The following is a 230,686-nucleotide window of genomic DNA, read 5'->3' as shown; positions in this document are numbered from 1 at the left end:
ACTTACACGACAGTGGCCGGCCCATCCTATGGATGCACGCCGCCAGTCTGGGCGAGTTCGAGCAGGGCCGACCGGTACTGGAGGTCCTGCGGGCGGAGCGACCGGACTGGGCCGTGGTCCTCACCTTCTTTAGCCCCAGTGGCTACGAACGCTGTCACGCTACCAGTCTGGCCGAAGTAGTCACCTACCTGCCGGCCGACACCCCGCGCCGCGCCGCGGACTGGATCGCGCTCCTACGTCCGCAGCTCGCGCTGTTCGTCAAGTACGAGTTCTGGCATTATCACCTGCGCAGCCTGCGGGCCGCCGGGGTACCTACCTTTCTGATCGCGGGAAGCTTTCGTCCGGAGCAGCTCTTCTTTCGTTCCTACGGGGGCTTCTACCGTGGGTTGCTGCAGCAATTCGATCACCTGCTAGTACAGACACGGGAAGACCGTGACCTACTGGCTACTCAGGGCATCACCCACGTCACGGTGACCGGCGACCCCCGCATCGATCGCACCCGCGCCCTCGCCGAACGATCCTTTGACGATCCACGGTTAGCGGCCTTCACCGACGGGCACCCTACCCTGTTTGCCGGCTCCGTCTGGCCGCCCGACGTGGCGGCCATCGCCGAAGCATGGCCTACGCTGCCGGATCACTGGCGCCTGGTACTGGCCCCCCACCAACTGGATGGAGCACAGCTCGCTGCCTGGCAGCAGCAGTTCGCCGCGGAACGGTACACGGGGCAGGCCGGCGGGAGTCGCGTCTTACTGCTCGACACCATCGGTATCCTGAGTCGGGCCTACCGCTACGGTACGCTGGCCTATATCGGGGGGGCCTTCGGGGCCGGTCTGCACAATACCCTGGAACCGATGAGCTACGGGCTGCCCGTACTGCTCGGACCACGCTACGCCAAATTCCCCGAAGCCCGCGCTGCGGTAGCCCGGGGAGGTGCCTTTGCGATCAACGACGGTGCGGAACTATCGCAGCGACTCGCCGAGCTGGACGAGCCCGCCGCCTATGCCCGTAGTCAGGCCGCGCAACGGGCGTACCTGTCCGACCATGCGGGAGCGGCCCGCCGTACGGCGGAGGTCCTCTTGCGTCTGCTATTGCTACTACTCGCCGCCCTGCCGGTTTCGGCCCAGTCCTGGTCTACCGCCGACCGCCTTACCCAAACCCTGGACGGCCTCTACGCCAAGTGCAACCTAATGGTCGCCGTCTCGGAGGTAGGCTGGCGACCGGGCCTGTGCCTGGCGGCTACGCAGCTCGATCGGACGCAGACCGTCAGTCTGGAGGTTTATCTCGACGTAGCCAGCAAGTACACCTTTATTGCCTCGGCCGAGCCGGGCACTACAGATTTGGACCTGCTGGTCCGCGATGCCGCCGGCACCATCGTGGCCTCCGATACCGAACCCGATCAGACGCCCATCGTAGAGTTTACCGTCGACCGCGCAGCCACCTATACCATTCAGTTGCACTACCTGAACGGCGATGCAGAAACCGCCCTGGTGGCCCTGGGTATGCTGCGCTCCTTCGGGGTCTCGCTGTCGGATGCGGCCTACCGCGACGTGAGCCGGCAATTTGGCGCGGCCGCGGGTGCGGTACGGGCGGCGGGCGGGGCCAAGACCTTTCGGCGCGGTCCGAATACCTGGTGCGTGTTTGGTTACCTACTTGACGAGGGGCAGGGGGCTACGGTGGAAAATCTCCAGCTGACCGCCAGCCAGCAATTCTTCGTGGCTACCGGTCCGGAGAGCATCCAGGACATCGATCTTTACCTGGCGGGCACGGATGCGGAAATTCTACGTCTGGATCGCGACGGGGATGCTTACCCCATGCTGGACTATACGGTGACCGAACCCGGGGCCTACCGTCTGCGCTTAGAAGTAGAACGGGCCCGGGGAAGCAGTTTAGTGCTCCTCGGCCTACTTACTAACTAACCCACTCTAAAGCAGTCTACTATGGCCAGTGTAATGAAAGTCATCGAAGTCCTCAGCGAAAGCCCCAACAGCTTCGAGGACGCCGTCAAGGGCGCCATCGCCGAAACCAGCAAGAGCGTGCGCAACATCAAGAGCGCCTACGTCCGCGAGCAGTCCGTCACGGTCGACAATGGACAGATCTCGTCCTACCGCGTAAATGTGAAGATCACCTTCTCGGTAGACACCAGCGATAACTAGCGCTAGTGGGGCGTGGGGGATGTGATTATCTTCCCCCATGCCCCTACTTATTACTCTACTGGCCGTTGCTGCGCTCCTGGCCCTCATCGTTGGATTCAAGTGGCACCCCTTCGTGGCGCTCGTCCTGGTTGCTATCGCTACCGGACTAGGGCTGGGGATGCCCGTCACGGCTACCCTGGAATCGGTTACCTCCGGCGTAGGGGGCACCCTCGGCGGACTCGCCCTGATCCTCGGTCTCGGAGCTGCGCTCGGTGGCGTGATTGCCGAAACGGGTGCTGCACAGGTCATTACGGACGAGCTACTCGGGGACCGGCAGGACGGCAGTGTAGTCTGGGGCCTGTGCCTGGTCGGATTTCTGATCGGCATCCCCCTGTTTTATGCCGTCGGCTTCGTGATGATGGCACCCATCATTTTCGCGTCCGCCAAGAAAACCGGACTACCCCTGGCTATGATTGCCGTGGCTGCCGTAGCTTCGCTGTCGGTCACCCATGGGTTTTTGCCCCCCCACCCTGCGCCCGTACTCATTGCGGGCACCTATGGCGCGGACCTGGGTAAGACCCTGCTGTACGGACTCATCCTGGCGGTGCCCGCCGTAATCATTGCCGGGCCCCTCTTCGCCCGCACCCTACGTAACATGCCCCAGACAAGTGGTGCTGCCGTGCTGGATGAAGCGGACCTTCCCGCCACCCTGCCGAGCTTCGGGACGAGTGTATTTTGTGCCCTGCTGCCGGTGCTGTTACTGGCGGGTGTGGCGCTACTCAAAACAGTAGATGAGGATTTGGCTACGGCCTCCTGGCTCCTACTGGCGGGTGATGCCACCGTGGCCCTACTGCTGGGTGTGGTGGTGGCCATGGGTCTGCTGGGCTGGCAGACCGGCCAGTCGCTGCGCTACCTGATGTCGCGGGTGGGCAGGCAACTCGCACCTATGGCGGCCGTCCTACTCATCATTGCCGCGGGCGGAGCCTTCAAGCAGGTGCTGGTGGACAGCGGCACGAGTACCTATATCGTAACCACACTGGAGAACTTCAACGCCCACCCCCTGGTCATCGCCTGGCTGATCGCTGCGGCCCTACGTATTACCCTCGGCTCGGCAACGGTGGCAGCGATCACGGCGGCGGGTATCGTACTGCCGCTGGCCTCCGGTGGTGGGGTATCACCGGAGCTGCTCGTGCTGGCCACCGGCGCGGGGAGCCTGACCTGCAGTCACGTCAACGACACCGGCTTCTGGCTCTTCAAGGAATACTTCGGTCTCACCGTGACGCAGACCCTCCGCAGCTGGACGGTCATGGAAACACTGGTGAGCGTGATCGGATTACTGGGGTGTCTTGGGTTGGAACTACTAATAGGCTAGCGCAACATTCCGTCGATGTACGTAGACCTTTCCCCTATCTCCACACCGCCTGATCACCCCCTCCGCGTACTCTGCGTACTCCGTGTACTCCGTGTACTCTGCGGTAAACAAGATCACACCACCTACCGCGCCAGACCACAGATCTCCTTCACCTCCCGCACGGTAGCCTGCGCCCGTTTGCGCACCTCGAAGCTGCTCTGCTTGATCTGGTTCTTGACGGACTTGCGGTCGCTCTTCAACTCCTGGTAGCGACTGCGCAGTTGGGTAGAAATACCGATCAGCCCATCAGCTACGGCTTCCTTGAGGTCGGCATAGCGCAGGGCGCCGGCGGTATAGTCCTGCAGGAGCGATGCGTGAGCTTCGGTCTGACCGGACGCGGCCAGCAGACTGAACAGATTACTTACACCGGCGGACATGGCACCTGCGTCCCCGCCCGCTTCCGTGCCGGTATCAGTGACTGCGGAACGGATCTGTTTGCGGATGCGGGCCTCATCGGCAAAGACGTCGATGTTGTGTTTGTCGCCCTGGCTGGCGCTCATCTTGCGCAGCGGATCGGCGGTGCTCATCACCTTGGGCACGGCGGTGTAAAGGGCTTCCGGAATGGGAAAAAATTCCTTGCCGGCGAAGTTATTGAAGCGCTGGGCGATGTCGCGGGTGAGCTCCAGGTGCTGCTCCTGGTCCTTGCCGACGGGGACCACCCCGGCCCGGTAAATGAGGATATCGGCAGCCTGGAGGGCGGGATAGGTGAACAGACCGGCGGAGATAAACTCCTCGTTCTGGGCGCTCTTGTCCTTGAACTGCGTCATGCGACCGAGCTGTCCGTAGCTGGTGAAGCAGTTGAGGATCCAGGCCAGCTCGGTGTGCTCGGGCACGAGGCTCTGGATGAATAGGTTTTCGGGGCGGATGCCGCAGGCCAGGAGGTGAAAGCAGATCTCCCAGCTGTTTTCCGCCAGTCTCTTGGCCTGGAAGGGCATCGACATGGCGTGGTAGTTGGCCACCATGTAGAGGCAGTCGTACTCCTCCTGCAGGCGCTTCCAGTTTTCTACCGCGCCGAAATAACGTCCGAAGTGAAGCTTGCCGGTGGGCTGGATACCGGACAGGATGGTGGCGCGATCAGTACTCATGACCGCGAAGGTAGGATAATTGGCGGGTCAGGCTCCGCTACTCAGGCCCGCTCCAGCTTTTGAATACTCTCCTGGTAGCTGCGTAGCGTTCTGGCCTGAATCTCGGCCGTGGCATTGAGTACTTTGAGCTCTTCGTTGAGCTCGACTTCCCGTTGGGGATCCTCGCGAAAGAATCGGCGTTTGCGATTAATTTCCAGAAGCTGCTGAATAGTTTGACTGAGGGCGATCTTGGTCTTGAGGTACTTGTACTTCAGCTGTTTTCTGGTGCTCATTGGATCAGTTGTGTTGTGTGGGTTCAGTACATACTGCGACGTGGAAAATAGGGATAAATTGCCCGTGAGGCAAATTTTCGACCGCTTATTCTACGTATATTTCAATTGCTTATAGAACCCAGAAAATTGAGCCGGAGTTGGTCGGTCGGTCCGGTAATGACACAGAAATAACCCTAACAAGGTACTAGCGGAATGGCCGCCGCTGCTGCCACGCCTCAGCGGTGAAAACGGCGGGCACGAAGGTGGGCACCAGGCGGTTGAGCACGGGCGAGCGAAGCCGCAGTAGCGTAGCGTACTCACGCGGTACCGCCCCCAGGGAACTCTTGATCTCCAGGGCCGTCCGCCCGTAGTCAAGGAGCTGAAACTTACCATCCAGGCCGTCCTCCAGTAGATCGAAGAGCATGTTGTGGTAGAGGTGATGGGAGTACTTGTAGGCATCCTCGAGCCCCAGGTAGTGTGCCTGATAAACCGGTCCGTTAGCCAGTGCAGTGGTAAAGCCCACCAACTCTTCATGCACGTCGAAGTAGCCATGTACGACGGCCTGGCCGGACAACCACACGAAGTAGTCCGGGGTCAGCGTAGTCAGATTGACCGAAGCTCCTCCACTCGTTGCCGTGTAGAGCGCATAGAGCCGTTCGATCCGGTCCCGTACCTCTTGCGGCAGCAGGCGCCGCCGGGTGATGCCTGCTAGTTTACCCCTGGCCCGGCGGTAGCGCACCCGGTACTTGCTCGTGAGGGCAGCCAGGTAGCTGGGTAGGTCCGGCCAGCTGAGGGGGAGTACCATCACGGGGTCGGACGGTAGGTGCGTATATCCCTTCGTGAGCAGTACGCTAAGTGGAGGGCTGTTAGCGGCGAAGAGGTCTTTGAGCAGCACGGCACGGTACCCCTGGTCGAGCTCCATCAGGGTCTGAGCTACGGCGGGCAGCAGGTGGCTGGCTTCACTGCTACCGAGTTGCTGTAGGCCGTCCTGTCCGTAATCTCCGGAGGTAAGCAGCTGGCCCAGTACCAGCACCCGGCTACGGAAGGGTTGGAGCAGGCGACGGCGGAAGTCCCAGCGCGTTGTTTCTCCCTTCACCTCGTCGCGGACCTGGGCGGCGAGGTTCATGTGGAAGTTTTGGGCGGTAAGCGTGATGGTACGCCCGCTGGGTACGTGGGTCAGGTACAGGCAGCGGGTAGTCACCCCCTGAGGATGCCGCTGCAGGAAGGTCAGGGTAGTCGGGCGGAGCCACCAATCGTCAGCGCGTTCGCTGCGGGTATCGTCCGCCGGACTAAGGAAACGGACTTGCCAGTCGGAATAATTCACCACACTCAGGGCGGCGCCCGAACGACCCACCCGGGGGGTGTAGCTGTACCAACACGATCTACTCATAGGCTTACGCTTGCTACCCTAACGGACGAGTGAATCGAAAGGTCAGTCTCGGGGTGTATCTTCGCCGCCAATCGCCTGCCGCTATGATCCAGAGAGTACTTGTTCCCGTCGACTTTAGCAAAGGAGCGGCGGCCGCCCTACAGTATGCCGAAGCGATGGCCACGGCCGTAGGGGCCCGGGAGGTCCGGGTGATTCACGTATTCACCCCCCAGGCTGCCAGCGGTGACATGGCCGCCCTGGCCACCCCCGTCGGTGAGCTCATGGATGCCCGTGAGACTGCCCTCGAAGACTTCCTTGAGCGCCACCCCGCCCCCGCCGGCATCCGTCGGCGCAGCGAACTGCTCCTCGGCTTCCCGGCCGACAAGATCGTAGAAGAAAGCGCCGCCGTGGATCTGGTCGTTCTGGGAGCTACCGGTACCACCGACGTGCTGGAAGATGTATTCGGTAGCATCGCTTCCTCCGTAGCGCAGCGCTGTAAGTGCCCCGTGCTGCTCGTCCCCCGCGGTGCCACCTTCAGCGATTACCGCCACATCGTCTACGCCAGTAGCAGCCTGTCCCTGAGTCGGCGCGCCGTACTGAAGCTGATGGACTTCAACGATCTCTTCCGCGCCCGCATTCACTTCGTGCACGTCAACGAAGACGACAGCGAGCACCGCCGCGAGCGCGAAAAGCTCTTCGCCCCCCTATTCAACAACCCCGACCCTGAGTTCGCCTTCGAGATCGTCGAGGTCACCGCCGACACTGTACAGGAAGGCCTGGTCGGCTACCTCAAGGAAAACCCTGTAGGCCTGGCCGTCATGGTCACCCAACAACGCGGCTTCTGGGAGCGGCTGTTCCACCGTAGCGCCACCAAGCAGATGGTGCTGCACCCTGAGGTGCCTGTGCTGGTGTTTCATTTGGATAAGACCCCGTGGGGTAGACGCTGCGCGGTAGACCCCTTCGGGGAGTAGACCGCTACGCGGGTAGACAGTCTACTCCGCCGACCGGCGGTCTATTCCCCGAAGGGGTCTACCCGCCTAGCGGTCTACCTACTCTTAATCCCGCTCCACCCGCAAATTATCAATGATAAAGTTCTGCCGCACCGGCGTGTTCTTGCCCATGTAGTAGCTCAGCAGGTCCTCGATGTTGGTGTTGTCGGCCATGACGACGGGCTCGAGGCGGATGTTTTCGCCGATGAAATCCTTGAACTCGCCGGGGCTGATCTCGCCCAGACCCTTGAAGCGGGTGATCTCGGCCTTGCCGCGCAGCTTCTCGATGGCTTCCTGCTTTTCTTGCTCGCTGTAGCAGTAGTAGGTCTTTTGCTTATCGCGGACGCGGAACAGGGGGGTATCCAGAATGTAGAGGTGCCCCTTGGTGACCATGTCGGGGAAGAACTGGAGGAAGAAAGTCAGTAGGAGCAGGCGGATATGCATCCCGTCTACGTCGGCGTCCGTAGCGATGACGACGCGGTTGTAGCGGATCTCGTCTACGTCATCCTCGATATTGAGCGCGTGCTGGAGGAGGTTGAACTCCTCGTTCTCGTAGACCACCTTTTTGGTGAGGCCGAAGCAGTTGAGGGGCTTGCCGCGCAGGGAGAATACAGCCTGGGTCTGCACGTCCCGTGCCACGGTGATGGAGCCGCTGGCTGAGTCGCCCTCGGTGATGAAGATGGTGGTGCCCAACCGGGCTTCCTCGCTTTTTGCCTTGGTGTCGCCGAAATGGACGCGGCAGTCCCGCAGCTTCTTGTTGTGCAGGTTGGCCTTCTTGGCGCGCTGGTTGGCCAGTTTCTTGATGCCGGCGATCTCCTTGCGCTCGCGCTCCGACTGCTTGATCCGCTTTTCCAGCGCCTGGGCGATCGTTGGGTTCTTGTGTAGAAAGTTGTCCAGCTGCTCCAGCAGGAAGTTCTTGAGGAAGGTCTGCACGGTAGGCCCCTTCGGCCCCATATCGGTACTGCCGAGCTTGGTCTTGGTCTGCGACTCGAACACCGGCTCCTCTACCTTGATGGCGATAGCTGCGATGACGCTGGACAGAATATCCTTGCGGTCGTAACTCTTATTGAAGTGCTTCTGAATGGTCTCCACCAGCGCCTGCCGAAAGGCGATCAGGTGGGTACCTCCCTGGGTGGTGAATTGGCCGTTGACAAAGCTGAAGTAAGTCTCCCCGTAGGCATTGCCGTGGGTAAGGGCGATCTCGATATCGTCCCCCTTGAGGTGAATGATATCGTAGCGCAGCTGCTCCACGTTGGTCTTCCGCTCCAGCAGGTCGCGCAGGCCGTTCTTCGACACCAGCGTCTTACCGTTGAAGTTGAGCTTCAGTCCGGCATTGAGGTAGGCGTAGTTCCAGAGCTGACTCTCGACGAAGTCGCTGCGAAAGCGGTACTTCTTAAAGATCGACGCATCCGGTACGAAGCTGACGAAGGTGCCGTTGGTCTCCTTAGTCTTGATGGGTTTGTGGTCCTTGACCAGATTGCCCTCCGAGAAGTCGGCCTGCTTGAGCTTGCCCTCGCGCACGGCGTAGACGCGGAAATCATCCGAGAGTGCATTGGTGGCCTTTAGACCTACACCGTTGAGTCCCACCGCTTTCTTGAAGGCCTTACTGTCGTACTTACCCCCGGTGTTGATCTTCGACACTACGTCGACCACCTTTCCCAGCGGAATACCCCGGCCGTAGTCGCGCACCTTCACCGTACCGTCTTCGATCACTACGTCGATCTGCCGGCCATGACCCATGACGTACTCGTCGATGGAGTTGTCGATCACCTCCTTGAGCAGAATGTAGATGCCGTCATCCGGACTGGACCCGTCCCCCAGCTTACCGATGTACATACCCGGCCGCATGCGAATATGCTCCTTCCAGTCTAGGGAGCGGATGTTGTCTTCGGTATAGGTAGTTTGTGCCATGTAACGCGGTCGGTTCGGTTGGCAAACATACGAAATCCCGAATATATTATCAAACAAATTGTTGGCTTATCCTCCTGGGCCCCACGACATATCTTTACCTCCTATCCTGCACGCCCTATGATTCGTTCCGCACCCGATGGCCTCCCCTATGGCTGCTAATTTTCGCTTCCGCTGGTGGTACCTCCTCGCCCTCCTTCCGCTGCTCCTCTATCTGGTAGCAGACTGGTACGTCGGCCGCCGCATCGACCGGGCCATCGCGGATGCCAATACCGACGGTAATTCCCTCACCGTCAGCGACTACGACTACGGCTTTTTTCCCATCGCCCTCACCGCCCGGGGCATCACCTTCGATCAGTCGCGCCCAGCCCTCACCGCTGCCGGCACCCTTTCGCTTCTGGAGGTCAGCAAGTTAAATCTGTTCAGCCTGCTCGGCAGCGGACCGATCCAGTTAGCGCGCGTTCACCTGAGCGGCCTCGATGCCCAGGCTAGTCGGCAGCAGGTGTCCGAACCAAAACAGGACAGCAGCAACTTCGCCATCGAAGTAACCGACGTCTCCCTAGACAGCGTTTTTCTCCAGTTGACGGACGAGCCCACCGGTCGCCAACTCGCGCTGCAGCGTTTTGCGCTGTCGGTAGGTCCCCTGGCCTTTCCCCTACAGGTCGCCGCGGTACGCAAGCTGCAGGTCGCCGCCGACTCCGCGCAGTACTTCGATCCCCGCGACAGCCTCCGGGCCAGCATCACTGACATGACCTACGCTACAGCCTCCGGTACGATCAGCGCACGCGGCGCGCAACTGCAACGCGGTGGGGCTACCGACCTCCGGCTCCAGGACATTCGCCTGTCCGGAATCAATCAGTCCGACCTCCGCGATGGCATCACCATCGACAGCCTCATCGTGGCAGATCTGGGCGGCAGCGCGCAGGTGCCAGGTTCATCTCAACCGGATCAGCCCACACCGGCAGACTCCCCTACTCCACCCGGTACGTCACTAGAGCTAGGTCACTTTGCCATACGCACCATAGATGTATCCGTCTCCGGGGCTTTCGGTCAGGCGAGCCTCGCGGGATCCGTTACCGCCACGGACATGCGGTACGCCGATAGCCTGGCGATCGGAAGCGTATCCCTTAATGGACAAACACTGACCTTCGACAACGGACAACAACTTGCCGTATCTGCCAGCGACCTGAGTCTGCAGCAGGGCAAGATCCAACTTCCGCTGCGCCCCGAATCCCTTGGCCCTACACAGGTCCGCATCCCCGAACTGACGGTGCGCAGTGGACAGCAAACGATCACGGTCGCCGGCCTTGACTACGGGAGTGCGGACGGTACCCTCCGGGGGCAGGAGATCACCGTACGGGGAGAACGTATATCAGCCTCCATTCCGGACGTACGGCTTATTGGCATCGACCGCGACGGCTTCGTAGCGGGCGGACCACTAAGCGCCGCGCAGGCCATACTTACGGGAGCCGATGTGACCATCCGCACTGCGGACGGGGGCAGCTACCGTATTTCCGCCCCGGAGCTCACGCTGACGGACTTGAACACTACGGACGGATTCCAGACCGCCAGAGCACAACTCACTGACGGTAGCGTGCGTCGCCGCGGCAGTAGCGGTGAGGAAGACCTGGTGGCCCGCGGGATTTACCTCGACCAGTACGGCCTGCGCGCACCCTTCAAGCCGGCGCAGTTGGGACCGACTAAACTCCGGGTGGCACACCTGGATATTTACGGTGAGGAGGAGCCGGTAGACTACACCCTGGATCGCATCGCTTACAGCAGTCGGCAGGGCACCCTGACGCTGGATAGCATCAACCGCCGCAACCAACTTAGCTCCGCGGAAACCTTCCGGCAGCAGCTCAGTAAGTCGTGGTTGACCTTCGCCTTCGACGGTTTGCGGGCTAGCGGTATCGATCATCTTGCACTGCTGCAGGGAGAAGCCATTACGGTCGACTCCCTCACCGCCCGCGACGTGCGCGTTTTCGTGGTGGAGGACGTTGCGATGGCACCCCCATCGAAGAAGAAGTATATGCCCATCGAAGCATTGCGTACGATCGGTCCCCGCATTAAACTGGGTACGGCCCGCCTGCGCTCGACCGACATAGCCTACGGCGTCATCGACACCGTACTGGACCCTAAGACGATCCACTTCGGTGAAGGCATAATCCTACTGGAGGGGCTCGATACGGAGGTAAGCACATCCGATAGCATCCGGCTCACATTCGATGCTACCTTCGAACGGGCTACTCCACTACACGCCGAGTTTGCCCTGGCGCGGGATAGTAGCGGACGCAATTTCGCCATGCGCGGGCAGCTCGGCCAGTACGACCTGAGCGGGATCAATCCCCTGTTCGAGGTGGCTGCGGATGCCTTCATCAACTCGGGCATCATCGAAGGGATGCAGTACCGGGGAGCCCTGCAGGACGAGGTACTGACCGGCAGCATGGACATGCTATACCGTAATCTGGACGTGGAACTGGTAGGCGGAGGGGCCTGGTTCAAGAACCTGCTGTCCGGGCTGGTCCTCAAGGAGGAGAACAGCCGGGGGGAGGAATTTCGTCAGGGCAGCATGTACCACGAGCATAGTGCCGACCGGAGTTTCTTCAATGCCTACTGGAAGGGACTAATGAGCGGCATGAAGTCATCGGCCATGGCCGACATCGCCCTACAGAAGGAGCTCGACTAGGCGACCTTTCCATCCTGCTCCAGGGGGATCTCCTGCTCCCGTTCGGTTCGGCTGCGCCCCGGCCGCTTGAGTTTGCGGGTATTGACATCCCCATTGCGGCTCAGTAAGATAGCTACCGGTCGGGTCTGCGGAAACTGCGCCGTGATGATGATGATCGCCACCGTGATGGGTACACTCAGTAGCATACCCACGATACCCCAGAGCATCGACCAGAGGATGAGCGACAGTACTACGACCAGCGGACTGATATTGAGCGTACTGCCCATGAGGCGGGGTTCGATAATGTTGCCGACCAGCAGCTGCACGACCGTGACCCCGATGATGATGACCAGGAAGGGGGTGAGCGTCTCGAACTGCACCAGCGCCAGCAGGGCGGGCAGGGCGGTAGCGGTGATGCTGCCGATCGTGGGTACGTAATTGAACAGAAAGATGAGAAAGGCCCAGAACAGGGCGTAGTCCAGCCCCAGGATCTGAAAGATCGCAAAGCATAGTACACCGGTAGCGATACTGGTGAGTGTCTTCACACCCAGGTAGGTACGCATGGCGGTATTGATCTCCTTGAGCACGAAGGCCAGGCGCGTACTGCTGCGCATATCCAGGCCCAGGGCCCGCATTTTTTTAGGGAAGCTGCCCTGCTCGATCAGGAAGAACAGCACGTAGAGCAGCACGAGCGCGATGCCCTTGGCCGCACTGGTGATGCCCGAGAAGACGAGGGCGAAGTTGGCGAGTAGCTCCTGTCCGATCTGTAATTCGCTGATACTGGGCGGGGGACGCTGGATGCCCATGTTCACGTACACCCGTTCGATCTGCTGCTCGATACGGGGCAGGTATACATCGCTTTCCTGCACGAAGCCGTTGACCGTGTTGACGATCATATCCGAAATGAAGTAGAGCCCCAGGCCAATGAAGACCAGCGACATGATCAGGGTCACGCTATTCGGTAGTCGCAACCGCCCCAGGGGCAGATGCTGAAACTGATCGTTGAGTGCATTGACCAGGTACCAGAAGACCAGTGCCACGAAAATGGGCACCAGGTAACTCTTTCCTACCACGATGAGGGTGAGGATCAATCCGATGGTAATTAACCAGGCGGCCACGCGGGTGATAGACATACAGGAGTAACGATCGAAAGCGGCTAAATGTGTTGATGTACCCCTGCACCTGCGTGCGCGCCCGTGGATGTAGTCGGTAGCTCCCTAAAGCGGAATTTCGCTATTTTTGCCGGCCGCCCGTGCGCGGACCCTATCTTTTCAATACCAACCCACCACATGAGCGGATCTAAGATCACCATCGCCAACGGCAAACTGAACGTACCTAACGACCCCATTTTACCCTTCATCGAGGGCGACGGCATCGGCCCCGATATCTGGGCAGCGGCCTCCCGTGTACTCGAAGCCGCAGTAGAAAAAGCCTATAAGGGCGAGCGCTCCATCGTGTGGAAAGAAGTACTGGCCGGCCAGAAGGCCATGGACCAGACTGGCGAGTGGCTCCCCCAGGCCACCCTGGACACCATCGAGGAGTACCTCGTATCGATCAAGGGACCCCTGACCACCCCGGTCGGCGGCGGCATCCGCTCGCTCAACGTAGCCCTGCGCCAGAAGCTCGACCTCTACGCCTGCGTGCGCCCCGTACAGTACTTCACGGGTGTACCCAGCCCGGTGAAGAACCCCCAGGACGTGGACATGATCATCTTCCGGGAGAATACCGAAGACATCTACGCCGGCATCGAATTCGCTGAGGGCACGCCCGAGAATAAAGCCTTTCTGAACTGGTTGAAGGAGAACTACGCCGACCGCTACGCGAAGGTGCGTTTCCCCGAAACGACCGGCATCGGCATCAAGCCCGTAAGCCAGGAAGGCACGCGCCGCCTGGTGAAGGCTGCCATCGAGTACGCCATCGCCAACAAGAAGGATAGCGTGACCCTGGTCCATAAGGGTAACATCATGAAGTTCACTGAGGGCAGCTTCCGCGACTGGGGCTATCAGACGGCCGCCGAAGACTTCGGCGCCACCCCCCTCGACGGCGGACCCTGGCACGTGATCAAGACCGACGACGGCCGCGAGATCGTGATCAAGGACGTCATCGCTGACGCCATGCTGCAGCAGATCATCCTGCGCCCTAAGGAGTACGGCATCATCGCCACCCTGAACCTGAACGGCGACTACATCTCCGATGCCCTGGCCGCTCAGGTCGGTGGTATCGGTATCGCACCGGGCGCCAACATCAACTACACTACGGGCATCTCGATCTTCGAGGCTACCCACGGTACGGCCCCTAAGTACGCCGGCCAGGACAAGGTGAACCCCAGCTCGGTCATCCTATCGGGTGAGATGATGTTCCGCTACATGGGCTGGCCCGAGGCGGCTGATCTGATCATCAAGGGCATCGAAGGCGCTATCTCCAAGAAGCGCGTGACCTACGACTTCGAGCGGCAGATGGAGGGCGCTACCCTGCTGAAGTGCTCGGAGTTTGGGGATGAGATTATTGGTAATATGTAGTAGGCGCCTGCGGCGCTTGGGTTTCAACACGGAGTACACGGATTTTGGGCACGGATTAACACGGAGACGCATCCGACGTTTCCGTGTCTCTCCGTGCATACACCCTCCGTGTTCCTCCGTGTTTAAAATCTTCCCCTACACACTACGCCCCACCAGCTCCCGCATAGCCAGACTGAGCAGCAGCTGCTCCTCCTTTTCCGTAAGGTCTTCGGGAATGAACTCGAAGGCGCGCTGGCTAAGTCCGTCGCTAGCCGTGGCGGGGAGGTTCGTGAGGGCGCCTACTTCGCGGTTGCCGACACTAACGGGCAGGTAGTTTTCGCGGGCTTCGGTGGCGATGCTGGCCAGTTCCTTGCCGGTGCGCTCGCCGAGGAGGCGCTTGCCCTCCAGGGTACCCACGGGCTGGTTGTCGATCTCCAGTTTGGTCTTGCCGCGTTCGGTCCAGTAGACGTAGTCATGCTCGGCGGTACGGGCGTAGAGCAATTCGTTGACCTGCTTGCCCAGAAAGCGGCGGTAACTGTAGCTCACGACCGGCTCATTGAATATCGTAGTGAAGGTGCCCTTGGCGGTCTTACCGGCTCCGCTGGTCTTGGTGACCTGCTTATCTTGGGTAAGACTGAAGAGGTCTAGCTCGTCCTTGTCCATCTTGATCAGCTCGGGGCTCCACTGGTCCATCTCCTGACGCAGCTCGTTGAGCACGCGGGCCCGCCGCTTCTTACCGGGCATGCGGTGGTTGCTCCACTGGTTGAACATGTACACCAGGGTAGCGATGAGCAGGACGGAAAGAATAAGCAGGATGATCATGTAGTGCAGACTTGATGGGATAGTAACGTACGGGCTGGGTAGCTGGGTTTAGTAGCTGGTCTAGGGTATGCGGTCGTTGGTCCGGTTGGCCGCACACGCGGGTGCGGTGCGTGACACCAGACTAGTGAGTGCGTATAGTACGTACAAACGGCCCACCAGCTAGCTGATGGGCCGTTATGTTATATGATACGTGATAGTAGTGCTCAGGCCTCCTGGGGGACCAGCAGGCACTGCTGGATCAGTTCAATATTCTCGGCGATGTGCTGCTTGGAACCGGAGCCGAAGAGCACCGACTCGATCCGCGGAAACTGCGCTAGGTAAGCGAAGGCTTCCCTCGGCCGCAGGGTGCCGGCGGCCAGAACCTGCATGGCGATAGGCCGAAAGGTCTTTTCCCGGAGGTACAATTCGTTGCGTTCGATCCCACCGGACATGCGGAAGCCCGACTTATTGATGGAGGCGCAGATGATCGGATTGACGATACCGACTGATTCCAGGGCATCGTACAGATCGGGCATATTCATGGTGATATACCCGGGTTCGGCACCGTACTTGGTACGAATATAGTCGTCGTAGTCCCTGAACACCTCGAACATGCCGAGTCCGAGGATCATATCCACCAGTACATTCTGTATGAAGATCACGGGGGTATTGATGCCGTGGAACATCTTCATCTCCGCGTCGATCAGAATCTGCATCAGCTTACTGTAGTCGCTGCGGACCACCGCCATGCCACCCTTTGCGAAGGTGCCCAGAAAACTGCCGGGTACGTACTGGTTGATGGTGCCCATGATGCCCAGCTCCGTTACCGCATTGGCGTACTTATGCGCGTAGGGCATACAGGGGTACACCTTAAACTCGCTGTACCGGAGCGGATTGGCCCGAAGGTGATCGCAGATGTTGGCAATACGGTCGTGGGTAGTGCACATGAAGGTGCGCACGCCCAGATCGATCGCCTGGTCCAGCACCCGTATGATCGACTGGTCGTCCTTGAATCGCATGGCCTGCGCACGGCTCTTATCGTCAGAGGCGTGGTTGACCCCGAAGAATTGGTTATCTCCGAACAGGACACGGTCGAGGGAATTGTTATGCTGCATGGTCGAGGATCATTTCGATGACCTTATCCGTATAAAGTCCTTGTTCAAAAGTGTTGATGGTGCCGGGTTCCTGCCGGCGTACGTTGGCGATGAAGTATTCGATCTGCGCGCTATATTCTTCGCCGCGCAGGTAGTAGCCGACGGGAATGGCCAGATCGGTGATCCATTTGACCGTCCATCCGGCCTCTAGACCTTCGGCGGTATTCGCCTCCTTGAGGTATACCTTCAGTTCGGTGGCATCACAGACGATCTTACCCTTTTTCCCCTGTACGGTCAGGGAGGTAGACATCTTGCGGTAGGTCTCATCGCTCCAGTTGACGAGCAGGGTACCCGTCACACCGTTTTCCAGGGTTAGCAGGGTATATACCGCATCTTCGACCCCCTTGGAATAGATCTGCTTCAGCAGGCTGCCGTTGACCTTTACGGGTCGACCGACCACCTCCTGCAGCAGGTTAAGCACGTGGGAAGCGTAGTCGAACAGGCAACCTCCGCCCTCGCTGGATCTGGACCGCCAGGTGCCCCCCTTTTCCTTAGTGACGACCGGTCCGTAGGCCTCGCCACTGAAGTGCACGAGCTCACCGATCACGCCGGTAGCGAGCAGGCGCTTCATTTCCTGAAAGGTGCCGATGAAGTGGTTGTGGTAGCCCAGCTGATTGACCAGGCCCTTGCGCTGGGCTAGTTGTACCAGTTCCTGCCCTTCCGCACTATTGAGGCTAAAGGGCTTTTCGCAGAAGACGTGTACGCCGCGCTCCAGGGCCTCCCGGACCATTTCGTAGTGTAATTTGGTCGGCGTGGCGATGACGACGAAGTCAAGATTCTCTCGCCTGAGCATTTTACGGTGGTTGCTGTAGATCGTCGCCCGTCCATACTTTTTGAAGGCATTGGTGACAATAGCGGAGGTGTCGCATATAGCCACCAGATCTACGTGGGGCTGGGCACCTACAATGGCGGCGTGGGATAGCCCCATCTTACCTAGGCCGATTATTCCGGCTCTTAATGTGTTCATAGTAGTGTCTTTTTTATAACCGATAGCAAAATCAAACGTCCATACGTGTTACACTTCGTTCATATCATAGGCAGATAAATTTGTTAGTATAAGATACGCCATATAGCTTAGCCATGTAGCCTTATTTCTCAGTATTGAGCATAAAGACTACGCCCGATCGATATATTCTCGTAGATAATCAATGATTTGCTGCTTTTTGGAAGTGTAGGGGCGGGGTACGAACGCAGTGCTAGCCTGCAGTACGTCCTCCAGCTGGTCCGCCTCGTTCCAGGCGATCACATAGCCCCGTGTAACGAACTCGCGCAGAATTTCCAGTTGATGGTCATCGATATGCTCCCCCAGTCGGAGTAGTCGGGGTATAGCGATAACAGTTTTTCCTTTCCTCACTCCGGTCACCAGCGAACCGGTACCCGCATGGGAGATAATTAGCCGGGCCCGGTCGTAGAGATTGAGCAGCTCGTCTGGCGGAATGAAGGGCCGCAGCGTCAGGTGGTCGGACCGAAAGCTGGTGTGTCCGCTCTGTACGATCACCTCCTCCCCGATCACCCCCCCGGCACACAGGCGGTCGAGCTCGGCGAGCGGCCGGCGGAATTCGATGGGGAAGGTTCCGAGGAGTACTAAGATCATGGTTATCTGTATTTACGCTGATGCTCAGTAGATGCCTCCTCCGAGGTACACGGAATCAGCGTAGAGCGTCTGTGCAGCCGGCCACTGCACGATGAACCTATCCGCAATGGGATGGACGATATCCGCCGAGAACGCACGGGAATTGATCCGGGCAAAGGATAGTATCCATACCACCCTGGCCCCCAGCAGCTTACCCAGATAGCACATCGGTACGGCGGTATGACTACCCGTAGTAATGATCACACTGGGCCGGTGCCCGATCAGTATCTTCAGTGACCGAACGGAATTGACGATCAGGCTCCAGTAAAACTGTAAATTGCGTGACTGCCCCTCCGAGCGCCCCCTCAGGTAGCGCATCCTGTACTTATCCCGCAGGGGCAGGGTGTTCTCTGCCTCCTCGGTCACCAGCAAGTAGTCGTAGCGCTCGAAGAGTGGCGCCAACTCGCGGATCTGGGCCAGGTGCCCGCCGTTGGAACAGATGAATATGACTTTCTTTTTCATAGTGTTGGTGTTAGTGCGGCGGTCGGCTATGTCCACGGCCGGCCAGTACGGTCAGACCTTGCGGTAAAAGTTGTCGTACCACAATTCCAGCGCGTACAGGATAAAGAGTTGCTTGGCGTAGTTGCGTTTGCCGGCACGGTGCTCGTCGAGCAGGCGCAGCAGATAGGCGGACTCGAAGTACTGAGCGGCCAGGCCGTCCGGGCGGACGAACAGCCCGTAGAGCTCGTCGTATAGTTCGGTCCTGAACCAATCGACCACGGGGGTTTCAAATCCACGTTTCTTGCGGTGGATCAGTTCGGGGGGCAGCCACTTCTCCGCGGCGCGCTTCGGCAGGTACTTGCGGGTCCGTCCCCTTAGCTTGTACTTGACCGGCAGGGACTCCACAAAGGCCATAAGCTCCATATCCAGAAAGGGCACGCGGTTTTCAATGGAATGGGCCATCGTGATCTTATCGTTGAATAGCAGCAGGTTGTCTGGCAACATCGTGCGGGTATCGAGGTACAGCAGGTGATTCAGCGAGGTAGACTTATCCCGTACTTCCCCGTAGAACTGCTCGAAGTAGGTGCCGATATTCGTCGATAGCTGCTGCCTCAGCTCCGGCCGGTACAGCTGATCCTTCTGCGCGTCGGAAAAGATCTGATAGATCGCCAGGAACCGCTCCAGTTCGTTGGAGAACTGCAGCGAATACAGGCCCCGCTGCATCGTCTCGTTGGACCGGAACAGCCGACTCGACAGCCCGTAGGGAATCCACTTCAGTAGCGGAGCATACTTCGCCAGCAGCACCTCGCCGTAGTAGCGCTTGTAGCCCGCCATCGGTTCGTCCGCCCCCTGTCCGCTCATCACTACCTTCACCCGGCCGGCCGCCATTTTGGCTACGTGGTACAGGGCGGGAATGGTGGGTTCGGCGATCGGTTCCTCGGTATGGTAAAAGGAGCGGCGGAAGTACCCCAAATACTGCTCCTTGCTGATGAATTCGGCGTGGTGTCGCGATCCCAGAAACTCCGCCGTGCGCTGAGCGTCCGGCAGCTCGTTGAAATTACCGTCGCCCCGAAAGCCTACCGTAAAGGTGTGTAGGGGATAATCCAATTTCTCAGCCATTACTCGCCCGATCATGGCTGAATCCAGCCCCCCGCTCAGAAACAGTCCGACGGGTACGTCAGAAAGCAGTTGCCGTTCTACCGCCCGTTCGAATAGCCGCTGATACTCTTCGATCGCCTCCCCCTCCCCGATCGTGGTATTCTGTCGGTAGGCCCGTTTCCGGTAGCTCGTCTGCCGGCTACAGTGGGTAGCCAGATCGTAGGTCAGGTACGTGCCCGCTCCAAGCTTTTGGATCCCCGCAAAAATGGTACCGGGCGCAGGGTTGTACCGTAGGGTCAGCAGGGTATCCAGTGCTGCGAGATTGATCGCCTTGGGCACGCCGGCCTGCAGCAGCACCTTGAGTTCCGAGGAGAAAACCATGCGGTCCGCCTCCTGGTAGTAGTAGACGGGCTTACACCCGAAGTGATCGCGTACCAGGTACAGTTTCCCGGCCTCGGTATCCAGGTAGCCCAGCGCGAAGATGCCGTTGAAGTCGTCCACCCGGTCGATCCCGTACTCCCGGATGTAGTACAGCAAGGTCTCCGTATCGGAAGTGCCCTGAAAGCATACCCCCGGCAGTTTCTTCCGCAGTTCGAGGTGATTATACACCTCCCCATTAAAGACAATGGCGTACTTCCCGCAGACCGAATACATGGGTTGATTCCCCGTCGGCGACAGGTCTAGGATCGACAGCCGCGTATGCCCGAAGGTGACCCGGCTATCCCGGATCTCCGTCCTGGCCAGCGATTGAAAGTCCGGCCCACGGTGGTGGATCAGGTCCAGGGTAGTCTCGTTGATGGGTTGGTTGACCGAACCGGCGATACCGCACATAGGGATAGCTTTAAGTAGGTTTAGGTAGTCGGTTTGCACATACCCGCGGCTTTATCCACGGCCGCTGCTGAACCCCGGGTAGTGCATCTACCTGGCCGAGCTGTAGAACGCCACCTGTAATCCTCGGTAGCGTTTTGCGCGGTCGCCGGTGCGAAGTATTTAGGTATGGGTATGGCGATCCGGTGACCTACCCTACCCCGTCGGAGGATGTTCTTCCGGAGCGAAGCGATCTGAAGATTCAGGAGTAGTATGATTCTCATGGCAGGTGCATGCTTTTCAGGTGTTGCCACAGTCCGCTGGCCTTGACGGCCAGTTCGTGCACGTCCTCCGTGTCGTTCACGTCCAGGCGGCGCAGTAGGAATAGGTCGGTGTCATCATCGTTGAAGCCATGGTCTACGGTGAGTCCACAGCGGTAGCCGGCCGTGCGTGTCTCTTCTACGGTGCGGGTGTCGTAGTCTCCGTTCGGGTAGGCCAGGGCATTGATCGATAGTCCGAAATCCCTTTCGAGTCTCTCCTTGGCCCCCTGCAGACTTGCCCGCACCCGCGCGCGCGCACAAGTGGTGAGAATGGAGTGGAACCTGGTGTGGGACTGAAAGTCGATCAGCGGGCGCATCCGCTGAATCTCCCGGGCGGATAGCGCCTGCCGGGTCGGATACTCCTTCTCCTCGGCAAACTGGATACCGCCGAGGCATTCGAGCCGCTCCGTGTTGGGCAACGCCTTAAGGCGTTCTACGGGCAAAACCCCATCGGCATCTAGGAACCAGAAGTGCCGGTAGGTATCGACGATGGCCGAGCAGAGAAAAATGGTGGCCGGCACGCCGTACTTTTCGAAGAGGGGCAGGAGCGCATAGTTGCCCCGGTGACCGTCGTCGAACGTGAGGATGAGGGAATACTCCGGCAGCCGATCGGTCGTACCCGCTGACCTGGCCTCCAGATAAGTCTGTAGACTGATGATGCGGTAGAACCTGGTCAGGTAGCGAAGGGCCATTTCCATGGCGGTTGGCGAGGGGTCGTGGAACAGCAGGATGGTGACCCTGCGCCGCTGGTACAGGAAGCGAAACAACCGTACGCACCCACTCTGGTGCAGTAGTCTGAAGGCGAGCGCTTTCATACGACTGGGCTTGTTTGGTGGACCCGTCCGTACACTCCGGCCCAGCGTCTGCTGATGGATTCGTGATCGTACTTACCCTTAGCCAGGAAGGCCGCCCGGATGGCCGCACGGTCCCCCGCGAGGGTCCGCAGTACGGATGCGGACAGGTACTGCGGGTCGCGGGTGGTAGCTACTTCGCAGTACGGTACCCCCTCCAGCATGCTGGCTACGTCGCCTACGTTGACTGACACCACCGGCAGTCCGCAACTGAGCGCCTCCTTCACCGCCTGGGGGGAGCCCTCGCTGGTGGACGTCATGAGCAGGCAGTCGGCCCGGTTCATCAGGTCCCGCACGCCGGTACGGGACAGGCCCTCGAGCGTGGCGTAGGCTACCTCGGTACCGGTACGGCGCTTCACCTCCGCGACTACCCGCTGAAACAGGGCAAAATTCTTCACCGGCACCCGTGGTGAACCCGGGAACAGCAGCAGTAGACCGGACCGTGACCCGGGTCGCGCAGTCGGCCTGAACCGGTCCACGTTGACACTACAGGGCAGCAGCTCGTAGTCGTCCGTATACTGACTGACGATGGCGTTCATTTCTTCATTGAGGGTGAATACCCTATCCACCTTAGGCAGCAGCCGCTTGGTGAGGGCTACCTGCACGTGTCTGCCCTGCTCGATAAGGATGTCGGCACCGTGCAGGGACAGGAATACGGGTACTTTGGGGCGGTAGAACAGGCGCCAGAGCGCGGACAGACCAAAGTGAACGTGCACCAGATCGTACTTGCCCTGCTCGATCCGGCGGGGCACTTCGTAGATCGCCCGCAGGTATTCCCGCCAGCCCTTTTCGGCACCGTTCATGAGGTAGACATCCTGCGTCAGTTCCAGGTAGCGGGCCGCGTCCTGCATTTGTTCCTTCACGAAAATGCCGAATACCGGATTGGCCGGCGTGGGGTACATATTGGTGACGTAGAGTATTCTCATGATCCGGACGGGGTATTGTCCTGTACGACCAGCTCGGCAGTCGCTACAGGGAGTTCCGGCTGTAGTACCGTGCGGAGGTAGCCCGCCAGTTGAGTATCTACGATATGTGCATACGAGTACTGTGCCGCACGTGCCCGGATCTCACCGGCGGAATAGGCCGATCGCCGGCGGTAAAGGGTTTCCAACCCCGCAGCAAAGGCCTCCGGCGTACTGTCGATCAGTACGCCGTTGTGCGGCTCGATCACCAATGTATTCTCGTGGGTCGCTGTAGCGAGCACGGGTAGTCCGGCGAGGAAGTACTCGTAGGTCTTGGTCACCGGCTGGAAGTTGTAGTAGTCGGTGATCGGTACGTAGGACACCCCTACGTTGGCCCGCTGGAGGTAAGGGGCCACGCTGTCGCGCTGTATGAACCCGGTCAGTTCTACGACGTCCTCCAGGCCGTAGTGTCGAATCTCCGTCCGGATCATCTCCTCCTCAGCGACCGACCCACTACCTATTATGGTATACCGGCAGCTGATCCCGCTTCCGTGTGCACGCAGAAATATGCCTAGTCCGGCGACTGACTCATGGATGTCGCGGGTAGCAAACGTGCCTACGTAAAGTAGGTGAAGCGCCTCATACGATCGGGCCGCCCCGGGCGTCACGCAGGCTCCCAGGGGTAGCACGTTAAATTGCTTGAAGCCAAATGCCTTGCCCAGACTTTCGGAGATGAAGGAGCGGTGCCGAAAGGCCCTCATTTCCATTTTCAGGAACGCATTGAATGCGTTTCGCGTGAGCGCTTTATCCGTGACGCTGCCGGTACGCACATCACAAATGATCCGGTCTCTCAGTCTGCTGCCCATTCCCGGTAAGACGAGGGCCGCTCCGGCAAAGTAGAACAGGAGAGTCACGGCAAAGTCGGGGACGATAGTTCTCAGCTCCCGCATGAACCGAAGATTACGCCTGAGCAAACTGCCGGACCTGCTGGAATAGATCACCCGCACACCGGCTGCCTGTATGCGCGGCCTGTCGTAGTCCCAGCAGAAATAGGTCACGTCAAAGTGGCGCGTCAGCTCTATGGCGTACGCGTAGGGGTCGACGTGATACCCGAACTGGTCACGGGTAACTAGCAGTAAGTTCTTTTTGTCCGACACCGGGAGGTAGTTGAATTAGTGCATATGGGGTGAGTAAGCTTAGAATTTATCGTAGCGGATGAAGCAACGCGCCGAGAGTTTGGCCAGCGCCAGCGGCTGTGGGTACAGGAGCTTGTGCAGCCTCGCCTGACGCAGGTAAAAAGTGAGTGCCCGCAGGCCGGCGAAGGAGGCTTTTTTACTGATGAAGTAGAACCGGTCCGCTACTGCCCGACGGAAGACCGTCCGGTCGTAGTAGCCGGTAGCATCGTTGTGTCGCATCAGGACCAACAGCCACTCAAAGGCGCGACGATACTGCCTGAAGTCCGTGAATACCCGGCCCGAATTCAGGAATCGGTGCGACCTGAGCTGACGCTCGTCAGCGTATACACCGAAGTGGGCCAGCGCTCTGCCGGATACCACACGCAGCGTTTCGAAGGATTGGTCCTCGGCCTCGTCGTAGCGTTGCATGAGGCTTCCTTCCGTCACCCGGTAGCGGTAGAGCACGTTGGGTACGATCCCGAGCTTAAAATGCCGGCTACACTGTAGGACGAAGTCGTAATCTTCGGCGATGGGAAGGGTCTCGTCGTAGCGAATACGGTGGTGCCGTACCAGGGGCAGGCGTAGCATGACCGTCGCATTGGGTACGATGGGCGTGAACAACAGGAGGCAGCGCAGCAGTTCCGCATGGTCTGGTGGGCGGGCCTGGGAATGATCGCCCCCCCCGAAGCGCTCGATCCAGGTACCGCACAGACCCACCTCGGGATTAGCGTGCAGGTAGTCGAGTTGCAGACTTAGCCGCTGTGGGAGTATAACATCGTCACTGTCGATCCACGCCAGAAATTTACCCCGAGCTTCCTTGATCCCTACCCCGCGGGTATAGGCTACTCCCCGGTTGGAGGAGTTTGCCATCGGTCGAATGCGGTGGTCCGAATAGGCCTGTACCACCTCCATACCGCCGTCGGTAGAACCGTCGTCAATGACTATCAGCTCCCAATCCGTAAACGTCTGGGCAAGCACACTATCGATGGCGGCGGCCACGTAGGGCCGGCCATTGTAGAGTGGCATTACCAGAGAAACGGTGGGCTGTTGCATGCGACGATTAACTAATCGTATTATAATTATTTACATTACCTGCTACCCGTGGTGTGAAGTTGTTCATAGTATAACTGGGTGGTCTCGGTGAACTAAGCTAATATATTTTCGTGGTATTTCATACTACCCTGTCTCGTTTAATTTGATATAGCCGTTCGCGCATCTAGTGCATCTAGTATGGCGCTATCGACCGTGGCGTTGAACTTACGAGCGTAGAGGTATCCGGGGCCTAGTTTGCGCAGCCGCGCCAGGTCGTTTATGCGTAGGTCTGTCGGACCCGACTGCCCTTCCGTTCCCCAATTAGCGAAGGTGACCTTGTGCGCGATCCGATCCGGCTCATTGCGGTATAGATGATTTACGATACTCTGCAAAAAGATCTCTTCCGCCAGCACGGTATCCCGGTGGTAGACCAAATAATCAGGGTGGGCGCCCAGAAAACTGAAAATATCCCGTACGGTCTCGGTCGTCAGGGCCCACCAGTGTTCCCCTCCGTAGGGCTGCAGGTAGGCGGGAAAGCGACGGGGACGCAGTAGCTTCCGGTCCACGATTAGTTTACCCCGTAGCAGGGCCTTCACCCACGACTTGATCACCGACGGGCGGTAGAACCGTCTGCAGAACGGGGAGGGCATCGTTATGAAGTCCTCCCGCCGGGCGGAGAGATTGTACTTGTACTCCCTGATGCGGTTCAGCCCACCCTGCGCCCAGACGTTACTGGGCAGTTTAAAGCTTTCGATGTAGTTGGTGCGCGGACGTTGGCGGAAGAACGCACGGATCTCTTCATTGCTTCGTAGCGGGTAGTCCTGCCCACTCAGCAGGATACAGTAGCCCTCCCGGCCCGTACGCAACACGCGCTGCAGGAGCTCAAGGGTAGCATGGACCAGTCCGATATCGCCCCAGGGCGTGGCGTAGCGCTCACCGTCCTCCAGCAGGTGTACTTCGGGCGGGCTCCCCCGGAACGCTTCGGTAAAGGGGGCCAGGTCAACCCCTGCATCGACGTTGATATAGAAGGATGTTGCCGGCCCGGCCAGTCGATCGACGAGCCGACGCAGCTGAGCGGCCTGGGTGTGAGCCAGTATGAGGTAGTGTAAGTTCATAGTGTACTGGTGGCGAAGCAGAATACATCGGATCGGTACGTTCCGGCGTACGGCACGCGGTCGGTATCCAGATCCGGACCACGCCGTACCATAGCTATACAACTGACGGAGGGGCCGGGCGGCCCGGAATGTTGCCCTTCTAGCTACTGCCTATAGCGGGCAGGGGAGCAAACGTCTGAGCGCCTTCCTCGGGTAAATAGTATTGCCGACTGTGGCCCCCTTTAGCGATACGAATAGTCCGCAGCTGGACGCGGTGGTATATGTAGAGGACATATACCGTAGCAATAACGTAGTGGTGGTGGTAGACCGAGAACCAGGTCATACTGGTGAGTAGCAGATACCATAAGTAATACTTTAGGTAGTGATAGTTAGCCGGCAGGGGCACGCGAAAGCTGCGGTACCACATCAGCGCAAAACCCAGCAGCGCGAGCAGTCCGAAATTCGCATACACTGCTATTATGCCTACATCGGATAAAAAGTAACCCTTGCGAACACCTAAATTTTCTACAAATTGACCATAAGCGCCCTCCCCCCAGCGGGCCACACCGTTGCCGAATATCCGGGCCGGCCATTCGGGCGAGAAATCAGTGACAAAGTACTCTCCGGCCTTTACGCGTATATAGTCTTCTCCCAGGTCAGCGTCGCGCTGCCCCGCCTCGACCAAACCGTCGATCTGGGTAATATTAGCGTTAGCCAGACCGATCACCAGCAAGGCCGCGGAAGCCAGCGTCCCTACCCGGAGTAATAGATGCTGGTTACGCAGTATATGGTAGAGATACAGGAGCACCATGCCCGCGATGAACTGCCGGGTCACCTGCAGGATCGGCACGAGCAGTCCCGTACCCGCCAGGACCATCCAGAACAGTCGGCCGCGGGCGCGGGTCGTCAGCTTATTGATCGCCAGTAAGGCAGTCAGTACGAATACCCCCGCACCGGGAAAGACGATGCGGATTACCCCCCGGTCCACGCTGAACGTATCCCCCCAGAGCGAACGCCCGAAGTACACGGTCGGAGCCATCACATACTGAAAAATGTACAGCAGCAGGTAGAGTAAGCCAAAGCCTATAACCACCCGCTCTAGAGTGGCGATCGGCACATTGAGCCGAATCAGGACAAAGAAGTAGATCCAGGCCAGAAACGGCAGGGTCTCGAAGATCGAGGCGCTGAGCCCCTGTCCCCACACCAGACAGGCCATGGGTATCGAACATACGATGGCGATCACGATGATCCGCACCACTGGTGCAAATCCACCCCGGGCGGCGATCAGCTGGGGAAAGCCGATGACGAATCCGACGGCAAGGAGCACGTAGTTGATGTAGTTCACCACCTGCGATGGGATGAATCTAGCATCGAATAACTTGAGCGAGAACGCCGTCGCCGCAATCAGGTAGAGGAGGGTTAGCGCTCTGGTCATCACCGTACTGCCGTTTTGTAGGTCCGGTACGTATACCAGCCAATGCCTCCACTGACCATCACCCAGATCGCCCCCTTCGTGAGCCACACCGCCTCGGTGATGTAGCGATCGGCCGCCGTAGTGACCCCGAACAGCAGGATCGCTAGTGCCCATACCCAGCCGGCACCGCGCACTCTGATGGCCAGTTTGCTGCGGAATACGTACCAGAGGTAAAACTGAAATATGGCGAAGGCAAATACAAAGGCCGCAGCAAGTCCCACTGCCCCGTAGTAGCTGCCATAGAAGAGTAAGGGCGTCGCGCACAGCGAATTGACCACGCCGAGCTGTAGAATATAGCGCTCGTTGTCGGTGGCCCCCAGTATGGTCCCCACCGCACTATCGATCGAGGTGAGGAACAGGTACCAGATCTGCAACTGACAGACCACCACGGCCGGTAAGTAGCTCGCCGGAAACAGTATATCCACCACCTCGCGGATGAATAAGGAAAACGAAAAGCAGAGGAATAGCCCCGCCAGCATGAAGTACTGAAAGCCAGCACTGACGAGTGACTTCAGCCGACTCCGGTCGGTCACCCACAGCGAGGACAGGTTAGGGAACACGGCCGCCAGGGCAAAGTCGAGCACCAAAGACACCGGACCGATCAGGCGCTGCGCCAGGTTGAAGTAGCCGACCTCCTCGCTGCTGGAGTTGATATCCAAAAAGTTATTAGATAGCCGCGTGAAGGGCAGCATCACGAGCAGGAGCAGAAAGTAGGGCCAACTCTCGCTCAGCAGTGCCCGCGATGACACCCAAAAGTTTTGCACCTGCCCCCGGAGCAAATCGTACTTCAGCAGGTAGCAGTACAGGTAGATCGCCTTGCCGGCGTGAAGACAGAGGTAGATCAGGAACAGCCGGTCGGGGTCGACGTACTCGACCGGAAGGGCGAAAATGGCCACGAACCACAGCACGCTGTGTGCGATACTGACCAGGGACGGCGGCAGCATCCGTTCGCGGCCCAGGAAGGCATTTTCGAACAGGTTGCTAAAGACATTGACGAACGAGAAGGCGAACACTAGCAGGAGTTGCCAGCCGCCCAGGCTGCCGAAGTAGTGGTTGTACACCAGGTAGAGGACCGACAGGACGACCAGCGAGATCGTCCGCAGGATCACGCCGTTGACCATTAGGTCGTTGGTCCGTTGTCCATCGCGGGCCACGGAGCGGATGATGATGTTGCGGATGCCCAGGTCACCTACGCTGATGAGCAGCATGCCCTGGGCCATCAGGAAGGTGAACAGTCCGTAGTCTTCGGGAGCCAACAAGCTCGTGATCTTCAGCACGGTAAAGAAGCTGATGACCTGCGCCAAGGCGCTTGCCGCCGTCAGGTAGGAGAAGTTCCTGACCACCTTATGCTTCAGTAAGCCGTGTACCCACGATGTCGTATGGAGCTTCACCTGCCCTGTTTGTTCTAGTGGTAGTAGCCCTGCCGGTCGGCATCGGCAGCATTCAGTACCAGTACCGGGTCCTTCAGCCGGCCGGCTTCAGCGATCTTTCGTCCTTGCTTCAGCGATGCCTTGGTCGTGACGCCGGCACGCACTACGTACAGCGATCCGGTCACGAAGCGGTTGAGCAGGACCGCATCGGTGAGCATGCCGATCGGAGGCACGTCCAGCAAAATGACGTCATAGCGTTGGCGGAGGTGATCGAACAGCGCGGTCAGTCTGGCCTCGTTTAGGATCAGGTCTCCCGGTTGTTCTCCGGTGTACATTCCCGCAGGCAGGTAGTGCAGACCGGGCGCCCCGTCGGCGGGATGAACGATCTCATCGAGCCCGGCCTGCCCACTCAGGTAATCACTCAGGCCGGTCGTACGGATCTGCTCCAGGTAATTGGCAACCTGCGGATGGTAAAAGTCGAAATCCACCACGACTACCCGCCGGTGCGCCCGCGCGAAGCTCAGCGCGAGATTAACCGTGATGAACGACTTGCCCTCGCCCTTCCCCGCCGACGTGATCAGGAAGACCGTCTTGGAGTCCGCAAACCGGTGCGTCAGATTATTGCGCAGCGAGCGAAACTGATCCGATACCACGCTGCGCGTAGTCTCGGCAACCGGTAGCCGGTGCTTGCCCCGGACGGTGCTGATCGTACCCATGAGCTCGTACTGCGGAAAGAGCTGCTGGAGGTCCTGGATCGTTTCGACCCGGTGGTTCAGTACCTCCTCGCGCGTCATGGAGTACAGGAACGGCACCGCTCCGCCACACAGGAGCGCCAGAAAGTAGTACAGCTTCTTATTCGGACTGACGGGATAGGGACCGGCGTGCGGAGGATCGATGATCTGAGCCGTAGTAGCATTGTTCACGAAGGTCAGGGCGGTCTCTTCCTTCTTTTGCAGCAGGTAGACGTAGAGCTCCTCCACGATTTTCTGCTCCCGCGAACGATCCTGCACCTGCCGCTGCTTACTGGGTACGCTACGCAGTTGGGCTATGGCACGATCGTACTGCGCCTGGGTCAGCGTCTGTCGTTCGGTCAGGTTCTTACGCAGACTAGCCACCGAGTCCTCGATGGCCCGGCGCAGGCTGGCGATACGCTGCGTGATCGAGACGACTGCGGGATTGTCCGGCTGTCCGGTGATCAGCAATTCCTTGCGCTCCAGCACGAGTTGGTTGTACAGCTGTACCTGGTCGGGGAGCTGCCCCACGGTGAGCACCGAATTGTCCAGCGCGATAAGCTGAGGTGCTCCTTGCGTCGCGGCTAATCCGGTCTCCAGCACCCGCAGTGCGCTGAGCTGGAGCGTGAGGTCTTCCTTCTGCTTCCCGAATTCGTCTACGTTGCGAAGCACCAGGCTCAGGTCGGAAGTCGACTCACCGGCTATTTCGTTGTCGCGCTTGTAGGCTTCCAGATTGGTCTCCATGCGTTGCAGCTCCTGATCAGCTCGCGCCAGGCGGTCGTCGATGAAGTTGAGTGCCTGCAGGGCGGCCTGCTCGGCATCGGCCCGCTTGGTCTCGTTGTACGTGCGCATCAGCTCCGTGAGAATAGCTACTCCCCGGGCGGGGACGGCATCCTCGATACTCAACTGGATGGTCGTGGAGTTAATGCCCGTAAATTCGGCGGTCAACTCCTCCAGGTAGTCCGCCGCTACTAGGTGGGGGTCACCGATCGATACGTACAGCGGAGTATCCCCTCCCCCGGGTAGGGCTCCATTGCGGCGGAAGCGGAAGGTGCCCAGCTCGGTATGGCATACGGAGTCGAAGGGAAAGGTGCCAATAAATTTATCCTCTTCGTACAAGCGAAAGGTAGCGTCTCCCTGTGGTTCCAGGCGAAGGCTGAGATCTGCGGACGCTTCATTCGGCGCGGCAAACGAGTCAAGTTGTACGGGAAAATTGCGGTACCCGGGGATCCGTTCCAGCCCCCGTTCGGTCCAGTAGCCATACTGTAGGTCGAGCGCCTCGACGACGGAGACCATCAGCTCGTAGGAGGTGAGCCGCTCCATTTCGTTGTAGACGTTCTGGGAGGCGGAGAACAGCTCGGTACTCCGGCGCAGCAGATCGTCGGACGCGTTGGTCTTGTCCTTTTCCTGAATCACAATACGGGCGGTGATCGCGTAGTGCTCCTGCTTGGTTTTGAGGTAGAAGAACATGGCGGTCACCGCGGTCGCTACACCGATCAGGTACAGGTACCAGCGTCGTACTACGTAACGGTTCAGCAGGTCGAGGTAGTCGACTTCGGCTATCGCCAGGGCCCGGTCCGTCGCTATGAATATGCCGGAGCTCCCCGGTGTATGGTTGTTCATATCTATATGACTTTGAGCACTTAGTTGATCGACGCGCTAACGGTTCTGAGTGAGGTTAATGATGACGGCTAGGATGGTGGCCAGTGCGGTGATGATGGGTACGGTTTTCGAGGTCTGGTCCCGGATGGCTCCGCTCTTCGCCCGCAGGGGTTCGACGTACAGTAGATCGTTCTGCCTGAGGTAGAAGTACTCGGAGGTGAATACATCGGCCGACGTCAGATCTAATCGGACGTATTCCCGTGTCCCCCCGCTTTCCCGCACGAGCAGGATATTGCGGCGATTGGCATACTCCCCCAACCCCCCCGCCCGGGCGATGGCCTCGGGCACGGTGATACGCTCATTCAGCACATTAAGTGCGCCTTCCTGACCTACCTCGCCGCTTACGGTGACGCGGAAGTTCAGCAGTCGCACGTTCACCACTGGCGTCTTCATGAAGGGCTCGAGTAGACCGGCGAGTACATTCCTGACCTCCAGGACGGACTGACCCCCTACCGCGATTTCGCCTACCTGGGGAAAGGCAATAGTACCCCGCTCCGAAACCAAATAGCCACCCAGCTGAATTGCATCTACGTCGAATACGGTGGTGCCCTTACTGGATTGATTTACAAAGGGTGCCACGATCCGGTCGGTAGGGCCGAATACGTCGATACGCAGTACATCGTTGGGCTGAACGATAATTTCAGGACGCTTACCTATGGGTTGCACGGCGGCCTCCGGGATGCCCGCCTGATAATTAACCAGATCGCGGTGAGGTACGCAGGATGTTACGAATAGGCATAGCATGCCTATCGCTACCGGGGTGAAGTGTTTCATTAACTCGTGTTGACATAGCTAGGCGGCTACAGCCCGTAGGTTAAACCGACCTACCGACAGCCCGCACATAAAAACCTAATCCGTATCCCACCATCGCGACAGGATCTAATCCACTCTAATATAGTATATACCGTTTAAATGTCACACGCTTTAACTAAGCGGTCGCTCCTTACGATAAGAACCTACCGCTGCCCCTCCATGAACTGTACCACCTCGGGATCTACTAGCACGTCGCGTAATCCCAGGGGCTGGCGCAGCACGATACCCTCCAACGTGCGGCAGCGGCTCAGGGCCACGTAGGTCTGCCCGTGCTCGAAGGCCCCCGAGCGCCCCAGGTCGACGATTATCTTGTCAAAGGTCTTGCCCTGCGACTTATGGATCGTGACCGCCCAGGCCAGACGCACCGGTAGCTGCCGGTAGGTGCCCAGCGTCTCGGTGGCGATCTTGCGCACGTCATTGGCATCGGCGGTGTAGCGGATGATGTCCCACTCGTCGTACTCGACCTCCACCTCCGCGGCCTGACCGTTCTCTACGATCTCGATCTTTACTGACTCCGCCTTGCAGGCCGTGACCGTGCCGATCGTTCCATTGACGAAGCGGCGATCGGGATCGTTGCGCAGCGTCATCACCTGCGCGCCCACCTTTAGGCGCAGGATCTGCGGCACCGGGAAAAGCTTCTCCGGGAAGTTACCCTTCACCTGCGCCGTATAGAGTATCTCGGGGCTGTTGAGCTCGGCCAGTGCCGTGGCGTTGATCTTACTCACCGTGGCGTTGCGGGCGGCCAGGGTCAGGTAGTTATCGCCCTCCTGGGGTTGGAAGTCGGGCAGGCAGCGGGCGTTCAGGTCCTCCAGCTCGTCGCGGTCGATGGTAGCATTGCGGATGCTTTCGAGCAGGCGGAGGAAGTGGCGGCTGTCCTGCCGGTACACTTTATTGAGCTCTACCATCTCCAGGTCTACGTGGTCGAGCGCATCGGCGCTGAAGAAGTAGGCGCTGGCGTAGCGCAGACTAAAGAACTCCCGCTCCGTCGCGCTACTCACCACCGGCGGCAGCTGAAACAGGTCGCCGAAGAAGATGAGTTGCACCCCCCCGAAGGGCTCGCCGTTTTCGCGGTTGAGCTTCAGGGCGTAGTCGATGGCCTCCATCACGTCGGCCCGCACCATACTGATCTCGTCGATCACCAGCGTCTCCAGGTTCTGGAACAGGCGGCGGTTGCGGCGATTCGGGCGCACGTCCTTCGACTGCAGCAGCCGCGGCGGGAAGTTGAAGAAGGAGTGGATCGTCTGTCCGCCCACGTTCAGGGCCGCCACCCCGGTCGGGGCCAGTACTACGACGTTCTTGCGGGTGCTGCGCTTAAAGATCTGCAGCAGAGTCGATTTTCCCGTACCGGCCCGGCCCGTGATGAACAGGTGGGCGCCGGCCTCCATGCGCTCCAGGGCGTAGTTGAATTCGGAGCTGAGTTGTAGGGGGGTGGGCATGGTGTAGGGGGCGGGGCAGCGCGGGTGCAAAGGTAGTAGAAAGCGGCGTCCCCGCCGCGGCAGTACCAAGCGGCCTCCGGCCGCGAGAATTACTTTAGTGGTGAATACTAAAGTAGTTTATAGGTGAGCCAGCGCATCCTACCAGCGCAGTAGTATACCACTTATTATCGTAGCGTTAATACTCACCATAAATCAAATCAGGCTCCCTCCCCTACCTACCTTTACCCCATGAAAACACTAGTTGTATACCTCGTTTTCTTCCTCACGTCCCTGACCGCCACGGCCCAGATCGACGCCAAACTCAACGCAGGCTCTGCCCTCACCGGCGGCCTCAACCTGGCGGCGGAAACCCCCATCGGAGCACAATCTAGCATCTCGGTGGGCCTGGCCTATTCCTCCCTCGGCCTCTCCTTCGATAAGAAGGAAGAATACCGCTACCGCAACCTCCGCGTGATCCCCGGTTACCGCTACTACTTCGCGCCCCGTGACGGGATGGACCGCTTCTTCGTCGGTGCCTACGGCAAGCTCGGCCGCCTCACCGGCATCGATCGGGACACCGACGCGCGCGTCAGCACCGCCCGCGTAGCCGTAGGCGTCCTGGCCGGTCACAAGTGGGTAGCCCCCAGCGGCTTCGTCTTCGAGCTCAACGCCGGCCTGGGCACCGCAGCTACCTTCGGAGGCGGCGGCAATGGCGCCAGGGGCCTGCTGTACGACCGCGCCATCGGCGCACTCTCCGCCGTAGACCTGCGCCTGGGCATCCTGGTGGGCTACCGGTTTCCCTTCGGCGACGGCCGCCGGTTCTGATGCTGTACACTCCTAGTTTACACTCGGTGTAAATAGCGGCTGGCTACTTGCTACCAGCCCCCGGGGCGACGAACTTTGGTAAAAGCCATCCACCATGAACGTGCGCCTGTTCTTACTCACGCTGCAGACAGCCATCGCGTGCATCATCGTGACGGCTTCCGCCCTTCTGCTGTGGAACCCCGCCGGCCCATCCTCCCGTACGGACGAGCAGGCCGCGTGGTCCGCTATACCCCAGCCGTCTGAATTTGACCTACTCCCCGATTCCGTGCCGAATCCGGTACGGGGCAGGGTTCTCTGGTATAAAGTAGGCTGTGGACAGTGCCACGCTGCTAACATGAAGAACGATCTTACGGGGCCTGCACTCGGCGGGGTGACCGAACGCTGGGCCGACTACCCCCGTGAGGATCTCTACGCCTGGATCCAACAGAGCCAACGCCTGATCGATTCCGGCCACCCCCGGGCCGTCGAGGTCTGGACGCAGTGGCGACCGACCGTGATGTCCTCCTATACCGACCTGACGGATGAGCAATGTGCCGATCTACTGGCCTACATCGATGCGATGTATTCCGGACCCTGGGCCAACCGATCCATGATTTAGCCCGACCAAGGGTGCGGCCCACCACCCCCCACGCCGTACTTTTGCCCCATGCTGACTTCGCGTTTCTTTGGCCTCCTGGCGGCCGTGAGTGGTCTGGCGGCCCTGGGGGCGGCCTGCTGCCACTGGGTACTGGCCATCTCCTACGCCCTGCCGTTCACGATCGCTACGGGTCTGGTGTTCGCCTTCCTCTGCGTAGTGCTCTTCTTCCTGGGGCGGCGGAGCGCGGGTGCGGAGAATCGCATGCTGTTCAGCAATGTCTTTCTGGGCCTGACCATGGTGAAGATGCTCCTCTGCGGAATGCTCGTAGTGGGCTACGTGCTGCTCGGCGAGCCGGACAACAAACTCTTCATCGTCCCCTTCTTCTGGCTGTACCTGGTGTACACCGGCTTCGAGGTCTACTTCCTGATGAAGCTCTCCGCCGTAGTGGCCCGCTAATAGCGCGGCCTGTGCGGGTCTGAGCTGCGCTTCGCATTCTATACGGATCACTGCAGGCCGGAGACGTACTTTGCGTACATGAAACCGCTTCTCTTTCTGGCTACTATCCTGCTGCTTGCCTGCACCGCCCCCTCCGACGGTACGGCAGCGACCGCCGAGGTGCCCTCCGCATCCGCCGTACAGGACACCGCACCCGCGCGCGCGCCCCGTACCTCCGATAGCATCCCTGACATCCCCAGCTATGCGTACCTGACCGGCAAGTTCGATCCGGCCGTGCACCCAGACTTCGTAGCCGTAGCCGACCGCTATACCGACGGTGATCCGTACCTGCTGCACCGCGACACCTACGCCGCCTTCGAGCGCATGCACGCCGCCGCCCGGGCCGATGGCGTAGACCTGATGATGGTCTCGGCCACCCGCAACTTCGCCCGCCAAAAACAGATCTGGGAAGCTAAGTGGCGCGGACAACGCCTGCTCGAGGGCAGCGAAAAAGCCAACGAAGTCTACCCCGACCCCGCCGACCGAGCCCGGGCCATCCTGCGCTACTCCTCCATGCCCGGCACCAGCCGCCACCACTGGGGCACCGATATCGACCTCAACGCCCTCACCAACGGCTACTTCGACGCCGGGCCGGGCAAGCGCGTCTATGACTGGCTCACAACCCACGCAGCGGACTACGGCTTCTGCCAACCCTATACCGCCAAGGGCGAAGCGCGCCCCAGCGGCTACGAGGAAGAGCGCTGGCACTGGAGCTACATCCCCCTAGCCCGTCAGCTCACCGACTACGCCGCCACCAAGCTGCGGGACGCGGACATCTCCGGCTTCGACGGCGCCGAGGCCGCTCCCGAGATCGCCGTGCTAAAGAACTACGTGCTCGGCATCAATCCCGCGTGTAGGTAATACTACAGAACTACCGAACTACCCCCCACGTTATCACTCGCACAAGAATACCCACATGGACCTTTTCGACATCAACCGCTACGCCCTGATCCTGACCCCGAGCGAAGCACTCCTCCGCTGGGCCGTTCGCGAAGACGCCACGATGGAAGAGGAGATCGACTTTGACGATACCTCGGACCTCACCACCGTCTACCTCCTGCCCGACTTCGACGAGATGGAAGAGGCCGAAGAGTGGCTGGAGAAGAACTTCCTGCCCATCCTCGAAAACCTCCTCGCCGAATGGATCGAAGACGACAAGGCCTGGCCCGACAACCTTGCCTTCAATCACCTCGAAAAGTTTGGCGACTACACGATCACCAATATGGTCATCGACACGCAGGACGCCTCGTACGATCAGGAGGAGTAGTCAGGGGGTTAGGGAGGAAAGGGGTTAAGGGGTTAAGGGGTTAAGGGGTTAAGGGGTTAAGGGGTTAAGGGTGGGGATGCTCGCTTCGCTCGTCTATATGTACTGTACGTCTGGTGTGTGATTCTGCACCCGTGGCCCCGCCCCTACAAACTGCCCCTCCCCGATAATCTGCCATCTACGACCCGCGTCCCTACCGCGAATCCCCTTACACCTCCAACACCCGCCCTTAACCCCTTAAGTCCCTAACCCCTTAACCCCTTGCCCCCCCCTTGACCTACCAACGCCCGCCCCAGGCCATTGCCGACCTAGTGAACCTGAAGCCCGATCCGCTGATGCTGTTTGGGCCCGACCCGGACTATATCGTGATTGCCGACCGGCCCATGTACCCCAGTATCGAGGAGCTCAAGGAGCCGAAGGTGAAACTGGCCGGACGGCAGATCAACCCGGACACCTTCACGCCCTACGGGACGCGTGGATTCCATAATCCGCGGCTGCGGCAGCTCTCTACCGGGACGGACCGCGAGCTGCAGGGGCTGCCCGAAGAGGGTGCGTACCGCTACTTCACCTGGTCGCCCGACGGAACGCAGATCGCCTTCTGCCTGGTCACCGACCACGGGTTACAATTGTGGACGGCTAGCCGTACGAGCCTGCAGTGCCGGCCCGTGGGGGAGGCCGATATCAACAATAGCCTGGGTGGGGTGCCCTACGACTTCATCGGTAGTGACCGCTTCCTGATCAAGCGTCGCATCAGTGGAGCTACGAAACCGGAGCGCACTACCTCCATCACCGGGCCCGCCGTGCAGGATTCCTCGGGTAAGGAGGGCGCCAACCGCACCTACACCAACCTGCTCGAGAACGAGTACGACGTAGCGCTGTTCCGCTACTTCGCTACCGGGCAGCTCTGGATGCACCGCCTGGATACCGGCGAGGAACGCGCCTGGGCCGAGCCCGGTATCATCGCCGGTCTGGGCGACTCGCCCGACGGCAACTACTTCGTGATCACCTACGTGCAGGAGCCCTTCAGCTTCAATGTGCCCTACGACAAGTTCTCGGACAAGGTGCAACTGCTGGATAAGGAGGGCTACGTCGTGCGCGAGCTGGCCCAGCGGCCTACGGTCGAACACCTGCCCCCGGCCTTCGGCGCCGTCATCACGGAGCCGCGGCGCTTTAGCTGGCGCAGCGATCACCCCGCCCAGTTGTACTGGACCGAGGCACTCGATGGCGGCGATCCCCGCACGGAGGTCGATCACCGCGAACAGCTGTACTATCTGGAGGCTCCCTTCACCGGTGCGCCGCAGCCGAGCATCAAACTTCCCCTCCGCTTCGGCGCCCTGCGCTGGGGCCGCGGCGATCTGGCCATCGCCATCGACTGGGACTGGACCACCCGCCGGCAGGTCACCCGCCGCTGGTACCCGGACACACCGGAGCGCACACCGGAGATCCTCTTCGACCATAACTGGGAAGACAACTACAACGATCCGGGTAGCGTGATCACCGTGAGCCTGCCCAGCGACCACAGCGTACTACTCACCCGCGACGAAGGGCAGACCCTGGTCATGGTGGGTAATGGGCACAGTCCCGACGGGCCGCGCCCCTTCATTGACGCGCTGAGTCTGGAGACCGGAGAGAAAAGCCGGCTCTGGGAATCCAGCCCCCCCTACTTCGAGCGGCCGCTCTTCTTCGTCGACCAGGATCCCAACTACTTCCTGCTGGCGCGTGAGCAATCCAACGAGCGGCCGAACTTCTACCTGCACCACCTGCTGAACGGCGACGAGGTACGGGTCACCAACTTCCCCCACCCCTACCCTCAGCTCCAGCACACCCAGTACGAACTGGTGAGCTACGACCGGCAGGACGGCGTACAGCTCAGCGGCGAACTCCACACACCGGAGGGCTTCCGGCCCGGCGTGGACGCCCCGCTGCCGATCCTGATGTGGGCCTACCCCCAGGAGTACAAGGATGCGGATAAGGCCGGTCAGGTCACCAGCAGCACCCACCAGTTTCGGCGCATCAGTCCGCTCTCCCCCCTGCCCTTCCTGGCGGCCGGCTATGCGGTATTCGACGACTTTGCCATGCCCATCGTAGGCGAGGGGGACGACGAGCCCAACGAGACCTTCATCGAGCAGGTACGCATGAACGCCGAGGCCGCCGTGCAAAAATTGGTCGGTATGGGCGTAGCGGACCCCGCCCGCGTGTTCGTCGGCGGGCACAGCTATGGCGCCTTCATGACTGCCCACCTGCTGGCCCATACTGAGCTGTTCGCCGGCGGGATCGCCCGCAGCGGGGCCTTCAACCGCACGCTGACCCCCTTCGGCTTCCAGGCCGAGGAGCGCACTTTCTGGCAGGTACCGGAGACCTACGTCCGCCTGAGCCCCTTCGTACACGCCGACAAGATCGACAGCCCGTTGCTGCTCATCCACGGGGCAGACGACAGCAATAGCGGTACCTACCCGGTGCAGAGTAAGCGCATGTTTGCCGCCCTAGATAATTTGGGTAAAACCGCGCGGCTCTGCCTGCTGCCCTACGAAGACCACGGCTACGCGGCCGAGGAAAGTATCCTGCACATGCTCTGGGAAATGCACAGCTGGATGGAGCAACACAGCACGGGCAAGCCGACCGACCAAGCCTCTACCACTGAATCCCTGGCTACTTTACCCTAAGTTTACCGGAAACCACCCCCGCCCGTGCGCTTCCTGCCCCTGCTGCTCTGCCTTGCCCTTACGACCTGCCGCACCCCCATAGAGGTACTCCTACCGGAAGTCGCCAAGTGGCAAAAGATGACGCTGAGCTTCCCCGGTCCGTCCACCAGCGAGCAGGCCAGCGTCAACCCCTTTACCGACTACCGGCTCGACGTCACCTTCACCAATGGCACCTACTCCGTCACCGTCCCGGCCTTCTACGCCGCCGATGGCCGCGCGGCCTACACCGGTGCCACCCAGGGCAGTACCTGGCAGGTCCGCTTCCGTCCCGATCGCGAGGGCGAGTGGTCCTACACCGGTGAGCTGGTACGGGGCAAGAATGCCTACCTGGGCGCGGACGCCGGTGCGGAGAACGTTCTCGAACGCTACACCGGGGGCTTCTACGCCGGTCCGGCGCGCGCGGGCGAGACGGGCCGCCTGATCCGCGACCACCCCCGCTACCTGCGCTGGGCCGAAAGCGGCGATTACTTCCTTAAGACGGGGGTGGACAGTCCGGAGAACCTACTGGGCTATGCGGACTTCGACGGTACCTACCGCCACAGCGACGACTTCCGGGAGGGAGAGAGCAGGGCGGACAGTCTGCACACCTACACCGCCCACCTGACCGATCACCGCACCGGCGACCCCGCCTGGAACGGAAAAGGGAAAGGCCTCATCGGCGGCATCAGCTACCTGCAATCGGCTGGCGTGAACAGCATCTACTTCCTGACGATGAACATCAACGGCGACGGCAAGGACGTATGGCCCTACACCAGCCACGACGACTTCAGCCGCTTCGACGTGAGTAAGCTGGACCAGTGGGAGATCGTCTTCGACCACGCCGATAGCCTAGGCATGATGCTACACTTCGTACTCAACGAAACGGAGAACGAAACCCTGCTCGACGGTGGCGATACCGGTCCGCAGCGCCGCCTCTACTTCCGCGAGCTCGTGGCCCGCTTCGGTCACCACCGGGCCGTGACCTGGAACCTGGGGGAAGAAAACGGCCCGAACGACTGGTCCGACACCGCCCAGGATACCGACCAGCAACGCGCCGTCGTGGAGTGGTTCGCCGACCACGACCCCTTCCACAACTACGTCGTACTGCACACCCACCCGGGAGAGGAGGCCCTGGCGGAGATCTACCGTCCCCTGCTGGGGGAGGCCGATCTCGATGGTCTGTCGCTGCAGCTAGGTAACCCCTACCACGCTAATGCAGTGACCGCCGACTGGCTGGCCCGAAGCAGCCGCGCCGGCGCCCCCTGGATCATCACCCTGGACGAAACCGGTCCCTGGTGGCGCGGACTGGACCCCGACGCAGCCATGCCCAATAACCAGGACAGCCTGCGCAGTCTGGCGCTCTGGGGCAATCTGCTGGCCGGCGGGGCGGGTGTGGAGTGGTACTTCGGTGCCCGCAGCCCCCACAACGACCTGAACCTGGAGGACTGGCGAAGTCGCGACCGGGCCTACCACTGGAGCGCGCACGCGCGGACGTTTTTCGAGACCCACCTACCGTACTGGGACATGCAGGGGCACAACGAACTATCGCAGGGCGAGCAGCAGTACTGCTTTGCTAAGCCCGGGGAGGTGTACGTGGTACTGACGCCCTTCGGTCAGCCGGCTACGCTGGACCTGCGCGGAGCAGAGGGGGAATTCAGCGTGCGCTGGTACAGTCCCGCCCAGGGCGGCGAGCTGGTGGACAAGGGCGAGCGGGTACGGGCCAGTGACGGACGGGTGCGGCTGGTACCGCCGGGCGAGGGGGACTGGGTGGCGCTGGTGGAGCTGCGTACAACTAGCGCAGCCGCAGACTGAGCACCCCGAAGACGGCCTCGCGGATGATCGACTTGTGCATCTTGCTCTTGCCGGCTACGCGGTCGGTAAATACGATGGGTACCTCTACGATCTTGAAACCCAGCTCGCGGGCCGTGTACTTCATTTCGATCTGGAAGGCGTAGCCGATGAAGCGGATCTTGCTGAAGTCCATCGCCTCCAGCACGGGACGGGAGTAGCACATGAAGCCCGCGGTGGGGTCCTTGACGGGCATCCAGGTGACCAGGCGGGTGTACACACTGGCGCCGTAGGAGAGGATAATGCGGTCCAGCGGCCAGTTCTCGACGCTGCCGCCGCGGGTATAGCGACTGCCTACGGCTACGTCACCGGGTCCGTCGTGGCAGGCGGCGCGCAGGCGGATGAGGTCGGCCGGGGTGTGACTGAAGTCGGCGTCCATCTCGAAGAAGTACTGGTAGTGTTCCGGGCGCTGGAGTCCCCAGCGGAAGCCGTCGAGGTAGGCGGTACCGAGGCCGAGTTTGCCGGCCCGTTCCAGGAGGTGGAGTTGTTCGGGGTACCTTAGCTGGAGTTCCCGGACCAGCGCGGCCGTCCCGTCGGGGGAGCCGTCATCGACCACCAGGAGGTGGAAGGGGTGCGGCAGGCTGAATACGGTATCCACCATACGCGCGATATTTTCGCGTTCGTTGTAGGTGGGAATAATAACCAGGCTGTCGCTCAAGGGGAGGGGTCGATTGAGCCGGCAAAGATAGGATACGGGATGAGAAAGCTACACGGTGGGGGGAGTCTGGACCAGAAACGCTGGACCGGCATAGCCATACTTCTGTGTTTCTCCGGCCTGCTCGCCGCCCAGGGGCCGATCGGCGGCTTCCCGGTGGAGCGGGGCAGCATTACCCTGGCCCCCGCCTACAGCAGCGAACGCTACGGCACCTACCTGGGGGAAGGCGGTGTACCCGAAGACCGCGACATCACGACCGTCAGCTACAGTATGTTCCTCGAGGCGGGCCTGAACGATCAGACCGCCCTGGTCGCTACCCTACCCTACCTGCAGACCAACCAGGATCGCGGCAGCCTGCAGGATGCCTCCGTGTGGATCAAGTACATGAACCTGGAGCGCCCGGCAAAACGGGCCACCCACCGGGTGTTCACCGCGATCGGACTCAGCTTCCCGGTCGGTGATTACGCCACGACGGGCATCGCCGCGATCGGACAGCGGGCCACTATCTTCCAGGGCCGGCTGGTCTATCAGTACCAATTCGACAGCGGCTTTTTCCTGCACGCGCAGTCGGGCGTAGATGTGCAGTTCGCCCCCGAGAGCCGATCCACCTGGCCGGTGCTGCTGCGTACCGGCTACGGCGCGCGCTACTTCTACGTGGAGGGGTGGATGGAGTTCGTCACCGCGCTGGAGGGCGGCTCGGCGGTACAGACCGCCACGGCCGGTAGCGGCAGTAGCTGGCGGCGCCTGGGTGGTACGCTCTACGTACCGATCACCCCCTGGCTGGGTGCGGTAGGCGGCGGGGCCTACGTACTGGGCGGGGAGTACATTGGAAAGAGCGCGCGGCTTAACTTAGGCCTCGTCATCAAACTGTAGCCCGTGCACGCCCCCACCGACCTTATCATACATGCCCAAGACGGCTATGCCCTAGCCGCCCGTCACTTCCCGGCCACCGGACGTGCCAAAGGGGCCGTACAGATCAATTCCGGCACCGGCATACCCCAGCGGTTTTACCGGGCCTACGCTACGCACCTGGCTGCACGGGGGTACGAAGTGTTCACCTACGACTACCGGGGCATCGGTGCGTCACGAAACGGTCCGCTGAAGCAGCTAGCCGCCACGAATCTCGACTGGGGCCGGCTGGACATGAGTGCTGTATTCGACCACCTGCTGACTACCTTCCCCGACCTGCCCAAGACCGTCATCGGTCACAGTATGGGCGGTCAGCTGATCGGTACGATGACCAACGCCGCGGCGATCGATCGGGTCGTCATCATCGCTGCCGGCACGGGCTACTGGCGCGACATGCCGGCCGGACTGACCAAGTATCTGATGCCCTTCCTCTGGCACGTGTATATGCCCCTGACCATGCTGCTCTGCGGTTACGCCAACGCCCGCAAGATCCGCCAGGGCGAGAATCTTCCCAAGGGAGTGGGACGGCAGTGGCGCAAGTGGTGTCTTTCACCCACCTACTGGCAAAACGATATCGAGGCCGGCGCCTTCTCCCGAATTACTGCTCCGGTGGCCGCATTCACCTTTTCCGATGACGCGATCATCAGTGAACTGGCGACGGATAAACTGCTGGCCCACTATTCGGCGGCCAGCGTAGCAAAGCGCTCCGTCAGACCCCGGGAGTTCGGCCTCAGTAAGATCGGCCACTTCGGCTTCTTCAGCCGCAAGTCCGCCGCCCTCTGGCCGGAAGTGCAGCTTGCTTAGCTGTTCAGTATCTCCGCTACGTGCATCACCCGCAGCGGGATCTCCTCGCGTCGGATCAGTCCCTCCATATGCATCAGGCAGCTCATATCGCCGCTGGTGATCACCTCCGTGCCGTGCCGCAGGTGATCGGCAATGCGGTCCTGCCCCATCTTGGTCGATAGCTCCGGCTGGTTCACGCTGAAGGTGCCGCCGAATCCGCAGCATTCGTCTACCCGGTCCAGGGGCACCAGCTCTACCCCGTCGACCATACTGAGCAGGTAGCGGTAGTAACTGAAGTCGGCCCCCACCCGCTCCGAGCCGTGCCCCAATCGGAGACCCCGCAGCCCGTGGCAGCTGTTGTGGATACCTACCCGGGCGGGAAAGCTGGCGTTGAGCTCCTTCACGCCCACGACGTTGACCAGGAAATCGGCTAGCTCGAAGGTGCGGTCGCGGACCGATTTCACCTCTTCACTATCCTCCAGCACGTCATAGTGTTGGTTGATGTGGTAGACACAACTCCCTGAGGGACAGACGATGTATTCAAACTGACTGAACGTTTCCACGAAGTGGGTATAGATCGGACGCGCTTCCTGCTCCATGCCGCTGTTGGCCAGGGGCTGACCGCAGCAGGTTTGGTCGCGGGGATAGACTACGGTGCAGCCTACCTTTTCCAACAGTTGGAGGGTAGCCATGCCGGCTTTAGGGTAGAACTGATCGATGTAGCAGGGGATGAAGAGTCCGACGGTCATGGGTGGAGAATAGGTGACGCGTCAAGATAGTCGGGAGTGGGAGGAAAACCATCCGGGTATGTCCTGTATGCCAGCTACTGACCCGCGTACTCGAAGTGGAGCTTCTCCAGGCGCAGGAGAAGGTCTTCGAGGGCATCACGGACCTCTTCCAGGTTGGCGGAGACGACGGCAGCGAAGGAGCTATCCACAAAAAGGTGATCGCCGATATCCTGCAGCTCATCGGGGCCGTGCTCGCGGATCTCGCCAAGTTGCTGCTCGATGTAGTTGCGCAGTCGCTCCGTGCGCTCGTCCCAAAATTCCTGCAGAATGCGGTGGGGTGTCTTGCGGATCACCTCGTGCCGTTCCACCAGGTGGGTCTTGAGGCGGAATACCGTATCCGTACCGTTGAAGTTGACCTCAATGGTATTCTCCCGTGGACCCTTCCGGGCGCGGATGCGATTCACGAGGTTCTTCTCCTCGTCGTAGAAGTTGACGCTACCGTACTCCTGATCGCTCAGTCCCCGAAACTGCTCGATAGTGACCAGCATGCCGCGAAACTGGCTCAGGTCCTTTTCCAGCTCGTAGTAGCTCTCCTGGGTGGGCAGCAGCTGCTCCTCTTCCTGTACCAGCTTGATGCGGGTCTCTTCGCGCACGTCATCTTCAAACTCGCGCACCTCCTTCTTTAGCGCGGACAGATTGACCGCCACCGAGTAGCCGTGCTTGCGCACTGCATCCACGATCATCTCGCGCACGACCTCCCGCTGTTCGGGACCGTTCCAGAGGCAGTGCTCCAGGAGGAAGCAGTCCATGAGATCGACCCGCTCGCGTCCGTGCAGGAAGGCCGAGGCGCGCAGCAGCCGCACGGCCTTCTTCCAGCGCCGGTCGTAGATCAGCAGCTGGTTGGGGGCGTTATTGGGCTGGGCGTTGTACTGCTCGATCTTGTACAGCAGCAGCTGCAGGGTATTGAGCACTTCGGCGGGCACCTCGACCTGGTCGATCTGCAGGCTCCAGCGGTCGAGCTCCTCTTCGGAGAGCTTGGTGGAAGAGGGAATGTTGTCTTCGTATACATCCTGGGTGTCCACCACCATCTTCACGAAGTTCTGGTACTGGCTGATCTTGCCCAGTTCCAGACGTAGGAGGAAGCGGTCCCAGATCGGAGCCAGATTGGCACTGCGCGGCGGCAGCTCGTTACTGGCCGTGATGATGCCGCGGATATTGACCTTCATATCCTCCTCCCCGTTACGGTAGATCTTCTCGTTGAGGATCGTGAGCAGGGCGTTCTGGATGGCGGGACCCGCCTTCCAGATCTCGTCCAGAAACACGATGTTGGCCCCCGGCAGGTAGCGGTCGGTAAGCCGCTCGTACTTGTCCTCGTCGCGCAGTTTCTTGATGGAGATCGGTCCGAACACCTCGTCCGGCGTAGAGAACTTCGACATCAGGTACTCGAAGCTTACCCCGTCGCGGAAGGCGTACTTCAGCCGGCGGGCGATCAGGCTCTTGCCTACACCCGGGGGGCCCAGCAGGAAGATACTTTCACCGGCAACGGCCGTCAGCAGGGCCAGGCCCATAGCGTGGTCGCGCTCGTAGAGGCCGGCGGTAAGGGCGTCCAGCAGGGCTTCGGTGCGCAGGCGGAGGTCGGGGGTGCGGGTGGCGGTCATTGCGGGGGTAACGGGGGGCGTGGCGGATGGTTTGCCCACCACGTAGGAACGGCCCGCGGAGCTAGCTCCGCGGGCCGTTCGTTTCGGCAGGCATAGGGATACACTCCGGAGAGTGGCCTAGCGTTCGCCGTATTTGTCGAGGCGGTATTCGGCCTTTAGTTTTTCCTTGCGGCGCTTCACGCTGGGCTTGGTGAACTCGCGGCGGTTGCGCAGTTCACGGATGACGCGGGTATTGATGGATTTGCGCTTGTAGCGCTTCAGAGCGCGGTCGATGTTCTCGCCCTCACGTACGTTGATAATTAGCATTAAGCGGTCATAATTTTGTAATTGGAGCGCAAAGGTAACGGATACCCCTGAGTTGTGCAAGTTCCCCGGGCTGACTTACAGCCCCGCCTTCAACTCCAGAATAGTGCGTCCGGCCTCCGTACGGTACTTCACGTGCTCGATCTTGACGTGCTGCAGCAGCACTTTGGGGTCGGGCAGTTCCGTAGTGCTGGTTTTAGGTACGGCCGGGGCCGCCGGTGCGGTGCTCGGAGCGGACGGCTGCGTCAGCTTTGCGATCAGGTCGTGCAGACCGAGGTTGACCAGCTCGTCGGTGATGGCAAACTGCCCCTCGATGGAGCTGCCGGCGAGGTCGGAGAATTCAGTGTCCAGGAGGTGCTTTAGTACGGGGTGCATGGGAGGAAGGGGTTAGGGGGTTAAGGGGGGGCGGGGGTGCTCGCTGCGCTCGGGGGCGGCTAGGAGGTGGAGGTGTAGCTGGAGCCGGTTGGCTTCGCTGGTGATCTGGATCTTGTGGAGCAGGGGTACGAAGGCCTGGTAGCCCAGGTGGGTCATCAGGGCGGGAACGTGGATGCGGATGCGGCTGCTGCTGACGTCGACGCCCTTGGGCAGGCGGCGCTCGACTTGTCCCTGCACCAGGTTGATGAGGGGTTTGTCGAAGAACTTTAGTCCGTCGGTGATCGCAAACTGCAGCCACGGCTGGGCGGGGAAGGTGACGGCCGGCCCCGGCACCAGAGTGATGCGGCGGGTGACGCGGCCCACGACTGGTGCATTGGCCGCCAGATGCACCCGGAATTGATTACCCGCCTCGGGATCGATGTAGAGCTCGGTGATGGGGGTGCCGGAGGGGCGGGCCGCCAGCACTTCGTTGAGCAGATTGCGGGTCAGGGGCAGGGCAATACGTACATCCGTGCCAGCGAACGAGCCGGTGGGGTCACGGAAGGCCGTAGCTACTGCGGGGTTACTGAAGGTGGGCATGCAGAAAGGAACCGGGCCGGGCGGGTGGGGTTCGCTAGGCTTGGTGTAATGGTTCTGCAGCTGCTATGGGGTGTGAGCTTTTTGGCTCTGCGCTGATTAAGTGTTTTTTATGGTAACCCGCAGGGAGCCGCGCCTGGAAGGCACGAACCGGATGGGAAGCTAAGCTGGTCAGCCCCAAATCGGAGAGAAAGAGAACGCCGCCCATAGCGGCTCGCACCTTGCAGGTGCGGCGTAGGCGGGTCACGAGAAATTATCGTGCTGGAGACCAATAGGGGCCGCGCCTGCAAGGCACGAACCGGGGGGGAAGCCGTGCCCATCGGCTACGAATCGGAGGAAAAGAGAACGCCGCCCGCACGGCTCGCACCCTGTAGGTGCGGCGCAAGCGGGTCACGAGAAATTATCGTGTAGGAGACCAGCAGGGGCCGCGCCTGGAAGGCACGAACCGGGGGGAAGCCGTGCCCGTCGGCCACGAATCGAAGGAAAGAGAACGCCGCCCGTACGGCTCGCACCTTGCAGGTGCGGCGTAAGCGGGTCACGAGAGGTTATCATATAGGAGACCAGCAGGGAGCCGCGCCTATAAGGCACGAGCCGGAGGGGAAACCGTGCCCGTCAGCTACGAATCGGAGGAGGAGGAGAGAACGCCGCCCGCGCGGCTCGCACCTTGCAGGTGCGGCGTAGGCGGGTCGCGAGAAAGCAGCATATACCAGACCAGCAGGGAGCCGCGCCTACAAGGCACGAACCGGAAGGGAAGCCGCGCCTGCAAGGCACGAGCCGGAGGGGGCGGCTTGGGTAGTGATCAGCAGGGGCCGCGCCTGCAACGTGCGGGTCGGAGGGGGCGGTTCTATACTTCGTCCTAACGGATCGACGATCCGCCAGGGCTACTCTACCCTTTTGGCGAACGGCTTTGTCATACCCACGTTTTACTACTGCCCGATCGGGCAAGCCGAACCGTGTCCACTATGAAGTACCTGCTGACCACCCTGCTCCTTATTCTTTGCACCTGCGTGCGCGCCCAGGAGACGGTGCCGGATCCCGCGCTCGCCCCGAATACCGGTGGGGTGAGCGGACAGCTCAAGGACGGGGGTACGACCGATCCCGTAGGCTTCGCGAATATCGCGGTGTATAAGGTGGCGGACGGCGAACTGGCCGGCGGCACGACGAGCGATATCGATGGGAACTTTACCGTAAAGGACCTACCCTACGGTGACTACCGTTTGGAAGTGACCTTCATCGGCTACGAGGGGGAAGAGATGATGCTGGAACTCAACGATGGCGAACGCTTCCTGCGAGTAGGCGACATCACGCTGGAAGAGGGCGGAGCTACCGACCTGGACGAAGTAGTCGTGACCGCCGAGCGCGCGCTCATGGAGCTGGGCCTGGACCGCAAGAGCTTCAACGTAGAAAAAAGCGTGGCTGCCAGTGGCGGATCGGCCGAAGACCTGCTGCGGCAGATACCGGGCATTACGGTGGACCTGGAGGGTAACGTAAGTCTGCGCGGCAGCGGCGGCGTACGCTTCCTGATCAACGGGCGGCCGAGCGGACTGGTTGGTACCGATCCGGCCACCTACCTTAAATCGCTGCCCTCGGCCAGTATCGAGCGGGTGGAGGTGATCACCAATCCCGGGGCGGCCTTTGACCCCGAGGGCACGGCCGGCATCATCAACATCGTACTGAAGAAGCAGCGGGAGGACGGCTTCAACGTGTCGGTAGCCCTCAACGCCGGCACCGGCAACAAGTACGACGGCAACGTAGACCTGAACTGGCGCAAGGGCAAGTTCAACTCCTTTGCCGGGGTGGCGGGGCGCTACGACGAGCGCTTCTTCCGCGGCTTCCGCGACCAGCAGGGCACGCTGGGGGATTCGACCTTCAGCCGCTACTTCAACTTCCGGGGGGACCGGGTACGGGAGTCGCAACTCCTGAAACTAGGTACCGAGTATAGTCTCGGCAAGCGGGCTACAATCGGTATCCAGGGTAATCTGCAGCTCGAAAGCGGCGACAACAATAACCTGCGGACCACCAATTTTTTTAACAGCGAAGGCGCGCTCGACCGCACCCAGCAGCGTACCGAAACCGAGCCCAGCACCGAGACCGACTACGAGCTACAGGCCAACTACACCCAGACCTTCAAGACCGAGGGCCGCAGCCTGAGCGCCCAGCTGCAGTACAGCGAGAACGACGAAGAAGAGATCGAGAACTACGATGAGATCATCTTCGGCAGCACTGGCCTGCAGCTGAGTACCGACCGGCAGCGCGCACCCTCCCTGGAGGGCCGCAGCCAGTTTTTGGGACAGCTGGACTACGAGCAGACCTTCGGCGACTTCAAGTTTGCTACCGGCTGGCGGTCGACCATTCAGGAAACTACCCAGGATGCCGGCTTCGAAATACTGGCCGGGAACGACGACTTCCTACGCGTCGATAGCCTGAGCAACGTGTTTCGCTACAACGAAGACGTACATGCCCTATATGCTACGTTCGGGGGCAAGGTCGACAAGGTGACCTTCAATATGGGACTGCGCGCCGAGCAGGCCTACACCACTTCTAACCTGCTGGAGCCCGACCCGCAGGTCTTCGAAAACGACTACTTCAAGGTGTATCCCAGCGTCTATGCCGGCTACGCCTTCGACGACAATACGACGCTGCAGGCCAGCTACAGCCGGCGCATCGAGCGGCCCCGCGGCTATGCCCTCAACCCCTTCGTCGACCGCGGTGATCCCTTCAACCTGCGTACGGGTAACCCCTTCCTGCTGCCCGAGCTGATCAACAGCTTCGAACTGAACGTACAGCAGCAGTACGGCAAGGGCACCTTCACGGGGGGCGTGTACTTCCGCCAGCTCAATGACATCATCAGCCGCATCACCCGCATCCAGGAGGGCGGAGTCAGCCTCAGCACCCGCGACAACCTCGACCGGGGCCGCGACTACGGCATCGAAGTGATCGCCACCTACCGGCCCACCGAGAAGCTGGACCTCACCGTGAGCGGCAACGCCTACCGCTCCGAAGTGATCGGCAACAACGGCGACGAGAACATCGACCAGAACGGCTACCTCGCCAGCGGCAACGTACAAGGCAGCTACGAGCTACCGGCCGCGGTGAAGATGCAGTTCACCTACTTCTACCGCTCGCCGGGCGTGCGGCCGCAGGGGCGCATTCAAGCTATCCAGAGCCTAGACCTAGGATTCCGTAAGGACATTCTAAAGGACAAGGGCTCGCTTACCCTGCGCGTCACCGATGTGTTCAACCAGCGCCGCTACCGCTTCACCACCGAGACCGGTGGCATCACGACCACCAGCGAGTTCCAGCGGGAGAGCCGCATCGTCTACCTGGGCTTCCAGTACAGCCTGAACCAGCTCGGACAGCGCAAGCGCGACGGCGGGCGGCGCGGCAACGGCGGCGGCGGGGACGATGGGGACTTCTAGTCAGCCCCCGGGCTCCAGGTAGTACCCCCCACGGTGACCGCATCGGCGACAATGTCTTCCGTATGCAGTAATTCGGAGATCACCCTGGTAGAGTCGATGGTAAAGTCCTTTAGGTAGACCCGCCGAATCGGTGCGTCGGGTACGCCCACGATTTTGAAGGCCACCTTACCGCCATAGCCTACCCGGATCTGCTCGGCGTAGATGTCAGAGAACTCGGTGGGAAAGGAATTACCGCGGTAGCCGTGGTAGTCCATGCGGAAGATGAAGGTGGACTCCTCCACCCGGTCTACATCGATATCGCGCAGGAAAACATCCGCCACCCGGCCACCGCGGTCGAGGTTACTTTTGAAGTTGATGGCGTGCTTGCCGTCTTCGATGCGTACGTTCTCGACGAAAACGTCTTCGACACCGCCCGACATTTCCGAACCGATACAGAAGGCATTGACCGCGCTGGCCAGGCGGCAGTTGCGGACGATCACGTTGCTCGTACCGGGACGGTCCCAGGCATCCTGATCGCGCCCGGCCTTGAGGCTGATGGCATCGTCGTGGGTGCGGATGTAGCAGTCTTCGATCAGTACGTCGGTACTGCTGTCGGGGTCTACGCCGTCGTCATTCAGTGTACTACCGAATACCTGTAGCCCCCGGATGGTCACGTTGGTGCAGAAGGTAGGGTGGACGGTCCAGAAGCAGCTGTTGCGGGCCGTGAAGTCTTCCAACAGCACATTCCTACAATCATAGAACTCGATCAGGGTGGGACGCAGCCAGTGGGGTTTACCGTCGCCGTAGCCGTCGTCGCTTCCATCACCGTCCAGGTCGAGGAATCCGTCGGCGAACACGCGCTGCTCGTCCGGCAGGCGATCGTTGCCCATCTTGCGCAGGCGGTCCTTATCGGCTTGCTGCCGCTTGCGCCAGTCCATGGACCACTGTCGGGCCTTCCCGTCGATGGTGCCACTGCCGGTGATGGCGATGTTGCGTTGCCCCTTAGCGTAGATGAAGGGGGAATAATTATAGACCACGGTGCCCTCCCAGCGGACCTCCACGGCGGGCAGGTAATCCGCCGGCTCGGAGCTGAAGGTGAGCCGCGCGCCCTCGGCCAGGTGTAGATTAACGTCAGATAGCAGGTGGAGGGGTCCGGCGCTGTGCCACGCTCCGGCGGGCAGTACGACCCGTCCGCCCCCCGCTGCGTTGCAGGCCGCAATGGCAGCCAGAATGGCGGGCCGGCTGTCGGTCAGACTATCATCCGAAGCGCCGTAATCGACGACGGAAAAGTCGCGGTCCGCAAAGGTGGGTGCCTGGATGCGGGCCAGACGATCGGGCAGGGTAAGCCAGGCACTATCGGCTACGGTAGCCGCCCGGTCGGCGGTGAAGTCGCCCTCGGCGGTGGGGGTTTGGGTACAGGCAAGTAGAGTCAGTGTATAGCAAATAGATATACTGGAAAATAGGCGCATAGGTTAATAGTATATAGACGCACAAGCTACGCCCACATACTTCTACGGGCCGGAGGTAGACGTATACCTACCGTACCACCACCCGCCGCCGCCCCACCGCACGGCCCCGCTCGAGGACCAGCAGAACGTACGCCCCGGCGGGCAGGGTAGCCATGGATACTTGCTCGGCACTGCCGCCGCGTACCCACTGCTGCCGCACCTGCGTGCCCGCCACGGTGTATACCCGCACGTCGTACCGTCCGGCCCCCGGTAGTTCGAGGTAAAGTTGCTCGCTGACGGGGTTCGGATATAGTGCGAAATCAAAACTGCGCAGGGTCTCCCGGGTGGAAATGATGATGTCCTGCAAGTCGGTAAGCTCACCAAAGCGACGATCCCCGCTGCGGTAGTAGAGCAGGCGGGTTTCGCGGGGTCCGCCGAGTGTCCCGAACGCATCGAGAGAAAAGGGGATGTAAGGGGTGTAGACCGCGCTAGGCTCTTCATCCAGTCCCGCCAGGTCGAAGCCGCAGAGGCTATCGCTGGTAGTTGTCTCCGCAAAACTGATGCCGGTGCTGAACTGCCGCTGCAGCAGTCTTAAGGGTCCGGTGAATGCCCGGTGCACTACCCGCGTCGTAGATAAGCGCCCGGTATCGGAGACCAGGGCTCCCGGCTGTGTGGTAGCCAGCAGTTCCGGTAGTCGTGCGAAGGCATAGCTAAAGGTGGTATCCAGCGCCACGGTATCGATACCGGCCGGACCTAGGTCGTAGATGCTGCCGCGCATCTCGTAGCGGTACGTATCGTCAGCGGATGTATCCACGGCCAGCACCGTGACCGTAGACACCCGCTTTGAAAACGGACCGTCCCCCCCGAAGGGCGCATCGGCGAGTCCACCGATGTCCTGCACCTGAAAGGTGTCTCCCACCGCCGCCAAGCCGTAGACCCCGGCGGGGGGGAGCTGCACGCCCCGTGCGGGATCACTGATGCCCGCCAGGCGCAGGCTGTCACGGTCCGTCCGCAGGGCGAACAGCCGCTGGCCCTGCGCCAGTCCGTACTGCCGGCCGATGATGAGGGGATGACCTAAAAAAGAATCACCTTCGGTAAAGAAGCCGATGGCGGTGAGCTCATCCGCAAGACCCAGCAGCAAAGTGGTATCGGGATTACCGGTCGTGGCGTTCAGCACCTCGGCAAAGATGGTGCCATCCGGTCCGTCGGCATCCCAGCGCGAGTTCGTTTCGGCACCATGGTATACTACGAGGCGGCCCAGGGTACCGAAGTCCATAACGGTACTATCCGCCGTCTGACAGATGTGGTAGCCAAAGGGAGAGGGCCGCTGAAACACACAGGCTGAGGGCAGGCCCGCGTCTCCGAAACCAATCGTCGTATACAATTCCTGACACCCCAGACTATCTACCCGCACCCCGTAGTACTGACTTTCCAGGGGGCTGCCACTACTATACGAGGGATTCTCATACATATACTGCACCCCCGACCGGAACAACTGGAAATCAGACTGGGCGCGGACGCCGGTGCAGAGGAACAGGAGGAGGGCTAGGTAGAGTGGCTTCATGGGATAGATTACTGAATGAAGCTACTGCGATTTAGCATACAGGGTATACTACAGGACGTCATTAAGTACACAATACCGGGTTTATCCAGTATATAGATCCCAAATAGCATGACCTAGCTTGACAGATTGCCCCCCCCTATGACCCTCACCCTATGGAATATCGACCACCCGACCTATCTATCCAAACGCCTCAACACTATTAGTGACTACCTACTAGCACAATCTGATGACCTACTAATCCTTACCGAAGCCAATGAAGGCCTACAACTCCCCGGCTACCGGGGATACTTCAGTGCGCCTTCCCCCTACCTGCGCAAGGGCAGAACGCTGCGACCACCGAATGCTTACCGGCAGGTGGCTATCTACAGTCGGACAGCCCTGACTCAACTACCCGTTCGTGAATCGATCAATGGAGTGCTCTGTCGGCTGCCGCTGAACGACTTAATTTATATATACGGCAACGTAATCACCATAAAGGACCGCTGGGCACCGTGGAGTACCATGCGCTATTCGGACCGACTCACCGAACAGCTACAAGCCATCCGATCTTTGCACGGGACCTCCTTCATCGTATGCGGCGATTTCAATTTCAGGGCTGGGAGCTCCTATAATAAATCGGGATACACGGCGCTGCAGGATCTAGTACATACACTTGGACTAAGATGGCCCACTGCAGACGAGACCCGCACCGTACAGCAAATCGTGCACTCTCCAGACCTGCTCGTCACCTATCGGGTCGGGGAAGCCGGCGGGCTGAGCGATCACCCCCCCTTGCACCTCAGCCTGCGCACCGGCGGCCCCAGCCCGCACGTAAACATCTGACGGGCGATTACCTTAGTGCCTACAAATCCCCCCACATGAAAAAGATCGGTATCCTCTACGGCCGCGAACGCTCCTTCCCCCCCGCTGTCATCCAGCGCATCAACCATAAAAATATAGACGGGATTCGCGCCGAGCCGGTCAAGATCGATAAGGTGGGACAGGGCCTTAACCCCGGCTACGCCGTCATCATCGACCGCATCAGCCAGGACGTGCCCTTCTACCGGGCCATGCTCAAGAACGCCGCCGCTACGGGCACCGCGGTGATCAACAACCCCTTCTGGTGGAGCGCGGATGAGAAGTTCTTCAACAATGTGCTCAGCGTAGGCCCCGTCGGTGTACCCGTACCCAAGACGGTCCTGCTGCCCAGCAATACCCATCCCGACGACACCACCGACGAGAGCTTCACCAACATGGCCTACCCGTTAGACTGGCAGGGCATGTTCGACTACATCGGCTGGCCCGCCTTCATGAAGCCCCACGCCGGCGGCGGCTGGAAGAGCGTCTACAAGCTCAACAATGCCGAAGAGCTCTGGAAGGCCCATAAGGAGACCGGTCAGCTCGTAATGATGCTGCAGGAGTCCATCGAATTCACCAGCTACTTCCGCTGCTACTGCATCGGCCGCAAGCACGTGAAGATCATGCACTACGAGCCCCGCAACGAATTCCTGGAGCGCTACAACGCCAACTTCGACGTTTCCCAGGAGCTGCTGGACACCATCCGCGACTACGTCATCAAGCTCAACGAGTGGCTCGGCTACGACTTCAACACCGTAGAATTCGCGGTCCGCGACGGCATCCCCTACGCCATCGACTTCTGCAACCCCGCCCCGGACGCCGACAAGTTCAGCGTCGGTGAAGAGAACTTCGAGTGGGTCATCGAGACCGCCGCCAGCTACGCCATCGAGCGCGCCCAGCAGCAGGAGCCCGGCAAGAACAACCTGACCTGGGGGGAGTATATCCGGCAGTCGGTGGGGGGTGGCTATGCGTTTGGTAAATAGATCGCCGCTGCGCGGTTAGATCGCCTATCGGCTCGTTAGACGCTTCGCGGTAGACCGCTTCGCGGAGTAGACTGCCTACCCGCAAAGCGGTCTACTCCACCGAAGGTGGTCTACCCACGAACGTGGTCTACCCCGCCGACAGGCGTTCTACCCAGCAAAGCGATAATCCAGCGAATACCGCCCAGGCCCGGCGATCAATAGTACGATCGCGGCGATAGCGTAGTGCAGTGGGGTGGCGATCTTGCCCCATTCGTCGCCGTTGGCGGCGTGGACGAGGAAGGCGGCGACCAGCATAGTGATGAGGTAGGGGACGGCGGCCAGGCGGGTGAAGAAACCTACGGCGATCAGCAGACCGGCGACGAACTCGGCGGTGCCGGCGAGGATCAGGCTGGCGGGAGCGCCGATGCCGATGGGGTCGGCGAACTGGAAGTTGCCGCTGAAGATCTTGATCACCTTGCCCAGCCCGTGGGCGAAGGCCATTTCCAGGCCGAACCACAGGCGGAGGATGAGGAGTCCGAGGTCGATGTTTCCTTTAGTCATGGATCAGGAAATTTTGAGGAAGGCCCCCTTGACCGCGGTCCAGAGGGCACCGGCAGCCCGGTTGTCGCCGCCGGCCTTCGCATCTTCGATGAAGTCGAGGCTATCGGCAATGAGGTAGGTAGTGCCGGCTACGGTGAGGGGGAAGTAGTTCGCTACCTCCAGGTGCAGGCCGAGGCGCGGCAGGGTGTAGCCGAAGAGCATCACCTTGTTTACGTTCAGGCTACGCACCAGGGTAGATAGGTCGAGATCTTGGTCTGCCGGCCACTCCAGCAGGTGCAGTTGAGTACCGGGATCGGTATAGCCGGCCGCACCCAGGATCTTACCCAGGAAGGCGCGGCGGGCAAGCTCGCCGTAGTACAGGACGAGCACGTCAAGATCGCGGGCCGGACCGAGCTTTTCGAGTGCACCGGCGGTGTCGGCTTGGTCGATGAGGGTGAAGGGTAGCACTGGGGCAAGGTAACTATCGGACGCGATATCCCGGCGGCAACATCCACCGGCTAGCAGTACATTTACCTTCCCAAACCGCCCCGATCATGACCACCACCCAAATTCGTACCGAGCACGTCCAGCAGTCGCGGCTGGCTACCGTAGACTTCAACGACCTGCCCTTCGGCAAGATCTTCAGCGACCACATGTTCGTCAGCGACTACCGCGATGGTGAGTGGACGGACGACCGCATCGTCCCCTTCGGTCACCTCACCATGCACCCCGCCAGTATGGTGCTGCACTACGGACAGGCCATTTTCGAGGGCATGAAGGCCAGCAAGCACGAAGACGGTACGCCCCTGCTGCTTCGCCCCGAGGAGCACGCCAAGCGCCTCAACCACAGCGCCCGCCGCATGATGATGGCCGAGTACCCCGAAGACCGCTTCGTGGAGGCCATCACCCAGCTCGTAGCGCTGGACAAGGACTGGATCCCACCGGCCGCGGGCAGCGCCCTGTACCTGCGCCCCTACATGTACGCCACGGACGAGTTCATCGGCGTGCGGCCCAGCCAGACCTACCGTTTCTGCATCTTCACCGCCCCGGTGGGCCCTTACTACGCTAAGCCCGTCCGCCTCAAGGTAGAGCAGCACTACATCCGCGCCGTCCCCGGCGGCACCGGAGAGGCCAAGGCCGCCGGCAACTACGCGGGCAGTCTGCGCGCGGTGCACGAGGCCAACGAACAGGGCTTCGACCAGGTACTCTGGATGGGCGGCCCGGACATGAAGGAAATTCAGGAAGTAGGTACGATGAACGTCTTCTTCGTGATCGACGGCGAGGTCGTCACCCCGGAGACCGACGGAGCCATCCTCAAGGGCATCACCCGCAAGATGTTTATCCAGATCCTGAAGGACAAGGGCATACCGGTCAGTGAGCGAGTTATCACGATCGACGAGGTCGTACGCGCCTCCGAGGCCGGTACGCTACAGGAGATATTCGGTGCCGGTACGGCGGCCGTGGTCAGCCACGTATCCGAGCTACAGTACGGCGATCAGCTCCTCCGGGTCCCCCCGGTCGAGGAGCGCAAGATCGGCCCCATGCTCAAGCAGCACATCGACGGACTGCGCGTCGGCCGCGTAGCGGATACGCACGGCTGGCTGGTGCGGGTGTAGGAACGATCCCATGGTGAAAGCGTTATCTTGCTACCATGGGACACGACTTAGTCAACGAACTACTAGACCACCCCAACCCCGCCGGGATTCTACGGGAGGTAGAGCAAGTACTTGCCAGCGAGCGTGTCGCTCGGGAGAAGTTTCGCGCCTGGTTGCGGCCGGATATCAAAGCCGAGTTCATCAACGGAGAGATCGTCGTGCATTCACCCGCGCTGCGTCAGCACAATCAGACTGTCAAGTACATAAGCTTTATGCTAGAAGATTATACCTCCAAGTATGATCTCGGTGAAGTCGCTATTGAGAAAGCGCTGGTAGCATTAGAACGGAACGACTTTGAGCCAGATATCTGCTTCTGGCACAAAGAAACCGCTGATACCTTTTCCGATAAATTGATGTATTACCCTGCGCCGGACCTCGTAGTAGAGGTACTCTCCAAGAGTTCGACTGATCAGGACCGTGGCGTCAAATTTCGCTCCTACGAAGAAGCCGGCGTGAGTGAGTACTGGATCGTAGACCCTAATTTGCATACCATCGATCAATTTGTGCTAGGTCAGGATAAGGCAGAACGGCTGGTGCTACAAGTTCACGCCCAACTGCAAGTCAGCGAACACCTCACATCATCCGTACTACCCGGCTTTACTGTGCCCTTCAAGGCCTTTTTCGATCTCGCTGCGCGTACCAAAGCGCTCGCTACGCTCAGTCCTCCAGCGTAGTCACCACCTCCAGCTCCCCATCCGCGCCGCCGATCAGGAAGTAGCCCTCTAGCTCGTCATTGCCCTCGACCAGCTCCAGCGCGCCGGCAGGTCCCAGCACCATACAGGCTGTTGCGAAAGCATCCGCCGTGGCGCAGTCGTCGGCTAGTATACTGGCACTCAGCAGCGCATTGCGCTCGACCAGTCCGGTACGGGGGTCGATGGTGTGGCTGTACTTCTCCCCTTCCACCTCGTAGAAGTTGAGGTAGTTGCCACTCGTAGCGATGGCCCGCCCCTTCTCCAGGGGGAGCACGCCGGCGGCAGCCACTTCCGTAGCATCTTCTTCCGGCAGACGGATAGCGACCGTCCACGGCTGTCCGTTCTTAGTACCCCCGGCGCGCATCTCGCCACCGATGTCGATCAGGTGGTTGGGGCGGCCGCGTGTAGTGAGTAGCTCCGAGAGCAGGTCCACGCCGTAGCCCTTGGCACTCGCATTCAGATCCAGCGCCACGCCTGGCTTGGCCTTATGCAGGAAGCCATCGTCGAAGCGGAGCAGACCGAAGCCCACCTGCGCTCGCGCACTATCCAGTGCCACGGTGTCCACTGCCCCCGTCTTTCGCTGCTCCCCTCCCCCGAATCCCCAGAACTTGACCAGTGGCCCCACCGTGGGGTCGTACGCACCCTGCGTGGCCCGCACTACGCGGCCGGCCAGTTCCAGATTAGGCACGAAGTGCAGCGTACCGGCCAGGGTCACCCCCGTATCGCTACGGTTGAAGCGGCTGATCGTACTCTCCTCCACCCAGGGGGAGAGCTCCAGGTTGTAGGCCTCCAGCAGACTGTCGACGCTCTCCTGTAGCCCCGGCAGCGACTCCCCCAGGTAGGTGATGCGGTAGTAGCTCCCCATAGCTTCCCCGTTGATCCGGTGAGCGGGCAGGTAGCCGTCGTCCTCAAAGGCGTTACAGGCACACAGCAGCAGGAGCAATAGGGCGGGGACGCAGGTGGAAAGTCTCATGGAAGGGTAAAGGTAGCTTACCCCAAATGTTACCGCCCCGCGGCCCCGTCCGCTAGTTTAAGGCTTCACGTAGACCAGCCGGCACTGCGCACAGCCCACCAAGCCTAGCCCCCCCTCCACGTTACTGCTCACTTGGGTGGGTTCGGCGAAAGGATTACCGGTATTGGCGCGCGCCATATCACGGGAGCTCAGGTAGCTGACGGTGGCCGCAGTAGTGCGGCAGATTCGTAGCAGGTGCTGAGAACGACCGGCCAGCGTAAGGGGTAAGAAGTGGAGCCGCGGACCGGTAACGGTCCGGCCGTGAAGCCAGTCGACCAGTGAACGCTCCGGGCGACCCAGCGTACCATCGCTGCGGTAACTCCGGCGGTCGTGCAGTAGGAGGTAGTAGTCTTCCTCCCCCGACGGATTGAGAAGACTGACCCAGGCGCGGTGCTCGGCAAATCCGTTCTGCCCCTCCTCGGTAGTGGCGATCTCTAACCCCTCCCCCACCCCGTGCTCGGGGGGTATCGTCACGGTGCCGCGGGCAGTCAGGTCCTCATAGGTAACACTGACCGTGTACCGTCCGCCAGCCCGTAGCCTCACAATATCGTTGGAGATCACGTACCCCGCACGTAGCGGATCGGTAGAAAGCGTGAGGGGGAAAGTTTGCAGGCTGTCACTGATCGTCACCTGCGCTCCGGAGACCAGGTCGCGCCCGCTTCTGTCCGGTGGCGGACTACCCACTGCCGGGGCCGTCAGCCGCACATCCACCACGATGAGGCTGTCCTGTGGTTGCAGTAGGGTAAACACCGCGAGTTGGGGGATGAAGGGTACTTCGGCGTCCGCAATTTCCTGGATGAAAAACTCGGTACAGCCCATCATGCCAAGGGCCAGCAGCAAGGTCAGGTAGCGCATCAGAAGGAGAAGTTATAGGCCACGGAGGGGATTAGGGGGAAGAGTGCCGTCTTGGTAAGTACCCGCCGGCGGTCCTGCCGGTAGCGGGTTTCTACGAAAAAGGGGTTGGCCCGGGCGTAGGCATTGTAGCACCCTAGTTCCCAGTAGGCCTCCCCCCAGCGTGGGTGTCGCTTCCACTGTAGGGCCAGGTCCAGGCGATGGACGGCAGGGATCCGGTAACCGTTGCGTTCGGTGTGGTGGTCCAGGTCGATGCGGGTGTTGGTAAACCCCGGCAGTACCGGTGCCGAGTAGATACTGTTGGGTACGGTAGTGGGCACACCGCTACCGTAAGACCAGGCAGCGGTCAGCAGTAAGTCCGGTCGCCACTGCCAGCTGCCGCTGAGGGTGAAGTCGTGGCGGCGGTCCTGATTGGCGGCGAAGTACTTCTCCGCGTTCACCCCCGCCAGTCGATGACTGACCCAGGCCAGGGTGTAGGCTAGGTTTAGGCGGAGGCGGTCACTTTGGTAATTGCCACTCCACTCGCTACCGTAGGCCCGGCCGCTGCCCGTGGTGACGTTATCGATCAGGTCCGTCCGCCCGGACCGCTCGGGCTGATCGAATACATCCAGCAACAGGAAGGTCGCGCCGTTGCGGTACCCCAGCAGGTCGCGCATCCGGCGGTAGTACAGCCCCGCAGCGAAGGTCCACGGGCTTGCGGGGCGCTGGTAGATAGTCCCCGCCGACCACTGCTGTCCGCGCTGCGGCGGCATGCGATTGCTAGCCGGCACCCAGAGGCTGGTGGGCAGGCCCGGTCCTGAGTTAGATAACAGGTGGAGGTACTGCGTCGTCCGGGCGTAGCCCAGGGTCAGGTGCAAGGCGGGCGAATACCGGTATCTGAAACTAAGCCGCGGACCTACCCCGGCATAAATCGGTCCACTCACGGGCGCAAAGAGACTGAGCCGCAGCCCGTAGTTGATCTCTACCCGGTCGCTCAGTTGCCACTCGTCCTCTGCGTACAGGGCGTACTCTGGGGCGCGTACGCGCTGGGTAGCGACCGACTCGTCCGCTCCCAGCTCCCGCCGGGATAGGGCGGCCAGGGTAAAGTCGTGCCTCACCGCCACCGCCCCGAAGCGCAGGGTGTGCCCGGCACCGAGGTAGAGGTCAAGGTCCAGTGTGATGCCCGCGTCCTGTATGCCACTGAAGTACTCCAGTCCGTAGAGCGTATCGCGCACGATCTGCTCGTTGGTGACCGTGAAGTCGAACTTGGTGTACAGGGCGGTGATATTCAGAAAGGCGCGCTCCCCTACTACGCGGTTGTACCGGGCGGTGAGGGTGCGGTTACCCCAGTCAAAACCGTCGCGCTCCGTACCGCCGGGTCGGGTGTAGGCACTTCCGAAGGCATCACGCCCCGTGTAGCCGCTCAGGTAGAAGCGGTCTCCCCGCGGCAGCGCGTAGTTAAGCTTGAAGCTACCATCGTAGAAGTGCAGCGTCCGCTTTTCTCCCTTCGGAGTCACCAGTCCTAACAGCAAATCGGCGTAGGTACGGCGGCCACTGACCAGGAAGCTGGCCCGTTTGCCCTTCCCCAGCGGTCCTTCCAGGGTCAGCCGCGAGGTGAGCAGGCCGATCCCCCCGCTGCCGTGCCGCTCGCTGCGGTTGCCCTCCTTCATGCGCACGTCTACCACCGCCGCCGTACGGCCACCGTAACGAGCCGGGAAGTTGCCCTTATAGAGGGTGACCCGCTGAAGGGCATCGGCGTTAAACACCGACAGGAAGCCAAACAGGTGATAGGCATTGTACACGGGGGCACCGTCGAGTAGGATCAGGTTTTGGTCCGGACTACCCCCCCTTACGTACAGACCCCCAAAGCCCTCACGGGGGTTCGATACGCCGGGAAGCAGCTGCAGGCCCTTCATAATGTCTTTTTCTCCGAATAGGACCGGCAGTTCATTCACCGTCTGCAGAGAAAGCTGGCTTACCTCCGTCCCGCGCACCCTCGAGCCGACCCGTACCTCCACGGTGGTCAGCACGGACTGCGACGGCCGCAACGCCACGTCCACCACACTGCCACGCCCTTGCCGCACCGTATCGCTGGCGTAGCCTAGGTAGCTATAGATGACCGGCACCGTCGTATCGGCGAGCGGCAGGCTGTAAAATCCGTAGGCGTTGGTTTGCACACCGGTACCCGTAGCCGGCACGTATACATTTACCCCCATCAGCGGCTCACCGGAGCCGGCCTCCGTCACCGTACCGGATAGCGTCCGCTGGGAGAGGAGCATACTCGGCAGGAGAAATAGCAGCAGGAGGTAGCGCAAAACGAGAAGTTAAGGGGGCGGGGCCGCAGGTGAAAAGCTTATTGGCGGAGGGCGGAGATGCGGACCGTTTCGTAGTCCATGCCATCGAAGGTCGGCCGGGGACCGATGTCACCGATGGTGGTCAGGGTGAGGGCGTCGCCGCTGAGCTGATAGGTGTACCCTCCTAGCAGCATCCGGTAGTCGTTGGTCTGTTCTTTGCTTACCGTATTGCCGTCGGCTTCCATAAACGAGAGTTGATCCTCGTTGCTGCGGTAGTCGGTCAGCCGGTAGTGCAGGAAGAGGACCTGCCCGTCGGGCTTGGTCAAGGTAGCGGTGCACTGTCCTCCCGCCGCATTGTCGTCTCGGTCACAGTCCGAAAAACTCACGGTGTAGTCGGTCGGGATAATGGTGGTATCCCGGAAGGGTTCGACCATTTGCCTGAGGTCGATCTGGGTGAGGGTGTAGTCGCCGCTGAGTCGGTCCAGCAACACCTGCTCTTTATTGCAGGCAAATACTGCCGCACCGGCCAGCAATAGGATGAAGTACTTCATATTTAAGGAAGATTGGGTAAGGGAGCGGTCCCTGCTAAGCAGTGACCGCTCCCCGGGTGAAGAATTATGTTAGAAGCGTAGTCGGAAATCGAGTACGCCGACGCTGTACTGCCGTTCGCAGGCATTCTTGTCTACGGTAATGGTGCCGATGTAATCGGAGGCCTGGAAGCGGATGCCCTGGGTGGTGACGCTATAAGACTGGTTTCCCCAGGCTACAGTGATGTTAAGGGTTTGCCCGTCCTCGCCTCCTGAAAACCAACCTTCATCCTGCTCCTCCCAACGGAAGGTGATGATGTCGCCGTACGCCTCATACCACCGGAATAAGTAGGCATTTTGGTCATACCACGTATCGTTGATCTCGTTGCGGTCAGGGATGTACAACTGATCGGTTAGCGTCTGTCCGCCGGCCCCGATAGGATCGCTGACGTATATATTATTATTGCCTCCGAATACCTGCATGCGTAGCTCTGGCCTGCCAAATGTTTCCAGTGAGCCGATGTTGTCCAGTCGCATCCCCTCCAAGTAGGCAATCATGTTCCAGTCGCGGTCACAGTTGGTGCCGCCGGTCGGGGGCGGGGGGCCGGGGTTAGGGTGGGTGTCACAGATCTCCTCGCCGTTGACCATATAACATTCGAAGGGCTCGTTCTTCAGCAGCGTCTGTTGGCGGGGAGCAATCCCCATTATCAGCTCTTTATCGAGTTCGTACTTCCCGCGCATGTATAGCATGCGCTCGTTATCCGCCAGGGTAATGATGGTATGGTTGGGCTTATTGTCTACGTCGATAAATTCGATCTCACCGGAGCTGTACACGGCCTCGACCGAACGCGTATCGTCGTGTAGTTCGGGATGTAGTACTACGGGAGGGGCATAGTTGGTCACGTCCCAACCAAACGGATTGACCGGCACATTAATGCTGAGCAGGGGAGCGGTTTGATCAAGCGTCGCGACGATCCGGCTGGTTATGCGACCTTCCGTGTACAGGCTTTCTTCAGCGGTAAGAAAGGCCTGCTCAAGCGATCTTCCGTCCGTCATGGCGTCATTTTTGACCATGCCGTACACTACCTCGTAGTCGTAGGTAACTGTTTTGAGCGCTTCAGTTTTGATGAACGCTCTTACCGTCGGATCGTCAAGCGCTTTCAATAGCACCTGCTGGGCGACTTCGTAGGTTTGCGCTTTGTCCAGTGAGTGACTGGGGTTCGTGGCCTCGTCCTTTTCACACGCTACTATGGTAAACAATAGTAGGAGCAGTGGAACTAGTCTAAGTAATCGATAACACATTGATAGATAGTTGAAGGGTGATAAATAAATAGGATGCTGACTGTGGTCATGCAGCCAGCGATTGCGATATAATGTTAGCAAATAGTGGAACCGATACGGTCACAAACCCATCGGCTACGATAGTGGGATAGCGGCCCGCCTTAATGGAAGCCCCGCTGGTGGGGAGGCCAAGCTTTCTTAGTAGGAGGCCGGCGACGGGAAGCGAGCGGTGCAACTGCAACAATTCGTTGTCGAGTAAACCGTGGGAGACGGCCGTGAAACTGCCGCAATAGAAGTGCACCAGTAGCCGTTGCGTGGGGCCATCCAGCGCAATTAATGCTTTAACGGTAGTGCCATTCTCGCTATCACCGTCGTCAGTCAGACAGCCGAAGCATACGGTTGCGGGCAAAGCCGCTTGATAGTCGAAGGTGGGCCGGGGTCGGTGCATGGAGTTAGTGGCTTACGCTTCACTAAGTCCGCACGGACCGTAACCGTGACCCTTACGACAGCAATTTTTTCGATACAAAGTACAGGCCGAGCCCACCACCTGCTCCGCCAGCCAGTAGGAGAAGCCATAACAATGGCCCTTCCCCTTCTTCATCGTGGAGCGGATCGACCGCCCCGGTCAGCGTCAGATTAGCCCAGTACTTCGGCTTACGGAACTCTGTGGGGGCATTATCTAGGTAGTCCACCACAGCGTACTGCATTGCACGATCCAGCGGTTCACCTTTGCCTATCTTGCGGTAGAAGGTCCCCATAATGTCACTCGTCACCTGATCGGAGGCGGCCCAGCGACTGGCGATGGTAGCTTCGGCACCGGCCAGGGCAAAGCCGCGCGCTAAACTGTTGAAGCCTTCGTCGGGTTGCAGTACCCCCCGGTCGGTATGACACGCGCTGAGGACAGCCAGCCGGCTAGTCAGATCAAGCCCGACGATTTCTCCTAGGGTCAGGAAAGCCCGATCGAGTGCGTCGCCGGTCTGATCGTTGTGAAAAATCAGTGCGGACCGGAACGGGTCCAGCTCATCGTACCAGCCATGCATAGCAAAGTGATAGATTTTACTGGGTGGTCTTCGCCTCAGAAAGTCGGTTTTAGTAGCGCGTGCATTAACTCTCGCCTCACCATCCAGGATGTCAGCGGCTGCCTTTGCTTCCGCAACGGCGTAGGGAAGTTCCGATAGTACGGGACCACGCCAATCGTCCTTATCCAGCGGGCGACTTGAGCCAACCATCGCATTATTATAGGATATACCGTAGGAAAGAACCGGGTTTACCTTCGCCCTCGCCTCCACGCGACTGTCTGCCTCTAGCAACTGGCTACTGTAGGCTAAGCCGACGGCATAATCGTTAATCAGGAAATGCCCGTCGTGCCGCAATGCCTGGAAGGACACGTTCCAGAGTACGTCGTGTGGGACAATCCAAAGTCGGTCCACCTGGGGGCCTGCAGCTGCTAGTGGTTGGGCGAGTAGTACATCGTATAGTCTACGGGCTGCCGTAGTGTCGATGAGCGCCTGGTTAATTAGTTCCTCCAAACCGTCGGGCAGGGGGACGGCGTAGTACCTTAGGTCCGCATTCTTCTGCGCGGCAAAGCAGTGGATGTGGCTATCACCTACGTAGTAGTCCAGCAGTAGCTGATGCTCATCGAGTGACGCTTGCACCTGCGCATAGATCTGGGTTGAGGTTCCTATGTAGCTGGCGTACTTAGGGTAATCCGTACGTAGGCGTTGATTTAGTTGCCGTATGGTGGTCGATAGTTGTAGTACGGTATCCCGCAATGCACTTCTTTCGGCGGTACCGGCAGCAATTAGGGCGGCTTCCAGCCTCGAAAGCCTCAGCTGCATACGGTTCTTCTCCTCCAGTAGCTCATCCGGTACGCCAATCTGCCGTGCTAGTTCGGTGGCGTTCAGTTGTTGGTAGAGTACCTGACTCTTAGTCCCGGCGGCAATCTGACGTGCCTGTTCTTTGTACTGTTCATCGCCGGTAACCCGGTACATTTGCATTGCAATGCGGATGCCCGCTTCGTATAGTTCGCGTTCGTCGAGTGTGCTTATTCCGAAGGAATGGGTAGCGCTCAATGCCTGCTCGGAATGCCCTACTAGACTGTCAAGTTTGGTGTGGACTCGGAGCGCCTGGATTAGGTTCTGGGTCCCTCCCATCCGTTCGCAGTGGTCCCGTAATGCGATCAGCCATTCAATCAGTACGGTGCGATCTAGAACGATGCCGTGATAGATATTCGGAAGGCCGTACTTATCGGGCACCCCATCCGACAGCAGGTTCAGGCTTTTACTAAAATCATCCTGGGCTTTTTGAAACCGCCCATTAAGGCTGGCTGCTTCTGCTATCCGAAGGTATATCTCAGCGTATGTGGCCCCGCTTCGACGACCGTAAAATGCTGTTGCCTTTGCAATTGTTAAGCGAGCAAGCGTATCGACACGCTCGAACTGCTGCTGTTCGGTTGCAAGATTCAGTAGGTTGACGTAAGTATTGATCTCCTCACGACAGGCATACGCGCTAAATTCAGTGGAGCAGTTACGCTTATGGCCTGCTAATGCTTTCTCGAATAAAAGGTTAGCCTGGGACGGTTGATTGAGACGTTGGTAGCAGATACCAATGTTGAGGTACACGCCAAAAATTCCTTTATCTTTGTTTTCTGGGGTATCGTACTGCTTCAAGTAATGCTGTAGTATCTGTAGGGCGATCAAATTGTTTCCGGCCTCTAATTCTATTGCCGCTGCAATTTTATCAACTCTACTGACCACAAAATCGCTCTTGCTGTTTTCCGGTCTTGTTCTAACAATCGAAAGGAGTAATCTAGCTCGTTTTAGATTACCCATGTAAGCATTAAGTGTAGCTTCATGCAATAGGTAACTTGTGTAATATCGGTCTCTTCTCGGATCCTTCAGAGCTTCCACACGATTCAGTTCTTGTATCGCGGATGCATTCCACTTAGCTGCCGCACTGTTTTGTTCTAACTCGCCGTAAAGTGCCCCCTTCAGATGAAGACTACGTGCATAGTCCACTATGTGAGTATTCCCAAAGCGCCGCCGGCGAAGCTCAATTACTCGATCCAGCTTATCGAGTACTCGTTCATAGTTTCCGACATCCATTAGGGCGAGCACCTCCTTGTGCATGACTTCGGCCAGGAAGTTGGTCGTATCACCGGCAGGACGGCTCCCCAGGTAGTCCTGCAACAAGGATAGCCGCGCATCCAAATCCTGCGTGCCCCTAAGTCGATCCAGCACGAGGGAGTCCTGTTGCAGAAGCGTGAGCTGCCCCCAGCAGCAGCAACTAATCAGTACACACCAAATAAGCAACACAAAATTCATCAGGGCTAGGCTTCACTCACACCGGAGTAAAGCAAACCTAACGAATTATTCCCGCCGCACCAAGTGGGTCTCGTGGGTATACTGCGAGGTGATGGTGAGCACGTAACTCCCCCGGGGCAACTCTTGAGTAGCGATGTTGCTACTTACCACCCCTGCCGGCAAATTCTTAGCGTAAACTAATTGCCCGCTGGTACCAAACAACGCAATGCGACAGCCGGTCTCGTTCTGGGGTAGCGTGAGCATAAGCCGGTCTACGAAGGGATTAGGATACAATTCCACAGCTACTGCTGTACCACCTGCTACAGCTTCGGGAAAAGCCGGGCAATCATCCTCGCGAAAGGGGATACTGCCGATGGCCGTATTACCGGAGTGTAAGTTTGGCTCGACCAGTTCAGCCAACTGCCGCAAGGCCTCGCCGCGATCGTACTGGGTGAGCAGTGCCGCCAGTAAGCCCGTCACGATGGGCGCAGAGAAGGACGTGCCGCTTACCTCCAGAAAGGTGGAAGATGCGTGATTCGGCACCGATACGTGATCGCCTAGTGTAAGGTAGTCGACATTGTTGGTACCGTAATTGGACCAGGCAGCCAGCTCATGCTGCTGTCGGTCCATCGCTCCGACTACCAGCACGTTTTCTGCTGTAGAGGTAGCAGGCAGGCGAGCCCGCCGGTCCAGATCCAAACTACTGTTCCCGGCTGAAACAACCAGTTCGAACGGATAGGTAGCAAATTGCTCGTCTAAGTAAGCCTGCACCGCTTCCACACAGTCGACCCCACTAAATCCTAGCGACAGGTTGACCACGTCCATACTGTCAGCCGCCGCCCGGTCAAGGGCCTGTAGTACGCCCCAAAGCGTACCGTGTCCCGTGCCGTCGATAACTTTGTAAGCGTATAGTTCAGGGTGCTCGGCAGCGACATGAGCGCTGAAGACCTGTTGTACCACGCCAGCAACCGCCGTACCGTGTCCGAGCTCGTCTGCTGCCTCACCGGCGTACTCTACCTGACCGAACAGGTCGGTGTGGTGGTCTGGGGAGACGCCAGTATCCACGATGCCAACCCTGACCTTCTTACCGGCCTGAGTGGTCGGCATCTGTAGAGCCGTAGCGAAGGTTGCCGGACACGCCGCTACGCTACTCAACGACATCGTTTGCGGTACCTGAAGAGGGTAATTAGGAATAATTATTTGATCCCGTTCAGCAGTTTCTTTCTCCTCGTTCAGGATGTCGATTTTGTCACAAGCTGATCCCTCCAGGCTACTATTGGCCTGTAACAGTAGTTTTCCCTTCTCCCCCGTTGCCACCACCTGCGACCCCGCCGGAACGGAAGCTTTCCACAACCGTCCCTTCTGTGGGTGCCCCGCCGGCAGCACAATGTACTGTCCGGTGGTTTCTTCAGAAGGTGATTGGGCCGGTAGTTGCGCACTGCTGATCAGCACCAACACGAGGAATAGGCAGCGGGTAACGCAAGCAAGACAAGGGGTGTTCATAACGGGGATTTTGCCCCTACTAAGTCGACCGGTGGGGATAGCGTGACATCAGCGCGTGTAAACTCTACGTTAAGTCGCCGAAAAAATATCCGGCCGCACCGGTCACACCCCCCTACCTTACTGACTTAGTAGCACTAAACTTCAATGCATGACCTTTCGTAGCATTCGTAAGCTTAAACCGACCACGCCCCCTGCGGTAGCGGATGATGCGCGGGCCGCCAAAAACTTCGGCTTATCGGAAGCCCGCTTCGTACGGCTTGCCGAAGAATTACGGGAGGGTAATCCCTTGCTCTTTGAGACCATCTTTATTGCTCAGGTGGATTTCTGCAAAAACACCCTGCAAAAGACGGACGGCTATACCCCCGAGGAGGCCCACGAGGCCAGTATGGATGCCCTATTGTATTTGCGCAAACTCATTATCAATAATAAAATTACCTACGGTAACCTGCGCCACCTTTACATCCGCATTGCCCGCCAGCGCTACGCTCGCAAACGTGGCAAGCACTTGCGCACCGTGGATATGACCCCGGAGACCCACGACCGGCCCGAAGACGTGCCGTTCGAGGCTACGGAATACGAACAACTGAAGGCCGCCCTGTCCAGACTAGGCGAAGGCTGTCAGCGGCTACTCAAGAGTTATTATTTCCTAAACAATAGCTGCGCCGCTATCGCCGAGCTTACGGGTAATAAGGCCGCCGCCATTCGCAAACAGAAAAGCCGCTGTGTGACGCGCCTGCGGGCCTATTTCGTGCAACTATCAAACTAACTGAAGCTATGTCAATTCGTCAGCAACTCGCCGATCCCCACCTGCCCCCCGAGGAGGAAGACCGCCTGATCGGTGCCTTTATACGCCAGCACGGTCGCGACGAACTGCGCGCCCGATATGAAGAGAAGTATCGACAACTGCGGCAACCGGCCACGGTGAAGAGCCAATCGATGGCAAAAGTCCGCCGGTTATACTTCTTCCTGAGTGGCGCTGCCGTGTGCGGACTGCTTGTTTTCCTCTACACCTCCCCAACCGTGTTCGGCAACGGGCGACAGGATAGGCTACTAGCCCAGTACCTCACCGTGGCCGACCACTACACCCCCACGAGCCGCGACACCGACGGCACCCTACTCAGTACCGATCTGTACGCGAATTTCCGCGCTCAGCGCTACCAGGCCGTCGTCGACCAGACCGCAACCGCCACGGATCCCGCCGCCCGCTACTACCGTGCCCTTGCCTTCATTGCCTTGAATCAATTTGCCCAAGCTATCACCGTGCTCCAACATTTTTCACCGGCCGAAGAATTCGCCGCAGACGCTAACTGGTACCTTACCCTGCTGCTGCTTCAAGACGGCGAAACAGCCACGGCCCGGACCCGCTTACAAACCTATACGCCCGAAGATGGTCTGCACTACCGGCAGGCGCAAGCATTACTGAAAACGCTGGAGTAAGGCGGAGACCTAGAACTCCGCTACCACCCCGGCAACAAATTCACCCCGAAGCTCCACGTGCCGTCTTTGATGAGTGGACGGGCGAAGTAAGGCTCTACGACCAGCTGACCGAAGACGTTGATGCGCGTGCTTACCCCGGCCGTGAAGATGGGCCGGGCAACCGGTCCCGCCGCACCAGATCTATCGGATGCACCGCCGCCGAGCTGGCTGTAGTCTGTGAAGGCCAGTCCGCCGTCGACAAATAGGTTGAGGTCGCTGAATAGGAATTTGGAGCCGATCAGGGCCAACTGCTTCGGACCGGTGAAGGGCACGCGTAGCTCTACGTTGCCCACGAAGAGCTTGCTGCCGATGAGCTCATCGATGCTGCGGACGGCCCCGTCCAGAGCCGCTACGGCGTCGTTGCCGTTGAGTCCGCGCATGTACCAGGGGCTGCCGACGTAGAGCGGAAAGAGGGTGTTGCCCTCGCTGCCGTAGCGTCCGTAGTGCAGCGCCCGCACGGCCAGTGCCCCCTTGCCGAGCCAGACGTAGCGGCGGTAGTCCGCGTTGACGGCCGTGAAGTCGAACTCGCCCAGGTAGCGATCCACCCCGAAGCGGAAGCGGCTGCCCCGCAGGGGACCGGTGAGGCCGAAACTCGAATTATCCCCCACCAGGGCTACCCCACCGGTGAATAGGGAAAAGCCGGGCTGCTCCAGGTCCCTGCGCCGCTCGGGCTGCACATTAGCCTGGATGGGATACCCGGTGAGGGGATTGAAGTAGCGGGCGTACTCGTCCACCCGGTTGCCGAAGCGGCTGAAGGTCATACTCCCCTCCAGCCGCAGCTCGGTGGTGAAGGGCAGACTGGCGAAGGCCCCTACCTGGTTCTGGTAGAGCCGGCGGATGAGGTAGGGAGCATTGATGAGCTCCGCGTACTGCTCCTCCCCTACCTGGATGGAGTCGAGGTAGGGCTCCAGGAAGCCGAAGCTGCGGTAGGGCGTACGGCTCAGCGAGAAGCCGTAGTTGAGGCGCGACCTGCGGTTGATCCAGGCTACGCTGCCGCCGAAGTCGGTGATCTCGCCGTTCAGACTGATCCCCGTAAACAGCTGCTGGTTGCCCAGGATATCGCTGAAGAGCAATTGGGCACCGCCGGCCAGACCGGCCGTGGTGCCGAAGGTCTGATTCGTACCCACCCCGGCCCCGGCTCCGCCGCTGGCGTAGTCGAGTTTGAACTTTGGCCGGTAGGGGATCTGCTCTATGTCACTAGCCGCAATGACGGGCGTCTGCTGCATGTCAGACATCAGCGCGTCCACCACCACCGGAGCCCGTCGGTTGAGCCGCGGCAGCATAGCCGGCGACAGATCGACGCTGTCGGGAGAGACCGCCGTGCCCTTCAGTGCGGCGATGTCCACACCGTAGAGTCGGTATCCCTTCTGGTTGAAGTAGGTGTACACCAGGCGGTTCTGCTGCCGGTCGATACTCATGGCCGGCGCGTAGGGCGTGATGCCGCTGACGCCCGTGAGCAGGTCGGTCAGCTGCTCTACCCCACCGGTGGCCGGATCGTAGCGGTACACGTTGCGGAACCCGTCGCGGTTACTCAGGAAGTAGACCCGGTCGTCGGCCCCCACTACGGGGTTCAGGTTGTCGGCACCGGGGAAAACCTCGATCTCGCTACTCTCCCCGCTAGCCAGGTCGTAGGCGGCTAGGTTGAAGCGTAGGGCGCCGTAGGGACGCTCCCCGCGCTGAATACTGCGGGCGTCGGTACTGTAGTAGATCGTGCTACCATCTGCCGACCAGGCGGGATGAATTTCACTATACTCATCGTCGGTCAGTTGGGTCACTCGTTCGCTGCGCACGTCGATGCGGTAGAGGTCGGTCTGCCCTTCCTTGAGTCCGGAGACCACGATGCTGCGACCGTCCGGCGACCAGGCCGGGAAGCTGAAGGCCGGTAGGTCCTTCGGACGAATCTCGCGCTCGGCCCGCCCTTTATTTACATCGGCAATGATCAGGATAGTCTGTCCCTTGCTAGTAGCGGTGTAGGCAAACCGCCGGCTGTCGGGGCTCCACGTGCCACTGTTCTCGATGTAGCTCAGGGCATCAATGTGTGTGCCCACCGTAGCAGTCTTGATCTTACGGATCTTCTCTCCGGTCTGGGCGTCGGCCAGGAACAGGTCGATGCTGAAAAGGTCCTGCTCCGAGAGGTAGATCATGTACTTACCGTCGGGACTCAGCTCCGGCGCGATGTTGACGCGGCCACCGTTGCGGTCCGGCCCCACCAGTTCGTGGCCCACGTAGCGGTCGGCCTTAGCATTCCCGATCTGCTCGGCGTACGTTTTGCGCAGGGCGTCTTCCCATAGATCACTGAACTCTTTAAACTCATAGCCAAGGATTAGCTCGGTCGCCCGTTCGAGCCCCCACTTGGCTGTGGCGCGGAAGTAGGGATTGATGATGTCGTCGCCCTTCAGTCCGGTCACGAAGCTCCAGAAGGCCTGTCCGTAGCGGTAGGGAAAGTAGCGGCCGCCGCTGAGGTCCTTCAGGCTGGGCACGTCGTCGTTGAGCACCGCATCGCGCATCCACATGGCCGTGAAGGGGTCTACGGAGCCGATGCTGAGGTATTCGGCCAGTCCCTCCACCATCCACAGCGGCAGGTTCTGCAGGTCGCGCAGGTTGGTGGAGTCGCCGCGGATCACCATATCGTACTGGAAGGCGTGCACCAGTTCGTGGCCCAGCACGTGGTGGGTCTGTGCGTTGGTCTGGGCTACGGGCAGTACCACCCGGTTCTTGAAGGCTTCGGTCACCCCGCCGGTCCCCTCCCCGATGCTACCGCTGATGGCGTTGGTTTGCTGGAAGTCCGCATGATTCGCGTAGATGATCATCGGGTTCCGGAAGTCGATGGTATCCTGCAGCACGTACTGGTGGTTGCGGTACCACTCCTCGCTATCGTTCAAAAAGCGTTCGCGCCAGGCCGCGTTATCGATGTAGGTATACAGCTCGAAGTGGGGCGACTTGTATACCTCGAAATCGAAGGTCTCGTAATGTGGCTTATTCCTACCGAAGGAGTTAAACCCCTGAGCAGTAAGCAGAACGGGCAGGGTAAGGAACAGGGTCAGTGTCAGGCGTAGCAGGATCATCGCGGGCTACTTTTAGGGTATATGGTTTAAGGTAAAAACACCCGAAAGACGGTTTTTCCCCTACTGCTTGCTGGCGATTGGAACTTAATAAAATGTTATTGTCGGGGCGCGGTCGCGGGATGCGGTGTACGCGGGAACCTGCCTCCTTGCACCGGCGGCCCCGCCCCGGGATAGTAGCGCATGTAGCAAACCCACCTCCGCTTTACGCCGTTGGCACATGTAATGACTGCCTCCACCCCCGCCTCTACTGTTTCTCAGGAGTACGACTTCGCCTACCCCGATCGCTACCTGCCCATTGCGGAGTACGGTATCATCGGTAACCTGCATACGACCGCCCTGGTGAGTGTGACGGGGAGTATCGACTTTATGTGCCTGCCACGCTTCGACTCGCCCAGTGTGTTTGGGCGTATTCTGGATGCGGACGTGGGGGGCTTTTTCAGTTTCTCCTGCGTAGCCGACGATACCAAACACAAGCAGCTGTACCTGCCCGGTACGAACATCCTGCTGACCCGCTTCCTGAGCGGCGACGGGATCGCGGAACTGACCGATTTTATGCCCATCGCAAAGGAGGAGCGGGATTTCGCCATCTTCCGGCGGCTCAAGGGGGTATACGGACACCACCAGGTGCGGGTGAGTCTGCGGCCACGCTTCGGCTACGGCAAACGCGGCGCGGCGGTGGAGAAGAATCCCGACGGGCGGGGCTACCTCATCCGCGATCCGGAGGGTGAGCAGCCCACGATGCTGCTGCTGACCGACGCGGAGCTCACCATCAGCGACGACGGACTGAGCGGCCTGATCGAACTGCATCAGGGAGACGACATCGATTTTGTCCTGACGCTCAACGAGGGGGTGGACTACGCACTAGACTACATGGAGGCCTTCACCGCCTGCCGCAGCTACTGGACCACCTGGTCGACCAAGTGCCAGTATACCGGCTTCTGGAAGGAGGCGGTGCTGCGCTCCGTACTCACGCTGAAGCTACTTACCTCGGCCCATTTCGGCAGCACGGTGGCTGCGGCTACCTTCGGTCTGCCCGAGCAGATCGGCGGCGAGCGCAACTGGGACTACCGCTACACCTGGATCCGCGACTCCGCCTTCACGATGTATGCTTTCCTGCGCCTGGGGTATACCGAAGAGGCCGAGCACTTCATGGACTGGATCCGCGACAAGTGTATGGATCACCTGCAGCTGATGTACGGCATCAACGGGGAGAAGAAACTGACCGAGAAGAGCCTGGACCACCTAGAGGGCTACCGCGGCAGCTCGCCCGTACGCATCGGCAACGGGGCCTACGATCAGAAGCAGATGGACATCTACGGTGAGCTCATCGACACCATCTACCTATATAATAAGGCGGGGGGCAGTATTACCCATGAGTTCTGGATGTCGATCACCAAGCTGGTCGACTTCGTGATCGCTCACTGGAAGGACGAGGACCACGGCATCTGGGAGGTGCGCAGCGGCAAGCAGCGCTTCCTGCATTCGGCCGTCTGCTGCTGGGTAGCCATCGACCGGGCCATGAAGATCGCCGAAGACCGCAGCCTGCCCTGCCCCATGGGTGAATGGCGTAAGGTGCGCGACGAGATCTACCTAGATATTTACGAGAACTTCTGGAACGAAGAACTACAGGCCTACGTGCAGTTCAAGGGCAGCGACACCGTGGACGCCAGTGCGCTGCTCATGCCCCTGCTGCGCTTCGTATCCAGCCAGGAGCCCCGCTGGCTCAAGACCTTTGCGGCCATCGAGGAAAAGCTCAGTGCCGACGTACTCATCTTCCGCTACAAGGCCGAGCACGGGGCAACGGACGGCCTGGAGGGTGAGGAAGGGGCCTTCGTGATCTGTTCCTTCTGGTACGTCGAGTGCCTGGCCCGCATCGGACAGATCGATAAGGCCACCGTCGTCTTCGAAAAGATGCTGGGCTACGCCAATCACCTGGGCCTGATGAGCGAAGAGATCGGTCTGCACGGTGAGCAGCTGGGGAACTTCCCGCAGGCGTTTTCGCACCTGAGTCTGATCTCGGCGGCTTTTCAGATCGATAAGAAGAATCAGTAGGGGGGGGGTTAGATCGCCTTCGGCTCGGTAGATCGCTGCGCTCGGTAGACGCCTTCGGCTGGTTAGACCCCTTCGGGGGGTAGACCGCTTCGCGGGTAGATTAGACGAAGGGGCCGAAGCGTTCGAAGTGGCAGGTGTAGCCGCCGGGGTTCTTGACCAGGTAGTCCTGGTGGGCTTCCTCGGCGGGCCAGGCTACGGTGAAGGGCTCTAGGGTAGTGACTACCGGGCCGTTCCACCGTTCGGATTTATTGACCACGTCGATCATCTCTTCAGCGATACGCTTTTCCTCTTCGTCCTGGTAGAAAATAGTGGACCGGTAGCTCGAACCGCGGTCGTTACCCTGACGGTTCACGGTGGTAGGATCGTGGACGCGGAAGAAATAATCCAGTATGAGGGCGTAGGACGTTTCCTGCGGATCGTAGGTCAGCTCGATCCCCTCGGCGTGGCCGGGGTGGTTCCTGTATGTAGGTTGTTCGTTGTCTCCGCCGATGTAGATGACTTCGGTATCCTTAATGCCGGGCCGCACCCGGAAGAGGTCTTCCATACCCCAGAAGCAGCCTCCAGCGACGTATGCTTTCTTTAAATTGCTCATGCTATTTGATCTTTTTCACAGTATGCTATCCATCAAACCCAGCAAGCCCCAGGAAGTTACACCCCATTGCCCATCTACCCAGCCGAAGACGTCTAACGAGCGAAGCGATCTAACCAGCCGAAGGCGTCTACCTACTTATACCCAGCCGCCTGCAGATCAAACAGCTCCGCATACCGCCCCCCCAGCGCAGTAAGCTCCTCGTGACTGCCCTCCTCCACTAGTCCGCCGTACTCGAGGAACAGAATGTGATCCGCCATGCGCACCGTACTGAAGCGGTGGGAGATCAGCACGGCTGTTTTTCCTTCGATCAGGGCTGTGAAGCGCTGAAAGACCTCGTACTCCGCCCGCGCGTCCAGGGCACTGGTGGGCTCATCGAGGATCAGTAGTTGGGCATCGCGCATGTAGGCCCGGGCCAGGGCGATCTTCTGCCACTGCCCCCCGCTCAAGTCCACCGCACCGGCGAACCTCCGCCCCAGCAACTGATCGTAGCCGTCGGCGAGAGTGCTGACGACCTCCGAGGCCAGGGACTTATCGGAGCTGTCCTCGATGCGGGGCTGATTGCCGATCTCCTCGATGCGGCCCACGGCGATGTTTTCGCGGGCGGTGAGCTGGTAGCGGAAGAAGTCCTGGAAGATGACCCCAACGTTGTCGCGCAGCGAGCTGAGCTCGTACTCCCGCAGGTCGCGGCCGTCGAGCAGGATGCGACCCGCGCTCGGTTCGTATAGGCGGGCGAGGAGCTTGACCAGGGTGGTCTTGCCGGCACCGTTCTCCCCCACCAGGGCTACTTTCTGCCCTACGGGGAGCTTGAACGACAGGTTCTTAATGGCCGGAGTTTCGCTATTCGGATAGGCGAACGAGACGTTCTCGAATTCCCAGCCGGTGCGGATGGGGTTCGGGAAGGGCAGGGAGTTGCCCTTGTCGGCAATGAGGGGTTCGATGGCAAAAAAGTCGAACAGGTCCTGAAGGTACAGCGCGTTCTCGCCAATGGTGGAGAAGCGGGACAGAATGGTCTGTAGCCCCGACTGCATCCGCCGAAACGCACCGGCGAGAAAGGTCAGTGATCCGATACTGATCACCCCGTTGATGGTCTGGAAGATGATGAGCACGTAGGCCCCGTAGTAGGTGAGCGAACTGATCGCGGAGAAGAATGCCCCCCAGCTCGCCCGCTTGATGGACAGCGTGCGGTTGGCCCAGTAGTAGTCCATCGACAGCTTATCGAAGCGGTCGGTAATGAAGTTGGCCAGTCCGAAGATCTTGACCTCCTTGGCCGTTATGTCACTGGCCCCGATGTAGCGCAGGTAGTCCAGCTCCCGCCGCTCGGGCGTCCAGCTGCGGGTGAGGCTGTACATCTGCTGGTTGAAGTAATTCTCCTGCACGAAACTGGGAATGACCGCCACGATCAGCAGCACGATCAGCCAGGGTTCGAAGGCCGCCACGCTCACGCCCAGCACCACCAGGGTCACGGTACTCTGAAACTGGGCCAGTAGCTGCGAGATCAGGTTGGCCCGACTGGAGGTCTGCCGCCGCGCCCGCTCCATCTTGTCGTAAAATTCCGAATCTTCAAAGTGGTACAGATCCAGCGAAGCCGCATGCCGCATCAGGTCCACGCTCGTCCGGTTGTTGTACAAATCACCCAGCAGACCGTCCACCAGACTGATTGCCCGACTCAGCAGATCCGACGCCAGGGCCAGCCCCAGTTCCAGCGCGATCATCTGCCACAAAAAGGTCGTATCCCCCTGCCCCCCGATGATGGCCACTACCTCGTCGATGATCAGCTTACCCACGTACAGGATCGCCGTAGGCAGCGCCGCCTGCAGCACCCGCAGCACCACGTTCGTGATCGTCAGCGACGGACTAGTCCGGTAAATCAGCCGAAAGAACGGAGGAAGATTGCGGAGTGCAGAAAGCTGATCCCGCCAGGTCGTCGCTTCCTCCTTAGGGGCTCCACTCCCCCGTCTACCTAATGCCATACCCCCCTAACACCCCAGACCGAAATCGGGTCACTCCCCCACCAAAGGCGATCCACCCGCGCAGCGGCCTACCCCCCGAAGGGGTCTACCGAGCCGAAGGCGATCTACCGAGCGAAGCGATCTACCCGCGCAGCGGTCTAACCCCCGAAGGCGCCTAATCCTTCTTCTTAAAATCTCCCCGTTTCCACCCATCAAAGAACTGCTTCCAGGCCACCGGACTAAAGATGTTCATGGGCGGCCGCTGCCCGATGTAGTAAGTCTGCCGTGCCTGCTGCCGCAGGTAGTAGCTGCTGTTCTCCGCCCCGGAGCGGGGTACGGTCTCGGCCAGGCGCTCGAGCTTGTCGGCGCTCAGGTTCTCCGTGGCGCGTGACTGTAGCTCGGGCGTGACGTCCATGGCCAGGAATTCCAGCTTGAAGTGGTCGCGACTCGGCCAGGGGAAGACGACCGCTTCGGGCAGGTCGATGGCGTTGTAGGTCATGAGCTGGACCAGGCTGTACTTGTCGTCCTCCAGCTCGGGGTCGATGACGAACTCCACGTCGTCGTAGCCCAGGGCGCTGAACAGGATCGTATCCCCCTTATGCGCTACGATACTGAAAAAGCCCTCCAGGTTGGCGTAGGTGCCGCGGCCGTCGGACCGGATGAGGACCGTGGCGTAAGGCACCGGCTGCAGTTGACTGGTGGTACCATCCAGCACCATACCGGAGAACTGCACCAGGGGCTCACCGTACTGATCGACCAGCTGGGCGTGGGCGGTGAGGCTGAGAAGGAAGACGATCGGAAGGAAAAAGTACTTCATGCGGGGGAGCGTAGTCTGGATAAAGACAAGGTGGGGCGGGGTGTGGTTGGTGTTAAACACAGATTACGCAGCCTGGGGCAGGGATTTAACACAGATTAACGGCCGGGAACGACTACTCCTCCAACGCTAGCGAGACTACTTCCAGCATGGTCTCTACGTACTTTACGTCCACGCCCTTGAGGTAGCGGGGCTCGATCTCACGGACGTGCCGCTCGTTCGAGGCGCTCAGCAGGATGGTCTTCATACCCGCCCGCCGGGCCGCCAGGAGCTTTTCCTTGATGCCGCCTACCGGCAGAACGCGGCCGCGCAGGGTGATCTCGCCCGACATGGCCAGGTACGGTTTTACGGGCCGACCGGTGTACACGCTGGCCATAGCGGTAAGCATCGTGATGCCGGCACTGGGACCGTCCTTCGGGGTAGCCCCCTCCGGTACGTGAATGTGGAGATCCTGATTTTTGAGTGCCTCCTGCTCAATACCGATGGCTTCGGCGTTAGCCTTGAGGTAGCTCCGCGCCGTCGTAGCGCTTTCCTTCATTACGGTGCCGAGGTTGCCGGTCTGCTGGATGCCGCCCTTGCCGGGACTCAGACTGGCCTCTACGAACAGGATCTCTCCGCCCACCTGCGTCCAGGCCATGCCGATGGCAATACCCGACTGCCGGCCCACCCGGTAGGGCTCCCGCTCGAAGGGTCGGGGACCCAGGACGTCCTGCAGCATGCCCCGCGAGAAGACGACCTGCTCGGCGTCTTCCATCGCGACCTGTTTCGCCGCGTGGCGCATGAGGCCAGCTAGCTGACGGTCCAGGGCCCGCACACCGCTCTCGCGGGTGTAGCCCTCGATGACCTCGCGCAGTACAGCTACGGGCAACTTAAGGTGCTTGGCCTTCAGGCCGTGGGCCGCGCGCTGTTTGGGGATCAGGTGGCGGCGGGCAATTTCGAGTTTCTCTTCGGTGGAGTAGCCGCTCAGGCGGATGATCTCCATACGGTCGCGCAGGGCGGGCTGCACGGTCTGCATGCTGTTGGCCGTGGCGATGAAGAGCACCTTGCTGAGGTCTACGTCCAGGTCGAGGTAGTTGTCGTGGAAGGTTGTATTCTGCTCCGGATCGAGTACCTCGAGCAGGGCCGAGGAGGGGTCGCCGCGGTGGCTCTGTCCGATCTTGTCGATCTCGTCGAGGATGAAGACCGGATTGGCCGAGCCCACCTTGCGCAGCGACTGTACGATGCGGCCCGGCATGGCCCCGATGTAGGTCTTGCGGTGACCGCGGATCTCGCTTTCATCGTGTAGTCCGCCCAGACTGATGCGGACGAACTTGCGGCCCAGCGCGTGCGCGATGCTCTTACCCAGACTGGTCTTGCCTACACCGGGGGGGCCGAGCAGCATCAGGATCGGAGCCTTCATGTCGCCCTTCAGCTTGAGTACGGCCAGATGACCCAGGATACGGTCCTTCACTTTTTCCAGTCCGTAGTGGTCATCGTCGAGCACCTTGGCGACGGACTTCAGGTCGAAGTTGTCCTCCGTGTAGTCCTGCCAGGGCAGATCGAGCAGCATCTCCAGGTAGCTGAGCTGTACGCTGTACTCGGCGACCTGGGGGTTCATGCGTTTGAGGCGCACGAGTTCGCGCTCGTAGGTTTTTTCGACTTCTTCGGGCCACTGCTTGTCCATGGCGCGGGTCTCGAGCTCACTGACCTGCTGGTCATTGGGGTTCTCGCCGAGCTCATCCTGGATGGCCTTCATCTGCTGGTTGAGGAAGTACTGCCGCTGCTGCTGCTCGATGTCCCCGCGGGTCTTGTTCTCGATCTGGTCGCGCAGTTCAAGGATGCGCAGCTCGCGCTGTAGCTCTACCAGTACGCGCTCGGCCTTTACACCCAGATCGTCCGTTTCCAGAATTTCCTGCTTGGTCTGTACCTCTCCGTTGAGGTTACTGGCGATGAAGTTCAGCAGCTGGCTGGGCCGGTTGATGTTGTCGAGCATCACCTGGGCCTCGGTGGGGATATTGGGGCTCAGGGCTACAGCCTTGGCGGCGATGTCCCGTACGCTGTCGATCGTGGCCTCGTAGGTCATCGCCTCGGTCGACTCGGCGTAGGTCAGCGGCTCGATGGTGCCGGCCATGAAGGGGGTCTCGGCCGTGATGGCGGTGCGGCGCACCCGCTGTCCGCCCCGGAGCACGGCCGTAAGACTACCATCGGGCATGCGGAGCATCTTCAGGATACGGGCCAGGGTGCCTACTTCGTAGAGGTCCTTCACGTCGGGCTCCTCCACGCTGACGTCGCGCTGCGAGAATACCGCGACCAGTTTGTTGGTCTGCACCGCCTTATGGATCGCGGCGATGGAGCGGTCGCGGCCGATATTGATGGGGGTGACGATCGTAGGGAAGAGCACGGCGTTCTTCAGCGCCAGTATGGGGATGGGACTGGGGGTGTTGCCGTCCACCAGTTCCTCATCGCCATCTTCCAGTCCGATGAAGGGCAGTAAATCCTGGTCGTCGTCAAATCCTCGGTTATCCATATACAATTGCTAAGGCGGTGGGTGGGCGTGCGACCCGTAAAGGTACTGCGTGAACGTGCGATGCACGCTACGCGGTAGCCGATACCGGGCCGTGTAGCGCAGCCGGGCGCGGTCGCAGGTGCGGTGTACTTAGCCTAACAGGATATTTTCGGGCAGTGCGGGTAATTGGTCCCAAGCACTCAGATCCATACGTAGGGCTTGCGTGAGCAGGGCGGGCCAGGTCGTAGGTAGGGTCGTCGGGGGGACAATGCGGGTCAGGCCCAGACGTTCCAGCGCTTCCATCTTAGCCTGTTGTTCGCTGAATGGGCGTGGCTCGGGTTGACTGAGGAAGGGCACCCGCGCGGCCCCCACTTCCATCATTGTGTTGGTGCCTCCGCTGCCTACCACCACGTCGGCGGCCTTCAGGTAGGGGAAGGTGTCCGGAGTGAAGCCAATGCAGTGCAGGTTAGCGGGTGGATCGATCAGCTCCCCTACCCTGCCGACCAGCAGAAATAGCCAGTCGGGACACTTCCGCGCAATCTCCTTCCAGGTCCCCTGCACCTCCCCGATAGCTATCGAGGCTCCGCCCGCCCCATTTACTACCGTGACGATCTGCTGATCGATGGCTAGCTGCAACTGTCGCCGGCACTGCACCTTAGTCTCCCGCCGCTCGTCGTAGCGACTGAAGGTGCCCAGGTAGGTGGTCTTTTCGCGTACCCAACCGGGGGTATGCGCATCGTCCAGGGCCGCGGGAAAGGGCGCGATGAGGTGATCGGCCAACTGAAAGGCAGCTACGTGCGCCGGGTCATCGCGGTGACCGTGCAGCCGTACTAAGGCCACCCGGCAACCGCACAGCCGTACGAATAGCGCGATCTCGACCGATAGGTCCACGATGAACAGCGCAGGCTGGTGTACGGCGATCCACTGGGCCAGCATGGCCATGCGCTGCTGTACCCCGGGCAGACCAATGGGCGCATAGTGTAGGACTTTGTGCTGAAGCATGTCCGCGGCGGGGTCGCGCGTCGTGCTCACGTCGGCGGGTAGCACATGGACCTGCCCACCCCGCCAGCCATGGAAGTAGTCCGGCGCGGAGGTGAAGACGTGAATGGGAGCAGCGGTAACCCAGCGCTCGGCCAGTAGCTTCGTACGGGTAGCGTGTCCGCTCCCGTGATGGTGGACGTAGAACGCGACGGGCGCCAGCTCAGGCGACGACACTGACGGAGGGGCGGCGGGCGGCGGGAACGACGGCGGGTAGCGGATGCACCTGCGGCACGAGCTTGAGGTACAGCTTCTCGTAGTCGCTGATCATACGGCCGATGGGGAAGTGAAATTCCGCCCGGCGGCGGCAGGCGGCGCGGTCCAGCTCGGCGGCACGGGGCATCGCGGCGGCCATGGCCTCGATGTCGCACTTGGGTACGATGATGCCGCAGCTTTCGTCCAGGATCTCTCCGGCCGCCCCGCTGTCGAAGGACACGATCGGCGTACCGCAGGCCAGCATTTCGGGTAGGACCAGTCCGAAGGGCTCGTCCCAGGTAGAGGTGAACAGACCGACGGCGGCCCGGCCGGCTTCCTGACAGATCCCCCGGTGGTCCAGGTGACCGATGTAGGTGATGTCGTCGTCGAGCCGGGGGGCGATCTCCCGCTCGAAGTAGGCGTGGTCGTAGATGCTACCGGCCAGCCGCAGCTGGTAGCCGGCCCGCTTGGCGGCCTGGATGGCGTACTCGGGTCCCTTCTCCGGACAGAAGCGCCCGAACCAGAAGGCCATGGCGGGCTCCGCCTCGGAGGTCTCCTGCCAGCGGTCTACCTGTATCCCATTGTGAATGACCTTGCAGTGGGTGATGTCGGTAGCCCACTGCTCGGCCACGCTCTGGCTGACGGCCACGAACTGGTTGCCCAGGTACGGACGAGCCAGGATCACGCCGCTCTGTAGCGAGGGAAAGGGCGGACAGTGCAGGGTGGTCACCATCGGGCAGCCTAGGGTATGGGCCAGCGCCAGGGGCAGGAAGTGCAGGCAGTTGTTGTGCACTACATCGAAGCCGCCCCGCTGGATGGTGGTGACGATGTCCATGTAGGCGTGGAACTTATTGACGAAGTTGAGTCCGAAGCCAGGCTCGTTCTGGAAGAGGTCTTCGGCCCCCTCCTGCTCGACTGCGTTGAGCGTGGGTTCAACTACCTGGAAGCTCTGGTCGGAATCCCGCAGTGCAAACAGGGTGACGTCGTGGCCATGGCCCATCAGCTCCTGGGTCAGGCAGTGGGTGTGCATTTCAAGTCCACCGTGGAATGGTTCGCTGATGGGGAACTTCAGGTGGGCGATAATCGCAATTTTCATCCGGTAAATTGGGTGTAACTGCTGATCGATCGGAGTAAACGTAGTCCCGATCGATCATTTTGCTCAGATAAAAGAAGGTTGTACGTTCCCCTAACCGTCATATTTTCGTTTGTGTTCCGAAATGTGCAGCTTTTAAAACAAATCGTTGTCCTCCCGGAGCTCGCATTAGTCGATTAATCCGTACCGCCCTAATCCTTTCCCCGCTCCGCAGAGTTTTCTCACAAACTACCCCTTCATGGTTACCATCTTCCCCCTTTCCCAGGACAATATGCTCGGCTTCACCCTCGACGGAGAGGTCGATGAGCCCGGTATGCGCAAGCTGCTCATGGCCATTGAGGCCAAGGTGGTCACCCACGGTAAACTGCGGCTGCTGGGCAACATCAAGAACGTCGGCGGCTTCAGCAGCTACCAGGCCTTCTGGAACACCGTCAAGGCTAAGAAGGACCTCTGGGAAAAGATCGAGAAGTACGCCATCCTTACCGACCACGGCTGGCTCAGCACCCTCAGCGGCGGCATCGATTTTCTTACCCCCCGCATGGAAGTGAAGACCTTTAAGCTCAACGAGGGCGAGCTGGCCCACCGCTGGCTGCAGGCATCCACCGAAGCGCCCCCCACCTCGGAGGGCGTCAAGACCATCGACCTGGGCAACGACCGGCTGCTGGGCCTGGCCATCGTCGGCAAGCTCTACCCCGCCGACTACGACCGCATCAATGTGCTCGTAGAGGAAAAAGTACGCCACCACGGCAAGGCCCGTCTGCTGCTGGAGGTGGTCACCACCGAGGGCATCAACGCCCGCACCCTCTGGGAAGACCTCAAGGCCAGCATGAAACTCTACAAGGATGTAGAGCGGGTAGCCATTATCGGTGATCAGTCCTGGCTCAAGACCAGCGTCAAGCTATCCGACCTGCTCACCCCCGGGCTGGAGCTGGCCGCCTTCTCCTCCGTAGAGCACAAGCGGGCCATCGCCTGGCTGGACTAAGCCTAGCCCGCGCTGGTGTCCGTACCCCGCCGCGGCCGGATGATGAGTCGCAGACTCTGGTTGTAGTTGATGTAGTTGTACAGCCAGTTCAGGAAGACAAAGATCTTGTTGCGCGTACCCAGGATGGCGAACAGATGCACCAGCAGCCACACCAGCCAGGCCAGGATGCCCCCGAAATGAAATTCGGGTTTGGGGATATCCACTACGGCACGTGCCCGCCCGATCGTGGCCATACTTCCCTTGTCGTTATAGGAGAAGGCTTCCCAGACCTCGCCGCGCAGGTGGCGGTAGCGTAGGTTCTTGGCCAGGTGCTCCCCCATCTGAATAGCCACTTGCGCCACCTGCGGGTGTCCTTCCGGGAAGTCCGGCTCCTCCATATAGGCTACGTCGCCGATGGCGTAGATACAGTCGGTACCCGCCACGCGGTTGTGGCGGTCTACGGCCAGCCGGTTGCCGTGGGTGATGGCTTCCTCGGGCAGCCCCGGGATCGGCATTCCCTTCACGCCCGCCGCCCAGATCACTTTCTGACTGGGGATCGTACGGCCGTCCTTCAGTGTGACCAGCCGGCCGTCGAAGTCGGTCACCCGGTTGTTCAGGATCACCTTCACGCCCAGCTCTTCCAGGTAGCGGAGGGCCTTTGCGCTACTGCCGGCACTCATGCCCTTCAGGATCACGTCGCCAGACTGCACGAGGTAGATATCGAACTCTTCCTGTACGTGCAGTTCGGGATAGTCCTTGGGCAGTACGTGGGTCTTCATTTCGGCCAGGGAGCCGGCCAGCTCCACGCCCGTGGCTCCGCCGCCTACGATGACGATATCGACCAGTTCCTGTCGGTCCTGGTAGGAGGGGGTGGTCAGCGCGTCTTCGTAGTCGTCCAGGATCGAATTGCGCAGGTAGAGTGCCTCGCTGACTGACTTCATGGGCAGGGTCAGCCGCTCCAGTTGTTTGTTGCCGTAGTAGTTGGTGTCCGCGCCGGTGGCTACGATGAGGTGGTCGTAGTTGCAGTGGCCCAGGGGAGTCTGCAGTTGCTTGGCGGAGGTGTCTACGTGGGTCACCTCGGCCATGCGGATGAACATATTCTCCCGCCCCTGGAAGAGCTTGCGGAAGGGGAAGACGATGCTACTCGGCTCCAGTCCCGACATGGCTACCTGGTAGAATAGCGGCTGGAACTGGTGGTAGTTGTTGCGGTCGATGAGTACGACCTGGAAGTCAGACTTCGCCAGCTTACGGGCCAGTTGCAGACCGCCGAAGCCGCCCCCTACGATGACCACGCGTTCCAGTTCGCTCTCCGGCAGATTTATCTTAGTCGTTGGATCCATACGGGGTGTAAGTTAGCACCGCTAGCGAAGGTTCAGGTGCTTCGCTAGCTATCGCGGCCGGTGCGGTGTTTGCTACCAATGAGTTATCTTGACCAGCTAACCTATTTGCTGCTCGATCATGCCAAAACAATCTATTCCTACCCGCCGCCGCTTCCTGCGCACCGCCGCTACGGCTGCCGCGGCCTTCACCATCGTCCCCCGCCACGTGCTGGGCGGAAAGGGCTATAAAGCACCCAGCGATACGGTCAATATCGCCGCTATCGGTGCCGGCGGCAAGGCTAGTAGTACCATCCCCCAGATGGCCAGCGAGAATATTGTGGCCCTATGCGACGTGGATGTATCCATGAGTGAAAAGCTGCGCTCCATGTTCCCCAAGGCGGGCTTCGAGATGGACTACCGCGTGATGCTCGACAAGTACGGCAAGGATATCGATGCCGTCGTCGTCTCCACCCCCGACCACACCCACGCCATTGCCGGTTTGGCCGCCATGGGTATGGACAAGCACGTCTACATCGAAAAGCCCCTGGCCCGTACCATCAGTGAGGTACGCGCCCTTACCGAAATGGCCAAGTCCAAGCCCCAGCTCATCACCCAGATGGGCAATCAGGGCGCCAGCGGCGAGGGCATCCGCCGCACCCAGGAGCTGGTCGAGGCCGGACTGATCGGTGACGTACACACCGTATATGCCTGGACCAACCGCCCCATCTGGCCCCAGGGCGGCAAGCTCCCCCAGGGCACCGACCCCATCCCGAAGGATTTCGACTGGAACCTCTGGCTCGGCCCCGCCGCCATGCGGCCCCACAACAATGCCTACCACCCCTTCGCCTGGCGGGGCTACTGGGACTTCGGCACCGGTGCGCTAGGCGATATGGGCTGCCACATCATCGATACGCCCTTCTATATTCTCGACCTGGGCTACCCCACCAGCGCGGAGGCCAGTGTAGTACAGGTGTTCAGTAAAAACTGGAGCCCCGACTACAACCCCGGCACCTGCCCCCCGGGCTCCAAGATCCACATCAAGTTTCCCGCCCGCGGCGAGAAGCCCCCCGTAGAGCTGATCTGGACCGACGGCGGCATCCTCCCCGGCACCCCCGAGGAGCTGACCGTAGACCAGAGCCTCAACCCCAACGGTATCATCATGGTAGGTACCAAGGGTAAGCTTATGGCCGATGTATACGGCGCCGACCCCACCCTGCTACCCACCGCCCGCATGGATGAGATCAGCGTACCCGAATCTATCCCCCGCGTAGCCACCAGCCACGAGATGGACTGGGTGAACGGCATCAAGGAAGGTTACCAACCCAGCAGTCACCTCGGCAAGGCCGGCCCCCTTACCGAGACCATTCTCATGGGCAACCTGGCCGTACGCGGCTACGACTACCGATTCCCCAAGGGCGACCAGACCGAGGCCACTGATGACGACGAGTACGAAGTACGCGGCCGCACCCGTCTCAACTGGGACGGCGAGAACATGCAGGTGACCAATGTGGATGAGATGAACGCGTTCGTGTCTCCGCAGTCTGAGCGGTCGTTTTAGGTTTTAAACACGGAGTGCACGGATTTGGGGCACGGATTTTCACGGAGGTGTGGATGATGGGATGGCTCCGTGAAAATCCGTGCAATTAAATCCGTGTCCCTCCGTGTTTAGATCCCCTTAGTCCAGCAGCCGCCAACTGACCCCCACCCGCAGTGCCGCGTCCGGATAGGGATGCTCCGCCGTGAGGTAGAGGAGCCGGTTGGTCAATAAGGTCTGCGCCTGCACGAACTTTACGAAGAAGCGGAAGCGCGTGACCCGCAGGCTGAAGAAGGGATCGACCTGGACGGCGAAATCCGTACGCTGCGCGTCCTGCAGCTGGAATTGCTGCAGCACGGGGTTGTAGTAATTGGGCTGGAAGCTGGAGGCGTAGCGGATGTCCATACCCAGATTCACGTTTAGCACCCCGAACCACTTGCCGGCGTAGTACAGACTGTGCTCGCCGTACAGCTGAGGCAGGCGAAAGACCGTCTCATCGGCTTGCTGTAGGAGTACGCGATTGTCTAGCCGGTAGCTGCCGAAGCGGAAGTTGCGTTCGGCCGTGAGTTGTAGGATGCTGTTCGGACCGGAGCTCTGCACCGGCGTGCCCGCCGCATCGAAGTAGATGTAGTTGGTGAGCAGACTGTAGGCCAGTCCGGCACGGATGCCGACGAAGGGCAGGGTGTAGGCCCCCTCCAGACGCAGCTCGAGGGTCTTGGCGAAGTCGCGGGCGTAGAGCTCGCTGCCGTTGAGCAGATAGGTACGCTGCAGAAGATCGGGGGCGTAGAGCTGGTTGAGGCCCAGCAGTTCGAGCTTACCGGCCCGGCCCAGGTCGAGGGTACCGGCGGCCTCCACGCGGTAGTCGCCAATCTGGCCCAGGAGATTGAGTTGGGCGTCGACGAGGAATTGTAGCCGGTCGCTGGGCCGCAGACCTACGCGGGCGGTGGCCAGCACGAAGTTGGCGGTACTGTCTCCATTGTCGCGCAGTACGCGATGGAGCTGGTGGATCAGGCTTACTTCCAGCACGTCCTTCTGTACGGTTTCCCGGCTGCCCGACTGGCTGCGGCGGAAGGTGGATAGCCCCAGCTCATTGCTGATCACGTTGTGCTGTAGCTGGCTGCGCAGTCCGCGGGTGTCGAGGTCCAGGGCGGGATAGCGGTTGTAGAAACTACTATCGCCCGCCTCGCGCAGACTACTCATGCGGTAAGCTCGCCGGTCGATGCGCAGCTGGTGCTTGACGGTGAAGGCGCGGCGCTCCCGCCCAGTGAGCGTATCCGTAGCCGCGCCGAACTGCAGGTACTGGGTAGCCGACACCTGCCGGTAGCTCTGCCGCTGGAAGGTGCTGGCCAGGTAGGGATCCAGGGTGGCCAGGTCGCTGAGCTCGCCGATCTGTGCGGCATCGATATCGACGATACCGCCATTCTGCTGCTCCTCGAAAGTGTTGGCCGAGAAGGTGAAAAAGCCGCTGTAGCGACTGCCCGGGGGGCGTACAGAAAGGCCCGTAGACACCTGGGTATTGCGCACCGCCGAAGCGGGGTACTGATCCTGATCACCGGTCTGGAATATGCGGTCATAGTCCAGCAGCAGGTTCACGCCGTCGGCGAAGTTGCGGCTGAAGCGGGCGGTCAGGCGGCCGTCGTTCTGCTCGCTACCCCGCAGGTAGCGCAGGTAGGTAAAGGGACGTTCCAGCCGGTAGAAGTCCAGCTCATCCACCTCCACCCGGTAGAGGTCGAACTGACGCTGCCCCACCTCCAGTCCCCGCCGTCGGACGGGCGTATACCGCAGCGGATAGGCCGCCGAGCCGATCTGGCCCAGGGTAGCGTAGTCGAAGTCCACCGTCCGGTCCGGCTCGTAGTACTGAAAGCTATTGAGCAGGCTATCCGCAAAGCGACGCTCCTGATTAGGATTCTCTACGCGGTAGATGAAAATGCCAAAGGTATCGGGCAGCACCTCCCGCTGTTGCTGTGGTGTACCCCGCCGGGCCGAGGCCGCGTCATAGTCCGGGTCGTCGGGATCAAGCTGCCCCCGGTCACTGGGATCCAGCACCTGCGCCCCCGCCCCTACCGCGTACAGCAGCAGCCAGAGTCCCCACACATACTTCCATTGCACCATACCGCTCCCTACATTCTACCTAAACCAACGCCCCAAGGACACCATTCTCCCCCCACCCGTTGCCCGCCCCTACCCGCGAAGCGGTCTACCCCCGAAGGGGTCTACCCAGCCGAAGGGGTCTAACCAGCCGAAGGCGATCTACCCGCGTAGCGGCCTACTTAACCAGTTTCGGATTCATCCCCATCTGGCTAAAGCCCCCATCGTGGTACAGGTTTTGCATGGTCACGTAGCGGGTGAAGTCGCTGAACAGGCTGGCGCAGTACTCGCCGCAGGCCCGACCCGGGGCATTGCCGAGGGGCGACATCGTATCCGCATAGCCGAAGAACTCGTCGAAGCCCTTGACGCCCTTGCCGGCCGTGGTCATGGTGGGCGACTGGCTGATGGTATTGACCCGCACGTGGTTCTTCTCGCCGAAGTGGTAGCCGAAGCTGCGGGCGAAGGATTCGAGCAAGGCCTTGGACTCGGCCATCTCGGAGTAGTCGGGGAAGGTGCGCTGAGCGGCGATGTAGGTCAGGCCCAGGATACTGCCCCAGTCGGCCATGTGATCGCCCTTGTAGAGCACCTGACACATCTTGTGGAAGCTGATGGCCGAGATGTCGAAGGTCTTGAGCATCCATTCGTGCTTCAGGTCGGTGTACTCCTTGCCCTTGCGGACGTTGAGCGACATACCGATGGCGTGGAGTACGAAGTCGAGCTTGCCGCCCAGGATCTCTTCCGACTTGGTGAACAGCGCTTCGAGGTCTTCGATGCTGGTGGCGTCGGCCGGGATGACCTCGGCGCCGAGCTTCTCGCCGAGCTCATCCAGGGAGCCGAAGCGCAGGGCGACCGGGGCGTTGGTGAGGGTGAACTTGGCACCCTGCTCCGCGCAGACCTCGGCGACCTGCCAGGCGATACTCTGATTGTCGAGGGCTCCGAAGATGACGCCGCGTTTGCCGGCGAGAAGTTGACTACTCATGCGTTTGGTCGTTTTGCTGACGGGTGAAGGTACGTAAGCGGTACCTACCCGCGATGCTCCGTACGACTTGCGGTTGCGGCAGCTACGGGTTACATTAGCCAGTAGTCACATTCACTACCTCCATGGCAAAAGCACGTCGCAAACGCAAGGCCGCCCGTACGGGCACGCCCCCTCAGATCAAACGCTTCTTTCTGGTGACCGCTACGGTCGTGTTCATCCTGCTCGTACTGATGTACCTGTTCGCCTTTTAGGGGCGGCTTCCGGACTGCAGCCGCTCGCGCACCGAACGCACGATCTCCGGCAGCTCGGCCGTCTCCAGCACGCGCTTATGGACCACCACCGGAGTGGTAAAGCGGGGTACGCCCTGCCGGCTCAGCAACTGTACCCGCATATCGTAGAGGTTGGCCGTACGCACCACGTCGTAGCGGTAGGTCTGCGCCTCGTTGTCGTAGGTGAGCACGAAGTAGAACTCCAGGGGCAGCGGCCGGCCCACCAGTAGAAGCAATGGCGCGTCGAGCATCTGATTTTCTCCCTCCCGCAGGGGACGGAAGCGACCGGTAAAGGAGGGGTACTCACGAAATTCGGCCCGAATGCCCGCCGCGATCAGAGTATCCCGGGCCGTCAGTAGCATGCTGCGGTTCAGCGTGAGGGGGTCCATGGGTCCGGTACCGGCGTGTAGTTCAGGATGCGGTAGCCAGCGGCCCGTGTGGATCTCCCGGTACGTCATGGGGCCCAGCTGAAGCTTGTAGTCGAAGGCCGGGAAGGTGGGCGCGTAGTAGCCGGGGTAGTAGTGGGTGAAGTCCTGCTGCATCCCATACTGTACCTCCAGTAGCATCGTGAATACCCCCAGGCTGTAGCCGGCATAGGCCGGATCGTAGATACCCGCTTTGGTGTAGATCACGCGCCGGCCTACGTCGAAGTAGCTGAAGGCCACCAGGCGCTCGCCGTCGTAGACCCGAAACAGCTGTGTATTGAGGACCCGCTCGCCGTCTTCATTCATGACGTTGTACTCCAGGTCCTCGCGGGTCTTCTCGGGGTGGACGTCCATGTACAGCCGGTTGACGCGCAGCAGCTCCCCGTCGGGGAAGCGGGCGGCCTCGTGCACGATGCGGAAGCGCGCGGAATTGCGGCGCAGCAGCTTGCGGTGGCGCTTTTTAAAGGTGAAGTCCTGTAGGGAAAGGCGGATCTGTAGACAGCCGTGCAGCTCGTCGTCGTCCGTACGCAGGTAGTCGCTGGTGTAGATGGACTGCCCCGTAGGTCGCCAACCACTGGCCAGAAACTCGTCGAGTTGCTGGGGAGCGATGACTTTGGTGGGGTGGATAATATGAGTGGCCAAACGAGATGCGAACTGGAACACGGAACAAACGCAGCGTAAAGGTAATCGCTGGGGACCGGTGTTTGTTCTATCCTCTGGCCTTCGTTCGTAGGAGATGTTGCGTCAACGCTACCAGGGAATACGCACGGTAGCCGGGAAGTGGACTTCCGGCCGAGCAGGCTGCTGCCCTGACCAAGAAAACGTGCCCGAGGGGGATGATCGGGAAAGTCCTGACACCGCATCGATTCGATCCAGATTAGTTGCAACCACGTACATTTAGCAGCCGCACGCTAGCTTTAGGTTCGATCCTCCTCCAGGCGGCACCCTCCTTAACATGTGGGAACATGGGGGGTACGCTGCGCATACTGAGACCGTTTTAAAGGGTGTGTCAGAAGGTTCACTTGCCTCCTTACCACACCAGCTATGCAGAACGGACGATTCGATGTAGAAGCGCCGAGCGGAGAGGGGCCATCCGACCCTCCGGCCGGCAGCGTCTTCTCGATGGTACTCCGTGCCAGATCGAGGTGGGTGGTGGCGCTAACCAAACGGCGGAATCAGTCTATGATTTTAGGCTGATTCTCACTTATTGTTTTAGAGGTACTATATAATGAACAACTACTCGTTTGATATTTTTGACACACTACTCACACGTAAATTTGCTAATGATAAAGGTGTTTTCGTTGCATTGAGGGAGCAGCTTAAGGGAATAACTAGATTAGAATTCCCTGATTACTTCATCGATGAATTTGTCAATCTCAGGGTGCGTGCGCAGAAAGTAGCGCATGAGACGTCCTCCTTCCCGGAGATCACGCTCCGTGAGATATACACGGCCCTGGGTTCAGAATTCCATCAGATCGAGGCGGAGCACCTCGAGCTCCTTCAGGAATTGGAAGAAGCCATCGAGATCGACAGCTGCTACCCTATACCACAGAATGTCTCTAGCGTGGTCAAGATCATCGAATCCGAACAGAACGTCTTCCTGATCTCAGACATGTACCTCAGCAAGGCGGTTGTCATGCAAATGCTTGAGAACGCTGACGCTCGCCTAACGGCTATCCCCCTGTATTTATCGTCTGAGCTAAAGCTGCGCAAGTCAGACGGAACGCTGTTCAGTCATGTCTGTACCGATCAGAATATCCGGCCAGCGTCACTTATCCACACGGGTGACAATTTCGAGAGTGATTGCGTCATGGCCAAGCGCATGGGGGTGAACTACATATTCTACCGAGATCCCGTTCTAAGTAGCATTGAACGGAGTTACTTCAGGGAAGAACAGAATATATTCCTACAGCTCTTTGCCGGCGCGAGTAAGCAAACACGGCTTGAGGGATATGACCTAAAGCCGTCGTATCGGCTTGGGGCAAGTTTTATGGGACCTATGTTCTACGGCTTTGTCCATAATTCATTGAAGCAGGCAGTTGACGAGGGGATCAAACGACTCTACTTTCTGGCACGGGACGGCTACCTGCTGAAGATCATCGCAGAAGAGATCATCGCCTGTTTTCACTACGATATTGAGATCCGTTACCTATACACGTCCAGACAATCCACCTACTTCGCCTCGATTTTCTGCCTCACCAGCAGCAGTTTCCAGTGGATCTTCCAGGAGATGGACAATGTGATCACGTTCAACATTGTCGCAAAGCGTTTACACTTCAGGGCCGATGTACTAATTGATCATCTCGGTGCCGATCTGAGGCAATCCCTTATTGATAACGGACTGGATCATAGACTCACGAGAAAATTGATAAGCCGTTTACAAAACGAACTGCTGAGCAATACTAGCCTGAAGGCGAAGGTAGAATCGAGCGCGAGCGTTTACCGGGAGACTGTCATTAGCTACTTCGAGCAGGAAGGACTTCTTCAGGATAAGCGTGTCGGCTTTATTGATATAGGATGGAAGGGAACGCTTCAGGATACTATTTTCAGGATCCTCAAAAGTAAAAAGCCTACTTTCGAACTGATCACTTACTACTTAGCGGTCACCCACTTCAGTGCACATACCGCTCCGGAGAACAGGAAGGTACCCGCTTACATGTTTCCATCCATCCGGGCGGGGAAAGGCCCCATCCTCGAATTACTGCTGCAGTGCGAACACGGAACGACCCTGAGTTACCGTAAAGGTGATAACGGACGATTCGAGCCCGTGCTGAAAGACCCCTCCGTGCATCTCGAGGCGTGGGGACTGAATAACTATGCGGAGGGCATCCAGCGCTTTTCCCGTACCCTTAGTCGATCCCTGGCCGCATACCCCCATATCGAGACCACGTATACGGCGATCACACCCATTCTTATCGAGATGCTAGAAGATGCTACTCCTGAGGTAGCGGCTACCCTCGGAGATCTTTTCTATAGTGGTAATATCGAAAACTCCAATATCCGGGTGTTCGCTCCGCCGTTCAATATTTCGCGGGCGTTAAGCTATATCATTTCCAGCAGGAAACGACAAAGTGCCTACACCCAGTGGTTTGACGGGTCTTACTCCCGGAGCCCACTGCTTCCGCGGATAGTGGTTCAGCTTGATCCCCGACTTACCTTATTGAATATTACCAAAAAGTATATCAGCAGAGAAGAGCTAATGGAAAAGCGACAACACGTAAAACGATTCGTTCAGCTGCATCTCGATTTTATTCGTAGATAAGGTGCAGCGTTGCCGTTCTATTCTGAGTCATCATCCAGGATCATCGGCCGTGGGGCGCTACACCAATCTGCCCCAGCACCCGTTCCCGCTCCTCCGGCGTATTGGCGTTGGTGAGCGGACGCCCGTCCGGCAGGTCCACGACCGCTACGTCGCTGTTGATGAGCAGCTTGCGCGGACAAGCGTAGCCCAGACTCAAAAACTGCAGTAGCCGCTGATAGGCCCGCGGCTCGTAGATCGCCACCAGCGGCTCGGGCCAGGGTTTGCCCGGACCGCGCACCGCGGTAGCCAGTCGGTCGGGTCGGCGGGCGGTCAGGAGCGTGCGCAGCGTCGCCTCATCCAGCAGCGGCAGATCGCAGGCCAGCACCAGCCAGGCGGCATCGGGGGCCGACAGGAAGGCCGAGGCGATGGCACCGGCGGGCCCCAGTCCCAGAAAGCGGTCGGCTACCAGGGGGAGGTCAGCGACATTGGCTGCGAAAGTGGCATCACGTACCGAAAGGTGTACGGGTAGCTCCAGACTACGGCACAGGTCCCGTAGCCGCTCCACTTCTGTTTGTCCATCGCGGTAGACCAGGCGGGACTTGTCCGCCCCCATCCGCTCGCTCTTGCCGCCGGCCAGGATCAGGGCACGTAGCGGTGGCGTGGCTGCCTGCAATAGCTCTAGTAGCTTCGGCAGGAGCGTATCAACGGCGGAGAAGGGTAACACAGCCGGCGCGCTTTCCTGCGCCTCTACGTGCTGCTGTAGCCAGTCCGGAACGGTCTCGGTGTCGACCAGTACGACGGCCAGCACATCGCTGAGTTGATCTTTTCTGCGCACCAGCGTCCCCGCCTTGGCCTCGTCTACAAACACGATCTGACGGGCGGCCGGGTAGTGGTTGCCGTTGACGAGGGCCAGGTCGTACTGTCCGCCCAGTAGCCGGTCGTCGAAGGCGTTCCAACTGGCGTGGGAGGAGGTGAAGTGCTTGCGGTCGGAGCGGATCGAGGTAGCAACCTCCGGCGCGGTGTGCTCTCCGGTAACCAGCAGCGTACGGTAGTCACCGAGCTGCTGCATCCAGTCGCGCATCACGGCTTCCATGCGGGCACAGGTCGAGCCCACGAAGGCCAGTTCAGTGCGGGCATACTGCCCCAGGGCGGGACGGGCGAGGGGGGGATGCTTGTGGTGCATGGCGATCTAGCGTAAGGACAGGGGGAGAAAGTCAAACGCCTCACCGGCCGAAAAGGTAGTGCGGCCCCGTGGCAGTACGCAGAATCCGTCGGTCCGCAGCAGACTCAGCAGATCGCCGCTGCCGCCGTGGTCCAGGGGGCTGGCCCGCTGCTCCCCGCTTACCGACGCTAAACTCACCTGCTGAAACAATTGCAGGTCCGGCACGAAAGTCACCTCCCGGGTAAGCACGGCCTGCCGGGCCGGCCGCACCACCCCCAGTTGCTGACGCAGGAACGGCCCCACGTAAGCCAGGGCGCCCACCAGGCTCGACACGGGATTACCGGGCAGGGCAAACACCATAGTCTGCGTGCTGCGCCCTACCCAGAGCGGCTTACCGGGCCGCTGGGCTACGCGGTGGAACAGCCCCTCTACCCCGGCCGTGGCTAGCCAGTCGGGCACATGATCGAGCTTACCCTTGGATACGCCGCCGTTCAGTAGTAGTAGGTCGTGATCGGCCAGGAGCTGCCTGAGGAGCTCCTGCCCGAGCCGGGCTTCATCGGACAGGTGGCTTACGGTCGGCTCGATACCTACATCGCGGAACAGGCCGGCCAGTTGCCAGACGTTAGAGCTGCGGATCTGGTGCGGTAGCGGCGTCTGCTGTACGGGTACCACCTCGTCGCCGGTAGAGGCGATCGCTACGCGGGGCCGGCGGGCTACGGTCACCTCCCCCACGCCGTAGGTCGCCAGCGCGGCCAGTTCGGCGGCACCGATGTAGCGGCCCGGCTCGAGCACGCGGTCGCCGGCCCGCCCGTCGTTGGCGCGGCGGTGGATGCTGCGGCCGTCCTCCACGCCCTCGGGGACGATGAAGGCATCGCCGTCGCGCTGCAAATCTTCGTAGCGGATCACGGTAGTGGTGCCGGGGGGTAGGGGCGCGCCGGTCATCACTTCTACGCAGTGGGAGGGGTCCGTCAGGGGCAGGGGGGCGGTACCCGCGGGTGCGGTGTGGGCTACGGGAAAGCGACGTCGGCTGCGGTAGGCCGCGTAGTCGATCGCGATACCGTCCATGGCTACCCGGTCGAAGGGCGGCTGATCGCGGTCGGCGTGGACGGTCTGCCGCAGCACCCGGCCGGTCGCTGCGTGCAGGGGGATGGTTTCGTTGCCCCAGTCAAAGGACTGCTGGAGAACGAGCTGGAGGGCGGCCTGGGGGTCGGTCATGGGCGGGGGATGTCCGGTAGAGGATGCTACAGATCGAAGTTATTGACGAATAGAGACCGCAAACTAGTGGTCCCGAGCGGGACCAATTAGTCTAAAGTCTTCAAACGTACTCGATCAATACGTGTGTGGCTTAGCGTAAGCTGAACTGGAAGGGAATGCGTAGACGCCTGACGACCGGCTGACCCTCCGTTACCGCGGGTAGGAATCGGGGCAACTTACGCGCTGCGCGCAGGGCCGCCGTGTCGAGGGGGGCGAAGACCGGCTCGGCCACTCCGAGTACGTGGACCGCCCCGTCAGTCTGCACTTCTACCGTGACGATGACGGTGCCCTCTACGGCATATTCCTGGGCAACGGCAGGATAGTCCAGGTGCTGACGCAGGAATGAGACGAAGCCGGCCCGCCCACCGGGAAATGCTGGCACGGGACGGTTGATAACCGCGGCCTCTCGTATTGCCGGATTAGCTATGGGCGGCGGAACGGAGGGGGCAGCACCGACGGCAGCTACCCTTGACTGGGCGGGTAAAGCAGACAGGCAGAGTAGCAGCAGGAGGGTGAGGGTGATCGTGCGCATAGCGGGTAGGTAGTTATCCGGCTAAGACGACCATTGTATGTAGCGATACGGGCCCGACCGGGTGGAGGCACATGCCCCCTGTAGTACTATGTCTATGTACTAAACCCCGTCTCCGTTACGCCTTCCCTGCTATTTCCCGCCCTGTTACACCGGATCTATCATACCCGCCAGGCGCTCCCTCACCTGGGCCTCCACCTTCGGATCGGTCACCAGCCCCGGCGCGTGCCAGGGTTTGACCCGTGCGTCGATCACCACCGGTCCCCGGCAGCCCCAGTGCTTGTGCTCCGTAAAGCTGTCGATGCCGTGCAGGTCGTGACTCGGATTGGAGCGCGTGAAGGTGGCCCAGACGAAATTGGAAAAGTCGGCGGACAGGAACGTACTGTCGTCACACACTACGATGAGGGGCAGCTCGTCGGTGGTCACCCCGTCTACGTTGGCGTCGAGGAATGGCTGCAGGTCATCGTAGCCGGTGGCTTCGGTAAACTCGGGGCCCTCGATGGCCAGGATACCGGGTACTACGAACTGGGGATTGCCATAGCCCTCCGGCAGGTCGAGCCCTTCGGGGACTACATCACTCAGTTCACGTCGCTTATCTCCCCGGCAGGCCCAGATCAGTTTGCTGCCCGCATTCCAGCCGGAACCGGAGTAGTCGAGCGTATCGATGGTGGTGCGGGTCTGGAAGTGCAGATCCCGCGTGGGGTCGAAGCGCTCCAGCAGGTGGGCGAAGAAAGCCGGCTGATCGTCGGCGTCCAGTGCGGGATCGTCTTCGGAGGCGGCGATGAGACAGTACTTGGCCAGGCTGGTCTGTCCGGAGCCTAGGATGCGGTTGGCCTGGGTGATGATCTCCTCGGGTACCTTATCGCGGAAGGGCATATAGCGTTCCGAACCGATAGCCAGTAGCAGGGGGTGCACGCCGGCCTCGTCGACGGCATTGATCTGCTTGATGCCGGGAAACTCCTGTCCGGTCAGGTCCTTGACGATATGGTGGATCATGTAGCCGAAGCTGGAATCCTCCTGCGGCGGCCGGCCCACCACCGTGAAGTGCCAGAGCGGATCCTTGCGGTGCCAGACGGTATCGACGTCCATGACCGGAAACTGGTGCTGCAGCGAGTAGTAGCCCAGGTGATCGCCGAAGGGGCCCTCCGGCATCTTTTCGTTCTTGCGGATGGTGCCGGTGATTACGAAGTCGGCATCGGCCGAGAGCAGGTGATCGCCGTCCCACGTATAGCCGAAGCGCCGACCGGCCAGCATACCGGCGAAGGTCATCTCACTGAGTCCCTCGGGCAGCGGCATGATGGCGCAGAAGGCGTGGCTCGGCGGACCGCCCACGAACACCGAGCAGCGGAAGGGCTCGTCCGTCTTATTGTACTCCGTATGGTGCACGCCGATGCCGCGGTGCAGCTGGTAGTGCAGCCCGATCTCCTGGTTGAGCGCGTAGTCATTGCCGCTGAGCTGGATGCGGTACATGCCGATATTGGTCTGCATCGGTTTGCGGCTGCCGGGGGGCAGGGTGCAGACCTGCGGCAGAGTCACGAAGGCCCCGCCGTCCATGGGCCAGGACTTCACCAGCGGCAGCTGATCGATGGTCGTGCGGGCGTACTTGATGGCCGGGCGCAGGTGGCGGCGCGGTAGGGCGGTGGCGGCCGTGAGGGGTGCCGAGGCGTAGCGCAGCGGGTTCTTGAAGAAGTTTGCGGGGTCGGCCTTCAGCTCCACTACTTTTTTGACCTTCGGCAGCGTCTTGCGGAACAGGAAGTCGGTACGCGCGTAGGTGCCGTAGATATTTGAGATCGCCTGAAAGGGGGAGCCCTTCACCCGTTCGAACAGGAGGGCGGGGCCGCGGGATGCGAAGACCTGGCGGTGGATCTCGGCCATCTCCAGGTCGGGATCTACTTCGTGGGAAATGCGGAGAAGCTGGCCGGTACGTTCAAGATCATCGGCGGCGGCGCGGAGGGAAGGATACATAGCTGCCCTAATGAATCGGCCATCCCTTTGGTTGTGGGGGCAAAAAATTAGCCCCCGGCCAAAAATGGACCGGAGGCTGTAACGTGTGTATGAGAGACGCCAAAAACAAGATAAAGTCTCTCGCCACGTCGCCTTAAATGTACGTTACCCGACAGTGTAGTAGATTGCCGCCGCACAATAAATGTTCCCCAACCGAGTGGAGCACTCACTAAATCAGGGAATTAATGGACAGCGTTTACAGTACTTTCCCTTTTTAAGGTACTTTTCGCAGCACTTCTTTTTCTTGCCGCGCTCCCGCTTCGTCTCGTTCGTTTTCTTCCGCATGGCTCCTATAACCACTCAACGTATCAATCTGTGGTCATCCCCGCGTAATATCAGCACGGCACTGCTATACGCCTTCGCCCAGCGTGCGGATACGACGGTGGTCGACGAGCCCCTCTACGCCCACTACCTCGCGCGGCAGCCCACTGAAGCCAACCACCCCGGCCGCGACGAGGTACTGGCTACGCAGGAGCCGGACGGCAAGCGTGTCATCCACAGCATGCTCCACCACGACTACGGCAGCCCGACGGTCGTCTTCAAGCAGATGACGCACCACCTCATCGACCTGCCCCGCGACTTCCTCGACGGCATGACCAACGTACTGCTCATCCGCGACCCCCGCGAAATTCTGGCCTCCTTCGGCAAGGTCGTCACCCGGGTCACCGATCAGGACATCGGGCTACCCCAGCAACTCGCCCTCTTCAACTACCTCCGCTCCCGCCCCACTAGCCAACGGGGGGTGCCCACCGTAGTGGACGCTAAGCGCCTCCTGCTGGATCCCGCCACCGTACTCGCCCGACTGTGTGAACGGCTAGGGCTACCCTACACCCCCCATATGCTCAGTTGGCCCCCCGGCCCCAAACCCTACGACGGCAGCTGGGCCAGCCACTGGTACGCCGGAGTACACAGCAGCACCGGCTTCCGCCCCTACCGGGAGAAACAGATCGAGCTCTCCCCCACCCTCTCGAAGATCGCCGAGGCCTGCACCCCCGCCTACCACTACCTCCTCCACCACGCCCTATAACGCCTCCCCTACCCCCCCTAACCCCTTCCCACCTTAACCCCCTAACCCCCTCCCCCATGCTACAAACCCAGAACCCCGCCAACGACAACTTACAGGTCTACATAGACGGCCAGCTCCTGCACCGCGACGCGGCCAAGATCAGCGTATTCGACAGTAGCGTGCAGGGCGGCGATGCGGTCTGGGAGGGCCTGCGGGTGTACAACGGACGGGTGTTCAGTCTGGACGCCCACCTCGACCGGCTCTACGATTCGGCCCACGCGCTATGGTTTCAGAGGGTACCGGAAAGGGATACGGTGATCGACGCGATCCGGCAGACGCTGCTAGCCAACGACATGCGCAACGACGTGCACATCCGCCTTACGCTCACCCGCGGCCGCAAGATCACTTCCGGCATGGACCCCCGGCTGAACCAGGCGGGCTGCACCCTCATCGTACTGGCCGAGCACAAGCCGCCGGTGTACCCCGAGTCAATCACCCTGGCCACCAGCTCCGTACGCCGCAACCCGCCCATGAGCGTAGACTCCAAGATTCACCACAACAACCTGATCAATAATATCCTGGCTAAGATCGAAGCCAATCAAGCCGGAGCCGATGCCGGACTGATGCTGGACAAGGACGGCTTTGTATCGGAGGCTAATGGCGTGAACGTGTTCTGTATCCGGCGCGGAGAGGTGCGGACGCCGTATGCGGACTACTGTCTGCCGGGTATTACGCGGGCGACGATCCTATCACTGTGCCAGGACCACGGTATTCCCCATCAAGAAGCGCGGATCTCGGTGAGCGAGTTCTATACGGCCGACGAGGTATTCACCACGGGCACGATGGGCGAGCTTACCCGGGTCAGGGCGATTGATGGGCGGGAGATCGTGAATAAGCACGGGGCGTCGGTGCTGGAGCGGGTGCAGGCTCACTTTCGGGAGCTGACGCGGTCCGGCGGCACTAAATTACTGTAGATGAATTACTGGATACTGGGGGCCGTCCTCCTCTGCTGTTGCACCTGCGGCCCCGCCCTGCGTACGGATGGGGTGGCGACGGTGTACCCGGATGCGGACTGGGAACGAGCCCGGCCGGATGAGGTAGGTATCGACCCCGACGTGCTGAACGATGCGCTGGACTACCTGAGGACGCACTGCAAGGAGGACGGTCTGGAAGAGGTACTGGTGATCCGGTACGGACAGCTGGTGTGGGCCGGGGACAGTATCGACAAGGTGCACGATATCTGGTCGTGTACGAAGAGCTTTACGGCGGCGGCGGCCGGACTGCTGGCGGCAGAGGGGCGCATCGGACTGGACCAACCGGTAGTGGAGCACGAGCCACTGCTGCGGGAGCACTACCCGGAGGTGACCTACCGCCACTTCCTGACCATGACCAGTGGTTATGACGCGGTGGGGGATAGCCGCTGGGGCGAGCCGAGCCAGGATTGGTCGTGGACCCCCTACGTGCCCGCCCCGCCCCTGTTCGAGCCCGGTACGGCCTACGCCTACTGGGATGAGGCCATGATCATGGCTGGTCGGGCGCTGACGCAGGCTGCGGGGATGAGCCTGAACGCGTACCTCGGGCAGCGGTTGCTAGGCCCCATCGGCATTCAGCAGCGGGAGTGGTGGGGGGAGGGCTACGTGGGGGATTCGGTGAAGATCAACTTCGGCGGCACGGGACTGCGGATGTCGGCCAGTGAGCAGGCCCGCTTCGGTCTGCTGTACCTCACGGGCGGGACGTGGCGGGGCGAGCAGGTGATCCCGGCGGCCTGGGTGGCGGCCTCCATTACCAGTCAGGTACCCGAGGCGCTGGCCCTGGCCGATACCGACCGGCGCGGTACGGACGGCCGGGGCACCTACGGCTACAACTGGTGGATCATCCCGGCTACTGACGACCATCCGGCGGCGGCCTACACCAGCGGGCTGAACCATAATGTATGTCTCATCGTCCCCGCCTGGAATATGGTCGTGGTGCGCATGGGGGTGGACGGGAATCCGGCGGCGGGTAAGCAGGTGGTGTACACGGAACTGCTGCGGCGGCTGGCGGTGGGGGTTTCGCCGCGGAGGACGCAGAGGGAGCGGAGGTAAGCACACTCCGCGTCCTCCGTGTTCAGGCTACTTTTTGAGCGTCAACGAATAGACGTCCTTGCGCCGGTCCCGCAGATTATGCACGCTGCCGTGTTCGTGTAGCTCTTTGAGCAGATCCAAGTCTACGTCGGCCACCAGGATCATTTCGGTATTGGGGGTGGCTTCGGCCTTGACGCCGTTGCTGGGGAAGGCGAAGTCGCAGGGGGTGAAGACCATGGACTGGGCGTACTGGATGTCCATATTGTGCACCTTGGGCAGGTTACCGACCGAGCCGGCGATGGCTACGTAGCACTCATTTTCGATGGCGCGGGCCTGGGCGCAGTGGCGCACGCGGCTGTAGCCGTTCTGGGTGTCGGTGAGGAAGGGGACGAAGAGGATGTCGACTTCCTGATCGGCCAGCAGGCGGGGCAGCTCGGGGAATTCGACGTCGTAGCAGATGAGGATGCCGATCTTGCCGCAATCGGTGTCGAAGGCCCGCAGCGTGTGGCCGCCTACCATGCCCCAGACCTTGGCCTCGTCGGGGGTGACGTGCAGCTTATAGAACTTCTCGACCGTACCGTCGCGCTTGCAGAGGTAGCCGACGTTGTACAGCTTGCCGTCTTCCTCCACCGAGGGCATGGAGCCGGTGATGATGTTGATGTTGTAGGAGATCGAAAACTCACTGAATTTTTTGACGATCGGCTCGGTGAACTCGGCGAGCTTGCGGATCGCGACGGGCTCCTTCAGGTCGTTGTAGGCCGCCATCAGCGGGGCGTTGAAGAACTCCGGGAAGAGCGCAAAATCGGAGCGGTAGGCCGCCAGGGCATCAACGAAATATTCGGCCTGCTCGAGCAGGTCTTCGAGATTTTTGTAGGAGCGCATTTGCCACTGCACCAGTCCGAGGCGTACCACGCTCTTGTCTACGCTGGCCTTGCGACTGGGGGCGGTATAGTAGACGTTGTTCCACATCAGCAGCGCGGCGTACTCCTTGCTTTCGTGATCGCCCTCGAGGTAGTCCTTGATGATGCGCTTGACGGCGAAATCGTTGGCAAACTGAAAGTTCAGTACGGGGTCGTGGATGTCCTTCGACTTGACCGCCTCGATGTACTGTCGGGGGGTAAGCTCGTCGGCGTGCAGGTGGTACTTCGGCAGGCGGCCGCCGAAGGTAATCCCCTCCAAATTAAGCTCCTCACAGAGCTCCTTGCGGTAGTCGTACATGCGGCGGCCGAGGCGAAGTCCGCGGTACTTGGGGTGCACGAATACATCTACCCCGTAGAGGGTGTTCCCGTCGGAGTTGTGGGTCAAAAAGGTATAGTCGCCGGTGATCTCGCGGTAGGTATGCCGGTCACCGAACTGCTTATAATCTACGATGATGGCCAGGGCACAGCCGGCAAGCTCGCCGTTGATGTGGACGGCGATCTGTCCCTGCGGAAAGATGTCGATGAGTTTCTGGATGTGCTCGCGGTCCCAGGAGGCTTCGGGCAGCACGGCGTAGGCCTCCTCCATAATTTCACGCAGCCGCTCGTACTCATCGATGGAGAGGTACTTGAGTTCGACCTTCTCGATCTCCGCATGGGCGGCGAAGTTCTCGACTTCCGGGGTAGAGGGGCTAGCCATAGGGGTGGTTTTTCGGTTGGGGTAAAGAGAGGAAACGAAATGATAGCGGCCTAAGTTGGAGGGCTAAATGAAAGTAGCACGGAGGGGTACGAAGCAGTCATTCGTATACTGCCGTTGATAGCCGTGGTCCTCTGCGATTCTCTTCGGTTCTCCGCGGTAATGTTTCTATGTCAGTCCTTCAACTTCAAGACATAAACAGATTTATACCGCCCCATATCCTCCCGGTACGCTTCTAACTCCCGCTTCGTTTCCAGTGTAAGCAAGCTGCCCAGCGGCTGCTCGACCTCGAACAATCGGGGAATGACGCTGCGTATCGTCTCGTCCCACTGCGGGTAGTACTTGTCGAAGTCACCCGGACCGATACGCCTGCGGCAGCCGGGCTGATCGCAGGCCAGCTCCATTTCGACGTCGAGATTGAACAGGCCGTATTCGTCGGTCAGCTGCTCCCCCGCGGCGATGTCGCGCAGGGCCATCTCGAAGCCGTAGCCCGTGGAGATCGTATTGCACTGACAGCAGTGGTTGACGTACTTGGCCAGATCCCAACTCACGATGCGGTCGCCCCGCTCGTCGATGTAGGAGTACTTGTCGATCACGGCCTGCATCTCGGGGCCGTGCCGGTCGAAGTCGGCGGGGGCCACGGTGATCTCCAGACTATCCTTCACGTAGACGATCGTACCGGCGGGGATCGGCGCGGTGGCAAATACACCGTAACCCACGGCGTCGGAGATATGCTGAAGTCGGGTGTCGGGATGGATCATGGGTGGGGTCCTGACCTGATCAGGACTGGTGCAGCGTGGTTTGGGAACACAAAGTAGACCCGGGATACTTAGCAGTACGCAAATTTTTCTGCTCGCTGCCCTACCGCCTGAGTATCCTCCCTATTGCTTTACGGGGGAGACTGCGCACCTGCGACCGCGGCCACTCCCCTATCCTTTAGGGCAATAAAATAGTCACCACTTTTGAATACTCTACCGCCAAGTTTAATTTTCTTAGCCGCTCTTTATTGCGTTATATTAAATTTATTTGCCTATTATTGCAATCGGTTGCACGACCAAGTTTCCCCAGTTAGTCACCTAGTCTTTAGTTGATGCTTCGCGCCCTGCGCGGAGCTGGACCTGGCGTGCAGCTACCTCTTTCGATTTACACCATAACCTACTAACACAACATCATGCAAAAATTTTACTTGCGCACCCCGGTGCGTGCGGGTAGCCTCATGCTGCTCCTCTTCCTTTTGCTCGGCGGCGGACCGCTGAGCGCCCAGTCCATCGTGAGCCAGCACGGCCGCTTGCGGGTGGACGGCAACCGTATCGTCGACAAGAGCGGTACGCCGGTGAGCCTGGCCGGCAACAGCCTGTTCTGGAGCAATGCCGGCGACGTGAGCGACTACTATAAGGCCGCTACGGTCAATACCCTGGCCGACGGCTGGAACAGCTCGCTGGTCCGCGTAGCGATGGGCGTGAAGGAGAGCTGGGACGGTGGCCGCGGCTACGTGGACAGTCCCGACGCGCAACTCCTCAAAGTGACCACGGTCATCGATGCGGCCATCGCCAGGGGGATCTACGTGATCGTCGACTGGCACACCCACGAGGCGGAGCGGTATCAGCCGGAGGCCATCGCCTTCTTTACCGAGATCGCGCGGCGCTACGGCAACCGCGATAACCTGATCTATGAGGTGTACAACGAGCCCATCAATCAGTCGTGGTCGACCATCCGCAACTACGCCCAGGCGGTGACCGACGCGATCCGCGCGATCGACCCCGACAACCTGATCGTGGTGGGTACGCCCTTCTACTCCCAGCGCGTAGATGTGGCCGCCGGCAACCCTCTACCCGACCGCAATACCGCCTACACCCTGCACTTCTACGCCGGCACCCACGGCGATGACCTGCGTAGCAAAGCGCGCACCGCGCTGAGTAGGGGCATAGCGCTCTTCGTCACCGAATGGGGCAGCGTACTGGCTTCGGGCAAGGGCGAGCCCAATGAAACGAAGACCGATGACTGGCTGGACTTCATGCGCGAAAACCAGCTCAGCCACGCCAACTGGGCCATCAGCGATAAGCTGGAGGACGACGGCAGCACCGGTGCCAACGCCGTGCAGCTCGGCAAGGGCGTAGCCGGACTGCAAAACAACCAGCTCACCCCCTCGGGCAGGCTGGCTAAGCAGATCATTTCGGACTGGGGTAGCGCCGCCGGTCCGACGCCCCCCCCACCGGCTACCGGCGGCGTCTGCAGCTCCGTACAGTGTATCCGTGACCGCATGGCCTCGGCACAGCCCGGACAGGAGATCGTCGTAGCCGCGGGTACCTACCGCATCAGCAACACGCTGAGTAGCACCTTTAGCTCCGCCTACCTGTTTTCGGACCGCAACGGTACGGCCAGCCAGCGCATCACCCTGCGCGGCGAGAATGCCAATAACCCGCCCGTGATCGTGGGCAGCAGCAACAGCAACGGCTACCTGCTCAGCCTGGAGGGCGACTACTGGACGGTCAAGGATATGACCTTCCGGACCGGCGCTAAGGGCGTCATCCTGGACAATGCCAACCACAACCAGCTGATCAACCTGCGGGTAAGCGACGTGGGCGACGAGGCCATCCACCTGCGCGACGGATCGAGCAACAACCTGGTGCGCGGCTGTACGGTCACCGAGACCGGTCGCAACCAGCCCGGCTACGGGGAGGGCATCTACGTCGGCTCCGATAAGAGTCAGCACCTGGAGGAGGGTGGCACGAAGGCGAAGTACCGCCGCAGCTGCGACAACAACGTGATCGCCAGCTGTACGATCGGGCCCAACGTCACCGCCGAGGGCGTAGACATCAAGGAGGGTACCCGCAGCACGATCGTACGCTTCAACAACTTCATCGCCCGGGGGATCTCGGGAGCGAACAGCGCCGATGCCTTCATCGACGTGAAGGGGTCCGAAGCCTTCATCTACGGCAACACCTTCCGGGCCGACGGTGAGCCCAATGTCGTGGCCGGCGTAGACTTCCAGGACCGCGGCACCGGCTTCCGCACCGGCGAGAAGATCGCCGTATACAACAACACCTTCGTGCTGGGCAGCCAGTCCGGCCAGGTGAGCGTGGCCCGCAAGAAGGGCGGCGACCCTTCGGAGGTGCACGTCTGGGAAAACAAGGGCGTGGCCGAGGCCGACAAGTTTCCCAGCGACGGTACCCTCAACTACGTCATCCGCAGCTGCCCCACCGCGGCCTGGAACAACGTGATCACCTGCTCGGGTACGCCCCCCCCGCCACCGCCGCCGCCCACCGACCCCTGTGCCGGCACTGGTGCATCCATCGACGGGCGCATTCAGGCCGAGGACTACTGCCGCGAAAATGGCATCCGTACCCAGGCCACCGCCGACGCGGGCGGCGGACTCAACGTCGGCTACATTGACCAGGGCGACTACCTGGACTACCGGCTCTCCGTACCCACCGCCGGCAGCTATACGGTGAGCTACCGCGTGGCGAGTCTGTACAGCACGGGCGCCGTACAATTCCGCTCCGGCAGCACGGTACTGGCCACCACCGCCATTCCCAATACCGGCGGCTGGCAGAACTGGCGCACGATCACCACCACGGTCGACCTACCGGCGGGCGACCGCACGCTGCGGCTGTTTGCTTCCGGTCCGCGCTGGAACATCAATTGGTTCACCCTTACCCGCAACGGCACTTCGCCACCGCCTACGGGCAACCCCACGACCTGCTCCTTCGGTGCACCGTCGGGGAGTCCGCTACCGGCCCTGAACCAGCTGAGCTACAGCAATGTGCACGTACTCGGCACCGGCGACGCGTCAGCTAGTCCCGCACTTAGTCGGGACGGCCCCGCCCTGGGCAACTTCCGCCAGTTCAGCATCAACTACAGCGCGCAGTACGGCGACGTGTACCAGTTTGCGATCAACACGCGTGACGGTCGGCCCAGCTACTATGTAGACCTGCGCCCGACCCTCACCTACCGCTTCGACCGCGCCCAGCCCGACCTGACGCTCAGCGGCTCCGGCTTCGCCGGTCTGGACGGCAACTACTGGATTGTCAAGGACGGTGCCAACCTGGCCCTGGTGGAGAAAACGGCGGGCTACACCGTCTACTTCAGCAATTCCGCTACACCCCCCAACTGTGGTTCGGGCAGCGTGCGTCTGGCCCCGGCCGGCAGCTTCCGCGCGGATGACACCCCCGGCCTGTTCCCCAATCCGGTACAGCGGACGCTCTACGTGACCGGCCTCCACCAGGAAGCGGGCAGCTACCGCATCCTGGACATGCGCGGCGCGGTCGTGCAGCAAGCCCCCTTCGACGGCGCTACCCAGCTGACCATTAGCGTAGCCGACCTACCCACCGGCACCTATGTGCTGCGGGTGGAGCAGGCGGCGGGCAGCTTTACCGAGCGCTTTGTGCGGCAATAGGCTGGCATGGACTGGATCTGATAGGGTGACCCCCGGAGGTGTGGTGCGTTGGTGCTGCTGTTCGGGGGTTGCTTTTTTTGCGACCTACATATCATCATAAAATCGCTCCAGTAACTCCGCCAGTCGCTGCTGCACGCGGTTCAGGATGCTCGTCCGCCGCAGAATGCTCGGCTGTACGGTCATCACGGCCTGTACCTCCGCCTGGGAGGGTTCCCGCCCGTTGAATAAAGTGGTGTCAATGAGGCCCTGTAGGCCGTCGGCGGAGAGTTGCTCTTCCTCGGCGAGCTGTACGGTGGCGCGCTGCCGTTCGGCGCTCCAGAAGTTGGTGAACTCCTGCTCCACATCCCCCTGCTTGCCCACGCGGGGAAGCTCCTGCTCGATGAATTTTTCGATCAGCTCCCGCTTGCTACGCAGTTGTACTTCGTTGTTCAGACGCGTAGTGATCTCCTGGCGGCGGGCCGCTTTGTCCTGTTCCTTAGCCGTGTGCAGATTAGTCAGTAGCCGGATGATGTAGCTGACGTTGACCTGATCACGGTGGATCAGCTCGACCTCAAAGTCCACGTCGTTGAGGATACTCACCTTATTGCGCTTGGCCTCCGTGCGGACCTTGTCCCGGATATCCAGGTACTTGCTCTTGTAGTCCTCGAAGGTCTGTAGGTCGATAGCCACGTCGTCCATGTCGTACTCTGAAAAACCGGTCAGTACGTTGTCGATGCGGATGAGCTTACGGAAGGCCTGCACGAAGGACAATTCATCTTCTTCGGTCAGCAGCCGGTCCACTGCCTCCGGGGAGGGAACCAGCTCGATCAGGTCCGCCAGCGCCTCGTTGAAGCGCTGCACGTACACTTCGTAGGGCTCCATCAGGATCACCTCCTTGGCTTCCGGATTGGAGAATAGTGCGATGGCCTCATCGGTCGCCTTCTTGAGGTTGCGGAAGCTGACGATATTGCCCTGGCTCTTCACCTCCCCAATGATGCGGTTGGTGCGGCTAAAGGCCTGGATCAGACCGTGGTAGCGCAGGTTCTTATCTACGTAGAGCGTATTGACCAGCTTGGCGTCGAAGCCGGTCAGGAACATGTTGACTACCAGCAGAATATCCACCCGGTCGTCGTCGCTCGCCGTATCCTTTTCGCGGTCCTTGATGCGCTTGCCAATATCCTTGTAGTAGTTATAGAACTTCTTGCCGTCGCGGGTAGTAAAGCTGGTCCCGAAGTGCCGGTTGTAATCTTCGATAAAGGATTCCAGCCGGTCGCGGGTATGCACGTTTGCCGGACCGTCATTGTCAAAGTCCGGCTCCCCGATCATGCCGTCGGCCTCCCGGTCTTCTTCGTTGGCGGTATAGCTGAAAATGGTGGCGATGCGCAGTCCCGTCGTATCCCGCTCCCGGAACAGCTCGTAGTACTTGATCAGGTTATCCACGCTACTTACCGCGAAGATGGCCGTGAACCTCCGCTGGTGGGTCTTTCGTCCGTGGTTAGCGATGATCCAGTCCGTGACCTTTTCCAGCCGACCGGGGTCATCGAGTAGCTCGCGGGTGTCGATGGCTTCTACGTCGATGTCCAGGGCGACTTCGTTACCGTCCTCCTTATTCCGGTAGCGGCCCACGTACTCGATACTGAACTTGAGCACGTTCTCATCCCTGATCGCATTGGTGATCACGTACTTGTGCAGACAGCGTTCAAAGAGCGTCAGCGTAGTCTGCTTACCGCCCTGCCCCGCTACGGCATTATCGGCGAAAATGGGCGTACCCGTAAAGCCGAACAGCTGCGCCTGGGTGAAGAAGGCCACGATCCGCTGGTGGGTATCGCCAAACTGACTGCGGTGGCACTCGTCGAAGATGAACACCACCCGCTTGTCCCGCAGGTGAGCCACCCGCTCTTCGTAGCGCGATCCGGTGATGGCGGTATTGAGCTTCTGTATCGTGGTGACAATCAGTTTGGTATCGTCCGCCAGCTGGGTGACCAGCGTCCCGGTATTATCCGTTCCGTCTACACTGCCCTTGCTGAACTCATTGAACTCCCGCGTCGTCTGGTAGTCCAGGTCCTTACGGTCCACCACGAAGACCACCTTGTGTACCTCCGGCAGCTTCACCAGCACCTGCGCGGCCTTGAAGCTGGTCAGCGTCTTGCCCGAGCCCGTAGTGTGCCAGATGTAGCCGTTCTTGCGGCTGTTCTTCACCCGGTCGATGATGGCCTCCACCGCGTAGTATTGGTAGGGCCGCAGCACCATCAGCAGCCGATAGGTATGATGCTGCACGATGTACTTACAGATCATCTTCGACACGTGGCACTTCTCCAGGAACTCCCGCGCGAAGTCCTGCAGCTTACTGATCCGCTGGTTGGCGGCGTCCGTCCAGTAGAAGGTCTGCTTAAATTCCTGCCGCCGGTTATTGGCGTAGTACTTCGTATTCACCCCGTTGCTGATCACGAATATCTGCACGTACTGGTATAGCCCTCTGGCCGCCCTAAAGCTGTGCCGGTGGTAGCGGTTGATCTGGTTGAACGCCTCCTTCATCTCCACGCCCCGCCGCTTCAATTCGATCTGCACCAGCGGCAGCCCGTTGATGAGCAGCGTCACGTCATAGCGGTTCTTATAGCTGCCCTCCAGCGTCACCTGATTGGTCACCTGGTACTCGTTCTGGCACCAGTGTTCGGTATTCAGAAAGCGCACGTAGGTGGATGTACCGTCGTCCCGCTGCAATTGCATCCGGTCGCGCAGCGTCTTCGCCCGGTCGTACGCATTGCCCTTATCGAGGTGATTGAGTATGCGCTGATATTCCGTCTCGCTGAGCTGCAGGCCGTTGTGCCGCTCCAATTGCCGCCTCAGGTTAGTCAGCAGCGCCGCTTCGTCCGGCAACGTCACCCGGTCGTAGCCCAGCGTAGTCAGCTGCGCCATGAGTTGTTCTTCCAGCGCGGCTTCGGACTGGGTACTGGGGCTACGGCGTGTCATATCTGGGGCGGGGTCGCAGGTGCAAGGTGAATACGGTACGGTACGACGCTGCTTCCAGCAGCGACGGTACGCAGCTGCCTCCGGCAGCGGTGGGGTTTAGCAGGTAAGATAAGTGTGCGCGAGAGAGAATCAGATAGGATACTCCGTCGGCACCCCTTCTAACAACCTAGCGACATCAACCGCTGGTAGAATGGCTCGTGCAGGTGTGCGGGATAGCCGTGCGTGGAAATAGCCTCGCAAGGCTCCAACGGTAAAAGACCCAAGATGATCCAATAGCTGTTTCTCCAGACTGATTACGTCCTGGTCTTGTATAAGGCGCTCAAGCCATGAATCTTCTGTGAGCCTGAAACTACAGGTGACAGCGCAGGCTACAAAAGAGGGTCGATCTGATATAGACAGTTCAGTGATCGCGCGGCAAAATATAACTCGGTCCTCGGCCTGCACGGTGAACGCTGCGCCAAGTTGACCGGACGGTTCTGTGTCCAGTTCGAAATGCTGTTGCATAAATGCAAACTCTTCATCGACTATGCCTAGATAGGTGAATTGATAGGTTGATGATGACTCTATACTATCCACCACTATGTTGCATTTTATTCTGTTCGAATGTAATATAATTACCTGTTTTATGAGAAGTTCCGGGTTTGCGGCTTCTATTTTTGTCTAGAAGTGATACATCAAAAACAGGCTTGAGGTATGCTTTATGAACTAACGGTATGGTAAAGGTGATGATTGCACCTTCACCGGGTGAAGGGGTGTCCGCCGAGGCTCGTACACGACGGTAGGCTTCGTTTGCACTCATACGGGGGTGGGTAGCCGCGTAGTTAGCAGCTTTCCAGGCGGTAGACGTCTTTAGAATGGACACCTCAAGTGCAGCTTCAATCTTTGCAAGCGATTTAAGGGTGAAGTTGTGTCCGGGGGTCAGCCACTTGCTAACTTCAGATTCTTGCTTTCCCAGGGCCTTAGCCAGGTCGTTTTGCTTCCACCCCTTACGCTTCAGTTCGCTATGAATTTGATCGATCACCTCTACGGAGGTTTTTGCGAACCGCCGCGTATCCTGCGGAATCCGTTCCAATGCTTCTTGGTATCGTTTACTGCCCATGATTCTATAATTTAAATTCAATCTCATGACCGGTTGTAGATCGCAGCTCACCATCAACAACTCTAACATCGCCGACGCGAAATAACTGCTCGAAACGTCGGTTGATACGGACTGCATCCTCGAAGTAGGGTCGCACGTTATCACACTCCTGAGCGGTCCTCGCTTGTTCACTCTTGACACCACCGTTCAGTAAGATGACAATGCGTTCGCTCCACCTAATACAGTATAGCCGGATTGGATTGCCACTACCGACGACAATTTGTCCTTCGAAGCGAGCCGCTCGTGGGAGGGCGTGGGCACCCTTTTCGGGTCTGAAGTAGCGATCTTCGGCTCCGTACTGAGCGATCACCTCCAGTAAGGCCAGCAGTTCGTTGAATTGCTCTCGATAATCCTCTTCTTCGGTAAAGAAGCGGATGAATTCGTCCGTCTCACTCTCATCGTTCCAGGTTTCGCCGTCAGCACTCATACGCATGGTGTAGAAGTAGGTCTCCCCATCTTCCTCACGTTCACGAAACGCCTCCAGTCTTACGAAGTTCTTCACTTTAAAGTTAAGTTCCAAATTTTTCCTGCAAAATATGTCCTCGTTCACCGTCTTAGCAGGCAAACAAACAGTTGTATCGCATGCAATCTACTAACTCACTGTGTTAACTACCTGAGATCGCGGGGGTATTTTGCAGTGAGTGCACGCTGATTATGGTCTATGTGACCGCCGGTGGTTAGGCTGTGTTTCCACAGGTCTCCGGTTCCAACCCGGTCTTCCACCCAGAAAGTCGATCTGAGACTAGCTATCAAACCAGACAGCAGGACCAACTGGGCCATCTCCTGTACATTGTCCTCCCCAAGGAATGCTTATGTCGATAGATAACCTACTTCCCGTAAGGCCTGAGTAAGAGCTCGACAAAACCGCTGGTAGGAGGGTAGCCTGTTCAGACTCTCTAGTGGTACTGCCCGCCCAAGTTGCTCGTATAGCGAACTGATGTGCATTTTTAGGTTATCACTTCTATCATTATTGACTACACGCAGCACCTCATTCAGCTTGCTTTTAGGGTCAGCGTAGCGTTCCGGGTCACCGTGCAAATCGAGGTCTTGCGTATCGATAGTTGTATTCAAAACCTGCTTGAGTACTTCCCGATCCACTAACATCCATGCTTCCGTTTCCTGTACTGGTATGACCGGTACTACTATGGGCGCATCCTCCAAGTCGAGCGTGTCGATCGTTTCTAGGGCGGGTCGTAGTCGTTCGTTCAGCGCTTTCTTGTAGTTACTACTATCGGCATCGGCATGCAAGATCAGCAGATAGGCTCCACGACGCTGTGCGTCTCGGTAAGTCGCTACTATCTGGTCTACACCCTTCGCGCTACCACACCATTCCGGTGGGTACACGTCGATCTGCTGATTACTAGTCAGCAGTATACTTTCAAGTGTGCGTTCGATAATTGGACCCAAGAATCGTCCATCGGATTCACCTTCCCCCGCATACTCAACTAATAGAATGTTAGGCATCCGGTAGGCTTTCCTTGTTCTGCTGCGGAAGCCGAAGCTGGTTTAGATAATCCAATGCCTGACTAAGGGTATAACGTTCAATCCGACCTTTAGGGGAAGTACCATCGGCGTCTAAGACTATCTCATTCATACGGGTTGCAGGAAGTTTACGACGCCTGCCTTCGGTATTCACGAATGAGACTACTTTAGTGGTTAAGAGTGCGTGAACTCCTGGCTTATTACCGTGAGCTCTTAATGCAGCCTGTAGAAATGTTGGAGAATGTGTCGTACAGAGAACCTGACCAAGACCTGCATTCTCTTCCTCAAATGGTGAAAAGACAATATCTATCAGCAGATTCAACATTTCATTTAATACACGTGGGTCAACACCGTTTTCCGGCTCCTCGATTAGAAGGCATCTATTACTTTCCCTTCCCAACAGGTAGGTAGATAATGCAATTACACGTAACGTTCCCTCTGAAAGCAGATCAGCTACATAAGTTCCTCCTAGCGTGTCCGTGGCGGTCACTGTGGCTCGTTTGAAATCGTCTATGTACACGTCAACATCAACGATATCTTTAATTATCTTATTAACTCGTCGTGACAAATACTGTAAATCAACAGGATACTGCTTGATCAATTGAAGATGCCGCAGAATATTACTTTGTTTATCATCATTGCCTGATGCTCTTGCAAAATTCGAAAAGTGATATGGCTTCGCTAAGTCCACTAACTCTATTGACGATATCGCATTAAATACTGCTCTCAGATGTTTATCATCTCTGATGGTCGTTTCGCTAAGTGCTGTCTTATGTAAAGTGTTAGAATAATTTCCGAACTGGTACCTCCCCTTTTCGTTCTCATCGTTTGTAGAGAAGCTATCTATTAATACATTTGGACCACCGTAACTGACCATCACATATTTATCACGCTGATCTTTCGAAAGATAACGCTGAGGCCAGGAATCCTTCTTTTCGGAAATTGTTGTAAGCTTTTCACCAACAATTTCTACTGCATCAATATCTTCATACCCAATATCTAACCGCAACTTCAATTCATAACGCCAGCGATTATGTTCTAATCGCTCCATAAATTCTGTGCTGTAGCCCCGGGTCTGTAGGGGTAGCAATAGTTCCACAGCAATCACGATGTAGCTGCTGGTCTCTTCCTTGTTGTACTTCGTAAATACTTGAGTGAGTCCACCTCGCGTTTGGATAGACGGTGTATGCCCATTCGTTGCCATATCTCGAAGCAATCGCAACACATCAAATAGGTTACTCTTTCCTGAAGCGTTAGCTCCAGCAATCACGGTCAGTGGAGCCAAGTCCACTGCAAAATCAGTGAAAGTTTTAAAACCCGTAACCTCGATACGCGTGATCATTTTATCCGTATTACTGCCACAAGATACAGCCTAGCCATCACACAAACATCCCCTGCAACAGCCCCCGCTTAAACGCCTCCACGCCCGCCAGCTGCCGCTCCACCAGCGCGATGCGGTCGTCCAGGGCGCGCAGGAAGGTGGCGATGCGGCGTTGCTCGGGGAGGGAGGGGAGGGGTAATTTGATGCGCTTGATGGAGGTAGGTGATATACCTAATACTTTAGCCCCCTGCGCAATCTTACTAACCTGCTTTCTAAACTGTGGGGACTGTAGAAGTAAACTGCTGTACCCCAGTGCAATCTTATTGGGCTTAGGTCTGCCATGTATAGTGTGCAGGCCTGCATATAGCGGCACAGTGCCGGCGTCAACCACTTCGGTTGCCTTCCCAATGTCACTTACATCCTCCGAGGCGTCTGCTAAGAGCACATCCCCTACCCGAACAGTCTGTTTATAAGCCGCTCCCTTTGCTATTACTTCATTATTGATAAATGGTATTTCAGTTCGGCTAGCGTTCAGGTGATGTGAAAACTTGGTATGAATATCTCCGTAGTGTATATTTTTCCTGTCGCCTGCTTCGTAGTTCAGTTGGGCTCTTGATAAAGAATTAGTAGAGAAGAAGCCATACACTTCATCGATAGTAACTCTCTCCCATTCACCAACTGACTCCCCCGAAAACACCCGCTGCATCACCCCCCGCTTATACGCCCCCAGCAGCTCCAGCTGCCGCCGCAGCCCCGCCAGCCGGCCGTCCACCGCGGTGAGGAAGGTGGCGATCTTTTGTTGCTCGGGGAGGGTGGGAAGGGGAAATTTTAAAGACTTGACTGAGCTGCCCTTCAAGTTTTTCTGAACTCCACCTGCTGATAGCCTTAGTAGCTCATTCCTGCCAGACGTGCTGTTAAAATATGCTTTAGTAAAGTGCCCACTAATCATATTTCTATTTAAACGAAATCGAATAAGGAAGGCACCGGGAACAACAGGTTTCTCATAGCCTTCAAATAATCCTGTTATACCGATTGTACCACTACGTGCTATAACTAAGTCTCCTAATTTAAGAAAGTGACTTTCAAATTCCACAGATAAGTTTGCTTCAGGAACGTTGTCATAAGATATTGTTCCATCGTCTTCCATATCAGTCGTCCTAAGGCATACGACCGCCCCATTGTCCACATATTGATCTGAGGAAAATCGTGGGCCAAAAGCACTCTCTATAACGCCTTTTCCAAAACGAAACTCACGCCAATCCCCCTCAAACTCCCCAAACCGCATCGCCGGTACCAATCGCATTTCCATAACTAAATTTTCTTAAAGATTAAGCGCTGAGCCTTTCGGGGGGCCTACCGCGTAAGACCGCTTGCACCTGCGGCCCCGCCTAAATGAATAGGCCAGTCGGCGGACGAGCAACGGGCGCTACGCTTCCATGGCTCGGCCGACGACCGGCTAGAATGGTGTATCGATGCCTAGTTCCGCACAGAAGCCCGCGATTACCTCCGCATTGGCCTCCAGTTCCTTGTCGAGCGATTGGAGCTCGGCGCTGACGGCGGCCAGGTCTACCGGCTCCTCCTCCTCGAAGGTGTCGACGTAGCGGGGGATGTTGAGGTTGTAGTCGTTTTCGGCGACCTCGGACAGGGGGGCAACGTAACTGTACTTGTCCTGGGTGACGCGGTCGCGGTAGGTGCTGACGATCTTGTCGATGTGCTCGGGCAGCAGCACGTTCTGGTTCTTGGCCTTTTCGAAGTGGGCGCTGGCGTCGATGAACAGCAGGTCGTCGGGCTGCTCGCGGCACTTTTTGAAGACCATGATGCAGGTGGGGATGCTGGTGCCGTAGAAGATGTTGGCGGGTAGACCGATCACGGCGTCCAGGTAGTTGCGCTCCTCGATCAGGAAGCGGCGGATATGGGCCTCGGCGCCGCCACGAAACAGCGCCCCGTGGGGGAGTACGATGGCCATTTGCCCGTTGTCCGCCAGCTGGTGCACCATATGCTGTACGAAGGCGAAGTCGGCCTTGCTCTTGGGGGCTAGCCGGCCGTACGGACTGAAGCGGTCGTCGCCGTTGAACAGGTCGTTGGCACTCCACTTGGCCGAGAAGGGCGGATTGGCTACGATGGCCTCGAAGCGCTCGTCGACGTGCTGCGGCCGCTCCAGCGTATCCTCCTGCCGGATGTCGAAGGCGTCGTATTTCACCCCGTGCATGATCATGTTCATGCGCGCCAGGTTGTAGGTGGTGCGGTTGAGCTCCTGTCCGTAAAAGTAGGCCACCTCCTCGACCTCCTTGCGCACCCGCAGCAGCAGGGGGCCGGAGCCGCAGGTGGGGTCGTAGACGGTCTTGAGCCGGTGCTTGCCCTTAGTGACCAGCCGGGCCAGCACGGTACTCACCTCCTGGGGGGTGTAGAACTCCCCGGCCTTCTTGCCGGCGTTGCTGGCGAACTGTCCGATCAGGTATTCGTAGGCGTCGCCGAGCACGTCGGTCTCGGTGTCCTCCAGGGCAAAGTCGATCTTATCCAGGTGACCGAGCACCTTGCTGACTAGAGCGTTCTTGTCCTTCTCCGAGCGGCCCAGTTTGGAGCTGGTCAGGTCGAGGTCTTCGAAGAGCTTATCGAAGTCGTCCTCACTGGCTGTACCCATCGTCGAGGCCTCGATGTTGCGCAGGATGGTGGTGAGGTCTTCGAGGATAAAGTCGGTACGCCGGGCGATGTGGTAGAACAGCTCGTCGGGCCGCAGGAAGTAGCCCAACTCGTCGAGGCAGGCGGTGCGGATCTCGCGTAGGTATACGTCGTACTGGGGGTTGGTTTCCTTCAGTCCGTCGTACAAGAAGCCGTCACTCTCCTGCAGCAGCTTATCGTTCACGTAGTTCTCCAGCTGCTCGCTCAGGAATTTATAGAAGATGAAGCCCAGGATGTAGTCGCGAAAATCGTCGGCGTTCATCTTCCCGCGCAGGGTATTGGCGATGTTCCAGAGCTGGGTCTCTAGCTGGGCTTTGTGGTTGGTAGACACTGGGGGTGGGAGGGGTGTGAGGTGTGAAGGGGTAAGGTAAAACAGTTTGTGGGAAAGGGGGCGGGGGCGGGGTGGATTGAGTTTATACCGGCTGATCTGTAGATTGTGAAGAAGCTACGGGTAGTAAACTAGACACATCAAGCCTACCTAGTGGACCCTTACACTCCTTGCACAGCTTAGTTAGCGCTTTAGTCACCTCATCGACTAAGTCCTTGCGCTCTTGCGGCTCGAATAGCCTTGCGAGCAGTTGCGGGGTACTGAAGTCGAGCAGGGTGGCCTGGCAGGCCCACCAAAGGATAGTGGTTCGGTTTTCATTGTAGAAGTCCACATCCGCTAATACATCCTTTACGTGTTCTCGCTCAACCCACGAACTATTAGCCACTACCCCATATTTGACGATACTCGTCGCAATGGTCGGCACTCCTTGCACCTCAATTCTTGTGGCTTCAATCCAGTCATTATGACGAATTACAAGTGACGTATGTGATTTAGAAGCGACGTCCTCATATTTCATTTCCTTGGCCGGCCCGATCACCCAGTCACCTGCATCTAGATTTTCTCCTACCCGCTTGCTTACGTCCTTTAGGAAGCTTACTACCGCATCCGTTCGTGTCCCTTCAAACGCAGCGTGTACCAGGTGGGCCGCTACATATTGCTTACCGATTGCTTTACTTACTTCCTCGTTCATCATATCATTCGTTAATTGACCGGTGAGTTTCTTGATTAAGTTGCTATACTGCTTGATCGTCTCCCGTAAGGGTGCGTGATCAACCGCTTCGCGTTTGCATTCCTGAAGCCAGATTACAATATCCTTCCTGTACGATAGCAATTCATAATCCACTCCGGCAGTAAGTTTGAGGCTATTCGAGAAGGTGCTTTTTTCAGAAGCTATGTCTCCCTCTATCGTCAGGTAAATTAAGAGCGGTCTCTCTGGGGTATCGCTACTGAGATGATTGTGGTACCGTAGGAGCTGCAATGGTTGATCATCTGCCCATATCTTATTCTCTATGATCACTTTTTGATCACCCGTTTGCAGATAAATATCTGCCCGGCCGTTTCCGTCCGGCAACCATTTTTCTGCTTCTACATAGGTTTCTTCGGTTACTGTGAAATTGTAATCGTCAAATTTGGCGAAGAACAATTGCCCAAACACCGCCCCCATCTCGTGCGTGCCCTTAGGATTCAGCAAATCCGCGATAAATGCAGAGTGCAGGTACGCCTCATCGTGCTCCTTGCGCAGTAAGGAGAAGATGTTGTAGTTCTCCCGCTTCAGTCTGGTGATCTCCTCACTCTGCCGAGCCACTGAACCGACCGTTTGGAGTAAAGTGTGGACCGCAACAGTCGGGTAAGGATCAGGAGGCATATATCTAGGTGAGGGGTATACGTGTATTCCCCAAGGATACTACATATTATCTGCTGTTACCTACCATGCCGCGGCCCCGCTATAGCATCATTGGGGTTACCGCCGCTAGATCTACTAGTATAACATCTTCCAACAAGCGATCGTCAGGGTGGATTTAACCGACTAAATTGAACATCTACTCTTCAGATTAGTAGGTTAATGGATGACGTGACGCTAGTCAGTCAGCTACCTCAAAAGCAGTATAGCCCTCAGTTTGCAGCCGCAACCGCTACATTAGCCCGCGGCCGGCACCCTCCCTACCCCACCGCGCGGCCCCACCCCCCAAGTCTACCCCCTATGCACTTACGCATCGCACTCTTCCTTCTCCTGTGCTACGGCTGCCAAACCCCGGATCCAGCAGCAGCCCCCACGACCCAGCCGCCGGCACCCCTGACCTTCACCCCCCTAGCATATGCCGACTCCGCTTCCCTCCTCGGCGATAGCATGCCCTACCGGCGGATGTACGTCGAAACGCTGGTCGCTAGCGGTGGCGACCCCGTATTGCGGGATACCCTCAATGCGCTCATCACACGGCAGCTCCTGGATCGGATGCCGTCGCCAGACAGTACCCTCGAAGAACTGCTCCATACGTCGGTACAACAGTCGCTAACCGCCTACACTTCGCAGGAGGTAGACGCACAGGCCGTGCGCGAATCACCCTACCAGTACGTGCACATGGACGATCACCGCACGGTCGTCGAGTACCAGTCCGATAGCCTGTATGTGCTAGCCCATAACCACGCCTTCTACTCGGGCGGAGCCCACGGGATGTACTACACCGTGCTGCTGACCGTAGCCACCGATCCCGTACGGCACCTGCGGCTGACCGACGTATTCAAGCCGGGTACGGAGGCCGCGCTGAGTAAGCTGCTCACCGCCCGTACCAAGGCGCCCGGCGTCGCGTACACCACCTTCGAAGATACCATCCCGGCGACCGAAAACTTCGCCCTGCTACCCGACGGCATGCGCTTTCTGTACCCGCCCTATGAGATCGGTCCTTACGCCGCCGGCGAGATCGCGATCGAGCTGCCGTACGACGAGCTGCGGCCGCTACTGCGTACGTCGATGCTTCCCCTTATCGATCGCTTCCGGTAGCCCGACCGACCATCCACCGCACCTGCGAACACGCCCATCGACGTATTTTCACCCCATGCGCTACATTTTACTCCTCTGCCTCCTGGCCAGTCTCCCCCTTCACGCCCAGGAACCCGCCCACTGGCTGCGTCACGGTAGCATCTCGCCCGACGGCAACCACATCGCCTTCACCTACAAGGGCGACCTGTATACCGTACCCGCCGCGGGCGGGGAGGCCACCCAGCTCACCTACCACGAGGCCCACGACTATATGGCCACCTGGAGCAGCGACGGCCGCCGACTCGCCTTTGCCTCCAACCGCTACGGCAATTTCGACGTGTTCGTGATGCAGGCGGCGGGCGGACCGGCCCAGCGCCTCACCTACCACAGCAACGACGAAGTACCCTACACCTTCACCGACGGCGACAGCACGGTCTACTTCGGCGGCATCCGGCAGGACGCCGTGCAGCACCGACAGTTTCCCCACCGCTCCCAACCCGAACTCTACGCCGTAGGCAGTACCGGAGGGCGGGTAACGCAGGTGCTAACGGTACCGGCCGAATACGTTCAGGTGAGTCCCGACGGCACTACCCTGCTGTACCACGACAAGAAGGGCGGCGAGGATGAGTACCGCAAGCACCACACCTCGTCGATCGCGCGCGACATCTGGGCCTACGACCGCACGACGGGTACCCACCGACAGCTCACCACCGACAAGGCCGAAGACCGGCAGCCGGTGTACGCCGCCGACGGCGAGAGCTTCTACTACCTCAGCGAGCGCAGCGGCAACTTCAACGTGCACCAGCGGCGGACTGACGCGGCAGACAGTGACCAGCAACTGACCGACTTCAGCATGCACCCCGTCCGCTTCCTGAGCACGGGCGGCGGCGTACTGAGCTTCGGCTACGACGGCGAGCTGTATACCCTGCGCGAGGGGGAAGCCCCGCGGAAGGTGAAGGTCACGATCCGCCGGCAGGACATCAGCAACAACGACCGTTTTATTTCGCTAGACGACGAGATCACCGAGATGGCCGTATCACCCAACGGCAAGGAGATCGCCTTCGTGGCCCGCGGGGAGGTCTTCGTGACCTCCGTAGAGGAGTCCTTCACCAAGCGGCTCACCAGCACCCCCGAGCCGGAGCGCTTCGTGAGCTGGGGACCGGAGGGCAAGTCCGTCGTCTACAGCAGCGAGCGCAACGGCAAGTGGAGCATCTACGAGACCAAGAAGCTGCGCGACGAGGAGCCCTTCTTCTTCGCCGCTACCCTGCTGGAGGAGCAGCCCATCATCGAGAACGGCACCGACAATTACCTGGCCCAGTACGCCCCCGACGGCAAGTCGCTGGCCTGGATTGAAGGCCGCCGCAAGCTCAAAACCAAGGTGGTCGCGACCGGCGCGGAAACCACCCTGCTCGACTCCACCGACCTGTTCCACATGCGGGACGGCGATAAATACTTCACCTGGGCCCCCGACAGCAAGTGGCTGCTCGTAGAGTGGGACGTGCTGCTCAATAATAGCGAGGTGCTGCTAATGAAGTCCGACGGCAGTAAGCGTGTCAACCTGACCCAGAGCGGCTACTACGACTCATACCCCAAGTGGGTCAATAAGGGCGAGCAGATGATCTGGTTCAGCAACCGGGACGGACTGAAGTCCTACGCCACCAGCGGACAGTCAGAGGTGGACGTCTACGCCATGTTCTTCACCCAGGCCGCCTGGGACACCTTCAACCTCTCGAAGGAAGAGCACGAGCTGGTGGAGGCGATCGCGGAGGCCAAGAAGAAGGAGAAAAAGGAAGAAGCCAAAGCGAAGGACAGTAAGAAGAAGGAAGAAAAGGAACCGAAGAAAGACAGTACCCAGGTCGACCCCCTCACCTTCGACTGGAACAATATGCGCGAGCGCACCAAGCGGCTGACCATCCACTCCTCCCGCCTCGGCGATGCGGTGCTGTCTAAGGACGGTGAAACGCTCTACTACCTAGCCCGCTTCGAGGACAAGCTCAACCTCTGGAGTACCGAGCTGCGCAGTCGGGAGACCAAAATGGTGCTTAAGCTCGGCGCCAGCAGCGGCAGCCTGGAGTGGGATAAGGAGATGAAGAACCTCTACCTCCTCAGCGGCGGCAAGATCAGCAAGCTGGACCTGGAGAAGGAGAAGCAGACCCCCGTCAAGCTACAGGGCGAGATGGCCTACGACGAGCAGGCCGAGCGGCAGGCGATGTTCGATCACGTATGGCTGCGTACCAAGGCGGTGTTCTACCACTCGGACTTCCACGGCATCGACTGGGACACCATGCGCACGGAGTACGAAAAGTACCTGCCCTCGATCGGCAACTCCTTCGAGCTTACGGAGCTGCTCTCCGAGATGCTGGGCGAGCTGAATGTCTCCCACGCCGGCGCCCGCTACCGGCCCAAGGGTTTCGACAATCCCGATAAGACGGCCTCCCTGGGTGTGCTCATGGATACCGACCATACGGGTAGTGGCATATTGGTCGAGGAGATCCTGCTCGGCGGTCCGCTCGATAAGGCCAGCTACAATATTGCCCCCGGTATGGTCATCGAGCGCATTAACGGCGATACCGTAGCGGCCGACCGCGACGTAGCCCGCTACCTCAACCGCATCGAAGATCAGTTTACCTTACTGGATGTGCGTGACCCGCGCACGGATTCCCTGAAGACCATCACCGTCAAGCCCATATCGCTCAGTGAGGAATACCAGCTGCTGTACAAGCGCTGGGTGAAGATCAATGAGGCGGAAGTCGACTCGCTGAGTGGCGGTCAGCTGGGCTACGTCCATATTCCCGGTATGAGCGACGGACCCTACCGCAGCATCTACCAGGATATGATGGGTAAGTACTTCGAGCGCAAGGGTATGATCGTGGATACCCGCTTCAACGGCGGCGGCGACCTGGTGGCCGACCTGGCGATGTTCTTCACCGGGGTACCCTTCATCAGCTACGCTACCGAGGCCAAGGTCGTCGGCGGCGAGCCCACCTCACGCTGGACCAAGCCCACCCTGGCCCTGATCAACGAGGCGCAGTACTCGGACGGCCACTGCTTCGCCGCCGGCTATACCGATCTCAAGATCGGCAAGACGGTCGGTATGCCCACGCCGGGCACCTGCAGTTTCGCGGGCTGGGAGCAGCTGCCGGACGGTACGGTCTGGGGTGTGGTACCGGTCAGCGCCAAGGACATCGACGGCGACTGGATGGAGAACAACCAGACCGAACCACTGATCGAGGTGAAGAATATGCCGGGTGTGGTGGACAAGGGCCGCGACCAGCAGCTGGAGCGGGCCGTCGAGGTGCTGCTGGAGGACGTCCGCTAGGCCTGCCACCGCGCATTTGGGGGGGATATGGTTGGATATTTCGGAATCTCCTATATATTAGATTAAAGGAGATACCCGAAACGCCGCAAAGTGAGTAGGGAGGCGAAGCCGAAAACCTGATCAGAGTAGGCACTATACAAACTCACCGCTATGTTAAAAACACTTACTACGTCCGTATTCATCTGTTTGCTGGTCGTGCTCTGTACCTCGGTAGCCGTTGCACCTCCGGTAGCTACCGCGCCCGTCGCACTTACCCCCGCCGCCGCCCTGGCCGAAGCCGGTCTGCCCGCCGGTACGGTCGATAAGATAGAGGATCTCCTAACGATGACGCCCAAGGAGTACCGTAAGCTGACCGGCAAGAAGTTGTCCCTCAAGGAGGTCATCGTACTGAAGGCCGCCCAGAAGAAGATTAAAAAGCAAATGCGCTCCGGCGAGCGGCAACGTGACGATATTCCCGTCTCCAAGGGCCTGTTTATCGTATTGGCCATATTCGTCCCGATCGCAGCGGTGATCATGATGGGTATTGCCGACGAATGGTCCGGCAACCGCTGGTGGATCGCACTGATCCTGTACGCCCTCTGCTACATTCCCGGGCTGATCTATACACTTACCAAACTGAATGACTTTTCGTATAACGAATAGGTCATATACCCTAGCGGTCGATGGTCGACCACGCACATAAAGTGGTCCGGGAATACCCCCGGACCACTTTTTTATCTTTAGCCCCAAGCTACCGTGTCCATGCGCAGAACACTTCATTACCTATGGCTAGCCGCGCTACTGCTCTGTCCCGTCGTACTCTGGATATTGCCCGCCGATTTTTTCAATGACGGTAACGGACTCAGCTGTCCATCGCAAGTACTGCTGGACATAGAATGCCTGGGCTGCGGAATGACCCGGGCGGTCATGCACCTCCACCACTTCGATCTTACCGAAGCGATCTTTTACAATACCGGCGTACTGCTGGTGTACCCCTTTCTGGTCTGGTTCTGGCAGCACTGTGTGCGCACCGAGCTGCGCTGGCTGGAGCTCTGGCCCCGGCAGACTACGAAGCTACCCGCCTAAGCCTTCGCTAGCGGAGCAACTCCTCCACCGCCGCCTCGGTCTGCGCGTCCTTGCCCGCTGCCACCTCCCCGGGCTGCAACTGCACCTTCAGCGTAGGCTCAAACTGGGTGTTCTCCAGGAAGTAGCCTTCCTCCACCTTCCAGCCCCCCATAGGAATACCGAAGTAGAGCGTAGGATCGATCTGCGTTTCCCACCACACGAAGGTGCCGGTACCGGGTACGGGCATGCCGACCGTCTTACCTATGCCCTTGATGGTGTAGGCTACGGGGAAAATGTGGGAGTCGGAGTAGCTGCTCTCGTTGACCAGGACGATACTGGGCTTGGTCCAGCGGTTGAGGGGCTCGGAGCCGATGTACTGTCCGTGGGGGATCAGGTCCATGTAGGCCTTGCCGTCCAGGAAGTCAGCCAGCCGGTCGTGCAGGTTGCCACCGCCGTTGAAGCGGATATCGACCACCAGGGCCTTCGCGCCGATGTGCCGACCGAGTGCCGCATCGACCACGTCGCGCATACTGGCGTCGTTCATGGCCCGTACGTGTACGTAGCCCAGCTCACCGCCGGACAGGCTATCCACCAGAGCACGTTGCTGCCGTACCCAGCGGTCGTACAGCAGTTCGTTCTCCGCCCCCGTGCTGATGGGTTCGACGGTTTCTGTATGGGTATCCTTACCACTCTGAAAGGTCAGCAGCACCCGCTGTCCGGCCGTCCGGTTAAGTGCCTGGTGCAGCTGCCCGAGGTGACTGACCGACTGACCGTTCACCGCGGTGAGCACGTCGCCGGCTTCCACCTGTACGTCGGCCTTGTCGAGCGGACCGTCGCGCAGTACTTCCTCGACTACGAGGGACTCACCGTCGAGAGAAAACAGCATACCCAGTGCCGCCGTCTTATCGCCCAGCGGCTCCGACATCCGGAAGCCGCTCCCGGTATGGCTGGCGTTGGTCTCTCCCAGCATTTCGCTGAGCAGTTCGGCGAAGTCGTAGTTGTTGTTAATGTCCTTCAGCTTGGGCCGGTAGGCGTCGCGGTAGAAGGCCCAGTCCACGCCCTGCATATCCTCGACGTAGAACTTCTCGCGCATCTGCCGCCAGGCGTGGTCGAAGATGTAGGCGCGCTCCTCGGCGGCCTTTAGCACCATCTCCCCCTTGGACTGTAGCTTCTTCACCGTACCGTCGGCGATGGTGACCAGGACGGGATTGCCGTCGGCCAGCAGGAAGATAGATTTACCGTCGCGGCTCAGTTCCATGCCGCCGGCGCGGTCAGCTCCGAGCTCGGCTAGGCTCTCTGTCTTTTCGTTGCGCAGACCGATCTTATGCAGGTTGTACTTGCCGTCGGTATCGGCGAGGTAGAATAGCGTCTCGCCGTCCTCACTCAGCAGCTGGTCGGCGTAGGCATCGGTGAATTCGGTCAGGCGCTTCTTGCGGTCCTCCAGGCCGGCCCACTCGATCTCGAGCGGCTCCACATCCAGGGAGTCTTGGTCTTCTTTGTCCTTCTTCTCGTCTTCTTCTTTCTTCTCCTTTTCCTCCCCTTCCTTGACCAGGCCGAACTCCTCTTCGCTCAGGGTGGCGCGGTCGCGGGCTGCGCGAGTCAGGTAGAGGGCGTAGGTGTTGCCGTCACCGCTAAACCAGCCATTCTCGGCCCGGTTGCCCTCGCGGACGCTGTAGTAGTACAGCAGGCTCCCGTCGCGGCTGAACTTGGCCCCGCCGTCGCTGTAGCCGCCGAAGGTGACATTGGTGGGCTCGTTCTCCTTGGTGATGTCGAGCAGGGCCACGTTGGTGAAGAAGGCTACCCGTTCGGGCCGACCGAAGTCTGCGGCCAGGTAGCGGCTGTCCGGCGACCAGGCGAAGTGCATGTCGCCGTCAGAGTAGGAGTAGTTGTGCTCGGGACCGAGGACCATCACGTCCTTGCCCGACTTCAGGTTACGCACCATGACGGTCTTGCGGTTCTTCAGGTAGGCCACCTTTTCGCCGTCCGGACTCACGATGGGCTGAAACTCCTCCGCCTCCGTAGTCACCACGGGTTCTTCCTGCAGCAGGGTGGCGGTGAAGAAGTAGGGCTCCTCGTCGCGGTCGATGCTGGTTTTCATGATGTCCCAGCTCGTGTCGCTCTCGGAGGCGTAGTAAAGTGCCCGACCCTCCGGGTGCCAGCTCACGCTGCGTTCCTGCCGGGCGGTGTTGGTGATGCGTTTGGTGGTGCCGGTCTCGACGCTGCTCACGAACACCTCGCCACGTACAACGAAGGCATACTCCTTGCCGTTCGGACTCAGGGTGGCTTCCGTGAATTCGCCCGCTAGAGGTTTCACTGCATCCTGCGCCTGGCGCCCGTCGTAGTTTAGTTGGATGTCCACTTTTTGGGCCTCCTCGCCGGGGCGGAGGGTGTACAGTTCGCCGTGCCAGCTGAAGGCCAGGAGGCCGTCGTCGCTGCTGGACAGGAAGCGTACCGGGTGGCGCTCAAAGGTGGTCAGTTGGGTGGCCTCGCCGCCGGCTGCGGGCATGGAGAAGACGTTGAAATCGCCGCTGCGCTCGCTGAGGAAGTAGACCGTCTGACCGTCCTTGCTCGGCACCGGATGGCGGTCTTCTGCGGCGTGGTCGGTGAGCTGCTGGTAGCTGCCGTCGGCCGTGCGGTAGCGCCAGATATCGCGGGCGATGGCGCTGGTGTGGTGCTTGCGCCACTCGTTCTCGTAGCCCTTCTGGTCCTGGTAGTACAGGTAGTCGCCGGCGTAGCGCGCCTCTTCGGCGGGTACGGTAAACACCTGGCTGATGGTACCGTCGTCCACCGCCACCCGGTACAGTTCGGGCTGTGCGCCACTGGGGAAGAGCATATTGGAGGCCGCATCCTGGTAGCGTCCGCCGAACACCACCGCCGAGCCGTCGGGGGTGAAGGTGTAGGGGTAGTCGCCGCCGCTGTGGTAGGTCAGTCGCCGGGCTGCTCCGCCGGTGGCCGGCATGACGAACACATCGAAGTTGCCGTAGCGGTCACTAGCGAAGGCCAGCTGGCTACCGTCGGGGCTGTAGACGGGCATGAAGGCGTAGTCCGCCCCGATGGTGACCGGGCGGGCCCGTCCGCCCTGGGTGGGTACGGTGAAGATGTCGCCCTGGTAGGAGAAGGCCAGGGTGCTACCGTCAGGGGAGATGACCGGGTAGCGGAGCCATCCGGGAGCGTCCTGGGCGCGTACGCAGGTGCAAAGAAGTAGGGCGAAGAAGCAGAGTAATCGGGTAAGCATCCGGCAGGGTTGATTTGCTACGAAGATAGCCACGGGTAGACTAAAACGGCCGTGCCCCCCGGCGGGCGGCGGCCAGCGTTCGTTCGATGCGTTGCGCCCTGGTGGTGGCCCGTTTAGCGTTGAATAACCACTCCAGTATGCCGCGCTTGGTGGACGGTGGGTAATCCTCCCAGTGCTTCCAGGCAGTCGGCTCGCCGGCCAGGGCCTGCCGGAGGTCGTCGGGCACGACCAGCTCCTCTACATCATTGAGCGCATCCCATGTGCCACTGCGTTTGGCCAGGCGGACCATTTCCAGTCCGGGTGCCGCCATCCGCCCCTGCGCGAGAAGCCGGGCGACCTTTTGCTTGTTGACCCGGCTCCAGTTGCTCTTCGGGTTTCGGGGGCTGAACAGCTGGTAGTAGCTACGGCCATCCCGCTTATTGGGTAGGCTATCGATCCAGCCGAAGCAGAGTCCCTCATCCACGGCCTCGGCGTAGGTGAGGGAGGACCGGTCATCCGCCTTCCTGAAGATGATGAGCCAGATGCTTTGCTCCCGGCCGTGGTGCTCCACTAGCCAGGCACGCCAGGCCGGTAGGTCCGCTACAGCAATGGCCAGTCGGTCGCGGTAGGTTTCCTGGAATAGTATCATCTGCGCATCAACTTACCCAGACTGATAAAATGTGCCCACAGCATCAGGGGCACGACGACGGCCGGCAGCCAGACGAAGGGCAAGTAGAATATCGCTACAGTAGGTTGCCCGAGACCAAACCGTTGGTAGCCCGTCTCAGCTGAGAAAACCGCAATGATCACCACCGAAAGCAGCACCGCAATACCGAGTACATTATACCCGATCGCCCACCGCGCACCGAGCCACTGGCGCTTGAATACCGCATAGCCTACTAGCGGTCCCAGCAGGCCGGGGAGGAGATCGAAGTTATAGCCTGCGTAGGTCATGGCGCGCGCCACGTAGCCCGCAGTGTACAGGCCGTGTAGAAACACTACTTCGACCAATACCCGCACCCCCTGCAGGTAGTGCAGGGCCTCCAGCGAAGATCGTGCGCGCAACCTTGCCCCCAGTCGACTGAAGCCCAGCAGTAGGCCGACCACCACCATCGGAAGCAGTACGAAGGCCAGCCGGGGAGGAAGCCCGCGCGTGTCGAGGAAGAAGCCCGTACTAGCGATGCCGCTCACCAGCAGTAGCCACAGCAGCAGCATACCGAGCAGCTGCCGGTCGCGCCCTACGGCCCGGTAGAAGCCGTATAGGGCGAGTAGCGTGAGCAGTGCGAAGCTCACGTTCAGTGCGGGCAGGGGAAGGAAGGTGGTATGATCGGGCATACATCCGGCGGTGTAGCCTAAGGTACGCTAGGCGGCCCTATCCTTAACGAGCGTATCCGCCTAGATCGCCTGCAGAATATCGTACTGCGCGATCAGGTGCTTGCGGCCGCTGCGGTCGGTAGCCACTACGGCAGGGTTCTCCTTGGTGATGTGCCGGCCGAGCTCGCTGAGCGTCAGGTCGGAGCTCACCTCCGGGAAGGGCTGGCGCATGATCTTGCGCACGGGCTGCTCGGCGTGCTCCATAGGGTTTTCGAGGAGGTAGTTAAGTACGTCGGTCTCGGTGATGGAGCCGACGACCTCCTCGCCGTTGAGCACGGGCATCTGACTGAAGTCGTGCTCCTTCATCAGCTTGAGCGCCTGGCGGACACTGTCGTCGCGATTGATGCCCGCGAAGGCCTCCTCCTGCTTCTTGGCGCTGATCAGGTCGCGCACCTTGAGCTCGGCATCCAGGAAGCCGCGCTCGCGCATCCAGTCGTCGTTATAGACCTTGCCGATGTAGCGGCTGCCGTGGTCGTGGATTACTACGACGACCAGGTCGTCCGACTTGAGCTTATCCTTGAGTTGGAGCAGTCCCGCAACGGCACTGCCCGCCGAGTAGCCGAGCAGCAGGCCTTCCTCGCGGGCCAGGCGGCGGGCCATGACGGCCCCGTCCTTGTCGGTCACTTTCTCGAAGTGGTCGATGACGTCAAAGTCTACATTTTTCGGCAGGATATCCTCACCGATACCTTCGGTGATGTAGGGGTAGATCTCCTTTTCGTCAAACTCGCCGGTTTCCTTGTACTTCTTGAATACGGAGCCGTAGGTATCGATGCCCCAGGCCTGTACGGCCGGGTTCTGCTCCTTGAGGTACTTGCCCGTGCCGCTGATAGTGCCGCCGGTGCCTACGCCGACCACGATGTGGGTGACCTGCCCGTCCGTCTGTCGCCAGATCTCCGGACCGGTGCTCTCGTAGTGCGCCTTGCGGTTGCTCAGGTTGTCGTATTGGTTGAACCAGAAGCTGTTCGGGATCTCCTTGCTGAGCCGCTCGGCCACGGAGTAGTAGCTCCGCGGATCTTCGGCACTCACGTTGGTAGGACATACGATGACCTCGGCACCCATGGCGCGCAGGATGTCCAGCTTCTCCTTGCTCTGCTTGTCGCTGGTCGTGAAGATGCAGCGGTAGCCGCGCACGCAGGCTGCCAGGGCCAGGCCCATACCGGTGTTGCCGGAGGTACACTCGATGATGGTGCCACCGGGCCTGAGGCGCCCGTCGGCCTCGGCGTCGTCGACCATCTTGAGGGCCATGCGGTCCTTGATGGAGTGACCGGGATTGAAGGTCTCCACCTTCATCAGTACCCGACAGGGCATGCCCTTGACCACCTTATGTAGTTCGACCAGTGGGGTGTTGCCGATGGTCTCGAGGATGTTATTCTTTACTTCCATTGTATTTATCTACCACGGCGTGTTTCCGGCCGATCTAGTTTATTCTGCGTGAATCCGCGTTTGATCCCTTCAGCGGATCTCCACGATCTCCACTTCCAGTCCGCTCCGCCGCTGAAACTGACGCGCCATCAGGTTGGCCGCCCCTTCCTCCCGCGTAGGACCATCGATGTACAGCAGGTAGTCCGTAGTGCCCGGGGCCTCTACGCAGTCGCCCGCCGCTACCGTAACCGGCGATTGGTACAGGCGGTTGAGCTCCAGCGCCCATTCCCGCGCCGCACCGAAACTCGCATACCGCCCGAAGAGCAAAATGAAGACCGGCTCGCCCAGGGTGTAGAGCGGCAGACAGGCATAATCCACCGTAGCCACCCCGTCCGCATCCAGGCGGTAGCGCCGTAGCGAATCCGTATCGGCGATGTCCGCCTCCGCGATAAGTCCCCCCTCCGGTACGTTTATCGATAGTTCCGTAAGCGTGAAGCTGTCGTCCCGCCGCCGGTACTCCCCCTCCTCGATCTCGAGCGGCGGGGCGGGCGTGCGGCCGGTCTCCAGCATCGCCAGATCGGGCCCCGCTCCCCTACCCCCTTCCTCTGCTACGGGTGAGTAGGCTGCCTGTCGGTAGACTCCCCAGCCCAGCCCAACGAGCGCAGGCACCCCCAGCACGAGCACCCAGGCGCCGAGAGTATAGTAGCCCGGCCGCCGCCGCATGCCGGAGGGGAACAGGCTCCGGTACGCCCGCCGCCCGCGCGCCCGCAGCAGCACCGCCCGCCTTCCCAATTTACGCAGCACCTGCGGCCGCGCCCTGCGTACCGGTTGGAGGGCGGTCTGTGTAGGAGGGGGCGTTGTCACGACCTCCGCCCGCGCCAGCCACCGCGGTAGCTTGATGCGACTGCCGGCAAACTGGTCTACCTGACTGGGACTCATCACGTTGCGCACCACCTTGTCTGCCTCCACGGCCAGCAGCCCGAAGCCGTACTTGACACACTGCCGTTCCAGCTCCCGGTAGCGCCGCCGCGTGCGCCAGCTATCGGCCGCGAAGATGGCCGTGTCGTAGGCCACCCACTGCGCATCGGCGTAAAAGCGCTTGAACTGGTCCACGGCGTAGATGTAGCGGTAGCGTTTGAGCCGGCTCAGTCCCGTACTGATCGCCAGAAAGAGCGCTACCAGTAGACTGGCGAGCACTAGGTAGGCAGTGGGCAGACCAAACAGGCGAAACAGGTTCCACTCCGGCACCCAGCTGCCCAGCCAGGTGATGAGGGCGGCGGTTACGAGCGTCCAGACCAGCGCGTGGACGCCGATGCGCCAGTAGTTGGTCTGGTAGAGGATCTCGTGCTGCCGGTCCAGACTGGTGGCCTCCACCGTGGCGGTGAAGTAGCTGCGGTCGGGCCGCTGGTAGGCCAGGCGGGCATCGATGAGTACGCCCTGGTAGTAGTGGGGGCGGTCGGTGATGCGCGTGCCGTCGCTGCCCAGGTAGCGGGGCCGCAGCTTATAGTGGAAGCGCAAAAAATTGATGGCCAGGCCGCGGATCTGCTGTTCGGTGTACGGCATCGGGCGGTAAAAGTCGCACATAATGCGGTAATTCGCACACAACTTTCCCCCCACGTGCCCTTCGAACCCTTTTCCCTCAACTGCAATGGCTACTTCCTGCGCGCCGAACGCCCCCTGGTGATGGGCATTCTCAACGCTACGCCAGACAGCTTCTTCGCCGGCAGCCGGGTACAAGCCGATCAGGTGGGCGCGGCCGCCGGTGCAATGGTCGAAGCGGGGGCCAAGATCCTGGACGTAGGCGGTATGTCGACCCGCCCGGGTGCCGAACTGATCACTTCCGAGGAGGAGCAATCACGCATCCTGCCCGTCATCGAAGCGGTGCGGGCCGTGGCACCGAAAGTGGTCATCAGCTGCGATACGGTCTACGCCGCTACCGCCCGGGCCGCCGTAGCCGCCGGAGCCGGTATGATCAACGACGTCAGCGCCGGCCGCTTCGACGATGAATTGCTTGCCGCCGTAGCCGAGCTGCGCGTCCCCTACGTCCTCATGCACATGCCCGCCGCCACCCCGGCCACCATGCAGCAGCATACCCAGGACTACGGCGACAAGGTGGTCACCCACGTCTGGGACTTCCTGGCCGAACAGCTCATCGCCATCCGCCAGCTCGGTGTTTTAGATATCATTGTAGATCCTGGCTTCGGCTTCGGCAAGAACCAGGCGCAGAACTATACGCTGCTGAAGAACCTGCACGCCTTTCGCCACCTGGGCGTGCCCGTCCTGGCCGGTATCAGTCGCAAGGGTATGGTATACAAACCCCTGAAGACTACCCCGGCCGAGAGTCTGCCCGCCACGGCCGCGCTACATCTGTACGCCCTGCAACAGGGGGCTTCGATCCTGCGCGTACACGACGTAAAGGAAGGCGTGGAGGTGGTAAAGCTGTGGAGCTTGCTGGAGGAGGCTCGTTTGGTGGGGGAGGGTTAAACACGGATTACGCAGATTATGTCGCAGATTTAACACAGATTATACGTGGGGAGTACCGGCGATTGGCGTGCTAGTGCCTGTGGCAGTTGCGTAGTGAAATCCGTGCAGTCAATCCGGGTAATCCGTGTTTAACCTACCGAAAACAAAGCCACCCGCACACCCGTTTTCCAGAAGCCCATGGCCCAACAATCCCCCCCACCCCCATTCAAACAAGGCATCGGTACCGCCCAGATCCTCATCGTCGTAGCGATCCTCGGTATCCTGGGGGTGCTCGGCTACCGCGCCCTGCGCAATACGCCGGGGAGCTTTCTGGCCGGTCCGGCGGAGTACGAGCTGCAGTACCGTCCGGCCGACTTCAGCTACAACATCGATCCCGAAACGGCCTTGGCCATCCTGCAGAACCCCCGACGCTACCGCCGCGAGTTCGATGAGCTGGTGCACGATATCAATACCGATATCCTGGGGCACGTGGGCAACCGGATGGGACTCAATGACAGTCTGCAGCGGGCCGTCCTGCAGGAGTATGACCTTCAGCACCCGCAGTTGACTGAGCTGTATTACCAGGATTTTATGCGTCTGCGCGATACCAGTGCGGCGGTGTACGAAACCTGGTACGATGAGGGCGGACAAAAGGTGACCGAGATCTTCGAAGAGGTCGCCAGCAACTACACCTGCTTCATGCTCAACAAGGTGCTGGCCGCCGTGATCCGTACCCGCAACGGCAACATCCTGGCCAAGGGTGCCGACGTACAGAACCCCTGCTCCATCGCCATGGGCGAGGCCCTGCGCCCGCTGGTGGCCCGCATGCGGGAACGGGCGGCCATCGAGGACTTCAGCCGCAGCAAGGGCCTGTTCCAGGAAAAGGTGGAGACCGTCATCGGGGAGTTGGCCACCATCGAGATCAGGGATAAGAAGGGCATCAGCAAAAACCTGCAGACCACCGTCTGGGGCATGAACGTCTCGGAGACCGACGTAGAGATCACCGCCCTGAGTATCCTTAAGGTAGGCTTCCGGCTGAACGAGTACTTCGACCTGCAGCTGGACGAGCAGAACAAGACCATCAACATCACCCTACCCGAACCCGAGATCCTGAGCCACGAGGTACTCCCGAAAGTGGAAAAGCTCGATATCGGCTGGCTGCGCGAGGTCAAGGGAGTCAATATCGACGAGGGGGTGAACGCCCTGCGGGAGAGCTTCCGCGAGGATGCCCTGGAGAGCGACGTGATGGACCGGGCCAAGACGCAGGCCCAGCAATTGATGGATACGATGTTCGGTCCGCTGGTGGGCAATATCGGTCCGGGCTACCGACTGGTAGTAGGCTTTCGCGGCGCGCCCGGTCGGGTGACGCAGGGCGCCCTGGGGTAGTTTTGTACGGGTGACAAACTTTTCCCATACCTTACAGTTGCTACAACAACCGTTGCCCTATTTAATTACGTCGCTCATGCCCACCACAATCACCCCCCTGACGCAGGATTACGCTGCCTATACCCCCGCCGATTACCGCATCTGGCGCCTGCTCTCCGAGCGGCAGCGCGAGGCCCTCAAGCCCGTTGCCGCCCAGGAGTACCTGGACTGCCTGAAGGAGCTCTACCCCATTCTTTCGCCCGAGCACCCGCCCCGCTTCAGTGACCTTAGTCGGGCGCTGCGCAATGCCCATGGTTGGTCCATCGAGGTGGTAAAGGGATTCCTGCCCGTAGACGAATTCTTCCAGTTATTGGCCAACCGCCGCTTCTGCTCCAGCACCTGGCTGCGCAGCGAGAAGCAGCTCGACTACCTGGAGGAGCCCGATATGTTTCACGATATCTTCGGTCACATCCCGCTGTACCTGAATAAGGACTACGCCGACTTCGCCCAGAAGCTCGGCGCCATCGGTGTAAAGCACGCCGGCGACGAACAAAAGATCACCCAGCTACAGCGCCTGTACTGGTTTACGATCGAGTTCGGGGTCATCCGGCAGGAGCAGGAGCTCAAGGTCTACGGGGCCGGCATCTGCAGCAGCACCTCCGAGACCAAGCATATCTATACCGACAACGCCGTAGTCATCAAGCCCTTCGATCTCGATGAGATCATGGCGCAGGACTTCGTGATCGACAAGGTGCAAATGCTCTACTTCGCTATCCGCGACTTCAGCGAGCTCTTCGCCGCGGTAGACGAACTGGAATCCCGCTGGGGGTAGTAGTTCTGTAGTGCCCCGTAAAGGATTCGAACCTTTGACCTGAAATTTAGAAGATTCCTGCTCTATCCAACTGAGCTAACGGAGCGCGCCGCAAAACTACGCGCTAGCGGGAGAATGCACAACAGCTACCGGTCGTGCGGCGTCTTACTAGTATATTCCCCGCCCCATGTTCTTGAAAAAGCGGTTTCTGGCCCTGCTCGCCGTGTTCCTGTTCGTAGCCTATGCGGTCTACCGGCTGGAGCCCTACGTGCGTATCCAGATGGACGACCGCCAGCTCAGCGCCATCCTCGAGAGTGAGGAGCTGGACGCCGAGATCGGCTACCTGGAAGGCAGCAGCCGCAAACTCCGCTTCCTGCAGATCGGGCAGGACCGCAGCAAGCCCCTCCTCGTATTCATCCACGGTGCCCCCTCGTCGAGCGCCTGGTGGATCACCATGATGCGCGACTCGGCCCTACGCGCCGAGGCCAATATTCTAGCCATCGACCGGCCCGGCTACGGCGGTAGCGGACTGGGAAACCCCATGACCTCGGTCCGGGAGCAAGCAGAAAATGTCGCCGCTGTTATTCGCTCGCGCCGGCAACCCCGTCAGAAGGTGGTAGTGCACGGCAGCAGCTACGGCGGTACGGTGAGCGCCCGTCTGGCGATGGATTTTCCCCAATTGGTCGACGGACTCCTCCTACAGTCCGCCAGCATGGCTCCGAAAGAGGAATACACCTACTGGATCACTCACCCGACCTCCCACTGGTCACTTTCCTGGCTCCTGCCCAGCGGCATCAATACCGCCAACCACGAAAAGCTCGCCCACCAGGCCGAGCTGGAAGCTATGGCCAGCGAGTGGGACAATATCGACGCACCTACCGTTATCCTCCACGGCACCGACGACTGGCTGATCTATCCCCGCAACGCCTACTACGCCTGCGATAAGCTGACCGGTGCCCCCACGGTCGTCCACCATATGGTCAAGGGCAAACAGCACGATCTGCTTTACACCGCCCCGAAGCTGCTCAAGCATTACTTGCACTACTTGCTGGACCGCGTCTAGTCCTTACCGTACTTCTCGCCCCACTGCTGCTGCATGCGCTCGCGGATCTTCACCTCGGTAGCGTTATTGGTCTGCGGCTTGAAGAAGGCGGTGCCCGAAAGCTCCTCCGGCAGGTACTCCTGGCGACTGAAGTTGCCAGGTTTGTCGTGGCTGTACTGGTAGTTCTTCCCGTAGTCCAACTGCTTCATCAACTTAGTGGGCGCGTTGCGCAGGTGCAGGGGAACGGGAAGGGTGCCGGTCTGCCGTACCGCCTGCTGGGCCGCGCCGATGGCCTTGTAACTACTGTTCGACTTGGCGCTCGTAGCGAGGTAGATCGCAGCCTGACTCAAAATGATCCGTGCCTCGGGATAGCCAACCAGCTGAGCAGCCTGGGCTGCGGTGGTAGCCATGAGCAGGGCATTGGGATTAGCTAGTCCGACGTCTTCCGAGGCGGAAATCACCAGCCGGCGGGCGATGAATTTTAGGTCTTCCCCGCCCTCCACCATGCGGGCTAGCCAGTACACTGCGGCGTTAGGATCACTGCCCCGGATACTCTTGATCAGGGCCGAAGCGATATCGAAGTGCTGCTCGCCGGTCTTGTCGTAGCGTGTCAGGTTCTCCTGTACGCGGGCCGTGATGTAGTCGGTGTCGAGTACGACGGGCTGTCCGTCGGCCGCCTCGTGGGTCACCAGCTCCAGGACGTTGTAGAGCCGGCGCCCGTCGCCCCCTGAGAAGCGGAGCAGGCTGTCGTAATCCTCCACGACGACCTCCATCTTGCTGAGGTATTCGTCTTCGGCCAGCGCCCGGTCGACCATGCCGGTCAGCTCGTCCCGCCCCAGGGGCTCGAGGACGTAGACCTGGGCGCGGCTGAGTAGCGCGGGGATGACTTCGAAGCTGGGGTTCTCGGTCGTAGCACCGATCAGGGTCACGGTACCGGCCTCCACGGCACCGAGCAGGCTGTCCTGCTGCGATTTACTGAAGCGGTGGATCTCGTCGATGAACAGGATCGGGGAGGCGGACTGAAAGAACTTCCCCCGCTTCGCCTTTTCGATCGTCTCGCGCACGTCCTTCACTCCTGAGTTGATCGCCGAGAGCATGTAGAAGGGCACCTCCAGCTGACCGGCCACGATACGGGCCAGGGTGGTCTTCCCGACGCCCGGCGGGCCCCACAGGATGAAGCTGGGCAGTCGCCCCGTTTCGATGGCCCGTCGCAGTACGGCCCCGGGGCCCACCAGGTGCTGCTGTCCGACGTAAGTGTCGAGGGAGGTGGGGCGCATTCGTTCGGCTAGGGGCTGCATGCGGCGAAGGTACTGGTTCGCGTCGTGTAGCGCAGGAGCAAGAGAGCCTAAGCAGGATCTCCCAGCACCATCGCCCGGTGGGGGATACCATCCTCCAGGTACTCCTCCCCTACCCCACGGTAGCCCAGGCTCCCGTAAAAGTCCTGTAGGTGAGCCTGTGCGCTGATCTTCACCGCTTGCTCCCCAAAGTGTTCATAGAGTACACGCATAGAGTAGTCCATTAGCGGCCGGCCCAGTCCCTGTCCGCGGACGGTGGGGGAGGTCACCACCCGTCCGATGCTGGCGTAGTCCGGGTAGGAGATACCCCGATCCAGTATCCGGGTGTACGCTACGACCTTACCGTCCTGCATACCTACCACGTGGATGGCCTGCTGATCCTTACCGTCCGCATCCTGGTAGTAGCAGGTCTGCTCCACGACGAAGACCTCCTGCCGCAGGGCCAGGATCGCGTACAGCAGATGTACATCCAGCTGCTCGAAGGTGTAGTGCGTCCATTCGACCGTCATTCCATAAACTTTGCCACGAAGTAACGCACGGCCGGCTACACCGCGCTAGCTATCTTCGCCATGACCACCAGCTTACCGAGCGAAGCGACCTAACCCCCTCCCCCCCCTTGCGCTACTACCTAATCGCCGGCGAAGCATCCGGAGACCTCCACGGAGCTAAACTCGTAGAAGCCCTGCGCGCGCGCGACCCTGCGGCCGAGATACGGGCCTGGGGTGGTGAGCTGATGGCTGCAGCCGGCGCCGAGGTGGTCAAGCACTACCGCGAACTGGCCTTTATGGGCTTCGTAGAGGTGGTGAAGAACCTACCGACCATCCTGAGTAACTTCCGGGCCTGCAAAGCGGATATCGCGGACTTTCGGCCCGACCGCCTAGTGCTCATCGACTACCCGGGCTTTAACCTGCGCATGGCCAAGTGGGCCCGCAGGGCCGGCTACGACATCAGCTACTACATCAGCCCCCAGATCTGGGCCTGGCACACCAGCCGGGTCAAGCAGGTACGGGCTAATGTGGACCGCATGTTGGTCATTCTGCCCTTCGAAGAGGCGTTCTACGCGGAGCACGGCGTGGAGGCCACCTTCGTGGGTCACCCGCTACTCGATGTTGTGAAGCAGACGGATTCCCGTCCCCGTACCCACGTAGCCCTGCTACCCGGCTCCCGCAGGCAGGAGATCGATCGCAGCCTGCCCCCCATGCTGGCCGCCGCAGCCCGCCTGCCTGAGCAGCGGTACGTGATTGCGGGAGCGCCCGGGCAAGACGCGGAGTTGTACCGGCAGTACCTACAGGCTGCGGACGTACCGCCGAAGCTCGAACTGGTACAGGGCAACACCTACGAGGTACTTGCCACGGCCCACACGGCACTGGTAACTAGCGGAACGGCTACGCTGGAAACGGCCCTGTTCGGGGTGCCGCAGGTGGTCTGCTACCGGGGCAATGCCCTGAACTACTGGCTGGCGCGCCGGCTGGTAGCTAGCCGGATCAAGTATATCTCGCTGGTTAATCTGGTGATGGATCGGGAAGTCGTACCGGAGCTGATCCAGGCAGACTTCAACGTGACGCGGCTGACCGCCGAGCTACAAAAAATAATTGCCGGCCCCGTGCGGGACCGGCAATTAGAAGAGTTGCAACAGCTGCGGCGCGTGCTGGGCGCGGGGGGCGCGGCGGAGCGGGCGGCTGCGGCGATTATCGGATGATTACATATTGCCGAAAATAACCAGCAGGGCGTAGATAAGGCCCGGAAGGTAGAACAGCAGGGTAAGCAGTAGGGCGATCCAGAACTTGTTATTCAATTCACCTTCGTACACCAGTACGGCGACGGGAGGAAGCAGGACGGCCAGGATGACGAGCAGGATGGTGTTGGTGCTGGCGTCCTGATGGTTTTCGAGCGCATCCTTCACCGCGCGGCGCTGCTCCCGCTTGAGGGTACGACGCTCCTTGGCGGTCATGCTCTTCAGCGATGCGGTGTATTCACGGGCTGCTTCTAGTGCGGCGGCTTCCGTGGCAGTGGCCGATTCGGTGGTGGCCGGAGTGACGGGTACTCCAATGGCAGCACTCAGGGGACCAAAGGCCAGTAGAGTCAGCAGTAAGGAAAGGGTAAGTGTGCGGAGGCTCATAAAATGCAGGTATGGTCGGTCTGGCAGTATTGCCACCCAAGCAAACCCACTTTATCCTACGAGGTTTGTAGCCGGATCAAAAATGACGCGACACAGGCTGCGCTAGAACGAGTAGCAGCCATTGCCCCCGCGGCCTCCGCCCCAACCACCTAGACGGATGCCTACGGTGAGGTTGATTAGGAAGTAGAAATCATCAGAGCTGCCTCCCCGAGAGTAGTTTAGATTATCTGGTGCTTCGCCCGGTTGTACGGCAGGGTTGGAAAAGAAGGCTCCCTGGGTGGTTGTGTTAGCGAGCACTTCCTGGTAGTTCAGGCGTCGTCCAGAAATATCGTCCAGGTAATCAGTGCCGGTCAGCCGGCCACTTACCTCACCGCCAACAACAATGCGTTCCCCTAATTTGGCCCGCAGGCCGCCGCCGACGTGATAGGTCGTGATATTCAGCGCGTAGGGGGCCGGATCGTAGGCTCCGGTCCGAATACCCTGCCCTTCGGTCTTAAGCGGCTGTAGGTCATAGTACACTCCGTCATCCTGCGACTGCGGCTCGAAGGCGGTGCGTCCGATGCCCACCATCAGGTAGGGAGCTACAAAGCGGTCTTCCGGGTCGCCCAAATAAAAAAGGTCGAACTCAGCAGCCAAGCTAAATTCTTGGATGCGGGAGCGAAAGTTACGGGTGATGGCAGCGCGCTCGTCCTGACTTATCCGCACGGAGGTTTCGTTCTCCGCCTCGATGCGTCCGAAAATGCCATTCAGGCGCAGGCCGACCCGGCTGATCGGCCGGTACCGCAGGTAGAAGCCGCCGAAGGTGTTCCAGTCACTCAGAAAGCCGATACCCGGATCGCTCAGGTCGCCGTTGTACGGCATATCGCCCCCCTGCAGGCCTACTTCGAAGTAACGCTGGGCACTGACGGTGCTGCTCCCGCACAGTAAGGCCGCGAGAAGGAGAAGAAGGGTGAAATGTTTCATCAAGCTAGGTTGGGATCAAAGGAGGCAATACGGCTTAAACATATTTTCAGCCGTAAAATTGTAGGCGTCACTTGCTACATTTGGTAGCCAAGCGGACGCTCCGCAAATCGGTGAATAGTACCGCGCTTTGTCCGAATAAGTTCAAAAAACCCGTGGGACCTGACCTTTTACCGCCAAGTTCGGTTCCTTTGTGACTCATGGCCTCCACTCCCCCTTCACCGCCTACCGACGACGACGACGCAGCGACCAAACCCCGCATCACCAAGGATCGGCTGCGCCGCTCCCTGCGCATCTTCGACTACGTCTGGCGCTACCGCTGGCTATTTGCGCTGAGCTTCGTGATCCTGGGCCTGAGCTCGCTGGTGTTCCTGATCATCCTGCAACTCCCCGGCGAGGCCCTCAACGTCTACAACGGCAAGGGTAAGTACGGCCTCACCGTCGATGAGGTGTTTCTGCTCCTTGCGGGTCTGCTGGTCATCCAGGCGCCCCTCAGCTTTTACCGCGTACGCATCCAGGCCATCGTCAGCGAGCGCTCGATGGCCGCCCTGCGCAAGGACCTGTTTGCCAAGATCCTCCACCTCAATATCCCCTTCTTCGAGCGCAGCCGGGTGGGCGAGCTGACCAGCCGTATCACCAACGACATCACGCAGATCCAGGGGGTATTCAGCCTCACCCTCACGGAGTTTGCCCGGCAGATCATCATCCTGCTCGGAGCCACCTTGTTTATCCTCTTCACCATGTTCCGGCTGGCGCTGGTCAGCCTCATCGTATTTCCGGTGGTAGTGATCGCGGCCATGTTCTTCGGCCGCTACGTGCGCCGCATGACCAAGGCCCGCCAGGAAAAACTGGCCCAGAGCAACGTCATCGTCGAAGAGACCCTACAGAGCATCTCCACCGTCAAGGCCTACACCAATGAGGATTTCGAGCTGGCGCGCTACAGCCGCAGCATCGATGAGTCGGTCGACATTTCCATCCGTACCGCCAACGCCCGGGGCGTATTCTCGGCCTTCATCGTCAGCGTCATGTTCGGCGCCCTGTTCTTCATTATTTACCGCGCCATCCTACTGGTGCAGGCCGGTGACCTACCGGTGGGCGATCTGTTCAGCTTCATCGTCTTCACGGCCATCATCGGCGGCTCCGTGGCTAGTCTCGGTAGTTTCTACGGGGAGATTGTCGGTGCCCTCGGCGCCTCGGATCGCGTAGTCGACATTCTCGACAGTCAGGAGTTCGAGGGCACGGACGACGGGGTAGAAGAAGTACAACAAGAAGGGGCGGGGACGCCGGTGCCAATGAACGGCGAGCTGGCAGCGGCATCCTGTGACGACCTTACCGGTGCGATCGACTACGAGAATGTAGTGTTCTCCTACCCTACCCGCCCTGACATCACCGTACTCAAGGGCATCGACCTCCACGTAGCCCCCGGGGAGAAGGTGGCACTGGTGGGGGCTAGTGGCAGCGGCAAGTCCACCATCGTCAAGCTCCTGCTGCGTTTCTACCCCGTGACCCAGGGCCGGGTGACCGTAGACGGTCAGGACATCGAAGCCTTCGGACTGGAAGCCTACCGCGATCAGCTGGCCCTGGTGCCCCAGGAGGTCCTGCTGTTCGGCGGTACCATCCGCGAAAACATCACCTACGGTAAGCTCGACGCTACGGACGAGCAGGTCCGCGCCGCCGCCCGCCAGGCGAATGCGCTGGACTTCATCGACACCTTCCCGGAAGGACTGGACACCCTGGTCGGCGACCGGGGCATTCAGCTTAGCGGCGGACAGCGGCAGCGGGTAGCTATCGCCCGGGCTATCCTCAAGGACCCCAAAATTCTGCTCCTCGACGAGGCCACCAGCAGCCTGGATGCTGAGAGCGAGCGCGTCGTACAGGAAGCCCTGGATAACCTCATGCGCGGCCGTACCAGCATCATTATCGCCCACCGCCTGGCTACGATCCGCGACGTGGACCGCATCTACGTGATCGAGAACGGCACCATCGTAGAATCGGGTACCCACGCCGAACTGAGCGTACGGCCCCACGGAGCGTATTCGGCCCTGGCCCGCCTGCAATTCGACCTGGCCGAATGATCCAGCAGCAGGTAGACCTACGTCGCTTCAACACCTTCGGACTGCCCGCAGTGGCCGAGCGTTTCCTTGCGCTCACGGACGAGGCGCAGCTTACCGACCCCCTATTCCGACAAGCCCCCGACCTCGTGCTAGGAGGAGGAAGCAACCTGCTGCTCATGGACGAGCTACCGGGCCTTACGGTGCACGTCCAACTGAGCGGCGTGACCTGGGCGGACGGGAAGGGCCGCTACCGGGTAGCTGCCGGCACCGACTGGAATCAGTTCGTGCGCTACACCCTGGAACAGGGTCACAGCGGCATGGAGAATCTGATCCTGATCCCCGGTACGGTAGGGGCCTCGCCGGTGCAGAACATCGGCGCTTACGGATCGGAGGTCGCCGAATTCATCACCACGGTACACGCCTGGGAATACGGCGTGGGGGCGGTGGATCTGAGTCCGGCAGACTGTGCCTTCGGATACCGCGACAGCCGCTTCAAGCGGGAGCCCGGGCGGTACCTGATCACGGCCGTATCCTTCGACCTGAGTGAGCCGCGCGCCCTCAAACTGGACTACGGGGCTATCCGCACGGAGCTGGAACTGCGCCAGATCGATCAGCCTACGGCCAGTGACGTTGCTGCCGCGGTGACGGCCATCCGACGAAGCAAGCTCCCCGACTGGTTCTTTCTCGGAAACAGCGGAAGCTTCTTTAAGAACCCGGTGGTACCCCGCCCACAGTACGAAGCGTTGCACGAACAGTATACAGACCTGCCCGCCTACCCCATCGACGATACCTCCGTGAAACTTCCCGCAGGCTGGCTCATCGATCGCGCGGGACTGCGGGGCACGGGGACGCCGCGCGTCGGCACCTACGCCCGGCAGGCACTGGTGCTGGTCAATCGGGGTGGGGCGACCGGCCGCGACGTGCTTGCATTCAGTACACAGGTGCAGGAGACGGTGGCCGCCCGCTTCGGCGTACAACTGGAGCGAGAAGTGCAGTTGATCGGTCGGTGTGACTAAGTGAGTAAGCTGTACACGCAACCTCCGGGTCGATAACTGACTTAGAACACGGCACACAGTCAGTCTACCCCTTGTTCGATCTGCCTCCAGGACTTCCTCCCCTTTCCGTACCGAATGGGTCCCGCCACGTGGGTCCGGACTGCTCCTACTGCATCACCATCCCCGCCAAGGATGAGGCCGGGGGCATCGTGGCTACCCTGCGCGCACTGCACCTACAGTACGATCCTGCCGGGCGGCGCATACCCCCCACCCACTATGAGGTCATCGTGCTGGCCAACAACTGTAGCGACCGTACCGCTGCCGTGGCCCGTTCCTACGGCAGCCAGCATCCGGACTTTGGGCTGCACGTGATCGAAGTGGACATTCCACGGGACGTAGCCAGCGTAGGTGTGGCCCGCCGCTTACTGGGCGACCTGGCCGTGGCGCGGCTGCCCCCGGACGGTATCATCTGCACCACGGACGCGGATAGTACCGTCGACCGGCACTGGCTGTATTATACGGAGCAAGCCCTGGCGCGGGGGGCTCAGGCAGTGGGCGGGCGCATCATGGTGCGGCAGCGCGCGCGGGAGGGCTACCGCAAGATCTACCTCCAGGATGTGACCTACCGGATGCTGCAGACGCGGCTGGAGTCTAGCATCGACCCCTGCACGCAGGACCCCTGGCCACGCCACTTTCAGCACTTTGGCCCCAGCATCGCGGTGCGTAAAGCGGCCTACCTGGCCTGTGGAGGCATGCCCGCCGCGCGCTGCATCGAAGACATACAGCTGGTGTGGGCGATGGAGCGTATCGATATCCAGGTGGTGCACGACCCCCGAATCAAGGTATACACCAGTGATCGGGAGAGTGACCGGATCGATGGGATCGCCTTCAGCCATACCCTGGACGAGTGGGTGAAGATGGAAAACGAGGGACGTAAACCCGTCGTGTGGGGATTACGCCACTGCATCATGCTGTACAAGTGGAAGGTGGCGCTGCGCCGGGCCTTCTACGAACGCCGTATCGGCCATTCCCCGGCGCTGTTCGAACTGGCTAACTACCTGGGTATGTCGTTCCAGGAGCTGGAGAAACGGATCGTGGGGGCTCAGACGGCCGGTCAGTTGTACCAGGAGTTTCGACACATCCTGGAACGGACTCACGAGTTTTCCGACGCGCCCTTCGAGCAGGCGGTGCGGGAGCTGCGCCGGTTCACCCGTTCGATGCACCTGCGGCCCCGCCCTTCCGCTTCCAAACGTCGAGCCGGTAGCGATCGGCCCGCTCACTCCGTATAGCGTAGAAGTCCGGGAGCTGATCGGCAAAGGCCTCGTGTACCTCATCGCCGGTGAGGGGATAATCGGGGACGTAGGGGGTGTAGTGGACGAGCAGTAGGGTGCCTCCGGGATTCAGTGCCCGGCCGATGCGCTCGATGGCGCGGTCGAGGTCGCCGTAGCTCCAGTAGTAGCCCACCTCGGAGAGCACCACCAGGTCGAAGTGGCGATCGGGAAACTCCTCCGGCAGGGTCATGCGACGAAAGGAAACGTGCACCTCACCCGCGAGCCGTGCACGGGCACGCTCGAGGGCGGCTTCGGAAATATCTACGGCCAGCAGCCGGTCGCAGCGCTGGGCCAGTAGGGAGGTAAGCACGCCGATGGAGCAGCCGATCTCCAGTCCGCTGGCGTAGCGGGCTTCCGGCAGGGCGGCCAGGGAGGCGGCATACTTTTTGCGCTCGTAGGGACTGGTAGCGAAGTTCCAGGGATCTTCGCTATTGGCGTAGACGGTGTCGAAGTAGGCGTCCGTCAGCGTACGGTGGCGCTTGGTGGCGTCTTCGAAGAAGACTTCGGTGGGGTGACGGAAGTGATCGAGCATATTCTCCTGCAGCTGGAAGCCCGTGGGGTCATCATCGATAAGTCCGGCGTACTGGGAGGCGTGAGCGTGAATGGCGCGCTGCTTGCGCTCCTGCTGCTCGGCTACGGCGAGCTGCCAGACGACCATCTCCTCGGGGCGCGGCAGGTCGACCACGTTGGTCGCTTCCCACATCCACACGGGGTACTCGATCCAGCGCACACCGGGTCGGTAGCGGTCGGCCGCAGCACGGCAGATCTCCCAGGTGGCCCGGTGGTCGTCATGGGGGTCACGGCGCCAGGGTACTACGAGGGTATCGGCCTGCCACGCGTTGAGCTGATCGGTAAGTCCGGTGACGATGTCGCCGAAGTCAGGGTGCCACTGCCGGGGCACCGCACCATCCGGCAGGCGCATGAAGTGTACGTCCTGCTCCGGTACGCCGAGGATCGCGCAGGCGGCCAGGGCTTCCCGTTCCCGCAGCTCGGCCCGGGCGTTGTAGGAGTATTTCCGGGAGTTGGCGTGTGACATGGCGCCGTTGCTCACGAAGACTACGCGTACCCGTTGGCCGCGGTCGGTCAGGAGAGCGATGAGGCCGCCGCAGCCCAGGGATTCATCGTCGGCGTGGGGGGCAAAGACGACGGTAGACTGCCAGGCCTGCAGGTCGCCCACGGGGTGAACGGGTGCATCGGTGCGCAGGGCGGCCTTGCGGGCTGCTACCAGCGTGGGGTCAGTCGGAGGGAGCGTCATTAAAGTAGTATTGGCCTACGCTCTCCAGGGTCGCATCGGGGGCAGGCTGGCGCAGGTAGGTGGTGAGGTCGCCGTGCAGGCGGGCCAGGGGATGCGGGTGCAACATGCCGCGTACACCGACGGACACCTCGGCCAGTTGAAGAATTTCGCTGCAGTAATCGGCAATGGCCGTGCGGACCATATTGGCGTAGTTGACGATCTCCCGGGGGTCGGTGCTGTGGTCGTTCACGTGGCCGGCGCGGTCGAGCCAGTGCCGGCCGCTTTCGAGGCGGATGGCCATCTTGGCCAGCCGGGTACGCTGGTAGGGGTCGGCGGTGCGGCCGGCCTGCCGCAGGGCGGTGCGGGTAGCCTCGTAGACCGCCGCGCCGCCACCGAGGTGTACGGCCGCAAAGCGAATGGCGCCGCCGCTCAGGTGGGGCTGACTGTTGTAGTCTTCGGGTGCGCCCAGCAGCTCGTCGCGGGCGATGACGATGTCCGAGAAGTCGATCTTGTGGCTTACGCTGTTCTGCATCCCCACGGGTGTCCAGAAGGATGCATCCACCGGGGGGCTGTGGCGGTCCAGGGCAACGACACTCATCTGCCAGCCCAGTTCCTTGCCGTTGTGGTCGTGCAGCACACCGGGCACGATAGGTCGGGTGACCTGTACGGAGCCGCTGCAAAAGCTCTTGCTTCCCTGGATGCGCAGATCATCCGTTGCGGTAGGATGAAAGTGGATGCCATCTCCCATCTGGGTGTTCCACACGCCGAAGAGGTGACCGGCCCGCGCGTCGGCGTACCAGCGCTCCTGCTGGGCGGGGGTGCCGAACACACCGATCAGGTAGAGTGCATTGATGTGCCCCTCGTAGATGCGTCCGACGCTGAGACTGCCCTGGCCGATCTGGTACAGGAGCCGCAGCAGGCCGGCCGTACTGGCCTTGCGCTGGTCAAGGGGGGCGCCCGGCAGGGTGACGCCCAGGTAGCCCGCCTGACGCAGGGCATCCATCTCGCGGTGGGGGAAGGCCTGCGAGTGGCGGGTACTGGCCGACCATTCGGTGAACTGCCGCCGCAGCTGCTCGATGGAGATGAATTCGGTACTGGGGTCCCGGCTAAGGTGGGAGTTCGAAGGGAAGGAAGTAGCCATACAGTACTCAACTACTAGATGGGCGTGCTGTGTTCCCGGTACGTTCTATTAATTGAGAAAAGTAGGGGGTGCACGCGGGTCTCGGTGGGTACGGCTAGAAATAGATGCGTATCCCCTGCACCACGGCCAGGATGGCTAGAATGCCGCCGAGAAGAAAATTGATGTTGCGGGTCAGGAAGTGGGCACGCCGTTGCATCCAGCGCGCGCTGCGGGCATAGGCCCCGAAAATAGTCAGTGCACCGGCGCCTACGCCCACGGTGAATCCCAGCCGGGAGCCCAGATCGGCCGCCAGGTAGCCATCGGCCAGTAGCCAGCCGCAGACGGCAAAAAAGTAGGGGACGGTGAGGAAATTCATCAGTGCCAGTGCCACGCCGCGCAGAAAGGCACTACCGTGATAGGGCCGGGTGTCGGGGTCTTCAGCCTGCAGCTTGGCCCGGAATCCCTTGACGAGGAAGAAGGCGGCCAGGATTAGGAAGACCAGCACGGCCCACTGCCGCATGAAGGTGAGGATACTGGGGTGGGCCGTGAAGTAGCTGGCAAAGAATACGGCCAGCGCCGCCTGACTCGTGAAAGCCGTGGCCATACCCATCCCGAAGCGGTAGCCCGCCCGCCGGCCGGCCCGTAGGGTGACGCTTACACTATTCATATTGAGCATACCCGGGAAGCAGGTAGCTGCCGTGGCGGCGGCCAGACCAAAGAGCATGGCGGTAAGAAATTCCACCCGCCAAAGGTACGCGGGGTAGATTTAAGGCGCTGCGTATGGCGCATGCTACTAAAATTTAGCACCTTCGCACGACACTCACCAAAAGACCTCACCCCATGGATCCCATCAAGATCAAGTTCGGTACCGACGGCTGGCGCGCCATCATTGCGCAGGAATACACCGTAGACAACGTCAAGCGGGTCGCCGAAGGCACCGCGCTGTGGCTCAAGCAGCAGGGCGATACGGCCCGCGTAGTGATCGGCTACGACTGCCGCTTCGGTGGTAAGCTCTTCAGTGAGACCACCGCCCGCGTACTGGGCAAGCACGGCATTACCAGTCTGCTGGCTCCAGCCTTCATCTCTACACCCATGGTGAGTCTCGGCGTGGTCAAGGCGAAGGCCGACCTGGGGGTAGTCATCACCGCCAGCCACAACCCCCCGGACTACAACGGCTATAAGCTCAAGTCGCGGCTGGGCGGTCCCAGTATCCCCGACGATGTCAGCGCTGTAGAAGCCCTCATCCCCGATGCCGTACCTACCGATCTGCCGGAGCTGGATGCACTGCGCGAGCAGGGGCTGATCGAGGAGCACGACTTCGAGCAGATCTACCTGGACCATGTGAAGACCAACTTCGACCTGGATCTGATCCGCAATGCCGACTTCGGTATCGCCTACGATGCGATGTACGGCTCCGGTCAGTCGGCCATGGTCAAGCTCCTGCCCAAGGCCCACCACCTGCACTGTGCGTACAACCCCAGCTTCCTGGGTACGGCGCCCGAGCCCATCGCCCGCAATTTGCAGCAGCTCAGCGACGTGATCAAGGCCGATCCGAAGCTCAGCCTGGGCATCGCCAACGACGGTGACGCCGACCGCATCGGACTCTACGATGAGAACGGAGAGTTCGTGGACAGTCACCACATCCTGCTGCTACTGCTGATGTACCAGTACGAGTACAAGGGCATCAAGAACGGCGAGGTGATCCTGACCTTCTCGGTGACTGACAAGCTCAAGCAGCTGGCCGAGCAGTACGGACTACCCTACGAGGTGACCAAGATCGGCTTCAAGTACATCGCCGAGATCATGGCCGAGCGCGACGTGATCGTGGGCGGAGAGGAATCCGGCGGACTAGCCGTCAGCGGTCACATCCCCGAGCGTGACGGCATCTGGATCGGACTGATGATCGCCGAGTACATGGCCAAGTCGGGCAAGACCCTCAACGAGCTCATCCAGCAGGTCTACGACAAGGTGGGTAGCTTCAACTGCGACCGCGACGACGTACACGTGGACAACGACCGTAAGTGGGAGATCGTCAAGCAGGCCAAGGAGAACCCCTTCAAGAAGATCGGACCCTACACCGTCACTGACGTCAAACACGTGGACGGCACCAAGTTCTACCTCGACGGTGAAGACCGCTGGCTCATGGTACGCCCCAGCGGTACTGAGCCCGTACTGCGGGTATACGCCCAGGGCAGCGACGCAGCCGAAGTGCGCAAGATCCTCGACGCCGGACGGGCAGAGATGGGCATCTAGCCATGACCGAGCTGCTACGCCGCGCCTACGACCCGGCCAGTTTCCGCACCCAGGGCCACGCCCTGATCGACCAGCTGGCGGACTACCTGGAGGGGGTGACGGACCATCCCGCCAATCCCTACGCCACGCCCCAGGATAGCCTGTCGGTGTGGCGTAGCTTGTTGGAGCGGGGGGCGGCACCGGAGGAGGTATACCGCCAGTTACTTACCGACAACGTGCACCTCCACCATCCCGGCTACATGGGCCATCAGGTGGTGCCGCCGGCTCCGCTTACGGCCCTGGGCGACGTGGCGGCCAGTCTGATGAATGCCGGTCAGGCCGTGTTCGAGATGGGCCGGCCGGGAGCTGCAATGGAGCAGGTGGTCATCGAACGGTTCGCCGAACTACTCCGTCTGGCACCGACCACGGGGGGCTTTCTCACCAGTGGCGGCACCCTAGCTAATCTGACGGCGCTACTGGCGGCGCGCGCCCGGCAGTGGCCGGCGGGCAGCGATGCCTGGCAGGACGGCAACGCTACGGTGCGCCCCTGCCTGCTCGTCAATGCCCAGGCGCACTACTGCATCGACCGGGCCGTACGCATCATGGGCTGGGGGGCGGAGGGGATCATCCACGTGCCGGCCGACGGGGAATTGCGCATGCGCACCGAACTGATCGATGGACTGGTAGCGGATGCGCGGGCGCGCGGCCTTACGCCCATCGCGCTGGTGGGCAGTGCCTGTACGACCAGCACGGGTACTTACGATAACTTGAGCGCACTGGCGGACGCGGCCGAGCGGCACCGGCTCTGGCTCCACATCGATGGGGCCCACGGCGCGGCGGTGCGGCTGGATCCCGGGCGGCAGCAGCTGACCGAGGGGCTGGAACGGGCAGATAGCCTTACGCTCGACTTCCACAAGATGCTCATGACGCCAGCCCTCACTACGGGGCTTTTCTTTCGGGAGGGAGGGGACGCCTACCGCACCTTTCAGCAGGAGGCGGACTATCTGCTGGGACGCTCCGGCGCGGCGGAGGACGACTGGTCGGACAACGCCCGCCGCACCTTCGAGTGTACGAAGCGAACGCTGAGCCTGCGGGTGTTCACGCTGTTGACCACCTACGGGCCGGAGGTGTTCCGCGACTACGTGGTGCAGGTAGGTGCACTGGGGCGCACGCTGGCCGGGCTGGTACGCCGGCATCCCAATCTGGAGCTGTTCATGGAGCCCGATGTGAATATAGTATGCTTCCGCTTCGTGGATGCGGCCTTGCCGGCGGCGCAGCGCAGTGCCGTCAATACGCTGATCCGCGCTACGCTGACCGAGGACGGCACCTACTACATCGTACAGACAAAAATTGCGGCGCAAACTTACCTGCGCTGCACCCTCACCAATGCCTTCACCACGGAGCGACAGTTGGCGGATATGCTCGCCCGGGTGGTGGATACGGGGCAGCAGCTCCTATCGCTACGGGCTGCTCTACCACTTTAGCCCCGCCGGAGCAAGAACGTTTTCCGCCGGGCCTACGTTACTCCATCAGCACGACCGATCAATCCTTCTAAACCCTAATACTTTGCGTAAACCGATCAAGATTCACCCGGAAGGCCGTAGGGTGCTTGCCCTGCTGTTTGTCGGTCTGGCCCTGATCTGCGCGCTGGTCTACTATCGCGCCCCGGCCCAGTTGCCGGTCGTAGCCATTGCATCGGGACTGTTTTTCGTCACCATCCTGCAGTTCTTCCGCAATCCCACCCGTATGGTCCCCGAAGAGGCGGACCACCTGGTGTACGCGCCGGCCGACGGTAAGGTGGTCGTCATCGAGGAAGCTTACGAGCATGAATACTTCAAGGCTAAGCGTTTGCAGGTGAGTATTTTTATGTCGCCGGTCAATGTACACGTCAACCGCAACCCGGTCAGCGGACTGGTGACCTACAATAAGTACCACCCCGGCAAGTACCTCGTAGCCTGGCACCCCAAGAGCAGCAGCGAGAATGAGCGCACCACCGTGGTCATCGATACGGGAGAGACCGAGATCTTGCTGCGCCAGATCGCCGGTGCCCTGGCCAAGCGCATCAAGAACTACCTCGAGGTAGGCCAGCAGGTCGTACAGGGGGAAGACTTCGGATTCATAAAATTCGGTAGCCGCGTCGATCTGTTCCTCCCCATCGGCACCCGCCTGAAGGTGGAGATCGGCCAGAAGGTGAAGGGGAACAAAACCGTCATCGCCGAACTCGACTAGATACCATGAGCCGCCGCCGCAACCGATCCAGCAAGCAAGCCTACGACCAAAAAACGCTACGCGAAAAGCAGCTCGACTTCCGCCGTCATGCGCGCACCTACCTGGTCATGTGCGGCTTCTTTTTACTCCTCAACCTCCTCACCACCGGCCGTATCGGCTGGGCGATCTGGCCCATTATGGGCTGGGGCATCGGCATTACCCTACAGGCCCTGAGCCTCTACGGGCCGCTGGCCGATCCGGAAGACGTCCACCCTACCGACACCCCCCGGAGCGGTAGTACGCCCCTGCCCGACCTGGAGGACGATCAACTAGACCTGCGCGAACTGGACGCCCGGCGGCCCTACCGCGACGAAGACCTGGTGTAAAGCCGCTCGAACGCCTCCCCCACCGGCACCACGCCCGGACTACCCTCCCGCAGGCGCCGCGCGCGCAGCAGACTCTCCTTGCGGTGCGGTGCGAAGTCCGCATCTTTCTCCAGTAGTGAGTTTTCGGTGATATAATCGTTGTCCGCCCCGGCGTGCAGGAACCGTCCCTTGCCGAGGTAGAACCCTACGTGGGTCACCCGCTCGCTACCGTCGTCGCGGTAGCTACCGAAGAATAGCAGATCGCCCCGCCGCAGTGCGGTGAGTCCGTCGTCGAGCGGCACGTCCACCCCGGCGTGCACCTGTTGGGAGGCGTCGCGCGGGATCACGTAGCCATTGAGGTAGTAGGCCGTCTTGGTGAATCCACTACAGTCCATGGCCTTCGTACTCGTACCGCCCCAGAGGTAGGGCCGTCCCACCTGCTGGTAGGCCGTCTGCAGTATGGAGTCTACGACTACCCGGCCGGGTTGAGCCAGCCGTGCATAGTCCTTCAGATCGGTGGCCCGGACGTACCCCCGGCGATCGTCGGGTAGCCGCACCAGTTGGTAGTCTCCGGTGGGTGGCCCCACGCGTTGGACCAGGCAGCCCGCCACCAGTTCAGATACCAGTCGGCCGCGCTCCGGCGTATCCCACACGTCCGTCTGGGCGAGGCCGCAGGTGCTGAGTTCGGACAACCAGGCGGTGAGTCCGGTCCGATCGGTGCGCACGAAGGCCCCTTCCTCGAGCCAGGCGATGTAGCGGTCGGGGGTGCGGATGAGGTACCAGCCGTCGCGCGCGTCGAGCAATTCGATGGGTGTACCGAGGAGGGCCTGGGAGGTGAGCTCCTGGCTGTGTCCCGGCTCGGTGCGGATGTTGGCCACCGAAGTTCGGATGATGCCGTACTCCCCGGTCAGCTCGGCTCGCGGCAGTAGGGCGACGGACGAGCTGACGCCTGACCACTGCGCGGCCAGGGAATCCAGGGCGCGGGCCGCGGCGGGTACCGTGGTGTATCCGCTGAGCTGAGGACCGGAGCTTGTGGGTGATATACGTACCTCGACCCGGTCGGTACGGCGGTCCGGGGCGAAGCGCTGTTGTAGGTCCGTCACCGCATTTTCGTACTGTGCAAGGTCGGACTCCCGTTCTGCCCCTGTTTTACACGAGATAGCAGCTAACAACATTATTATAAAAATAATTGTGTTTCGCATTGGTTTAGGGGTTATTTTTGTCGTGACTCGGAACTTTCGGGTCCTGCGCTGTTACTATCAACGTAGTATTCACGGTTTTGAAGTTGGCTTTCGTATTGTGAGTTTTCATTGCTTTAGCGTACCGCCTGCAACAACACCATTTGTTTTCATCCTTTTTCCTTTTTCATTATGAATTTATTTGTTGCCCGGCTAAGCTGGGATACCGACGAAGATACCCTTCGGAACACCTTCAGCACCTACGGCGAAGTAGAGTCGGTAAAAATCATCCTTGACCGGGAGACCGGTCGTTCCCGTGGCTTTGGTTTTGTAGAAATGCCAAGCGACGAAGAAGCTCAGGCAGCCATCGAGGCGCTTGACCAAACTGATCTTGACGGACGCACTATCGTCGTCAAAGAAAACGACCGCAAAGGCGGTGGCGGCGGCGGAGGCGGCGGCTACGGTGGTGGCGGCGGCGGTGGATACCGTGGCGGCGGCGGAAGCGGCGGCGGCGGTGGATACCGTGGCGGCGGCGGTGGCGGAGGTTACCGTGGCGGCGGCGGCGGAGGCGGCGGCTATGACCGTGGCGGACGCGGCGGCGGAGGCGGCGGCTACGATCGCGGTGGACGTGGTGGTAGCGGCGGCGGAGGCGGCGGCTACGACCGTGGCGGACGCGGCGGCGGAGGCGGCGGCTATGACCGTGGCGGCTACAGCGGCGGCGGTGGTGGCGGCGGCTACGAGCGCGGCAGCTACGACCGTGACAACAACTCCAGCTACGACCGGGGCAACCGGGGCGGAAGCTACGACCGCAGCGGCGACAAGAGCTACGAGTAGTTCTTTCGCATGCCCAGCGCGTTCGCGCTGGGGCAACGATACGATAAAGCCCCCCGGAAGTCATTCCGGGGGGCTTTTCTATTGTATTTTCACCACCCTAAAATCCGATCATGACACACTATTACCTTCTTTTCTTTCTGCTGCTGGGCAGTTCCCTATCGGCGCAGCTCATCACCAGCGATCCCGCCGCCCCGGTAGCGGATAAGTCCCTCACCATCACTTACGACGCCAGTCTCGGTACCGCCGGCCTGAAGGATTGCGACTGCGATGTCTACCTCCATACCGGTCTCATCACACCGGCCAGCGCCGATGGCGGCGACTGGCAGAATATTCAGACCACCTGGGGGGTAGCCAACGATGAGTGGAAACTCACCCCCGTCGCCGGTGAGCCCAACAAGTACACCTATACCTTCTCCCCCACCGTACGGGAATATTTCGACGCCGATGAGAATACGGTCATCGAGCAGGTCGCGCTGGTCTTTCGTAACGCCGATGGTACGCAGGAAGGCAAAGCCGCCGGCGGAGCGAATATCTTCGTTGACATCAGTAGCGGCGATTCCCTTTCCCTAACCCTTACCGGTCAGCCAGGCACGCAGACCTACGCCCTCGGCAAGGTGCTCCCCGTCACGGCCGGCACTACCTCGGAGGCCACCATCTCTATTTTCGACAACGACAGCCTGGTCGCCACGGGTACGGGACAGGAGCTCAACCACGCCCTCCGGCTCGTCACCCCCGGTGCACACACCGTACGCGTCACCGCCACGGCTGATGGCCTGGAGGCCAGCGATTCGTTTTCCGTTACCGGAGAGCTTATGGTTGACCTGCTACAACCCGACGCATCCGTAATACGGGCCACCGTAGGTGATCAGGTCACGGTACAGGCTACCTCCTACATCACCGCCGACCTACAGCTCAGCGCCGGAACCACCGTGCTCCAAACCACTCGCGACAGTACGCTGACGCAGCTGCTCACCCTACCAGTGGGCGAAGTGGTCACTTATACCGTCACCGCGACGTACCGCGGTGAGACGGCCTCCCGCACGGTCACCTACATCACCGGTGCCCCCAGCATCGCCGCCCTGCCCGCCGGAGCCGGCCCCGGAGCTACCCGGATGGACAACGGTGACCTGATGCTGGTACTGCGTGCACCCGGCAAGTCGGATGTGTTCGTAGTCGGTAACTTCAACGACTGGGCTCCCGTAGCGGACTCCCGCATGAACCGCACGCCGGACGACAGCACCTTCTGGATTCAGCTACCCGCTGCGAGTCTACCCGACAGTACTTTCCTGTACCAGTATGCCGTAGACGATCAGGGGCGCTTCGCAGATCCCTACAGCACGCTGGTCCTCGATCCATTTGACGATCGCTTCATCGGTCCGGAAACCTTCGCCGGTATCCCCGACTACCCTACCGAGACGGAGGGTATTGTAAGCTGGCTCCGCCTGCAGGCTCCTGAATTTGTCTGGCGTAACGACGCCTTCGAGCTGCCTGATCCGGAAAAGATGGTGGTGTACGAGCTGCTGATCCGTGATTTCCTGGCGGATCACAGCTTCGCTTCGCTCACCGATACGCTGGACTACCTGGACCGGCTCGGTATCAATACCATCGAGCTGATGCCCGTCAGCGAGTTCGAGGGTAATATCAGCTGGGGCTACAATCCGAGCTTCCATATGGCACTGGATAAGTACTACGGTTCACCCGAAGACCTCAAGGCATTCGTGGATGCCGCCCACGCCCGCGACATCGCCGTAGTGCTCGATGTCGTGTACAACCACGCCTTCGGTCAGAGCCCCCTGGTACAGCTGTGGCCCGGTGCGGAAAGCTTCGTGCCCGGTCCCGACAATCCCTACGCCAACGTCACCGCGCGCCACCTCTACAACGTAGGTACGGACCTGAACCACGAAAGTGCGCTGACCAAGGAATACGTCAAGACCACCGCCGCCTACTGGCTGAGGGAGTTTCACGTCGACGGCTTCCGCTGGGACCTCACCAAGGGCTTTACCCAGAAGGTGACTACTACGGATGAAGCCTTCAGCAGCTACGACGCATCCCGTATCGCTATCCTGAAGGACTATGCCGACCTGGTGTGGTCCGTCAACGACAGTGCCTATATGATCATGGAGCACCTGGCAGAATCCCGCGAAGAAGAAGAGCTCGCCCAGTATGGCAACGGCATGTACTTCTGGTCGGGCTTCGATCCCCACAATGCCTATTTGCAGGCCAGCATGGGTTATGACAACGACAACCTTGCACCTGCGCTCGCGGCTAACCGGGGCTTCAGCGACCGTAGTCTCATTGCCTATATGGAGAGCCACGACGAGGAGCGGATGATGTTCAAGAACCTGTCCTTCGGTAATTCCGCGGGTAGCTATGACGTCACGGACCTGTCTACCGCCCTGGACCGGGTGGAGCTCAGCAGCGCCCTGTTCTACTCCCTGCCCGGCCCCAAGATGCTCTGGCAGTTTGGCGAACTGGGCTACGATTACAGCATCAACTTCTGTGGCGGCGACCGCATCGACGAATCCTGCCGTACCGACCCCAAGCCCATCGGATGGAGCTACCGCAGTCAGGCCGACCGCCGGGACGTCTACAACACCATCGCCGACCTGCTCTACCTGCGCAACAACTACGACTTCTTCCACGGTGACATCACCGGCAGCCAGCTCGGCACCGGTGCAATTAAGTACGTACACCTCAGTAGCAGTGACGGCGCAGCGGCCGTGTTCGGCAACTTCGACGTTTCGGCCCAGACCATCACCAATGCAGTGCCCTCCGCCGGTATGTGGTACGATTACTTCAGCGGCGACTCTACGATGATCAGCGACCCAGCCGCCGGCATCGAGCTGGCCCCCGGAGAGTACCGGGTGTACCTCTCCCAGCGGATAGAGCCTATGGGCGGCCGACTGATGACCAGCCTGAACGATCGCAACGTAGCGCGGCTGTCCTTTGCCGTCTACCCCAATCCGACGAGCGGTCAGCTCACCACCACCTTCACCCTGGAGCGTAGCGCGGAGGTCACGCTTACCCTGCTCGATCTACTGGGCCGCCCGGTACAGCAGGTGTTCCGTGGTAGCCTGGGTGCCGGCTCGCAGACCGTGCCCGGTCAGGTCGGCGGACTACCTACCGGTACCTACTTCCTGCGCCTGACGGACGGTACGGCCTCGGCCATTCGCCGCGTAGTGATCCGCTAAGGGCCTACACAGAAAAAGCCCCGGCACTCAAGCGTGAGTGTCGGGGCTTTTCTATTCAACGGGATGCCCCGCAGTGTCTACTTAGCCAAGGACTAGTCTACTCCGCGAAGCGGTCTAAACCGGCCGGAGGCCGGTCTATAAAGTGGAGGCGGCGAGAGTCGAACTCGCGTCCAGCGAAAGCGCAAAGCAACTTTCTACATGCTTAGGAACCAATCAAATTTTAGTGCACCGGGTAAGTCTGGTAACCCACTTAGGTCGGTGCCTTTGATCCTTTATCTCGCTCACGACTCAGATCAGGGTCGCGGGCCAGCCCGAGGGGGTGATGATATGCGGCGAAGTGTGTATCAGGCGTCAACAACACGGCACATTTAGGCAGTTAGTCTGAGACTAGGCTGCCATTGCATAGCTGGGAGTGCCAACTAAAGGGTTCGATCATTATTTTTAACGGAGTAACTGATCATGCTCCGGCATGCTTACTACAAAGCTTACTTCCCTGTCGATTCCGGTACGCCCCCGTTGGAGCTCGCCAATTCGGGCGACCATCTGATACAAAAACGCCCCACCCCCGCAAAAGTTCCTACTTCACCCGGGTGCGCAGCATTTCTTTTTTCCCCTCCGCGCTGGTCCACAGGTAGCCCACCAGCTCGTCCCCCTGCACCAGTGGCCCCACCCCCTCCGGCGTACCGGTGAAGAGCAGATCACCCTTCTGCAGGCGGAAGTACTGGCTCACGTAGCAAATCAGCTCGGTCAGCGAAAAGATCATGTTGCGGCTGTAGCCGTGCTGCACTTCCTCCCCGTTCTTCTCCAGGCTAAACTCCACGTCGTTCACATCGGGCAGGGCAGCGGGTGCAAAGAAATGCGCGCCTAGTGGGGCCGAGTGGTCGAAGGCCTTGGCGATCTCCCAGGGGTGTCCCTTATCCTTGCAGGCCTGCTGCAGGTCGCGCGCCGTCAGGTCCAGGCCCAGACCGATCCCCTCCACGTAGTCCATGGCAAACTGCGGCTGTACGTGGCGGCCGGTCTTACCGATGCGCACCACCAGCTCGATCTCGTAGTGGATGTCCTGACTGAAGTCGGGGTAAAAGAAGGGCTTATTATTATTGAGTACGGCCGAGCCGGGCTTCATGAATACGATGGGCTGGTCGGGACGTGCGTTGCCGAGTTCGGCGGCGTGGGCGGCGTAGTTGCGGCCGATACAGATGAGCTTCATGGAAGGATACGTAGGGAGAGTGAAGTACGGTCAGGGGGTCACGGGCGTCCACTCCGTACCGGCTAGATTAGCCTGAATGCGTGCGACAATATCGGTGGTATCGGCGGGCACGAAGGACTTGCCCGTGATGCGTTCGTACAACTCGGTGTAGCGCTGGGTGACGCTGGCTACGAAGTCATCCGGCATCTCCGGCATGATCTGTCCTTCCAGCCCCCGAAAGTCGTGGTCCATCAGCCACTCGCGGACGAACTCCTTACTGAGCTGCTTCTGGTGCGCACCCTGCTGCTGCCGCTCAGCGTAGCCTTCGGCGTAGAAGTAGCGGCTAGAGTCCGGCGTATGAATCTCATCGATCAGGTAGACCTCGCCGTCGAGCAGGCCGAATTCGTATTTGGTGTCGACCAGCAGCAGACCGCGGGCTGCGGCCATTGCGGTGCCGCGGGAGAACAGCCGGCGGGTGTAGTCTTCTAATTGAGCGTACACCCGTTCCGAGACGATGCCGCGGGAAAGTATTTCCTCGCGGCTGATGTCTTCGTCGTGGCCTTCCTCGGCCTTCGTAGCGGGGGTGATGATAGGCTCGGCAAAGGCATCTGCTTCCCGTAGGCCGTCGGGCAGGGGCACACCGCAGAGGGTACGGCGACCGGTCTGGTATTCGCGCCAGGCGTGGCCGACCAGGAAGCCGCGGATCACCATCTCGATGGGGATGGGGGTACAGGCCTTGCCGGTAGCTACGTTGGGGTCAGGATTGGCTTCGAGCCAGTTGGGACAGATATCGCGGGTAGCCTCCAGGAAGTGGGCGGCGATCTGATTGAGGATCTGTCCCTTGTGCGGAATAGCGCGTGGCAGGACGTGATCGAAGGAGCTGATGCGGTCGCTGGCTACCATCAGGAGCCGGTCGCCGCGGCGGTAGACGTCGCGCACTTTACCACCGTAGCGCTCGGCGGGGGGATCAAACGTAAGCTGGGTTTCGCGCAGGGCTTGCATGGGGAAGCTTTACTGCAATATTACCCTAAAAAGGGCGGGAGGGGGCGGAATCCGCTCCCCCCCGCGCCGAATTAATTCTGGTGGGAAGCATTCTTCTCCTTGTGCTTCTTGATCTGGCGGCGGAGGGCCTCGGCTACTTCGGCGGTGGCCCGCTCGATGCTCTCATCGGTGTGGGTGGCGAAGAGGTCGTTGCCCGGGATGGCCAGGCGGATCTCCACGGTGTGGCCGTTGGCGGCACTGCCGTCGTCTTCCTTCACGAATACCTCGGCGCGCTCGATGCGGTCGTAGTAGGTTTCTAATTTGTTGACTTTCTCGTTGATGACCGCGATAGTGGCCTCCGAAAGTTCCGAAGACTTATTAATGATTACCTGCATCTTGGCTTTGTTTTAAATAGATAAAGGGAGGGATACGCCAGTAACGGCCTACCTTGCACCGCGCCGCTTGGCGAGCGGCCGTGCAAGCCTAACCACCCCGTACCCCCTTTCGTTCGCCCCACTGCCATGCGCACAGCTGTTTCCTCCTTCGTCACCCACCGGGGGCACCGCATTGCCTGCCTGTCGTACCCCAACCCCGCCGCAACCGCCCTGCCCGTAGTGTGGGTGCACGGGCTCACCGCCAGCTACCGGTTCTGGGAGGTGGCCATGTATCCCGAGGTCTGGCGCGAGCGGGCCTGGTACTCGGTGAGTCTGCCCCTACACTACCCCAGTAGCTTCACCGAAGCGGCTTCGGTAGACGGACTGACGCGCCACCTGGACGAACAACTCTTCGCCGAGCTACTGGCCGAGCCAATCCGCGCCCTACTACCGGAGGGAAAATTTCACCTCGTGGGCTACTCCCTCGGTGCCTTCTCCTGCCTCAACTACACGGCCAAGTACCCGCAGCGGGTAGCCTCAGTGATCAGCATCGGCGGTTTCATGACCGGTCGGGCGCGGGGTCTGGAGGGCGTACTGCAGTTTTTCGCTCAGGGTAATCTGGTCCGCAGGGCACTATTCCATACGGGCTGGTGGATCCTGCAACGCCACGTCGTATTCCTCAAACTAGCTACGCTGTTCTACGCCCGGCGGTGGCGTCGACTGCTGCAGTATCCTCTGCTCGACCCTACCCTGGAGGCTATTTTTCCGGACGTCCGCCAGCATCCCATCGGCGGGCAACAGGCCCTGTTTCGCTACCTGCTGGACATGAACCTGATGGACGAGATCGACGACATCCGCACACCGGTCTGTGTCATCGCCGGCGACCGCGACCCCATCATCCCCTACGCCCACCAGCGGGAGTATGCCGCGCGGCTGCAGGCGGGTCACTTCGTGCGGCTGCCCGGCGTAGGCCACGTCGCCTTCGCGGAGGCACCGGAGGTGTTTCACCGTACGGTGGTCAACTGGTTAGCTGCACACGACTGAAACCATCCCCCAGCGGCTCCAGCTGGATCTGACAGTGGATCCGCTCCCGCAGCTGCTGCACGTGACTGATGATGCCGATGGTCTTTCCCTGCGCCTGCAGTTGCTCCAGGGTCACCATGGCCTGATCCAGTGTCTTACCATCCAGCGTACCGAAACCCTCGTCGATGAACAGTGACTGGATGAGCTGCTTACCGCGGGCCAGGTCCGATAGGCCCAGGGCCAGGGCCAGACTGATGAGGAAGGTCTCCCCCCCACTCAGCGTTTCCATCGTCCGGCGGTTGTCGTTCATGTAGTTGTCGATGATCTCTAGGTCGAGGGTCTCCTTGGCTCCCGGCGCGGGCGGGGCGTAGCACATCCGGTAGCGTGGATTGATCGTCTCCAGGTGCCGGTTGCCGATACTGACCAGCCGCTGCAACGTGATCGACTGCGCGAAACTGCGAAACTTCTTTCCGTCCGCCGAGCCGATCAGCTCGTTCATACGCGCCCAGCGGTCGCGCTCCTTTTCCAGGGCGGCTAGCTCGATCCGCTGGTGGGCTACCGCTTCGATGCGCTGCTCATCCTCCCGTTGCTGCTGCTCCAGCGAGCCGATGTCGCGCTGTACCCGCGCCAGTTCCTCTTCGACCTGCGCTTGTTCCGCACGTAGGGTACTGCGTTCGGGCAGGCCGACCAGCGCGGCGGCGGCCTCCCGGTATTCCGCAGCTACCCGTTCGGCCAGTGCCCGGTTGGTGGTGCATTCCTGTTCCGCGGCCTGTAGGTGCAGCCGCAGGTCCGCCAGCTCAGTCGGCCCCAGCAGGTGCCGGCGGGCTTCTTCCCGCGTCAAGTTTAGGGACAGTAGGGCCTCGGCCAGTCGTTCACTAACTACCAATAGCTCCTGGCTCAGGCTGGTACGCTGGGCCTCGATCGATTGCTGCCGCTCCTTCAGGGTAGCGAGCTGGGTGGCCCCCAGTTGGAGCTCACGCTGGTGATCGGTCAGTCGCTGCTGCACCTCCGCCCCCTGCCGCAGGTAATGTTGGCGGTAGCTACTGCTACTCGGGTGCGGGTGGAGGAGCTCGGTCAGCCGGTCCTCCTGCTGCTTGATCTCGGTTTGAATCTTGCTTAGGGTGATCTCTACCTGACCGATGCCCTGCTCGGCCTCCTCAAGTGCACGCGTTTTAGCGGCCAGCTCCGCCCGCTTGATCTGCAGTTGCGGTACCAGGGGTCGTAGCCGACGTAGTTTGTCCAGGCGTTCTCGGCCGGTCTGCAGCGCTTGCTGCTGGGCCCGTTTCCGGGCTTGTAGTTCCTCTACGGTAGCAGCGGGGGGCGATCCTAGCTGGGTAAGTTGAGCCCTGCGCTCCTCCAGTACCCGGCTACTGGCGTTCAGCGCGCTGCTGAGCGAGTTACGCTGATCGGTGGCTGCGGCTACTTGCTGTTCGACGGCCATAAAATCGTTACCCCGATGGAACACCGCTTGTTCTAGACTGCTGATCTGTTGATCTAGTACCACGCCATCGCTATACGGGTGGTGGGTAGCTCCACAGAGCGGACAGGGGTCGCCATCCTGCAACCTTTGCCGGTGTTCGTCCAGACTAGCGTGTAGGCGAGCGACCTGTACCCGTGACTGTGCCAGGTCAACCTCCAGCTCCGCGGACTTAAGTTCCTGCAGCAAGTGGTCTACGCTTCCGGTAGCCACCCGTACTTCCTGCGCCAGTTTATCGTACACCTGCGTTTCCTCCGCAATAGAATGTGCTACGGTCAGGTAGGTCAATTGCCCCGTCAGTTCGTTCAGCTCCTGTTCCAGGCGGGGCAGAGTACCCTCCAGCGTGTCCGTTTCCTCCGCGACCGCTTCGGCGGATAGTCCACCGAGCTGCTCTTCCAACGCAAGAATTTCACGTTTCAAGCGCTGCAGTTCGTCGAGGGTCGTTGTGCGCGTGCGCCGGTGCCGGGTCAGGTCCAGGGTAGCGACTTGCTGCTGCTGGGCCAGTAGCTTCAGTGCGGTTTCCAGTTGCTCAGCGTCGGCCAGGCACTGTTCGCGCTGGGGGCTTTGCTGGGTGAAACGGAGTAACTGTTGGTCGAGCGCCTGCTTTTGCTCATTGATCTGTTCCTGTGCGGAAGCTGAGGCCTTCACTTCTTCCTGATTGACTGCGCTGCGCGTCGCGACGTGTACCAGCGCCGCCGTCAACCGTTCTTCCTCCTGCAGGTCAGGCCGCAGGGGCAGCAGCTTATCGCATACCTTCAGCTGCTGTCGCTGGGTGGCAAGCTGCTGCCAGACCTGCTCACACGCCGCTAGGTTTGTGGCGGTAGCTTCCTGCTGATCAGCCAGCCTGGCGGCCTGATCGTGCCGCGTCAGTTGCGTAGTGAGTACGCGCAGCCGCTCCTGTAGGGCAGCCACCACCTCCGCCCGTTCGCTTAGGGACGCTTCGAGGATGGCGCGTTCCTCGGCACGTAGTGGCAGGATATGTTCCAGCGCCGCCGTGGCCCGCTCGAAGTGATCGCGGGCAAGTTTGTGCCTGCGGTAGGCACCCTGGCTCAGTTGATAGTACACCTCGGTGCCGGTGATCTGCTCGAGTATCTCGGCTTTCTCGCCGGGTTTAGACTTTAGAAACCGATCGAAATCTCCCTGAGTGAGCATGACCGAGCGCACGAAGCGTTCGTAGGTAAGGCCCGTAACCTCTTCGGTCAGTCGCTCTACGTGCCGCTTCTTGGTTTGCAGAATATCGTAGGTGCCGGTATCCGTGTTCCAGCGGCTGATCTCCCGGCTGCTGCCCTGCAAGTCCTTGTGGGCTTTGGAATGCGCCCGTCGCCGTCGCCATACGCTCCGGTAGCGTCCGGTGCCGACCTCGTACTCTAGCTCGGCGTGGCACTGTGCGGTGCCGTGGGTCATCACCGTAGCTACTTCCTTCTTGGCATCGGTCAGGGTCTTGGTCCGCTCGGTCTGCCCGTAAAGGGCCAGGGTGATCGCGTCGAGTATAGTGGTCTTACCGGCCCCGGTAGGCCCTACGATGGCGTAGAGCGGGTGATCGGCCAGGGGGGCTTGCGTGAAGTCGATCACGTGCTCCCCCCGCAGGGAGTTTAGGTTGAGGATGCCAATGCGAAGGATCTTCATGCCGGCTCTTCATTGATCCAGTCGCGCAGCACGAGAAAGTCATGGCGCAGGGCGGTAGCCATCTCTTCACTGGGTTGCGCGCGGGCGCAGAGTTGGGAGAAGACCTCCAGGGGGTCTAGTTCGTCTAGCTGTTGCTGTATCGGATCGTGTCCGTTCATGGCCGAGTGGGGGGTGAGGCGCTCCCTACTGATTCGGATGAGTTCGATGGTTGTCTCGGAGCCACATTCGGCCTGTACGTCCCGCAGGTGCTTGAGCAGCTTTTCCCGCAGATTGGGGATGGGGTCGTCCGACAGTACCCGCACCTCGGCCCAGGGGGTCAGGGTATGCACCGTATCGCTCCGTACGGCCTCCGCCAATCGCCGTTTGATTTCCGGCAGTTCGTAGCGCAATCGAAGCAGGGTACGGGCATAGGGTACGGGTACCTTCCTACTGCTGACCGGCTCACCGGCCCGACCGATATCCACGATCCGGACGCTGCGCGCGGCTTGTCCCTCCACGAAGGTCAGCGGTACCAGGCTACCGGCGTAGCGGATATGCTGCTGATCCCCCACCCGCTGCGCGCGGTGGATGTGGCCCAGGGCCACGTAATCGAAGCAGCCGGGAAAGGCCCCGGCCTCGATGTTCTGCTCGTTGGCCTGGTAGATGTAGCTCTTCTTTTCCTCGTCGTCAGATGCCCCGGCGGCGAACAGGTGACCGGTAGCTACGATGGGCACTGCGTCGTGCGACCGCTGGGCAACGGCCGCCGTGGCGATCTCCTCGAAGTGGTCGCGGATACCGGTGCGCAGGGCGTCAGCCCGGTCCTCCACCGTCTCCCCAAAGCGGGCGGTGCGCAGGTCGCGCTCCCGCAGGTAGGGTACCGCGGCGATCAGTACTTCCTGCTCCCTACACTGTATGCGTACGACCCGCTCCGCAGCCGGAGTATCGGCCGCGCCCACCACGTGCAGCTGCAGGGCCTTCATCAGACTGCGCGGTGCGTTCAGCAGCGAGGGTGAATCGTGGTTGCCCCCCACGATGACCGCGGCGGTACAGCAGGTACCCCGTAGGCCAGCCAGGAACTCGTAGTATAATTCCTTGGCCTGGTTGGAGGGGTTGGTCACGTCGAATACATCGCCGGCCACGATGACTACATCGACCCGTTCCGAGGCCACCGTTTGCAGCAGCCACTTTAGGGCCGCCCGGTGCTCATCGCTGCGGTCGCGGTTGTAGAGCCGGTGTCCGAGGTGCCAATCTGCGGTATGAAGGATACGCATCAATCGTGTCCGGTGAATTTCTGGTGGGCGGCGTTGCTGCGGTAGAAGGGCGGGTAGTCGCCATTGGGAATCTCCGCCTGTCCTGCTGTTCCCTGCTTATACTCGTAGGTCCGGGCCTGGAAGGTCCCGCCATCCCTTACCCGTACGCTTACTATAGACTTCCGGTATTCGTCAGAGGCGTTCCCCGCTACGCCCTCATAGGCGTCAAGCAGTTCCCAGGTTTCGGCTACCCGGTCGGCATTGAGTCGGTACAGCTCTCCGGTCGTAGTGCCGCCGCCCTGCACGAATCCGGGATAGCCCCCCAGATCGATCAGTCGGCCGGAGGTAGTGGCCTTCCCGACCAGCGTAGCCCGCCGGCGCAAAAACTTGCTCATGCTGGAGGGGATATCACTGCGCAGCGTGCCGTAGGCAAAGAGGTATTCATCGGCCTGACTCATGAGGCAGTAGGTAGGGGATGCCGGTCGCGGTAGGCGGCGACCAGATCCAGGTGATAGTAGGCTACCGTTCCCCCGGGGTAGTGCTCGGCAATGTACGCCAGGATGCCCCTGCGCCCCTCGGCATCCGGCACGTGGCGCATGGCCTCGTCGATCCAGTTCATCGTCTCACCGGGTAGCAGATCTTCGATCTTGAACTCGTGCCCCTCCCCGTAGGCCTGCGCCAGGTGGCTGTAGGTGGTAGTGGCTTTGAGTCCGCGCTTACGGGCGATGTCACGCGGGGAGGCCCCGGCCATATACTGTCGGTAGGTGACCAGGTGGGTGGGCGTATCGCCGCGACTGGCCCGGTCTTCGGCCTGGCGCGCTTTGCGCAGGTCGCCCTCCCGGGTGGATGGTGGGATCGTCGGCGTGGCCTGGGTACTAGTAGGCTGCTCATCAGAAAATGACTTGATGGCCTGCAGGAAGTGGGCGCCGAAGCGGGCCAGCTTGACTTCCCCTACCCCACTGACGCGCGACAACGCCAGCTCGGTACGCGGCGCACTGGCGGCCATTTCCTCCAGCGTCTTGTCAGAAAAGATGAGGTAGGGTGGAATGGCGGCCTCACGAGCCAGGTTGCGGCGCACCTCGCGCAGTACCTCGAACAGGTTACCCCGGCTACGCGGCGCGGCGGCGCGCTTGGCGGTCTTGCTCTCCTCCTGCTTCTTGCGGTCCTTGATGATCTGGAACTTGACCAGCTCCACGGTCTCCCCGTCGAACAATACCCGGCGGGCGGCGGGGGCCAGCCGCAGTTTGTTGTAGTCTTCATGGGCCACGTAGAGGTAGCCCAGGCTGATGAGCTGTCCGAAGTACTGGTTCCAGTCGTAGCTCGACATATCGCGGCCCGCGCCGTAGGTCTTGACCTGGTCGTAGCCGTTCTTGCGTATGTCCTGCCGGCCAGACCCCCGCAGTACGTCGATGGCCATGCCCTGACCCACCGACTGCCGCAGCCGGGCCACTACGCTGAGCGCCTTTTGGGCCAGCACGGTGCCGTCAAAGCGCTCCGGTGGATTAGCGCACACATCGCAGTTGCCGCAGTCGTCGCTGTGGTCCTCGCTGAAGTAATTGAGCAGGATGCGCCGCCGGCAGGCCAGGCTCTCGGCGTACTCCTTCATGCGGTCCAGCTTTGCGAGCTGGATGTCGGCATTGCCGCCGCCGGAGATCATGTCCTTGAGCGTAGTGTAATCATTGTAGGAATAGAACAGCAGGGTGTCCGACTTGCTTCCGTCGCGCCCCGCCCGCCCGATCTCCTGGTAGTAGTTCTCCAGGTTCTTGGGCATGGTGTAGTGGATCACCCAGCGCACGTTGCTCTTATCGATGCCCATACCGAAGGCGATGGTGGCACAGACGATGAGCGTCTTGTCGTTGATGAAGTCCGACTGCACCTTGGCCCGGCGATCCGCGCTAAGTCCGGCGTGGTAAGCCTCGGCGTTGTAGCCGGCCTCGCGGAGCTTATCGGCCAGGTTCTCGGTCTGCTTACGGCTCAGGCAGTAGACAATGCCGGCCTGCTCGGGTCGCTCGCGGATGAAGCGTACGATCTGCTCACGACGCTTCTGTCCGGGCCGCACTTCCAGGCTTAGATTCGGTCGGTTGAACGAAGCGATGAACTGCTTGGCATCGGGGATACCGAGCTGCTCGGCCATATCGCGGCGGGTGAGCCGGTCGGCCGTAGCGGTGAGCGCCAGCACGGGCACGTCCTGGAAGGCGGTCTTGAGCTGCTTGAGCATGGTGTACTCCGGGCGGAAGTCGTGGCCCCAGGCAGAGATACAGTGGGCCTCGTCGATGGCGAACAGACACACCCGCCGCCGGCGCAGAAAGCTGAAGAAGCCGTTGGAGAGCAGCTTTTCCGGACTGACGTACAGCAGGTGCAGCTCGCCGTTCTCGTAGGCCTGCTCTACGGCGTGGGACTCATTACCCCGCTGACTGCTATTGAGGTAGGCGGCCCGGATACCTACGGCGGTGAGGCCGTCGACCTGGTCCTTCATCAGTGAAATGAGGGGACTGACCACCACCACCGTGCCCGGCATCGTCATGGCCGGGATCTGGAAGCACATGGACTTGCCGCCGCCGGTGGGCATCAGTACGATACCGTCGTTGCCCGCATACACGTGCTCGATGATCGACAGCTGCTGGGGCCGGAAGTCATCGTAGCCGAAATACTTTTTGAGCGCCGTGCGGGCCAGTTCGGGTGTCATTCGTTTCACTTAAGTGGTGGGGGTTGGCAAATATTACAAATTGTTTTAGGAACTACAAGCGTGTTTGAAGAATTTATACCATTAGTTTTATCGCCCCGCCAACGATAATCTTTTTCCCCGTCCCTTTGCCACTCGCCCGGGGTTCCCTAATTTTAGCCCTACGATGGCTAACCGTTTTTGGAACCGACAGATCAACCGCCTGGAACGGGCGGGTAACGATGACTTTCTGCTCATCCTCACGGGCGGTGCCAGCTCCTATGCGACCCATGAGCTCCACCATCTGCTGCGCCGGCTGCGACTGGAAAGTATGCGACTGCGCGAACTGCGGCGCACGATCTTCCGCCTCGGCGTCTGTATTCCTGCCATGCTCTTCACGGCCTGCGCCGCCGGACTGCTCGGCTGGCACCCCGTCGTCTACGGCACCCTGGCCGCCCTGGTGTTCCTGGCCGTAGTACTGATCGGAGCCACCGCTTACGTCCGCGGTCGCTTCAGCTGCCACGACCGCGGAAAACGGCTGCGCTGCATCATCCAGCAGGAGCTGGAGCGCAGGCGCAAGGACGTCAGCGCGTTCTAAGCCGTCGTAATTAACAGTTCTTTAGCAAACGTAGGAGTGACTTTTCTGTTTCACCGGAAAACACACACTATGTTCACCTTTACCCGGCGGCTCCTTATGCCGCTTCTTTTGTTTAGCCTTTCGGCTACGGCAGTAGCTCAAACCACCCAGATCGATTTTGAAGAATATACCCTGGACAATGGCCTGAAGGTCATCCTGCACCAGGATAATTCTACCCCCATCGTTGCCGTATCCATCATGTACGAGGTAGGCAGCAAGGACGACTTTCCCGGCCGCAGCGGCTTCGCCCACTTCTTCGAGCACCTCCTCTTCGAGGGCAGTGAGAACCTGGAGCGCGGAGAAATCGACGACTACATCCAGTCGGCCGGCGGCATGATGAACGCCAACACCAGCCCGGACCGCACCTACTACTACGAGATCCTGCCCAGCAACCAGCTTGCCCTCGGTCTGTGGATCGAAAGCGAGCGGCTACTCCACGCCAAGGTGGAATCCGTAGGCGTAGAAACCCAGCGGCAGGTCGTCAAGGAGGAGCGTCGCGAGCGGATGGATAACCAGCCCTACGGCCGCGTCCTCCCCGAGCTCTACAGCCGGGCCTACAAGGAGCACCCCTACAAGAACCCCACCATCGGCTACATGGAGGACCTGGATAGCGCGGAAGAAGCCGACTACGTCAATTTTTACAAGACGTTCTACGTCCCCAATAATGCTATCCTGAGTATTGCCGGTGACCTGGACCTCGAAGAGACCAAGGCACTGGTCGAGAAGTATTTCGGCGACATTCCTACCGGTCCCGAGCCTCCCCGTGTAGCGGTAGAGGAAGCCCCCCTGGGTGGAGAAGTACGCGATACGGTGTACGACAACGTCCCCCTGCCCGCCCTCATCATGGGCTACCGCACCGTGGCCCGTTCGCATCCCGACTACTACGGCATCAGCATGATGAACCAGGTGCTGAGCCAGGGACAGAGCAGTCGCCTCAATAAGGCCTTGGTCGACGAAAAAGAACTGGCCGTACAGGTAGGTAGCTTCCCCGCCAGTAGCCAGGATCCCGGCGTAGCCATCGCCTTTGCCATCACCCGGCCTGGCACCACCGACCTGAAGGCCGTGGAAAGCGCGTTCGACGAGCAGGTAGACCGCATACAGACCGAGCTCATCACTGACCGCGAGTTCGAAAAGCTGCGCAACCAGATCGAAGTGCAGGCCATCTCCAGCTACGGCAGCGTAGCCGGTATCGCCGAGAGCCTGGCCAATAACGAGATGTTCCTCGGCGACGCCGACCTCATCAATACCGAAACGCAGCGCTACCTGGACGTCACCAAGGAAGACATCCGTCGCGTAGCCCAGAAGTACTATACCCCTGACAACCGGGTGGTCCTGTACTGGCTCCCCCAGCCCAGCAGCCGCTAGTACTCCCCTCCCCTCCACGCTAAAAGGTTAATACTATGTTTTATTCTATATACCGCTATGCGGTACTTATACTGCTCGTGACTACGGCCGGCAGTCTCACCGCTTCCACTACGTACTTCGCACCTGCGGCCCCGCCCCAGACGGCACCCGCCGCCCGGGATACCACTCCGCCGGTAAACGCCGAGTTCCGGATGACGGCCCCCGAACCCGGTCCCGCACCCGAGATCCAGCTGGGTGATTTTGAAGACTTTGAGCTCGACAATGGCCTGAAGGTCGTATTAGTGGAAAACCACAAACTGCCCCGTGTGAGCTACCAGCTCTTCGTGGACGTGCCCCTGCATATGGAGGGCGCGACCGCCGGTGCGCAGGAAATGCTCGGTAGCATGCTGCGGCGCGGAACCTCCGAAATGACTAAGGAGGAGCTGGACGAGGCCATCGACTTCATCGGCGCCAACATCAGTACCAGTGGGTCCGGAGCGTACGCCTCCACGATCAGTAAGTACAAGGAGCAGGTGCTGAAGATGATGGCAGCTATCGTCCTGGACGCGCAGTTTCCCGAAGCCGAGTTCAACAAGGTCAAGGAGGATACGAAGGCCGGACTGGCCCAGCAGCTCACTACGCCGGATGCCATCGCCGACCGCGTGCGGCAGACCATGGTGTACGGCAGCGACCACCCCTACGGTGAGTTGATGACCGAGGAGACGCTGGAGAATATCGACCTGGCTGCCGTGAAGGCAGTCTACGATACCTACTTCGTACCCAACCGTAGCTACCTCGTCATGGTGGGTGACCTGACCCCCGAAGAAGCCCGTACGCTAGCCGAAGCCAACTTCAGCAGCTGGGAAGAAAAGGAGGTCATGGTACCGGAATTCGATACCCCGCAGCGGCCCGAAGGCATCAAAGTAGCCTTCGTGCCCCGCGCCGGTTCCGTACAGTCTAACGTGATCATTGCCGATCCCATCAAGCTGGAGCCCGGCACGAAGGAGGCCATCCGCGCCGGTCTGCTCGACATTGTGCTCGGCAGCAGCTTCAACGGTCGCCTGTTCGCCAACCTGCGCGAAGACAAGGGCTATACCTACGGCGCCTACGCCAGTACGTCGGAGAATCCCAACATCGGCAACTTCCGGGCCAACGCTAACGTGCGCAACGAAGTGACCGACTCGGCCATCGTACAGTTCATGTACGAACTGGACCGCATCGCCAACGAGCCCATCACGGAAAACGAGCTGACCCTGGCCAAGATGCAGACGGCCGGTAACTTCGGTCGCGCCCTGGAGAGCCCACAGCGCATCGCCAGTTTCGCCCTGAATACGGTGCGCTACGACCTCGACCGCGACTTTTACCCCGAGTACCTCAAGGTGGTGCAGAACAGCAGCATCAACGACGTAAGCGAAGTAGCCAACGAACTGATCGACCCCAAGAACGCCCACATCATCGTGGTCGGTGAAAAGTCCGTAGCCGAAAAGCTCGCACAGTTTGCCAGCAGCGGCACGGTCGACTACTACGACGTCAACGGCCAGCCCGTAGACATGAGCGATATGGACGCCCCCACCGACGTGACGCCCGAGCAGGTCCTCAACGGCTACTTCGAGGCCATCGGTGGCAAGGAGGCCGCCATGGCACTGGAGAACGTCTCCATGACCATGGAAGGCAGCATCCAGGGACAGACCATCAACCAGACCATGATCAAGACCAACGATGCCCGCATGAGCAGTCAGACCAGCATGATGGGTATATTACTGGCCGACCAGCGCTACGCCAACGGCAAGGGCATGGTCAAGCAGCAGGGACAGAGCGTCCCCCTCCCCGACGAGGCCATCGCCGCCATGAAGGACGAAGCCGCCCTGTTCCCCGAAGCCACCTACCTCACTATGCTCGACAGCATCACGGTAGAAGGCAGCGAAATGGTCAACGGCACCAAAGCCATCGTACTGGCCATCACCAAGAATGGCAGCACCAGCCGCGAGTACTACGGCGCAGACGATATGTTGAAGCTACAGTCGGTCCGCACCCAGGGCCCGCAGACCATCACGCAGAGCTACAGCGACTACGCTGAGGCCGGTGGCATCCTCTTCCCCCGCACCCTCAAGGTCGAAGGCATGATGCCCATCCCCCTCGAGATGCAGGTCACCGAAGTGACGGTAAACACGGAGCTGGACGAGTCGCTGTTTGAGATGGAGTAGGTTAGGGAGCCTTCGGCTTTTAGATCGCTAACGCTGCTAGACCGCTGTCGCGGGTAGATGTACTACCCGCGCAGCGGTCTAGCTATTTAATCCCATACTTAACAATACAGTAAATAGCCCGCACCCCATCCCGCCAGCCGATCTTCTTGCCGTCGGCGTAGGTGCGGCCGTAGTAGCTGATGCCCACTTCGTAGATGCGCACGCCGGGGATACGGGCCACCTTGGCGGTGACTTCCGGTTCGAAGCCGAAGCGTTCTTCCTCTAGGTAGAGCGACTGGACCAGCTCGGTGCGGAAGAGCTTGTAGCAGGTCTCCATGTCCGTGAGGTTCAGGTTGTTGAATACGTTGCTGAGGGTGGTCAGGAACTTGTTGCCGATCGTGTGCCAGAAGAACAGGATACGGTGGGGCTTGCTGCCCTGGAAGCGACTGCCGTAGACGACATCCGCTACGCCATCCAGTAGGGGGGGCAGCAGGTCGTTGTATTCGCGGGGGTCGTACTCGAGGTCGGCATCCTGGATGATGAGGTAGTCGCCCGTGGCGCGGGCGATGCCGGTGTGCAGTGCAGCACCCTTCCCGCGGTTGACGCGGTGGTGATGATACTGTATGTCGAAGGTGGGATGGGCGTCCTGGTAGCGGCGCACGGCGGCCTCGGTGTCGTCGGTAGAGGCATCGTCAACTACGATCACTTGCTTGGTGAGTCCGCCGATCAGCGCTACCTCACGTACCCGGTCGAGGATACGGTGGATGGTACGGCCTTCATTAAAGGCCGGGATGACGATGGATAGCGTCGGAGGCGAAGACATAGGCGGCGGTTTTCCGGTGGCGAAGGTAGGGGGCGCACCGGTACCGCATTAGGCGAATAGTAAAACGATCAGTAGGAGTACCACGAATAGTTTACCACACAGAATATCAAGTTTCATACGTCAAGGGGGATAGGTCGGTTACATGAGGTACTCGTTGAACTTGTCAACGCGACAATATAGTATACCGTTAAGGGGTCTAATTCATGACCAGTATGTTCCACCGCGTACCATAAATGGACGGGGCGGGGCCGCCGGTGCCGTGTCCTTTACAGACGCAAACCGACCAACTGATTCTAGGCCAAAACCCACCCTGGTTTACCGATGTTCGACGGGTGTGTGTTTTTTAATGACAATTTGCAAGCCGCTAATTTGACGGCGGCGTGAGGCCTCCCAGGTGGTGGCCACCTACCTTCACCCCATGGATATTATCCTCTTTGCCAAGGCGCTGCACGTGATCGGCTTTATCAGCTGGTTCGCCGGGCTGTTCTTCCTCGGGCGGCTGCTGGTCAACCACGCCGAGACCGATGTGGTGGCCGAGGCCGGTCTGCCCGACAGTCCCCTGCGTGCCCAGATCCTGCGGGAAGAATACAGCGGCATGGAGGGCCGGGTATACAAGGTGATCACCACGCCGGCCATGATGATCACCTGGACGGGCGGGCTGATCATGGTGGCGGCCAATCCGGCCTACTTCGTCAGTGGTACCCCAGGCTGGCTGGCGGTCAAGCTCACCTTCGTGGTATCCATGGTAGTGTACCAGCTGTACACCAAGTACCGAATCATGCTGCCCATGCAGGCCGGTGAGCGTCCGTTGTCGGCCTGGCAGCTGCGGCTCTGGAACGAGGTGCCCACCTTTTTCCTGGTGGCCATCGCCTTCACGGCGGTATACGGAAAAGTAGGGCAGCTCAGTTATCTTTACCTCGGTATCGGGGTCCTGCTGTTCTGCCTGCTCATCTACCGGGGCGCCGTGGCCTACCGCAACCGCCGCGCCGAGTCTATCCGCCTTGAAAAATAACCTAGCTATGATCCACCTTGGAATTATCGAAGACGAGCCCATCATGCTCGCCAGTGTCGAAGAATGCTTTGACGGCAACCGCGACGTCAAGGTCGTGCACGCCGCCACCAGCGTCGAAGACTTTCTGAGCCGCGTACCGGCCAGCAGTCCGCTCAACACGCTACTGCTCGACATCATGCTCCCCGGCATGAATGGTATTTCCGGCATCCCCCACCTGCTCAAGCGCTGGCCCGAGATGGACATCATCATGCTCACCAACAGCGACGAGAGCGACAACATCTTCCGCGCCCTCCAGTCCGGTGCCGTAGGCTACATCTCCAAGCGCCGCGTGAACCCCACCATCATTCGCGACGCCGTGCACACCGTCAACCGCGGCGGCAGCTACATGAGCCCCTCCATCGCCCGCCAGGTCGTCGCTTTCCACAATCAGCAGCGCAAGAAGAGCAGCGTTTCCTCCGCCGACCAGCTTACCGCCCGCCAGCTCGAGATCGTCCAGGGCCTGGTCGACAACCTCAGCTACCGCGAGATCGGCGAGCGCCTCGACATCAGCATCGAGACCGTCCGCGACCACATCAAGAACATCTACCGCAAGCTGCAGGTGAACTCCAAGATGGAAGTGGTGCATAAGAAGCTTAAGGGGGAGATTTAGGGCGCTTCGCTTGATTAGATCGCTTCGCTCGTTAGATCGCTTCGCTCGTTAGACTGCTTTCAGCAGGTAGACCGCTTCGCGGGTTAGACCCTCTACCCGCGAAGCGGTCTAAGCCCGAAGGGTCTAACGAGCCGACAGGCGATCTAACCAGCCGAAGGCGTCTAACCAGCCGAAGGCGTCTAACCAGCCGACAGGCGATCTAACCAGCCGAAGGCGTCTAACAGGCGAAGCCGTCCAACCAGCCAAAGGCGTCTAACCGCCAAAGGCGATCTATCTTACCGCCATGAAAGCCATCATTCCCGTAGCCGGAGCGGGCATGCGTCTGCGTCCCCTTACGTATACCCAGCCTAAGCCCCTCATTCCGGTAGCGGGTAAGCCGATCCTGAGCTTTATCGTGGATCAGCTGATCGACCTGGGGGTGACCGACTTCGTGTTCATCATCGGTTACCTGGGCGAAAAGATTCGCGAGTATATCGAGCGGGTGTATCCACAGCTGAATACCAAGTTCGTCAACCAGGAGGAGCGGATGGGCTCGGCCCACGCGATCTGGCTGGCCCGTGATCACTACGCCGACGCTGACGAGATTATCATTTTCTTCGGGGATGCCATCATCGACGCCGACCTGATCGAGTTCGTGAAGTCAACCACGAGCTGCATCGGAGTGAAGACGGTGGAGGATCCCCGTCAGTTCGGCGTCGTGGAGCAGGACCGCGAGGGTAACATCCGCGGCCTGATCGAAAAGCCCACGATACCGAAGTCGAACCTGGCCATGGTGGGCTGCTACAAGATCCGGGAAGTACAGACCTTCATCGAGGCGTGCGCTCACAACCTGGAGCACAACATCCGCAGCATCGGGGAGTATCCACTGACCGACGCCCTGGCCCGAATGCTGGAGTGGGGCGTGGAGTTGCGGACCATCCGGGTAGACAACTGGTTCGACTGCGGCCGGCGCGAGGTGCTGCTACAGACCAACGCCATCTTCCTGGACCGACCGGGCTTTGCTACCGACGATCCCCCACCCTACGATAACGCCATCATCATTCACCCGGTGCACATCGGGGCGGACTGCGACATCAGCAACTCGATCGTCGGGCCCCACGTCACCGTAGGTGCCAACACCAAGCTGATCAACGCGATCGTGTCCGACTCCATCATCGGTGACTACGCCCGCATTTACGACATCGTACTCCGCAAGTCCGTGGTGGGCAATGATGCCAGCATCGGCGGCATGCGCCATAGCCTCAACATTGGGGACAACACCGAGATTGACTTCGGCGGATAGTACCTTTAACGTATGACCCTGGCCGTCGCCATCCTTATCTGCCTGTTGCTTTCGGCCCTCTTTAGCGGGTCGGAGATCGCCTACGTGTCGGCCAACAAGCTGCGCGTAGAGCTCAAAAAGAAGCGCAACAACACGCGCAGCCGGATCCTCACCACCTGGTTCGAGCGCCCCGCCCAGTTTCTCAGTACCATGCTGGTGGGCAACAACATCGCCCTGGTCGCCTTCACCTCCCTGATCACCGTACCCCTCACCTACCTGGTGGGTACGCAGCTGGGCATCGAGTCGGACGTAGTTATTCTCCTGCTGAACACCCTGCTGATCACCATCATCGTGCTCATCTTCGGCGAGTACGTGCCCAAGACGGTCTTCCGGATGTATTCCGACAATGCGCTGTACTTCTGGGCCCTCCCCCTGCGCTTTCTGCAGGTGCTGCTGTATATCCCCAGCGTGGTGATGACTACAGTGAGCGACTGGGTACTGCGCCTGTTCTTCAAGCGGCCCAGTGAAGAGCTCGATACGGTGCTCACCCGGCTGGACCTGGAGAACTTCGTGAACCGGAGCCAGACCAGCGAGGAGCAGGAGTCGGCCATCGACACCAAGCTGTTCGGCAACGCACTCAACCTGGCCGACGTACGCCTGCGCGACTGCATGGTGCCCCGCACGGAGATCGAGTCCATCGACGTATCGGCATCGGTCGAGGAGCTGGAGGCCAAGTTTATCGATACCCACCTGAGCCGCCTGCTCATCGTAGATGGTGACATGGACAACGTGCTGGGCTACGTGCACCACCAGCAGCTGCTGGAGTTTCCGGAGACGATCCGCCAGTGTATTCTCGAGCTGACCTTCATCCCCGAGGTAGCCCGTGTGGCCGATATTCTGGATCGCGCGGTGAAGGACCAGCTCAGTATCGCCTGCGTGGTAGACGAGTTCGGCGGCATCGCCGGGGTGGTCACCATGGAAGACCTGCTGGAGGAGATCTTCGGGGAGATCGAGGATGAATACGACGAAGACGATTACGTGGAGGTAGACGAGGGCAACGGCTACTATAAGTTCAGCGGCCGGCTGGAGATCAGCTACCTCAACGATAAGTACGCGCTGAAGCTGCCCGAGGGTGACTACCAGACGCTGTCCGGCTTCATCGTCACCACCGCCGAGCGGGTCCCCGAACAGGACGAGGAGCTGGAGTTGGAGGGCTTCAACTGCCGGATGCTGGAGGTCAGTAACACCCGCATCGAAGTGGTCCACCTGCACGTCCTTCCCCCCAGCGACGCCGAGTAGCGAACTGTCCCGCTGCTCCGTCGTTTACCGCTCTTTATCCTAGTCCCGCCCCCCCATGGAAGAATTCATTGAACTCGTCAACGCTACCCCCGTCGTCATCCGTATGGCTATCCGTATGGGAGTGGCGCTACTGCTGGCTACGGTCGTGGCTCTGGTACTGTACGGCATACTGCGGCGTACCGGCCGGCGCACCGAGAGCTATACCCTGGAGGCCATCGCCCGGGAGACCCGCAATGCTTTCTTCTGGTTTTTATCCTTCGCCCTGACGGTACTGTTCTGGCAGCATCTGGAGGACTCCGTGTACCCCGAGGTCGTCGAATCGCCCTGGTACCTGCACTGGGGCATTCGGCTGGCCCGTACCGTGCTGTACATCTTTGGTGCCCTCCTACTCATCCGTATCGTCAACGTGGCAGCCGATACCGTCCGGCACCGCTATAGCGTCAATGCGACGAATAACATCCAGGAGCGCAAGATCCTCACCCAGCTGCAGTACATCCAGCGCATCGTGGGCATCATCATATTTATCGTTACGGTGGCCTTTATCCTACTGCAGTTCGAGGCCGTACGCGCGCTGGGTACCGGACTGCTTACCTCGGCCGGGGTGGGCGGTATCATTATCGGCTTTGCGGCCCAGAAGTCGATCGCTAACCTGCTGGCGGGCTTTCAGATCGCCTTTACCCAGCCCATCCGCATCGACGATTCGCTCATCGTCGACGGTGAGTTCGGTAAGGTGGAAGAGATCACCCTTACCTACGTCACCCTCAAACTCTGGGACCAGCGGCGCATGATCGTGCCGCTCAACAACTTCATCGACAATACCTTCCAGAACTGGACGCGCGGCGACACCCAACTCATCGGTTCGGTATTCATGTACGTGGACTACACCTTCCCGGTCGAAGCCCTGCGCGAGGAAGCTAAGCGCTTTGTCGAACTACAGGAGGTATGGGATAAGGAAGTCTTCGGCGTCAAGGTGACCGACAATAATGCGGACGTGATGACCATCCGCATCACCGCCAGTGGCAGCAACTCCGGCAATACCTTCGACCTGCGCTGCGCAATCCGCGAGCACCTCATCGGCTGGATCCAGGCCAAGCACAGCGAGCACCTGCCCCGTACGCGGATCGAGATGAGTCCGGCCATAGGGCAGCCCGCAAATCCCGGTGCACATACCCCCAAATAACGCGCAGTTGACCAGTAGCTGCGCACCTGCGGCCGCGCACGTTGTACCGGTCCCGGAATAGGCATAAATAGCCGAAATATCCCGCAACCATCCCTACCCCACCCGGTTAGTTTGGGTAAGTAATACGACGGGATAATGAGCAAACGCGCGGCACTAGTTTGGTTTAGACGGGACCTGCGGCTTCACGACAATGAAGCCCTCAGCGATGCGATGAAGCACGGCGACGAGGTGCTGCCCGTGTACATCTTCGACCCCCGCGAGTGGCGCGGCTCCCTGCCGCTGACGGGCCTGCCCAAGGTGGGTCCGCACCGCGCCCGCTTCATTCTGGAAAGCGTGGCCGACCTGCGCGAGAACCTGCGGCAGCGGGGGGCGGACCTGATCGTCCGCGTCGGTGAACCCGAAGAGATCCTTGCCGAACTATCGCAGCAGGCCAAGGCAAGCTGGACGTTCTGCAACCGCGAGCGCACGAGCGAAGAACTCAAGGTGCAGAACGCCGTAGAGCAGAGTCTCTGGACGATCGGCCGCGAGGTCTACTACTCCCGCGGCAAGCTGCTATACTATACCTCCGACCTGCCCTTCCCGATCACCCAGACGCCGGATACCTTCACCCAGTTTCGCAAGGAGACCGAGCGGCTGACGGCGGTGCGCGAGCCGCTGCCGACGCCCAGCCGCATCCCCATGGTGACTGATTCGGGCATCGAGCCCGGCGAGCTGCCTACGCTGGCCGACTTCGGACTGGCGGAACCTCCGCAGGACGAGCGCTCGGCCATCGACTGGCACGGCGGAGAGACCAACGGACTGGACCGGCTGGCCTACTACCTGTTCGACAGCCACGCCATTGCGACCTACAAGGAGACCCGCAACCAGCTCATCGGCAGCGACTACTCCACCAAGTTCAGTGCCTGGCTATCGCAGGGCTGTCTGAGTCCGAAGCGTATCTACGCGGAGGTGAAGGCCTACGAGGCCAAGAACGGCGCCAACGACAGTACCTACTGGGTGGTGTTCGAGCTGCTGTGGCGCGATTTCTTCCGTCTGATAGGCAAGAAGCACGGCGATAAGATCTTCCAGAAGCGGGGCTTCAAGGACGCCGCCGACCCGGAGTGGAAGCAGGACAGCGCGCTGCTGCAGCGCTGGATCGACGGGCAGACCGGCACGCCCTTCATCGACGCCAATATGCGTGAGATCGCTCAGACCGGCTTCATGAGCAACCGCGGCCGGCAGAACGTAGCCAGCTACCTGGTCAAGGACCTGAAGGTGGACTGGCGCATGGGCGCCGAGTACTTCGAGCACATGCTCATCGACTACGACGTGACCAGCAACTGGTGTAACTGGAACTACGTGGCCGGCGTGGGCAGCGATCCGCGCGAGAACCGCTACTTTAACATCCTGAGTCAGGCCGACCGCTACGACCCCAGCGGGGAGTACGTGAAGCTATGGTGCCCGGAGCTCAGTGAGGTACCCTCAGACTACGTGCACCAGCCCGATGTACTGAGCGATGCCGACCAATCGAAATACGGCATACGCCTCGGAGCCAGCTACCCCATGCCGCTGGTGCCCTCGGAGAAGTACCGCAACAAGCCTACCCCGGCCACCCAGAAGCGGAAGGGCCGGGACCGGCGGAACCGGCGCTACGCCTGATCACTCACAGCGGTAGATCAGATCCTCCAGATCCGGCGTAGCGGCTAGCTCCCCCTGCACCGCGCAGTATTCGTCTGCACCAAACAAGCTAGCCGCCCGCCCGAATAAGTCCGTGGTGCCCCGTAGCGCCTCACTGACTTTACCCAGCTGGGGATAGCTCCATTCGTCCTCTCCCACGACGTACGGCCTTAGGTAGGCGTACGCCTGCGGTATACTCCCTCCCGTCGGTGACACGTAGCCCCATAAGTCCACGCCAACCCCCTGGGCCAGGTACGCAAGGATGGTAAAGCCCCGTAGATTCATCGTACTGTACGACAGCGACTTAGTCCGTTCCAGTTCGTGGGGTTGTGCACCGTCCGGTTCGATCTGTGAATCGATCCGCTGCTTCACGCCTTCCGCTACGGCCCGGGCTTCCTGCTCGCGACCTAGATAACTGAGAATGCTGAGCACCTGGGCATCGTACCAGGTTCCGTGGTTGTTCAGACGCGTTTTTTCCTCGATACCGAGTTCGCTGGTCTGTAGCCAGTCGAGGTAGGCAGCCAGCCAATCGGCCGCCCCCTGCTGCACCGCCGGATCGATCCCTCCGGCGAGTTGCAGCACCTCCAGACTGGTCACCAGGTCGATCACGTCCGTCAGTTCGATCACGCCGAAGCAGCGGCCGGTATTGTGGCCAGGAATACCCTGGGCGTAGTTCAGGTGGGGGTTCATCTTCGTTTCCGGGTCGATCAGGAAGGCGCGCAGCAGTAGCGCGGCCCGTTCCCGGTAGGTCGCCTCACCGCTGAAGTAGGCGGCGTAGGACAGGGTCTCCACCGCCCGGGAGAAGGCGTTGTGTTGCTGCTTATCCGTTCCCGCGCCCTGGGTGATGGGATTGACCTCCCCGTCGCGGCGTATCCAGGGCAGCCCGTCTTCCTTGGCGGGGTCGGGCCACCAGTAGGGCCCCAGACTGAGGTAGTCTTTGGGGTTTCCGCTCGGCGGCATCACCTCCTTGTTGACGATGGTGTAGACCGGTCCGTCGAGCTCGGCGTCCGCCTGCTCTAACAGTCGCTCTACCACCCCTACGGTCATTGGTTCCTCGGCTACGTATGCTGCACGGATGGCCTTTAGGTGAGCGACCGGGTAGTTGGTGAAATCGGAGCTTGCCGGCACGTCCGACACAATAGCTTCATTCGTCGCGGGCGGCGGCGCGCAGGTGCAGAGTCCTATGGCAAGAAGCAGGAGAAACGGCAGGTGTAGTACTCTCATCAGTTGTCCAGTTTGAGCACCTCGCTACCGGCTAGTAGGAAGGCACCAGTTCCAAAATTTTGCCAGCTGTCGGCGCTGGCGGGTTGGGGGTCGGCACCGATATTTTGCACCCAGCCTACCTTGCCGCTGGCCTGCTGCGCCGCCTGCAGTCCCCGCCAGGCCTTATACACTACGGGGAGGTAGTCCCCCCGGTCGAGTATACCGTTATTGATCCCCCAGGCCAGGGCGAAGGTGTAGAATCCGCTACCGCTGACCTCGCCGTGGTCGAAGGATTCGGGAGAGAGCAGGCTGGTGCGCCACAGGCCGTCGTCCGGCTGAATGGCCTTGATCTTGGTCGCCATTTCCCGGTACAATTGCAGAAAAAAGGGACGGTGGGTGTAGTCCTGCGGCAGCTCGTCCAGCATCAGCGCCAGACCGCCCAGAACCCAGCCATTGCCGCGCGACCAGAAGATCTTCTTGCCGTTGACTTCCCGGCGGTCGTCGGGCGAGCCAGTCCACAGGTAGCGGGCATCACGGGCGAAGAGGTGCTCCTCCTGGTCGTAGAGCAGGTCGTAGGTTTCGCGGTAGTAGGTGTACATCGTATCCAGCAGGGCGCGGTCGTCGTAGCGCATGGCGTATTCGGTGATCACGGGCGGGGCCATGAACAGGGCATCGCACCACCACCAGAGGATGGTCTTTTCGTCGCTACGGGAGCCGGCCTTCCATTCGTGGGGCTGGTTGAGGTGGGCGTCCAGCCAGGCTTCGGTAGGTTGCAGATTGGCCACGTCCGGCGTCTGTTCATCCAGGTACAGGTAGGCGTAGGAGATCGCCACGTCGTCGGCGTGGAAGTAGCGCTCGTAAGTCTGCCAGTCATTGCGCTCCCCCATATCCGCGATTGCCTGCAGAAAGACCGGATTGCCGGTGGCGGCGTGGGCCCGGGCTACACCGGTGTAGTAGGCGCCGTTGGTCCAGTCGGTGGGTGCCTTGGCCTGAATGGGGTTGGCCTCCTGCCACTGCAGGGCGGCGACCATGGCGGCTTCGATCGTCTGCGGTGACTGCTTGGGGCGTGAGGCACAGGACAGGCAGAGGGTGAGGACGGCGAGAATACTGAAGTAGCGGTTCATGGTGTGGCTTGTATGCTTAGTTAGAACGGTATTTGATACGATCACCGGTGGGTCGAATAGGCGGCTACTAGGCATGAAGATTAGTAAGTAGACCCAAAGCCGGTATAGTGCGGAGCACCTTCATCGAGGTACGGTGAGCCGGAAGCGTGCGCTCCGGTAGTCTGCCGATGATGTACCGATGCGAAGCTCATACACCCCGGCTTCCAGTCCCCGCTCCATGTCCAGGCGCGTGAATTCCAGCATAGCGGGGGTGATCGTGAAGGTCACGGTACGACGCTCCCCGGCCCCCAGCAGAATCTTCTGAAAACCCCTGAGTTCTACGTCCGGACGGGTCACCGAGCCGATCATATCCTTGAGGTACAACTGGACAACTTCCTTAGCCGGCCGGGTGCCCGTATTGGTCACCTCCACGGAAACCGTGATCGAGTCCGGCGCTACGAGCGTGGAGTCCGATAGCCGCAACTCGCCGTAGTCGAAATCGACATAGCTCAGCCCGTGACCGAAGGGGTACAGCGGTCCATTTTCCATAAAGAGATAGCCCTTTTTGTTATTGATCTCCTTGCCGCTGTAGTGGAAGGGTAGCTGGCCGATCGAGCGGGGCACGGTCACCGGCGACTTCCCGGCGGGGACTGCCTCCCCGAACACGATCCGGGCCAGCGACTCGTCGCGAAACTCGCTCAGGTCCCAGCCGTCAAGGATCGCATCGGCCTGCTCGCTGATCACGTTGATGGAAAGCGTGCGGCGGTGCAGCAGACACACCACTACCGGCTTGCCGAGTGCCTTTACGCGGCTAATGAGCTCGTCCTGCGGACCAACGGGCTCGATCGTAGCCCGGTCCCCCAGCGCGCCGTTGAAGAAGCCCTCCTTAGCGGTGTATTCATCCCCGCCGAGGAAGAGAATGACCACGTCCGCCTCGCCGGCTAGTGATTCCAGTCGGTCTAGGTCAGCGTCCGTATCCGCGTTCAGTACCGGCACGGCCGAGGCACCGTCCGTCAGCGCGAAGCCGCGGTCCGTGATGAAGTTCGTGTACTCCCCGGCCACCGCGCGAAAGGCATTCTCGGTGTCCTCCCCGACGAGCGGACCGAGAAGGGCCACCGTCTGGTCTCCCTGCGACAGCGGTAGCGTACCGGCCGTATTCTTGAGCAAAATGATCGACTCCAGGTCCGATTCCCGCGCCAGATCCAGCGCCGCTTCGGTGCGCACGCCGGCTGCGGTTTCGGCCACGTCGATGTAGGGGTCGTCGAATAGGCCTAGTATGAACTTCGTCCGCAGCACGTGCCCGGCCGCCCGGTCAATGTGGGCCATCAAGCCCGAATCAGCTTCCAACATTGCCGGCAGTAGCGCGTATGCATCGTCGGCGTAGAGGTCTACATCCATACCGGCCTCCAGGGCCATCCGGGCGGCATCCTCGGGCGTCTCGGCCACCTTCATGAAGTAGTGCAGGCGACCGATGTCGTTGGCGTCGCTGACCGTGTAGCCCTCGAAGCCCCACTGCTCGCGTAGCACTTCGGTGAGCAGCCACGGATTGGCGTGGCTGGCTACCCCGTTGAGGTCGCCGTGACTAGCCATGATGCCCAGTGTCCGCGCCTCCTGCACGGCAGCCCGGAAGGGCGGAAAGATCTCGTCGATCAGGGTCCGCTCGGAGATCTCGATGGCCGCGAAGTTGGTGCCGCCCAGTACCTGCCCGTAGCCGGCAAAGTGCTTGGCCACCGCCCCGATGTGCGTCTTATTTCCGAGCCCGGCGTAATCCCCCTGCACCCCGGTGATGGCGGCGACGACCATCCGGGTAGTCAGGTAGGTATCCTCGCCAAAGGCTTCGCTCATCCGGCCGAAGCGCGGGTCACGCACCACGTCGGCCTCCGGAGAGTGGCACATGTGCATACCGCGCAGCCTGGCTTCGCGACCCACGACGTCCCACTGTCGGTGCACCAAGTCCGGATTAAATGACGCCGCCGATGCGATCGGCCGGCCAAACACCGTGGAGCCCGCCGCGTCGACGCCGTTGTAGCTCTCCGTGACGAACAGCGCCGGAATGCCTAGCCGGTTGTTCTCGATGATGTAGCGCTGCAGGCTATTATTGAGCGTAGCTGCCGCGACCGGATCGAGGTGCTCCCCCGGGTTTTTGATCCCCGCGATACCATGCTGTAGGCGCTGCTTCACGTCTTCACTCAGCGTCATCTTCCCCGCTTCATCCCCTTCTACCCCCCTATTGGCATGGAAGATGCGCATTTGCGCCACCTTTTCCTCGGGTGTCATGCGGCCCAACAGATCGGCTACCCGTTCATCGACCGACCGTGCGGTATCGCGGTAGGCAGGCGTTTGGGCGCATACCAGGCTACCGATGAGGGATAGGCCGAGCAACAGCATGAAGGGTCGTAGGCGGTTCATCGGTCGGTCGTTAGGGGCAGTACCCATTGGAAGCGGAGGCGCACCGGGCCCAGTAGGCCGGAGGGCTCCAGCGGATCGTCGGCGTCGTAAAACTGCCCGGTAGTAAAGGTGGTGCGGGGTCCCGCGGGTCGGGGCGCATTATTCGTAAACCAGGCGGGCATGGAGGTAGTAGGGCGGTAACCATCGAGCCCGGGCCAGGCGTCGTCGGGGTAGCGTTCCTCGCCGATCAGGCGGTTGGCCCAGAGGTTGGTGACGGCTACGGACAGCGTATTCGTGCCGGCCGTCAGGTAGTCGGTTACGTCGCGCTCGAAGGGCGGCATCCAGCTTACCCCCAGAGACTTACCGTTGATGCTCACTTCGGCCACGTTGCGCACCTCTCCCAAATCGAGGATCACCCGTAGGTCCGGATCTAAGCGGTCGCGCGGTACGTCGATCTGCATAGTGTAGATAGCCGTACCGGAGAAGTAGCGAATGCTGTCGATCGCATGGTTCTTCCAGTCGGTTAGTTGCGGAAATTGCAGCGTCCCCCCGTAGCCCCCCGCCGCGTCAAAGGTCACCCGCCAGGGGCCGTCGACGGGCAGGGCGGCGGGCACTTCTACGGTGCTAGTTACGCGGCTACTGTCGCTGAGCTCGTGGGAATAGGTACCGCTCTGTTCGATGTTCACGTACAACTTCCCGTCGTAACCACGGTAGTACCTAAGGGCCTCGTCGGCGGGAACGCGGGTGCCGGGCAATACCGAAACGGCCAGGCTATCCGACCGGCGGAACACTACGAAAACTGACTCGCCGGCCTGGAGGGGGAGGCGTACTTCAGTAATACTTTCGCTCCTGCGGTACCGCCCCACTTCCTGTCTGCTTCCATCCAGGGGGTTCCAACGTTCGGGCAGCTTACCCGTGTTGCGGAAGGTGACGTCGTAGGTTGTCGCCGTACTATCGGCATTATAGAAGAAGTAGATGTCCTCCCCCACTTCGGTACGCCGGTGCACGTAGTCGATGTCGTCGCGGCCGGCGAAGGTGGCATCGGGCGTAGCCTGTGCCCAGTTGTACGGCTGGAGCAAGTCACCGAGGGCTTCGGCCAGTTCGGCAAACTCCTGCCTGGCCAGCGTGTCGTGTCCGTAGCCGATGAGGCGCGTGGGTGCGCTTCCGTAAACCGGCACGCCAGCGCGAGCGATCGCTGCTAAGCGGCGCAGAGTGGGTAGCGTGAGCCTATCGCTATTCTGGAGGGCAAGCATCCGGTAGGTCGTGCCTTCGGGTAGCACGAGTTCGTTGCCGACGATCTTGATCCGGTCGATGAGTACTTCCGCGTTGATACAGTCGTAATTAATGCTACGGGGTATGGCGGGGGTAAAGTCGTCGCGGTCGAAGGTGGAATTGGGGGCGCCATCGCCCACGAAGACCAGCAGATCGGCCACCGGTACGCCCTGCCGCAGCAGGTAAGAGCCCCGGGCGATGTAGCGAAACCAGTCGGCTCCGGCATTCGTCCACCAGGTCTGCGTACGGTCGAAGTGGAAGCCCCAGCGGTTCATGGTCAGCCCCGGTGTGACGTGGGTATTCGACTGGTGCACGAAGCGGTGGAACATGAACTCATTAATGCCCTGCGCCCAGCCCGCATCGCCGGAGGTTTTTGCCATGGCGGGGTTACCCTTCCAGTTGATCTGGGGGGTGGAGGTAAATGACTCGGCGGAGATCACCGGCTTGCCGTAAATGTGGGCGGCGGAGACGGCCGACCGCACCTGCGTGATCGGCCGGTTCATCCAGAACTCCCCCATCGGAATGTCGGCCTTTCCCCCCACGGCCAGGTCATTGAGCGGACCGAAGCCGTAGGGCTCGATGTACGCCTGCATTCCGTCGGCGGCGCACAGCTCGGCGAAGTAGCCGAAGTAGTTCTCGGTCATCAGGTCGCTGATCTGCCGGCGGTAGTCTTCGAGTACGGCCTCGGTAGTGGCGGCACTGCCCACGAAGCGGCCCGCCAGTAGCGGTAGGTAGTCGATTAGCTCGTAGCCGTAGCGCTCCCGGAAGCCTTCGGCGAATCCCTCCGTCCAGTTCTGTCCGCCCATCTCGTAGCTGTCGATCTCGAGGTACTGCATGGCAATGGGCGCCACGGGGCGGGCCTCGTCGATGACCTGCTTGACGAAGTTATCGTAGTGCAGCTTAAAGGCCGGCCGGCTGAGTTTATCTACCTCCAGCCCCCTACCCTCTTCGCTGGCCGGATTGTTGAAGGCCCCGGTCGAGGTGTAGCCGAAGCGCATCACCGTCCAGTCGCCCGGCGGCAGGGTCGTGGTGAGTGTGCCATCGACGACTTGGTCTGTAAGCACAAGGATCGTCGCCGGATCGATGACTTGATCGGGCCGCGGCGTACCGATAGGGCCGAGATCGGCATCCTCCGTCCGTGCGATCGCCAGGCGGCCGAGGGGGTTTTGGTAGTAGTAGTTGCTGGTCAGCTCGGCGTCGCGTATCGTGACCTCGCCGTCGAATACGATCCGGAAAAAGCGACTACTCACCGCAGCGAAGTGATCGTTTACGGCCCACTCACCCTTGCCGGTACGCACCTTCATCAACGGGCGGACGGGTACGAAGGTCCATCCGTCACGGGAGGTATAGAGCGTGGCCGTGATGTGCCGGTCAGCAAATACAGCACGCGCCGAGCGTACGGACTTCGCAATGGGATAGCTGAACTGTACCCAGCTGCTGTCGCGCTTCGCCCCGGGGAGGGTGATCTCAGCGTCGATACGTCCGTTGGCAACGGTGGCCAGATCGACCGCCGGGTCGGAAGCGGTCACGGTGGCCTGGTTATAGCGGTCGCGGTACTCCGTCCGTAGGGCAGGATAGGCGATCGTGGCAATGTCGCGGTAGAAGCCCTCGCGGATAGTGGGTTGCGGCAACTGCAGCTCCACCTGCCCCCCGCCCACGACGGTATCGCGGTACACCACCATTTTCATCGACTGCTCGGGCGTCACCCAGGGTCCGCCGCTCGACGACCAGCCGTCGCAGTTGTGTACGCCGAAGGTGAGGCCCAGCCGTTCGGCCTCGGCGGCGGCGTGGGTCAGTATGTCGTGGTGCTCGGGGGAGTCGTAGGTCACCGTTCCCAGCGGAATACCCTGGGTGACATTGAACAACAGCAACCCGCCGATACCTACCTCAGCCATACTCTCCAGGTCCTTGGTGATGCCGGCCTTCGACATATTACCGCTCATCACGTGGTACCAGGTGCGCGGGCGGGCCGCGGCGGGTGGGTTGATAAATTTGCGTTCTAGTTCGGTCAGGGGTCTGGGTGGCACGGTCACTGCTGAGGTGGCCACCTTCCCGTCGGGCTGCCGCACACAGGTAAGCATACAGAGTAATGCAATGACGATGGTGTACTTCACTGGCGCGTCAACTTGAGATCGAAGATCTGGAGGTAAAGCGGGCGTGCATCCCCCCCGGTCTGCTCCTGGAGGTAAGCGTACAGCAGCCCGTCGACCAGCTCGGAGCGAAAGTGGCTGAACTGCGGCCCATCGGTCTTCGTGTATACGGTCTGCCAGTCGTTGGTGCCTACGGGGGCCGTACGGATCCGGATGCGCCCGTCGGAAAGCTCCACGCCTATGAGGATGTCGCCGCTACTGTACAGTTTTCCGGAGGGGATAACTCCGCCCACTGCGGAAGAAAACCTCTGACTGCCCGCAGGTCGCCAGTAGTGTACATTTCGCCCGTCGACGGTCGTGATGAAGTGAATGTCACCCCGTCCGCTTACGGTAAATTCCGGTCCGGAGCTAGTTCTGGAAGGCTCGGCGGTCCCGTAGTCCGCCGCGGGGGTGGCAAGCTGAACAGCGTCCGCCCGCCCTATCGGTAGCCGGATGGGCTGGTCGTCTACGTCGTACCAGTCGGTGAGCCCGTAGGGCGGCAGGGCGTAGGCGTAGTATAGTCCGCTATTGTACACGTACTTTTCCCGCTCGGCGTAGCGGATCGAGAAGCCCGAATGCAGCTTCCCCTGCTCCATCTTCATACTCCCGTATACGCTGTAGCGGTGGGGCAGCGGGATACGGCCCTGCGCCCAGCTGAACGACTCGTTCCAGCCCGTGCTGTCGTAGACGGCCAACAGGTGTTCGCCGCTGCCCGAACCGCCGAGTCGGTAACCCACGATGAGCCGGCCCTGGGCATCGGTCACAAAGCCCGGATAGGTTGTCCGCTCGTAGTTCTTCCCCTCGACCAGGTAATCGCGTCGGTCGTTGAAGCGCTCCCGCGTGAAGTCCGCATCCGCCACGAAGGCCGCACCCGGCGCCGTGACCCGGTAGTTGAAGTAGTGGTCGGGGAAGTTCTCCGCATCGTACGCATGCATATCGTAGAGCAGGTGCACCGTACTGTCGATCATACTCACCGCCACCGCCGCGGTATTGTGACTGTCACCCTTCGTCGTATCCCCCCGGTAGCCGATGTGCCGGTCGGGAAACTCGATGGTCACCCACTCTGCCTCCGGTGTGTCCACCCGGCGGCGCGAAAGCATCAGGTTACGCCTGTCCATCCCCCCCCGGTACCAGCTTACGAATACAAAGCCATTCACGATCGCCATACAATCCCCGTGCGCCGATATGCGCGATCCGAACTGGTAGTCCGTCCCGCGCTCCCCTGCGAAGTACAGACCGTCGGTAGCCACCAGGCTCTCATCGATCATCGCGGGTTCGATCGACTGCCCACTTACCGTAACTAAGGGTAGCAGTATAAAGGGAAGTAAGCAGATGATGGTAAGTCTCACACGTATACGTTTAGTTAGTTCCCTCAGAATGAATTTACCCGCACCTCCACCCGACTTTCCCCCGGCCCCAGGCGCACCGAGCCGAAGGCCGGATTGACCTGCTCCCCGTTGACCGTGACGGTCTGCGTCTCGTCGGTATCGAGATAAAACTCGCCGACCATATTGCCCGGCAGGTGCAGCGTGTAGTACTGGTAGCGATCGTTGACGTGCTCGTACTGGCCCCGGATCTCCCCGCGTAGCGTAGGTACCGTAATACTGGTCTGCCGGAGAGTACCCATCTGCGGACGAATACTAGCCACCCCGTAGCCCGGCACCATAGGCTGAATCCCCCACAACTGCCGCGGAATGATATTAGCCGGCACCGCGCCCCAGGCGTGATTGAGGTCCAGGTTGGTCTTATACTTATAGCCCCAGGCTTCCATGGTCATGGTGGAGCCCTCGCGGATCATATTATACCAGCTGCGGTCGTCGGTGCTGGTGAGTAACTCCAGGGCGTAGTCAGCCATGCCTGCCCTGAAGAGCGCCTCCATCAGGTACTGCGCGCCGTATACACTGGCGGCCATACCCCGGCTCCTGATGTGCTCGCCTACCGACTGCACGTGCTCCTCCGGCACCATACCGAAGGCCAGCGGAAACATATTGGCGTGTACCGAGGCGTGGTCCGTCCCCTCCCCGTCTACGTACACGCCCCGCTCCTTGTCGAACAACTTCTCGTTGACCGCCCGCTTAGCCTGCAGGGCAAGTACTTGGAACTCGAGCTGCTCCCCGGGCTTACCCAGTGCACCGGCGAACTCCGCCATAATCTCCATATTGCGGTAGAAGAGCGCGTTGATGACGGTATTATTGGGCATAAAGACGAAGCCGTCGCGCTCGCCCGGAGTATCCGATTTGTTCCAGCCGGCGGGGGGCCAGTCGACGATGTCGCGCAGCTCGGCCTCCGGATCGGAAAAGCCTAATTTTTGCATGTAGTCGGGCGTAATGCGCGAAGAGCTCACCAGGTGATCGTCGCCCACCAGGCCGATGAGGGTCTTGTACTTCAGGTCTTCGTAGTAGCGCGCGATGAGCTCGGTATTGCCGGTGTACATATAGTCGGCGTAGAACATCAGGGCCACGTGCTGCTGCCACTCGGTGGGCCAGGTGGGGTGCTCCATGAAGTACTCGATGGTGCGCCGCCCGATGGCGTACTCGCGGTCGGTCGTATAGTGACTCAGCTGGTTGAGGTATGCGTCGGCCTCGTAGGGGATGCGCTCGCGGTCGCCGTCTACGTACAGACCAGCGAAGGTCGTCGCCTTGATGGTGTAGCGGCATAGGTCCCAGATCTGGTTGAGGATACTGTCGCTACTCTCGAAGTGGCTGGCCGCATCGTCCCAGTAGCCGCGGTAGACCAATTGAGTGACGGTCTGTAGTCCACCATATTTCACTCCTTCCACCATGGCGTACCGAAAGGGCAGTAGCACGGGAAAAGTGTCCGGCAGCTGAGCCGCGGCGGGCTTGGTGTTGCGCTCGTCCGCTACCAGGGGCAGCAGGTAGGTATGGGTTCCCTGGCGCACCGGCAGTTCGACCCGTGCGTAGCGGATGGTGCCGCCCGGTGTGGGGTTGATCAACCCTTCCTCATTCAGCAGCTCACCGACCGATACGGTGAGCGTGTGCGGACGGCGGGCCGTATAGGTGAGGGACATAGTAGCAAAGGCGTCCTTACCAAAATCGAAGAATAGCGCGCCGGCACGCTCGTCCCGTAGGGCCGGCAGAATGGTGTCGATCTGAAAACGGTTCTCGGTGGTCAGGTAGCCCAACCCTTCCTCCGTTGTCGGCCCCATAAATTCCTGGGCGGCGGAGTAGGCCGTGAGGCGGTTCACATCGTCCCAGATGCGCACCTTCCAGTAGTAGGTCTGGCCAGACTGCAGGGGCGGTCCGGCATATTCCACGCCCACCGAAGCAGCATCTTGCACACGCTTGCTGTCCCATACATCACCGACGTTGTTATCGATCAATTCCCTACTGGATGCCACTAACAGTTGGTATGCCCCCTGCACGCCGGAGCCGTCCGGCACCACCCAGCCGAACTCCGGCGCGGGATCGCGCAGCGGCAGACCGGCGGGCTGCCGCAGGTACTCTACGGACAGTCCCGTCGGGGCAGCCGAATAGTCGTCGCTGTAGGTAGCGATCAGTTCGTCCGTCTTCCGCCGAAACTCCAGTAGCTTTTCGCGGTAGGCCGGGTCGGTCGCCAGGTTGGCGGCCTCGGCAGGGTCCTCGGCCAGGTGGTAGAGCTCCTCGGCACCCTTGTCGTTCAGGTAGCGGAAGTACTTCCAGTCCTGCGTCCGCACCCCCTCGCTTGGCGGAATATGCTCGAACTCCCAGAGGTGCTCGATCAGTGCGGTGTCGCGTTGCAGCTCGCCGGTCCTGCCGTTCACGATCGGCAGCAAACTGGTGCCCTGGTAGTAGGAGGGTTCGGGCAGTCCGGCCAGGTCGACGATGGTGGCCGGCACGTCGATGTTGAGGGCCAGGGCGTCGCTGTCCTGGTGCTGCTGCACCCGGGGGTCGTATACGATGAGCGGCACCCGTACGGAGTTGTCGTACATCAACCACTTGCCGGCCAGTTGCCGCTCGCCTAGGAAATAGCCGTTGTCGCCCATAACGATGATGACGGTGTTCTTGTCCAGTCCTTTTTCCGCCAGCTTCTTCCGCAGCTTTCCGATCTCCAGGTCGACGCCGGCGATCATGCGGTAGTATCCCTTGACGCTGTGCTGGTACTTTTCGGGGGTATCGTAGCGCCAGGTCCACCGTAGGCGATTAAAGCCGTCGCGGACGGGCTGTGGCAACGCATCGAAGTAGTTTTGGGCGGCGAGCGCGGGTGCGGGTACATCCCCTGGAAGCAAGTCATTCGTCTCCGCCTGCCAGAAGTACTGGTCTTCCGCCGGATCGTGGGCGTGGGGGGCACTGAAGCTGAGACTCAGACAGAAGGGCTGCGCCCGATCGGCGTGGCGGTCTACGAAGTCCAGCGCCTGCTGCCCGGTATAGCGGGTGAGGTGCACGGTATCCCCGTCGAGTGTTTTGTAGTAATAGCCCCGGCGGTCGGGGTAGGCATTGTTGCGGTCGTAGGTTTCGTACTCATCGAAGAGCCGGTCTTCCCCATCGTAGCGGATCCCGTACTTGCCGTAGAAGCCCGTGCGGTAGCCGGCCTGCCGCAGCACGGCGGGGTAGGCTTCGGCCAGGTATTCTTCGCGGATGTTGCCGGTCTGAAAGTTGAAGCGGTGGGTGCGCTCGTACACCCCCGAAAGGATGGAGGCCCGACTGGCCGCGCAGATCGGCGTGGTCACCATCGCGTGATTGAAGTAGGTACCCTGCTCGGCTAGGCGGTCCATTTCCGGGGTCGTGGCCAGGGGATTACCGACGTAGCCGATGGCATCGAAGCGCTGGTCGTCAGTAAGGATAAAGATGATGTTCGGCTGCTCGGTCTGCTGCGCGGGGAGCACGGCAGCGGCGGCCCACAGGAGGAGTAAGAGTATGGGGAAGCGGTGCGGCATAGAGAAATGTACCTAAAAAAACGCCCCCCTTCCGCCCGGATGAAGCGTCGGGCGGATGGGGGGCCAAAAACATTCGATCATACGTCATTAGTAGCGCGCATTGCGGTAGCTATCGGTCGTGAGGTGTGCCACCCCGTTAGTGAAAATGTAGTTGTGCTCTCCGATGCGGCCACCCTTTTTGGTACCCTGCAGGTCGTCCGAGCGGTTGACGTTCAGGCGGAAGCGGTCGTCGCGGTTAATGGTCATGACGCCATCGTCTCCCGGTACAAGGGTCTGAAAGAAGTAGTCCTGGAACAGGACGTTCAGCGGGTCGAAGCCGTTCTCGATGTAGGCCTCGATGATGTGGTAGCGCAGCACGGTGCGCAGCCGGTCGATCTGGTCGGCGTCCAGGGAATCCAGGGAGGTACTGGTAGCCCCGCTCAGCTGCTGCAGGATCTCGCCGCCTTCGGTAAACGCGGCATCCTTGAGCAGCAGGTAGGTGCGCGGGTCCGTGTTGGTGGAGTACTCCGCCTCCATACCGGTGAGGGCGATGGCGGAGTCGAGGTAGTAGAAGTCGTCACCCGGATGCATCTGCAGGAATTCCAGGGCCGTCATGTTGAAGGTGACCTGCGGGGCGATGTCGGGATCGAATTCGAACTGCCGCTGGCGCTCCAGGTCGCAGCCCGAATACGTGAGTAGTACGGTCAGTAAAAGGCCGCTGGTGTAGAGAGATAGTTTCATGGTGTCGGTCTTTACTGGATGTAGCCAGGGTTCTGCGTGAGATTGGGATTGTCGATGAGGTGTCCCTCCCAGATGGGAAAGACCAGCTGCCCCTCCGGGATGGTGGCGATGGTATCGAGCGCCTGCCGTACACGGTCGGTAGCGCGCAGGTCCCACCAGCGGTCGCCCTCGGCGAAAAGCTCCAGCTGGCGTTCGTCGAGCACCAGGAGCTCCAGGCTTTCGGTATCCGGATAGTCCGCTGCATCCACCAGGGGGAGTTGGCGAGCGGTGCGCACCTCGTTGACCAGCTCGATGGCTACCGCGGCATTCCCCAGGCGGTTTTCTACCAGGGCCTTGAGCAGCAGGACGCCGGCGTAGCGGTAGACGGGAATATTCGTCTGGTCGTCATTGGCACTGAAGTTGATCTTGGTGTATTTCGCGGCCCGGGCCTCCCCGATGGGTCGATCTTCGCGGCTCTCGAAGTAGCGCCAGTCACCGAACAGGGTATTACCGAACTCATCCGTTTCCTGCGGCTCGAAGTCCGGATACTTCGCCACCCAGGCGGCGGAGTCGACGGGGAACTTCTCGATCCACTTGCGCTCCAGGGTCGGCGAGATGAAAAAGCTCGGTATACCGGCGAAGAACAGCGCGTAATTGCCCGAGGCACCGTTGCCGTCTTCCAGCAGGTCGTAGCGAATGGAAAAGATCAGCTCGGGCCCTTCCTGGAATTGCCCCAGGTTGAGATCGTTGAGGAACAGGCGACTCCAGCTTTCCCGGTCGGTGACCAGCTCGTATTCGTTCAGCGCGATGATCTTGTCGAGGGCTTCCTTCGCCCGGTCGTAGTCCTTCAGGTAGGTAAACACATCGCCCTGCAACGCCCAGAGTGCCGCCTTGGTAAAGCGAAACTCCGTACCGGAGCTGGTGATCAGCTCCGCCGCCCGCTCGAGATCGGGCAGGACGACCTCACGCATAATGATGTCTCCCTCCGTAGCCGGCCGGGTAAGGTCCTGGCCGAGTCCGATCACGGGTTCGGTGTACAGGGGTACCCGGCCCCATACCCGTACGGCATCGAAGTAGGCGTAGGCCCGCAATACATGCGCCTCCCCGAGCAGTTGGGGGGTGAAGTTGGGGATAGTGGGGATCTTCTGGATGGCCAGGTTGGCCCGACCAATCATCTGGTAGAGGTCGTTCCAGCGCAGCACGTCGGCGTTGGACTGGGTGAGCTGGTTGGTCACCAACTCCTCATTGGTCACCGATACGCGGTCGCTGGCGATGAAGTTGTCGGAGCGGAACTCCCCCCATAGGTAGTGATTGCGCCGGTAGGTCTGCTGCATCGCGTCGTAGATGGCCGCGACCCCGGAGGCGGCATCCCCGTTGTTCTGCCAGAACTGCGCATCGGAGGTCTGGCTGAAGGGCTGCTCGTCGAGAATATCTCCGCAGGAGGTAGCCAGGGTGAGGGCCAGTAGTAGAAGTCCGCCCGCCGCCTTGGTAAAGGATATAGATTGCATGGTAGAAAATTAGCTTGGAGGGAATGGGAGGGTTACAGACGTACCTTGATGCCGAAGATGTATTCGGTCTTATTGGGGTAGCGCAGGTTGTCGATACCGGGTTGGAGGGCACTGCCGCGGGAGCCTAGCTCGGGATTGTAGCCTTCGTAGTTGGTCCAGGTGATGGGGCTATTGATCGACAGATTTACCGACAGGCCGTCCAGCCAGCCCAGCCGGTTCGTGATGGTGGTGGGCAGATTGTAGTTGAAGCGGATATTGCGGAGCTTGATGTAGTCTCCCTCAGACAGATAGTAGCTGTCCAGACCGATCCGGTTCTGCGAGCGCCTGCGGTCCAGGCTGGGGTATTCCACCTCATCCCCCGGCTGCAGCCAGGCTCCGTCGATCCGGTCCGGGTGGGGCGTGGCGCCGAAGGAGGTAGCCGTATTGCGCCGGTCGTCGTAGTTGCGGTAGATGTCGTTGCCGAAGTTGTAGTCGAAGAGGAAGGAGAACGAGAGGTTGCGGTAGGTGAACTCATTGAAAAACCCGCCAAAGAACTTGGGCAGTCCGTTCCCGATGACCGAGCGGTCATTGGTGTTGTCGATCGTGAAGTCGCCGTTAAGGTCCTTCCAGATCACGTCTCCGCCGCCGAGGACCCGTCCGGCCGCGCGCAGCTGATTCACTTCGCCCTGGTAGACCTGTCCGTTCAGGGTATAGTTGGTGAAGCTGCCGTCCCCGTCGAAGTTGGGCGTCAGGCGGGTCCCGTCAGCGGTGAAGGCATTGGACTCGTCGTACGGAAAGATGCCGGTGTTGATGAAGCCGTAGATGTTACCGATCGACTCACCGACCTGGATGATGAACTCATCGTCCTGAAAGCCATCGGGATCGGCCAGCAGGAGCACCTCGTTTTCGTTGGTGGCTATGTTGAAGCTCGTGTACCAGCGGAAGTCACCCACCTTCAGGGGCGTACCTCCGAGCGTCAGCTCGATACCCTTATTTTCCACCGAGCCGATGTTCTGGCGCGCACTACTGAAGCCGGTCTCCTCCGGCAGCGGCACTTCGTACAGCAGCCGGTCGGTAGTCTTGACGTAGTAGTCCGCCGTGGCCGTAAAGCGACCTTCCAGCAGCTCCAGGTCCAGGCCGAAGTTGACCTGCTCCGTATTCTCCCAGCCGAGGTCGGGATTGGATAGCTGGGTGGGTGCTACCCCGTTCACCCCGTTGTAGATAAATCCCGGGGTGTACAGAAACTGCGCATCGTAGTTGCCGATCCGCTCGTTGCCCGTCACCGCGTAGCTCGCCCGCAACTTGAGGTCGGAGACCGTGCCCCGCATACCGTCCATAAAGGGCTCGGCACTGATCCGCCAGCCCAGGGAGACTGACGGGAAGTTGCCATAGGGCTGATCCGTACCGAAGCGGGAGGAGCCGTCGCGGCGCAGCGTACCCGCCAGCAGGTACTTGCCCTTGTAGTTGTAGCTCAGGCGACTGAAGTAAGAGAGCAGCGAGTGACCGTCCTTCAGGGTGCGGGTAGCGCCCGTATTCAGCTCCGCTACGTTGTTGAAGGTGCGGATGAGGTCGGAGGCAAAGCTCACCGCCCGCAGCTCGGAGTACTCACTGGTCCAGCGCTGGGTCTGCATACCCAGCAGGGCGGATACATTGTGGTCGCCAAACTTTTTGGTGTACGTGAGGTAGTTCTCGTTTTGTATGTCGTAGTCCAGGTCCTGCCGTTCCCGGCCGGTGGGCGGCTGACCGATATTACGCACGATGGTAGGCTCGAAGTCGTTGCGCTTGCGCTGCCGGTAGTTGATGCCGAGCGTAGAGCGGAAGGCCAGCTCCGGCAGTATCTTGAATTCGATGTAGCTGAAGAGCGTCGAGCGGAAGTTGCGGTCGTCGGCGGTGGTCTCCAGGGCTTCCCCCAGGGGGTTCTGCCGCCCGAACACGGTGGGGAACAGGTCTCCGTTCCCGTCCCGCACCGGCAGGTAGGCCGGGCGCTCCGAGAGTTGGCGGAACACCGTGTTCTCGTTCAGGCCGTTCTGTTTTTCGTAGGAGGCGTTGATCCGCGTGCCGGCGCTGATCACGCGGCTGAGATCGAAGTCGACCTTCAGGCTCGTGTTGATACGGTTGTAGCCGCTGTTGAGCACCACGCCGTCTTCGGTCAGGTAGCCCGTATTCCAGTAGAAGCGGCTGTTCTCGCCGCCACCACTCAGGGAAATGCCGGACTGATTGCGCACGCCCGTCTGCAGAATAAGGTCCTGGATATCCACCTCCTGCTGGAAGCGGGCACTGAGCGAATCCCTATCGGTACCGGTACCGATGCCGCCACTGCGCTGCTGCTCGAACAGGACGCGCTGGCGGGTATTCGAGATGGGGATGAGGCTGCTCACGTCGCTGATGCCGGTAGAGTGGTTGATCTCCAGCGTGGTCTTGCCGGACGTGCCGCCCTTGGTGGTGATGATGACGACCCCGTTGGCCGACTTCGAGCCGTAGATCGCCGCCGAGGCGCCGTCCTTCAGCACCTCGATGGAGGCGATGTCGTTGGGGTTCAGGTTATCGATATTATCTAGCTGCTGCCCGTCCACTACGTACAGGGGTTCCACGCCGCCGCCGAAGGTCGATGTACCGCGGATCCGTATTTCGGAGCCGGCGCCGGGTCCGCCATTGGTGGAGATCTGCACGCCCGACAGCCGCCCCTGAATGGCATCGAAGGCATTGACCGGCGTGGTCTGCGTGATCTGCTCCTCGTCTACCGAAGCGATGGAGCCCAGCACGTCGCGCTTGCGCTCCGTCCCGTAGCCGATCACTACGATCTCGTCGAGCAGGGCACTATTGCCGCCGAGTACCACGTCAATGACCGTCTGACTCCCCACCTCGATCTCCTGGGGCGCGAAGCCGGTATAGGAAAAACGGACCGTCTTGCTGCCGTCCACCAGATTGAGGGAGTAGTTGCCGTCCAGGTCGGTCACGATACCATTAGTAGTACCGACCTGTACGACACTGACCCCGATCAGGGGCTCGTTGTCTTCCGACGTGACGGTGCCACGGATCGATCCCTGGGCCAGCAGACCGACAGTGCTGAGTAGACTGCACAGGAGCAATAGGGTACGGGTGGTTGTTAACATGATCGAGTAGACTAAGTGAGGGAGTACGCGAAGGGAAGCCGACGGAATGCGACCTCCCCATTTCTTCTTTAAACATAGCATATTTGGCAAGCCACCACTGTCCTGTACTGTCCTGCTATTCACTACACTAATTATCAGAATTTTATACTGCGTGTGCCGTAACCGTGTCATTATGACGCATTTACGAGAACAACCGGTTGCACAGGGCTTAGTCCAGCAGTCGAAAATTTTATTGTTTTTTGTTTTGCCGCGGGACCAATACAGGACACGACGGGCACCATACGGATTAGATACGACGTTCCTGCCCGGTCGTCACCCAGTAATGGATTGACACACCTCAGCCCCCCTATTTGCGTTCCCCTCCTTTATTGTAATTTCGCCACCCGCCCCACAAGGCACGTACTGAATGGCCAAAACAAAGAAAAAAAGTCCCCAACTCGGGCTCAGAATGGGACTCAGCGATGAGCGTATCCCGAAGTTGTTCGGCCTGCTGCTGCTGTTCATCGCGGTCTACCTGACCATCGCCTTCGTCTCCTACCTCTTCACCTGGAAGATCGACCAGGACCGCGTGCTGCGCTTCAGCTGGAAACTGCTCTCGGAGGACGCCGCTACGGTGGACAACTGGCTGGGCCGCCTGGGCGCCTTCCTGTCCAACTTCTTCATCTACTTCTGCTTCGGGGTACCCAGCTTCCTGCTCGTCTACTTCGTGGGCCGGCTCGGGCTCAACCGCCTGCGGCGCGCCGCGCTGCGCCCGATGGCCAACCTGTTCGTCAAGCTAATGCTGGCTACCATCGGCTTCTCCGTGCTGCTGAGCTTCGTGTTCGGCTCCCTGACGGACTTCCCCATCGGCGGCGGTATCGGCGACTACCTGGTCTCCCACCTGAGCGGTGTGCTGGGCGGCTTCGGCGTGATCCTCTTACTGCTGCTGCTGGTAGGCCTCTACCTGGTCTTCGAGGCGCGCATCGACTTCAACGGCTCGCCAGCCCAGATCCGGGCGGACGTGGTGGATCACTTTTCGTCCATCTTCCGGGGCAAGCAGCCCGCACGGGGCACTTCCGCTACCCGCAACGCACCGGCGGCCGCGCCCGCGGGTGCCGCACTTTCCCCTACCCTGCCCCGCCGCGAGGGCAATGCCCGCATCCTGGCCCCCGGCGGTACGGACGACTTCGAGGTAGAGGGACCGCAAACCCTGTCCGAAAAGGGCCTGGAACAGCTGAAGGGCGAGCAGATGGAAATGCCGATGGACAGCGTCGGCGACCTCACGCTGGTGACCCAGGACCCCCTGGCCGTGGGTGCCGACAATCTGTTGGTGGCCGATGGCGATACCGGCATCGATACGAGTCTGGCCGTCACGGAAGAGAATCAGGACCACAGCGAGCCCTACGACCCGACGCTGGACCTGCCCAGCTACGAATCGCCCCACTTGCAGCTACTCGTGGAGTTCGACAATCAGAAGCAGGAGGTGGATCGCGCCGAACTGGAAGCCAATAAGGACCAGATCATCGAGACGCTGCTCAACTACAAGATCGAGATCACCAAGATCCGGGCTACGATCGGACCCACTGTAACGCTATACGAGATCGTGCCGGCCCCCGGTGTACGTATTTCCAAGATCAAGAACCTGGAGGACGATATCGCGCTGTCGCTGGCCGCCCTCGGTATCCGGATCATCGCGCCCATCCCCGGCCGCGGTACGATCGGTATCGAGGTGCCGAACAAGAACCCCCAGATGGTGAGCATGCGGGAGGTGCTGGAGTCGGAGAAGTTCCGCACCGCCAAGATGGACCTGCCGCTGGCCCTCGGCAAGACGATCAAGAACGAGGTGCTGATCGCCGACCTGGCCAAGATGCCCCACCTGCTGGTGGCCGGCGCGACGGGTCAGGGTAAGTCGGTCGGTATCAACTCGATCATCATGTCGCTGCTCTACAAGAAGCATCCCTCGCAGGTGAAGTTGGTGATGATCGACCCCAAGAAGGTGGAGCTATTCCCCTACGCCAAGCTGGAGGCCCACTTCCTGGCCTTCCTGCCGGGGCAGACCGAGCCCATCACCACCGAGACCACCAAGGTCATCCACATCCTCAACTCGCTGTGTATCGAGATGGACCAGCGCTACGACCTGCTCAAGAAAGCGGCGGCCCGCAACATCAAGGAGTACAACGAGAAGTTCGTCGCCCGGCGGCTGAACCCCGAGAAGGGACACAAATTCCTTCCCTTCATCGTACTCATCATCGATGAATTCGCCGACCTGATCATGACGGCCGGCAAGGAAGTGGAGATGCCGATCGCGCGCCTGGCCCAACTCTCGCGGGCGGTGGGTATCCACCTGGTGATCGCTACCCAGCGGCCCTCGGTCAACATCATCACCGGCGTGATCAAGGCCAACTTCCCGGCGCGGATCGCCTACAAGGTGACCGCCAAGGTAGACTCGCGCACCATCCTCGATGCCGGCGGCGCGGACCAGTTGATCGGTCGCGGCGATATGCTGCTGAGCAACGGCGGCGACGTGGTGCGCCTACAGGGTGCCTTCGTAGATACCCCCGAGGTGGAGGAGGTGATCAACTTTATCGGCAACCAGCGGGGCTACGTAGAGCCCTACCTGCTGCCCGAGTACAATACGGACGAGGAGATGGCCGGCTCCGGCTCGCTCAGCTACGCCGACCTGGACGATATGTTTGAAGACGCCAGCCGGCTCATCATCAGTCAGCAGCACGGCAGCACCTCCATGATCCAGCGGCGGCTCAAGCTGGGCTACAACCGCGCCGGCCGCATCATGGACCAGATGGAGCAGCTCGGCATCGTGGGTCCGGCCCAGGGCTCGAAGCCACGCGAAGTGCTGGTGTACGACGAGATGGAGCTGACGCGCTTTATCGACGATCTGCGGAATAAGGGCTAGCTCAGGAAGCACTTAGAAGACTAGCGTCGCTCTCTCCCAAGCACCGTGCCCACCAGGCCGATGGTCAGGTACTGCAACTCACCCAACATATACTGCTCCCCAGACGGGCCGTAGCGCTTGCCGATGGGGCGGAAACTGTTCTGGTAGGTATATACCAACTGTACCTTCTCACTCAACTGGTAAGCCAGATACAGGTGGGTTGTAAGGCGGTACTTACCCAGTTGCGGGTTGGCGGCGGTACGCAGCCTACCCTGATCCACCCGAAGGATCCTACCCTCCTCCACGAAGAAGCCGTAGGTGTCACTGGATGGCAGGATCTCCCCCGCCAGCGTCTGCTCGACGATGTCGTAGCGCACCGGGTCGCGCTCACCGATAGCCAGTACGCCGACACCTCCACCCCACTTCAGCCGGGGAATGGTCTCGAAGTCATATCTTTCTACACTCAGCCGCAGGTGATACGCGCTGAACCCGCGCTGGTGTAGCACCACGCTGACTACCGTGGCCGGCGCGGATGGGTCTAAGGCCGGCACGATACCGTTGAAGTTTCGCACGACATTAAACCCGCCGAAAGACTCACGGGACAGCGAAAGGGACGGGGTACCCCAGCGCGCGTTGACGTGGTAAGCTACCGCCAGGCCCAGTCCGTTACTCCACCCCCTGACAGTCTCTCCGGACTCCTCGATCCGTAGCGGACCGGAGTACACGGCGGCGCGTACGCTAAACTGAGCGGCTGCTTCGGCACCGAGGAAAAAGAAAAGTAGCAGGGGAAGTAGGCGCTTCATCACCGGATGGATTTAGCAGGTTTGTAGATCATCCCGACGTTAAAGGCCAGTACGTGGCGTTCGTGGGCGGTGGGGTCGGGCGTAGGGATGGACTCCTCTTCGGGCAGGGGGTAATTCTCCACCCCGATGCGGTGGGCACCCTGGTAGTCGATCTCGCGCAGCTCGTAGCGGGCGGGCTCCCCATCCCGGTAGGTATTCCAGGTAGCCAGACCGTGATTGAACAGGCCGGTACCGATACGCAGGGCCAGGTGGCGGGACAGCCAGTGCGTATAGTGTAGCTGGACCACTGCGCCCAGCTGCACCGGAGCGAGGTAGCGCAGAGTGGCCGTGCCCGACAGGCCGGAGGGAGGAAGGACTTCCGGCGGATTACTACCGGCCTGGGTGGGCAGGATCAGCCTACCGTAGGTGGCTAGCTGACGCAGCCGCGTTGGCCCCACGGTGAGCAGACCGGATAGCGCCAAGTCACCCGAGCCGACGCGCAGGTTGAGCTGTCCGCCCAGGCCGACGTACACCCGCAGCGTCTGCTGTATCACTACATCGTTGAGTCGCTCACTCGGCCAGTTGGGCGGCAGGGGCACGTTCGCTAGCCGTTGCAGTGGCAGGCCGGCCCAGGAGGTCACCTCCTCCCGCTCCAGGCGGCCAAGGCTGAGGAGCAGACTGAAGTTGCGGTGCAGGCGGGCTTCGGCATCGAGGGAGGCTCCCCGGTAGTCGTCCGCCGCGCCAAGGGGGTTATAGAGCGACAGCGCATAGCTCAGTTGCGGCCCGGTTTGTGGTAGGGAGTCGGTCTGACCGGCCAGGGGCAAGACCGTACACATAGAAAGAAGGAGCCAGAGGAAGCGCATCATTCGGGTTGTTTTGGGGTGCGGACCGGCGGGTAGAGTCCATTCGCGGCGCGCTGCACGCGTCGGGCGCGCCAGGAGGGAGGAGTGGGCGGCGGGGGTACGATGATCAGGGACTTGCCCAGACCATCGGCCTGATCGATGAGATAGGTAGAGGACTGCACGGCTGCCGGTGCGCGGGTCGGCAGCGGAGGCAGTACGACGGGTGGGCGGCGCGGAGCCGGTATGGACGGTTCCGACTCGGGTAGCGCGTACCTCAGGGTAGTCACGGCTGCGGCCGGTGGCGTGGTCGGCTTCGGCACCACCGGATCGGGAACCGCCCGAGGGACCGACGGCAGGGAAGCAGTGGGCGCGACCGCAGGCTGCGCAGGGGATGGAATGGGTTGCGGTGCTTGGGTAGCAAAGACTGGATCTGGGGGCGTGCTGTCCGTCCACCGCACCTGCGTGCCCGCCCCGAGGAGAAGGAGCAGGGCCAGGCTCCAGAACCAGTAGGCCGTGCGGGGACTGGGATGGCGTGGGGGAAGCTGTTCGCGCAGGGCGGCCCAGTCGGCGTCAGTGGCTTCGGGGGAGTAGTCATCCATTGATTGTCGCCAGTGGGCATCGTATGGTTTCATGAGCCCAGTTTGTGTTGGTGGGTGGCTTGGTAGGCGGCCTGGAGAAGGCTGCGGGCCTGCTTGAGGCGCCAGCGGCTGGCAGTCTCGGTGATGCCCAGCTCGGCGGCGATCTCGGCGTGGGTATATGCATCGAAGACCGTGAGACTAAAGACCAGCCGCAGGTGATCGGGCAGGCGGTCCAGCAATCGGAGGATATCGGCTACGGCCAGGGTATCCAGGGCGTGATTGTGTACCGTGGCCGGCCAGCTGAAGTCGCGGGCGGCGAGCCGGCGCTGCGAGCGGGCCTCGTCGCGCAGGTGGTTGAGTACGGTACGGCGCGTGATGGTGATCAGCCAGCCCTCCAGCTTGCCCTCCTCCCGGTAGTCGTCGAGCGACTGGAAGATCCGCAGCATGGCGGCGTTGAGCAGGGGCACGGACCGCTCGCGGGAGCCCAGGTAGCGCTGGCAGATGGGGAGTAGTAGTGGGAAGTACCGGCGGTAGAACGTCTCCTGGGCCCGCAGCTCCCCACGCTGGCAGGCGGCGAGTAGCGGGTCGATAGGTGATGGAGGAGAGGCCATGGAAACGGATGGGTGAATGCGCTACTCAGTATAGCACCAACTGCAGGGCCGGCGTGAGGGGAAGCGTACAATTTTCCCATATTTTCGAAGGTTGCCGGCCGCTGTTTGGACCGATCGGGATGGACTGATCGCTTCGGAAAGTCATCCGTTCCGTTGGGAAATTAGGCTGATCTAGGAAGGCGATGGTCATTATACATTGTCGACCAACAACAATCCCCCCCTTACCCATGAAGCACTTCGCCCTTCGCATTTTTTCTTCCGCCTTCCTTCTTTTTCTACTTACCTCACCTGCGCTCGCACAACGGTACACCTTTGGTATCGAGCAACTCGACCGGGGAAGCGCGGTCATCTTCTTCAATTCCCCCGCGTTCGAGGAAGACGAGGCTACTAAATCCTTTACCCAACAATCGAGCGTCGAGTACATCGGCAATGATATGGAAGATCGGATCTCCTCGGTCGTCGTACCCGCGGGTATGGTCGTCACTATATACGAGCACCGGGGTGGTCAGGGGCGCTCCGCCAAGTTGTACCCAGGAAACTATAACCACCTGATGAACTTCAACGACCGGATCTCTTCGTTTCGCATAGATGCCTTCGACGACGCGAACAACCCCCGCGTCTACCTCTACGAGCACGGCGATATCTACACCCGCCGGCAGGGCATGCAGGGCTTTGCCGAAGGAGAGTACGCGAAGAGCGAGCTACTCTGCAATGACTGCTTTACCTATGCGCGGGTACAACCAGGAGCGCAGGTCCTGTTATTTCGCAATGACCTCAGCGATCCGATGAATGAGTCGAACCTGCTAAAGGCCCGTGGCGATAAACCCACGGATTTCGATCTGCGTCGGCTCGGTATGAACGATGCTGTATCCGGAGTACGCGTTTCCGTACCGGGGTACGCGCTATCCCACGTAGAGTATAAGAACCGGACGGTAGTCAAAACGGAGGAAGAGCGCCGTATCGGCGGCACGAGCTGGCAGGACGGCTTCAATGCAGTCGCTGAATCGGAGCAGACGGTGGATGTAGGGTGGGAATACCAAGCTTCGGTCACCAGGTCCGTTTCCAATAGTACGGCCCTCGGATTCAAGACCACTGTCTCGTCTACGATAACCGTAGGAAGTGCGCCGGTGCAGGCCGCCCTAACGGTAGCGCTGGAGAAATCGATTCAGAATACAACGACCGTAGGACGGGATAAGACGGAATCCTACACCCAGAGGAAAACCTTCAGTCAGAAAACCAAGACTCCGCCGGGCTGCCGCACCAAGGTGACCGTAATGGGCACTCCAGAGGAGGTTATCTATGACGTGGTCGAGACCTACGTCGAAGTGAATGAAGAGGGCGACAAGGTGCGTAACGGTAAGACGCGGGAAGTCAAAAGCAAGGTGCGCGTGAAGTCGGCTACCAACGTCCGGGGAGTAGTCGAGGGAGACTGCCAGGGTGATAAGACCAGCCCACCGATTGCAACCACTACGGCTGGTACAACCCCTCAACAGCCGACCACCTCCACGACCAGCACCTACGGGCAAAAGGAATTCGGCTCCGGCAATGACGGCACCGAAGTAAACCTACCCGGCACCTTCAACGTCTACCGCAACGGCCGGCAGTACTCCGAGATCGAGTGGGACAGCGAGGAGAGCGTCTGGAGTGAATGGGACATGGAAGGCGACTGGCTGGGCGACTACCGCGAAACGGAGCGCAACAGCATCATGCTGGTCCTGGTGGATACGGACTCCGGCAAGGAGTTGAGCATCGAGCACAACAAGCAGGGTAGCATTTTGGTGAAACCGTCCGCTAACGCCGCCAATAGCTCCATCGAAACCTACGGAAGCCTTACGGCCGCCGGCTCCGGTGGCATGGGCAACGGTCAGCTAGCTACCTCGGGCGGAAGCGATGATCCCGCGCCATCTAGCTACGGAGAGGAGACCTTCGGCTACGATGCCGAAGCCATCCGCGAGGCAGGTGACACGGGCTCCGAACCCGCGGAGACCTTCGAGGTCATCGATGAAGACGGTTACTTTATCTGCCAGCTATCGTTTGATGCAGAAGATAGTCTCTGGCTGGAGGTCGACGAGGACGACGACCTGGTGGGCGAGTACAAAGTCACCGCCCGCGATGGCCAACGCCTCGAAATGCGGGAGATCGACTACGGTACCCTCCTTACGGTAGACCTAAGCAGCGGTAAGGTGTACTCCGACAGCAGTGGCGAGCAAGAGCTGGTAGGCTACATCAATCGGTGATTCGACCCTCCTGCCCCGACCATCCCTACGGAACAAGCCGACTAGCTCGACGCGTGGATATGGTTGGGGCGGGGGTGAATCACTCCGTCGGTGAGCAGATCGTACCAGAGCAATAAGCAAACACAGGTGAACTGCCACCAGCCCCCTGGTATCGCACCCATCGGCGAAGTTTCTCAAAAAAATTACTTGTCATGCAAACCGATATACATAAAACTCCGTATGTTTGTAGTAGGAACGGTGATCTACTTTTGCGGAATGCCTGACCAACACAACTTATAAACTCGATTTATACCATGTTCAGAAGGCCCTATCGGGTACTTCGCTAATTTGATTACTCTTCATATTCTGTTTTATCCATGCTCATGCGAGGGGCGGTGGATAGTACTCCGCGGTTTTATTCCCCACCCACGCTAGGGGTTAGCGAATAAGACTATTTTATTTATTCTCAGCGCTTTTGCGCCAGTAATAGACCTATGACAAACAATGTATTTCCGACCCTTATGGGTCGCGGCAGCCGTGTGGTTGCCCTCCTCCTCCTATTTGCCCTATCGTTCTCCGCAGCAGACCTTCGCGCGCAGTGCGAAAACGTCGGCACGACCTATCTACAGGATAATACGAACGGAGACGGGCTGGTAGTCATGGAGGCCGAACGCCCTACCAATTACCACGGATCCACCCGCGCGGGCCACGGGCCTGAGGTGATCTGGTCGGAGCGCACCCGCTCCACCGCCAACCAGGGCGGCTACGTGATCGTAGGCACCGTCGAGCAGAACGCCTATGAGCTGCCCGCCGACGGGGCACACCTCGACTACCGGATCAACTTCACCACCACCGGTACCTACTACATCTACTTCCGCCACGCCGCGGCCGGAGACCGCGACAACTCCATCCATATCCTAGTAGACGGCGTAGTTGTGCAAGCGACCCAGCAGTTCGGCTTTGGGACCCGGCAGTGGGACTGGCGCTGGGAGCGGGCCGCCGCCAGCTTTGCCATCAACACCACCGGCGACCACACCATCACCATCGCCCACCGGGAAGACGGACTGGCCATCGACCGTATGGTCGTCACCACCGACCCCGCCCGCAGCTTCGACCGGCGCGGACCGCAGACCACTGAGGCCGGCAGCAACACCGGCGCCGCCGCACTGACCACCCTGGCGGTCTACGAGCAGGACACCATCACACTGGACGGACTGGTCGTCATGGAGGCCGAGCGCCCCACCCGCTCCATTCGCGGTCAACAGCCCTTCCTCTGCCGCGAATGGGTAGCGGCTACGAACGATCTCGACGCCAGCGAGCTGTCCTTCGTGTACGTAGAGGATCAGAACAGTATATCGGATAGCTTCAACTACTACCTGGCGCCACGCCTGGACTACGAAGTGACGTTCAAGCGCACCGGTCGCCACTACATTCACCTGCGCCACAAGGGCACCGCGCCCGGAGACAATTCGGTATGGACAAACTTCGACTACTCCGATGAGGACCGCTTCAAGATGAATATCAATACCGGTGACTGGCAGTGGGAGACCATCGGCCGCGACGCCAGCTTCGTCGTACCCGATACCGGCACCTACATCGTATCCATCTATATGCGGGAAGACGATACGCCGATCGATAAGATCCTGATCTCCCCCGACGCTAGCTACCGCACCTCCACCGCCCTGGGCCCTGACGCTACGGAGACTGCGCCCTTGCTAGTGTACCAGCAGTCCTCCAGTGATAACTACCCCGTGGACATGCCCGCCGAAGTCCCCTCCGCCGTCTCGGCCGGTAAGGGCGCTCATGCAGGAACGCACTGGTACGCCTACCAGGACGATGACGCTATCGACGACCGCTACGCCATGGTGCCCGATGCGGGCGTACGTGCCGAGAACTCTCTCGACGTACCGATGCTGCACTACGCGATCGACTTCGTACAGACCGGTCAGCACTACCTCTACCTGCGCCACCGCTCCGTATCGAACGGAAATTCCGTAGCCGTCTACTTCGACGGTACGCTGGTCTCCAGCCACGTTGCCATGCCGATCGACCACGGCAATACCTGGACCTACACCCGCATGAACCCCACCATCGACGTCAACTCCCTGGGCCGCCACACCCTGAGTATCCTGATGCGCGAAGACGGCACGCCGCTGGACCACATTATAATGAGCACGAGCCCCAACATGACCACCGCCAGCCTCGCCGCCAGCAGCCTGCCCGTCGAGCTGACCTCCTTCACCGGACAGACCGATGCCCGCAGCAACTCCCTCTACTGGACCACCGTACACGAAGACAATACCGCCACCCACGTCGTGGAGCGGCTCGCTGAAGGCCAGGCCGACTGGCAGTCCGTAGGCGAAGTCACCGCCGCCGGTAGCAGTACCGAGGCCCTCGACTACTCCTTCGTCGACGCCCGCCCCGTGGCCAAAGCCTACTACCGCATCCGTACACTCGACTACGACGGTACGGCCACCGTGAGCGACGTCATCACCCTGACCCGCAACAGTACCGCCGCGACCACCTCCGTATCCGTATTCCCCAACCCCACCACGGACCGGGTCACGCTGAGCTACGAGCAGCCGACCGACGGTACGATGACCGTACGCCTGTTTTCGTTGAGCGGACAGCAGGTCATGCAGCGCACGGCCCAGGTCGAAGCCGGCAGCAACGAGACCACGCTCTACCTGTCGGAGCTCGCCGCCGGTGCCTACCTACTCTCCGCGCAGCTGCCGTCCGGTGCGCTGATCCAGGAGCGCATCGTCGTCCGCTAGACCCTACATTAGGGGGCGGGGCCGCCGGTGCGCAGGCTATAGAGTAAACGCACTCCTGCGGCGTCTACCCCCCTACCATGTACGAGGTCCCTTCATCAGCCGACTGGTCCGATACCTACGCCGCCTACAGTGCGGAGTTGCGGGAGTTCGTGCGCACCCGCGTGCCCGCCCCGGAGGTAGATGATCTACTGCAGGACGTATGGGTGCGACTGGCCGAAGCCCTGGAGACACAGCATATCGCCCAGCCCCGCGCCTGGCTGTACCGGGTGACCCGCAACCGGATCGCCGATCTGTACCGCGGCCAGGAGAGCCGACCGGCCGTACGCGACTTGCAGGACGGCGATGCCTACGTAGCCCCTACCCTATCCGGCGACACTACGGATGTACTGGAGGAGATTACCGATGCGCTGGACCTGCTGCCCCCCAAGCAGCGGGAAGTATTTACGCGCAACGAGCTGGAGGGAGAGACGCTGCGGGAGATTGCCGATGACCTCGGGGTGCCGCTCAAGACAGTGATCTCGCGCAAGGGCTACGCCAGACGGCGGCTGCAGGATATTTTACTGGATACGTATGTGGATTATTTCGGATTGGAATAGAGTATTGGAGGTAATACGCCGTCTACCCTACTAAACGTAATACCATGCAAGAGCAGACACAATCCCGCGGCCGGGGGGGCCGCCGCCGTAACCGCCGCCGTCCGCAGTACGGGCCCCGCCGTCCGAAGCACAACGTGCCCGTCAATATCGCGGAGACCGATACGGACTTCGTGGCGCAGGTCTTCTGCGTCGGCTTCGATAAGGAGAATGTGCGGGTGACCCTGACCGGCGAGCATATCTACATCAGCGGCACGCGGCAGCCGGAGGATGCCCACCCCGACTTCCTGCTGCAGGAGTACCCCATCAAGAGCTTCGAGCGCTGGTTCGAGCTGAGTGAGAAGGTGGACCGTACGGCGGTGACCGCTTCGTTCGAGGATGGGATCCTCATCATCACCGCCCCCAAGACCCGGGAGGCGCAGCGGCCGGAGCGGGAGGTGCCGATCGACTAGTAGCTCCGCCCCTACCCTTCCGGGTATAGCGGAGGTGTAGAAGAAATGGCTACATTTCGGACATGATCTATTCCTCCGCTGTTCGCTCCTGCTACCGCACCGGCGTCCCCGCCCTGTTGTTTGTGCTTCTTTTTATGGGCTGTACGGGGGGGAAGGAGGAGGCTGTGCGTGAGGCTACGGCTACGGCCGACGAGCGGCAGCCGAACGTACTGTGGATCGTGTGTGAGGATATGAGTCCGCTGATCGCGGCCTTCGGGGATTCGACGATCGCGACGCCGAACCTGAGTCGATTGGCGGCGCGGGGGGTGCGCTTTCCGAATACTTTCTCGGTGGCCGGGGTGTGCGCGCCGAGCCGTAATGCGATCGCCACGGGGATGTACCCCATCAGTATCGGCGGACACAATATGCGGACGCAGTACAATGTGGAGCGGCTGCGGGACCTGGGTCTGCCCGGGGAATACGGGGCGCTGCCGCCGCCGGAGGCGAAGATGATGAGTCAGGTGCTGCGCGAGCACGGCTACTTCGCGACCAACAATAAGAAGACGGACTACCAGTTCGAGGCCCCGAAAACGGCCTGGGACGAGCAGGGGCCGCAGGCACACTGGCGGCACCGGCCGGCGGGACAGCCCTTCTTTTCCATATTCAACCTGGAGATCACCCACGAGAGCCAGGTCTGGGAGACCAACCGCAAGAACCTGCGCTTCCGGGAGGGCTTCGAGACGGACACTTTCCCCATGGAGGACTACCAGGTACGGTATCCGGACGACGAGCGGCCGGACGTGATCCTGCCTGCGGGCGCCGAACCGCCCCTGCCCCCCTACCTGGCCGACACCGAGCTGACGCGGCAGGACGTACGGCGGGTATACGACAACATCCGCATCATGGACCAGCAGGTCGGCTTCCTGCTCGATCAGCTGGAGCAGGACGGGCTGACGGATTCGACGATCGTGTTCTTTTATAGCGACCACGGGGGTCCGCTGCCGCGGCAGAAGCGGCTGCTCTACGACTCGGGCCTGCGCGTACCGCTGATCGTAGCCTGGCCGGACGGGCAGCGGGCGGGGCAGATCGATTCGCTGCTGTTCAGCTTCGTAGACTTCGCCCCCACGGTGCACAGTATGCTGGGCATCGAGCCGGCAGACTACCTGCAGGGGCAGGCGCAGTTCGGCAGCTACCAGGAGCCGGAGCGGCAGTACGTCTACGCCGCCAGCGACCGGCTGGACGAGCACTACGACCGCATCCGCGCCGTGCGGGACCACCGCTTCAAATACCTGCGCAACTACTACCCCGAGCGGGGCTATTACCTGCCCGTGGCCTACCGCGAGAAGCTGCCTTCGATGCAGGAATTGCTGCGGCTGCGCGATGCCGGCCAGCTGACGGACGCCCAGTCCCAGTGGTTTCGCGACCGCAAGCCGGCGGAGGAGCTATTCGACACCTGGAACGACCCGTATGAGCTGCGGAATCTGGCCGGTCAGTCCGCCTACGCCGACAAGCTCACCGAGCTCCGCACGGCCATGGATGAGTGGCTGGCCCGCGTCGGCGACCTCGGCGAGGTGCCCGAGGTCGAGCTGGTACAACGGTTCTGGAACGGGGGGGACGTGATGCCGGTGACCGGTCGGCCGCAGCTGCGGCGGGACAGCGTCGGTCGCTTCATCCTGGAGAGCAAGACGCCGGGGGCGCAGGTTGCGTATCGGATCCTACCGGCGGATGCGGACAAGCCGGGCTGGCGGGTATATACCGAGCCCATCGTGTTTGACCTGGACGGGGGGGATACCCTGCGGGCGGTGGCGCAGCGGATCGGGTACGGGGAGAGTGGGGTGAGTGAGGGATGGTGAGGGGGGATGTTGACCGCTGAGCCTGTTGAGGTGAACGTAGTCGGTAATGCTGAATCAATTCTCCGCAGAAGTCGAGATGAATTCGTTATCGGTAGCCGACGTCCAGTTTTCTATATGGAGTCCTTCAATTCGCAAAAGGTGCTTAGTGTTACGAGTGACCAACGTCCAACCCTCATGTAGCGCAGTACAGCCAGTGAGTAGATCAAAGTTGGGGATGAGTTGTCCCAAGTCTTTCAGTCGTACACGCTCCTTAGCGTAGGTTTCCCGGATCGGACGAATAGGTAACACTTCAAACAATTGCTCGATTTCGATGGCTTCCGCTAAGTGTTTTTCAAATTGTGCACTGTTATAGGCACCATAAGTTAACTCTAGCAATGTGATCTCCGAGATATAGCAATGCTGTTCGCCTATTTGACCGACCTTTTCTCCGAGATTGAATTTGCCCTTCAAATAGAAGATGCAGATGTCCGTATCTAGAATATAGGCCATCTAATCGAAGGATATTTCCCGGTCAGGCAGCATGCGGCTAGCATAGATATCCTCTACTAAGGGATCAACGTCTATGTCTGACCAAGCGCCATACAGCCTACGTGCTACAGCTTGCTTGCGTTCGACAACCGTCGCGCTATTAGCTAGGTCGACGGAGGTCCGGATACTATCGGTCAGCCCGCTCAGCAGAGCAAGTTTATCGGCTACCTCTAGCCCCTCGATCTGAGATAGTAAGTTATGTACTACTGGATTGCTCATGTACGGTAGGAAGTTATGTTACAGTAACGTAATATTATCTAGGTAGGTTGGTCCGTCATTTTGGTTAAGATAGCAGTGTCAATTGGAAGAAGTCCAGTGTTAGACGGGCCTGATTGAGAAATTTTACCTGCTTGTAGCGTTCCCAAGATGGCAGCGAAGTGACCGGGACGCCCTGGGACCAGCTACGTAAGGCGGGCTGAACGCAGGGCGTCTCACTTAGACAATCCTGTAAGTGTATTAGCATCAGCAGTAACCACACGATCAAGCACTAGCAGCATCCGCTAGCAGCTCATCTTCATCAGTCTGAAAGGCAGAGGCGCCGTATTTACCCAGCAACTCAATGAAGGAGCGGCGTGTGATGCCCACGATTTTAGCACCCTGGCCCGAAGAGATCATTCCCTCGTCAAATAACTTGCTAGCAAACAGCATCTTAAGATCGAAGTCTGTAGCGTGCAAATCGGCGGGTAGCTCGACGTGAAAGCCCATGATTGCTTGGTTTGGTACAGATAACGTTAAGCAATATACAGAGGTTGCGGTCAGCTTCACGCTAATAGGATGAGTACGCCGTACGACCTCGGTTTGCTTTAAGTAGTTTAATTCGTGCCGCAGGCTAGTGGGGTCGGTAGCTACTGGTAATGCAATCGCTGTATATCGATCGATTCGTTCATAAACTGGAGACTTGGCTATCCATTTGGTGAGTGGACCTGCGTAGATAGATTGAAATACATGAGCCTGTGCGTACCTGATATCTTCCCAGCATGGCAGCGGCACTCGGTCTACCGCGGAGGGCGCAGAGGGTCGCGGAGGCGTACGTACGGTGGCTCTGCGTTGCTCAGCGCCCTCGGCCTACTCCCTATTTCTCTATAGAAGCGCTCCGCCGGTAGTCTAGATAGAAGAGTACACTCGACAGGAGGAACACTAGAATAACTTCTAAGAGCGTGACAGTACCCTTGATCAGTACGCTGGCGACTGCTAATCCAACCGTAGTGAGTGCTGCATATACGAATGGATTGATTTTGTTGTACATGTTAGTTCGTTGGTGGGGTGTCAGTGACATTGGGATAGTGTGCGTGGTAGTACGACAGGCCAATCAAGGGTTGTTTTTATCGCATACCGCATTCTACAACGACTCAAACTCGGTACTTCCACATGCTTGCTAGTTAAGTTTCTTCGGACTTCCTCACCATTCTCCTTTCAATAGTGGGTTTATGTCGCTATCTAATAGCATAGTGCTTATATCATTTTCTTTGTTCCAACCTCTAAGCGAGTACAAAAATTAACCAAAGTTGGTCCGCCAGGTTGTAGCGCCCTATAACAACAGATCATGTATACTTCAGCCTTCAGAATAGTTAGTATTTGGGCAGTCACAATCGGTGAGGAAGTACTCAAACAGGTTTGCCAGGATGACTTCATCGGTTCCAACAAACATATTGTACATAGCGATCATGCCAGGGCAGTAAGTATAATCGCCCGCTAAGCACATCGTAAAGTATTCGAATAGATAATCAAAACCACCTTTGTCATAGCTGAACCAATCTGCATGCTCGTTCATCGCTTCGATAGCTCCATCTAAAAAGCCTGCACTACGCGTGTCGACGTTGAAAATAATGTATTCTACTAACCGCCTCGTGTCTTTGTCCCTCGCGTACAGATCGCTGACGTTCCGCACGTTTGTGGGTCCATATGCAGTAGTCGCTACTTCCTCACCTTGCTCTGAAACAAACTGAACGCACAGACTGTCTAGTTCGGCGCCTGATTGAACCAGAGCATACGTAGCTTGCAAAGCGTTCAACCTCTTGATCGGGCCCACTACCTGGGTGGAGGTATCGAGTAAGACTATGGTAAATTTACCTGTGGTAGTCTGCTCTAGCGTGACTCCACTAGTGTCAATCAACTTACTGTTACGTAGGGAGTGCTTTATCGCTTCAAGATGTGCGCTAGCTTGCGTATTTACTATACTTATGGTGCAACCGGGTAGCATACACCACAGTAAGAGCGAAAAGAAAAAATAGAGAAGTCGTTGCATACTACCAATACTAAAATTACTCTCCGCTTAGCTCATCTTCAGGACCAATCAGGTGGTTGACTTGATCAATATCCACAGCACATACGGTGGCAAACTCCAACTGAGCGAGAAAGCGAGTCATCGACTCTCTGTTCCACACCAACCTGTTGTCGGTGAAGGTGAAGAGCACCTTATTTCCATGTGTAACGCTGTATCTATATATGTCCGCATATCGATTTGACTGAAATATTAACGATTGCTCTAGATGAACCTCGCTAAGCTCCACAGTATAATTATCGCTGCGGTTATGGGGAGGGGTCATAGCGCTTTTTAGGGGAGGGCTCACAAGGTCTCGGGTACACATCAATTATAGCCTTAGATCTTTGTTTAGTGGTCCAAACGTCTAAATCAATCGCTTCATCAAAAAGTTGTCTCCACTTGTCTGAAACTTCCTGCTCCTTAAACTTGATGATGGTATATGAACTATCCCAACATATCATTTCAATTAAACTATTATCTAGTAACCAGTTACTACTATCCCATATTTCGGAGTTCCCCTCCACATAAGGTAGGCTATTCCTATCAAACTTGATATCTGTGTGCCTATCGAATGCTGCTAGATAGCCCCAAACTACCTGTGGATTTATCTTCCGACACAAATCCATCTCTTTGCTATCTAGAATGTAATAATTTTGATCGTGTCCAATCGGAAGATAACTCAGAGCATCTGTATTTAGGTCCAAATCTGATACAAACCACTTCAGCGTTCTGATTCTGCTTACAATCGGCACCAGAAGCACTTCAAGGTTGGTATGAAATCTGAGCTTGTTACTCTTTTCTATAATCCAATTCATGTAACTAATATTAGGCGCCATATGCATCTGGCGCGAGGAATGCATAAGTTGTTGCTGGACTCACTTCTAAATATTCTAGTGTGCTTTTATATACTACTGAACGGAAGTAGTCATTGCATCCAATAAAGCTATAGGGAAGATCATAGTCACTCCAGATAAGAAACGATTTATCTTCCGTCCAGATGTAATTTGGTGTCGACCCATACGGTGGCTGCTTACCTATAATTAAGCTCGGCGAATCATTGCTTTTTATGGTAAATTGCTGCTCTGCATCTTCAACGTTATTTACCTCTCCTAACAAGCCTGAGGATAAGAAATCATAGTAACAAATAAGATTTTCGTACCCATAGTCGACGAGTAACTTTGAGAGCTCCTTTATTTCAAAACAGTCAAATCCATAATTAACGAGTCCATACAAATTACTTGGAAAGGATCCATTGAACTTACTTCTAAGCACATCGGGATTAGCTTCAGCTTTAAATATTAGTCCTTTTCCTTCGAATAGTTCTCTCCATAGAACTCGCTGATAAAAGTGATGATTTATGCACAAATCTTCTGGCACTCCTTGGCCCATTAATGTAGCACCCACAAGTAATTGATCAAATGCCGTCTTTGGAGAATCCTGATATAGTTTATTCAACTCATGATGAGATAAATTGCCCAAATCATTCTTGTCTAAATAGACTGAATGAAAAATCTTGAAGTAGAAGTCAAAGTCATTACCGATAATTTCGCTTATCGAGGTTGATTCACGCTGCTTGTTGATAAGTGTAAATGGCCACTTACTTTTATCAGGTTTAGTTAGTGTGATTTTCATCTATGTGGGGTTGAGATTGAGTATGGTTGTGGGCAGCGGGAGGCTGTGCAAAAGTTCCTTTGAGCCAAAGTTACACCAACGATCATTTAGGTTTTAACTAGCAAAATTCACATCGTCAATATAACTACATCACCTTGTTTTGGCTGAGCGAAGCTTGTACGGCCTGCGAAGCGGTCGTTTGAGCATTTGCACAGCCTGACATTTACGCCTACGCAGCTGGACCTTAAGCCAAGTTGGCGTTGGCGCCTTATTCCGCGCATTTTGCACCAGCGCGATTTCTCTTTATTCGGCAATTTTTAGCAGTAGATGTCCGTGAGCTATGGGAGACAAAGAGTTAGATCATCCAACGTCCCTATATTTCTTCCTCCTTCGTTCAATTGTAGCTCGGAGTTGACAGACATGTTCAACCCCAACTGGTTTATTGAACCGAATATGAATTTGAGCAAAGCTGTGCAAGATTCCCCAGGTTGTAACTGGTTGCGGCCGATCAAGTAGACTCTGCATGAGTATTGCATTTCCGATTTATCTATTTGACAATGTGCTGCATACCCATTAGGAATTGGTGTTATTCTTCCACCTTCTGAAACCAATGTCAGTGTCCCTTTAAGATCGCTATTCTGAAGTTGCAGGTTATCTTTGTTCCAATTCATCTTTCATAGTAATTTAAGCCTTACTGTTTGCTGAATGGTAACCCTTTACATATTTATCAAGTTAACATTACAGGCTTTGTGGTTGTCCCATAGGGTAAATAAGATAATGGCGTAGTCTGCTAATTCGAATTACAAAGGAAGCGTCACTGGTGCCGTTGTAAAGGCTATTTGCCATTCACTAAGCAGGACTTCGATCGACTAGTTGTCAATTGGGTCAAATCCGTAGACAAAGCTATTAAGGAAGCCATTTGAACTTTTCAACCTCACTATATTCATCAGCTCTTTGAAGTAATTAGCTACCCTTGCTCGGTCTTCTGTATCCATATCTAATACATATGGATCAAATCTTTTTAGTCTTATTTTAATTGCATCTTGATACTCTTCATCGGTTGTGAGCCCTACCGCATCAATCGCAACGTGACCGCCGGGCTGATCAAAAGTTGGCTGCCCACTCTGTTTTTGGAAGGTATCCGGCGGTGGCGCGCCCGGACCAAGGTTCTCCTGGACGAGCTACTTACCCACCTCGAACCCTATAGGCCCCGCCCGGGCCGTGTACGCATCAGACGGATCATGCGGAGTCAGGACCGACATGTTTACGAACCCAACTATCGCTCAGCACTCTAATGGGCTATAAAGGCAGCAGGTCACGGCACGAGCCGCCTCACGGCCGGGCGGGGGCACTATACTTTAAAGATACGAAGCGGACAACATGAGTGAGAAACACCCCCAAGGCTAGGCCGGATGGGTATTCTGAATACCTACAAATACTCTTAGCTTAATGGAGTTGAGGCGGTGTTCGCCGCATTATAAATTATCGTTCCAAATTTTAGATACCATTTTGTTTAATTCATTACCCCTTTCATGTATGGCCACTTGGTCAAAGTGATAGTTAAAATCCGTCAAGGAGAATTCTTCAAACTCAAGTGGAAGAATATTTGGTAAAAATCCCCCCAATTCTTTTAAATAGTTTATTCTCTTTTCGCTAGGCAAATTATCCACTTTGTTGAAATATTCCGCAGGAGCAAGCAGATAGTTCCCAATTAAATTTGTGTAGTATGAGTAAACTTCCTCGTCTTCAAAGTAATCGGAATATATCTCATACCTATTTGATGGGAGTATTTGAATTGGAACAAGTCGATTGTTCTTTCGCAATGATATAAGTTCTTGAAATGAAATATTAGTTTGGTTATCCAATTTGACTTGATAGACAAGCCTACAAAACAAGTATCTTATAAATCTGTAATTCTTCGAAGTCACTGTCAAATCAGTAATATCAAACGGAAGAGCATTTGATTCGTAAAGTTCTTCAGAAAGTCGCTTTCTTAACTCTACTATTTCACAATTACGAATATTTTTTATCAATGAGAAAAGTGAGTAGCTAATAGATGATTGCCCAATAGGTTTTTCATTAATTGAACGGCCTACCGCGTAAGCGTCCAAGAATTTTGAAACTAAATCTATTTTTTCGTTCACAGTAGACTCGCTGTCGAGTTTAGATATAGCAGCCATGTAAAGTGGTAAACTCAGTGAAGTTGCAATCGAGTAATAACTTGAAATTGCTGCTACAGATCCACCGTCATATTTTCCATTGGTCTTCTTCAATACCTTTTGATACACGTCACAATAGAACTTGAAGTCGTTCTGAATGAAATAGAAAACGCTATCGCTAGTATCAAGATTAAGATACTTTGAGTTATCTCTTACCCATGTATGAAAATGAGTACCGATCTTACCAAAGTCTTCGTTTCCTGAACCTTTTTTTCTGTTTCTTTGAGTTCTAGCATACTGACCTCGGAGCCATGCTTTCATAAACTCATTATCCTCTTTAACTGAAAATTGATGAAGTTGGCTAATTTTCTTTTTCCATAGATCATTAGCCCTATCACGGAACTCTATCGTATCAATGTTTGATAACAAATAACCCTTAAGCATCTCAGTAGGGGTGAGACTTAACCCCCTATCGTTCATGGTCTCAAAAATTGTAAATGCGTTCTCTTCACTAAACGTGACAATTTCTACAAATAGTAATTTTTCTTTAAGATAGTCAATAAACATCAACAGCTTTTCTCCTCTTATCTCTTCCGAAAAATATGATTCGATGTCGTTAAAACGGTCTATCATATTCTGTACTGACTCATCTTTTTTATCTACCTTCTGTATTAGTGGAGCGAACAGACCTGCGATGTGTTCTGACTCTGCAATATCTATAATCGTCTTTCCTTGATATAAAGCGTCAAGTACATCAGTTCTATCAGGGACTTCAATATTATATGATTTCCTTCCATGCCTTTTCGAGTAAATTAGAGTTTCAATGGTTTCTTGTTCTTCATAATTGCTCTGAAGTTTATTAAGATGAATCAATAGTAAGGTTAATGTGGTAAGTCTTTGCTGCCCATCTACAATTGACTTTGAACTACCTTCATCGATTAATATGATCGGACCAAGAAAGTAAGTATTATACTCAACTACATCAGCAATAGTGTGACCATCAGCATAATTTAAAAAAAATGCCTCTTCTAAATCTAAGAGTAGTTGTTGCAACTGCTTGCTCTCCCACTTATATTCTCTTTGAAAATAGTCGACTTTATATTTTTGATTATCTAGAAGTTCTCTTAAACTCCTCGTCCTGGCTTCAATTTTGTTGCTCATTATTGAATGTCTTTTAGCAGCGAACGTAAGATAAAATAGGCGGGCTCGTAAACTGATAGATTCTGCCTCGTGGGCTGTATTTCACCGTGAAACAACTTATTACGCAAGGTATATAACAATTCTATGACGGCTTGCGACACGAGATTAGGATTGTTAATTAGATTTATGGTATGTATCCTTAACACATTACGATTTCCATCCGCTATCAAATTTTCTTTAACTTTTGGATTGATTTCTAGATAGCACCTTTCTGCCACACCTCTTTGATTATTGGACAAATTACTGTGCGCTAATGAATTTAAAAAGTGAGTAGGTTCGTATTTATTATGACTATAACTATAAACAGTATTATTGTTGTTATTTTTGTTTAAAATCTGAAGGGTGATATCCCCGCCTGCAAGCTTTTCAGCTTTATACAAACGGCCGCGATTTTCAACGACGGGAGTTGTTGACATTATAGGATTTTCTCTATAATAAATAGATCGTAGCGATATTGGATTTACAGCATCAGGTATTGGATACATATCTAACCTTCTTTGTAATTTTGCTAAATAGTACTTAAACTCCTGTGCAGCGTCGTCATTGGTTTGAAGTAAGGCAATCATTCTAGAGCGAAAATGATTGTTATCGGACTTAAGGTTATCAATGCATTCTCTATCTCGTGTAATTTGATAGTGATTTACGTACCAAGCGTTAAACGGAATCCAAGCTCTCACAAACAATGAAGCAAAATCCGTGTCAGATTGAGATAAGAGTAGCCATTTGTTTATGTGTCCAAAGAATTGATTAGGCATGAATTGATTGCTTTGCCTTTAAATTATTGATCAAGGTACGATTTTTTATGTTTGATTGCGGCGAATGTTTACGCCTACGCAGCCGGGGCACTCTTCCCTGAATTAGACCATCTTCATCCCACCCAAGAGGGGACGGCGCGGCGGCACCGGGCACCCCTTGCACTCACCAGCACTCCCCTACCCAGCCCCGGTTGACGTAGGCGTGGTGTTGGGCGATGTAGATTTTAATCAATAAATGATATTGATTTTAATTCTATCCGTATAGATTTCACATTATCCTTCTGTTTTCCATAGGCATCTTCTACTTGCTTCGAGAAACTGTTTGCTCGATTCTCTAAGCTAATAAAATTCACATTGTATCTAAACATTGAATATAGGAATAATATAGTTAATAGTAGTGCCGCGTTTATATTGATAAAGTAACACACTACAATTGCTATTGCCAGTATTGGTAGCAGAATTAACTTACCCTTCTTGTTGTTTGCTACTAAATTATCCTTTATATCATTGAATTCATTCCTTAAATGATTTTTCGTTTCCTCATTTAATTCAGACCAAGGAAAAAACGGATGCTGCTTCAAAGAATCTTCATACTTTTTGTGTCGTTCAATTCTATAACCTCTTTTGTATCTTCGATCTCTGACTTTTATTGACTGCAAGCCCGATTCATCTGTGCCTAGATAAAAGTTTCGTCCGTACTTGAGATATCTCATATTGAACACAGATAACCAATAGCTTTCAGACACAGGTAGAAAGGAAATTAGTTTAAACTTCTCTCTTTCCTTTCCAGGGTTACTTAATTTTAAATACTTTGGAAGTATACCTTCTACCTGATCTTCAAACGGAATAGTATGGGTGTCTATAACTTCAAACATGCTTGGAACTGTTGACCACTTTTCAGGAATCGTTTCTGGATCAACTCTATATTTGTTAATCTTTTTGCTCATAATATTAGTGTACCGTCGTGTTTGATGTGAGTTAAGATTATGCTGGTGTATTTAGCAGGAATTTGCTCTTCCGCAAATTAACTAGCTAAGTTCGTGCCGGCTTTAATGCCGGTATGGCGCCCAACATTTGTACACACGCATTGCGTATACACACAATTGCGTATAGCCCCCCAATCTGCGTCAACCACTTGACGTGAAGCCTCGGTTGTCGTTGTTCCCCCAATCGCGTATACACACCACCGCATGTTGTATATACGCAATAGCCACAAGGCTCCGCCCCCCATGTGTCGAAACACCTACCCCAACCCGCACCCAGCTGCTTCATCCAGAACACTGGCTCAAAATAGAACAAGCAATTCATATATACCCTACGCACCCGCGGCCCCGCCCGGATATAATGCTAGCGCGCCAGCGGAGTAAGCACGATATCCCGCCACCGCACTTTGATGCCGCCGCCGTCGTGGATCTGTAAGGCGATGCCGCCCTCGCCCGCACCGATCTTTTCGTCCGTGAGGGTGACCATTTGGTGGCCGTTGAGGTAGGAGGTGACGGTGGGCCCCTCGGCGCGGATCCGGAGGGTGTTCCACTCTCCTGCCTTCAGGTGCTTGTCCTTTTCCGGGTCGGGCTTGATGAGCCAGCCGCGGCCGTAGGACTCGTAGATGCCGCCCGTATCGTGACCGGGCGGGGCTACTTCGACCTGCCAGCCGCTGATCTTGGTGCCGTCGACGGTGGAGCGGATGAATACCCCGCTGTTGCCATCGGCCTCCTGCTTGAACTCCAGGGTGAGCTCGAAGTCGTCGTAGTACGCATTGGTGCTGAGGTAGCCGTAGGCGGCGTCGGGACCGCTCTCGCAGACCAGCTCGCCGTCCGCTACGTACCAGCGCTCGGTGCCGTGGACGGTCCAGCCGTCGAGGTTCTGTCCGTTGAAGAGGGTTATGGTATTCTCGGAGGCGGGTGCGGTGAGTGTGGTGCTGGCGGGACGGTTACAGCTCAGGAGAAACAGCAGGAGCAGGGACGGGAGAACGGTAGACCAGGTCATAGTGGAGCGTAGCTAGGGAGTGAGCCCGGAAGATAGGCTACCGCTGCCGGAATCGGCCGCGCCGCCTACGATGACCTCCCAGTCCAGCTCGGGGCGCAGGTAGGTGGCGGCCAGGTCGCGCACCTCCCGGGCGGAAATGCCACGAATAGCCGCATCCAGGCGCCGCAGGTGGGCGGCTGCGTCGTATTCCTTGATGATGGCCGAACGGTGGCGTCCGCTGACGGCAAGGGGTCCGTCGAGGTCCATGACCAGTCCGCCGATGAGGTAGGCGCGGACCATGTCGAGCTCGCGGGCGGGGACGAGGTCCTGCCGCAGTTTGTCCATCTCGGTGAGGATCTCGCGGCGCACCTCGGCGACGTTCTCGTTGGCTACATCGGCCGAGATGCCGAAAGTGCCGTCGAAGCGGTAGGTGTCCAGGTCGGAGTCGATGCCGTAGGTGAAGCCCTTCTCCTCGCGGATGTTGCGCATCAGCCGACTGCCGTAGTAGCCGCCCAGGATGGTCTCCAGTACGCAGAGACCGGGGTAATCATCGTCCGTGACCCGAAAGCCGCGGCGGCCCCGGCGGATCATCGTCTGCTGGGCGCGCGGACGGTGCAGCTGCAAGACCTGCGGCGGACCGGCATCCACCCGGTAGGTCGGCTCTGCCGCGCGGGTACCCGTCGGCAGCTGACCGAAGGTGGCCTCCAGCAGCTCCTCCACCTCCGTACTCAGCTGGCCCACGATGCGCAGGGTGGCGTTGGCCGCGCCGTAATACGTGCGGTAGTGCTGCTGCACGGCCTCCAGCGTAAGGGCTTCGTACTGGGCCTTCGTACCGCCGTAGCCGTAGGGGTTGCTGGCCCCAAAGGCCGCCTCGGAGAGCATGCGGTAGGCCAGGGTATCGGGGTCTTCCAGATCCTCCCGCAATTGCTGCTTGCTGCGTTTGATGTAGCGCTTGAGTTCCTTGGCCGGGAAGGTGGGAGCGACCACCACCTCCACCATAGCGGGCAGCAGGCGGGGCGCGTGCTTGACGATAGTGGCCAGACTCAGGTTCGCGGTATCGTAGTCCTCCGGCGTGCGCAGGGCGGTGCCGTACTGCTCGAACAGGGTCTCCAGGGCGGTAGCGGAGTGGCTGCTGCTGCCCTCGGTGAGCAGGGCGTTGGTGGCGGCGGCCAGCAGGGGTTGGGCTTCGTAGGGGCGGCCGGCGCGCCAGATCAGCTCCACGCTCAGGATGGGGGCCTGGGTGACGTGGATGGCTACTACCCGTAGTCCGTTGGAGAGCGTCCACTCCCGGGCGGGGGGTAGGGCTGGGACGCTGGGGGTGTTTACGTGGGGGGTATATGACATAGTCTAAACACGGAGAACACGGATTTAGGGCACGGATGACACGGAGGTGTTACACGGTGTAGCTGTACGGCCGCCTCCGTGTAATCCGTGAAAAGAAATCCGTGCCCTCCGTGTTTAAATTTACCATATTCAACCTCAGTTAGACAGCATCACCGGCATCACCAGCATCATGATATCCTGTCCGTTCTCCTGCTCGGTGGGCACGAGGATACCGGCGCGGGTGGCGGTGCTCATTTCCAGCTTCACTTCTTCGCCTTCGAGTACGCCCAGCATTTCTACTAGGAACTTGGCGTTGAAGCCGATCTGTAGCGGACTGCCGTCGTAGCTGCAGCTCAGTTGCTCGGTGGCTTCGTTGCTGAAATCGAGGTCCTGGGCGCTCACGGTGAGGCTGCCGTCGGCGATGTTGAGGATGACCTGGTTGGTGGTCTTGTTGGCGTAGATCACGATCCGCTTCAGGCTGTTCTGGAAGTCGGCGCGATTGACCAGCAGCACGTTGGGGTTATCGGCCGGGATGACGGCATTGTAGTCGGGGTAGCGCGCGTCGATCAGGCGGCAGGCCAGCTTGGTGTCGCCGTATTCGAAAAAGGCGTTCGACTTATCGAAGCTCACGGTTACGGCTACGTCGGTATGCGGCAGCGCGCCCTTGAGCAGGTTGAGGGCTTTTTTAGGAATGATGAAGCTGCTGGTCAGCTCGCCGTTCACGTCGCTCAGGCTGTACTTTACCAGCTTGTGGGCGTCGGTGGCTACCATAACCAGCTTCGAGAAGTCGACCTGAAAGTAGACGCCCGTCATGGCCGGCCGCAGTTCGTCGGTCGAGGTGGCGAAGAGCGTCTTATTGATACCCTCCAGCAGGCTCATGGCCGTCACGCTGATCTCGTCGGCCTCGCTGGGCTCCGGAATATTAGGGTAGTCGCCCCCAGGCTCGCCAGCTAGCTTATACTTGCCGTAGGCGGAGGTGATAGAAATACCGTAGTTGTCCTCATTGATATCGAAGGTCACGGGCTGCTGCGGCAGGGCCTTCAGGGTATCGATCAGGATGCGGGCGGGTACGGCTACTTGTCCGTCGCCGTCGGCGTTCACTTCCAGGCTGGTCACTACGCTGGTCTCCAGGTCCGTAGCCGCTATTTCCAGCGTGTTGCCGCTGATCGTAAACAGGAAATCTTCCAGGATCGGCAGTACCGGATTAGACGCGATGGCCCCCCCGGCCAGCTGTAATTTCTTCTGCAGATCGGAACTGGAAACGGAAAATTTCATAGTGGGCGTGGCTTTGGGCAAACATAGGGAATTAGTGGGGTAGTGTGGTAGTTCTGTAGTTCTGTAGGGGGTAGTTCTGTAGGCGGGAGAGAACTACAGAACTACGCTACTACAGAACTACCTCCCCGGTCTCCAGCGTAGACCAGCAACGCCCCAGACGCCAAACTGCGTTTTGGACAGGAGCAGGGAATCGTCCTGGTCGGGCTTACCGATGTAGCGCTCGGCGCGGTGATCGGTGGCGTTGTTGACGCGGACGTAGGCGGAAATACCCTTGAACAGCTCGTAGTCGGCCGCCAGGTCGAGGGAGATGACGGCGTTGATCCAGACGGGCTGACCGTCGCGCAACAGGTCGAGGGTAGAGCTGCGGTAGTTGCCGGCCAGCACGAGGTTGAGGCGGGTGCGGGGGTTGGAGTAGACGAAGCTGAGGTTGGCCGAGCGGCGCGGGGCCTGAGCCAGGGTGTTGTCGGTGTCGTCGCCGTCGAGCTGGTAGCTGTTCAGGTTCACGTTGCCGTTCACGTTCAGGATGCGCAGCTTGGGGTTGAGGAAGGCAAGGCTCTGGTAGAAGCCCAGTTCCAGGCCCAGCAGGCGGGCATCAGCGGTATTGGCGATGGAGTAGCCGAGGGAGGGTTGCTCATTGACGAACTCGAAGTTGGCGACGCGTACCGTGGGGTCGGTGAGGAACTTGGCGTAGGCGCTTACGCTGATCAGTCCGTCGTTGCGGCCGTAGCGCTCGTAGGTGAGATCGAGGTTGCGGCTGTAGGTGGGAGATACGTCGGGGTTATCCAGGGAGAACACGTCGAGCCGGGCCTGCCGCCGCTCGGCGAAGCGCTGGGTGGGTACTACGGTAGCGTAGGGTACGCGTGCGATGGCGTCGTAGTAGGAGAAGCGCAGCTGGTGATCGCGCCGCAGCCGGTAGGTGATATTGAGGCTGGGAAACAGGTCGTTGTAGCTGGTGGAGTCGGTGTCCTGACTGCGCTGTAGGGTGTAGTCCAGGTCGGTGTACTCGTAGCGCAGGCCTACCGAGGTGGTCAGCTTGGCCGTCCAGTTGGTGAGGTACATCAGGTAGCCAGCGGCGATCTTTTCGGAGGCGTAGTAGTTGGGTCCGCTGGTGAGATCGGGGTCCTCGTCGAGCAGGGATTCATTGCTCAGGTCGGGGAAGCCGGTCGACGGTACAGCCGGACCGCCGCCCGCTACGCCCTGGTAAAACTCCTCGTAGGTGCGCTCCTTGATCCGGTACCGACCGCCGGCCCGCAGGAAGCTGGTGCGGCTAGAGTTGAGGTGGCGGGTGATGTTAACCCCACCGATGGCGATATCCTCCTCCAGGTTCAGGTTGAGCTGCTCGGTGAAGCGGCGCTCGAGGGACTGTCCGGCAAAGCGGGTGTCGGTGGGCAGCAGGTCCTCGAAGGGCCGGTCGGCCGTGGCCGCGCCGTTGTCCACCGTGCTGGAGTTGAAGGCCCGCTGCCGGTCGCGCAGCCGCTCGCTGGTGCTGGCAAAGCTGAGCGCGTAGGTCAGTTGGGTGAGCTTGAAGTTGTTCTCTACTTCCAGGGCCACCATGTTCAGGCGGCGCTCCTCCTTCCAGCGGCTGCTGATGCGGTCTTCCAGAGCGGTAGTGGCGTTGCCGCGGTTGAAGTTGGTCTCGCGGGTCATCACCTCGTCGTCGTTGGCGCTGTAGTTGTAGCTCAGGCGCATGCGGTTGTAGATGCTGGGGCGGAGCTCTACGGCGCCTACCAGACCGGTCTTGGTGGTCATGCGGTCCGTATCGATGGGGCGCACCCGACTGATCTCACGTCCGGTGGTGCCGTTCTCGCCGTAGTCGAAGCGCTGCGTGCGGTTGCCGCGGTTGTGCCGGAAGTAGCTGCCGGCCAGCAGACCGTAGACCGCCTCGTCGCTCAGTTCGGAGTTGAGCACGGCCGCCGCCTGGGTGATGCTGGACGACTGCCCCGGGATCTGGTCGAAGCCGAAGTTACTGCCCCCGCCGGCCTGTAGCAGGATCTCGGCCTTGTCCTCCGGCTGGCGGATGCGGAAGTCTACCGTACCCCCGATGGCGTCGGCGTCCATGTCGGCACTGCGAGCCTTGATGACGCGCACTTCCTCCACCAGGTTAGACTGGATGATGTCCAGGCTACCCGCCCGGTCGGCCTCGGGCTGCACGGCGGGCAGCCGCTGTCCGTTGAGCGAGATGGCGGTGTACTGCTCGGGCAGGCCCCGCACCTGCACTAGCTCACCTTCGCCGCGGTTGCGCGTGATGGTCACGCCCGGCATGCGCTGTACGGTCTCGGCGAGGGTGATGTCGGGATATTTGTTAAAGGTCTCGGCGTGTAGGATGGTCTGCGGTACCACGGCCGACTGCTGCACCCGCAGGGCCTGTGCCTGTCCGGCCGCCCGCCGCCCGTAGACGATCACTTCGCCGGTGGTCATGAAGCTTTCCTCCATGCGGATATCGACCTCGAGTTCGCGGTCCGTGGTGCTTACGACCACCACGGTATCGTAGTTCTCGAAGCCCAGGTAGGTGGCCAGCAGGCGGATGCGGCCGGGGGGCACCGACAGTATATAGTGACCTTCCAGGTCGGTGACCGCCCCGATCACGGAGCCGACCACCCGCACCGAGGCGCCGATCAGGGTATCGCCCTGCGGACCGGTCACGGTACCCATCAGCTCGGCTTCCTGGGCGCGTAGGGTGGTAGAACAACAGGCAGCCGCCAGGACGAAAACAAACAAGAGGTACCGCATAGTGACTAAAGCGACCCGGCGCGCCGCTTTGTTTACCTGCAGCGTCATAATTTACCCCACCTAAAAAGCCGCCCCATGCCCGCCACCCCCAGGATCGTATTTCTCGACGCCGGCACCGTCGACGACCTGCCCGCCTTCGCCCGCTTCGACGAGCTGGGTGACTTCGCGAGCTACGCGCTCACCTCCCCCGAGCAACTCCTGGAGCGCGCCGCCGGGGCCACCGTGCTCATCACCAATAAAGTAGCCCTCAGCGCCGAAACCATCGAGCAACTGCCCGAGCTGCAGCTGATCTGCGTAGCCGCCACCGGCACCAACAACATCGCCAAGGAGGCCGCCGCAGCCCGTGGTATTCCGGTCCGCAACGTGGCCGGCTACAGTACGGACTCCGTCGCCCAGCTCACCCTCACCGCCCTGTTTACCGTAGCGATGGACCTGCTGCACCTCAACCGGGAGGTCTACAGCGGTAACTACTCCCGAGCCAAGGACTTCACCCTCTGGCGCCAGCCCTTCTACGAACTGCGCGGACAGCGCTACGGGATCATCGGACTGGGTACCATCGGCCGGCGGGTAGCCGAACTGGCCACGGCGTATGGTGCAGAGGTCGTCTATTACAGCGCACGGGGCAACGACCACGACGCGCCCTACACCCGCATGGAACTCGATGAGTTCCTCGCGACCTGCGACGTAGTCAGCATCCACTGCGCGCTGTCGGAGCAGACTGATGGAGTGCTCGACCTCGACCGCCTGCGCCAGATGAAGTCGTCGGCCTACCTGGTCAACGTAGCCCGCGGCGGCATCGTCGTGGAGCAGGACCTGGTCACCGCCCTGGACGAAGGGGCCATCGCCGGAGCCGCCGTAGACGTGTTCCGCGAGGAGCCGCTACCGGCCGACCATCCCTACCTGCGCGTCCGGAATCGCGACAAATTGCTGCTCACCCCCCACATCGGCTGGGCGAGCGTCGAGGCGCGTACGCGGTTGATCGAAGGAATTATGCAGAACATTCGGCAGGGGGTTTAATTCGCGGCTTCTCGCGTATCCCCTTAGCCCCCTTTGTTTGTCCGGTCGTTCGTTATTACAGTCTATCACTTTCCTCCTGTGTTGCCTACTGGGTAGCCGTACGCTGCCCGCCCAGACCGAGCCCGAACAACTGATCGAAGACGTCATCGCCCAGGAAGCCGAGGACGGCGGTGAGTTCACCTTCAATGCGGCCTTCGACCTACTGGAAGCCTACGCCCGCCGGCCACTCGACCTGAACCGCGCCGATGCCGAGACCCTATCGGCTACCTACCTGCTAAGTCCGCCGCAGATCGATGCCCTGCTGGACTACCGTCGGCAGATGGGCAGCTTCGTGAGCGTGTACGAGCTGCAGGTCGTACCGGGGCTCGATCTGGAGACCATCCGCCGCCTGCTGCCCTACGTGACCGTGGCCCGCGGACTCGACGATATCAATGTCCCCCTACGCACCCTCTTATCCGAAGGCAGCCGCGAGCTGTTCGTACGGGCCAGCCGCCGTCTGGAGCGCGCCCGGGGCTACGAGGGCGACGACCCCCGCTACACCGGCGATCCCTGGCGCACTTACGTGAAGTACCGGCAGCGTTACGGTACCCAGCTCAGTCTGGGCGTAGTAGCCGAAAAGGACCCCGGCGAGGCCTTCCTGCGCGGCAGCAACCGGCGGCGGGGCTTCGATTTCTACAGCGCCCACCTCTTTCTGCGGGGACTGAACCGGCGGGTGCGCGCCGTAGCGCTGGGCGACTTCTCGGTCAGCTTCGGCCAGGGACTGGTCCTGTACACCGGCTTTGGCTTCGGCAAGAGCAGTCTGACCACCTCGGTCGCCCGCCGCTCCCCCACCCTGCAGCCCTACGCCAGCGTCAACGAGGCCAGTTTCATGCGCGGCGCGGGGGTCACTCTAGCCTTCGGTAAGCACGTCGAGGCCACGGTATTCGGCAGCCGCCGCGCCCGCACCGCTAATCTAGACAGTGACTCCACCAGCGTGACCTCCCTCGGCCTCAGCGGACTCCACCGCACCACCGCCGAGGTTGCCGACCGCAACGCCCTGCAGCAGCACAGCTACGGCGGCAGTCTGCGCTACACCCCCACCGACCGACTGCAACTCAGCCTCAACCTGCTCGGCGAGCACCTCAGTCGCCCACTCCTACGCACGCCCCGGCCCTACAACCGCTTCTACTTCAACGGCGACCGGCTCCACAACCTGAGCCTGGACTACCACTACCGGCTGCGCAATCTATCCTTCTTCGGCGAGGTCGCAGGTGCGGTGATCGGCGGACGGGCCATGCTGCACGGCGTCAATGTGGGACTGGACCGCCGCGTAGACCTGGCCATCGTGTACCGCAACTACGCCCGTGACTACCGGGCACTGAGTGCCCAGCCCTTCGGGGAGTCGGGCGGGGGCCGCAACGAGGAGGGCATCTACCTGGGACTGGAAGTGCGCCCCGCCACCCGCTGGCGTATCAATGCCTACTACGACCTGTGGCGGCACGACTGGCTGCGCTTCAACATCGACGCCCCCAGCAGCGGCCATGAGTACCGGCTGCGGATCAACTACAGCATAAAGCGCCACCTGGATGCCTACGTAGAGCTGCGCAGCGAAACCAAGGGCTACGGGGTGGCGGCGGCCGGTCCGGACGTGAAGATCGACCCGGTCATACCGCGCACCCGCTTTCAGGCCCGCTTCCATACGGGCTACAAGCTGCGTCCGGCCCTGGAGTGGCGCAGCCGGCTCGATCTGGGCTACACCGAAGACGC

General features: G+C 59.8%; 178 protein-coding genes, 1 tRNA gene and 1 other RNA gene (2 of these 180 running past the window's edge). 67 read left to right on the top strand and 113 right to left on the bottom strand.

Annotation, left to right across the window (positions count from 1 at the left end; genetic code table 11):
• The 3 genes in view from MJQ68_RS04170 to MJQ68_RS04160 are tightly spaced (at most 37 nt apart) and all read left to right on the top strand, a layout consistent with a single transcriptional unit that may run on beyond the window.
• Window positions 1-1,916: the 3' portion of a 3-deoxy-D-manno-octulosonic acid transferase gene (locus MJQ68_RS04170; protein WP_238749722.1), read on the top strand. Its footprint begins 139 nt before the window's first position; the window shows 1,916 of its 2,055 coding nt (coding positions 140-2,055); its start codon lies off the left edge, out of view; it ends in the stop codon at window positions 1,914-1,916.
• A 33-nt stretch (window positions 1,917-1,949) separates the two neighbouring features.
• Window positions 1,950-2,153: a dodecin family protein gene (locus MJQ68_RS04165; RefSeq protein ID WP_238749721.1), complete on the top strand. Its 204-nt coding sequence runs from the start codon at window positions 1,950-1,952 to the stop codon at window positions 2,151-2,153.
• Between the two features lie 37 nt (window positions 2,154-2,190).
• Complete coding sequence (locus tag MJQ68_RS04160; protein ID WP_238749720.1) at window positions 2,191-3,504, top strand: gluconate:H+ symporter; 1,314 nt, start codon at window positions 2,191-2,193, stop codon at window positions 3,502-3,504.
• 122 nt (window positions 3,505-3,626) lie between these two features.
• Here MJQ68_RS04160 and trpS read toward each other — a convergent pair whose 3' ends face one another.
• The 3 genes from trpS to MJQ68_RS04145 all read right to left on the bottom strand — a co-directional run bounded on the left by trpS (window position 3,627) and on the right by MJQ68_RS04145 (window position 6,269).
• Window positions 3,627-4,628, bottom strand: a complete 1,002-nt coding sequence (gene trpS, locus MJQ68_RS04155; protein ID WP_238749719.1) for a tryptophan--tRNA ligase — start codon at window positions 4,626-4,628, stop codon at window positions 3,627-3,629.
• Between the two features lie 41 nt (window positions 4,629-4,669).
• Window positions 4,670-4,900, bottom strand: coding sequence for a hypothetical protein (locus MJQ68_RS04150; protein WP_238749718.1), 231 nt, complete (start codon window positions 4,898-4,900; stop codon window positions 4,670-4,672).
• A gap of 184 nt (window positions 4,901-5,084) precedes the next feature.
• Window positions 5,085-6,269 carry a hypothetical protein gene (locus tag MJQ68_RS04145; protein ID WP_238749717.1) on the bottom strand — a complete coding sequence of 395 codons (1,185 nt, stop codon included), beginning with the start codon at window positions 6,267-6,269 and terminating at the stop codon, window positions 5,085-5,087.
• Between the two features lie 83 nt (window positions 6,270-6,352).
• Here MJQ68_RS04145 and MJQ68_RS04140 point away from each other — a divergent pair, with 83 nt between their 5' ends.
• Window positions 6,353-7,219 (top strand): universal stress protein, encoded by an 867-nt coding sequence (locus tag MJQ68_RS04140; RefSeq protein ID WP_238749716.1) that lies wholly within the window; start codon window positions 6,353-6,355, stop codon window positions 7,217-7,219.
• A gap of 84 nt (window positions 7,220-7,303) precedes the next feature.
• On the opposite strand, the gene MJQ68_RS04135 is transcribed toward MJQ68_RS04140, so the two are convergent.
• Window positions 7,304-9,148: a DNA topoisomerase IV subunit B gene (locus MJQ68_RS04135; RefSeq protein ID WP_238749715.1), complete on the bottom strand. Its 1,845-nt coding sequence runs from the start codon at window positions 9,146-9,148 to the stop codon at window positions 7,304-7,306.
• 148 nt (window positions 9,149-9,296) lie between these two features.
• On the opposite strand from MJQ68_RS04135, the gene MJQ68_RS04130 reads away from it, so the two are divergent.
• On the top strand, window positions 9,297-11,831 hold the full coding sequence (locus tag MJQ68_RS04130; protein ID WP_238749714.1) for a hypothetical protein: 2,535 nt from the start codon (window positions 9,297-9,299) through the stop codon (window positions 11,829-11,831).
• On the opposite strand, the gene MJQ68_RS04125 is transcribed toward MJQ68_RS04130, so the two are convergent.
• Complete coding sequence (locus tag MJQ68_RS04125; RefSeq protein ID WP_238749713.1) at window positions 11,828-12,943, bottom strand: AI-2E family transporter; 1,116 nt, start codon at window positions 12,941-12,943, stop codon at window positions 11,828-11,830. The two genes, MJQ68_RS04130 and MJQ68_RS04125, sit on opposite strands and share 4 nt — an antisense overlap.
• A 156-nt stretch (window positions 12,944-13,099) precedes the next feature.
• Here MJQ68_RS04125 and icd point away from each other — a divergent pair, with 156 nt between their 5' ends.
• Entirely contained in the window at window positions 13,100-14,329 is a 1,230-nt protein-coding gene (gene icd, locus MJQ68_RS04120; RefSeq protein WP_238749712.1) for an NADP-dependent isocitrate dehydrogenase, read from the top strand.
• A gap of 135 nt (window positions 14,330-14,464) precedes the next feature.
• Here icd and MJQ68_RS04115 read toward each other — a convergent pair whose 3' ends face one another.
• The 16 genes from MJQ68_RS04115 to MJQ68_RS04040 all read right to left on the bottom strand — a co-directional run bounded on the left by MJQ68_RS04115 (window position 14,465) and on the right by MJQ68_RS04040 (window position 33,102).
• Window positions 14,465-15,130, bottom strand: a complete 666-nt coding sequence (locus tag MJQ68_RS04115; RefSeq protein WP_238749711.1) for a hypothetical protein — start codon at window positions 15,128-15,130, stop codon at window positions 14,465-14,467.
• A gap of 203 nt (window positions 15,131-15,333) precedes the next feature.
• The gene (locus tag MJQ68_RS04110; RefSeq protein WP_238749710.1) at window positions 15,334-16,224 is read right to left on the bottom strand and encodes a hypothetical protein; all 891 of its coding nucleotides are present in this window, start codon (window positions 16,222-16,224) and stop codon (window positions 15,334-15,336) included.
• Window positions 16,214-17,230, bottom strand: coding sequence for a Gfo/Idh/MocA family protein (locus MJQ68_RS04105; RefSeq protein WP_238749709.1), 1,017 nt, complete (start codon window positions 17,228-17,230; stop codon window positions 16,214-16,216). Before MJQ68_RS04105 ends, MJQ68_RS04110 begins: the two co-directional genes overlap by 11 nt.
• Window positions 17,231-17,377: 147 nt before the next feature.
• On the bottom strand, window positions 17,378-17,857 hold the full coding sequence (gene pssE / locus MJQ68_RS04100) for a PssE/Cps14G family polysaccharide biosynthesis glycosyltransferase (protein ID WP_238749708.1): 480 nt from the start codon (window positions 17,855-17,857) through the stop codon (window positions 17,378-17,380).
• Between the two features lie 24 nt (window positions 17,858-17,881).
• Entirely contained in the window at window positions 17,882-18,358 is a 477-nt protein-coding gene (gene pssD, locus MJQ68_RS04095; protein ID WP_238749707.1) for a PssD/Cps14F family polysaccharide biosynthesis glycosyltransferase, read from the bottom strand.
• 51 nt (window positions 18,359-18,409) lie between these two features.
• Window positions 18,410-20,266 carry an asparagine synthase (glutamine-hydrolyzing) gene (gene asnB / locus MJQ68_RS04090; RefSeq protein ID WP_238749706.1) on the bottom strand — a complete coding sequence of 619 codons (1,857 nt, stop codon included), beginning with the start codon at window positions 20,264-20,266 and terminating at the stop codon, window positions 18,410-18,412.
• 256 nt (window positions 20,267-20,522) lie between these two features.
• Window positions 20,523-21,377 carry a polysaccharide deacetylase family protein gene (locus MJQ68_RS04085; RefSeq protein WP_238749705.1) on the bottom strand — a complete coding sequence of 285 codons (855 nt, stop codon included), beginning with the start codon at window positions 21,375-21,377 and terminating at the stop codon, window positions 20,523-20,525.
• Window positions 21,374-22,339, bottom strand: a complete 966-nt coding sequence (locus tag MJQ68_RS04080; protein ID WP_238749704.1) for a glycosyltransferase family 4 protein — start codon at window positions 22,337-22,339, stop codon at window positions 21,374-21,376. Before MJQ68_RS04080 ends, MJQ68_RS04085 begins: the two co-directional genes overlap by 4 nt.
• A complete protein-coding gene (locus MJQ68_RS04075; protein WP_238749703.1) occupies window positions 22,336-23,472 on the bottom strand; it encodes a glycosyltransferase in 1,137 nt (378 codons plus the stop codon). The genes MJQ68_RS04080 and MJQ68_RS04075 overlap by 4 nt, the downstream gene beginning before the upstream one ends.
• Before the next feature lie 39 nt (window positions 23,473-23,511).
• A complete protein-coding gene (locus tag MJQ68_RS04070; RefSeq protein WP_238749702.1) occupies window positions 23,512-24,543 on the bottom strand; it encodes a glycosyltransferase family 2 protein in 1,032 nt (343 codons plus the stop codon).
• Window positions 24,544-24,680: 137 nt separating this feature from the next.
• Window positions 24,681-25,637 carry a beta-1,6-N-acetylglucosaminyltransferase gene (locus MJQ68_RS04065; RefSeq protein ID WP_238749701.1) on the bottom strand — a complete coding sequence of 319 codons (957 nt, stop codon included), beginning with the start codon at window positions 25,635-25,637 and terminating at the stop codon, window positions 24,681-24,683.
• A gap of 139 nt (window positions 25,638-25,776) precedes the next feature.
• On the bottom strand, window positions 25,777-27,051 hold the full coding sequence (locus MJQ68_RS04060; RefSeq protein WP_238749700.1) for a hypothetical protein: 1,275 nt from the start codon (window positions 27,049-27,051) through the stop codon (window positions 25,777-25,779).
• The gene (locus tag MJQ68_RS04055; protein WP_238749699.1) at window positions 27,051-28,481 is read right to left on the bottom strand and encodes an oligosaccharide flippase family protein; all 1,431 of its coding nucleotides are present in this window, start codon (window positions 28,479-28,481) and stop codon (window positions 27,051-27,053) included. Before MJQ68_RS04055 ends, MJQ68_RS04060 begins: the two co-directional genes overlap by 1 nt.
• A 14-nt stretch (window positions 28,482-28,495) precedes the next feature.
• A complete protein-coding gene (locus MJQ68_RS04050) occupies window positions 28,496-30,814 on the bottom strand; it encodes a GumC family protein (protein WP_238749698.1) in 2,319 nt (772 codons plus the stop codon).
• Window positions 30,815-30,850: 36 nt separating this feature from the next.
• The gene (locus MJQ68_RS04045; protein WP_238749697.1) at window positions 30,851-31,627 is read right to left on the bottom strand and encodes a polysaccharide biosynthesis/export family protein; all 777 of its coding nucleotides are present in this window, start codon (window positions 31,625-31,627) and stop codon (window positions 30,851-30,853) included.
• A gap of 182 nt (window positions 31,628-31,809) precedes the next feature.
• The gene (locus MJQ68_RS04040; RefSeq protein WP_238749696.1) at window positions 31,810-33,102 is read right to left on the bottom strand and encodes an ATP-dependent DNA helicase; all 1,293 of its coding nucleotides are present in this window, start codon (window positions 33,100-33,102) and stop codon (window positions 31,810-31,812) included.
• Between the two features lie 228 nt (window positions 33,103-33,330).
• Between MJQ68_RS04040 and MJQ68_RS04035 the strand changes: the two genes are divergently transcribed.
• The 7 genes from MJQ68_RS04035 to MJQ68_RS04005 all read left to right on the top strand — a co-directional run bounded on the left by MJQ68_RS04035 (window position 33,331) and on the right by MJQ68_RS04005 (window position 40,735).
• Entirely contained in the window at window positions 33,331-33,906 is a 576-nt protein-coding gene (locus tag MJQ68_RS04035) for a DUF3575 domain-containing protein (protein WP_238749695.1), read from the top strand.
• A gap of 94 nt (window positions 33,907-34,000) precedes the next feature.
• Window positions 34,001-34,504, top strand: a complete 504-nt coding sequence (locus MJQ68_RS04030; RefSeq protein ID WP_238749694.1) for a c-type cytochrome — start codon at window positions 34,001-34,003, stop codon at window positions 34,502-34,504.
• A gap of 48 nt (window positions 34,505-34,552) precedes the next feature.
• Window positions 34,553-34,939: a hypothetical protein gene (locus tag MJQ68_RS04025; RefSeq protein ID WP_238749693.1), complete on the top strand. Its 387-nt coding sequence runs from the start codon at window positions 34,553-34,555 to the stop codon at window positions 34,937-34,939.
• 78 nt (window positions 34,940-35,017) lie between these two features.
• Window positions 35,018-35,839 carry a M15 family metallopeptidase gene (locus MJQ68_RS04020; RefSeq protein ID WP_238749692.1) on the top strand — a complete coding sequence of 274 codons (822 nt, stop codon included), beginning with the start codon at window positions 35,018-35,020 and terminating at the stop codon, window positions 35,837-35,839.
• A gap of 55 nt (window positions 35,840-35,894) precedes the next feature.
• Window positions 35,895-36,245, top strand: a complete 351-nt coding sequence (locus MJQ68_RS04015) for a hypothetical protein (RefSeq protein WP_238749691.1) — start codon at window positions 35,895-35,897, stop codon at window positions 36,243-36,245.
• A 269-nt stretch (window positions 36,246-36,514) separates the two neighbouring features.
• A complete protein-coding gene (locus MJQ68_RS04010; protein WP_238749690.1) occupies window positions 36,515-38,905 on the top strand; it encodes an alpha/beta hydrolase family protein in 2,391 nt (796 codons plus the stop codon).
• A 24-nt stretch (window positions 38,906-38,929) separates the two neighbouring features.
• Window positions 38,930-40,735 carry a DUF5060 domain-containing protein gene (locus MJQ68_RS04005; RefSeq protein ID WP_238749689.1) on the top strand — a complete coding sequence of 602 codons (1,806 nt, stop codon included), beginning with the start codon at window positions 38,930-38,932 and terminating at the stop codon, window positions 40,733-40,735.
• On the opposite strand, the gene MJQ68_RS04000 is transcribed toward MJQ68_RS04005, so the two are convergent.
• On the bottom strand, window positions 40,716-41,429 hold the full coding sequence (locus tag MJQ68_RS04000; RefSeq protein ID WP_238749688.1) for a polyprenol monophosphomannose synthase: 714 nt from the start codon (window positions 41,427-41,429) through the stop codon (window positions 40,716-40,718). The two genes, MJQ68_RS04005 and MJQ68_RS04000, sit on opposite strands and share 20 nt — an antisense overlap.
• A 39-nt stretch (window positions 41,430-41,468) precedes the next feature.
• Between MJQ68_RS04000 and MJQ68_RS03995 the strand changes: the two genes are divergently transcribed.
• Together MJQ68_RS03995 and MJQ68_RS03990 are read left to right on the top strand one after the other, a co-directional pair.
• Window positions 41,469-42,299, top strand: a complete 831-nt coding sequence (locus MJQ68_RS03995) for a transporter (RefSeq protein ID WP_238749687.1) — start codon at window positions 41,469-41,471, stop codon at window positions 42,297-42,299.
• Window positions 42,300-42,302: 3 nt separating this feature from the next.
• Complete coding sequence (locus tag MJQ68_RS03990) at window positions 42,303-43,139, top strand: alpha/beta hydrolase family protein (RefSeq protein ID WP_238749686.1); 837 nt, start codon at window positions 42,303-42,305, stop codon at window positions 43,137-43,139.
• On the opposite strand, the gene MJQ68_RS03985 is transcribed toward MJQ68_RS03990, so the two are convergent.
• From MJQ68_RS03985 to MJQ68_RS03965, 5 genes are all read right to left on the bottom strand, one after another.
• On the bottom strand, window positions 43,136-43,867 hold the full coding sequence (locus MJQ68_RS03985) for a (Fe-S)-binding protein (RefSeq protein WP_238749685.1): 732 nt from the start codon (window positions 43,865-43,867) through the stop codon (window positions 43,136-43,138). The two genes, MJQ68_RS03990 and MJQ68_RS03985, sit on opposite strands and share 4 nt — an antisense overlap.
• Window positions 43,868-43,941: 74 nt before the next feature.
• Window positions 43,942-45,504 carry an AAA family ATPase gene (locus MJQ68_RS03980; RefSeq protein WP_238749684.1) on the bottom strand — a complete coding sequence of 521 codons (1,563 nt, stop codon included), beginning with the start codon at window positions 45,502-45,504 and terminating at the stop codon, window positions 43,942-43,944.
• Between the two features lie 117 nt (window positions 45,505-45,621).
• Window positions 45,622-45,810: a 30S ribosomal protein S21 gene (gene rpsU, locus MJQ68_RS03975; protein WP_238749683.1), complete on the bottom strand. Its 189-nt coding sequence runs from the start codon at window positions 45,808-45,810 to the stop codon at window positions 45,622-45,624.
• 75 nt (window positions 45,811-45,885) lie between these two features.
• Entirely contained in the window at window positions 45,886-46,182 is a 297-nt protein-coding gene (locus MJQ68_RS03970; protein WP_238749682.1) for a hypothetical protein, read from the bottom strand.
• A 12-nt stretch (window positions 46,183-46,194) separates the two neighbouring features.
• The gene (locus MJQ68_RS03965; RefSeq protein ID WP_238749681.1) at window positions 46,195-46,761 is read right to left on the bottom strand and encodes a hypothetical protein; all 567 of its coding nucleotides are present in this window, start codon (window positions 46,759-46,761) and stop codon (window positions 46,195-46,197) included.
• Between the two features lie 959 nt (window positions 46,762-47,720).
• Between MJQ68_RS03965 and MJQ68_RS03960 the strand changes: the two genes are divergently transcribed.
• Entirely contained in the window at window positions 47,721-50,177 is a 2,457-nt protein-coding gene (locus MJQ68_RS03960) for an outer membrane beta-barrel family protein (protein WP_238749680.1), read from the top strand.
• On the opposite strand, the gene MJQ68_RS03955 is transcribed toward MJQ68_RS03960, so the two are convergent.
• Together MJQ68_RS03955 and MJQ68_RS03950 are read right to left on the bottom strand one after the other, a co-directional pair.
• Window positions 50,174-51,625 (bottom strand): glycoside hydrolase family 28 protein, encoded by a 1,452-nt coding sequence (locus tag MJQ68_RS03955; RefSeq protein WP_238749679.1) that lies wholly within the window; start codon window positions 51,623-51,625, stop codon window positions 50,174-50,176. The genes MJQ68_RS03960 and MJQ68_RS03955 overlap by 4 nt on opposite strands.
• A gap of 67 nt (window positions 51,626-51,692) precedes the next feature.
• A complete protein-coding gene (locus MJQ68_RS03950; RefSeq protein ID WP_238749678.1) occupies window positions 51,693-53,168 on the bottom strand; it encodes a T9SS type A sorting domain-containing protein in 1,476 nt (491 codons plus the stop codon).
• A 138-nt stretch (window positions 53,169-53,306) separates the two neighbouring features.
• Between MJQ68_RS03950 and MJQ68_RS03945 the strand changes: the two genes are divergently transcribed.
• Both MJQ68_RS03945 and MJQ68_RS03940 read left to right on the top strand, forming a co-directional pair.
• Window positions 53,307-53,990 carry an endonuclease/exonuclease/phosphatase family protein gene (locus MJQ68_RS03945; RefSeq protein WP_238749677.1) on the top strand — a complete coding sequence of 228 codons (684 nt, stop codon included), beginning with the start codon at window positions 53,307-53,309 and terminating at the stop codon, window positions 53,988-53,990.
• 35 nt (window positions 53,991-54,025) lie between these two features.
• A complete protein-coding gene (locus MJQ68_RS03940) occupies window positions 54,026-54,988 on the top strand; it encodes an ATP-grasp domain-containing protein (RefSeq protein WP_238749676.1) in 963 nt (320 codons plus the stop codon).
• Window positions 54,989-55,135: 147 nt separating this feature from the next.
• On the opposite strand, the gene MJQ68_RS03935 is transcribed toward MJQ68_RS03940, so the two are convergent.
• A complete protein-coding gene (locus MJQ68_RS03935) occupies window positions 55,136-55,528 on the bottom strand; it encodes a DoxX family protein (protein ID WP_238749675.1) in 393 nt (130 codons plus the stop codon).
• 3 nt (window positions 55,529-55,531) lie between these two features.
• Window positions 55,532-55,975: a hypothetical protein gene (locus tag MJQ68_RS03930; RefSeq protein WP_238749674.1), complete on the bottom strand. Its 444-nt coding sequence runs from the start codon at window positions 55,973-55,975 to the stop codon at window positions 55,532-55,534.
• Window positions 55,976-56,061: 86 nt separating this feature from the next.
• On the opposite strand from MJQ68_RS03930, the gene MJQ68_RS03925 reads away from it, so the two are divergent.
• Window positions 56,062-57,123 (top strand): branched-chain amino acid aminotransferase, encoded by a 1,062-nt coding sequence (locus MJQ68_RS03925; protein ID WP_238749673.1) that lies wholly within the window; start codon window positions 56,062-56,064, stop codon window positions 57,121-57,123.
• Between the two features lie 35 nt (window positions 57,124-57,158).
• Window positions 57,159-57,836: a Uma2 family endonuclease gene (locus MJQ68_RS03920; protein WP_238749672.1), complete on the top strand. Its 678-nt coding sequence runs from the start codon at window positions 57,159-57,161 to the stop codon at window positions 57,834-57,836.
• Here the strand turns inward: MJQ68_RS03920 and MJQ68_RS03915 are convergent.
• The 7 genes from MJQ68_RS03915 to MJQ68_RS03885 form a co-directional block, all read right to left on the bottom strand.
• Entirely contained in the window at window positions 57,820-58,827 is a 1,008-nt protein-coding gene (locus MJQ68_RS03915) for an FAD:protein FMN transferase (RefSeq protein WP_238749671.1), read from the bottom strand. The genes MJQ68_RS03920 and MJQ68_RS03915 overlap by 17 nt on opposite strands.
• A 57-nt stretch (window positions 58,828-58,884) precedes the next feature.
• Window positions 58,885-59,721: a DUF4249 family protein gene (locus MJQ68_RS03910; protein WP_238749670.1), complete on the bottom strand. Its 837-nt coding sequence runs from the start codon at window positions 59,719-59,721 to the stop codon at window positions 58,885-58,887.
• Window positions 59,721-62,012, bottom strand: a complete 2,292-nt coding sequence (locus tag MJQ68_RS03905) for a TonB-dependent receptor (RefSeq protein WP_238749669.1) — start codon at window positions 62,010-62,012, stop codon at window positions 59,721-59,723. The genes MJQ68_RS03910 and MJQ68_RS03905 overlap by 1 nt, the downstream gene beginning before the upstream one ends.
• A 38-nt stretch (window positions 62,013-62,050) precedes the next feature.
• Window positions 62,051-62,542: a hypothetical protein gene (locus tag MJQ68_RS03900; protein ID WP_238749668.1), complete on the bottom strand. Its 492-nt coding sequence runs from the start codon at window positions 62,540-62,542 to the stop codon at window positions 62,051-62,053.
• Window positions 62,543-62,611: 69 nt separating this feature from the next.
• Complete coding sequence (locus MJQ68_RS03895) at window positions 62,612-63,778, bottom strand: hypothetical protein (RefSeq protein WP_238749667.1); 1,167 nt, start codon at window positions 63,776-63,778, stop codon at window positions 62,612-62,614.
• A gap of 521 nt (window positions 63,779-64,299) precedes the next feature.
• Window positions 64,300-67,122 (bottom strand): CHAT domain-containing protein, encoded by a 2,823-nt coding sequence (locus MJQ68_RS03890; RefSeq protein ID WP_238749666.1) that lies wholly within the window; start codon window positions 67,120-67,122, stop codon window positions 64,300-64,302.
• 45 nt (window positions 67,123-67,167) lie between these two features.
• Window positions 67,168-68,208, bottom strand: a complete 1,041-nt coding sequence (locus MJQ68_RS03885; RefSeq protein WP_238749665.1) for a S8 family serine peptidase — start codon at window positions 68,206-68,208, stop codon at window positions 67,168-67,170.
• Between the two features lie 544 nt (window positions 68,209-68,752).
• Between MJQ68_RS03885 and MJQ68_RS03880 the strand changes: the two genes are divergently transcribed.
• Together MJQ68_RS03880 and MJQ68_RS03875 are read left to right on the top strand one after the other, a co-directional pair.
• Window positions 68,753-69,370 (top strand): RNA polymerase sigma factor, encoded by a 618-nt coding sequence (locus MJQ68_RS03880; RefSeq protein ID WP_238749664.1) that lies wholly within the window; start codon window positions 68,753-68,755, stop codon window positions 69,368-69,370.
• Between the two features lie 8 nt (window positions 69,371-69,378).
• Window positions 69,379-70,041 (top strand): tetratricopeptide repeat protein, encoded by a 663-nt coding sequence (locus tag MJQ68_RS03875; RefSeq protein ID WP_238749663.1) that lies wholly within the window; start codon window positions 69,379-69,381, stop codon window positions 70,039-70,041.
• A 20-nt stretch (window positions 70,042-70,061) separates the two neighbouring features.
• Here MJQ68_RS03875 and MJQ68_RS03870 read toward each other — a convergent pair whose 3' ends face one another.
• Window positions 70,062-73,145, bottom strand: coding sequence for a hypothetical protein (locus MJQ68_RS03870; protein WP_238749662.1), 3,084 nt, complete (start codon window positions 73,143-73,145; stop codon window positions 70,062-70,064).
• Window positions 73,146-73,367: 222 nt separating this feature from the next.
• Here MJQ68_RS03870 and MJQ68_RS03865 point away from each other — a divergent pair, with 222 nt between their 5' ends.
• On the top strand, window positions 73,368-75,197 hold the full coding sequence (locus MJQ68_RS03865) for a glycoside hydrolase family 15 protein (RefSeq protein WP_238749661.1): 1,830 nt from the start codon (window positions 73,368-73,370) through the stop codon (window positions 75,195-75,197).
• A gap of 100 nt (window positions 75,198-75,297) precedes the next feature.
• Here the strand turns inward: MJQ68_RS03865 and msrA are convergent, their stop codons facing one another.
• The 6 genes from msrA to MJQ68_RS03835 form a co-directional block, all read right to left on the bottom strand.
• Window positions 75,298-75,789: a peptide-methionine (S)-S-oxide reductase MsrA gene (msrA, locus tag MJQ68_RS03860; RefSeq protein WP_238749660.1), complete on the bottom strand. Its 492-nt coding sequence runs from the start codon at window positions 75,787-75,789 to the stop codon at window positions 75,298-75,300.
• Between the two features lie 131 nt (window positions 75,790-75,920).
• Entirely contained in the window at window positions 75,921-77,759 is a 1,839-nt protein-coding gene (locus tag MJQ68_RS03855; protein WP_238749659.1) for an ABC transporter ATP-binding protein, read from the bottom strand.
• A 154-nt stretch (window positions 77,760-77,913) separates the two neighbouring features.
• Window positions 77,914-78,555 (bottom strand): carboxypeptidase-like regulatory domain-containing protein, encoded by a 642-nt coding sequence (locus tag MJQ68_RS03850; RefSeq protein WP_238749658.1) that lies wholly within the window; start codon window positions 78,553-78,555, stop codon window positions 77,914-77,916.
• Window positions 78,556-78,667: 112 nt separating this feature from the next.
• Window positions 78,668-81,058, bottom strand: a complete 2,391-nt coding sequence (gene lon, locus MJQ68_RS03845; protein WP_238749657.1) for an endopeptidase La — start codon at window positions 81,056-81,058, stop codon at window positions 78,668-78,670.
• A gap of 129 nt (window positions 81,059-81,187) precedes the next feature.
• Entirely contained in the window at window positions 81,188-82,252 is a 1,065-nt protein-coding gene (locus MJQ68_RS03840; RefSeq protein WP_238749656.1) for a glycosyltransferase, read from the bottom strand.
• Window positions 82,239-83,366, bottom strand: a complete 1,128-nt coding sequence (locus MJQ68_RS03835; RefSeq protein ID WP_238749655.1) for a glycosyltransferase — start codon at window positions 83,364-83,366, stop codon at window positions 82,239-82,241. The genes MJQ68_RS03840 and MJQ68_RS03835 overlap by 14 nt, the downstream gene beginning before the upstream one ends.
• A 235-nt stretch (window positions 83,367-83,601) precedes the next feature.
• On the opposite strand from MJQ68_RS03835, the gene MJQ68_RS03830 reads away from it, so the two are divergent.
• Window positions 83,602-84,345 carry a SpoIIAA family protein gene (locus MJQ68_RS03830; protein ID WP_238749654.1) on the top strand — a complete coding sequence of 248 codons (744 nt, stop codon included), beginning with the start codon at window positions 83,602-83,604 and terminating at the stop codon, window positions 84,343-84,345.
• 2 nt (window positions 84,346-84,347) lie between these two features.
• On the opposite strand, the gene MJQ68_RS03825 is transcribed toward MJQ68_RS03830, so the two are convergent.
• Window positions 84,348-85,664, bottom strand: coding sequence for an NAD(P)/FAD-dependent oxidoreductase (locus MJQ68_RS03825; protein ID WP_238749653.1), 1,317 nt, complete (start codon window positions 85,662-85,664; stop codon window positions 84,348-84,350).
• A gap of 118 nt (window positions 85,665-85,782) precedes the next feature.
• Here MJQ68_RS03825 and MJQ68_RS03820 point away from each other — a divergent pair, with 118 nt between their 5' ends.
• Window positions 85,783-87,201 (top strand): Gfo/Idh/MocA family protein, encoded by a 1,419-nt coding sequence (locus tag MJQ68_RS03820; protein ID WP_238749652.1) that lies wholly within the window; start codon window positions 85,783-85,785, stop codon window positions 87,199-87,201.
• A 117-nt stretch (window positions 87,202-87,318) separates the two neighbouring features.
• Here MJQ68_RS03820 and MJQ68_RS03815 read toward each other — a convergent pair whose 3' ends face one another.
• Both MJQ68_RS03815 and MJQ68_RS03810 read right to left on the bottom strand, forming a co-directional pair.
• Complete coding sequence (locus tag MJQ68_RS03815; protein ID WP_238749651.1) at window positions 87,319-89,289, bottom strand: putative porin; 1,971 nt, start codon at window positions 89,287-89,289, stop codon at window positions 87,319-87,321.
• Window positions 89,290-89,443: 154 nt separating this feature from the next.
• Window positions 89,444-90,244: an enoyl-ACP reductase FabI gene (locus MJQ68_RS03810; protein WP_238749650.1), complete on the bottom strand. Its 801-nt coding sequence runs from the start codon at window positions 90,242-90,244 to the stop codon at window positions 89,444-89,446.
• Between the two features lie 122 nt (window positions 90,245-90,366).
• On the opposite strand from MJQ68_RS03810, the gene MJQ68_RS17925 reads away from it, so the two are divergent.
• Window positions 90,367-90,495 carry a hypothetical protein gene (locus MJQ68_RS17925; RefSeq protein WP_264758992.1) on the top strand — a complete coding sequence of 43 codons (129 nt, stop codon included), beginning with the start codon at window positions 90,367-90,369 and terminating at the stop codon, window positions 90,493-90,495.
• Here the strand turns inward: MJQ68_RS17925 and MJQ68_RS03805 are convergent.
• Window positions 90,492-91,580, bottom strand: coding sequence for a GNAT family N-acetyltransferase (locus MJQ68_RS03805; protein WP_238749649.1), 1,089 nt, complete (start codon window positions 91,578-91,580; stop codon window positions 90,492-90,494). The genes MJQ68_RS17925 and MJQ68_RS03805 overlap by 4 nt on opposite strands.
• A 586-nt stretch (window positions 91,581-92,166) precedes the next feature.
• Here MJQ68_RS03805 and MJQ68_RS03800 point away from each other — a divergent pair.
• Complete coding sequence (locus MJQ68_RS03800) at window positions 92,167-94,200, top strand: HAD family hydrolase (protein WP_238749648.1); 2,034 nt, start codon at window positions 92,167-92,169, stop codon at window positions 94,198-94,200.
• Window positions 94,201-94,240: 40 nt separating this feature from the next.
• On the opposite strand, the gene MJQ68_RS03795 is transcribed toward MJQ68_RS03800, so the two are convergent.
• From MJQ68_RS03795 to MJQ68_RS03780, 4 genes are all read right to left on the bottom strand, one after another.
• Complete coding sequence (locus MJQ68_RS03795; RefSeq protein ID WP_238749647.1) at window positions 94,241-95,362, bottom strand: NTP transferase domain-containing protein; 1,122 nt, start codon at window positions 95,360-95,362, stop codon at window positions 94,241-94,243.
• Window positions 95,363-95,368: 6 nt separating this feature from the next.
• Window positions 95,369-96,556: a molybdopterin molybdotransferase MoeA gene (locus tag MJQ68_RS03790; protein ID WP_238749646.1), complete on the bottom strand. Its 1,188-nt coding sequence runs from the start codon at window positions 96,554-96,556 to the stop codon at window positions 95,369-95,371.
• Between the two features lie 130 nt (window positions 96,557-96,686).
• The gene (locus MJQ68_RS03785) at window positions 96,687-97,127 is read right to left on the bottom strand and encodes an energy transducer TonB (protein WP_238749645.1); all 441 of its coding nucleotides are present in this window, start codon (window positions 97,125-97,127) and stop codon (window positions 96,687-96,689) included.
• Window positions 97,128-97,271: 144 nt separating this feature from the next.
• On the bottom strand, window positions 97,272-99,089 hold the full coding sequence (locus MJQ68_RS03780; RefSeq protein WP_238749644.1) for a UbiD family decarboxylase: 1,818 nt from the start codon (window positions 99,087-99,089) through the stop codon (window positions 97,272-97,274).
• 322 nt (window positions 99,090-99,411) lie between these two features.
• Here MJQ68_RS03780 and MJQ68_RS03775 point away from each other — a divergent pair, with 322 nt between their 5' ends.
• The 3 genes from MJQ68_RS03775 to MJQ68_RS03765 are packed head-to-tail and all read left to right on the top strand — an operon-like array spanning window position 99,412 to window position 102,218.
• Window positions 99,412-100,155 carry a sulfotransferase-like domain-containing protein gene (locus tag MJQ68_RS03775; RefSeq protein WP_238749643.1) on the top strand — a complete coding sequence of 248 codons (744 nt, stop codon included), beginning with the start codon at window positions 99,412-99,414 and terminating at the stop codon, window positions 100,153-100,155.
• A 56-nt stretch (window positions 100,156-100,211) separates the two neighbouring features.
• A complete protein-coding gene (locus MJQ68_RS03770) occupies window positions 100,212-101,108 on the top strand; it encodes an aminotransferase class IV (protein WP_238749642.1) in 897 nt (298 codons plus the stop codon).
• Complete coding sequence (locus tag MJQ68_RS03765; protein WP_238749641.1) at window positions 101,109-102,218, top strand: serine hydrolase domain-containing protein; 1,110 nt, start codon at window positions 101,109-101,111, stop codon at window positions 102,216-102,218. It abuts the gene before it with no gap.
• A gap of 27 nt (window positions 102,219-102,245) precedes the next feature.
• Here the strand turns inward: MJQ68_RS03765 and MJQ68_RS03760 are convergent, their stop codons facing one another.
• Both MJQ68_RS03760 and MJQ68_RS03755 read right to left on the bottom strand, forming a co-directional pair.
• Window positions 102,246-103,814, bottom strand: a complete 1,569-nt coding sequence (locus MJQ68_RS03760) for a carbon-nitrogen hydrolase family protein (RefSeq protein ID WP_238749640.1) — start codon at window positions 103,812-103,814, stop codon at window positions 102,246-102,248.
• 170 nt (window positions 103,815-103,984) lie between these two features.
• Window positions 103,985-104,572 carry an SET domain-containing protein gene (locus tag MJQ68_RS03755; RefSeq protein ID WP_238749639.1) on the bottom strand — a complete coding sequence of 196 codons (588 nt, stop codon included), beginning with the start codon at window positions 104,570-104,572 and terminating at the stop codon, window positions 103,985-103,987.
• 410 nt (window positions 104,573-104,982) lie between these two features.
• Between MJQ68_RS03755 and MJQ68_RS03750 the strand changes: the two genes are divergently transcribed.
• Window positions 104,983-108,207 (top strand): cellulase family glycosylhydrolase, encoded by a 3,225-nt coding sequence (locus MJQ68_RS03750; RefSeq protein WP_238749638.1) that lies wholly within the window; start codon window positions 104,983-104,985, stop codon window positions 108,205-108,207.
• A gap of 84 nt (window positions 108,208-108,291) precedes the next feature.
• Here MJQ68_RS03750 and MJQ68_RS03745 read toward each other — a convergent pair whose 3' ends face one another.
• The 8 genes from MJQ68_RS03745 to MJQ68_RS03710 form a co-directional block, all read right to left on the bottom strand.
• A complete protein-coding gene (locus MJQ68_RS03745; protein WP_238749637.1) occupies window positions 108,292-111,156 on the bottom strand; it encodes a type I restriction endonuclease subunit R in 2,865 nt (954 codons plus the stop codon).
• A 568-nt stretch (window positions 111,157-111,724) separates the two neighbouring features.
• Window positions 111,725-112,255, bottom strand: coding sequence for a helix-turn-helix domain-containing protein (locus MJQ68_RS03740; protein ID WP_238749636.1), 531 nt, complete (start codon window positions 112,253-112,255; stop codon window positions 111,725-111,727).
• 4 nt (window positions 112,256-112,259) lie between these two features.
• Window positions 112,260-112,859: a hypothetical protein gene (locus MJQ68_RS03735; RefSeq protein WP_238749635.1), complete on the bottom strand. Its 600-nt coding sequence runs from the start codon at window positions 112,857-112,859 to the stop codon at window positions 112,260-112,262.
• Window positions 112,860-113,104: 245 nt separating this feature from the next.
• Window positions 113,105-113,758 (bottom strand): DUF4276 family protein, encoded by a 654-nt coding sequence (locus MJQ68_RS03730; protein ID WP_238749634.1) that lies wholly within the window; start codon window positions 113,756-113,758, stop codon window positions 113,105-113,107.
• Window positions 113,751-115,118, bottom strand: a complete 1,368-nt coding sequence (locus MJQ68_RS03725) for an AAA family ATPase (RefSeq protein WP_238749633.1) — start codon at window positions 115,116-115,118, stop codon at window positions 113,751-113,753. The genes MJQ68_RS03730 and MJQ68_RS03725 overlap by 8 nt, the downstream gene beginning before the upstream one ends.
• 37 nt (window positions 115,119-115,155) lie before the next feature.
• Window positions 115,156-116,382, bottom strand: coding sequence for a restriction endonuclease subunit S (locus MJQ68_RS03720; RefSeq protein ID WP_238750595.1), 1,227 nt, complete (start codon window positions 116,380-116,382; stop codon window positions 115,156-115,158).
• A 171-nt stretch (window positions 116,383-116,553) separates the two neighbouring features.
• The gene (locus MJQ68_RS03715; protein WP_238749632.1) at window positions 116,554-118,107 is read right to left on the bottom strand and encodes a type I restriction-modification system subunit M; all 1,554 of its coding nucleotides are present in this window, start codon (window positions 118,105-118,107) and stop codon (window positions 116,554-116,556) included.
• 82 nt (window positions 118,108-118,189) lie between these two features.
• A complete protein-coding gene (locus tag MJQ68_RS03710; RefSeq protein WP_238749631.1) occupies window positions 118,190-119,470 on the bottom strand; it encodes a PDDEXK-like family protein in 1,281 nt (426 codons plus the stop codon).
• A gap of 336 nt (window positions 119,471-119,806) precedes the next feature.
• On the opposite strand from MJQ68_RS03710, the gene MJQ68_RS03705 reads away from it, so the two are divergent.
• From MJQ68_RS03705 to MJQ68_RS03690, 4 genes are all read left to right on the top strand, one after another.
• Window positions 119,807-120,604 carry an RsiV family protein gene (locus MJQ68_RS03705; RefSeq protein ID WP_238749630.1) on the top strand — a complete coding sequence of 266 codons (798 nt, stop codon included), beginning with the start codon at window positions 119,807-119,809 and terminating at the stop codon, window positions 120,602-120,604.
• A gap of 55 nt (window positions 120,605-120,659) precedes the next feature.
• Window positions 120,660-123,902 (top strand): S41 family peptidase, encoded by a 3,243-nt coding sequence (locus tag MJQ68_RS03700; RefSeq protein WP_238749629.1) that lies wholly within the window; start codon window positions 120,660-120,662, stop codon window positions 123,900-123,902.
• 150 nt (window positions 123,903-124,052) lie between these two features.
• Entirely contained in the window at window positions 124,053-124,544 is a 492-nt protein-coding gene (locus MJQ68_RS03695; protein ID WP_238749628.1) for a YqaE/Pmp3 family membrane protein, read from the top strand.
• Between the two features lie 99 nt (window positions 124,545-124,643).
• The gene (locus MJQ68_RS03690) at window positions 124,644-124,967 is read left to right on the top strand and encodes a DUF2752 domain-containing protein (protein WP_238749627.1); all 324 of its coding nucleotides are present in this window, start codon (window positions 124,644-124,646) and stop codon (window positions 124,965-124,967) included.
• 7 nt (window positions 124,968-124,974) lie between these two features.
• Here MJQ68_RS03690 and MJQ68_RS03685 read toward each other — a convergent pair whose 3' ends face one another.
• The 5 genes from MJQ68_RS03685 to MJQ68_RS03665 all read right to left on the bottom strand — a co-directional run bounded on the left by MJQ68_RS03685 (window position 124,975) and on the right by MJQ68_RS03665 (window position 132,459).
• Entirely contained in the window at window positions 124,975-128,181 is a 3,207-nt protein-coding gene (locus MJQ68_RS03685; protein ID WP_238749626.1) for a S41 family peptidase, read from the bottom strand.
• A gap of 40 nt (window positions 128,182-128,221) precedes the next feature.
• Window positions 128,222-128,809: a YdeI/OmpD-associated family protein gene (locus MJQ68_RS03680; protein ID WP_238749625.1), complete on the bottom strand. Its 588-nt coding sequence runs from the start codon at window positions 128,807-128,809 to the stop codon at window positions 128,222-128,224.
• The gene (locus tag MJQ68_RS03675; protein WP_238749624.1) at window positions 128,806-129,495 is read right to left on the bottom strand and encodes a hypothetical protein; all 690 of its coding nucleotides are present in this window, start codon (window positions 129,493-129,495) and stop codon (window positions 128,806-128,808) included. Before MJQ68_RS03675 ends, MJQ68_RS03680 begins: the two co-directional genes overlap by 4 nt.
• Window positions 129,496-129,555: 60 nt before the next feature.
• Window positions 129,556-130,917 carry a pyridoxal-phosphate dependent enzyme gene (locus tag MJQ68_RS03670; protein ID WP_238749623.1) on the bottom strand — a complete coding sequence of 454 codons (1,362 nt, stop codon included), beginning with the start codon at window positions 130,915-130,917 and terminating at the stop codon, window positions 129,556-129,558.
• A 69-nt stretch (window positions 130,918-130,986) separates the two neighbouring features.
• On the bottom strand, window positions 130,987-132,459 hold the full coding sequence (locus MJQ68_RS03665; RefSeq protein WP_238749622.1) for a hypothetical protein: 1,473 nt from the start codon (window positions 132,457-132,459) through the stop codon (window positions 130,987-130,989).
• A 54-nt stretch (window positions 132,460-132,513) separates the two neighbouring features.
• On the opposite strand from MJQ68_RS03665, the gene folP reads away from it, so the two are divergent.
• From folP to MJQ68_RS03650, 3 genes are all read left to right on the top strand, one after another.
• Window positions 132,514-133,380: a dihydropteroate synthase gene (folP, locus tag MJQ68_RS03660; RefSeq protein ID WP_238749621.1), complete on the top strand. Its 867-nt coding sequence runs from the start codon at window positions 132,514-132,516 to the stop codon at window positions 133,378-133,380.
• A 177-nt stretch (window positions 133,381-133,557) separates the two neighbouring features.
• A complete protein-coding gene (locus MJQ68_RS03655) occupies window positions 133,558-134,745 on the top strand; it encodes a DUF4230 domain-containing protein (RefSeq protein ID WP_238749620.1) in 1,188 nt (395 codons plus the stop codon).
• A gap of 76 nt (window positions 134,746-134,821) precedes the next feature.
• On the top strand, window positions 134,822-135,556 hold the full coding sequence (locus MJQ68_RS03650) for a phenylalanine 4-monooxygenase (RefSeq protein WP_238749619.1): 735 nt from the start codon (window positions 134,822-134,824) through the stop codon (window positions 135,554-135,556).
• Between the two features lie 11 nt (window positions 135,557-135,567).
• Here MJQ68_RS03650 and MJQ68_RS03645 read toward each other — a convergent pair.
• A tRNA-Arg gene (locus MJQ68_RS03645) sits at window positions 135,568-135,641 on the bottom strand.
• 81 nt (window positions 135,642-135,722) lie between these two features.
• Between MJQ68_RS03645 and MJQ68_RS03640 the strand changes: the two genes are divergently transcribed.
• Entirely contained in the window at window positions 135,723-136,598 is an 876-nt protein-coding gene (locus MJQ68_RS03640) for an alpha/beta fold hydrolase (RefSeq protein WP_238749618.1), read from the top strand.
• Here the strand turns inward: MJQ68_RS03640 and MJQ68_RS17965 are convergent.
• The gene (locus tag MJQ68_RS17965; RefSeq protein WP_319937467.1) at window positions 136,595-137,875 is read right to left on the bottom strand and encodes a replication-associated recombination protein A; all 1,281 of its coding nucleotides are present in this window, start codon (window positions 137,873-137,875) and stop codon (window positions 136,595-136,597) included. The two genes, MJQ68_RS03640 and MJQ68_RS17965, sit on opposite strands and share 4 nt — an antisense overlap.
• A 47-nt stretch (window positions 137,876-137,922) precedes the next feature.
• Window positions 137,923-138,381, bottom strand: a complete 459-nt coding sequence (locus MJQ68_RS03625) for a GNAT family N-acetyltransferase (protein WP_238749617.1) — start codon at window positions 138,379-138,381, stop codon at window positions 137,923-137,925.
• A 107-nt stretch (window positions 138,382-138,488) separates the two neighbouring features.
• On the opposite strand from MJQ68_RS03625, the gene lpxB reads away from it, so the two are divergent.
• Window positions 138,489-139,571 carry a lipid-A-disaccharide synthase gene (lpxB, locus tag MJQ68_RS03620; RefSeq protein WP_238749616.1) on the top strand — a complete coding sequence of 361 codons (1,083 nt, stop codon included), beginning with the start codon at window positions 138,489-138,491 and terminating at the stop codon, window positions 139,569-139,571.
• Here lpxB and MJQ68_RS03615 read toward each other — a convergent pair whose 3' ends face one another.
• Both MJQ68_RS03615 and MJQ68_RS03610 read right to left on the bottom strand, forming a co-directional pair.
• Window positions 139,572-139,991 (bottom strand): YqaE/Pmp3 family membrane protein, encoded by a 420-nt coding sequence (locus MJQ68_RS03615; RefSeq protein ID WP_238749615.1) that lies wholly within the window; start codon window positions 139,989-139,991, stop codon window positions 139,572-139,574. It lies immediately after the preceding gene.
• Window positions 139,992-140,093: 102 nt separating this feature from the next.
• Window positions 140,094-140,954, bottom strand: coding sequence for a DUF6089 family protein (locus MJQ68_RS03610; RefSeq protein ID WP_238749614.1), 861 nt, complete (start codon window positions 140,952-140,954; stop codon window positions 140,094-140,096).
• A gap of 197 nt (window positions 140,955-141,151) precedes the next feature.
• On the opposite strand from MJQ68_RS03610, the gene MJQ68_RS03605 reads away from it, so the two are divergent.
• The 3 genes from MJQ68_RS03605 to MJQ68_RS03595 all read left to right on the top strand — a co-directional run bounded on the left by MJQ68_RS03605 (window position 141,152) and on the right by MJQ68_RS03595 (window position 145,289).
• Window positions 141,152-143,026, top strand: coding sequence for an ABC transporter ATP-binding protein (locus MJQ68_RS03605; RefSeq protein ID WP_238749613.1), 1,875 nt, complete (start codon window positions 141,152-141,154; stop codon window positions 143,024-143,026).
• The gene (murB, locus tag MJQ68_RS03600) at window positions 143,023-144,021 is read left to right on the top strand and encodes a UDP-N-acetylmuramate dehydrogenase (RefSeq protein WP_238749612.1); all 999 of its coding nucleotides are present in this window, start codon (window positions 143,023-143,025) and stop codon (window positions 144,019-144,021) included. The genes MJQ68_RS03605 and murB overlap by 4 nt, the downstream gene beginning before the upstream one ends.
• Before the next feature lie 71 nt (window positions 144,022-144,092).
• Window positions 144,093-145,289, top strand: coding sequence for a glycosyltransferase (locus MJQ68_RS03595; RefSeq protein WP_238749611.1), 1,197 nt, complete (start codon window positions 144,093-144,095; stop codon window positions 145,287-145,289).
• On the opposite strand, the gene MJQ68_RS03590 is transcribed toward MJQ68_RS03595, so the two are convergent.
• The 3 genes from MJQ68_RS03590 to MJQ68_RS03580 form a co-directional block, all read right to left on the bottom strand.
• Window positions 145,207-146,586, bottom strand: a complete 1,380-nt coding sequence (locus MJQ68_RS03590) for a PIG-L family deacetylase (protein ID WP_238749610.1) — start codon at window positions 146,584-146,586, stop codon at window positions 145,207-145,209. The two genes, MJQ68_RS03595 and MJQ68_RS03590, sit on opposite strands and share 83 nt — an antisense overlap.
• Window positions 146,567-147,706 (bottom strand): acyl-CoA dehydrogenase family protein, encoded by a 1,140-nt coding sequence (locus MJQ68_RS03585; protein WP_238749609.1) that lies wholly within the window; start codon window positions 147,704-147,706, stop codon window positions 146,567-146,569. Before MJQ68_RS03585 ends, MJQ68_RS03590 begins: the two co-directional genes overlap by 20 nt.
• A gap of 94 nt (window positions 147,707-147,800) precedes the next feature.
• Window positions 147,801-148,427 (bottom strand): LysE family transporter, encoded by a 627-nt coding sequence (locus tag MJQ68_RS03580; RefSeq protein WP_238749608.1) that lies wholly within the window; start codon window positions 148,425-148,427, stop codon window positions 147,801-147,803.
• Window positions 148,428-148,525: 98 nt separating this feature from the next.
• On the opposite strand from MJQ68_RS03580, the gene MJQ68_RS03575 reads away from it, so the two are divergent.
• The 4 genes from MJQ68_RS03575 (at window position 148,526) to MJQ68_RS03560 (ending at window position 152,511) form a co-directional block, all read left to right on the top strand.
• On the top strand, window positions 148,526-149,938 hold the full coding sequence (locus MJQ68_RS03575) for a phosphohexomutase domain-containing protein (protein WP_238749607.1): 1,413 nt from the start codon (window positions 148,526-148,528) through the stop codon (window positions 149,936-149,938).
• A gap of 2 nt (window positions 149,939-149,940) precedes the next feature.
• Window positions 149,941-151,401, top strand: coding sequence for a pyridoxal phosphate-dependent decarboxylase family protein (locus MJQ68_RS03570; protein ID WP_238749606.1), 1,461 nt, complete (start codon window positions 149,941-149,943; stop codon window positions 151,399-151,401).
• A gap of 94 nt (window positions 151,402-151,495) precedes the next feature.
• A complete protein-coding gene (locus MJQ68_RS03565) occupies window positions 151,496-152,146 on the top strand; it encodes a phosphatidylserine decarboxylase family protein (RefSeq protein ID WP_406612752.1) in 651 nt (216 codons plus the stop codon).
• Between the two features lie 5 nt (window positions 152,147-152,151).
• Entirely contained in the window at window positions 152,152-152,511 is a 360-nt protein-coding gene (locus MJQ68_RS03560; RefSeq protein WP_238749604.1) for a 2TM domain-containing protein, read from the top strand.
• On the opposite strand, the gene MJQ68_RS03555 is transcribed toward MJQ68_RS03560, so the two are convergent.
• Complete coding sequence (locus MJQ68_RS03555) at window positions 152,487-153,593, bottom strand: C40 family peptidase (protein ID WP_238749603.1); 1,107 nt, start codon at window positions 153,591-153,593, stop codon at window positions 152,487-152,489. The two genes, MJQ68_RS03560 and MJQ68_RS03555, sit on opposite strands and share 25 nt — an antisense overlap.
• 267 nt (window positions 153,594-153,860) lie before the next feature.
• Here MJQ68_RS03555 and MJQ68_RS17920 point away from each other — a divergent pair, with 267 nt between their 5' ends.
• Window positions 153,861-154,502, top strand: a complete 642-nt coding sequence (locus MJQ68_RS17920) for an RNA recognition motif domain-containing protein (protein ID WP_264758991.1) — start codon at window positions 153,861-153,863, stop codon at window positions 154,500-154,502.
• Window positions 154,503-154,612: 110 nt separating this feature from the next.
• Window positions 154,613-157,693, top strand: coding sequence for an alpha-amylase family glycosyl hydrolase (locus MJQ68_RS03540; RefSeq protein ID WP_238749602.1), 3,081 nt, complete (start codon window positions 154,613-154,615; stop codon window positions 157,691-157,693).
• Between the two features lie 140 nt (window positions 157,694-157,833).
• On the opposite strand, the gene ssrA is transcribed toward MJQ68_RS03540, so the two are convergent.
• The 4 genes from ssrA to hpf form a co-directional block, all read right to left on the bottom strand.
• Window positions 157,834-158,208, bottom strand: a transfer-messenger RNA (tmRNA) gene (ssrA, locus tag MJQ68_RS03535).
• A 62-nt stretch (window positions 158,209-158,270) separates the two neighbouring features.
• A complete protein-coding gene (locus tag MJQ68_RS03530; protein ID WP_238749601.1) occupies window positions 158,271-158,900 on the bottom strand; it encodes a fumarylacetoacetate hydrolase family protein in 630 nt (209 codons plus the stop codon).
• A gap of 30 nt (window positions 158,901-158,930) precedes the next feature.
• On the bottom strand, window positions 158,931-159,881 hold the full coding sequence (locus MJQ68_RS03525) for a phosphoribosylaminoimidazolesuccinocarboxamide synthase (protein ID WP_238749600.1): 951 nt from the start codon (window positions 159,879-159,881) through the stop codon (window positions 158,931-158,933).
• 71 nt (window positions 159,882-159,952) lie between these two features.
• A complete protein-coding gene (gene hpf / locus MJQ68_RS03520; protein ID WP_238749599.1) occupies window positions 159,953-160,255 on the bottom strand; it encodes a ribosome hibernation-promoting factor, HPF/YfiA family in 303 nt (100 codons plus the stop codon).
• A 126-nt stretch (window positions 160,256-160,381) separates the two neighbouring features.
• Here hpf and MJQ68_RS03515 point away from each other — a divergent pair, with 126 nt between their 5' ends.
• Window positions 160,382-161,278, top strand: coding sequence for an alpha/beta fold hydrolase (locus tag MJQ68_RS03515; protein ID WP_238749598.1), 897 nt, complete (start codon window positions 160,382-160,384; stop codon window positions 161,276-161,278).
• On the opposite strand, the gene MJQ68_RS03510 is transcribed toward MJQ68_RS03515, so the two are convergent.
• The 4 genes from MJQ68_RS03510 to recQ are packed head-to-tail and all read right to left on the bottom strand — an operon-like array spanning window position 161,253 to window position 168,275.
• Window positions 161,253-164,360 (bottom strand): AAA family ATPase, encoded by a 3,108-nt coding sequence (locus MJQ68_RS03510; RefSeq protein ID WP_238749597.1) that lies wholly within the window; start codon window positions 164,358-164,360, stop codon window positions 161,253-161,255. The two genes, MJQ68_RS03515 and MJQ68_RS03510, sit on opposite strands and share 26 nt — an antisense overlap.
• Window positions 164,357-165,610, bottom strand: a complete 1,254-nt coding sequence (locus MJQ68_RS03505) for an exonuclease SbcCD subunit D C-terminal domain-containing protein (protein ID WP_238749596.1) — start codon at window positions 165,608-165,610, stop codon at window positions 164,357-164,359. Before MJQ68_RS03505 ends, MJQ68_RS03510 begins: the two co-directional genes overlap by 4 nt.
• Window positions 165,610-166,047, bottom strand: coding sequence for a gamma-glutamylcyclotransferase family protein (locus MJQ68_RS03500; protein WP_238749595.1), 438 nt, complete (start codon window positions 166,045-166,047; stop codon window positions 165,610-165,612). The genes MJQ68_RS03505 and MJQ68_RS03500 overlap by 1 nt, the downstream gene beginning before the upstream one ends.
• Window positions 166,044-168,275, bottom strand: a complete 2,232-nt coding sequence (recQ, locus tag MJQ68_RS03495) for a DNA helicase RecQ (RefSeq protein WP_238749594.1) — start codon at window positions 168,273-168,275, stop codon at window positions 166,044-166,046. The genes MJQ68_RS03500 and recQ overlap by 4 nt, the downstream gene beginning before the upstream one ends.
• A 163-nt stretch (window positions 168,276-168,438) precedes the next feature.
• Between recQ and MJQ68_RS03490 the strand changes: the two genes are divergently transcribed.
• From MJQ68_RS03490 to MJQ68_RS03480, 3 genes are all read left to right on the top strand, one after another.
• Window positions 168,439-168,849: a hypothetical protein gene (locus MJQ68_RS03490; RefSeq protein ID WP_238749593.1), complete on the top strand. Its 411-nt coding sequence runs from the start codon at window positions 168,439-168,441 to the stop codon at window positions 168,847-168,849.
• Between the two features lie 69 nt (window positions 168,850-168,918).
• On the top strand, window positions 168,919-170,253 hold the full coding sequence (locus MJQ68_RS03485) for a M16 family metallopeptidase (protein ID WP_238749592.1): 1,335 nt from the start codon (window positions 168,919-168,921) through the stop codon (window positions 170,251-170,253).
• A gap of 35 nt (window positions 170,254-170,288) precedes the next feature.
• On the top strand, window positions 170,289-172,436 hold the full coding sequence (locus tag MJQ68_RS03480) for a M16 family metallopeptidase (protein ID WP_238749591.1): 2,148 nt from the start codon (window positions 170,289-170,291) through the stop codon (window positions 172,434-172,436).
• 82 nt (window positions 172,437-172,518) lie between these two features.
• Here the strand turns inward: MJQ68_RS03480 and MJQ68_RS03475 are convergent, their stop codons facing one another.
• Window positions 172,519-173,238 (bottom strand): glycosyltransferase family 2 protein, encoded by a 720-nt coding sequence (locus MJQ68_RS03475; protein WP_238749590.1) that lies wholly within the window; start codon window positions 173,236-173,238, stop codon window positions 172,519-172,521.
• 418 nt (window positions 173,239-173,656) lie between these two features.
• On the opposite strand from MJQ68_RS03475, the gene MJQ68_RS03470 reads away from it, so the two are divergent.
• From MJQ68_RS03470 to MJQ68_RS03445, 6 genes are all read left to right on the top strand, one after another.
• The gene (locus tag MJQ68_RS03470) at window positions 173,657-174,250 is read left to right on the top strand and encodes a CopD family protein (protein WP_238749589.1); all 594 of its coding nucleotides are present in this window, start codon (window positions 173,657-173,659) and stop codon (window positions 174,248-174,250) included.
• 7 nt (window positions 174,251-174,257) lie between these two features.
• The gene (locus MJQ68_RS03465; RefSeq protein WP_238749588.1) at window positions 174,258-174,899 is read left to right on the top strand and encodes a response regulator transcription factor; all 642 of its coding nucleotides are present in this window, start codon (window positions 174,258-174,260) and stop codon (window positions 174,897-174,899) included.
• A gap of 283 nt (window positions 174,900-175,182) precedes the next feature.
• Complete coding sequence (locus MJQ68_RS03460; protein WP_238749587.1) at window positions 175,183-176,181, top strand: sugar phosphate nucleotidyltransferase; 999 nt, start codon at window positions 175,183-175,185, stop codon at window positions 176,179-176,181.
• Between the two features lie 12 nt (window positions 176,182-176,193).
• Window positions 176,194-177,459 carry a hemolysin family protein gene (locus MJQ68_RS03455; RefSeq protein ID WP_238749586.1) on the top strand — a complete coding sequence of 422 codons (1,266 nt, stop codon included), beginning with the start codon at window positions 176,194-176,196 and terminating at the stop codon, window positions 177,457-177,459.
• A 55-nt stretch (window positions 177,460-177,514) separates the two neighbouring features.
• Window positions 177,515-178,639 carry a mechanosensitive ion channel family protein gene (locus tag MJQ68_RS03450; RefSeq protein WP_238749585.1) on the top strand — a complete coding sequence of 375 codons (1,125 nt, stop codon included), beginning with the start codon at window positions 177,515-177,517 and terminating at the stop codon, window positions 178,637-178,639.
• Window positions 178,640-178,774: 135 nt separating this feature from the next.
• Complete coding sequence (locus tag MJQ68_RS03445) at window positions 178,775-180,277, top strand: DASH family cryptochrome (RefSeq protein WP_238749584.1); 1,503 nt, start codon at window positions 178,775-178,777, stop codon at window positions 180,275-180,277.
• On the opposite strand, the gene MJQ68_RS03440 is transcribed toward MJQ68_RS03445, so the two are convergent.
• The 9 genes from MJQ68_RS03440 to MJQ68_RS03400 all read right to left on the bottom strand — a co-directional run bounded on the left by MJQ68_RS03440 (window position 180,278) and on the right by MJQ68_RS03400 (window position 198,562).
• Window positions 180,278-181,519 carry an alginate lyase family protein gene (locus tag MJQ68_RS03440; RefSeq protein WP_238749583.1) on the bottom strand — a complete coding sequence of 414 codons (1,242 nt, stop codon included), beginning with the start codon at window positions 181,517-181,519 and terminating at the stop codon, window positions 180,278-180,280.
• Window positions 181,519-182,697, bottom strand: coding sequence for a glycoside hydrolase family 88/105 protein (locus MJQ68_RS03435; RefSeq protein ID WP_238749582.1), 1,179 nt, complete (start codon window positions 182,695-182,697; stop codon window positions 181,519-181,521). The genes MJQ68_RS03440 and MJQ68_RS03435 overlap by 1 nt, the downstream gene beginning before the upstream one ends.
• Window positions 182,698-182,742: 45 nt before the next feature.
• Window positions 182,743-185,010, bottom strand: a complete 2,268-nt coding sequence (locus MJQ68_RS03430) for a glycoside hydrolase family 3 N-terminal domain-containing protein (RefSeq protein WP_238749581.1) — start codon at window positions 185,008-185,010, stop codon at window positions 182,743-182,745.
• Entirely contained in the window at window positions 185,007-188,375 is a 3,369-nt protein-coding gene (locus MJQ68_RS03425) for a glycosyl hydrolase (RefSeq protein WP_238749580.1), read from the bottom strand. Before MJQ68_RS03425 ends, MJQ68_RS03430 begins: the two co-directional genes overlap by 4 nt.
• On the bottom strand, window positions 188,372-189,739 hold the full coding sequence (locus MJQ68_RS03420) for a BNR-4 repeat-containing protein (protein ID WP_238749579.1): 1,368 nt from the start codon (window positions 189,737-189,739) through the stop codon (window positions 188,372-188,374). Before MJQ68_RS03420 ends, MJQ68_RS03425 begins: the two co-directional genes overlap by 4 nt.
• Before the next feature lie 23 nt (window positions 189,740-189,762).
• Entirely contained in the window at window positions 189,763-193,263 is a 3,501-nt protein-coding gene (locus tag MJQ68_RS03415; RefSeq protein ID WP_238749578.1) for a sulfatase-like hydrolase/transferase, read from the bottom strand.
• Window positions 193,264-193,350: 87 nt separating this feature from the next.
• Window positions 193,351-193,983, bottom strand: coding sequence for a hypothetical protein (locus tag MJQ68_RS03410; RefSeq protein WP_238749577.1), 633 nt, complete (start codon window positions 193,981-193,983; stop codon window positions 193,351-193,353).
• An 11-nt stretch (window positions 193,984-193,994) separates the two neighbouring features.
• Window positions 193,995-195,470 carry a RagB/SusD family nutrient uptake outer membrane protein gene (locus MJQ68_RS03405; protein ID WP_238749576.1) on the bottom strand — a complete coding sequence of 492 codons (1,476 nt, stop codon included), beginning with the start codon at window positions 195,468-195,470 and terminating at the stop codon, window positions 193,995-193,997.
• A 32-nt stretch (window positions 195,471-195,502) separates the two neighbouring features.
• Entirely contained in the window at window positions 195,503-198,562 is a 3,060-nt protein-coding gene (locus tag MJQ68_RS03400; protein WP_238749575.1) for a SusC/RagA family TonB-linked outer membrane protein, read from the bottom strand.
• Window positions 198,563-199,010: 448 nt separating this feature from the next.
• Between MJQ68_RS03400 and MJQ68_RS03395 the strand changes: the two genes are divergently transcribed.
• Window positions 199,011-201,455 (top strand): FtsK/SpoIIIE family DNA translocase, encoded by a 2,445-nt coding sequence (locus MJQ68_RS03395; RefSeq protein ID WP_238749574.1) that lies wholly within the window; start codon window positions 199,011-199,013, stop codon window positions 201,453-201,455.
• A 20-nt stretch (window positions 201,456-201,475) separates the two neighbouring features.
• On the opposite strand, the gene MJQ68_RS03390 is transcribed toward MJQ68_RS03395, so the two are convergent.
• Genes MJQ68_RS03390 through MJQ68_RS03375 form a run of 4 tightly spaced genes read right to left on the bottom strand, consistent with a single transcriptional unit; the run spans window position 201,476 to window position 204,247 of the window.
• Window positions 201,476-202,237: a hypothetical protein gene (locus MJQ68_RS03390; RefSeq protein ID WP_238749573.1), complete on the bottom strand. Its 762-nt coding sequence runs from the start codon at window positions 202,235-202,237 to the stop codon at window positions 201,476-201,478.
• Entirely contained in the window at window positions 202,237-203,082 is an 846-nt protein-coding gene (locus MJQ68_RS03385; protein ID WP_238749572.1) for a hypothetical protein, read from the bottom strand. The genes MJQ68_RS03390 and MJQ68_RS03385 overlap by 1 nt, the downstream gene beginning before the upstream one ends.
• The gene (locus MJQ68_RS03380; RefSeq protein WP_238749571.1) at window positions 203,079-203,690 is read right to left on the bottom strand and encodes a hypothetical protein; all 612 of its coding nucleotides are present in this window, start codon (window positions 203,688-203,690) and stop codon (window positions 203,079-203,081) included. Before MJQ68_RS03380 ends, MJQ68_RS03385 begins: the two co-directional genes overlap by 4 nt.
• Window positions 203,687-204,247 carry an RNA polymerase sigma factor gene (locus MJQ68_RS03375; protein WP_238749570.1) on the bottom strand — a complete coding sequence of 187 codons (561 nt, stop codon included), beginning with the start codon at window positions 204,245-204,247 and terminating at the stop codon, window positions 203,687-203,689. Before MJQ68_RS03375 ends, MJQ68_RS03380 begins: the two co-directional genes overlap by 4 nt.
• Before the next feature lie 227 nt (window positions 204,248-204,474).
• Here MJQ68_RS03375 and MJQ68_RS03370 point away from each other — a divergent pair, with 227 nt between their 5' ends.
• The 5 genes from MJQ68_RS03370 to MJQ68_RS03350 all read left to right on the top strand — a co-directional run bounded on the left by MJQ68_RS03370 (window position 204,475) and on the right by MJQ68_RS03350 (window position 212,114).
• A complete protein-coding gene (locus MJQ68_RS03370) occupies window positions 204,475-206,484 on the top strand; it encodes a hypothetical protein (protein WP_238749569.1) in 2,010 nt (669 codons plus the stop codon).
• A 500-nt stretch (window positions 206,485-206,984) separates the two neighbouring features.
• Window positions 206,985-209,237 (top strand): T9SS type A sorting domain-containing protein, encoded by a 2,253-nt coding sequence (locus MJQ68_RS03365; protein WP_238749568.1) that lies wholly within the window; start codon window positions 206,985-206,987, stop codon window positions 209,235-209,237.
• Window positions 209,238-209,314: 77 nt separating this feature from the next.
• Window positions 209,315-209,833, top strand: coding sequence for an RNA polymerase sigma factor (locus MJQ68_RS03360; RefSeq protein WP_238749567.1), 519 nt, complete (start codon window positions 209,315-209,317; stop codon window positions 209,831-209,833).
• 44 nt (window positions 209,834-209,877) lie between these two features.
• The gene (locus MJQ68_RS03355) at window positions 209,878-210,282 is read left to right on the top strand and encodes an Hsp20/alpha crystallin family protein (RefSeq protein ID WP_238749566.1); all 405 of its coding nucleotides are present in this window, start codon (window positions 209,878-209,880) and stop codon (window positions 210,280-210,282) included.
• 62 nt (window positions 210,283-210,344) lie between these two features.
• Window positions 210,345-212,114: a sulfatase family protein gene (locus tag MJQ68_RS03350; RefSeq protein WP_238749565.1), complete on the top strand. Its 1,770-nt coding sequence runs from the start codon at window positions 210,345-210,347 to the stop codon at window positions 212,112-212,114.
• Between the two features lie 54 nt (window positions 212,115-212,168).
• Here MJQ68_RS03350 and MJQ68_RS03345 read toward each other — a convergent pair whose 3' ends face one another.
• From MJQ68_RS03345 to MJQ68_RS03285, 14 genes are all read right to left on the bottom strand, one after another.
• Entirely contained in the window at window positions 212,169-212,603 is a 435-nt protein-coding gene (locus MJQ68_RS03345; protein ID WP_238749564.1) for a PIN domain-containing protein, read from the bottom strand.
• Window positions 212,604-212,861, bottom strand: a complete 258-nt coding sequence (locus MJQ68_RS03340; protein ID WP_238749563.1) for a hypothetical protein — start codon at window positions 212,859-212,861, stop codon at window positions 212,604-212,606. It abuts the gene before it with no gap.
• A 261-nt stretch (window positions 212,862-213,122) separates the two neighbouring features.
• Entirely contained in the window at window positions 213,123-213,407 is a 285-nt protein-coding gene (locus MJQ68_RS03335) for a UPF0175 family protein (RefSeq protein ID WP_238749562.1), read from the bottom strand.
• 787 nt (window positions 213,408-214,194) lie between these two features.
• Entirely contained in the window at window positions 214,195-214,887 is a 693-nt protein-coding gene (locus tag MJQ68_RS03330; RefSeq protein ID WP_238749561.1) for a hypothetical protein, read from the bottom strand.
• A 284-nt stretch (window positions 214,888-215,171) separates the two neighbouring features.
• Complete coding sequence (locus tag MJQ68_RS03325) at window positions 215,172-215,720, bottom strand: hypothetical protein (RefSeq protein ID WP_238749560.1); 549 nt, start codon at window positions 215,718-215,720, stop codon at window positions 215,172-215,174.
• 10 nt (window positions 215,721-215,730) lie between these two features.
• A complete protein-coding gene (locus MJQ68_RS03320; RefSeq protein WP_238749559.1) occupies window positions 215,731-216,537 on the bottom strand; it encodes a hypothetical protein in 807 nt (268 codons plus the stop codon).
• A gap of 848 nt (window positions 216,538-217,385) precedes the next feature.
• The gene (locus tag MJQ68_RS17995) at window positions 217,386-217,598 is read right to left on the bottom strand and encodes a DUF4844 domain-containing protein (protein WP_406612751.1); all 213 of its coding nucleotides are present in this window, start codon (window positions 217,596-217,598) and stop codon (window positions 217,386-217,388) included.
• A 393-nt stretch (window positions 217,599-217,991) separates the two neighbouring features.
• Window positions 217,992-219,836, bottom strand: coding sequence for a DUF262 domain-containing protein (locus tag MJQ68_RS03315; protein WP_238749558.1), 1,845 nt, complete (start codon window positions 219,834-219,836; stop codon window positions 217,992-217,994).
• The gene (locus tag MJQ68_RS03310; protein ID WP_238749557.1) at window positions 219,836-220,630 is read right to left on the bottom strand and encodes a hypothetical protein; all 795 of its coding nucleotides are present in this window, start codon (window positions 220,628-220,630) and stop codon (window positions 219,836-219,838) included. Before MJQ68_RS03310 ends, MJQ68_RS03315 begins: the two co-directional genes overlap by 1 nt.
• A 224-nt stretch (window positions 220,631-220,854) precedes the next feature.
• The gene (locus tag MJQ68_RS03305; RefSeq protein ID WP_238749556.1) at window positions 220,855-221,577 is read right to left on the bottom strand and encodes a hypothetical protein; all 723 of its coding nucleotides are present in this window, start codon (window positions 221,575-221,577) and stop codon (window positions 220,855-220,857) included.
• Window positions 221,578-221,977: 400 nt separating this feature from the next.
• Window positions 221,978-222,616 (bottom strand): 3-keto-disaccharide hydrolase, encoded by a 639-nt coding sequence (locus MJQ68_RS03300; RefSeq protein ID WP_238749555.1) that lies wholly within the window; start codon window positions 222,614-222,616, stop codon window positions 221,978-221,980.
• 12 nt (window positions 222,617-222,628) lie between these two features.
• On the bottom strand, window positions 222,629-223,939 hold the full coding sequence (locus MJQ68_RS03295; RefSeq protein WP_238749554.1) for a M16 family metallopeptidase: 1,311 nt from the start codon (window positions 223,937-223,939) through the stop codon (window positions 222,629-222,631).
• A 135-nt stretch (window positions 223,940-224,074) separates the two neighbouring features.
• A complete protein-coding gene (gene dnaN / locus MJQ68_RS03290; protein ID WP_238749553.1) occupies window positions 224,075-225,193 on the bottom strand; it encodes a DNA polymerase III subunit beta in 1,119 nt (372 codons plus the stop codon).
• A gap of 117 nt (window positions 225,194-225,310) precedes the next feature.
• Window positions 225,311-227,971, bottom strand: coding sequence for a TonB-dependent receptor (locus tag MJQ68_RS03285; protein ID WP_238749552.1), 2,661 nt, complete (start codon window positions 227,969-227,971; stop codon window positions 225,311-225,313).
• 27 nt (window positions 227,972-227,998) lie between these two features.
• Between MJQ68_RS03285 and MJQ68_RS03280 the strand changes: the two genes are divergently transcribed.
• Both MJQ68_RS03280 and MJQ68_RS03275 read left to right on the top strand, forming a co-directional pair.
• Window positions 227,999-228,940 carry an NAD(P)-dependent oxidoreductase gene (locus MJQ68_RS03280; protein WP_238749551.1) on the top strand — a complete coding sequence of 314 codons (942 nt, stop codon included), beginning with the start codon at window positions 227,999-228,001 and terminating at the stop codon, window positions 228,938-228,940.
• Between the two features lie 37 nt (window positions 228,941-228,977).
• Window positions 228,978-230,686 carry the 5' portion of a ComEA family DNA-binding protein gene (locus tag MJQ68_RS03275; protein WP_238749550.1) on the top strand. 349 nt of this gene lie beyond the right edge of the window, so only the first 1,709 of its 2,058 coding nucleotides appear in the window; the start codon lies at window positions 228,978-228,980; its stop codon lies beyond the right edge, outside the window.

It is taken from the genome of Neolewinella maritima, from assembly GCF_923081025.1.
GTDB lineage: Bacteria > Bacteroidota > Bacteroidia > Chitinophagales > Saprospiraceae > Neolewinella > Neolewinella maritima.
The sequence above is the reverse complement of the archived record's forward strand: the minus strand, read 5'-3'. Positions and strand labels throughout refer to the sequence as shown.

Bases quoted from the DNA above. Each gene is read 5' to 3' on its own strand.
- MJQ68_RS04060 (WP_238749700.1), bottom strand. From the start codon at position 27,051: ATGACCAGAGCGCTAACCCTCCTCTACCTGATTGCGGCGACGGCGTTC.
- pssD (WP_238749707.1), bottom strand. From the start codon at position 18,358: ATGAAAAAGAAAGTCATATTCATCTGTTCCAACGGCGGGCACCTGGCC.
- MJQ68_RS03745 (WP_238749637.1), bottom strand. From the start codon at position 111,156: ATGACACGCCGTAGCCCCAGTACCCAGTCCGAAGCCGCGCTGGAAGAA.
- MJQ68_RS04015 (WP_238749691.1), top strand. From the start codon at position 35,895: ATGGACCTTTTCGACATCAACCGCTACGCCCTGATCCTGACCCCGAGC.
- MJQ68_RS03405 (WP_238749576.1), bottom strand. From the start codon at position 195,470: ATGCAATCTATATCCTTTACCAAGGCGGCGGGCGGACTTCTACTACTG.
- MJQ68_RS03790 (WP_238749646.1), bottom strand. From the start codon at position 96,556: ATGACCGACCCCCAGGCCGCCCTCCAGCTCGTTCTCCAGCAGTCCTTT.
- MJQ68_RS17965 (WP_319937467.1), bottom strand. From the start codon at position 137,875: ATGCAGCCCCTAGCCGAACGAATGCGCCCCACCTCCCTCGACACTTAC.
- MJQ68_RS03375 (WP_238749570.1), bottom strand. From the start codon at position 204,247: ATGGCCTCTCCTCCATCACCTATCGACCCGCTACTCGCCGCCTGCCAG.
- MJQ68_RS03310 (WP_238749557.1), bottom strand. From the start codon at position 220,630: ATGCCTAATCAATTCTTTGGACACATAAACAAATGGCTACTCTTATCT.
- MJQ68_RS03470 (WP_238749589.1), top strand. From the start codon at position 173,657: ATGGATATTATCCTCTTTGCCAAGGCGCTGCACGTGATCGGCTTTATC.
- MJQ68_RS17920 (WP_264758991.1), top strand. From the start codon at position 153,861: ATGAATTTATTTGTTGCCCGGCTAAGCTGGGATACCGACGAAGATACC.
- MJQ68_RS03490 (WP_238749593.1), top strand. From the start codon at position 168,439: ATGGCTAACCGTTTTTGGAACCGACAGATCAACCGCCTGGAACGGGCG.
- MJQ68_RS03415 (WP_238749578.1), bottom strand. From the start codon at position 193,263: ATGCCGCACCGCTTCCCCATACTCTTACTCCTCCTGTGGGCCGCCGCT.
- MJQ68_RS04115 (WP_238749711.1), bottom strand. From the start codon at position 15,130: ATGATCATCCTGCTTATTCTTTCCGTCCTGCTCATCGCTACCCTGGTG.
- MJQ68_RS04065 (WP_238749701.1), bottom strand. From the start codon at position 25,637: ATGAACTTACACTACCTCATACTGGCTCACACCCAGGCCGCTCAGCTG.
- rpsU (WP_238749683.1), bottom strand. From the start codon at position 45,810: ATGCTAATTATCAACGTACGTGAGGGCGAGAACATCGACCGCGCTCTG.
- MJQ68_RS04080 (WP_238749704.1), bottom strand. From the start codon at position 22,339: ATGAGAATACTCTACGTCACCAATATGTACCCCACGCCGGCCAATCCG.
- MJQ68_RS04020 (WP_238749692.1), top strand. From the start codon at position 35,018: ATGAAACCGCTTCTCTTTCTGGCTACTATCCTGCTGCTTGCCTGCACC.
- MJQ68_RS04050 (WP_238749698.1), bottom strand. From the start codon at position 30,814: ATGAACAACCATACACCGGGGAGCTCCGGCATATTCATAGCGACGGAC.
- MJQ68_RS04110 (WP_238749710.1), bottom strand. From the start codon at position 16,224: ATGCAGCATAACAATTCCCTCGACCGTGTCCTGTTCGGAGATAACCAA.
- MJQ68_RS03970 (WP_238749682.1), bottom strand. From the start codon at position 46,182: ATGCACCCCGTACTAAAGCACCTCCTGGACACTGAATTCTCCGACCTC.
- MJQ68_RS03940 (WP_238749676.1), top strand. From the start codon at position 54,026: ATGAAAAAGATCGGTATCCTCTACGGCCGCGAACGCTCCTTCCCCCCC.
- MJQ68_RS03385 (WP_238749572.1), bottom strand. From the start codon at position 203,082: ATGATGCGCTTCCTCTGGCTCCTTCTTTCTATGTGTACGGTCTTGCCC.
- MJQ68_RS03345 (WP_238749564.1), bottom strand. From the start codon at position 212,603: ATGGCCTATATTCTAGATACGGACATCTGCATCTTCTATTTGAAGGGC.
- MJQ68_RS03440 (WP_238749583.1), bottom strand. From the start codon at position 181,519: ATGAGAGTACTACACCTGCCGTTTCTCCTGCTTCTTGCCATAGGACTC.
- MJQ68_RS03890 (WP_238749666.1), bottom strand. From the start codon at position 67,122: ATGAATTTTGTGTTGCTTATTTGGTGTGTACTGATTAGTTGCTGCTGC.
- MJQ68_RS04040 (WP_238749696.1), bottom strand. From the start codon at position 33,102: ATGCCCACCCCCCTACAACTCAGCTCCGAATTCAACTACGCCCTGGAG.
- MJQ68_RS03380 (WP_238749571.1), bottom strand. From the start codon at position 203,690: ATGAAACCATACGATGCCCACTGGCGACAATCAATGGATGACTACTCC.
- MJQ68_RS03355 (WP_238749566.1), top strand. From the start codon at position 209,878: ATGCAAGAGCAGACACAATCCCGCGGCCGGGGGGGCCGCCGCCGTAAC.
- MJQ68_RS03395 (WP_238749574.1), top strand. From the start codon at position 199,011: ATGGGACTCAGCGATGAGCGTATCCCGAAGTTGTTCGGCCTGCTGCTG.
- MJQ68_RS03815 (WP_238749651.1), bottom strand. From the start codon at position 89,289: ATGGTGCAATGGAAGTATGTGTGGGGACTCTGGCTGCTGCTGTACGCG.
- MJQ68_RS03665 (WP_238749622.1), bottom strand. From the start codon at position 132,459: ATGCCGTACACCGAACAGCAGATCCGCGGCCTGGCCATCAATTTTTTG.
- MJQ68_RS04025 (WP_238749693.1), top strand. From the start codon at position 34,553: ATGCTGACTTCGCGTTTCTTTGGCCTCCTGGCGGCCGTGAGTGGTCTG.
- MJQ68_RS04030 (WP_238749694.1), top strand. From the start codon at position 34,001: ATGAACGTGCGCCTGTTCTTACTCACGCTGCAGACAGCCATCGCGTGC.
- MJQ68_RS04150 (WP_238749718.1), bottom strand. From the start codon at position 4,900: ATGAGCACCAGAAAACAGCTGAAGTACAAGTACCTCAAGACCAAGATC.
- MJQ68_RS03730 (WP_238749634.1), bottom strand. From the start codon at position 113,758: ATGCCTAACATTCTATTAGTTGAGTATGCGGGGGAAGGTGAATCCGAT.
- asnB (WP_238749706.1), bottom strand. From the start codon at position 20,266: ATGTGCGGTATCGCCGGTTCGGTCAACCAACCCATCAACGAGACTACC.
- MJQ68_RS03810 (WP_238749650.1), bottom strand. From the start codon at position 90,244: ATGAGTAGTCAACTTCTCGCCGGCAAACGCGGCGTCATCTTCGGAGCC.
- MJQ68_RS03315 (WP_238749558.1), bottom strand. From the start codon at position 219,836: ATGAGCAACAAAATTGAAGCCAGGACGAGGAGTTTAAGAGAACTTCTA.
- MJQ68_RS03305 (WP_238749556.1), bottom strand. From the start codon at position 221,577: ATGAGCAAAAAGATTAACAAATATAGAGTTGATCCAGAAACGATTCCT.
- MJQ68_RS04160 (WP_238749720.1), top strand. From the start codon at position 2,191: ATGCCCCTACTTATTACTCTACTGGCCGTTGCTGCGCTCCTGGCCCTC.
- MJQ68_RS03400 (WP_238749575.1), bottom strand. From the start codon at position 198,562: ATGTTAACAACCACCCGTACCCTATTGCTCCTGTGCAGTCTACTCAGC.
- MJQ68_RS03655 (WP_238749620.1), top strand. From the start codon at position 133,558: ATGGCCCAACAATCCCCCCCACCCCCATTCAAACAAGGCATCGGTACC.
- MJQ68_RS03785 (WP_238749645.1), bottom strand. From the start codon at position 97,127: ATGCGCACGATCACCCTCACCCTCCTGCTGCTACTCTGCCTGTCTGCT.
- MJQ68_RS03680 (WP_238749625.1), bottom strand. From the start codon at position 128,809: ATGATACTATTCCAGGAAACCTACCGCGACCGACTGGCCATTGCTGTA.
- MJQ68_RS03500 (WP_238749595.1), bottom strand. From the start codon at position 166,047: ATGAGTCAGGCCGATGAATACCTCTTTGCCTACGGCACGCTGCGCAGT.
- MJQ68_RS03435 (WP_238749582.1), bottom strand. From the start codon at position 182,697: ATGCCTAGTAGCCGCCTATTCGACCCACCGGTGATCGTATCAAATACC.
- icd (WP_238749712.1), top strand. From the start codon at position 13,100: ATGAGCGGATCTAAGATCACCATCGCCAACGGCAAACTGAACGTACCT.
- MJQ68_RS03725 (WP_238749633.1), bottom strand. From the start codon at position 115,118: ATGATCACGCGTATCGAGGTTACGGGTTTTAAAACTTTCACTGATTTT.
- dnaN (WP_238749553.1), bottom strand. From the start codon at position 225,193: ATGAAATTTTCCGTTTCCAGTTCCGATCTGCAGAAGAAATTACAGCTG.
- MJQ68_RS03515 (WP_238749598.1), top strand. From the start codon at position 160,382: ATGCGCACAGCTGTTTCCTCCTTCGTCACCCACCGGGGGCACCGCATT.
- MJQ68_RS03285 (WP_238749552.1), bottom strand. From the start codon at position 227,971: ATGACGCTGCAGGTAAACAAAGCGGCGCGCCGGGTCGCTTTAGTCACT.
- MJQ68_RS03765 (WP_238749641.1), top strand. From the start codon at position 101,109: ATGAATTACTGGATACTGGGGGCCGTCCTCCTCTGCTGTTGCACCTGC.
- MJQ68_RS04085 (WP_238749705.1), bottom strand. From the start codon at position 21,377: ATGAAAGCGCTCGCCTTCAGACTACTGCACCAGAGTGGGTGCGTACGG.
- MJQ68_RS03460 (WP_238749587.1), top strand. From the start codon at position 175,183: ATGAAAGCCATCATTCCCGTAGCCGGAGCGGGCATGCGTCTGCGTCCC.
- MJQ68_RS03615 (WP_238749615.1), bottom strand. From the start codon at position 139,991: ATGAGCCTCCGCACACTTACCCTTTCCTTACTGCTGACTCTACTGGCC.
- pssE (WP_238749708.1), bottom strand. From the start codon at position 17,857: ATGATCTTAGTACTCCTCGGAACCTTCCCCATCGAATTCCGCCGGCCG.
- MJQ68_RS03675 (WP_238749624.1), bottom strand. From the start codon at position 129,495: ATGCCCGATCATACCACCTTCCTTCCCCTGCCCGCACTGAACGTGAGC.
- MJQ68_RS03560 (WP_238749604.1), top strand. From the start codon at position 152,152: ATGAGCCGCCGCCGCAACCGATCCAGCAAGCAAGCCTACGACCAAAAA.
- MJQ68_RS03390 (WP_238749573.1), bottom strand. From the start codon at position 202,237: ATGAAGCGCCTACTTCCCCTGCTACTTTTCTTTTTCCTCGGTGCCGAA.
- MJQ68_RS04140 (WP_238749716.1), top strand. From the start codon at position 6,353: ATGATCCAGAGAGTACTTGTTCCCGTCGACTTTAGCAAAGGAGCGGCG.
- MJQ68_RS03325 (WP_238749560.1), bottom strand. From the start codon at position 215,720: ATGAATTGGATTATAGAAAAGAGTAACAAGCTCAGATTTCATACCAAC.
- MJQ68_RS03870 (WP_238749662.1), bottom strand. From the start codon at position 73,145: ATGATCCTGCTACGCCTGACACTGACCCTGTTCCTTACCCTGCCCGTT.
- trpS (WP_238749719.1), bottom strand. From the start codon at position 4,628: ATGAGTACTGATCGCGCCACCATCCTGTCCGGTATCCAGCCCACCGGC.
- MJQ68_RS03770 (WP_238749642.1), top strand. From the start codon at position 100,212: ATGCTACAAACCCAGAACCCCGCCAACGACAACTTACAGGTCTACATA.
- MJQ68_RS03755 (WP_238749639.1), bottom strand. From the start codon at position 104,572: ATGATCCATCCCGACACCCGACTTCAGCATATCTCCGACGCCGTGGGT.
- MJQ68_RS03820 (WP_238749652.1), top strand. From the start codon at position 85,783: ATGCCAAAACAATCTATTCCTACCCGCCGCCGCTTCCTGCGCACCGCC.
- MJQ68_RS03720 (WP_238750595.1), bottom strand. From the start codon at position 116,382: ATGCGGTTTGGGGAGTTTGAGGGGGATTGGCGTGAGTTTCGTTTTGGA.
- MJQ68_RS03830 (WP_238749654.1), top strand. From the start codon at position 83,602: ATGGTTACCATCTTCCCCCTTTCCCAGGACAATATGCTCGGCTTCACC.
- MJQ68_RS03670 (WP_238749623.1), bottom strand. From the start codon at position 130,917: ATGGAAGTAAAGAATAACATCCTCGAGACCATCGGCAACACCCCACTG.
- MJQ68_RS04035 (WP_238749695.1), top strand. From the start codon at position 33,331: ATGAAAACACTAGTTGTATACCTCGTTTTCTTCCTCACGTCCCTGACC.
- MJQ68_RS03800 (WP_238749648.1), top strand. From the start codon at position 92,167: ATGAACAACTACTCGTTTGATATTTTTGACACACTACTCACACGTAAA.
- MJQ68_RS03640 (WP_238749618.1), top strand. From the start codon at position 135,723: ATGTTCTTGAAAAAGCGGTTTCTGGCCCTGCTCGCCGTGTTCCTGTTC.
- MJQ68_RS03865 (WP_238749661.1), top strand. From the start codon at position 73,368: ATGACTGCCTCCACCCCCGCCTCTACTGTTTCTCAGGAGTACGACTTC.
- MJQ68_RS03750 (WP_238749638.1), top strand. From the start codon at position 104,983: ATGCAAAAATTTTACTTGCGCACCCCGGTGCGTGCGGGTAGCCTCATG.
- MJQ68_RS03955 (WP_238749679.1), bottom strand. From the start codon at position 51,625: ATGCGCCTATTTTCCAGTATATCTATTTGCTATACACTGACTCTACTT.
- MJQ68_RS03465 (WP_238749588.1), top strand. From the start codon at position 174,258: ATGATCCACCTTGGAATTATCGAAGACGAGCCCATCATGCTCGCCAGT.
- MJQ68_RS03365 (WP_238749568.1), top strand. From the start codon at position 206,985: ATGGGTCGCGGCAGCCGTGTGGTTGCCCTCCTCCTCCTATTTGCCCTA.
- MJQ68_RS03915 (WP_238749671.1), bottom strand. From the start codon at position 58,827: ATGAGACTTTCCACCTGCGTCCCCGCCCTATTGCTCCTGCTGCTGTGT.
- MJQ68_RS03795 (WP_238749647.1), bottom strand. From the start codon at position 95,362: ATGCACCACAAGCATCCCCCCCTCGCCCGTCCCGCCCTGGGGCAGTAT.
- MJQ68_RS04070 (WP_238749702.1), bottom strand. From the start codon at position 24,543: ATGCAACAGCCCACCGTTTCTCTGGTAATGCCACTCTACAATGGCCGG.
- MJQ68_RS03350 (WP_238749565.1), top strand. From the start codon at position 210,345: ATGATCTATTCCTCCGCTGTTCGCTCCTGCTACCGCACCGGCGTCCCC.
- MJQ68_RS03585 (WP_238749609.1), bottom strand. From the start codon at position 147,706: ATGGCTACTTCCTTCCCTTCGAACTCCCACCTTAGCCGGGACCCCAGT.
- MJQ68_RS03280 (WP_238749551.1), top strand. From the start codon at position 227,999: ATGCCCGCCACCCCCAGGATCGTATTTCTCGACGCCGGCACCGTCGAC.
- MJQ68_RS03995 (WP_238749687.1), top strand. From the start codon at position 41,469: ATGAGAAAGCTACACGGTGGGGGGAGTCTGGACCAGAAACGCTGGACC.
- MJQ68_RS03925 (WP_238749673.1), top strand. From the start codon at position 56,062: ATGACCACCACCCAAATTCGTACCGAGCACGTCCAGCAGTCGCGGCTG.
- MJQ68_RS03320 (WP_238749559.1), bottom strand. From the start codon at position 216,537: ATGAAAATCACACTAACTAAACCTGATAAAAGTAAGTGGCCATTTACA.
- MJQ68_RS04165 (WP_238749721.1), top strand. From the start codon at position 1,950: ATGAAAGTCATCGAAGTCCTCAGCGAAAGCCCCAACAGCTTCGAGGAC.
- MJQ68_RS03700 (WP_238749629.1), top strand. From the start codon at position 120,660: ATGCGCTACATTTTACTCCTCTGCCTCCTGGCCAGTCTCCCCCTTCAC.
- MJQ68_RS17925 (WP_264758992.1), top strand. From the start codon at position 90,367: ATGGCAAAAGCACGTCGCAAACGCAAGGCCGCCCGTACGGGCACGCCC.
- MJQ68_RS03875 (WP_238749663.1), top strand. From the start codon at position 69,379: ATGTCAATTCGTCAGCAACTCGCCGATCCCCACCTGCCCCCCGAGGAG.
- MJQ68_RS03330 (WP_238749561.1), bottom strand. From the start codon at position 214,887: ATGCAACGACTTCTCTATTTTTTCTTTTCGCTCTTACTGTGGTGTATG.
- MJQ68_RS03965 (WP_238749681.1), bottom strand. From the start codon at position 46,761: ATGCCCACCTTCAGTAACCCCGCAGTAGCTACGGCCTTCCGTGACCCC.
- MJQ68_RS03695 (WP_238749628.1), top strand. From the start codon at position 124,053: ATGTTAAAAACACTTACTACGTCCGTATTCATCTGTTTGCTGGTCGTG.
- MJQ68_RS03960 (WP_238749680.1), top strand. From the start codon at position 47,721: ATGAAGTACCTGCTGACCACCCTGCTCCTTATTCTTTGCACCTGCGTG.
- lon (WP_238749657.1), bottom strand. From the start codon at position 81,058: ATGGATAACCGAGGATTTGACGACGACCAGGATTTACTGCCCTTCATC.
- MJQ68_RS03855 (WP_238749659.1), bottom strand. From the start codon at position 77,759: ATGGCATTAGGTAGACGGGGGAGTGGAGCCCCTAAGGAGGAAGCGACG.
- MJQ68_RS03980 (WP_238749684.1), bottom strand. From the start codon at position 45,504: ATGACCGCCACCCGCACCCCCGACCTCCGCCTGCGCACCGAAGCCCTG.
- MJQ68_RS03705 (WP_238749630.1), top strand. From the start codon at position 119,807: ATGCACTTACGCATCGCACTCTTCCTTCTCCTGTGCTACGGCTGCCAA.
- MJQ68_RS03300 (WP_238749555.1), bottom strand. From the start codon at position 222,616: ATGACCTGGTCTACCGTTCTCCCGTCCCTGCTCCTGCTGTTTCTCCTG.
- MJQ68_RS03740 (WP_238749636.1), bottom strand. From the start codon at position 112,255: ATGGGCAGTAAACGATACCAAGAAGCATTGGAACGGATTCCGCAGGAT.
- murB (WP_238749612.1), top strand. From the start codon at position 143,023: ATGATCCAGCAGCAGGTAGACCTACGTCGCTTCAACACCTTCGGACTG.
- MJQ68_RS03430 (WP_238749581.1), bottom strand. From the start codon at position 185,010: ATGAACCGCCTACGACCCTTCATGCTGTTGCTCGGCCTATCCCTCATC.
- MJQ68_RS03570 (WP_238749606.1), top strand. From the start codon at position 149,941: ATGACCGAGCTGCTACGCCGCGCCTACGACCCGGCCAGTTTCCGCACC.
- MJQ68_RS03950 (WP_238749678.1), bottom strand. From the start codon at position 53,168: ATGAAGCCACTCTACCTAGCCCTCCTCCTGTTCCTCTGCACCGGCGTC.
- MJQ68_RS04135 (WP_238749715.1), bottom strand. From the start codon at position 9,148: ATGGCACAAACTACCTATACCGAAGACAACATCCGCTCCCTAGACTGG.
- MJQ68_RS03625 (WP_238749617.1), bottom strand. From the start codon at position 138,381: ATGACGGTCGAATGGACGCACTACACCTTCGAGCAGCTGGATGTACAT.
- MJQ68_RS03475 (WP_238749590.1), bottom strand. From the start codon at position 173,238: ATGTCTTCGCCTCCGACGCTATCCATCGTCATCCCGGCCTTTAATGAA.
- MJQ68_RS03485 (WP_238749592.1), top strand. From the start codon at position 168,919: ATGTTCACCTTTACCCGGCGGCTCCTTATGCCGCTTCTTTTGTTTAGC.
- MJQ68_RS03410 (WP_238749577.1), bottom strand. From the start codon at position 193,983: ATGAAACTATCTCTCTACACCAGCGGCCTTTTACTGACCGTACTACTC.
- MJQ68_RS03540 (WP_238749602.1), top strand. From the start codon at position 154,613: ATGACACACTATTACCTTCTTTTCTTTCTGCTGCTGGGCAGTTCCCTA.
- MJQ68_RS04105 (WP_238749709.1), bottom strand. From the start codon at position 17,230: ATGAACACATTAAGAGCCGGAATAATCGGCCTAGGTAAGATGGGGCTA.
- MJQ68_RS04145 (WP_238749717.1), bottom strand. From the start codon at position 6,269: ATGAGTAGATCGTGTTGGTACAGCTACACCCCCCGGGTGGGTCGTTCG.
- MJQ68_RS04130 (WP_238749714.1), top strand. From the start codon at position 9,297: ATGGCTGCTAATTTTCGCTTCCGCTGGTGGTACCTCCTCGCCCTCCTT.
- recQ (WP_238749594.1), bottom strand. From the start codon at position 168,275: ATGACACCCGAACTGGCCCGCACGGCGCTCAAAAAGTATTTCGGCTAC.
- MJQ68_RS03685 (WP_238749626.1), bottom strand. From the start codon at position 128,181: ATGCTTACCCGATTACTCTGCTTCTTCGCCCTACTTCTTTGCACCTGC.
- MJQ68_RS03920 (WP_238749672.1), top strand. From the start codon at position 57,159: ATGGGACACGACTTAGTCAACGAACTACTAGACCACCCCAACCCCGCC.
- MJQ68_RS03935 (WP_238749675.1), bottom strand. From the start codon at position 55,528: ATGACTAAAGGAAACATCGACCTCGGACTCCTCATCCTCCGCCTGTGG.
- msrA (WP_238749660.1), bottom strand. From the start codon at position 75,789: ATGAGCAATTTAAAGAAAGCATACGTCGCTGGAGGCTGCTTCTGGGGT.
- MJQ68_RS03825 (WP_238749653.1), bottom strand. From the start codon at position 85,664: ATGGATCCAACGACTAAGATAAATCTGCCGGAGAGCGAACTGGAACGC.
- MJQ68_RS03590 (WP_238749610.1), bottom strand. From the start codon at position 146,586: ATGACGCTCCCTCCGACTGACCCCACGCTGGTAGCAGCCCGCAAGGCC.
- MJQ68_RS03450 (WP_238749585.1), top strand. From the start codon at position 177,515: ATGGAAGAATTCATTGAACTCGTCAACGCTACCCCCGTCGTCATCCGT.
- MJQ68_RS03445 (WP_238749584.1), top strand. From the start codon at position 178,775: ATGAGCAAACGCGCGGCACTAGTTTGGTTTAGACGGGACCTGCGGCTT.
- MJQ68_RS03505 (WP_238749596.1), bottom strand. From the start codon at position 165,610: ATGCGTATCCTTCATACCGCAGATTGGCACCTCGGACACCGGCTCTAC.
- MJQ68_RS03510 (WP_238749597.1), bottom strand. From the start codon at position 164,360: ATGAAGATCCTTCGCATTGGCATCCTCAACCTAAACTCCCTGCGGGGG.
- MJQ68_RS03610 (WP_238749614.1), bottom strand. From the start codon at position 140,954: ATGAAACATTTCACCCTTCTTCTCCTTCTCGCGGCCTTACTGTGCGGG.
- MJQ68_RS03710 (WP_238749631.1), bottom strand. From the start codon at position 119,470: ATGCCTCCTGATCCTTACCCGACTGTTGCGGTCCACACTTTACTCCAA.
- MJQ68_RS04125 (WP_238749713.1), bottom strand. From the start codon at position 12,943: ATGTCTATCACCCGCGTGGCCGCCTGGTTAATTACCATCGGATTGATC.
- MJQ68_RS03945 (WP_238749677.1), top strand. From the start codon at position 53,307: ATGACCCTCACCCTATGGAATATCGACCACCCGACCTATCTATCCAAA.
- MJQ68_RS03910 (WP_238749670.1), bottom strand. From the start codon at position 59,721: ATGCGCTACCTGACCTTGCTGCTGGCCCTTGGCATGATGGGCTGTACC.
- MJQ68_RS03530 (WP_238749601.1), bottom strand. From the start codon at position 158,900: ATGAAGCTCATCTGTATCGGCCGCAACTACGCCGCCCACGCCGCCGAA.
- MJQ68_RS03835 (WP_238749655.1), bottom strand. From the start codon at position 83,366: ATGAAAATTGCGATTATCGCCCACCTGAAGTTCCCCATCAGCGAACCA.
- MJQ68_RS03480 (WP_238749591.1), top strand. From the start codon at position 170,289: ATGTTTTATTCTATATACCGCTATGCGGTACTTATACTGCTCGTGACT.
- MJQ68_RS03760 (WP_238749640.1), bottom strand. From the start codon at position 103,814: ATGGCTAGCCCCTCTACCCCGGAAGTCGAGAACTTCGCCGCCCATGCG.
- MJQ68_RS04045 (WP_238749697.1), bottom strand. From the start codon at position 31,627: ATGAAACACTTCACCCCGGTAGCGATAGGCATGCTATGCCTATTCGTA.
- MJQ68_RS03780 (WP_238749644.1), bottom strand. From the start codon at position 99,089: ATGTATCCTTCCCTCCGCGCCGCCGCCGATGATCTTGAACGTACCGGC.
- MJQ68_RS03605 (WP_238749613.1), top strand. From the start codon at position 141,152: ATGGCCTCCACTCCCCCTTCACCGCCTACCGACGACGACGACGCAGCG.
- MJQ68_RS03525 (WP_238749600.1), bottom strand. From the start codon at position 159,881: ATGCAAGCCCTGCGCGAAACCCAGCTTACGTTTGATCCCCCCGCCGAG.
- hpf (WP_238749599.1), bottom strand. From the start codon at position 160,255: ATGCAGGTAATCATTAATAAGTCTTCGGAACTTTCGGAGGCCACTATC.
- MJQ68_RS03455 (WP_238749586.1), top strand. From the start codon at position 176,194: ATGACCCTGGCCGTCGCCATCCTTATCTGCCTGTTGCTTTCGGCCCTC.
- MJQ68_RS03775 (WP_238749643.1), top strand. From the start codon at position 99,412: ATGGCTCCTATAACCACTCAACGTATCAATCTGTGGTCATCCCCGCGT.
- MJQ68_RS03850 (WP_238749658.1), bottom strand. From the start codon at position 78,555: ATGAAGTACTTTTTCCTTCCGATCGTCTTCCTTCTCAGCCTCACCGCC.
- MJQ68_RS03690 (WP_238749627.1), top strand. From the start codon at position 124,644: ATGCGCAGAACACTTCATTACCTATGGCTAGCCGCGCTACTGCTCTGT.
- MJQ68_RS03370 (WP_238749569.1), top strand. From the start codon at position 204,475: ATGAAGCACTTCGCCCTTCGCATTTTTTCTTCCGCCTTCCTTCTTTTT.
- MJQ68_RS03880 (WP_238749664.1), top strand. From the start codon at position 68,753: ATGACCTTTCGTAGCATTCGTAAGCTTAAACCGACCACGCCCCCTGCG.
- MJQ68_RS03295 (WP_238749554.1), bottom strand. From the start codon at position 223,939: ATGTCATATACCCCCCACGTAAACACCCCCAGCGTCCCAGCCCTACCC.
- MJQ68_RS03360 (WP_238749567.1), top strand. From the start codon at position 209,315: ATGTACGAGGTCCCTTCATCAGCCGACTGGTCCGATACCTACGCCGCC.
- MJQ68_RS03340 (WP_238749563.1), bottom strand. From the start codon at position 212,861: ATGAGCAATCCAGTAGTACATAACTTACTATCTCAGATCGAGGGGCTA.
- MJQ68_RS03985 (WP_238749685.1), bottom strand. From the start codon at position 43,867: ATGACCGTCGGACTCTTCATCCCCTGCTACATCGATCAGTTCTACCCT.
- MJQ68_RS03900 (WP_238749668.1), bottom strand. From the start codon at position 62,542: ATGAAGTACTTCATCCTATTGCTGGCCGGTGCGGCAGTATTTGCCTGC.
- MJQ68_RS03575 (WP_238749607.1), top strand. From the start codon at position 148,526: ATGGATCCCATCAAGATCAAGTTCGGTACCGACGGCTGGCGCGCCATC.
- MJQ68_RS03885 (WP_238749665.1), bottom strand. From the start codon at position 68,208: ATGCCGACCACTCAGGCCGGTAAGAAGGTCAGGGTTGGCATCGTGGAT.
- MJQ68_RS03650 (WP_238749619.1), top strand. From the start codon at position 134,822: ATGCCCACCACAATCACCCCCCTGACGCAGGATTACGCTGCCTATACC.